This is a genomic window from Cobetia sp. 3AK (assembly GCF_029846335.1).
Classification (GTDB): domain Bacteria; phylum Pseudomonadota; class Gammaproteobacteria; order Pseudomonadales; family Halomonadaceae; genus Cobetia; species Cobetia marina.
On record NZ_JARWKR010000004.1, the window covers coordinates 172,558 to 390,230 of the forward strand.

The following is a 217,673-nucleotide window of genomic DNA, read 5'->3' on the forward strand; positions in this document are numbered from 1 at the left end:
ATCGCGGCTCACGACAAGGGACAGTCATGATCATGGAAATCGATGCGCCATCAGTGGATGAAGCGTCCGCTCTATGCGATGCGCTCTTCACTCAGATGTCCAACATGCTGGTGGCAGCGCGCGCAGGAGACTGGCCGGGTGTCATACAGGGTCAGACGCGCTATATCGAGCAGATGCAATCGCTGCGCATGCCGGATTCCGGCAGCGCGGAGGCTCGTGAGTATCTTGAGCGTCAGCTGAAGGGGCTGACGAGCATGGAGGCGGAGCTGACGACGCTGCTCAATGCGCGCAAGGCGCAGTTGCAGGAAGTGCTTGGCGATGTGGGGACTCGGCGCAAGCTGGCGCGCAGTTACGGACATCGCCAGCATCTCAGTTGAGTCGGTTCGGGCCGGATGAGGCCATTGGCAATGCCGAGCGTCATCCTATCGAGCGTTGAGCGCCGCGCATGACGCCACTACACCAGGGGAGGCGCTGTGATGACAGGCATCACTCCCTTGATCGATGGGTTGCTCCACCAGGTGCTGGGCCGCACGGCCCAGCCACCCCCGGCGGCGGATTCGGGGACTGTCTTTCCGGTAACGCGCACGCCGGGCCTTGCCGGTGGGGCTCAGCCCGACACCGACGCATCCCGTCGTTCGTCGGGTCTTGAGTCGCCGGCGGCCGCCGTGCAGCTGACGGATCGTGCCCATCTGATCTCTGATCTACTCGAGGCGTTGAGTCGCCTGCCTGCCGATACGTCTTCCGCTGCCAGCGGTATCAAGATGCCGGCAGGGATCTCCCTGCAGGAGTGGCTCGCGAGTGGTCGCCCATTGCCGGGCCTTGCCTACGAGATCGCCTCGGCCACCCCGCACGTTCCTCTGGCTGCGGCATTGCGCCAGCAGATCAGTCAGAGCGGTCTCTTCTATGAGGCTGACCTGCTGGACTGGTATCAAGGACGGACCCCGCTTGCCGACCTCAGTGCTCATCCCCAGACCTCGACGGCCCGTCTGGATGCCTTGCTTGCCTGGCGTCAGGCGCTGCTGCTGACCCAGGCACGCTATCTGCCGGTCTCGGAGTCTCGGGTGTCGCTGCCGTGGGTGTCGACACGTCCCGATTCGGGGGTGGCGATACCCACGGCGCTGATGGCATACCCGGCACTTGCCTCGCGCAGGGAGCCTGCGACTCGCGAGTCACAGGCGGTGAACGCCTACCGTGAGGGGATGCAGCACGCCAGCTCTGCGATCGCCACAGATGTCGATGAGTGGGAGGGCGCTGACCCAGGCGTGCTTCAGCAGCAATTGCGTCTGGTGCTGGGGCAACCTCTCAACTGGCAGGGGCTGCTGTTGCCGGGGTTGCATGCCTTCTTCAGCCTCTACTTTCCGCCGACTCCGCGACCGCGAGGCATGGGGTCACGCAAGCAGGGGCCCCGAGAGGTCTTGCCTGTTGCCAGTGTGACGGCGTTGGCGGGGCAGGCGGACAGTGAAGAGGAGGCCGTGGCCCAGTGGCGGGTCGTCATGACCTTCACGGCCGAGCAGGGAGCCGTGCTGGAGGCCACGCTTCTGTGGTATCAACTCGCATCGCCAGTGGCGCTTGTCGTGATATTGGAGTCACGGCATGCCGTTGCGCGGGATGCGCTGCTCGAGAGCCTGCCTCAGGCATTGCACGCCCTTGCCCCTCGCGTTCACGTACGCCGCCCTGGTGAGGCAATGGGACCGCCGCGATACGCTGATGGCCCGGCAATGTTCGAGACCGCCAGTGGCAGCGAAGACGGGGCTGCCGACGTCGATATCCGCTCTCAGCCCCAAGAGCCCGCAGAGCGAGCATTCCCCTGCGGTCTGGCAAAATCCCTGGGCACGCGTCTTCAGCAGCACGCCACTGAAGTGGGGCTTCCCGTCCATGCCTCGCCAGAGCTGGTGGCGCTGCTTGCGCAGGGATTGCCTGCGCGTCGCACCATCCCCCAGGCGCTGTTTCAGTGCATCGTCGAGATTGCCCACCTCTGGTCACACCAGGGGACGAGTGGTAAAGGGCCCAGGGCGGATGGGCGAGAAGCCCCCTGAGATCGTACGCAGGCCTTGGCGTGCATGGCATGCCGGTGGCTGCGCAGGACACCGGGATTCCTGAAATAACCGTGGGTAAGAACGCCTTTATAATTAGAATATTATAATTGTTTAAGTTTGATGCAGGGTAGGGCGTTATCGACGGTAACCCATTGTTGATCTGGATCAATAAATGCACTGGGAATCGTCCCGACAGACTCGTCATCGTCCCAGTGCCTGTTCAGCCGCCTGATCCGAGATATGCGGATTGTCGGGCAGCCGCATCCTGCCCTGATCAAGCGTCATGTCAGGCCAGGAAGAGGGTGTGGGGTGATTGGCGCTATCCGACAATCCCGGTAATGCGATGGCAGGTCTATATGGCGCGTCATTTCATCAATATGCAATACAAGGTTTGTTCAACCTTGCTCTCATGTTGTGACAGTGCAAGAGGGTAGTCTGCTCTTTTTGGGATTAAGTTTCTCATCCATATGTTGCAGAATATTTTTATGGCGTATTTTTCGCATTATTTTGCAGGAGTTGCCTGCTTTTCGTGGTTTTTTGAGCTGTTTCTTCCTATCGATCACAGCGTTTGAAAAGGGTTGTTCAGGATAACGCTGGTTTGATCGCGATACTGGTATTAGAATCGCCAGTACATGAGGTGTTACTCAGGTAATGATTTTCATGTCCCGCAGAAACGACATACCAGAAATGTAGGGTCACTACATCTAAATCATAAGGTCTGGCGATGGATCAGCCGTTTTCTTGTGTTGATCTCGATAAGATCAGGCTATTCAGGGAACCTTTATGTCTTCACTTCTCAACGATATCCAGAGTGTCAATCTCTCCTATCTTCTTCTCGTGCAGCGTTTGCTGGCCGAAGATGTCGATATGGCAAGGGTACGTCTTGGCCTCAGTCAGGAAATGGCAGATATATTGTCCGGGATGAGTGTCAGTCAGCTGGTATCGCTGTCTTCCTGCAATCAGTTGTTGTGTGAGTTGGCCCTGGATGATGCGGCTCAGCTCAAGGGAGTGCTTCAGGGGGGGCGCGACCAGGATTTCGGTGCCATGCACACGGCCATGTTGTTGAATGCACGTCAGGCGGGCTCGGTCACCCGCCTGGGCGGTGCTGGACAATGAGTCAGAAGAGTCTGGTGGATGAATTGCAGCAGCTGCAGCTGGCGGTCGAATTGATCGAGCTGGGGGCTCGTCTGCAGGTGCTCGAGACAGAGACGGAAATCAGTCGTGCGCGTCTGGTGAAGCTGTACAAGGAGGTGCGCGGCGTCTCCCCGCCCAAGGGCATGCTGCCGTTTTCCACGGATTGGTTCATGACCTGGCAGCCCAACCTGCACGCGTCCCTCTTCCATGGCTTCTATCGTCGCCTGCGCTCCCAGGGTGTGCCGCGCATGGATGCCTTCGTCAAGGCGTATCGCTTCTACCTCGAGCACGTGGGGGAGGAGGAGCCGGTACTGGCGCTGACCCGCGCCTGGACACTGGTGCGCTTCTTCGAGAGTGAACTGCTGGACCTGGCGACCTGCCAGACCTGTACCGGCCACTTCGTGATTCATGCCCATACCCCCTCGCATGATTACGTGTGCGGTATCTGCCAGCCGCCTTCCCGTGCCGGGAAGACAGCGGCGCGTCGCAAGGCTCGGGAGCAGGACATGCAGCGCGAGGCACTCGCGGTCAAGCTCGGCTGATGCGCCTCTTGGTCCCTTTGGTGTCACGATAGAAAGGCTCGCCTCCCGGTGAGCCTTTTTTGTTGCCCTGAGTGCGGCAGCGACACGTCTCTGGTTGTGGGCGCTCTCACGTCTTGTGCCTGCAACGGCCGGCAAGGCAATGCGTGAACGTTTTCCCACATGACCCTCAAGACCTCCCACGTGCGGCCGATAACCGTTGAGACGTGAGGTCGATCGCATGCCAAGGGGGTGGTTGTGTTGCTTTTCATAGGTTATCTGGTGGTGATCGGGTCGACCCTGGGTGGGTATCTGATGGTGGGGGGGCATCTGGCGGTGCTGATGCAGCCCGCTGAGCTGTTGATCATCTTCGGCTCGGCGGTAGGTGCCTTCCTGGCGGGCAACAATGGCAAGGCCATCAAGGCGACCGGCAAGGCGTTCTCCAGACTCAAGCGAACGCGCGGTTACAACAAGTCGTTGTACATGGAAGTCATCAGCCTGCTGTATCTGCTGCTTTCCAAGTCGCGCCAGCAGGGCATGCTGGCCATCGAGCAGGATATCGACAATCCCCAGGAGAGCGCGCTGTTCGCGGAGTATCCGCGCGTGCTGTCGGACCCGATTCTGATGAACTTCATCACGGATTATCTGCGCTTGATGGTCAGCGGCAACATGGACCCCTTCGAGCTGGAATCCCTGATGGAGCATGAGATCGAGACCTTCAAGCACGAGACCGAGATCCCGGTCCATTCGCTGTCTGCGGTGGCGGACGGACTGCCTGCCTTCGGGATCGTGGCTGCCGTCATGGGGGTCGTGCATGCGCTGGCCTCCGCGGATCAGGGCGCTGCTCAGCTTGGCGTCCTGATCGCCAATGCCATGGTCGGCACCTTCCTGGGGATTCTGCTGGCCTATGGGTTCGTGACGCCGGTGGCCAACAAGATCCAGCACGAAGTGCATGAGGCCGTGAAGATGATGCAGTGCATCCGCGTCATCCTGATGGCCTCGCTCAATGGCTATGCGCCGCAGATTTCCGTCGAGTTTGGCCGCAAGGCGCTGTTCACCGCCGAACGCCCCAGCTTCAATGAGCTGGAAGAACATGTTCGCGACATCAAGAACAAGGGAGCCGGCTGACATGAGCGCAAGCATCCTGACGACGGGGACGCCGAGACACGGGGAGACGGCGCATGAGTGAGACGCGCAGACCGATCGTCATCAAGCGACCCAAGATCGTGAAGGGCCATCACGGCGGCGGCTGGAAGATTGCCTACGCCGACTTCATGACGGCGATGATGGCCTTCTTCTTGGTGATGTGGGTAATTTCCAATGCCTCTGATGAAGACCTCAGGGAAATCTCCGACTACTTCGGTGCGCCGCTGGAAATCTCGCTGCTGGGCGGTGATCGCAACTCCGCCTCCAGCAGTGCCATTCCCGGTGGGGGATTCATGGCCGAGGAAGTCCAGGGGGAGAAGGGCGCGGATGTCTCGCGCATGCAGCGTCAGGCACTGGCGGAAGAGGCGCGTTTCGCGGATATCCGTGACGAGATCGACAGCATCATGTCGCAGCAGATGCGTGAAGACCCATCGCTTGCTGAGCTGCGCGAGCAGCTGCAGATCGAGCTGACCGCGGAAGGCCTGCGTATCCAGATCACGGACAGTGATCAGCATCCGATGTTTGCCCTCGGCAGCAAGCAGCCCTCGGCACAGCTTTCCCAGCTACTGTCCCTGCTGGCGCCGATTCTGGCGCGTCTGCCCAATCACCTGAGCATCACCGGACACACCGACAATCGTCCCTTTGTCGGTGAGGGAGGCTATGGCAACTGGGAGCTGTCCACTGATCGTGCCAATGTCGCGCGCCGAGTGCTGGTCGCGCATGGGCTGGCGGTCGATCGCATCGTGCGTGTCGTCGGAATGGGGTCACGCATCAGTCTGGACAGCCAGGACCCGCAGGCCGCCGTGAACCGACGCATCAGCCTGATGGTGCTCAGTCACACCGCCTATCGCGAAATCACTGACAGTAACGGGGTCAATCCGCGCCCGGCAGAGAACATCGACAGCCTCAGGGCGCGCCTCGAACAGCTGGCAAGTCCCGGCGAGATTCGTGATGCCCGGACTGGGGTTGAGAGCTAGAGGATATCGACACGAGTCCGAGTCGATTTTCGGCGTTATTCCGCGCTTTGATCCTGACGTCGGGAGGCACAATGGCGGGCATGATTCCCGGGCATTGGTCGCCTGACGGCAGTGGAGCGGCAGGTGTCCGACGAGCAGAGCAGTGACGACAAGACGGAAGAGGCGACGCCTCACCGTCTGCAGAAGGCCCGCGAGGAAGGGCAGGTGCCACGCTCGCGCGAGCTGGCGACCTTCCTGTTGCTGGGCGGTGGCGCCGGCGCGTTGTGGCTGTATGCCGGTGTGCTGGGCGATACCCTGGAGCGCATCCTGGGCCAGGCTTTCGGTTTCGATCGCACGCTGGCACTGGATAGTCGCGTCATGCTCGCCAATGCCTTGATGCTGGGGCAGGAGGCGTTGATCGCCCTGTTGCCGCTGTTTGCGTTGCTGGTCGTGCTGGCGCTTGTCGGGCCTATTCTGCTGGGCGGGTGGATGTTCTCCACCAAGTCGCTGGCTCCCTCGCTTGGCAAACTCAATCCGATCAAGGGCATCGGGCGGATGTTCTCGAGTCAGGCCCTGGCCGAACTGGCCAAGACGATTGCCAAGTCGCTGCTGGTCGGCGGGGTGGTGGTGCTGTATCTGCATGCGCAGCGCCAGGAGTTGATGGCCTTGATGCTGATGCCGCTGGACAACGCGCTGGCGGATGCCTTGACGCTCGTGGCGCGATGCACGGCGCTGGCGGTCGTGATGCTGATCGTGCCGACCCTGATGGACGTCCCCTATCAGCTATGGAGCCATGCCAAGAAGCTGCGCATGAGTCTCGAAGAGATCAAGCGTGAGCACAAGGAGACGGATGGCGACCCTCAGGTCAAGGCGCGCATTCGTCAGCAGCAGCAGGCAATGGCGCGGGCACGCATGATGACGGAGGTGCCGCGAGCGGACGTCATCGTCACCAATCCGACCCATTTCGCGGTGGCGTTGGTCTATCGCGAGTCGGACATGCGCGCGCCACGCGTGGTGGCCAAGGGACGTGATCAGGTAGCGCTGCGCATTCGCGAGCTCGGGGAGGCGCATGCCGTGCCGGTCCTGAATGCTCCGCCATTGGCGCGTGCCCTGCATGCCCACGTCGAGCTCGAGCAGGAAATCCCCCTTGCCCTCTATCAGGTGATCGCCGAGGTGCTCGCCTGGGCCATGCGCTTGAAGCGCGCCCGAGACCACGGGGGGCTTCGGCCGCGTGATCCCGAGGGTCTCGAGGTGCCGCAGGACCTGCAGGTCCCGCCGGAGGCACAAGCTCACACGGGGAGCGCTGACGAATCCCCGAACGCTGACGCCGGTGGCACCGACGCCGGTGATACGGATGCCGGCGAAGGCGATTCCGTCAGCACGCCGCCAGCGACACCATCCTCTTCCAGGCCGCGCGATCCGCGTGCGTCTTCACCGCCAGACGAGCCGTTTGCATGAATGCTCTCTTGTCATTGCTGGATCGCATGGGTCTCGGCACGCCAGGTCAGATGAAGGTGCTGGCGGGGCCCATGCTGATCATGATGATCCTCTCGATGATGGTGCTGCCGCTGGCGCCCTTCATTCTGGATCTGCTGTTCACCTTCAACATCGCGCTGTCGATCATGATCCTGATGGTCAGCATGTTCGCTCAGAAGCCGCTGGATTTCTCGGCATTTCCCGCCGTGCTGCTGTTCTCGACCCTGTTGCGGCTCTCGCTCAACGTGGCCTCGACACGCGTCGTGCTGCTTGAGGGACACAACGGCGGAGACGCTGCCGGCAAGGTCATCGAAGCCTTCGGACAGTTCCTGGTCGGCGGCAACTTTGCCGTGGGGCTGGTGGTGTTCTCGATTCTGGTGATCATCAACTTCATGGTCATCACCAAGGGCGCGGGGCGTATCGCCGAGGTCGGCGCGCGCTTCACGCTGGATGCGATGCCCGGCAAGCAGATGGCGATCGATGCCGATCTCAATGCCGGCCTCATCGGTGAGGACCAGGCGCGTGAGCGGCGTCGCGAAGTGGCCGAGGAATCCGACTTCTTCGGTTCGATGGACGGCGCGAGCAAGTTCGTGCGCGGTGATGCCGTGGCGGGGCTCGTGATCATGGTGGTCAACATCATCGGTGGGTTGATCATCGGTGTCGGCCAGCATGGGCTGAGCATGGATGAGGCAGCCCGCACCTACACGCTGCTGACCATCGGTGATGGTCTGGTGGCCCAGATTCCCTCGCTGGTGATCTCCACCGCGGCCGGGGTCATGGTCTCGCGGGTCAACACCAATGAGGATGTTGGCCAGCAGATGATCGGCCAGCTGTTCATGAGTTCTCAGGTACTGTGGCTGGCAGCCGGTGTGATGGGGCTGTTGGGGCTGGTACCCGGCATGCCCAATCTGGTGTTCATCTTCTTCACCGTGATGCTGGGAGCGCTGGCCTGGTGGGCCGGGCGACGTGAACGCCAGGAAGGCGAGGCATCAGCGCAGGAGCAGGCGCCTGCGCCAGCCGCGGCGGTTCAGGAGGTCAGTGAGGCCAGCTGGGATGATGTGCGGCTGGTGGAGCCGCTGGCGATGGAAGTCGGCCATCGGCTGATCGCCATGGTGGATGTGCGCCAGGGCGGTGAGCTGCTGTCGCGCATCAAGGGAGTGCGTCGCAAGTACGCCCAGGATATCGGTTTCCTGCCGCCGGTGGTGCATATCCGCGACAACCTCGAACTTGGGCCGAATCACTATGTCATCAGCCTCAAGGGCGCCGAGGTCGGCCGGGGCGAGGCGTATCCGGGGCGTTGGCTGGCGATCAATCCCGGCAAGGTCTCGGGCAAGTTGCCGGGCGTGGCCACCACCGAGCCGGCCTTCGGGTTGGCTGCGGTCTGGATCGAGCCGGACACCCGAGAGCAGGCCCAGGTCTACGGCTATACCGTGGTGGATACCGCCACGGTGATCACCACGCACCTCAATCATCTGATGTCACGCCATGCCTCGCAGCTGCTGGGCCGCAGTGAAGTCAGCAAGTTGCTGGAAAAGCTCGGGCCGCAGGACGGGGGGCTGGTGGAGGAAGTCGTGCCGGCGCTGGTCAGCCAGGGCACCTTGCAGCGCATTCTGCACACCCTGCTCGATGAGGAGGTGTCCATTCGCGATCTGCGCAGCATTCTGGAGGCACTGGCCGAGCACGCACCCCGCACCCAGGACCCGGCAGAGCTGACGGCCATGGTGCGGGTGGCGCTGGGACGTGCGATTACCCAGTACTGGTTCGGCGCGGAACGTGTGCTGCGGGTGATCGGTCTCGAGGCTCAGCTGGAACAGGTGTTGATGCAGGCGCTGGGCAACGGCAACGCCCTGGAGCCCGGACTTGCCGATACGCTGATGCAACATGCCGAGAGTGCCGTGACGGCTCAGGATGCGCAGGGAGATCCTTGCGTGCTGGTGGTGGGGCATTCCCTGCGCCCGCTGCTCTCGCGGTTCCTGCGTCGACGTTTCAAGCATCTGGCAGTGCTGTCTCAGGCGGAAATCCCCGACGACAGAGAGTTGCGCGTCACGCGGATGATCGGCGGGCGTGCCGCCTGAAGGGAGTCAGGTGGGCGGCGCTCGTCCGCAAGGCCCCATCAATGAATGAGTCATCGTCAAGGAGTCAGACGTGTTTCACCCTTTTTCTTTCCTGCTTCGCCCAGACACGGAATCGGCGACGTGGCGGCCGGGCCGGCGGGTGCCGATGGTGATGGCCGCAGCGGTGCTGCTGGGGGCGTTCGGTGCTGTGCCATCGGTACAGGCGGGTAGTGCCGCCGTCATGATGAGCGTGGAGTCAGTGACCATTCGTGAACGGGGCGAATGGTATACCCGCAAGTTGGCAATCGGCCCTGCGGTACGTGATTCGGGGCTGATGGCGCCTGAAAGGACGCGTATCGGGGCGATCCACTGGCGCTACCATCTGCCCTCGGCGCCCGGGGAATGGCAGGTCATGCTGTGTCAGGCATCGCATTGCGCGCTGCTGGACGCGCGACGTGGAAAACTGACATTGCCGGAGACCATTCTCGCCACGGCGCCGTTCTCTCTGCGGGTCTACCGCAACGGTCGTGGAGTGCTGGCGCCCGCGGCGCAGCTGGAAGACATCCAGCTGGTGCTGGAGGTGGAGAGTCTGGGCTGAGCATTCACGCCCTGCGCCCGTGCGTGGTAGCTACCCACGGCAGGCATCCACCAGTCATTCAGGCGGTCAGAATTTCGGCCCGGTCATTGACCGGGCCTTGTCGTTTTCATGGGCGGTGAAAGCCGCAAGGACAGTGAGAACGGCAAGGAGGCAAGTGAGGGGCGTCGAGGGACTGCATGACAAGGGAGAGCGCGACGCGGGAGCTCACGCCGAGACGTTCAGCCGTGCAGGCGCAGCGCCGGGGCGGCCATCGGCACCATAGTGACCGGGCGCCCGCTCATGCAGGCTGTCGAGAATCCGACTGTGCAGCGCCATGCGCTGGCGGATCAGATCTCCGCTCAGGCGATTGCGCGCCTGGGCGCGGCGAGTGAGGGTGACCAGTTGCCACCACGTTTGTGCCAGCTGCGGCTGTCCGGCCAGTGCCGTCTGCAGTTCCAGCGGGTCATTGGAGAGACCTGACTGCGCAAGCCAGTCACGTCGGCGAGTTTCCAGCGCCTCAAGTCGGCCGGCGTTGGCCAGCTTGGCCTGGCGTATCTCATCCAGTGCGCTGGTCTGGGGCTGGCGTTGTCCCAACAGTCGCTGTTCCTGCTCCAGCAGGGCGATGAAGTGCTTCAGCTCATGCTCGAGGCCATGAAAGATCGCCTTGAGCTCAAGGGGGGAAGCGGTCGTGAGGGTCATGCGTCACCCTCGAAGGCGTCGATCAGACCCTGAGCGATGCGATCGACATCGATCTTGATGCTGCCATCGGCGATGGCCTGCTTGAGGCTGTCCACGCGTGCCTGGTCGATATCCTGTCCGGCATCGATGCTGCTGCTCGACAACTCGACCTGGGTGGAGTCGCCGGGGGGTGACGTGGTGGTCGCCGTCTCCTGGCTTGCCTGCGGGCGCAGCTCACGTGTGCCGTGAGTCTCACTGCGCTGCAGGGGGCCGCCGTGTTCGATCTTCATGGCCTGTCCTCTGTGATGATGGGCGTCCGCTTCAGCTGATGAGAGGCGGACGTGTCGCGGTGCCTTTGCGAGCGCAGGCATCCATCCTGCGCTCCAATCGAGTATCGGCGGCTGGCGAGCCAGCTTTAGCCTCGATGAGCCATCTGGGACGTCGGGTACCAGAGCCATCGTGTTCGTGAGCGAGGCGGACACATCGGCTCAGGGGGCGACCAGACGCTGACCGATCACTCGAGCGCGCACCCAGTGGCCGGGTGAAAGCTCGATGCGGATGCGGTCATCCAGTGCACCGGACTCCAGAGCCCGCGCACTGCGCTGCATGCTGAAGCCCTTGCCATCCACCTGATAGGTCAGCGTATCCCCGAAGTTCACCAGCGGGATGGCTTGCACACTACTGTCGCGGATGACGTCCCCCGCTCGCAAGCGGCGGCGTGTGGAAAATCCTGCCAGTTGCCCGGCTTGCGCGAAACCCTCGCCGCGCAGCTTGCCGAGTGCCGTCAGCCGCGGGCGCAGCATCTGTGCGGTCAGGGGGGTTCCGCTTGCCAGTGCTCGGGCGGCGCTCATGCGCCAGTCAAAGCGTTCCAGGCGCAGACTCAGCAGGTGTTGTTGGCCATCGGGACATGCCAGTTGCAGGCGCTTTAGGCCCGGTGACAGGCGGTCATGGCCATCTGGATAGGCGCTGAGCGTCGCCGGCATGCAGTCAGCCAGGCGTGCCGGAAGACGTCGAACTTCCAGTTGCACGCCCGGCTTGTCGGGCGGGCCGAGCGGGGCATCCTTGGGCAGGCGTATCGTGACGGTGTCGCCTTCGGGGGCGGCGAAGAACGCCTGCAGCTGGTGACGCAATGCCTGCTCAGGTGTCGGTGCCGTCGACGAGGAGGGCGCGGCATGGGCGGTCGGCACGCACAGTCCCCACCCGACGAGCAGGGCGAGTCCTGCGCTGCGCCAGTGGGAGGCTGTGGTTGCTGAAGTCGGCGTCATGCTCTCTCTCATGTCGTGATCGGATTGCCCCGCAGAGCTGTTCTTGGCTGGAGGGCCTGCCGTCGACGGTGTCTGCTGTCGGGGATCGGCATCGGCATCGGCCATTGGGCATTGGGCATTGGTCATCGGCCATCGGCATGCAAACCGAGCGTGACACGATTGTATGACGCCCACCGATCGGGCATTACCAGAAATAGCCCCGATAAAGGGGCTTGTTCCTACCTTCATCCTCGCGCCGGCTGACTATTCTCATTCCTGCTTGAGTCAAGCTCCCCGATGGTGAGCTGATCAATGGACATCACCCATGGCCGACACGCCAGGGTGCAAGGCCGGGATACCCCATGTTTGATCGACTTGATGCCCTCATGAGTTTTCATCAGCAGGCGCTGGGCCTGCGCGCCGAGCGTCAGCAGGTGCTGGCGAGCAATATCGCCAATGCCGATACCCCGGGCTATCAGGCGCGGGATTTTGACTTTTCCTCGGCGCTCGCCAAGGCGACGTCCGCCAGCGCGGGCGCGCCTGCGGCCCTTTCCCTGGCTACGCCGCGGGCCGGGCATCAGGCGGCGCAGGGAGCCGCAACGCTGGCCGGCGTCGAGCTAATGTACCGGGTGCCCACCCAGCCGAGTCTGGATGGCAATACCGTGGACATGGACGTCGAGCGCGTCAGTTTCGCCGACAACAGCCTGCATTACGAAGCCAGTCTTGAGCTGCTGACCGGCAAGATCCAGGGCCTGCGTCTGGCCATGCAATCGGAGAACAGCTGATGCCTGATTTCAGTCTCTTCCATGTCGCTGGTTCCGCGATGGCGGCGCAATCCCAGCGACTCAATGCCATCGCCAGCAACATGGCGAATGCCGACAGCGTCGCCGGGCCCGACGGCAAGCCCTATCAGGCCCGCCAGGTGGTCTTTGAATATGCACCGCTTGCCCGTCAGGCCGATCAGGCCGCCACTGCCCTGACGGGCATGAACTCGTCCTTCACCGGTCAGACTCTCGGCCAGCCTCTCGATCAGCGCGCCGGCATGGGCGGTGTTCAGGTCAGCTCGGTGGCGTTGAGTGATGCGCCGGCACGCAAGGAATATCGTCCCGATCACCCGCTGGCGGACGAGCAGGGCTACGTCAGTTTCTCCAACGTGGACCCGATCGCCGAGATGGTCGACATGATCGCCGCCTCCAAATCCTATGAAGCCAACGTCGAGGTCTTCAATACCTCCAAGTCGTTGCTGCGCAAGACACTGACGCTGGGTGAGTGAGCCCGGGCGTGGGATGCCTTGCCCCTCGCTTCTGCCTTCTGACCGCTTTTTCCGCTACCGGGTAATCGCATGGCGACGCTAGATACCAGTCTGCTCAGCAGCCTGAACCAGACCTCCACCACCCCCTCGAGCGCGGCTGCCAGCGCCGTGTCTGCCAGCGGCACCGAGGAGCTCAATGATCAGTTCATGACGTTGCTGGTGGCACAGATGCAGAACCAGGACCCGATGGACCCGGTCTCGAATTCCGATCTCACGGCGCAGTTGGCTCAGATCAGCACGGTCAGCGGGATCGAGGAGCTCAACACGACCCTGGAGAGCATCACCACCCAGATTTCCAGCAGTGAAGCCCTGCAGGCCGCCAGCCTGATCGACAAGGGCGTGCTGGTCGCTGGCGATGCCGTGCTGGTGGGCAATGCCACCTCCACGCCCTTCGGGATCGAGCTTGAAGGAGCGGTGGATGATGCCAGGGTCGAGGTGCTCGCCGCGGATGGCAGCGTGGTCAAGACCTTCGAACTCGGGGCGCTGGACGCCGGCATCCATGGCTTCGTCTGGGATGGTCTGCTGGAGGATGGCAGTCAGGCCGGGGATGGCGCCTACCAGCTGGCGGTGAGTGCCGAGCGTGGCGGTGAGCCCTACAGCGACCTGCAGACACTGAGTTATGGCGTGGTCAGTGGCGTCAATCAATCCGAGAGCGGGGCTCAGCTGGACCTTGGTCCGCAGCTTGGGGTGGTGGAACTTGCGGCCGTGCGTCAGGTGCTCTGAGCTCATGCGCCGGCGCGGGAGGCGAGTCGTTGAGCCCTCGACACGCGCCGCTGGAAAGAGGCTGCGGCCACCCCGAGTATCACGATGCTGCTCGGGATCTCATTCACATAGCGAGACAAGGGACAGATCATGGCGTTTTCACAGGCATTGAGCGGCTTGAGTGCTGCCGCGACCAATCTGGATGTGATCGGCAACAACATCGCCAACTCGGAAACGGTGGGCTTCAAGTCATCCGAGACCCAGTTCGCGGACCTCTACGCCAGCTCTCAGGCGGCGGGTATCGGGGTGCAGGTCGCCACCATTTCCCAGGATTTCTCGACAGGGTCCCTGGAAACCACCGGGCGTGATCTGGACCTGGCGATCTCCGGAGAAGGCTTTTTACGCTTTGCCGACAGTACCGGTCAGGTCGTCTATTCGCGCAATGGCCAGCTCAACATCGATGCCGACGGCTTCATCGTCAATGCACAGGGCGCCCAGCTGACGGGCTATGCGGGCGAGCGAGTCACCGGGGAGCCGGTCGTGCTGCAGGTGCCGACGGCGCCGTTGGCCGCCAGCGCCACCCAGGACAATCTGGCCAACAGCATCTTCGGCGCGCAGGTTTCCATCAATCTGGATGCCGAGGCCGAGGCCACCTCCACTACCTTCGATCCCATGGACCCCGCCAGTTATGACTACGCCTCGGCGATGACGGTGTATGACAGCCTGGGCGGCGAGCATGTGGTGACCTCCTTCTATACCAAGACCGGCAACAACACCTGGGATGTCCAGCATGTGATGGATTTCGCGGGCAAGTCGGCCGACTACCAGTCACAGGTGAATGCCGGCAGCACGGCGCCGACGGTCGAGTTCGATGCTCAGGTCGAGCAGATCAGTTTCGCCGCCAATGGCCAGTTGGCGGATTACACCCCCACAGCCATGACCTATGCCCTCTCCAATGGGGCGCAGGACCTGAACTTCAGCATCGATCTCTCCGGCAGCACCCAGTACGCGAATGACTATGAAGTCACCTCGCTGTCCCAGAATGGCTATACCTCGGGCAGCCTGGTGGGGGTGTCCTTCGAGGATGATGGCCGGGTCATCGGCAGCTATTCCAACGAGCTCAAGCAGACGCTGGGTACCATCGCGCTGGCCAATTTCGCCAATGATCAGGGGCTGAGGCCCAATGGCGACAATGGTTGGCTGGCGACGGCGGAATCCGGTGAGCCGCTGGTGGGCGTGCCGGGGGAGGGTGTCTTCGGCGATGTCGTGTCCGGCGCGGTGGAAGCCTCCAATGTCGATCTGACCACGGAGCTGGTGGATCTTATCGTCGCTCAGCGCAATTACCAGTCCAATGCCCAGACCATCCAGGTCCAGGATGAAGTCCAGCAGACCGTGATCAACCTGCGTTGATCCACGCTGAAGGGTGATGTGTCGCGACACGGTGTGGTGGCGGCACCTGGCCACTGACCGCCGTGCCTGACCTCTGTGACTGGCGGCCACTGACCGCAACGATTGATGAAAGGAGGAGTCGGTGATGGACAGGATGCTCTACACCGCCATGAGCGGTGCCCAGCGAAGTCTGGCGGCGCAGGATGTCGCCGGGCATAACCTGGCCAATGTCTCCACCACGGGCTTTCGCGAGATGCTGACCCTGTCACGCGCCGTGGATGTCCAGGGCGAGGGCCTGCCGACGCGGGTGTCCAGCCAGCTGACCACCTCTGGGGCCTCCATGGCACAGGGCACGATCCAGTCCACCGGACGTGCGCTGGATGTCGCCCTCGACGGCCCGGGGATGCTGGTCGTGCAGGGCGCGGATGGCGAGGAACGCTACACCCGCAACGGCGCCCTGCAGATCGACGCCGACGGCATGCTGACATCGGGTGGCTTGCCGGTGATGGGCGATGGCGGGCCGATCGCGCTGCCGCTCAATGCCATCGTTCACATCGCCGCGGATGGTGGCGTGAGCGCTCGTTCGGCGGCGGATGCACCGGACACCATGGTGCTGCAGGAACAGCTCAAGCTGGTCAACCCCGAGAGCGTGCCCGGTGGGCTGCCGCTGGAGCGTGGGGCGGACGGCTATTTTCGCCAGCCGCTGACCGCCGAGGGGGTGCCGGCCGCGCCATTGGTGGCGGACCCCGAGGTGCGTGTCGTCTCGGGAGCGCTGGAAGGCAGCAATGTCTCGGCGACCGATGCCATGGTCGCCATGATCAACAATGCCCGCGGTTTCGAGATGCAGATGAAAGGCATCGAGACCGCGGAGCGCATGGCCGAGCGGGGCAATAGCCTGCTTGGTCTCGACTGACACCGAAGCCTGATTGCGGAGCCCATCAGATGATTCGTGCCCTATGGACGGCCAAGAGCGGCCTTGAAGCTCAGCAGATGCAGATGGACGTGACCGCCAACAATCTGGCCAACGTCTCGACCAATGGTTTCAAGCGTTCGCGCGCGGTATTTGAAGACCTGCTCTATCAGAATCTGCGCCAACCGGGCGCGGCTTCATCCGCCACCACGGAGCTGCCCTCGGGCCTGCAGGTGGGGACCGGGGTGCGAACCGTGGCCACCGAGCGCCTGCATATCCAGGGCAATCTGGAGCAGACGGAAAATTCCAAGGACGTCGCCATCAACGGGCAGGGCTTCTTTGCGGTGATGCTGCCGGATGGTACCAGCGCCTATACCCGCGATGGGTCCTTCCAGCTCGACAGTACTGGCCAGCTGGTGACGTCCAGTGGCTATCCGCTGGACCCGGCGATCGTCATCCCGGCCAATGCGCTGAGCGTGGATATCGCCTCGGATGGCGTGGTCAGTGTCACCCAGCCGGGCGCGACCAACAGTACCGAAGTCGGGCAGCTGCAGCTTTCCACCTTCATCAATCCCGCTGGCCTCTTCAGTCGTGGGGAGAACCTCTATTCCGAGACGGACGCCTCTGGGCCACGCAGCGACAGCGTGCCCGGCTTCAATGGGGCTGGCACGCTCTATCAAGGCTTCGTCGAGACCTCCAACGTCAACGTGGTGGAAGAGATGGTGGGCATGATCCAGAACCAGCGTGCCTACGAGATCAACTCCAAGGCCGTGACCACCACCGATCAGATGCTCGAGCGTCTGGTCCAGATGTAAGGGGCCTGGCATGTCGCTTTCGTGTGATCTGGTGAGCAGGGTAGAGGCGTCACGGCAGGCCGTGCGGCGGGCGTCTGTGCGTGGAGCAGGAATTGCGGGCCTGCTGGGCGCGATGCTGCTGGGGGCTGGCTGCGCCTATGTCCCAAGCGAGCCGCTGGTGGACACCACGCCACTGGAATCCACGCTGCAGCCGCGTCCCCAGCCGATGGCCAATGGCGCCATCTTCCAGCCGCTTTATGGCAATCAGCCGCTGTTCGAGGACCGACGCCCGCGTGCCATCGGCGACATCATCACCATTCTGCTGGATGAGAACGTCAGTGCCAGCAAGAGCTCGGCCAGCAACGCGAGTCGCGATGGCAGCGTCGGCTTCTCGCTGAGCGCCATTCCCGACTTCATGACCGGCTTGCTGGATGGTACCGATGCCGATATCGAGGGCGACAACGACTTCACCGGCAGCGGTGGCTCGAATGCCAACAACAGTTTCACCGGCACCATCACCGTGACGGTCAGTCAGGTGCAGCCCAACGGCAATCTCGAGGTGCGTGGCGAGAAGCGCATCGCGATCAATCAGGGCACCGAGTCGATCCGCTTTTCAGGGGTCGTGAACCCGCGCACGATTTCCTCGGCCAACACCGTGCAGTCCACCCAGGTGGCCAGCGCACGCATTGAATACGTGGGCGACGGCTATATCAATGAGGCCCAGAACATGGGCTGGATGCAGCGCTTCTTCCTGAATCTGGCACCGTTCTGATGGTGCCGCCCAGCGTGAGCCTGACAGGGTGTCCTCCCACCATGACCTTTCTTGACGAGCCGCTTTCCGATGCTTGAGCTGATACTCCCCGTGCGACTGCGCGCAGCACTCTCTGCCTGTCTGCTGCTGACCGGCCTGCTGTTCTCCCTGGAGTCGGTGCAGGCCGACCGCATCAAGGACCTCGCGCAGGTACGTGGCGTTCGCGACAACCCGTTGGTCGGCTATGGCCTGGTCGTGGGACTCGATGGCAGTGGTGACCAGACCACCCAGGCCCCCTTCACCGGGCAGAGTCTGACCAACATGCTCTCCCAGCTGGGGGTGACGGTTCCGTCGGGCACCAACATGCAGCTCAAGAACGTGGCTGCGGTGATGGTGACCGCCAGCCTGCCGGCCTTCGCCAGTTCCGGTCAGCCCATCGATGTCGTGGTGTCCTCGCTTGGCAACGCCAAGAGTCTGCGTGGTGGCACCTTGCTGCTGACGCCGCTCAAGGGGGTGGACGGCCAGGTCTACGCGCTGGCGCAGGGCAATCTGATCATCGGGGGCGCCGGCGCCCAGGCGGGTGGCTCAAGCGTGCAGGTCAATCAGCTCACGGCAGGGCGCATTCCTGGCGGGGCGACGGTGGAGCGTGGTGTACCCACCCGACTCGGCGATGAGAATGGCGTGATTCATCTGGATCTGTTCGAGGGCGATTTCAATCATGCCCAGAACGTCGCCACTGCGATCAATCGACACTTCGGTGGCTCGCTGGCCTCGCCGTTGAGCAATCGGGACATCGTGATTCAGGCGCCACGCGATATCAGCCAGCGCGTCGGTTTCATCGCCGGGCTGGAAAATATCGAGGTGTCACTGGGCGTGCCGCGCGCACGTGTGGTGGTCAATGCCCGTACCGGCTCGGTGGTGATGAATTCCGAGGTGCGCCTGGCGCGTGCCGCCGTCACCCACGGCAACCTCTCGGTGGTGATCGATGCCAATCCCGTCATCAGCCAGCCCAATCCGTTGGCGGGTGGGCAGACGGCCGTGGTCAACGACCCCGATATCAGCGTTAACCAGCAGGGCGGTGCGCTGCGCATGGTCGAGGGGACGGCCAGCCTTGCCGAGGTGGTCGACGGTCTCAATGCCCTGGGGGCCACCCCGCAGGATCTGGTCTCGATTCTCGAGGCGCTCAAGGCAGCCGGCGCGCTGCGTGCTGATCTCGAGGTGATCTGATGGGGCTGTCCACGAGCAATGCCGGTGTGGATGCCGGGCGTCTGGCCTTCGATACCCAGGGACTTGCGAGTCTCAAGGGGGCGGCCACGAGTGGCGGAGAGCGGCAACAGCAGGCTCTTGAGGAGAGCGCCCGTCAATTTGAAGCCTTGATGCTCAACATGATGCTCAAGCAGATGCGCTCGGCGACCGAAAGCTCAGCGCTGACCGGCTCCCAGCAGCAGGAGATGATGACCGCGATGCTGGATCAGCAGCTCTCACAGCAGCTGGCCAGTGTCGGGGAGGGGGTGGGGCTTTCGCGGATCCTGATTCAGCAACTGTCCTCCCGGGCAGGCACGGCTGGCGGTGATTCCCCGCCTGAGACATCGTCCAGTGAGTCTGCCCACGCTCTTGCCTCTGATCTCGTCGCCAAGGAGGTTGGCGCTGCGCAGGGGGGGGCGGACGCGAACTGGCTGTCAGCGGTGGAAGCTGAAGGCGCAGACTCGCCTGGCGGCTTCATGGCGATGCTGGAGGTGGTATCGGCGGGTCGGGAGGTTCAGGGACTCTATGCCGAGATACCTCAGGGAGCTCTCGGGGCGGGTGCTGAGCGACTTTCACAAGGCCATCAGACGGCACGCTCGGCCGCTGATGTGTCGATACTCAACGCGCACCAGCGTCAGCAACCCGACAACGTCCAGCGGTTCGTGGCGGAGTTTGCGCCAGCGGCGCGCGCAGCCAGTCGTGAAAGCGGCTTGCCGGCTGAGTTGATCCTGGCGCAGGCCGCACTCGAGACCGGCTGGGGCGAGCGACGCATCCACACCGAGGACGGCCAGGACAGCCACAACCTGTTCGGGATCAAGGCCGGCAGTGGCTGGCAGGGGGACAGCACCACGGTACTGACCACGGAATATCGTGAGGGACGTCGGCTGCAGCTGGAAGACAGCTTCCGGGTCTATCCGGATCAGGCCAGTGCGCTGCGTGACCACGCCGCGTTGCTGAGCGGGGCCGAGCGCTATGCCCATGTCGCCCGGTCACCGGATGCGCAAAGCGCCGCGCGTGCCCTGCAGTCGGCAGGCTATGCCACCGACCCTCACTATGCCGACAAGCTGATCTCGATCATGCAACGTGTCGGCCCGCTGGATGCCAGCGGTGATCGCGAGCGTTCATCGCCTCGCCTGGCGTCACGTGACGTGCTGCCGTCTTCGGAGGTGGAACGCTCCCTCCCGGGCACCTCAACCGCCAGCGCCTCGCAGGACACTCAAGAGCCGGGATGGCTGGCTGCCTCCGCACCGCTGTGGCAGCGCGACGCCGGTGAGGCCAGGCCCCTCTTCGCCGATGACACGGCAATGCCGGTGACAGCCCCGGCGGCAACGCCTTCGCAGAGCGGAGCGATTCCGCTTGCGATGACGACCTCTCGAGGGCTACTGGAGTAGGTCGTGACTCAAGTTCGCTCAGCACTGGCCGATAGTCAGGCATGCCCGGCACGTCGCGGCAGAGTGCCCATCTTCCTACTGTCTTCTTCATTCGCTTCAGGTAAACGTCATGGCCAGCAGCATGTTGAGTATCGGTGTCAGTGGTCTGCAGGCCGCCCAGACCGCGCTTGCCACCAACAGCAACAACATTGCCAACGTCTATACGCCGGGTTATAGCCGCGAGACGGTGGAACTGAGTAGCGGGCCGGGGGCCAGCCCGGTCTCTGGCGTCAGCGTGTCTTCCATCAGTCGCCATACGGATGCGTATCTCTCGGCGCAGCTGGATTCGGCGCTGAGCGCCAGCGCGGCGCTGGAAACCCGTGAGGCCAATCTCAGCCAGATCGACAATCTGCTGGCGGATGAAGAGGCTGGCTTGGCGCCTCTGATGCAGCAGTTCTTCGCTGCCATCGAGGGTGTCGCCAGCCAGCCGGGCGACCCTGCCGCCCGCGAGAGCATGTTGGGCACGGCGGAGAGCCTGGCCGGGCAACTCAATGCCTTCGCGGGGTATCTCGATGAGATGGATGCCGGTGTCAATGCGCGAATCGGCGATGTGGTCGGCGACATCAACAACGCCACCACCCAGATCGCCTCGCTGAACGAGCAGATTTCCATGACGCGTGCGCGCACCGGAGAAGAGCCGCTGGGGCTGCTGGATCAGCGTGATCAGGCGGTCACCGAGTTGCAATCGCTGGTGGGTGTCGACGTGCAGGAGCAGGGCGGGCGCTTGAGCATCAGCCTTGGCAACGGTCAGCTGCTGGTCAATGGCAGCGACAGCCATGATCTTGTCGCGGTGGTGGACCCTCAGGATGCCAGTCGGGTGGTGGTCAATTACAGCGCGGCCCCGGGAATGCCGATGAGTCTCGAAGAGGGCCAGCTTGAGGGCGGCACGCTGGGCGGGTTGCTGGGCTTTCGTGAGGAGAGTCTGGCACCTGCCCAGAATCAGTTGGGGCAACTGGCGGCGGGTCTGGCATTGACCTTCAATGCCCAGCATGGCGACGGGATCGATGCCAATGGTGACGCCGGCGGCGACTTCTTCACGCTCGGCACGCCGGAGGTCCTGCCCGCCAGCGGCAACACCCTCGATGCGGCGCTTGAGGTCGAGTTCGCTCCTGCGACCCTGAAGGAGGGTGAGGACTTCTACAGTGTCGCGCTGACCGGTGATGACTATCGCCTGAGCCTGGAGGGCGGGGAATACCGGCTCGAGAATCTGGGCAATGGCACAGTGGAGAGTCTGAGTCCGGACAGCGAAGGCCTGATGCAACATGAGGGTCTGATCCTCTCGGCCACCAACATGGCGGACGGTGACAGCTTCACCATCCAGCCGACACGCCAGATTGCGGCGACGTTTGGGGTCGCGATCGATGACGGCGCTGACATCGCGGCGGGCGAGAGCAGCGGCAGCCTCGACAACCGCAATATCCTGGCATTGCAGCAGCTGCAGAGCAGCGACGCGCTGGGCAGTGCCGGCAGCTTCAATGATCAATACGCCTCGCTGGTCAGCCAGGTCGGCAATCAGACTCGGCTGGTGCAGGTCAATCTGGAGGCGCAACAAAGCCTGACCGAGCAGCTGACGGCCGCCGAGCAGTCGGTGTCAGGGGTCAACCTCGATGAGGAAGCCGCGGACCTGATTCGCTATCAGCAGTTCTACCAGGCCAACGCTCAGGTCATCCAGACCGCGGCGACGGTGCTGGATACCCTCCTGAACATCCGCTAACGAGGTCGTGATGCGCATCAGTACCCAAACCCTCTATGCCCAGGGCGTCAATTCGATGCTGGAGCAGCAGGCCGCGTTCTCGAAGGTGTCCGAGCAGCTCGCCAGCGGCAAGCGCGTGGTCAATCCCTCGGATGACCCCAGTGCCGCCAGTCAGGCAGTGACGATCTCGCAGGCACAGGCCGTCAATGAGCAGTTCGCGGACAGTCGGACCACGGCGCGCAACACCTTGTCCCTCGAGGAAAGTACGCTCAATCAGGTCACCGATACCATCACGCGTGTCCAGAGCCTGATCGTCCAGGCAGGCAACGGCACCCTCAGTGACAGCGATCGCGACGCGCTGGCCACCGAGATCGAAGGCAGCCGAGACGTGCTGCTGGGGCTGGCCAACAGCACCGATGGCAATGGCAACTATCTGTTCGGTGGCCAGCAGGGGGATACGGCGCCCTTCGCTGAGGACGGCACCTATCGCGGAGATGACCAGCAGCGCCAGCAGCGCGTCGACAGCTCGCGCCTGATGGAGGTCAATCACACCGGCAGCCAGATCTTCGCTGGCGTGGCATCCGGCAGCCAGTCGTTGGCGATCCAGACCAGCAGCCGCGAGTCGTCATTGCCGATCACCTTCAAGGGGCCGGAGCTGATCGATTCGAGCGCGCGTGTCGATGGCGCTTCCTACACCATCGACATCGATGCGACTGGCGTCACGATCACCGATGCCGACGGCGCGAATGTCACGATGCTGGATGGTGATGGCGACCCGCTGGCATCACCGGTGGCGTTCCGCGATGGCATGACCCTTGCGTTCAATGGCCTGTCGATGACGCTGTCCGGTGATGAGCAACAGGTGCTTGAGGCTCAGGCGTCCGGCAAGGCAACGCAGCTGGTGGTCGAGGAGGGAGAGGCCAGCGCCGAGGTCTTCGCCAATCTGGACAGCCTCATCACGGCACTGGCGACGCCCATCGAGACCGACGAGGATCAAGCCGCGTTCGACAATGCCATCGCGAGCGCCAGTCGCCAGTTCCGCAACAGTCTCGACAACGTGCTGACCGTACGCGCCGATGTCGGCACCAAGCTCAATGAACTGGACGCTCTCGATCTCATCGGTGATGACCGCGAAATCAATTATGCCGCCACACGCTCTGACCTGATCGACCTGGATTACAATGCCGCGATCTCTGATTATTCACTGGCTCAGGTCGGGCTGCAGGCCTCCCAGCAGGCCTTTTCCGAGATCTCCTCGATGTCGCTGTTCGATTATCTGCGCTGATTCACAGACCGCTTCCCAGCCCTGCATGCACGGCCTGCAGGGCGCTCAACGCCTGACGGAACAGCAGCGACAGCCAATCCGTCATGCCGGGCATCATCAGCCACAGCATGGCGATGCCCAGCAGCAGGGTGAGCGGAAAGCCGATGGAGAAGACGGATAGCTGCGGCGCCGAGCGGTTCAGTACGCCCATGGCCAGATTGATGGCCAGCAGCGATGCCACCAGTGGCAATGCCAGCAGCAGGCCTGCGCTGAACAGGCTGGCGCTCCAGAGCAGCAGGTTTTCCAGTCCCGGTGACCCCAGCCTAGCGAGATCCAGCGGGATGTCATGGAAATGTCCCACCAGAATTTCCAGCACCAGCAGATGGCCGTTGAAGGCCAGAAACAGCAGCATCGCGAGCATGCCCAGCAGACGCGACAGCACCTGGGTGTTGGTGCCGGTGTCCTCCGAGAAGAAGCTGGCGAAGGCCAGCCCCATCTGCAGACCGATGAATTCCCCCGCCGCCTCGACGATGGCGAAGGTGATGCGCATCACCAGACCCAGTGCCATGCCGACCGCCATCTGCAGTGCCAGTTGCCACACGGCCACCAGCCCCAGCATGTCCGGTGCCGGTGGGCTGTCGATCAATGGCGCGATGATCACGGCCAGGCCGAACGCCATCAGCAGTCGCACCGGGGTCGGCAGACTCCGGTGCCCGAAGATCGGCGCGATCAGCATGAAGCCTGACAGGCGCGCGAACGGCCACATGACACTGACGATCATCGCCTGGAGCTGATTCGGGTCCAACCCGTTCATGCGCGCTCCCAGCCTAGCCGATCAACTGCGGAAAGCCCGTGAAGACGCTGCGCGTGAAGTCGAGCAGCGTCTCCAGTAGCCAGGGGCCCGCCGCGACCAGCACCGCGAAGACGCCGAGAATCTTGGGGATGAAGGACAGTGTCATCTCGTTGATCTGCGTGGCGGCCTGGAACAGGCTGACCACGAGCCCGATCACCAGCGCGCTGGCCAGCAGCGGGCTTGCCACCAGTAGCGTGATGTACATGGCATGTGAGGCCAGACTGGTGATGACGTCAGGTGTCATGCGCGACTCCATGGGCGATGAGGCGGAGAAAAGACGGAGATGAGACGAAGATGAAAATGTAAAGAAGATCAGACACAGAGGGCCGGTGCTGCTGGCCAGCGGGAGGGCCGGGCCAGCCAGCTCACTCGCGACATCAGAGGAACCCTCCGTCGAGAGCTCAGTAGAAACTGTCGGCCAGTGACCCCAGCAACAGCTGCCAGCCATCGACCAGCACGAACAGCATCAGCTTGAAGGGCAGCGAGATGGTGGCAGGCGGTACCATCATCATCCCCAGCGCCATCAGGACGCTGGCCACCACCAGGTCGATGATCAGGAAGGGCACGAACAGCGTGAAGCCGATCTGGAAGGCCGTCTTCAGTTCGCTGGTCACGAAGGCCGGCAACAGGACACGCCAAGGCACCTCCTGTGGCCCCTGTATCTCATCGAGTTCTGCCAGGCGCGCGAACAGCGCGATGTCAGGCTCACGCACCTGGCCGAGCATGAACTCCCGCAGTGGCACCCCGCCGCGTTCGATGGCCTCCTGAAGGCCGATCTGCTGGCTGTCGTAAGGCTGCCAGGCCTCGTCATGGATGCGCTCGATGACGGGCGACATGATGAAGAAGGTCAGAAACAGCGCGATGCCGACCAGAATCTGATTGGGGGGAGCCGACTGGGTACCGATGGCCGTGCGCAGCAGCCCCAGCACGATGATGATGCGAGTGAAGGCGCTCATCATCAGCAGTGCCGCCGGCAACATCGCCAGCCCGCTCAACAGGATCAAAGTCTGGACATTGAGCGACCACTGCTCGCCACCGTTGGGCAATGGCTGGCTGGTCAGCCCCGTCAGGACATCGGCGTTGACCGGCAGACTGGTCATGGCCAGCAGGATCGCAAGCCCCGCCTTGATGAGCGTCGCCGTCCCGCGGCCGGCTGGTCGGGGGATGTGGCATGTCGCGGTCATCGCTCGACCGCCTTGTTCGTCAGACGTGACTGCAACAGCGCCGCGAAGCCCTGCTTGCGTGCGGCATCAGACCCAGACTCGCCGCCGGACTGGCAGTCGAGGTTCTCGGGGAGTGCCTGCTCGTCGAGATCCCCCAGATGGCTGACGCCCTGCGGCCCCACCCCCAGCATCAGGCGCTGATGCCCCACCTCGACCACTACCAGACTCTGCTTGTGGCCCAGTGGCAGGCGTGCCAGGGCGCGGAGCGGTACGCGTGTGCCGTGAACACCGGCCCCGGCTCCCAGACGCTTGACCAGCCAGGCCAGCAGCAGGATCAGCGCGATCACCCCTGACAGCGCAAGTCCCGTGGTGGCAAGACTCGCCGCCCCGAGCGGCGATTCCTGTGGGTCATGTCGGAAGCCGGGCTCGGTAGAGGCCAGCGTCTGCGTGGTGTGTGCAGCGGTGGTGCCACCCGCGAGGATGTCACCCGCAGGGGGGGCGTCGGTGGCGGCGGCAGTGGTCGTCTCGGCGAGATCAGACTCCGAGAGCGCGGCGGATATGGGAGCAGTGGCAGACATGCAGAGACAGCCTCAGCGGTTGAGCTTCTGTACCCGCTCATTGGGAGTGATGATTTCCGTGATGCGGATACCGTACTTGTCCTCGACCACGACGACCTCGCCCTGGGCGATCAGATAACCATTGATCAGGATGTCCATCGGCTCACCGGCCAGGCCATCCAGCTCGATCACCGAGCCCTGGGAAAGCTCCAGCAGCTGCTTGATGGTCAAGCGGGTGCGTCCGAGCTCCACGGTCATCTTGACCGGGATATCCATGATCATGTCCAGCTCACGCGGCCTCGTCTCACCTCCAGAGCCATCCAGCGGCTGGAAGATGTCGCTTGAGCCTGGCGCGGCGCTGGCGTTCGGCGCCTGCTCTTCCATGGCCTGGGCCCATTCCTCTCCCATCTGTTCAGTCATCGCTTCCGCCCAGGGATCATCGGGGGATTGGCCCGAGGCTGACGATCCGGCATCTCCCGGGGATTCGGGTGACGTGTGCTCTTCGGGCGAATTGGGCTCACTCATCGCCGGTGTCCTCGTATGCGGAATTGATCGGGTGATTGATGATGCGGCTCACGCGCAGGGCACGATGCCCGTTGGCGCTGCCAAAACCGGCTTCCAGGACTGGCACGCCATTGACGTAGGCATTGACGGTGCCCGGGCGTTCGATGGGCAGGACGTCACCAACCGCCAGTTCCGCCAGTGCCCCGAGCGTCGTTTCCAGCGAGCAGAAATCGGCATGCAGCTCGACATCGGTGGCGCGGACTTCCTGCCGCAGTCGCTCGCTCCACTGGCTGTCGCCCTCGGCGGTCGTTTCCTGCAGCGGGCTGGATAGCAGCTCACGATGGGGTTCGATCATCGAGTAGGGCAGGCAGATCTGGAAGTCACTGCTGTGATTGCCCACCTCGAGATGGAAGCCGGTGCAGACCACGATCTCGTTGGGGGAGCTGGTGATATTGGCGAACTTGACCTGCATCTCGCTGCGCAGGTACTCAAGCTCTGCCGGAAACACTCCCGACCAGGCGTCCTGATAGGCAGTGAGGGCCAATCTCATCAGGCGCTGGATGACACGTTGTTCCGTGCGGGTGAATTCACGGCCTTCGGACTTGGTCACGAAGCGGCCATCACCACCGAACAGGCTGTCGACCACCATGAAGACGAGACTGGGTGGGAAGACCAGCATCGAGGTGCCGCGCAGGGGCTTCATGGTGAACAGATTGATGTTGGTGGGCACCGGCACGTTGCGCGAGAACTCGTTGTAGCTGAGAAACTGCACCGGCCCTGGCGTGATGTCGGCTCCGCGCCGAATCAGATTGAACAGTCCCATGCGGAACTGGCGGCTGAAGCGTGAATTGATGATGTCCAGCGCATGCAGACGGTCCCGGATCACGCGGTGCTGGCGTGCGGGGTCAAAAGGGCGGATACGCTCCTTCTCGGGGGCCTTGGCAGCCTCCGAGCCGTGCTCTCCATTGACACCGGAGAGCAGCGCGTCGATTTCATCCTGGGATAGCAGGTCGTCTTGAGCCATGGAGGATTACTGCACGATGAAGTCGTTGTAGAGCACGCCGGTGATGGCCAGCGGCTGGCCCCCTTCACTGTAGGGACGAGACAGCTCGTCACGCAGCGTGGTCTGGAGCGCCAGCTTGCCGGACTGGCTGCTCAGCTCTTGCGGGTTCTGGCCTGACAGCAACAGCAACATCCGGCTCTTGAGCTCAGGCAGGCGTGACTGCACCAGGCGTGAGGCGTCCTCGTCGGCCAGCTTGAAGGTCACCCCGATATAGAGCAGTCGATTGCCTCGCGGGCTCTCCAGGTTGACGGTGAACGGTGCCAGCGGCAGGAAGACGGGGGGCGCTTCGACCACGACGTCCGGCGTGTCGTCCGCCTCGCTCGCCTGGCGGTCACTGAAGACCGGCAAGGCGAAATAGACCACTGCCAGGGCAGCAATCACGGCCGTCACCATGCTGATCAGACCGATCATCAGCCAGGTACGGGATGGATTCTGTGAAGCAGTGGTCGATGACATCGTGATGCAAGGTCTCCGGGGTCGGTGGCTGGCGCCAGTATGCCCGACGGGCACCATGCCGAAGGGTGGAATAAGGCCACGCTTGGGGGCTTACTTGGGTGATGGTCGTATCATCTGCGCCTCAGGTCAGGCGCGGGGGCCTCTGCTCGCACGATGTCGTCACGCAAGTTCATCCCGCAGATCATGCCTGCCACTCGCGACCAGAGGAGAGCGCGGCAAGCGTCAGGTCGGAGGATTGGCGGCTCGCAAGCGCCGGGTCTCCAAGGGAGGAGGCCTGGCGGTCGTGAGTGTCTGATGAGGGGGCTCCTCCGGTGCGTGATGCCCAAAGGGGAGCGTGCTCGCCGGACTGTCGCTCGCCATGGCCGTCATCACGCCCACCTTGCTGGCCATCGCCCCAGTGGAACTGAGCAGCGGAATCGTCCTCGCCACTGATGGTGACCTCTGACAGGGCATGACCCTGCGCATCCAGCGCCTGACGCAGGTCCGCCAGGGACGCTTCCACCGCGGCACGCACCTGCTGATGCGCGGCGACGAAGTGCGCGCTGGTCGTCTGCTCGCCAAGGCTCAGGTGAATGCTGAGCCTGCCGAGATCCGCCGGGTTGAGCGTCAGCTCCGCCTGGGGCGTTCGGCTCAGTTGCATGCGCACCACCTGGTCGCTCAGGGACTGCTGCCAGGCCTGGCTGCCGACAGTGGGGGACACGCCGTGAAGAGTGCCTTGCAGCATGCCTTGCGGTGCCATGCCGGGGGCCGCGAGAGGCATGCCAGCCAGTGAGTGGCCACCGGAGGCGCTGCTGGCATCGCCCAGCATGCCGGAAAATAGCGCGACCTGATGGCTCGGCGACCCCGTCACGACACCTCCCTCGCCGGGGAGCGCGGTGAACGGTCCCGTCTCGCCCTGAGTCGGGCTTGCGGGAGTCAGCGCAGTGAGTGCACGGCTCACGGCGTCGGTTGATGTGCGGGACGACAGGGGCGGCGTGTCTGTCGGGGGAGACGTGGTGGGTGTGCCCGAGGCCTTGCCTGCCTCGCTCTTGACGTCACCGACCTTGCCGCTGCGCAGTGAGGTGAACCAGTCACTGCGCGGAAGAGACGCCTGGATCTGCTGCCCGTTGGCGCCCGCGAGCGCATCCGGCGTGGCGGAGCCGGAGGATGATCGGGCCTGATTCGTCATCTCCTGCAGGGCCTGCATGTGCTGTATCGCGCCATTGAGGTCCGAGGTGTCATCGGAGGGATGGCGGGGCTCGGCCTCGTGACTGGCGGTGGCGCCTGCAAGATCTCGAGAGCTCTCGTCAGTCGTGGCGTCAGCGCTTGAATCAGTACTTGAGCCAGCCTTGGCGGCGCGATCATCCTCGAGTGCTCGAGCTGACTCGTCGTTCGTCGGCTGCGCTCGCTGATGGCGGGATTGCAGGCGAGCTTCCTGAGCCTGCTCCGCACTGCGCTTCTCCTCACTGCGAGCCTGCGCCAGATGCTGCTCGAAGTCCTGACCGGGGGGACTGACCCGGGCATCGCGCGGCTGGCCGTTTGAAAAGGCCATCGACGACGAGGAAGGCCCTGTCGTGGCCAGGATGCTGGGGCTATCGGTCATGCAAGCTCTCCCTGATGCGCCGGAATACGCGCAGTGATCGTGCCGTCACTCACATGGCTCAGAGGCTGGCGTGGCGCCGCCAGGCCTGCATGGCCATCTCGTCACTGCGACGTTGCTCGCTTGCCCGAACTTCGCGACTGGTCTCCAGGGCGGCGCGTTCCGCCAAGCCCTGCCAGGCCGCATGGGTGCGCTGCTCGCTGACAAGACGTTGATGCCGGGCGGTCGTCTGCGACGTCTCCATCGCGACGCGCTGGCGGCACTGCGCAATGGCATTGTCCAGCGAGGCGATGAAGGTCTGGAAATTCTGCCAGCTGGCCGGGTCCAGACCCTGGGCCAGGCGCTGCTGCATCTGCTGGCGATAATCGAGTCGATATTGCTCCAGCGTCGCCAGCTGGCTGGCGGCGGAGTCCTGGCGCTGACGCTGCTGATTCAGCTGGCGTGCGGCACCATCACGGCGGCGTTCGCTCAACCGGGTCAAGGTGTCAAAGCGTGAAGTGGATAGGGTCATGCGTGACGTTCCCTCGTGATGGCGAAAGGCCCAGCAGTGACGCGACACAGCCGCGTCACTGCTGGGCCAGCAGCTGTTCCAGCATGTCAGTACTATCGGCAAGGCTGGCGCGTTGTGAAGTGGCCTGTTGCAGGAAATGCCCCATGGGCTCATGCAGGCGCACCGCGTTGTCCAGGGTCTTGTCGCTGCCCGGCTGGTAGGCCCCGATGGCGATGAGGTCCTGATTGCGCTGATAACTCGAGTACAGCTGCTTGAAGCGGCGGGCTCTGGTCAGCTGGCGCTCCGGCGCCACCGCGGACATCGCGCGGCTGATGGAGGCCTCGATATCGATGGCCGGGTAGTGCCCGCTCTCCGCGATGCGCCGCGACAGCACGATATGACCATCGAGAATCGCGCGGGCACTGTCCGCGATCGGGTCCTGCTGATCATCGCCTTCGGTGAGCACGGTATAGAAGGCGGTGATGGACCCGCCGCCACGCCGGCCGTTGCCCGTGCGCTCCACCAGTGCCGGCAGCTTGGCGAACACGGAAGGGGGATAGCCCTTGGTGGCCGGTGGCTCACCGATGGCCAGGGCAATCTCGCGCTGCGCCATGGCGTAACGGGTCAGCGAATCCATGATCAGCAGCACATCCCGGCCTTGATCGCGCAGGGATTCGGCGATGCGTGTCGCGTAGCTGGCCCCCTTGAGTCGATGCAGGGGGGTCATGTCAGCAGGGGTCGCGACCACCACCGCACGCTTGAGGCCTTCTTCGCCGAGCGTGTGCTCGATGAATTCCTGCACCTCGCGACCGCGCTCACCGATCAGGCCGACCACGATGACATCGGCATTGGTGAAGCGGGCCATCATCCCCAGCAGTACGCTCTTGCCGACCCCGGAGCCGGCAAACAGCCCCATGCGCTGCCCGCGGCCAACGCTGAGCAGGGCATTGATGGCGCGAATCCCCACGTCCAGCGGCGTGTCGATGGGGGCGCGTTCGAGGGGATTGAGCGGCTGACCCTCCAGGGGCGCATGACTGACGTCCTCCAGCGGCCCCAAACCATCCAGCGGTCGGCCGACGCCATCCACGACACGCCCCAGCAGGGCGTCGCCGACCGGATAGCGACGTTCGCCGACATTGCCATGCCCCAGGGGGATGACCTTGGCACCCGGCGCCACGCCACTGAGCGGGTCGATGGGCATCAGGTAGAGGGTCTGGTCGGCGAAGCCCACCACCTCGGCCTCTGCCGGTGCCATGCCCGGCCCCAGTTCGATCAGGCAGCTGGCACCCACTGGCAGCCGCAGGCCGACGGCTTCGAGTACCAGGCCGGTGGCACGCACCAGTCGCCCGGTGGTGAGCTGGGGTTCCAGCGTCTCGACGCGCTGACGGATGGCCTGCATGGCGCTGCGCCATTGCTGAGAGGCAGAATCGCTCATGAGGGCAGACGCCCGAGGGTGTCAGACGACAGCGATGACGCCGCCGGCGCTGCCGGTGATAGCGCGAAGGCGTTCTCGGGGGGCTCCTGCAGCGACGGCTCCAGGTGCAGGATACGTGCGCCTGCCGTGGTGTCATCCGTGGGGGCCGCGCGCTGGCGCAGCTGGCGTGACAGCAGTGCCAGTCGGCTTTCCAGACTGGCATCGTGACAGCCGCTGTCCGCCTCGGCACGACAGCCACCGACGCTGAGGCTGGTATCCGGCAGACATTGCCAGCCCAGGCGGGCAAGTTCGGCGCCCATCGCCTGCTCGACCCGCGGCAGATCCGCCGGATTCAGATAGAGGCGAGGGCGCCCGAGCAGCGGTGGATCCGCGGCCAGCAGGCTGCGGACGCTCTCGACGACATGCTCGGGGTGCGCGCGGAACGCCTCTCTGGCCAGATGCCGACCGACACTGACGGCGAGGGCCACCAGCTCATCGCCGATCTGCTCCTCGAGGCTGGTCAATGACTGTTGCAGGTGATGGACAAGCGGCGTGACCTGAGCCATCTGCTCGGCCAGCGCCTGTCGAGCGGCCTTGTCCTGCTGCTCGGCCTGCGCCTGTGCTTGCTGGCGTGCGCGTTCCAGCCCGGCTTGATAGCCGGCCGCTTCGCCAGCGGCGTAGCCTGCTTCATGGGCGGCCTGTTCGAGTTGGCGGCGCTGCGCTTCCAGCGTGGCACGTGCCCGTTGCGTCATGCGTCTGAGCAGCTCCGCATCCGGAGAAGTGCCTGACCCCGTCTGTCTCGTGCTTGCCTGTCGCGAGCCGGTGGCGTCTGGCCGCGCTTCCAGCGCCGTGTCCAGCGACTCGAGTTCCAGCGGCTGCCAGCCGTCATCTGCGCTGCTGGTGAGGTGATCAGACATAGGCGTCGCCACTCGAATTGATCACGATCTCGCCGCTGTCTGCCAGGCGACGGACGGTCTGCAGGATGCTCTTCTGCTCGCCCTCGACCTGGGTGACACGCACCGGGCCGCGCGCTTCCATGTCGTCCTTGAGCATCTCCGCGGCACGCTGCGACATGTTCTGCAGGAATTTCTGCAGTACCGCGTCGCCAGAGCCCTTGAGAGCGATCACCAGGGTGTCGTTGTCCACTTCCTTGAGCAGCAGCTGAATGGAGCGGTCCTCGAGATCGACCAGATTCTCGAACACGAACATCTCATCGACGATCTTCTGCGCCAGGGCTTCATCGTGGTGGCGTACCGCTTCCAGAGCCTGCTCTTCATGCTGGCCGGGCATCAGGTTGAGAATCTCCGCCGCCGTACGGATACCGCCCATCTTGCTGCGCTTGAGGTTCTGGCCATCGAGCATGTTGGCCAGGACTTCGGTCAATTCCTGCAGGGCTGCCGGCTGGACGCCATTGAAGGTGGCAATCCTGAGCAGCACGTCGTTGCGCAGGGCTTCCGCGAACTGCTCGAGAATCTGTGAGGCCTGATGACGTTCCAGATGCACCATGATGGTGGCGATGATCTGCGGATGCTCATCGCGGATCATCTCGGCGGCCAATGCCGGCTCCAGCAGATTGAGCGACTCGATGCCGTTGCTCTTGCCGGAACTTTCCAGAATGTCCTCGAGCAGGGAGCTGGCGCGATCCTGACCGAGTGCCTTGACCAGCACCGCGCGGATATGGTCGCTGGAGAGCATGTTGACCGCGCTGAACTGCTCACTGTCAGCATGGAAATCCTCGAGGGTCTTGGCCATCTGCTGATGGGACACCTGAGGCATGTGGGTCATGGTGGTGCTCAGTTTCTGGATCTCCTCGGTGGAGAGAAACTTGAAGACCTCGGCCGCGCTGTCTTCATCGAGGCTCATCAGCAGCGCGGCGCTGCGTTCCAGGTTGGACAGGGACTTACTCATGGTGACTCATCCAGTTCTTGAGAATCATGGCGACCAGGCGAGGGTCCTCACGGGCCATGTCACGGGCATCCTTGAGATTCTGCTGGTAAGTGCTGGGGCCACGAGAGGGCGGCTCCTGTCCCGAGGGAGCCCTCTGGCTGGCACCCGGCACAGCGACACTGGCCTCCATGCCTGCGGCAGATAGGCCCTCTCCCATGGGCCCCGCCGGTTGCCCGATGGTCTGGTAGTCACTCTGCGGGCGTAGCAGAGGTGTCAGCAGCGGCCGCAGCAGCTTGCGATACAGAATCCAGGCGACGATCAGGATGATCAGGTAGCGGCCAAGTTCGATGGCCAGTGCCTGGAGTTCAGGGTTCTGCCACCATTCGGCAATGTCATCCGGCCTCACGTCGGCGCTGCCTGCTATCACGAAGGGCGCATTGATCACGCTGAGGCTGTCGCCGCGCTGCTCGCTGTAGCCCATGGCCTGACGTACCAATGCCTTGATCTGCTCAAGCGCTTCGCTATCCAGCGGGCGGGAGGTGACATTGCCGTTGGCATCTGTCACGCCTCGGTGATTGACGACCACCGCCACCGACAGCTTGTCCAGTCGCCCCAGCCGCTCACGGGTATGACGCACGACCTTGTCCAGCTCGTAGTTGGTGATCGAGCTGTGCTGATAGTTGCCACCCCTTTCCTCATCGGTTGCGTGGCTGGCGGCAGTGTCACCCTCATCCCCGGTGTCATCCGCGGCATTGATGGGCGAGGCGGCGGTACCCGGTGGCGTATTGGACAGTGCCCCGGGAATGCCGCCGATCATCGCTATGTCACCCGCGCCGGCATTGTTGAGCTGTGCACTGCGCACGGCGGCAGTGCCGGGGGTCTGATTGGGGCTGTAGTGTTCTTCCGTCTGTTCGGAATGCGAGAAATCCAGCTGGGCGCTGACTTCGGCACGGAAGTTGTCGCGTCCCAGAATCGGGGTCAGCAATACGTTGATGCGCGACTGGTAGCGTTGCTCCAGCGCCTGGGCATATTCCAGGGCGCTGCCATCGAGATTGAGCGTATCGCCGGCCGGGCGCGACAGCGGCTCGCCATTCTGGTCCACGACGGTGATGTCCTCGCTCACCAGGCCCTGCACGCTGCCTGCCACCATATGCTGGATGGCCTGGATCTGGCGATCCTTGAGCTGTTGACCCCGATGCAACTCGACCACCACGGAGGCTGTCGCCGGGCGTCGCTCACGCACGAAGACGGATTCCTCGGGCAGGGCGAGATGCACGCGCGCGCTGGCGACGGGTTCGAGACTTGCGATGGTGCGTGACAGCTCCCCCGACAGGGCGCGCTGATAATTGACGTGCTCGGTGAACTGGCTGATGCCGAAGGCCTGGGTGTCCATCAGCTCGAATCCGGTACCGCCCTGACTCGGAAGGCCTTGCTGTGCCATGGACAGGCGCAGGCGATAGACCTGGTCTGCCGGCACTTCCAGGGTCGCGCCCTGATCACTGAGACGATAGGGCACGCCGGCCTGCTCGAGCTGTGTGACGATCTCGCCACCTTCATCGGCAGGCAGATCGCGGTACAGCACGCTCCACTGTGGTTGGGTACCCCATAGCAGCAGCGCGACGATGACGGCCACGCAGAACGCCGCCGCCATGATCAAGGGCAGGCGTGGCAGTGACGCCAGACGGGACTTGAGGTCATTGACGGTGTAGCTGCCGTTGCCCGCCGAGGGCTTGCTGGCTCCCTGGGGCGCTGACTGGCTGGGTGTACTCATGCAGATGTCCGGTTAGCGCAAGATGACGGCGCCGTGGTCTGGGGTCGCAGCGGTGGTGCCTGCAGGCAGGAGAGTTGTGTCACCCTCTTGTCGCAGGGTGCCCATTATCGAAGCTGTCGGGGTAACCAATCAGACGAATAGCGTGTCAAAAAGCGGGTATTAGCGACTTTCAGCTCTGCGTTTGGCTGATAGGCTGAGCTCCACTGAAAGCGGTAGACGAATGGCGCGCGTTGAGACAGGAGAGGCGGGATGGCAATCGAATCAGTTGGTGCGAGCGTGACGTCCGCGCTGTCACCCGCCATGAAGGACGGGGTGCAGCAACTTGAGCGCATGGCGGCTCAGGCCGCGGGGGGCAGCGGGCAGCCAGGCGAGATGACTGAGGCGTCGTCGGACTTTGCCGGCATGCTCAAGGACTCGCTGTCGCGCGTCAGCCAGTCTCAGCAGGTCGCGGCGGGGCAGGCCAAGGCCTTCGAGCTGGGCAGCCCGGATGTCAGCCTCGATCAGGTCATGGTGGCGGGCCAGAAGGCCTCACTGGAATTCGAGATGACCGTGCAGGTGCGCAACAAGTTGCTCAGCGCCTACAAGGAAATCATGAATATGGCGGTGTGATTCATGTCCGCTTCCAACAAAAAAGGGCAGACGCGATGCGTCTGCCCTTTTTTGTTGCTGCTTGATATCGCTGGCGGAGGTTGAAATAACAAGAGCACTATCAAAAAGGTCACTATCATCCGCCAGCGACCGGCCTGCCACTCTTGCTGAGTGACAGGCCTATGCAGCACGTGAGCCAGAGATCAGCCCAGTAGTGACAGCACGTTCTGCGGCACCTGGTTGGCCTGAGTCAGCATGGAAGTCCCCGCCTGCTGCAGAATCTGTGCAGTGGTCATGCTGGAGACTTCATCTGCGTAATCAGCATCCTGAATTCGTGACTGAGCAGATGCCAGGTTGGTTTCAGTCGTCGCCAGGTTGGTGATGGCAGAGTCGAAACGGTTCTGCACGGCACCGAGGTCGGAACGCATACTATCTACATTTTTGATTGCATCATCTAACTTACTTAGCATATCGCCAGCACCAGTAGCATCAGTCCCATCAGTGCCGTAGTACTCAGCCTTCACATCAAATTGACTGCCGCCTACGCCATCTCCGATATTTAAAGTAGACGAGTCGACTGCAGCGATGTCAATTGTGATGGTCTCACCATCATTTGCTCCCACTTGAATGGCAATTGATAAATCTCCACCGCCCGCTGTTGCCGCTCCGTCATCGCCTGCCAGTACTGCTCTTCCATTGAACTCTGTTTGACCAGAAATTCTATCTATCTCTTCAATTCGCGCGTCAATCTCAGCTTGGATAGAGTCAAGGTCAGCATCACTATTAGTGCCATTTGCTGCTTGAACGGTCAGCTCTCGAACACGTAGTAGGTTATCGTTGATCTGATTAAGTGCTCCCTCAGCGGTCTGTGCAAGTGAAATACCATCATTGGCATTCCGCTGTGCCTGGGACAGGCCGGTGATCTGGGCGTCCATGCGGTTGGCGATGGCCTGGCCGGCGGCATCGTCCTTGGCGCTGTTGATACGCAGCCCGGAGGACAGGCGTTCCATGGAGGTATTCAGGTCGTTCTGGGACTTACTCAGGTTCTGTTGAGTCACCATGGAAAGCGTGTTGGTATTGATCACTGAAGCCATGTGTCACTTCCTGTCGTAATGGGGAGATAGATGGCGTGTCGCCAGTAACGACTCCTGTGCCGTTGCTTCAGTTATCGTCGCGGCGCGACAGAACTTTAGAAATTTTTTGCGGCCTCTCGACGTTGCTCGTTCCAGCTGTCCCTCTGGCTTTCTTTATAGGCTCTCTTCACGGGCTCTTCTTACCGGCTATCCTGGCCACATTCAGTCGATCTGCTGGCGGGCTTGTGCGTGCCTCGCGGTCACTCACTGTCTCTTCATTTCTGCCTTCTCCAAGCCCCAGCAGTAACGCAAGGCAGGAAAGCCGTGCTTGAGGGCGGTTATTCAAGGGAATGGATTCTGGCGCGCGCGCGACAATACGCTGGGAACAGGAGTCCCGAGGTTGGGGGCATGACCCTGAGTCAAACGACCCCGAGGGATGCAAGCGAGGACCAGGACGCCGATGTATACCGCCAGTGGGCGTATGGCCCAGCAGGATATCTACTCTGAATACCAACCGCTGGTGCGCCGGATCGCGCTGCAGTTGCAGGTGCGCTTGCCAGCGAGTGTCGATCTCGAGGATCTGATTCAGGCCGGCATGTTGGGGCTGTGCGAATGCGTGGGCCGCTATGAGCAGGGCCACGGTGCCAGCTTTGCCACCTATGCCAGTCAGCGCATCCGGGGTGCGATGCTCGATGAGCTGCGCTCGCGCGACTGGTTGCCGCGCAGTGTGCGGCGGGCCGGGCGCGAGCTTGAGAGCGTGATCCAGCAGCTGGAGCAGAGCCTGGGTTATCCGCCCGAGGAGACCCAGATCGCCTCTGCCATGGGGCTTGAGCTGGAGGACTATCGACGCCTGCTGCTGGATACCAACAACGGCATGGTGATGTCGCTGGACGAGATGCTGGATGAGGATGGCGCTGCGCCGGGCGGAATCTCCACTCCCTACGTGGAACCCTTCGCATTGCCCCACGAGGCGCTGGAGGAGGCCGATACTCGCCGAGCACTCACCGAGGCCATCGGACGGCTTCCGGAGCGCGAGAAGCTGTTGATGGCGCTCTATTATCAGGAGAATCTCAATCTCAAGGAGATTGGCGCGGTGCTCGATGTCACCGAGTCGCGGGTTTCCCAGTTGCACTCTCAGGCCGTGCGCCGTCTGCAGGGTGTATTGGCGCCGCATCTGGTGGCGCGGGCGGGCAAGCGTCGCCGCTGAGCCTTTATCGTTATGAGCCTTCTTCGTTTCCCTGGTCTTTATCCCCCCGCTGAACCGTTTGCTGTTACGGCTGCCCTTGTTTTTCCTGTCCCGGTTCGCCAGCCGCTATTTCGCCCGCTCCAAACAAGAACACCGCCTCTCAGGGCGGTGTTCTTGGTTATCTCTTTTTTATTGTCAATCTCGGCATGCCGTCAGGCGTGATCAGTAGCTCTCGCGCTCCGGCTCCGACCTGACGCGGCGCTCCTCTTCACTGAGGTGCTGGGCCTGCTCGTCGATGTGGCCATCCAGATGCCAGTCGTCTTCCATGCCGGTGACGCGGTCGTTCATCACGCCTTCCTCGTTGTCGACCTGCTGCACGACGCCTCCTTCTGTTTCAGAGGCCGCTTCCTGTTGCTGGGCGGCAAGTTCTTCTTCGCTAGGCTCCGGCTCAGGTTCGGCATCGAAGTCGAATTCCAGCTGACCGGTTTCCGGCTCGGTGATGGCTTCCTCGACCCAGGCGGCACTCAGCGGACTGGTGGTGGAGGGCGCCACCACATAGTGACCGGGGTGATCGCCATCCTCGGCATCCAGCACCTGACGTGGCTTGCTGGTGACACTGGCGGCGAGAATCACGATCAGCACGTGGATGGCGGTCAGGGTATAGAGGAAGCCGACGGCCCCGAAGCGCTCCATCAGCAGACCCGCGGTGAGCGGGCCCAGAATCGCGCCCGCGCCATGCATCAGTACCAGCGTGCCGCTGGCGGAGATGATCTGTGGTGTGGTCAGCAGGTTGTTGGCCGCCGCCAGGAACAGCGAGTACTGGGTCAGGATCAACCCGCCGAGGCCCGCCCCCAGCAGCGCCATGGTCAGCATGCTGCCGCCACTGAACGGCACGCCGCCGATAGACAGCGCGATCGCCCCGACACTGCAGCCCAGAATCACCTTCTTGGCCGAGAGCTTGTCGGAGAGCTTGCCCAGCGGCCATTGCAGCAGGGCGGCCCCCAGGATGAAGGCGCCCATGAACCAGGAGACTTCCTGCACCGGCAGACCGGCGCGGTCGGCATACACCGCGCCCATGCCGAAGACGGTGCCGTTGGCGATGCCGGTGGCGAAGCCGCCCAGGGTGCCCAGCGGTGCCAGACGCAGCAGACGAACGATCCCCATGGCCTCCGGCTGCGCGCCTTCCGGTTGCGGTGAGGCGGACAGCAGCATCGGCACCAGCGCCAAGGACATGATCACCGACACCAGGATGAACAGCAGATAGGTATTCGGGTTGGCGACGTTGAGCAGCAACTGGCCACCGCCCATGCCCAGATAGGTGATCACCATGTAGATGGCCAGCAGCCGGCCACGCATCTGGTTGGTCGCCTGGCTGTTGAGCCAGCTCTCCGCCACCACGTAGAGGCCGGCGAAGGCGAAGCCGGTGATGAAGCGCATCGCGATCCACACCTCGGGCACCACATACAGCGCGTGGATCAGGATGCACACCGATGTGATGGAGGCCAGCGCCGCGAAGGTGCGCACATGGCCGACCCGACGCAGCTTGCGCGGTGCAAGCGTCGAGCCCAGCAGGAAGCCGGCGAAGTAGGCCGACATGATGATGCCCGTCATGGTGTTGCTGAAGCCTTCCGAGGAGGCACGAATCCCCAACAGACTGCCCTGCAGCCCGTTGGCCAGCATCAGCATCCCCATTCCCAGCAGCAGCGACCACAGAACGACCGCTGCGCCGAGACTGCTGGTCGGCTGCAGTCGTTTGGGCGACGTGTCGAGCGGCTCGGTCTCGAAGGTGGGAGTGGGTACGGCTTCCTGCTGGGGGTGCGGCATGGAAGGGGCCTCATCGGTCAGGGTCGGAACCGTTCAAGCGGTGCCGACGAGATGTCAGGTACGACACTTGCGTGCGTGATGGTGGTCAGTCGTGGTTGGTCCTTGCGGGAACGGCGCTCAGTCTACCGACCGAATCCGCAGTCTGCGACCCGTGGCGCGCCATTGCGTGGATGAAAGGCGACAGATCTGGAAATTTGTCGCAATGATGTAATGGGCTGGATGGATATACAGTCATCCGTGAAATCCTGACCTCGGAGGGGCTGGGGGCACGCTGGCGTTGTAAAAGGCACGGCATCAAGCAAAGTGAAATATCCTGAAACTCCCTGTTGGCGGGGCCTGAACCAAGGTTGGCCCTCTTGAATCGCTGGATACACTCCTTGGCAACACACGTTGATGACACCACATGGTCGAGAGTTTCGTACGCAAGAAGTCTCGGAAAACCCGAGGGGTGGATGCATATACAGTGATGGGAATGGAGTGAGATAGCATGTGAGCGTCGAAAAAGCGCCGATCTGTCGCATGGTCGAATGGTCAGAGACCAAAGTAGATGCGAATCTGCCCGAGGACACACTCAACAACATCATAATCAAGAGGTTATTCATGACCCTGATCGCCGCACTCGCCAACGCTGATTCCGCCTCCGGAGCTGACACCGTCTCTCGTCAATGGCATCGCCACGCTTCGATGTCTGCTATTCCTTCCACTACTTCTTCTACTTCTTCGCGTGTTGCCGCCCCGAGTCGCGCTGCCCTGATGGCTGGCGTGCTTGGCCTGGCTCTGCTGTCACCGCTGATGGCGAGTGATGCCGAGGCGCGCGAGCTGTCCGTCTCCACCGTGCTGTCGGATGCCTTCCCGTGGGGGCAGGCGGCCGAGAAGTGGGCGGAACTGGTAGAGGAGCGCTCCGGTGGCGATCTCACCTTGCGTGTCTATCCGAATGCCCAGCTGGTGGCGGGAGACCAGACCAAGGAATTCTCGGCCATGCGTCAGGGGCTGATCGATCTCGCGGTGGGCTCGACCATCAACTGGTCGCCCCAGGTGCCGGAGCTCAACCTGTTCTCGCTGCCGTTCCTGATGCCGGACCACGCCGCCATCGATGCGCTGACTCAGGGTGAGTCGGGCAAGCAGGTCTTCGCCGCCATCGAGTCCAAGGGCATCATGCCGCTGGCGTGGGGCGAGAATGGCTTCCGTGAGGTGTCCAATTCCTCGAAATCAATCACCACGCCGGACGACTTGAAGGGCCTGAAGATTCGTGTCGTGGGGTCGCCGCTGTTCCAGGACACCTTCACGGCGCTGGGCGCCAACCCGACCCAGATGAGCTGGGCGGATGCCAAGCCGGCGCTGACCACCGGTGCGGTGGATGGTCAGGAGAACCCGCTGTCGGTGTTTGATGTGGCGCGGATCGATCAGGTCGGCCAGACCCATCTGACCCTCTGGCACTACATGGCGGACCCGCTGATCTTCGCCGCCAACCAGCGTGTCTGGAAGTCGCTCAGTGAGGAGGAGCGCACTCTGCTGACCGTGACCGCCAGGGAAGCGGGTGCCTGGGAGATCGCCATGAGTCGTGAAGGCAATGCCCAGCGGCTGGCGGATATCGAGGCGCGCGGCGTGAATGTCGTCAAGCTCGATGACGATGCGATGCAGGCCTTCCGCGATGCTACCCAGTCGGTCTACGAAAGCTGGACACCGAAGATCGGTGAGGCGCTGGTCGAGACGGCACGTGCCGAGGTCGAGGCCTCGCGCTGAGTCTGGCCATGATCGCTGCTGATCACGGAGCAGATGACATCGGGAATAATGCGGTCTGTGCGCGTTATTGAGTGAAGAACCACGCCGGGGCCTGACAGCCTCGGCGTTCGTGTGGATCGCGTGTCATGTCGCAAAAGTCGCAACAACCGTCTCAACAAGCCTCACATCAAACTGGCACCAGCGCAGCGCCTGCCCCCGTGGACAGGCCACCGCCACGCGTGCGGCCGGAATCCTGGCTGGCGGCGTTGGCGCTGGGGCTGATCGGTATCATCAGTCTGGCCAATGTGGTGGTGCGCTACGCCACCGATGCCTCCTTTGCCTTTACCGAGGAATTCTCGGTCTTCCTGCTGGTGTTGTTGACACTGGCGGGCGCCTCGGTGGCGATTCGCCGTCAGGCACATATTCGTATCGCGCTGCTGGAAGACGTGCTGCCGTTGCCGCTGTGGCGACTGGTGGTGGTGGTGCAGACCCTGGCGGTACTTGTCGTGCTCGGATTGGTCGTCTGGTTTGGCGGCACCTTCGCACTGGAGGAGTATCAGTGGGAGTCGTTGTCACCGGGGCTGGGCCTGCCCAACTGGTGGTATGTGATCTGGCTGCCGCTACTGGGAGTGGCGATGGCCTGGCGCCAGCTGCAGCAGTGTGTTGATCGCTTGAAGCAAGGACCTGATTCACGGCAAGTGGATCGCGACCAGCGCAAGGAGTCAGATCATGAGTCCTGATCTCTGGTTGCTCGCAAGCTTCGCCGCGCTGTTGATACTCGGCGTGCCGGTGGCCTTCGCGCTGGGGCTGTCGGGTGCGGTGGGTATCGTCGCGGGTCTGCCGGTCAGCATGCTGGCCACCTTGGGGACCAATACCTACAACAGCATCGCCAAGTATCCGCTGATCGCCATTCCATTGTTCATCCTGACGGGGCTGGTGTTCGAGCGTGCCGGAGTGGCGGCGCGGCTGGTGCGCTTTGCCCAGGCGTTGATCGGGCCGCGTCACGGAGGCCTCGCGCTGGTGGCAGTGCTGGTGTGTCTGATCATGGGCGGCATGAGTGGTTCCGGCCCGGCGGATGCGGCCGCGGTGGCGATGGTGATGATTCCCAGCATGACACGGGCGGGATACCCCAAGGCGTTCTCGGCGACGCTGATTGCGGCCTCGGCCTCCACGGCGATCCTGATCCCGCCCTCCATCGCGTTGATCCTCTATTCCATCGTGGTGCCGGGGGTGGATCTGCGCGCGCTGTTTGCCGCAGGGCTGATTCCGGGCTTGCTGGTGGGTGTGGCCTTGCTGGTACCGGCCTGGGTGCTGTCGCGGCGCTATCGCTGGGAAGATCCGACTCAGGTGGAACGTATCGCGCTGGGTCCGGCGTTCCGCTCAGCGATTCCGGCGTTGCTGGCACCGGTGATCATCCTCGGCGGGCTGCGCTCAGGCCTCTTCACGCCCACGGAAGCGGCGGTGGTGGCGGCCGCCTACGGGCTGTGTGTCGGGCTCTTCATCACCCGTGAGCTCAAGCTCTCTCAGGTGTGGGAACTGCTCAGGGAAGCAGCGGTGATCTCGGGGGTGGTGATGCTGATCATCGCGCTGGCGGGCATATTCGCCTGGGCCGGCACCATGCTGGGTACCTTCCGCCATCTCGCCGAGTGGTTGATCACGCTGTCCGATAGCGGCACGACGCTGCTGATTCTGGTGATGGTGGCGGTACTGATCGCCGGGATGCTGCTGGATGCGGTCTCCATCTACCTGATCCTGATGCCGGTGCTGATTCCGGTGATGCAGCACTTCGGGTGGCATCCGGTATGGTTCGGCATCCTGCTGGCGATGAACATCGCGATCGGCCAGTTCACGCCGCCGGTGGCCGTCAATCTGATGGTGACCAGCAGTGTGGCCGGTGTTCGACTCGAGAAGACCGTCGGATGGGCGATGGTCTTTGTCGTGGCGATGCTCGCGGCCCTGGCAGTGGTGATGCTGTTCCCGGAACTGGCGCTATGGCTGCCGCGCATCCTCGGTTATGCCGTATAACGCAACCGAGTGAGCGCGTTGTTGAGTGCGAAAGCGGAGCGGAGCCTTCAAAAGCGGCTTGTCGAGAGGCAAGCCGCTTGTCATGACTGCCACACCCACCAGATGTTCTGCCCGGACGCTGACTTCACCCGCGCGCCTACTGGAAAATCCAGCAGGGGGAAGCACTTGCGCACTGTCGCGTCTCATCACGGGCACGTGGCAACTCGCCTGATAAATGTTAGCCTGCATATATTCTTGTGGGGTGGCGGGCGCTTGAGACCTTGAATGCAGGCGAACCTGCCTCCATTGGTTGACGTTGACTGAGCGTCAATGCTGGCGACCAATCTCGCCTATCGCCCCCCGCATGCGTGATCTCACCTCCAGAGGATCTCCAAAGGACATGTGTCGATGAACGAAACACCCCCTGACATGCCATTGGCAGGTTTCAATGCACTGCACGAGATGGTGGTGGGAGAATTCCTGATCAGCCCCATGCTGGTCTATGCGCTGGCGGCGCTGGTGATCGCCGGGTTGATTCGCTCGTTGCTGCACCGGGTGCTTGCCAATCATGAGCTATGGTTCGAGGCCTGGTTCGACATCTCGCTCTTCATCATCTGTCTGACAGGAATCGTCGCACTGGTGACCTGACGCCTTCACCGAATCGCGTCTGGTCCGTCACTCATCGTCATCGCGACAGCGCTCGCGTCGCAGGCGTCAGATGTCCCTCGTCATTCACCTGTCGCGTCACTGTGGCAACGTCACCCCATCTTCGAAGGCGGTCGAGCTCAGGCGTCACTGGCAAGCATCACTCTGCGCAACCTCGTGTGAGCCGAGGCTCCCGTCAGGATCAACTCTTCAAGGAAACTGCATGAGCAAGTCTCGACAGAAAGTCGTGAAATGGGTCATTACCCTGTGTCTGGTGGCCGTGGCGGTCTGGTGTGCCATCTGGCTATGGAAGACCTACATGTACAGTCCCTGGACGCGGGATGCTCGCGTGCGTGCCGAGGTGATCACGCTGAGCCCTGACGTGTCCGGCTGGGTGAGTGAACTCAACGTGGCGGACACCACTCGCGTCAAGCAGGGCGACGTGATTCTGCAGATCGACCAGGCCCGCTATGCGGCGGCGCTGGCTCAGGCCAAGGCGAGTCTGGCCAGTGCCAAGGCCACCTTGCGGCTCAAGGAGCATGAAGCCAATCGACGCAGTCGCCTGACCAACCGGGCGATCAGTGAAGAGGAGCGTGACAGTGCTCGTCTCGAGGCCGAGGTAGCTCGCGCCGATGTGCAGCAGGCCGAGGCGGCGCTTCAATCCGCGCAACTGGATCTTGACCGTACCCAGCTGACCGCCCCGGCGGATGGCAGCATCCTCAACATGCACCTGACGCAGGGCAACTATGTGACGGCGGGTACTTCGGTCATGGCATTGATCAAGGATGACTCCTTCTATCTCAGCGCCTATTTCCAGGAAACCAAGCTGCAGCATGTGCGCAAGGGAGATCCGGTCCAGATCACGCTGATGAGCGGCAACAAGGACTTCAAGGGCCGTGTCGTGGGAATCGGTGAGGGGATCGCCGATGACAATACCGCGACCAATGCCCAGCAGCTGCCGCAGGTGAGTGCGACTTTCAGCTGGGTACGCCTGGCACAGCGCATCCCGGTGAGAGTGGAGTTCGATGATATCGAGGCGGTACGGGCGTCCGGGGTCAATCTGGCGGCAGGCATGACGGCGAGTGTCCGGCTGCTCAGTGACATCACCGATGCCGAGGACATCGGCCACGGAGCACCTTGATCGATGTCTCCGGCACTCGCGGCGTTTCTCAGACCCTCTTCCTTTGCCCTGAAGTTCGCCTTCAAGGGTGTCCTTGCCATGTCACTGGCACTCTATGCGGCCTTCTATTTTGATCTGGATCGCCCGTACTGGGCGCTGATCTCGGCGGCCTTTCTGCAGATACGCCCGATGTCGGGGATGGTGGTCGAGAAGGGCATCTGCCAGATCGCCGGCACCGTGGCGGGTGTCGGTGTCGCCGTCGTGATCATGGGGCTGTTTGCCCAGGCGCCGGAACTGGCACTGGGCAGTGTCACCCTGTGGATCGGCCTGTGCATCTACGGGGCTTCGCTCACCCACAATAACCTCTCCTATGGCTGCGTGATGGGGGCAGTGGCCTGCATGATCATCGTGGTGCTGACGTCCTCGGCGCCCGGCAACTTCTTCTCGGTGGCGCTGGCTCGCCTCAGTGAGTTGAGTCTCGGTGCACTGTGCGCCGTGCTGGTCAGTGCGCTGGTCTGGCCGATACGTGTGCGAGACCATCTGGGGCAGCTGGCGGATACCGCCGTCAACGCCACCTTCCGTTACATGGCGCTGGCCTTCTCGGACCCCTCCCAGGATGACCTGAGCGCCGAGCAACGGCATGCCGAGGAGAATCGCGAACGTCAGGCGATGCTCGAACAGATGATGACCGGCCTTGGGGCGCTCAACAATCTCGAGATCGATGCCCACTCCGCGCGATATGAGGGGCCTCAGGGCAAGGGGCGTATCCGCGGTGTCCATCTGCTGACTCGGCGGAGCATGCGCCTCTATGCCACCCTCAAGGCACTGCATCAGCTGCGTCACCCGGAATTCTTCCTGCGCCATCACGCCACTGGCGCTGACGGTGAGTCCGAGCACCACAACGCCATCGACGACGACGGGCAAGACGATCAGCTCGCGCGTCCGGCCGTTCAGCAACCGGAGCGCTTCAGTCAACCGACACAGGACCTGATGCAGCGACTCGGCAGCGCCTTCCAGAGCATGGCCGACAACCAGGGGATCGGGCAGGCACGCGCCACCTTGAAGGAGCTGCGCGGAGAATGCCTGAGAATCTCGCGCGGTCAGCGCAATCTGTCAGCCCTCGAGGCACGGCTGCTCTATAGTCTGCGGGAAGTGCTGGGCCATGCGCTGGTGATGCTTCAGGCACGTGAGGTCATCAATCATCCCGGTCGCCATCAATTGCGCCAGCCCAGTCTGAGCTGGCATCGCGATCACGGACGAGCGGCGACCAATGCGCTGCGTGCCATGCTGATCTTCGGGACTACCTCCATCTTCTGGCTGGCGACGGCCTGGGACAATGGGGCGGTGGCCATGCTGCTGGGCACGTTGTTCTCCGGTATCTTCGCCAGTCGCGATGACCCCGCCCCCATCATCCCCATGGTGCTCAAAGGCCTGCTGTTCGCCGTGCCCAGTGTGCTGTTGTTCGGCAATGTCCTGTTGAGTCAGGCCCAGCATTTCGTGCCGTTCATTCTGATCTTCAGTGTTCCGTTGTTCATCGGCCTGATGGGGTCCGTGGTGCCGGTGCTGGCGGGGATCTGTCTGCCGTTCGTGGTGTTCAATATCCTGCTGGTGATGCCCGACAACGGCATGACCTTCGATGTGGCCTATACCCTCAACCGGAGTCTGGCGGCCGGGATCGGCCTGATCGTGACCATTCTCGGGTTTCGCCTGATCCCGGTACCCGGGGCCAGCTGGGACAAGCGCCAGCTGATCCAGACAACGGCGAGTGATATCCGGGAGCTGGCCGAACGCCCCGCTCAGCAGGTGGACAGCTGGTTCGGGGGACGCATGGGGGATCGCCTGCTGCGTCTTGCCCGCCATGAGCAAAGCCGTCAACAGGAACAGCAGTCACGTCAGGGCGGGGCCGATTCATCTGCGGTCGCGGACGAGCCACAGGGAATGCCTCTGATGTCTCTGGGCCTGACAGGCATGGATATCGGGCGCGGAATAGGCTTCGTGCGACGCGAGCTTGGCGAGAACATGTCCAGGCCCGTGCAGCGTGCCTTGCAGAGCTTGATTCTGGCGCTGGCGGAGGATTTCGAGCGATGCAGTCAGGGCAAGCGCCCCAGGCGTCTTCAGAAGGCCGGGCGCCGATTCTCGCAGACCATCGCCGAACAGGACGCCATGAGTCGCCACAAGCAAGCCTTGCTGGCGGGCTGGCTGGAGCGGGTGCAACTCACGCTCGAGAGTGATGCGTTGCGTCAGAACGCGTGAATCTGACGCCTGATCAATGTTCAGCGCTCAGGCGTCGGATGGTCCGTTAAAAAACGCTAATAAAAGCAACCGTGGCAAGAGCATCTGGTCTATCATTGAAGATATCTGCTCATATCTGAGCGAAATGCATGAGATATCTACTACGGGGAAGCATCATGGCTTTCATGAATGACATCAGCAACAGTGGTCGTGATGCCCCTGATCGCTTCAAGCGCGTCACCTTCACGACGCAATACCTGCACGAATTGAGCCTGTATGTGCTGCCCGGCAGTGAAGTGCTGCTGCGAGTGAGCCAGGCCAGTGAGGACCTGATGCTGTTGCAGTTCGATGATGACTTCTACGCCGAGTTCATTGCCTCGCGTATCGTCGACTGGGTGGCGGAGAATCCCCGGGCCGACAAGGAAGATCTGACGCTCTGGATCAAGACGCGTGCCCGCGCCGAAGTCCCCATGATCCAACAGCATCACGTCTATTGAGACTGTCCGTGCCATCAAGGCGTCCTGAGACAGCTGTCCCAGGTATCGAAACGACACAGGCCACCCCTTGAGGTGGCCTGTGTCGTTTCTGTCGCCCTTGGCTTTCAGAGGCATGTCGTGGTCAGAAGCTGCCAAACAGGCTGCCCAGCGTCACGACACTGATCAGTGCCAGCATCGGGAACGCCACGGTCATCATGAACATCTGTCCGTAGGACTGGCGGTGAGTCAGCTTGCAGATGGCCAGCAGCGTGATGACTGCACCTGAGTGCGGTAGCGTATCCATGCTGCCAGCCGCCAGTGCCGCCACACGGTGCATCAATTCAGGGTCTATCCCGGCATTGACGGCCATCTCCATGTAGGTAGAGCCCAGTGTCGAGAGCGCGATGCTCATGCCGCCCGAGGAGGAACCGGTAATCCCTGCCAGCACGTTGACCGCCACGGCCTCCGAGATCAGCGGATTGTCGGGGTAGAGCCCCAGTACTGCCTCCTTGACCAGTGCAAAGCCGGCCAGGCTTGCGATCACGGCGCCATAACCGACCTCCGAGGCGGTGTTGAAGACGGGCAGCATGGCACCGAAACAGCCATTGTTGACCGTCGCCTTCAAGTCAGCCCACTGCTTCCAGCGAGTCACCACCAGCCAGAGTGACGCACAGCTCAGCGCGATCAATATCGACCACATGCCGGTGGCGCCGGCCGGGTCCAGCTCCGGGAAGGCGTCATTGAGATAGGAGAAGTCGATGCGTGGGAAGACCAGGTAGGTGAGCAGGGCATTCAGTCCGATCACCAGTATCAGCGGGATCACGGCTGTCAGCATGCTCATGTGTGCCACCGGCGCATCATCATTCAATGCCTCATTGTCATGCTTGCCATAGCCTTCGCCCTGCGCCTGAGCTTTCGTGGCTCTGCCCTTCAGCCACCAGGTGCCCAGCCCCAGCATGATCAGACCGGCGATGATGCCGAGTCCGGGAGCCGCGAAGCTGTTGGTCTGGAAATAGGGAATCGGAATCGCGTTCTGGATCGCCGGGGTACCGGGCAGGGCGGTCATCGTGAAGGTGAAGGAGCCCAGCGCCAGTGCCGCGGGCAGCAGTCGCTTGGGTGTCGAGGTGCGCCGGAAGAGCTGGGCCCCGATGGGATAGACGGCGAAAGCGACCACGAACAGCGAGACGCCACCGTAGGTCAGCAGGGCGCAGGCCAGCACGACGGTGAGAATCACATGGCGGGTTCCGAGGCGCTTTACCAGCCCCTCGGAAATCGCGTGGGCTGCCCCGGAATCCGCCATCAACTGGCCAAACAGGGCACCGAGAATGAACAGCGGAAAGAACTTGGCCAGGTAGCCGCCCAGCTGGCTCATGAAGGTGACGGTATAGCTGGGCAGCAGGGCGCCTGCATCACCTGAAAGCACGACGGCAAGAGCCGCCATCACAGGTGCCAGCAACAGAACGGTGATACCGCGGTAGGCCAGGAACATCAACAGTCCCAGCGATATCAGAATGGCAAGAATGCTCATGAAGGGGACATCTCGTGGTTGGCGTTGTAGTCATGGTGTGCCGTCTGCCAATGACGACGTATGTCCTGTGAACAGATGCGTTTCCTGTAATTATTTCTTTATATGGACTGTTCTACAGTGACATCTGGCTCACGGTAGAGTTTGTCTGACAAGAGGACAATGCGGCTTAAGTGGCAGCGTGGGACTCCCGTATCGGGGGTTGGCAAGGCGTGTGGTACAACAGATAGAATTTATACCGTTATCTTTCGTTTGAATAAAAAATCCTGCCAGTTCCGCGAGTCTCCAGGGCTGAAGGGACCATCGTGTCAGCAGAAGACCTGCCACGGGAAGGGGCTGTGTTCTCAACACCGCCAGCGGCAAGCTCTTGACGAAAACTCTTGTTGGCAACTGTCGCCTTAAGAAAAAGGCGGTACCCGGAGGCACCGCCAGAAACGATCGAACCATCCGCCGGTCGCGAGGCCGACAGGGGTCATGGAGTCATACGTACGTGACGCTTGTCTGGATGATGGCAAAGCCACTGAAGCGCTCCGTTGCTGTCATCGCCTTGGACATCTCCTCATGCCATGCGCCAGATACTGACGCCAGCGGGAGCGAGCTGTTGGCCTCCGCAGATCCAGCCATCTTCCGGCACCAGGCCTTCGGGTAGCCAGCGTGGTTCAGGCGAATAATTGAAGGCAAACACCAGATTGCCTCTGCAGCGCAGGCGCACACCCTCCGGCAGGGCGGTGGTAAGGATGGCTGCCTTGCGACATTCCTCGACCAGCACGGCCATGAGGGTGTCTTCTTCAAGCCAGGCGGTCAGATAGCTGACCCCTGCGCGCTCCGTGAGAGCCGCTTCTCCATCATCGAAACGAGTCACGACCCTTGCCGTGGTACGCGTGCTGTCGAGCAGGTCTCGCCAGCGCAACGCGTGGCCATGATGACCATTGGCCGTGGTGACCCCGGGGCAGGCACCGGGGCGCAGACCATCGACTCGATCGACCGTGACGCCGGCCAGCTCGCCGAGGGCGCCCGGTGCCAGTTGATCGGGTATCTGGAAGTCTGGCGTGCGTGAGCCGGAGCGTGCGCCGATCACGATACGGCTGCCGCTGTCACGTGCAGCGCTCAGGCGTGCCGCAAGCGCATCGTCGGCAATCACCTGACAGGGCAGCACGACGAGAGGATAGCCACTGACATCATCACGAGGGGAGACGATGTCGATGTCCAGACCCAGCCTGCGAAGGGCGCTGTACCAGCTCAGATGCAGTTCCAGCGCATCGAAGTCCTCGGCATGCGGTTGAATCTGGCAGGCCCAGATCGAGGCATAGTCGAACATCAAGGCCACGGGGGACTGTTCGGTCTCGATCTCGCGCCCACTGAGGCCTTCTGCGCTCAAGCTAGCCAGTTCATCGCGGACCTGCAGCAGCTCCGGCCAGGCCGAGGCCGGTGAACCATCCGGACGCAACAGACCCGCATGCATCTGTTCCTGCGCGAAGGGGGCCTGACGCCAACGGAAATAGGAGACGACTTCCGCACCGTGGGCAAAGGCCTCATGGCTCCAGAGGCGAACCATGCCGGGCAGTGGGGCGGCATTGCTGATGGCCCAGTTGACCGGCCCCGGCTGTTGCTCCATGACCCACCAGCGCCCTTTGCACATGGCGCGATAGAGGTCGTGGTGGAAACCGGCGAAATCAGGGTGGCCCTGTTGGCGATAGAACGCCTTGGTGGCCTCGGGATGGGCACCACGCTCCAGAAAGCCCAACGGGTAGCTATCCCAGCTGGCGATGTCCAGGTCCCGGGCGACGTCAAAGTGGTCAAACTCCGTGAACAGGCCCATGAAGTTGTGCACGATATCGACGTTCACGCCGCTGTCTCGCAGCGTCTGGACCTGAAGCCGGTTGTACTCGACCACCATGTCGGAGCAGAAGCGACGATAATCCAGCACGATCGCCGGATGTGGCTCGGTGACGGTGCCGACCGGCGCCTCGACCTGCGAGAAGGCGGTCACTTCCAGGCTCCAGAACACCGCGCCCCATGCCTCATTGAGCGCTTCGACACTGCCGTAGCGTTGTTCCAGCCACTCAGGAAAGCCTGCACGCGCCGCCCGAGAGTAGCTGAGGATGGTGTCGTGACAGCCGTATTCGTTGTCAGTCTGCCACGCCATGATCGCCGGATGAGTGGCGTAGCGCTCCCCCATCAGACGCACGATACGCTCGCTCTGCGTGCGATAGACGGGCGAGGAGAAGCAGTAATGACGACGTGAGCCATACCCCCGCACCTGGCCATGCTCATCGACGGCCAGTATCTCGGGGTGGGCATCCACCAGCCATTTCGGGGGCGTGGCCGTCGGGGTTCCCATCACGATCTTGAGACCGGCGCGGGCAAGCACCTCAACGGCCTCGTCGAGCCACTCGAAACGCAGCTCTCCGGAGCGCGGCTCCAGCCGACTCCAGGCGAACTCGCCTATGCGCACCACGCGAATGCCGGCCTCGAACATGTCACGGGCATCCTGCGCCCAGCGCTCACGCGGCCAGTGTTCCGGGTAATAACAGACGCCGATTTGCATACAGGTCATCCTTGAATCGGTGAAGTGATAGCTGGAGCACAGGCTCAGTCAACGTCGTGTGCCGCCGTCAGGTGGATCAGGATCGCCTGTTCCGGGTCAAGCACCGGCAGGGCAAGCCCAGCACGCATCAGCATCTCGCCACTGGCGACGACGGGCTCCCCCGAGAGCTGGGCCTGCACCCAGGCCGGCAGCTGCTTCATGCGGCGTTCGGGATGTTCCGGCAGTTTCAGCAGCTCGAGTCGATAATGCTGCCCGGCGATGAGCCCTGCCAGCGGCTGTGGCGCAGGTATGGCGTGTCGTGGCATGGCCAGCTGGCTGATGCAGTAAAGCGCCTCTTCACCGTCCTGGCTGACCACGCCATGTGCATGCTGGCCGTCATCCAGGCAGTCCAGACGCCAGCTCACGCCGCCATGCAACAGCCCGCGCAATGCCTTGTAGCGCTCGATCCAGACGCGCAGCTCCCCACGCTCGCATGGCGCGAGCTGGCTGACGTCCAGTTCAAGGCCCAGGTGACCGAACAGGGCCGTGGAGGCACGGAAGGCAAGGGAGGTACGCCGCGACGTGGTGTGTGCATGCTCCGGCCCGATATGGGCCCCGAGCAGCTCCGGCGGCAGGAAGCGACTGGCACCGCGCTGGATGTGCGTTCGCTCATGCGGGTCGTTGCAGTCCGAGGTCCAGACGCGATGGGTGTGGCGCAGAATGCCGTGGTCGGTACGGGCGCCCCCCGAGGCGCAGCTCTCGATTTCCACCTCAGGGTGCGCCTGGCGCAGACGTGCGAGCAGCGCATAGAGCGCTTGTACCTGAGCATGCGCTGCAGGCATGCCGCGTCGCTCGCCGGACTGGGTCGCGGCGTGGGTGAGGTCGCGATTCATGTCCCACTTGAGATAGCGGATCGGGTAGTCGCTGAGCAGGGCATCCAGTCGCGCAAACAGATAGTCAGTGACGTCAGGGCGTGTGAGATCCAGCACGCATTGATACCGCCCCAGTGGCTGCTCACGGCCTTCCAGCGCCAGTATCCAGTCGGGATGCGTGCGAAAGAGCGCGCTGTCAGGATTGACCATCTCGGGTTCCACCCACAGACCGAATTCCATGCCCTGGGCATGGACGGACGCGATCAATGGCCCCAGTCCCTCGGGGTATTTGCCCTGATCCAGGTACCAATCGCCCAGCGCTGCTCGCTCACCATCGCGGCCCACGAACCAGCCATCGTCGAGCACGAAGCGTTCCGCGCCGACGTCGCCGGCAGCGGTGACCAGCTCCTCCAGCCGCTCGGCGTCGTGATCGAAATAGAGGGCCTCCCAGGTGTTGACGTGGACCGGGCGAGGCTTGTTCGGCGTCGGCCAGTCAAGCCGTGCACGCAAGGTACGATGCATGCGCTGACTGGCGCCATTGATGCCCGTGTCAGACCACGCCATGACGACTTCCGGCGTGGTGACGCTGTCCCCGGCGGCCAGTACCTGCTCACCGGGCAACAGCAGTGCGCCCAGCTGCAGTTGCGTGCTGCCATCGAACTGGCGCTCCACCAGCAGTCGATGGTTGCCGCTCCAGGCCAGGTGCGCGCTGATGACCTCCCCGGACTGCTCACTGAAGCCCTCGGTACCCACGATGAGGGAGGGCACACGCTGGTGAGAGCTGCGCCCGCGCCGATTCTCGAGCGTGAAGGTGCCTTCACTCAGGGCGTGGCGTGTCTCGGTGAACTCCTGGACCCAACGGCCACCGAAGCTCAGGCACTGTTCGAATCGGTTCGGCAGTGGCAGGCAGCAGGCCGCCAGCCACTCGAGACGATAGTCTGCCGTACCAGGATTGCGCAGGGTGGTGGACTGACGCAGCACCCCCTCGTTGGTGAGCGTGAGTGACAGCAGAACTTCCAGCTCGCTCGTGGCATCCGCCAGTGTCAGCTGGGCATGCGCGCCCAGTGAATCGGTCGAGCACGCCACCTCATTCAGTCGCATGTCGGTGAGCCAGTCACGCCCATCACGGTCACCGATCAAGGCCGGATAGCCCGCAAAACCAAGCCCGGCATCATTGAACAAGGTATTGGGCGGCAGCTGATCGAGACTTGCCTGGGGCGTGGCAGCAGCGCTCATCAGGCGGTGCTGGGCTGGCGTGACCGGGGCGATGCGCCCCAGGTGGGCCAGCCTGAGCAGGCCATCGGCGAGATCCAGCTGCAGCTGGATGCCGTCGGCGCTCAGGCTCAGCCATTGCTGTTGGGGGGACCAGGTTGCGTCGGGCGCTGCCGAAGGTCGGGTGGATGAGGCGTCTGCGGTCATCATGAGAGGTCCAGAAATAAAGAAGAATCAGAGACGGAATGGCAGTGTCAGCTCAGCACCAGCGGCGGTTCTGCCAGTCCCTTGAAGCCGTGTGCTGACAGGTCCAGCGCGAAGAGATCACCATCACCCGCCGCATGATCCGGCGTGGCCATGCCCTCATGCGCCGTGGTGATATACAGCGTGCTCAGCCCCTCACCACCGAACAGCGGGCACGAGGGCTGGCTGACCGGCAGCGTCACATGGGCGATTTCCTTGCCGTCATGATCCAGCCTTGCCACGCGGCCGGCCCCCCAGAGCGCAATCCACATATGGCCGTCGGCGTCGATCACGGCGCCATCCGGGCCACCGCCACAATCGCGCAGGTCGGCCCAGACCTCAGGAGCGTCGTATTCACCTGCCGCCCCTTCACTTGCTGACCCTTCACCTGCTGATTTGAGTGGCCAGCCATCGGCGTCCAGTGGCCAGCGCATCACCTGACCGGTAACGGTGTTGGTGAAATAGGCGAAGCAGCCATCCGGCGAGAAGCACAGCGCATTGGGAATGGTCAGCCCATCCATGAGCTTGCAAAGCTTGCCGCGGTGCAGGCGGTAGAGACTGCCAGCCCCGGTTTCGGCGTTGCAGCCCATGCTCGAGAGCCACAGACTGCCGTGGGTATCCACTCGAGCATCATTGCTGCGTGTCGCGGGCATGGTGTCCGCCTCGAAGGGCATGACATCTTCCACGGCGCCTGTCTCGGGGTTCCAGCGTGACAGCATGCCTTCACCGACCAGCAGGTAGTCGCCTTCAAGGGTGACCGCCGTATAGGAGGTGCGGCGCGCAAGCTGAGTGATGACGTGATCACTGCCATCCGCGGCCGCGTGATGCAGCTCACTTGCCAGGATGTTCACCCAGCGCACCCTGGCAGGGCGGGTTGACGTGGCGGGTGTCCAGCCGGGGCCTTCTCCCAGCTCGCAGTGGCTGGCCACGAGGCGCTCAGCCGTGCCCAGGCAGGTCGATCGTGTCATCCGTTACTCCTCGTGAATCCTGTGGGAGAGCCGCCGGGCTCAGTCGGCGGCGGTCCAGGCGGAGACCAGCTTGCGTGCTCGTTCACCGACGTCAAAAGCCGTCAGACCCGGCGTGTAGATGGCCGTTCCCAGACCTGCACCATGGATACCTGCCGCACGCCATTGCGCGAAGTTGTCACTGCCGATGCCCCCGACGGCATACAGCTCGGTGCCTGTGGGCAGCACGGCCAGCATCGCTTTCATGTTGACGATACCGACCTGGGTCGCCGGGAAGAGCTTGAGACCTGAGGCGCCGGCGGCGAGGGCCGCGAAGGCCTCCGTCGGCGTGACGATGCCTGGCATGGACACCATCTCGAGTCGGCGACTTTCGCGAATGACCTCGACATCGGCATTGGGCGACACGATCAGCCGACCACCGACGCCATGCACGTCCCGCACCTGCTCCGGCGTCAGGACGGTGCCGGCACCGATGAGGATCTGGCCGTCATGGGCCGTCGCACAGTGCTTGACCAGCGCCGCGATGCTGACCAGCGGCTGGGGCGAATTGAGCGGGACCTCGATACGGGTGATGCCCGCCGCGATGATCTCGTCGGCAATCGCGATGATTTCCTGCGGCGTGACGCCGCGCAGAATGGCAACCAGGGGAAGGCTCATGGAAGTCTCCAGGGGGAAGATGGGGGTGTCAGTCAGTGGCGAGGCGTGCCTGACAGGCGTGATGAATGCGCCCGAGCCCGGCCAGAATCATGTCGGCATTGGCGGCCAGGCTGACGCGATAGTCCAGATGCTCGAGTGCGATCCGATAGCGCTGGCATAAGGTGTCATCACCGATCAAGGTGATCAGCGACCCTTGCGGCTGCAGGCATGTGGCACCGGCCAGCTCAAGGCCCAGCACCAGACCGGAAAGCCGCGCACCCAGCAAGGCCGCGCGCGAGGCCTCATCATCGAGGCGTTCATCGAGCAAATCCCGCGCACGGATGCCGAACAGCGCCGCCGTCATGCGCGCCGGTTCCGCCATGGCCGCATCGATGCCTGCCAGAAATGCCTGACGCTGTGGCTCATCGGCAAGATCCCCTCCCGCCACGGAGTGCTTGAGGACCGAATCCTGACTGAGCAGCTTGTAGAGTTCACCGCTCATGAAGGTGGTGAAGCCCGTGATCGAACCGTTCTCGAGCTGTGCCCACTTCGCGTGGGTGCCGGGCAGACAGACGGCCCCGCTATAGCCCGGCTGAGCGGCGACCAGACCCGCCAGCTGTGTCTCCTCGCCGCGCATGACATCAAAGGCCGGCTGGTGCTGACACAGCCCCGGCACGATGGTGACGGCGATACGTCTGTCGCGCGTTGCCACATGGGTCAGCTGCTCTGCCAGGCCAGACAGGACATCGATGGCAGGGGCTTGCTCACCCGGGACCGGAAGGTAGGCCGCTTCCACCCAGCCCTGGCGTGCGCCCGCCATGCCGCAGATCAACACCGGCATGCTTGAGGTGGAGTCCTCGGGCAGCCAGTCATTGATCACCACCCGCAGGACATCCTCGAATTCATCGCTCGCCAGACCCAGCATGCCGCGGGCACTGCTTGCCTGGGCGATGATCCGATCCTGATCATCCAGCGCCCAGGCACGCAGATTGCTGGAGCCCCAATCCACGGCGATCCAGGCGGGGAGGGCATGGACGGCGCTCACACTCGACCTCCATCCACGACCATCGGTTGGCCGGTCATCATGCGTGAGGCGGTGGAGGCCAGGAACAGACAAGGATTGATCATGTCCTCGACCGGAATCGCTTCCTTGAGGCACTGCTGGTCGATGCACTCGTTCAAGTCCTTGTCATTGACCCACAGCTCGCGCTGACGCTCCGTCATTACCCAGCCCGGAATCAGACAGTTGACGCGAATGGCGTCTGGCCCAAGCTCACGCGCCAGCGCCTTGGTAAGCCCCATGATGCCGGCCTTGGCGGTAACGTAGGTGGGATAGCCCCCCAGCCCCAGCATGTAGCTGTTGGAAGACAGGTTGATGATGGCGCCGCCTCCCAGTGCCCGCATGTCAGCCGCGACCGCCTGAGCGGTGAAGAACTGGGGACGCAGGTTGGTGGCGATGGATTCATCCCACTGCTCCACCGTCCATTCCTCCAGCGTATGGCGAGTATCGCGGGCCGCATTGTTGACCAGAACGCCTATCGGGCCGTGGGCCTCGCGCGCCTGTGCAACAGCCGCCTGCAATGCCTCGATGTCCTGGATGTTGCAGCGAATGAACAGCGGACGATTGGCGTAGCGAGCTTCCATGGCGTCACAGAATTCGCTGGCATCGGACAGGCCGACAAAGGCGACCTTGGCACCCTGCGCCAGAAAGCCTTCGGTCAATGCGGCACCGATACCCGAGCCTCCGCCGGTGATGAAGACACTGGCACCTGCGAGGTCCGGGTAGCGAAAGTCCGCGAAGGCGGGGAGTTCAGTATGGGGTGATGCGGTACGGGTCATGATGAGTCCCTTCTGCAGCGTGACAGACCTTCGGCTGAGAGCCTGTCCTGGCATGGCGTCTGTGTTGTCAATGTGTACGTTGCGGCTTGCTCGGCATTACCACTCAGCGACGGAGCCGTCTTCGTGGGTCCAGACCGGATTGCGCCAGCGATGCCCGACCTTGGCACGTTCCTCGACGAAGGCTTCGTCGATCTCGACCCCGAGCCCCGGGCCCTGGGGAATGGCGCAGAATCCGTCCTTGATCGCCAGCGCGTCCTTGTCGACGAGGTAATCCAGGACGTCGTTGTCCTTGTTGTAGTGGATGCCCATGCTCTGTTCCTGGATGAAGGCGTTGTGACACACCGCATCCAGCTGCAGGGAAGCCGCCAGCGTCAGCGGGCCCAGCGGACAGTGCGGTGCCAGGGCCACGTCATAGGCCGAGGCCAGCGTCGCGATCTTGAAGCCTTCACTGATGCCGCCGCAGTGGGAGAGATCCGGCTGGATGATGTCGACCATGCCGTCCGCCAGCAGGTCACGGAACTGGAAGCGGGTGTGCAGGCGCTCGCCGGTGGCGATGGGCGTCGCGATGCCCTCGGCGATATGCTTGAGCGCGGGCAGGTGCTCAGGTGCCACCGGCTCCTCGATGAACATCGGGTGGAACTGCTCCAGTTCCCGCAGCAGCGCCTTGGCCATCGGGCGGTGCACGCGGCCATGGAAGTCGATGCCGATCCCCACGTCGGGGCCGACCGCATCACGCGCTTCGGCGACACGCGCCACGGCGTCATCGATCTTCTTGTGGGAATCGACGATCTGCATCTCCGGCGTGCCGTTCATCTTGAAGGCCGTGAAGCCCTGGTCGACCAGCGCCTTGGCACCTGCGCCGACCTCTGACGGGCGGTCGCCGCCCGTCCAGGCGTACATCCGCATCTTGTCGCGCACCGGGCCGCCGAGCAGCTGATGCACGGGCACTCCCAGATCACGGCCCTTCAGGTCCCACAGGGCCTGGTCGATGCCGGCGATCGCGGACATCAGGATAGGGCCGCCGCGATAGAACCCTGCGCGGTACATGACGTTCCACAGGTGCTCGATGTTGCGTGGGTCCTGGCCGACCAGATAATCCGACAGCTCGTGGACCGCGGCTTCCACCGTGGCGGCACGCCCTTCGATGACCGGTTCCCCCCAGCCATAGCAGCCCTCATCGGTCTCGATCTTGAGGAACAACCAGCGTGGCGGAACTTGCCAGGTCTTGAGTCGAGTGATTTTCATGTCGAGATTCCTTGGGATGACGCTCGTGTCGAGCTTGGAAAGCATTGAAGAAGGAAAAGTCGTGGGTCAGAAGCGCGGCGTCTCGAGGCGCGGGTGATCAAGGCCGAATCCGAGATCGCGCGCAGCCGTTTCCAGCACGCGCTCGGCACAGGTACGCGCCATGTCCGGTTGACGCAGGCGGATGGCTTCCATCACGGCGCGATGTCGCTCGAGACTGGCACGGTGATGGGCCTGGTCGTGCTGTTGTGCCGCCTGCTGAGAGGACTCGATCAACTGGCTGATGGAAGGGCGCAGCAAGCTACCCAGCTGGGCCCACACCAGGTTGTGGGTGGCGCGGTAGATGGCCTCGTGGAACGCCACGTCAAATTCGCTGTGAGCTGCCTGCTGCTCGTCATTGGCGGTCGCGACCATTCCCTCGAAGGCGCGCTCCAGCCTTGCGAGGTCCTGGGCGTTGGCCTTGGTCGCCGCCAGGGCGCTGACATAGGGCTCGACGGACAGGCGGAAGGCGTAGATCTCACGCATCAGGGCAGGGTTGATGCCTTCCAGTCCGCTGATCCAGTCGCTCATCAGTGGATCCAGCAGTTGCCATTCGCTCATCGGCCGCACCAGGGTGCCACGGCCGGCAGTGCGCTCCAGCAACCCGGCCCCCACCAGTTGGGCCAGTGCATTGCGCAGCCGGTTACGGCTGGCATCGAAGCGCTTGCAGAGGTCCATTTCACGCGGGAAGTTGTCGTCTGGCTCGAACTTGCCGGCCAGAATTTCACGTGCCAGGCAGGCAGCGATAGCTTCCATGCTGGCTACGGGCTGTCTGGAGCCCGTCATGGCCGGCGACAGTGAATCTTTCTGGCGAGAGGAATCCTGATCCGGCGCTGTATCGCTGGAAGTCTCAGAGAGTGGGTCTGGGCGAGAGATGGTCACGCGAGGCCTCGTGGCTGACGTAGTGCGCAGGGCAAGCTACGGTAAATGTCTGAATGAACCTTAATAAATGTCAGACATTTGAACAAGCCTCAACGAATGCAACTTTGGTCGTTGCCGGCAAGCCAGGTCGCCGTGGGAGGTGGGGAGGGGGTATGGCGAGACTTCGGGCAGGCCGCTGGGATCGGTCGACTCCCCTCAGACCTTGCCATCAATCATCAGTCATCAGCGATCAGCTGATCGATGTGATGTCGCCAGTCCTTGAGTGACTCATCACCGGACAGAAGTCTCTGTCGGGTGACGAGTTCCGCGTCTGTCTCGAAGGTCCTGAGTACATTCCTCAATTGCTGCTGAGTGGCTGGAGTCAGCACGGGAACGTTCGAGGCTTCCTCGGTCTCGTCTTCCAGGACCACGAAGTGGCCAGGGGCCAGATGGAAGACCTTGAACGGGTACAAACAGGCATTCAGATGGGGACCGAATTGCCGGTCCGTAGTGAGAGGGGACTGCGTCCCGACGAGCTGGAGATGGTGAAGCGTTATCCCCTGCACAGTGACATGCCCTTCATGCAGCAAGCCTGCCAGCAAGGTCTCCAGCAAGGCACGGTTGAAGCAACCGGTCGTCTGGTCACGCCATTGGTCCGCATGGCGCTCGATCTGACGCGGGCCAGGAATCGCGCTGCGTGGCTCGGCCCTGGGGAGCGGCTTGCGGGTCAACACCCTGCGTGCCGCCTGAAGGATGTCCGGCGCAAAGGGTTGGTAGGCGCAATGCTCGATTTCACTGATGGCCTCCGCCTGAGTCAGGCCCGAGTATCTCACCAGCTCCAGGACCTGGACGACCAGCGCCAGGATCGCGGGACTGGCAGACCGCGGAAGCAAGGCCGCCCCCGAGTCCGTCTGGCGGTAAGGCATGTAGTGCTGGCTTTCACTCAGCAGGCTGGCCTCCAGAGGCGCATTGAGCGCTTCTCTCAACACTCGGCTGCCGATATCCGCCTGTTGACGCAACAACTGTTGTTGATCGAACTGAAGCTGCGCCATCGGCTTGAGCAGCGTGTCGGGAAGTGTCAGTCGGCCCATGTCATGGAGCATGGCCGTGCGCTCCAGTGCGCTGATCTGCGCCTCTTCAAGCCCCAGCTCTCTGGCGATGGCCGTCACGTATTCGGCGACGATGAGGTCATTGCCTTCACGCTGGGGGCAGCGTTCATTGCGAATCATCTGCAGGGTATTGATCAGCCTGTCCTCACCGCGCTGCTCAAGCTCGTTTTCCAGACGCCCCATGCGTTGGCGCATCTGACGCTGACGGGTGCGGGATTGCCGGAAGAGGGCATGACCGATGGCCAGGAACAGCAGCAGGCAGGCACCGAGGGTCAGCAGGAGATGCCAGCGCTCCAGACGACTTTTCTCCTGCATGATGTCCGCGTGGGCTGTCAGGGCCGCATTGTTGATGTCGCCCATGTAGACCCCACTGGCCACGATCCATTGGAAGGGTGGATACAGCGCGGCATAGGTCGTCTTGTCTTCTTCAGGCCCCCCACGGGAGCGGGGGAAGCGGTAATCGAAGAAGATGCCACTTCCCTGCAGGACACCCTCGAGTTCGGTCTTGTAAGGCTGGCGTCCACTGCTGTCCCGATGCTCGGTGGAGAGCAGCGTGCCTTCGGTGCCAGGCAAGAGCGGGTGAATCAGGCGACGGGCGTAGCCGGGGCCGCCCGTCGGATCCAGAATTTCATTGATCCAGACATAGCGACTCTCTCCCTTGTCCAGGCTGGCATGCAGGGATTGACGAAGCTCGTTGGCGACCAGGAATGCCACCATCTGCGGGTCGATATGAATCAGGGTCCAGATGGTCGAGGCGGTGTTGCGAGGGCGTCGAACCTCACCATCCTTGCCCAGGCCCTGCTGGCTCGGGATGGCGAAGATCAGGCCTGCGTCCGTGCCACGCAGGAAGTGAGGAATGTCATTGCTCGTGTGCAGGCGCAGATTGAGTTCGGTGGACCACCATTCCGGATAGAGATTGCTCGGCAATTGAACGATATCGATCCAATCCGGGTTGATGCGAAGATCAGGGAACTGACGCAGGAGCTCGGTACTGATATAGGACCGATCTCGACCGGTAAGGTGGGTGATTCCCAGGAAGGGGGCTCGCATCGTCGTCATCATCAGTCGCTGCAGACGATGTTCGTAATCTCGATGCCGTGAGGCAATCACGCCGAGCGTCTGCTCGACCAGCAGGCTTGCCTGCAGACGCCTCTCGCTCGTGATGAGGTCACGCGTGGAGGCCGCATGCAGCGCTTCCATCTCGCGGCTGTCTCTTTCGAGAATGATCAACACCAGGCCTAGCACCACGCCTGAGAGCGCTACCAGACCCAACCAGTGCCGAATCGAAAGGCCGGCGAATTCTCGCGTGGCGTCAAGGAAAGACCGCCCTGGTGGTGTGTTGTCTGAGGAAAGATCATTATCCTTGATCATCAGATACATCATCCGTGTATTTTTCGTACACTGAGGATACACCACAACGACAAAGCGTTCGTTGCTTGTCGATCACGCACCGCGCGTCTGGTCAACGCCATGCCCAACATGGGGAGATTGCCTGGGTATTGCCGTCTCAAGGCGGCGGGTCTGCGGCCCTTGCGTGCTTGCTAGCATGGTGGGAAATGGGCATGATGACAGGCGCTTTCTTCATGGCTTTCAAGAAGATATCACTTCCCTGACGGCTTTCTTCCCAAGGGGTTGCCTACTGGTTCCGTTACTCCCCCATGTTGCCGATATGACATTGCAGAAGCCTTGGGCATAGTGTGATATTTTGCTGTCTTGAATGTTTCAGCCTCTCTTCTTGTTGTCGACAAGATCAATAGTGGAAACCATGCATGAACCGACATGATGAAAAGGTCATCGCAAGCGCCCGCAAGCAGCGTGCCTTGTTTGATGAACTTGAAAAGGCATTGGCTGAAGAGTTGAATGCGCTGGATCGTCCCTCGACTCCCCCCGCCACGTCAGAAAGCAGCCCCCAGGCAACGGACCCGGCTGAAGCGCGTGAGGCTGAATTCAATGCGCGTCTGGAGAGCCTGATCGCGGAATTCGGGCTGGATCGTGAAACGGCACATGCCTGGCTGTGCGATCTCAGTGAGTTCCAGACACGGACGGATTGATGTCATCCATGGTCCTTGCCTGAATCGTCACATTCCATCCTCACGGCGCCAGTCTCCTTGCCATCGCCAGAGGCTCCCTTTCGCTGTGCATTTCTGGCGTGATCTCTCCCCCGGCACATTGCGTGGAGACCGGGGGAGACTCCTGTCATGCGAGTCAGATCTCTTCCCAGATGGCATCCTGCAATTCTTCATTCAATGTCTGCAGTCGCTTCATGCGAGTCAGCGCATGCTCGGTGACATCCCCGGCGAGTTTGCCAAGCAATTCAGGCGAGGTCCGAGCCTCCTGCCAGTCACCTGCCAATAGCGCCTGAGTCATCTCAAGCCCCTTGAGTTGACAGAGCTGAATGAAGGCCAGTTCCTGCTGATAGGCCTGCAACCCCAGCGACCAGATGACCTGCTGGCATCGCATCCAGGGGGCGAGAGGGTGCACGAGATCATCAGGACGGTTCATCCAGGACAGCGGATGGGCCGTCAAGGGTTTGAAAGGCAGAGATGGCACGACGGAAAGTTCCATGAGGATAGCTCCTTCAGCGGCTGGATAATGCACTGGAAGCTGCTGTCTTGTGTCCCGTCCGTGTCATGATTCACTGGTATTCGAGTAGATTCTGGCCAATAGTGAATTCAGGTCCGCATGTGACGCGAAAGGCAGCATCACCTCATCGTAGTTCTCCGCAGGGGTTGCCGCCACGCCTTGCAGCGTTGTTCCACCACCATATTGATATGCGTCATTCTGGGAGGTGCTCATGATCAACGAAGTCAAATCCGTGCTTGCTGCATTCATCGGCGTTCAGAAGGAAGCCAACCGCAAACGTGACTTCGAGCATGGTCATGCGCTGGACTTTCTGGTGGTAGGACTGGTGATGGCTGCCCTGTTGGTCGGGGGCATGGCATTGCTGGCCACGGTGATGGCGGCGTGACCTGTCGATAGGCATCGATACCATGATAGAGGCCGATACCACGACAAGGTCTGCAACGAAAGAGGTGACCAGAAACGAAAAGGCCCCGTGAACTGGTGACATCCAGCTCACGGGGCCTTTCATTGGCTAGTCGTCAGGGTTACCAGCGACGAGAGAATAGCGGACTCGTCTGATCGATACCTGTCTGGTAACTCACGCTGAAGATGGACAGCGCGTACAAGGCATCTTCCACATACTGGTCCGAGCGCAGCTGGAAGGCGTCGATGCCACAGCGGCTCATGTAATGCAGCTGATCGACCAGCACATCGCCAATGGCACGAATTTCGCCTTGGAAACCATACCGCTCTCGCATCAGGCGGGCGAGGGTATAGCCACGCCCATCATTGAAGTTGGGGAAATCGACTGCCAGCAGCGGTGCAGTGGCAAGTGCTTCTCCCAGCTCCGGTGTCAGCTCGGTATCGCTGGCAAGCCAGGGGCCAAGCTGGTCAGACCCTTCACCTGCGTCCACCAGCGCCTGCCAGTGTGCCAGAGGCAGCAGGGCAGGTTGCTGGTAGCTCGGCAGGTTACCGTCTTCATCAAGGCGCACGACCTGCCAGGCGTCCTCGGGGACCAGCTGGTTCTGACGGATGACTCCGCCTTGACGCTGATCAGTCAATTCACGTGCTGACGTCATTTCCGCTGTCACCTCAGGCATAGACCCGCTCCTTGAACGGCTTCATGCCGATGCGGTGGTAAGTATCGACGAAGACCTCATCTTCCAGTCGCTGCTCGACATATACCTGCAACACCTTGTCGATGACGTTCGGCATGTCCTCGGCATTGAACGACGGGCCGAGAATCTTGCCGATGGTCGCGTTGTCATCACTGCGGCCGCCAAGCGAGACCTGATAGAACTCCTGGCCTTTCTTGTCGACACCGAGAATGCCGATGTTGCCGACGTGGTGGTGGCCGCAGGCGTTCATGCAACCGGAGATGTTCAGATCCAGCGGGCCGAGATCATACAGGAAATCGAGGTCTTCAAAGCGATCCTGCAGTGCTTGGGCGATCGGGATCGACTTGGCATTGGCCAGTGAGCAGAAGTCACCGCCAGGGCAGCAGATCATGTCGGCCAGGGTGCCAACGGTCGGGTTGGCCATGCCCAGCGCGTCCAGCGCCTTCCAGAGATTCTCGAGCTGATCGACCGGCACATCTGACAGCACCAGGTTCTGCTCGTGCGTCACACGCAGTTCACCGAAACCGTACTCTTCCGCGAGGTCGGCCACGGCGTCCATCTGATCAGCGGTGACATCGCCCGGCGCGAGTTCACGGCGCTTGAGCGACAAGGTGACGGCCTTGTAACCCGGGACCTTGTGGCCGACGACATTGTTGGTCACGAAACGGGCAAAGGCCCGGTTCTCGCTGCGCAGTGTCTCGTAGGCCGCAATCGCGTCCTCGCCGACGGCACGACGCGCCGGTTCCGGGAAGTACTCGGTCGCCTTGGCAACCGCCGAGTCTGTCAGTGTCTCGGGGCCATCCTTCAGGTGTGCCCATTCTTCCTCGACACGACGGCGGAACTCCTCGATGCCCAATGCCTTGACCAGGATCTTGATGCGCGCCTTGTACTTGTTGTCACGACGGCCCCACTGGTTGTAGACGCGGACGATGGCGTCAAGATAGGTCAGCAGGTGCTGCCAATCGAGATCTTCCCGCACGACATCGCCGACCATCGGGGTACGACCGAGGCCGCCACCTGCCAGCACGGTCGCCTTGACGCGACCATCCTCGCCACGTGTCAGGCGCAGGCCGATATCGTGGACCTGGATCGCGGCACGGTCCGCGCTGGCGCCGGTGACGGCAATCTTGAACTTGCGCGGCAGATAGGCGAACTCCGGATGCAGGGTGGACCACTGACGAATCAGCTCACACCAGGGACGCGGATCCACCGTCTCGTCTTGCGCGATACCGGCGAACTGATCCGTGGTGGTATTGCGGATGCAGTTGCCGCTGGTCTGGATCGCATGCATCTCGACCTGGGCCAGCTCGGCGAGGATCGCCGGGACATCTTCAAGCTTCGGCCAGTTGAGCTGCAGATTCTGACGCGTGGTGAAGTGACCATAGGCACGGTCATAGCGACGGCTGATGGCAGCCAGTGAGCGCAGCTGTGCAGCGCTCAGCATGCCGTAGGGAATGGCGATACGCAGCATCGGTGCGTGACGCTGAATGTAGAGGCCGTTCTGCAGGCGCAGGGGACGAAATTCTTCCTCACCCAGGCGGCCGGCCAGATAGCGGTCCATCTGGTCCTTGAACTGAGCTACCCGCTCGTCGACCAGGGTCTGGTCGTAAGTGTCATACCGATACATGTCAGGGGTGTCCTGCGGTCGGGCATCAGGTGGGCGACCACTGATGCGAGTCTTGTTGATGCTGCGGTCACCTTACTCCCTATCTTTTATTCTTTAAAAGAATAAATAATCATACTTTTCGATGATAGGGTTATGAAGAAGATGCCATGAGTGTGCCTACGGCAAGAACGAAAGAAAAGGCCAGAGGCTGCAATATGCGCGTCTGGCCCTGGGTGACATCATGTTGCTGCCGTCAATCCTCGTCACGGCCCGTGCCTATCTGGCGGTCGCGGTTCTGATCGTCGGGTGTCGCCGCCCGAAGAAGACACATGCGGGTTTCACTTGACGATGAATACCGGGCATTGAAGGCCTGCAGGGGCATCGGACGCGCGAAGTGATACCCCTGGAAGGCGCGCACTCCCATGGCCCTGAAGATCTCTGCCTGACCCCGTGCCTCGATTCCCTCCACGACGACCTGCATGCCAAGCGAATGCCCCATGTCGACGATGATGCGTGCAAGCTCCCTGTCTCGCCGGCTTGTCTGTACGTTCATCACGAATGAGCGGTCGATCTTCAAGGTGCCGAAGGGCAGGTTGTGAAGATAGGAAAGGCATGAAAAGCCAGTACCGAAATCATCCAATGACAGATTCACGCCCAGCTTGCGAATCGCCTCCAGCTGAAAGCGCAGGCTGTCCTCATTGTCGAGCATCAGATTTTCGGTCACTTCGATGATCAGCTGCCGAGGATGTATCGGATGGCGTTCGATCAATGATTCGAGCTTGTGCAGCAGGCCCTGATCCCTGAACTGCATGACAGAGGCATTGACGGACAGGTAGCGAGTCTCGATACCTTGCTTTTGCCATTCACTCAAGATGACGGCCGCTTCTTCCAGTACCCAGTTTCCGATATCGATGATCTGTCCCGTCTTCTCCGCTGCCGCAATGAATTCATCGGGCGCAATCGAGCCAAGGTCTGGGTGATGGATACGCACCAGTGCCTCCGCCCCCAGCAATGTTGGAGCATCGAGATCAGGACTTTGCGCCTGGAAGATGGGCTGCAGGTAAAGGCAGAGCCAACCTCTGGTCAGGGCCTCGCGAATCAGACGCTCCTTGAGGAACAATGGCTCACCGTCCTCCAGAGCGCTGTCGCGTACACAGAGTCGGTACTGGTTGCCTCCCTTGTGCTTGATATCCATGACAGTGCGCTCGAGCAGGCGCATCAGACGACTGGGCGTCTCATCATCCTGGCGAACTTCAAGCCCTGCCTTGCTCAGGCTGAGATTGATGGGCTCCCCCGCCTTGAGAAGCGGCGTCGAGAAGGCCAGTTCAATCCGACGCGCCAGGGCGCGCAATTCGCTTGTGTCACAGGTCATGACGAATTCATCTCCGCCGGAGCGACCCATCCAGGCTGGAGTGCAACTCTTCAGACGTTCTCCTGCTTCCTTGAGCAGGATGTCGCCGTCGACAGGGCCGAGGTGGTGATTGATGCTGTGAAAACGATCGATGTTGACCAGCAGCAGTCCGAAGGGAGCCCCGCCATTGATGAGTGTCTGAAGGTGTGAGTTCAGGGCCAGACGATTCGGCAGCTGTGTCAGCGGGTCGATCAGCTCATGCTCCAGCAATCGCTTCTGGGTCCGCTTCAATTCGGTAACGTCCGACAACAGCATCATGGTGCCGCGTTCGCTGTCATTGGTGGCCGACGGGATGACCACCTGTACCTGCCGGTCCTCTTCGTAGAGGCATTTGAGGGTCATCACCTGGTTCTCGCACGCGTCCCCCTTGCGAAGCGCCGAGCTGATGCGATCGATACAATGAGCATTCTGGCCGATGATCAAGGTATCGAAGGGCGATCCCACCAGTTGCTCTCGCTTCCACCCCGTTACCTCGAGCATCCTCTGGCTGACATCCAGCACCGTACCGTGAGCATCAATCACCAGGAGCAGTGCAGGGGTGTCGCGATAGAAATGCTGATAGCGCTCTTCGTTGTCACGCAGCGCCTCCATCATGATGAAGATGCGCTCGCCCAGGCTATTCAGCTGTGCAATGACCTTGTTGATCTCTCTTGAGCGCGTGAGCGGGATCCTGCGAAATGCCGTCTGCGGATTCTCCAGCTGACGCATGCTGGCGATCGCCCGGTTGAGAGGGACCATCACGTAGCGTTTCAATTGCCAGGAAACGATCAGCAGAACGCAGATGATGATCGAGAGTGCGATGACGAACAGCAGCGCTCCTCCCTGGTATTGCTTGGCAAGCAAGGGAGCATTGGTGCTTTCCATCTCCAGTCGCCCCACGACCTGCGTCACGAGAGAATTGCGATAGACCAGCTCCTGGGAATGTATCATCGGGTCCAGGGCGTCGCCCGCCTTGGTGATCTCCTCGACGAGAGTGCCCTCATGGTTGTAGTAGCGCACTGCATGCACGCTGGGGTGACTGCTCAGCGTTTCCAGATAGGCGTGAATGACATCGTCATCGAAGTTCCAGATCGCACTTGGCAGGGACAGAACCGTGATGTTCATCATCTCTTGATGATCTTCGTGCATGTGCTCGATGGTTTCACTTGAATACAGTGAATAACCCACGACGCCGCTGACTGCACAGATCAACAGGATGAGCGGCGCCAGCACGCGCAATATCCGCCACCGCAGGGGCGAGGCATCGTGGCCCTCATGACCCTCATGCGCCTCTGTCGTGTCGTGAGGCCTGTCCTGTGTCTCGTCATTGCGCATGGCGGCGTGCTCCCTGATGGACGGCCGTCAGTGCATTCGGTGCTGCAACGCTGGACGATGAAGCGGCATGAGCGGGCATCGGAAGGAAGGGAGAGGCATCAGGAGGAAGTGTCGCGACCTCATTGATCAGATGATCCATCGGTTGCAGGGCAAGGACTTCCAGAGGAATCCTGTCCAGAAAGGCCTCCGGGTCCCCAGCCAGCGCGATCCCCATGGTGTAATAGCGAGTGCCGATATCACGTGCCTGAAGGCTTCCTTGTTGTACCGCGGCGAGCAGGACCAGTGACCAGGCGGTCGCCAGGGCGCCTCCGCCAGCACTGACCTCCATCTCTCCTGAGCGCAGGTGATCGATTCCGGCACGGGTCCATCCCATGCCAGCCACGACGACATCCTTGCCCGGGCGAAGCCCATTGTGCTTGAGGGCATCAATGGCCGCGATGCCCATCAGGTCATTGGCCGCCCATATCATGCGAAGGGGGCGGGCGTCTGTTTGATGTCTCAAGTAGCTTTCGACCTTTCGGTAGGCATCCTCATAACTCCAGTTGGCCTGAAATATCCGATCCAGGGACAGATGGGGGGCTCTGAGAAGCGCGTCCTGTACACCGCGCACCCGGAGTCGTGTCGCTTCATCATGCAGCCCTCCGACAAGAGCGATGCCTCGACCATCCGACTTGCCATGCAAGACGTCATGGCGATTGATGAGCGCCACCATGCTGTCATGCCCCCCTTGTTGATGATCAGGCGAAACGCTGCCCAGCCAGTAGGGATATCGGCCAAGTGGCTTGCCCAACGCTCTGGCCTGGCGGGGGGTCAGGCTATTGACGATGATGATCATGGGCACGCGCACGGCATGGCTGATCTCGATCAATGGAACCGCCAGTCCATGATTGTTGGTGGTGATCAATAGATCCGGAGGGCTCTCTCGGTTCAATACCTGCTTTCCCAGTCGTATGAATTCGTCGGTGTTGCGTCTGGCACTGAAGACTTCCAGGTGCATCCCCAGGGATTCAGCGGTCGTCGAGGCAGCGATGATCGCCTGGGCCCAGAACGTTTCCGTGGAATATCCGGGGTTCAGAAACACGACCTGCTTGATGGGACGCAAGCTCTCGGCCTGAGTCACCGTTGAGATGGACATCAATGCCAACAGGGCAAGGGCATGGCACATTCTCGAACATCGTGAAGCCAGTGAAGATCGCGTCAATCTCATGATGACTCCATTATCGCGTGTGACAGGCTGTCAGGAAGCAAGTCGATCCCCGCGGCTGGCGAGCTGAAGGGAGAGTACTGCCTGGCGATGGGTGATCTGACGTGTTCCTCACCCGGGGCCGCACCATGATCTGCTCGATCAGTCCTGTCGTTCGAGTGGCGCAGGCGAGTCTTTCATTTGTCCCAACACTGCCATCGGATCAAACGCGTAGTCGTCTTCCTTTGTCTGCAATCTGAAGCGCGTGAAGTCCACCGTTTCCCAGTCCGGCTGGATCAGCAACGGGCCGTAGATATCGACATTTCCCTGATGGATGGGGCTCATCGGGAAGTGCACGGTTCTGGGGGCCCAGTGGGTGTCATCAGCGTGGTCTCTCAACATCACCATCGCCCAGGCTCCCGCCATGAAATGCCCGCCATCTGACATCACCATGCGCTTGTCCATCACCATGGCGATGCCCTCGGGCGACCAGTTGAGACCCGCGATCAGCACATCCTTGCCCGGCTGCATGCCACTGGCTTCAACCGCTCGGACGGCACCTTCCGCCATGGCGTCGTTTGCCGCCCAGATGAGGGTATTGTGCAATCCCGAGCGTTCGGCCCATTGGAGATAGTGATGCGTGAGCCGCTCAGCATCCGGAAGGTTCCAGCGTGCCTCGAGAATGCGCGTCATCTTGACGGCATCATGCTCAGCAAAGCCATTCAGCATCCCGGCATTGCGAGCGATGGAGGCTGGCGTTCTGGTATCGCCGATCAAGGCGAGCCCGTGGCGCGTTTCACCGGGCGGATAGATACGCGCCGCGTCAATCAATTCGCTGGCCATCCTTCTCCCGGCACCATGGTTGTCGGGAATGACGCTGGCGATCCAGGAGGGGTGGACACTGCCCGGGACGCCGTGAGTTGTCTGCTCCTCCGGGGTCAAGCCGTTCAACAGCATCACGACATGTGATGAGCCGCCATCTGCCAGAGGCAGGAGGTCGGAAGCGGCCTGCTCCTCATTGACCAGCACGAGATAGTCCGGGGGTGTTGCACGCGCCAGGGCCGCGCTTGCCAATCGTTTCATGAGGATGGGATTTCGCTCGGCATATACGACTTCCAGCGAGACATTCAGGTCTCGAGCTGCTGCCTGCATCGTCGCCGTGACCATGTTCCAGAATCGCTCCCCAGGCAGCCCCGGATTGACGAAGACGGCGGTCAGATTTCGCCCGGGCGCGAGGGACGCCGCCGTGGGGGGCATCTCGTCGGCCACCCTGGTCATGCTCGAGTGACTGCTGGCCGAGGCAACATCAAGGACTGGTGGGAGGGGGGCTGAGGAAGCGGCAATCGGGGGGCTGAACGCCATGACGCAAGCGACGGGAATCCATCGCCGCGCACTCTTGATCCAACCTCCTGATGTAGACGTGATCGACATGTCGGCACCCGATGACAAGGATTTGCAGTATGACCAACATACTCCAGACCTCAGCATGTCATACGCCTCAACAACCGTGTGCTATCACCCGATTTCAACGCTTCGGTCCTCCAGACCGATTCAGAGGCGATGCCAGATGAAAGGGAACCCACGTGGCGGTGATTCCCCCGTGGCGATCTCGAGGTCGACAGGACAAGGCCGCCACGGCCCTTTGATGAAGAAAGAGGGCGAGGCTCAGAGCCGCAGCAACTGCCACTCTCTGCGTTGCCAGATGGCACTGAAGACAAGAGAGTTGAAGATTCGATACCCGAGCTGAGTGCACCAGATGGCCAGCAATCCACCCTCCAGATGCACCCCGAACCACCAGGCAAGCGGGAGGAAGAGCAGCCATTGGATGGCCAGGGTGGCGGTCATGACCGTGCGATTGGCACCAGCCCCGAGCAACGCCTGAGCCAGCACGATGGCCGCGCAGTCCATGATGATCATCACGGCGGTCAGCTGTAACGGGAGCTTGCCCAGCGCGATCAACTCCGGGCGATGCAGGAAGAGGCCCAGCACGCTTTCCGGTGCCGCCCAGAGCGGCAATCCCAGCAGCATGAGGCAAGGCAGGGCGATGCGCACCGTATCCCATCCCCAACGATGGGCATCTTCATGGTGATCGCGCCCCAACGCCTGGCCCACCAGACTCATGGCCGCCAGCCCCAGACCGACTCCGGGCAGAATGAGCAGCAGGGAGAGATTGACCAGCACATGACCCACCGCCACGCTGGCCGCGTCGATCCTGCCCAGAATCCAGAACAACACGGCATAGCCCGCCGCAAACCACAGCTGCTGGAAGGAATGGGGCACCGCCAGCTTGAGCAGCGTCAGGTAGTGTCCCAGTGGCGGCCAGGCATGCAGTACGCCATGTTGTCTGCGCTCTCCCAAGGTCGCCTGCACCCACAGGCCCAATGCCACGAAGAGGGACAGTGTCGTACCGGCACCTGCACCATCGGCGCCCATCCTGGGGGCGCCATAGAGTCCATGGATCAAGATGATGCTCAACACCACATTGATCAGCTGGGTGATCAACATGATGCGCAGATAGATACCGGTGCGCTGAAGTCCATTCCAGAATCCGCGGAAGCAGAATGCCATGGCGACGGGCACGATGCCGGCGACGCGCCATTGGAAGTAGGAGGTGGCCGTTGCGTGGACTTCAGGCTGGTCATTGATCAGACGAAGCAAGGTGTCTGCCCAGTGATGGCAGGCCAACATCACGGGAATGCCCACCGACAATGCCAATATCAGTCCGGCATTCAGCCCTTCGCCGCAACGTTCGGGGGCAGATTCTCCCAGCCGTCGAGAGGTCTGGGCCTGCACGGCGGATGACAGCCCGAAGATCAAGGCCGTGACCATGAACATGGCATAGCCCCCGACTCCGACTCCCGCCAGCGCCGTCTCACCAAGCTGTCCTACCAGGGCGGCATCGATCAGATTGAGAAGGCTCTGCGACAGCATGCCACCGATGATGGGCAGTGCCAGCTTCAGAATTCTCAGGCTGCGTTGGCGTTCAGGCAACATCACGCACGCCCCATCGCCGGTGAATACCGCCGCCGGCAATCACCAGAGTCACCTTCAGACGATGCCGCCGCGCAGGGCAGGACAGACGGGATGGATGCGCAGAACAGGGACACAGACGGCTCGCAGGTCAGAGGGCAGGGAAGGACAAAGGAGGCCATTATAGCGTGAGGTGTCACAGGCAGCATCCGATGCATGACGCTGACCGAGACTCTGCTGAGTCAACCAGCCCCACGCAAAAGGGCACCTGCGCTGGCAGGTGCCCTTTGCATGATCATGCGAGATACGCTTGCCGGCTGTCGGCAAATCTTCGTACGACCTGATCTAGCTGGCGTTGTCCGGATCGTAGCTCAGTACCGGTGACAACCAGCGCTCCATTTCGGCGAGTGGCATGCGCTTGCGCTCCGCCAATGACAGCACCTGGTCCCGGGTGATCTTGCCGGTGGAGAAGTACTTCGACTCAGGATGGGCGAAGTACCAGCCGGAAACGGCGGCGGCCGGCCACATGGCGAAGCTCTCGGTCAGCACCATGCCGGCATGCGTCTTAGGTTCGAGCATGCGGAACAGCGTGGCCTTCTCGGTGTGGTCCGGACAGGCCGGGTAGCCGGGCGCCGGGCGTATGCCCCGATACCGCTCGGCGATCAGTGCCTCGTTGTCGAGCACTTCTTCGGCGTCATATCCCCAGAACTCCTTGCGGACACGTTCGTGCAGGCGCTCGGCAAAGGCTTCGGCGAGACGATCCGCCAACGCCTTGACCATGATGGCGTTGTAGTCATCGCCAGCCTCCTCGTACTGTCTGGCCAATTCATCCGCCCCATGCCCGGTGGTGACGGCGAAGCCACCGATCCAGTCCGGCTTGCCACTGTCTCGGGGAGCGATGAAATCGGCGAGGCTGTGACAGACGCCGTCGCGGTTCTTGGTCATCTGCTGACGGATGTGGTGGAGGTGCTCGATGACGTGAGTACGCGACTCATCGGCATAGACCTCCAGGGTATCGTCGTCGACACAGTTGGCTGGCCAGAAACCGATGACCCCACGTGCGGTCAGCACCTTCTCATCGATCAACTTGCGCAGCATTTCTCTGGCATCGGCGAACAGGGCACGCGCGGCGTCTCCGACTACCTCATCCTGCAGGATCTTCGGATACTTGCCTGACAGCTGCCAGCTCATGAAGAAGGGCGTCCAGTCGATACGCTCGACCAGTTCGTTGAGATCATACCCATCGAAGACCTTGAGGCCCGTGAAACTTGGCGCCGGCGGCGTGTAATTCTCCCAGTCAGGCTGGAAGCGGCGCTTGCGCGCCTGGGCATAGTCAAGGTCCGCAGCCTTCGGGCGTCGTTTGGCATTGCGCTCACGCACCACGGCATACTCGCTGCGCACCTGATCGACGAAGTCGGGCTTGAGCTCGGGTGACAGCAGACGAGACGCCACGCCCACGGCGCGCGACGCATCGGTGACATAGATGACCGGATGCTCGTACTGTGGCTCGATCTTGACCGCCGTGTGCGCCTTGGAGGTGGTGGCGCCCCCGATCAGCAACGGCAACTGCATGCCCCGGCGCTGCATTTCCCTGGCGACGCTGACCATCTCGTCCAGTGATGGCGTGATCAGGCCCGAAAGCCCGATGATATCGGCCTTCTCGTCGATGGCGGTCTGCAGGATCTTTTCGGCGGGTACCATCACGCCCAGATCGATCACCTCATAGTTGTTGCACTGAAGCACCACGCCGACGATGTTCTTGCCGATATCGTGGACATCGCCCTTGACGGTGGCCATGACGATCTTGCCCTTGGCCTGGGTCTCGCCGCTCTTCTCGGCCTCGATGAAGGGGATCAGGTGGGCGACCGCCTGCTTCATGACGCGCGCCGACTTCACCACCTGGGGCAGGAACATCTTGCCCGCACCGAACAGATCACCGACCACATTCATGCCGTCCATCAAGGGGCCTTCAATGACCTCGATGGGGCGCGCCGCCTGGATCCGCGCCTCTTCGGTATCTTCCTCGATATGCGTGGTGATGCCCTTGACCAGCGCGTGCTCGATACGCTTGTTGATTGGCCAGCTGCGCCACTCGAGATCTTCCTTCTTCTCGCCAGTACTGCCATCACCCTTGTACTTGTCGGCAATGTCGAGCAGACGCTCGGTACTGTCATCACGACGATTGAGCACCACATCCTCGACGGCCTCACGCAACTCATCGGGTAGATCATCGTAGAGCGCCAACTGGCCGGCGTTGACGATGCCCATGCTCAAACCCGCCTGGATGGCGTGATAGAGGAACACGGAATGGATCGCTTCACGCACCGGGTTGTTGCCGCGAAACGAGAAGGACACGTTGGAGACACCACCGGAGATCATCGCATGCGGCAGGTTGGCATGAATCCAGCGTGTCGCCTCGATGAAATCGACACCGTAGTTGTTGTGCTCCTCGATGCCGGTGGCGACGGCAAAGATGTTGGGGTCAAAGATGATGTCCTCGGCCGGGAAGCCGATATCATCGACCAGCAATCGATAGGCGCGCTCGCAGATCTCGATCTTGCGCTCATAGGTGTCGGCCTGTCCGACATCATCGAATGCCATGACCACCACGGCCGCGCCATGGCGTCGACAAATCTGCGCCTGGTGACGAAAGCTTTCCTCGCCTTCCTTGAGCGAGATGGAATTGACCACCGCCTTGCCCTGGATGCACTTGAGCCCCGCCTCGATGATGTCCCACTTGGAGGAGTCGACCATGATCGGCACCCGCGAGATATCCGGCTCCGAGGCGATCAGATTCAGGAAGCGCACCATGGCCTCCTGTGACTCCAGCATGCCTTCATCCATGTTGACGTCGATGACCTGCGCGCCGTTCTCGACCTGCTCGAGAGCGACTTCCAACGCGGTGGTGTAATCCTCTTCCTTGATCAGGCGACGGAAGCGCGCGGAGCCGGTGACGTTGGTACGCTCACCGACATTGACGAACAACGAGTCCGGCTGGATGTTGAAGGGCTCAAGCCCCGACAGGCGGCAAGCTCTGGCGATCTCGGGCACCTTGCGGGGCGCGCATTGATCCACCACACCCTTGATCGCGCGGATATGTTCCGGCGTGGAGCCACAGCAGCCACCGATGATGTTGAGCAGACCCTCCGAGGCGAAGGTTCGGATGATCTCGGCCATCTCGTCCGGGGTCTGGTCGTACTCGCCGAATTCATTGGGCAGGCCGGCGTTGGGGTGCGCGGAGACAAAGGTATCGGCCTTCTCGGACAGCTCACGCAGATAGGGGCGCAGCTCCTCGGCGCCAAGAGCACAGTTGAGGCCGATGCTCAGCGGGCGAGCGTGGCGTACCGAGTTCCAGAAGGCTTCGGTGGTCTGGCCGGACAGCGTGCGTCCCGAGGCATCGGTGATGGTGCCGGAGATCATCACCGGCAGGCGCGGGTGACCCTCGTCGAACAGCTCCTCCAGGGCGTAGATCGCCGCCTTGGCATTGAGCGTGTCGAAGATGGTCTCGATCAGGATCAGGTCCGCGCCGCCCTTGAAGAGCGCCAGCGCAGCTTCGCGATAATTGTCGCGCAGGATATCGAAGGTGACGTTGCGCTTGGCGGGGTCATTCACGTCGGGGGAGATGGAGCAGGTGCGGCTGGTCGGGCCGAGCACCCCGGCGACGAAGCGCGGGATGCCGGTCTCGGCGGCCACATCATCGGCCGCCTTGCGCGCCAGTCGCGCCGATTCGAGATTGATCTCGTACACCAACGCCTGCATGCCGTAATCGGACTGCGACAACTGGGTCGCATTGAAGGTGTTGGTCTCGACGATATCGGCGCCGGCCTCGAAATAGGCGCGGTGGATCGCTTCGACGATATCCGGGCGTGTCAGGGCCAGCAGGTCGTTGTTGCCCTTGATGTCACTGGGCCAGTCGGCGAAGCGTTCACCGCGGAAGTCTTCCTCTTCCAGCCCATAGCTCTGCAACATGGTGCCCATGCCACCATCGAGGATCAGGATACGCTCCTGCAGCGCCTGTCTCAGCGCGTCAGACAGGGGCAGGGAATAGGGAACAGGGGGGTGGGCTTGCGCCATGACGGACTCCAGCGTACGTGACTTGTCGCGTTGTTTCCCGGACGTGTGACTCTGTTTGCCAAGCAAGGACTTTGCCAGGCAAGCCACACGCCACAGGCGCGAACTCATTGCTATTGGGAAGCTCTGGTGAAGGATCCGCTCGCGGCATCCTCGCCTTGCCAGATGTGGCTATCGTATCAGACCTCAGAATCGTCACGATGAGCATGATTCATGCGCAACATGAGTGCTTTAGGAAAGCCCACCCGGGAGTGGCCGCGCCCATGGCGCCAAACCCGAGTGATTTGCTCAGGATTGCGAGTGCAGCAGGATTTCCTTAACATGGAGCCATTAGTCACCTGACATCAAGAGAGTCTCTGCGCCATGAGTGAGAGCATCCAGATTACCGATAGCGCCCAGGAGTATCTTGCCGAGCTGCTCGAGAAGCAGAACGTGGAAGGCATCGGCGTGCGCATCTTCATCACCCAGCCGGGCACTCCGTATGCCGAGACGTGTCTTGCCTACTGCCGCCCGGGAGAAGAAGAGCCGACGGACGAGATTCTGGATCTTCCGAAGCTGAAGGTCTATCTCGACACCCACAGCGTTCCGTTCCTGGAAGAGGCGACGGTCGACTTCAATGCGGATCGCATGGGCGGCCAGCTCACCATCAAGGCACCGAATGCCAAGATGCCCAAGGTCAATGCAGACAGCCCGCTGGAAGATCGCATCAATTACATCCTCTACAGCGAGATCAATCCGGGCCTGGCGGCACACGGTGGTGAGATCAAGCTGATGCAGCTGACCGACGACCAGGTTGCCGTGCTTCAGTTCGGCGGCGGGTGCCAAGGGTGCTCGGCCGTTGACCTGACGCTCAAGGATGGCGTGGAGAAGACGCTTCTGGAGCGCATCCCCGAGCTCGCCGGCATTCGTGACGTGACCGATCACACCGATACGACCAATGCCTATTACAACTGATTCATTGACGTGATGCCTCAAGGCGCCTGTCGATGGCCTGCGATGTCCCGTCCAGCTTGATCAGATGAAGATCCTCCATCGCGTTGCGGTGGGGGATCTTTTCATTGGGAAGCTGGTACCGGGAGCAACCCCGCGTAATACATCCGAGTATTAGGATTTCTGGTATTGTGAAGATGCATGCTGCTGATGGCGCCTACGCTGACGCCTCATGACGGCTTGCCCGATGACAGTATCCACCAGTGAAGAGACCGCCATACATGACCCTGGCCAACATGCGCTTTCGTACCATCAACATCATCATCTGCGGACTCTCCGCACTGGCAGGGCTGGTGTTGCTGGTCGTGTTGGCTTTCATCACCCGCAACGTGTCAGAACTGGAAACGGACTGGCACGAATATCAGCAGGCACGTTCCGACAAGCCACGCCTGGAGAGCCAGCTTACCAAGTCGATGGGCTTCGGCGGGATGATCCACGACTTCAAGAATCTGGTGTTGCGACATGATGAGGCGTTGATTCCCGAGATCCAGAATGAAATCGGCGCAGCCCGCAGCGCCTTGTTCCGCTACCAGAGTCTGGGGATCAGTCAACAGGAAGAAGTGGCCCTCCATGGGCTGAACGAGACGCTGGACCGTTACGACGCCATGGTACTGAAGGTTCGTCAGCTGATGGCCACTGATGAGTCGGTTCGCGAGATCGACCGACAAGTCGTCGTGGATGACTATCTGGCCGTGTCCGGGCTGGACACCCTGCGCAGCGTCGCCATACGTGAATCCCGTGACAATGCCAATCCGCTGGAAGATGGCATGGGCAAGGCGCGCCTGGTCGCCAACCTGCGTCGGGACATGGGGTACGGCGAGATGATCCACCACTTCAAGAACTATGTTCTGCGCGGGGACGCCATCTATGGACAGCAAGCCGCCCAGGACATCCAGTCGCTGCGTGAGACGCTTGCGGCCTACCGCGAGATGGGCATGAACGTGGCAGAGCAGCGTGCGATCCGCGATATCGCCAGTGTCATTCAGGCCTACAGCGAGCGCCTGCTGACGATCAGTCATCTACATGATGAGCAGCCCGGCATGTCAGCCAGTGAGCTTGACGCCCGCGTCAAGGTCGACGACGCCCCAGCGATCGAGGGCCTTGCGGTCCTGGATCATCAAAGCGATCAACGCGTCGCCGCCACTTCGGCGGCGGTCGGCAAGACGCTCAAGCTGCTGGCGACGCTGGCCCCTATCGTCAATGGCCTGGCGCTGATCATGATCGCCGTGCTGATCGGGCTTTCCATGTGGCTGTTCGCTCGCTATGTGCTCAAGCCGATTCGCCGCCTCACGCAGACGATGAACACTCTGGCCAATGATGATGTCAGCGTGGTGATCGACAGTACTCAGCACACCAATGAAGTCGGCCAGATGGCGCGTGCGTTGCAGAAGTTCAAGTACAACATCATCGAAAGCAACAACTACAAGAAACGCATCACTCAGCTGGCAATGCATGATTCCCTGACAGGCCTGCCCAATCGTCAGCATTTCTATGAGAGAAGTGAGCAGTGGCTGGCTGATGTCAATGAAGAGGGCGGTCAGATGGCCTGTCTGATGCTGGACATCGACAAGTTCAAACCCATCAATGACACCTATGGTCACGCGGCTGGTGACGTCGCCCTCAAGGTGATCGCGGAGAGGCTCAACCAGGTGGTGCGCAAGGACGACTTCGTCGCACGTCTGGGCGGCGATGAATTCGTGGTACTGGTCCACAATGCCGACATCCAGGCAAATCTGGGGCGCCATGGTGAACTTGCCCAGCTGGCACAGCGCATCATCGATTCATTGGGCAAGCCTTTCCTCTATGAAGACCACAAGCTGGAAGTGGGGTGCAGCATCGGTATCGCGATCGCGCCGCAACACGGCAATCAACGTGAAGCGCTGACTCACAATGCCGATATGGCGCTATATGCTGCCAAGAATGAAGGCCGCAACTGCGCCATCCAGTTCAGTCGCCACGATGAACTCGGGCAGATCGTGGCGTCCTCCTCCAGGCGAGCCGCTTCCTCGACGGCCGTGAAACGCTGACCTGCCGCTCGGGCACACGTGCGAAGGGGATCTGCTGACATCGTCAGAGACCGCATGTGACGTCTTCACGATGCCTGCCGCGACGGCATCTCTTCATACCCTTTCTTCTCCATATGGCGCCTGCGGGCGCCATATGTCGTTCTGCTGTCAGTGACGCTTTGCACTCAGGCACGGCTGGCGATAGAGGATGGAGGATGGAGGATGGAGGATGGAGGATGGAGGATAGGGACATGGCATGACTGGCGTCTGCGCGGTGGGCGGAGGCGTGGCGATTGCCCCGTGGAGCGGCTCATGCGATGGGGTGATAAACGATAATTTCCCGTTATGTATGAGCGCTTCGCAAATAAACTATGGTTTGCAAGACTCATAACGGTTTGTTATGGTTTATAGCGAATTCGCCAACTGCGAAATAATCTATGAAAACCATGACAATGACTTCCACGATTCAGGGCCTTGCCCACCACACCCATGATGCCGTGATCAACCGCGCCACGACGCCGCTGTTCATCCGTCAGCCGACCACTGATGACGGCTGGGGCATCTATGAGCTGGTCAAGGCATGCCCGCCGCTGGACCTCAATTCAGGGTATTCGTACGTTCTGCTGGCAACCCAGTTCCGTGACAGCTGCGCCGTGGCGACGGATGAAGAGGGTGAGGTGGTCGGCTTCGTCTCGGGCTACACCCGCAATGATGCCCCGCAGACCTTCTTCCTGTGGCAGATCGCCGTCGGTGAGAAAGCCCGCGGGACCGGCCTGGCACGTCGTCTGATCGAAGCCGTGATGAAGCGCCCGGAGATGGCGCATGTGCGCCACCTCGAGACCACCATCACACCTGACAATGAAGCGTCCTGGGCGCTCTTCACGCGTCTGTCCGAGCGCTGGCAGGTCCCCCTGCATTCGCGTGAGTATTTCTCCTCGGATCAGTTGGGCGGCGTGCACCTCGCGGAGAACCTGGTACGTATCGGTCCGTTCCTGCCGAGCGATATCTGAGCCAGCCAGGGTGTCTCAAGACGCCATGGAGAAGTCTCGGGTGAGGCGGCGTCACGATTCTCGTGTCGGACCTCGAGGAGAATCACGTCTCACCCGCTGGATGTTCATGACAGGAAAGTCGTGACATCACTTGTCGACCCCCAAGTCATCGTGTGCAAGCGGGTCAGTGTCATTCGTTGAATCGTCTTTACATTCTGGCATGGCCGCCAGCGCTTTCACCGCGCCGAGCATGGCCATCCATCACCAGGGAGGTGACAGCATGAATACGCAGATACTCGAACAGATGGAATCCGAGGTACGCACCTATTCTCGTTCTTTCCCGACCGTCTTCACCAAGGCGCAGAATGCCCACCTGTTCACCGAAGATGGCAAGCGCTACATCGATTTCCTGGCCGGCGCGGGCGTGCTCAACTACGGGCACAACCACCCGGTACTCAAGAAGGCATTGATCGATTACATCAGCAGCGATGGCATCATCCATGGTCTCGACATGTGGACTTCCGCCAAGCGCGACTTCCTGGAAGCTCTGGAAGAAGTGATCCTCAAGCCGCGTGGTCTGGACTACAAGGTCCACTTCCCGGGGCCGACCGGTACCAATGCCGTCGAAGCCGCCATCCGTCTGGCGCGCAAGGTCTCGGGCCGTCACAACATCGTGTCGTTCACCAACGGCTTCCATGGCGTCACCATGGGCGCCCTGGCCACGACAGGCAACGCCAAGTTCCGTGATGCAGCGGGTCTGCCTGCCCAGGGCGCACAGTTCGTGCCCTATGATGGTTACATGGGCGAGGGTGTCGACACTGTCGCGTATCTCGACAAGCTGCTGAAGGACTCCTCCAGTGGTCTTGACCGCCCGGCAGCCGTACTGGTCGAGACCGTACAAGGCGAGGGTGGCATCAACCCGGCCTCCATCGAATGGCTGCAGCGTCTGGATGCCCTGTGCAAGGAGCACAAGATCCTGCTGATCATCGACGATATCCAGGCGGGTTGTGGTCGCACCGGCAAGTTCTTCAGTTTCGAGCATGCCGACATCGTTCCGGACATCGTCTGCAACTCCAAGTCACTGTCGGCCTCTGGCGTGCCGTTCGCGATGGTGATGATGCGTCCGGAGCTGGATGAGTGGAAGCCGAGTCAGTACAACGGCACCTTCCGTGGCCATGCACTGGCCTTCGTGACCGGCGCCGCTGCACTGCGTCACTTCTGGAGCGACAACAAGTTCGAGCGCGACATCCAGCGCAAGGGCCGTATCGTCGAGGAGCGCTTCCAGAAGATTGCCGCCAAGGCGCGTGAAAACGGCTTCGCGGCGCACGAGAAAGGTCGTGGCTTGATGCGCGGTATCGATGTGGCGTCAGGTGAACTGGCAGATGCCATCACCTCACGTTGTTTCGAGCAGGGCCTGATCATCGAGACCAGCGGTCACTCCGGGCAGGTCGTCAAATGCCTGTGTCCGCTGACCATCCGTGATGAAGACCTGCTGGAAGCCCTCGACATCATCGAGGAAAATGCGGCAGCCGTCCTGCGCTGAGTCTCTGCGGTATCGGGCGCTGGTCACGTGATCGGCGCCCGTTCTTCCCTGGCCCGCCATGGCGCGGGTCATCTCATGCGATTCCTGGCCCTTGTCACCTGTCACCGAAGAAGGCGCTCATCGTTCTGCGTCGTGGCTGTTTCGTGTTCAAGCGCCATTGCCTTCATGTCACTGCGGGAATCGCCATCTGTCAGCTGTCGAGTCATGACAGCGCCCAAATGAGGAGAAGTTGATGATCGTTCGCAATCTCGAGGAAGCCCGCAAGACGGATCGTCTGGTCAAGGCCGAGAACGGCAACTGGGACAGCACTCGTCTGCTGCTCGACGAAGATGGTGGCAAGTGCTCCTTCCATATCACCCGTATCTTCGAAGGTACCGAGACCCATATCCACTACAAGCACCACTATGAAGTCGTGTATTGCATGGAAGGTGAGGGCGAGGTGGAGACACTGGCGGATGGCAAGGTCTGGCCGATCAAGCCGGGTGACGTCTATATCCTCAATGAACATGACGACCACCTGCTGCGTGCTACCAAGACCATGCATCTGGCATGTGTCTTCACGCCGGGCCTGACCGGCAAGGAAGTCCACCGTGAAGATGGCTCCTACGCACCTGCCGAAGCCTGAATCCGCGTCACGAACCGCGAGATCCATGGCCTGACCACACTAAGCCCCCGCAGCCAAGCTGCGGGGGCTTAGTGGTATGTGGGAGCAGGGCGCGCGGCTCCATATTGCATCACGAATATTCGAAAGTTTACCGTTTAATTGACCAGAGGCGCTAAGTCTCCCTTCGCGATGCAGGCAACGATAAGCTGAATGGTGTCCGTGTCACTCAGATGAGATCCTCGCCAATGGCCATCCCCCCACACAACGCGTCTGTCAGCCCACCCGCCATTGCGGCAGGTGGGCGTCCCGGGTTCATGCCAGCAGCCCCTCATCCTCGCGAACAGGAGCGAATCGATAGCCTGCACGCGCTTCACGTACTGGATAGTGAGCATGAAAAGCGTTATGACGACCTGACGCGCCTGGTCGCGGATATCTTCGATGTCCCCATCTGTCTCGTGTCACTGGTGGACGAGAATCGCCAATGGTTCAAGGCCCACTGCGGTATCGATGCACGTGAAACGGGGCGTGACCTGGCCTTCTGCGCCCACGCTCTCCATGAAGAGCGCTACCTCGTCGTCAACGACGCGAGCAAGGATGAACGCTTCCATGACAATCCCCTGGTCACCGGCCCGCCATATCTCCGATTCTATGCCGGCGCCTTGCTGCGAGACAGTTCAGGATTGCCATTGGGCACCTTGTGCCTCATCGATCACACACCACGTGAGCTGAGTGCGCCTCAACTCGAAAGGCTGGGACGCTGTGCCATGCTGGTCGAAAACGAGCTGATCCAGCGCGACAGCCTCCTGACGGAACGAACGCGTGCCACGCTTCAGGCCAGCATTGACCCCATTACCGGCTACAGCACACGACGACGTTATCTTCAGACATTTGCCCATTGGATGGAAAACCGAGGGAGTGAAAGCTACCAGGCCATCATGCTCAAGGTATCGGAGGCAGAACACTGGCGTCACCATCAGGGCGAGGTCTTCCTCCAGGAGGTGATGCAGTCACTGTCCAGCCAGATCAATGAAAGCTTCGATGATGAAGACGTCATCAAGGGTCGTCTGTGCAGCGATACCTTGATCATCCTGCTGCCTCAGCGGCAGTCTGTCAGCGGGATGCGTTGGCAGCGTTTCATCACTCAGCCCTGGCTGATGCATCTTTCCAGTGCTCTGAGGCCCAAACTCCTGGTCGCAACGGCCACCTTCACCCCCGAGGGAGCCACGGCCCATGAGCTTGTCGAACTTCTCGAGGAGGAACTTGCCAGTGCGGCGCATTGGGCACCATGTCAGCAGAATCTTCAGGTCGCCGATCTCAGCAGCAATGTCACCCTTGCCATCGCATTGGGTGATCGCTTCGCCCGGGCCTTGCGAGACAATGAGCTCAGCCTGCATGCGCAGCCGATCCTGGATGTCCGGACGAGAAAGGTGTGCGGCATGGAGATGCTGCTGCGTTGGCAGGTTCAAGGGCGCTGGGTCACCGCGAACCAGATGTTGCGCATGGCTGAGCGCGCAGGCCTTGGCGAAGAACTGGATACCTGGGTGTTGCGCCAGACGTGCGCCATGGTCAGTCGTTGGCAGTCGCAGCGCTCCACGGAGTCTCTCGGAGTGCCGGTATCACTGAATCTCTCGGCGAAGCGCCTGATTGACAGTGAATACGCCGAGACATTGAGACGCATCCTGCGACTTTACCGCCTCAAGGGGGAGCATCTGCGCCTGGATCTCACGGGCTGCGAACGCTTCGCGGAGACACCAGAGGCACTGATTGCGGCAATGACCTCGTTGACCCGTGACGGAGTATCCTTCTGCATTGATCGGTTTGGCCGGGAAAATGCCAATCTGCGTCTGTTGAGCCGGATGCCGGCGGTAGCCGTCAAGCTGCACCCACGCTTCATGGCACCTCAGCAGCATGAGCCGGATCAGACTCGTTTGATCAAGGCATGGACCTGTGCGATGAAAACGCTGGGACTGGTGCCCATCGCGGTAGGTAGCAAGCGAGTTCAGCAGCTATCGGAGCTTGAGTCTCTCGGCTTCGATCAGGTTCAGAGCGATGCCTTCGGGCAGCCTGCGCTCCCGGAAGATAGCTATGCCCAGTGGCTTGCCGAGACACATTCGCCCTTGCACAAGCGCCTCTAGCGGCCGTTCTCACAGGGACAGCGCTGAAAGGCGAGGGTGATGGTGGCAAGCTCGATGCCCAGTTTGCGCATCGAGGTGCGATTCAACACGCGTCCGTCTGGTTGCAGATACATCCAGTCATCCATGTTGAACTCCCAGACACTGCCATCGATGGGAACCTGCAGGACATATTGCATGCGAAAGGCATGGCCATTGCTGGCTGCCGTGGCTTCTCCGGTCACGTCAGCTGCCGTGCCGCGCCACTGACGGTCACCCGTCGGGATGAAGGTCCATTGTCGATGCTGCGTCTCGCCATCGCTGTAGCGAAAGTTCTCGTCGAGGGTCAATCGTCCATCCTGCCTGGTGCCCTGTAGGTCCACCACGAAGCGTCGAGTCACTTCACCGGAACGATCCTGAACCATTCCCCAGCCTCGTGTGTGCCCGAGGAAGTACTCGTCGATTCTGAACTCGGGACCGGAACCGGCATAGGTATCGATTGAGGGGCTGCTGCAAGCCATCAACAGACTTGCCGAGGAGGCCAGCAGGGTGATCAGACCGAGGGGGCGCAAGCGGGAGCGAATCATCGACATTCTCGACAAGCAAACTTGTACTGATACTATGCAGTGATTCTACAAATAGCAATTTGGATGTGTCTCGACGCTTGCAGTGGATCGTCAACGCAGGCGTGATGTCGAATTCGCACAGGTTCGTATAATATATATTATGTTAAATCGAGTATTCGAGAAGCCCAGACTCACGTCTCACAGGACCCGCCCTGACGATCATGCTGCCTGTCATGTGTTCGCTGTGCATGACCGATACCCGCCATGCTGAACCACAACTCGAGTGCCTGATGTCCTGAAAAGTTCAGCAGCATGTCTGCCTGTCGTCAGCTGACGTCAGTGATTGGTCTTCTTCTGCCCTTGTGTCACGACCAGCCCGTTGAGAACAGACTTCGCCACTGAGGTCTCCAGTGCTCCCGCCGATCATCCGATGACTTGTGACACCCACCACAAGGTGCACTCACGATGCGAGAAATGTGCAAGTCCATGAAATAAGTGCCAAAGTATGGTAGCCGGAGACGTCAACTCGGCTGGGACAGGCACGTCCCCAACGAGCGACATTCTTGCCTGTCGAGCGATGAAATCGACGGCAAGAGGCGTCATGAGCGCTTCGCATCACGCTGGATTGAATGATTGTCCGTGAATGGCAACGCATTGACGGAAGCCGTTCCCGGGCGCACCAGCCGTGGGTGGCGAATCATGGACAGCGACTATCCGGCCTACGTATCATCGCCCTTTGCCACACCTTCAGCGATCGCTGCGAAGACGACGACTGAAGGTGGCCGGGCTCCCTCCCATCATCCACTCGTGCAAGTACGGTGCGAGATGGATGAACAAGAATCATGCAAGGCGAACTCGTGAAGACGAGATCGTCAGCAAGGCTGAACAGGAACCCTCTTTATCATGCTGATCCGCAAGCTGCTGCTGCCCGTGTCATTGTCCAGCGTCATCGTCATGGCAGGTTGTGTTCCGGCGCAACCTCAGCCCCCCAAGCCGGTCTTGACCCCGGAGGCCTTCTCGCAACGAATCGATGCCCTGGAGAGCCAGATCGCCGGGCAATGCGACGTCCAGCAACAACAGCTTGTCGAGCAGCGCGAACTGAACCGCTCATTGCGCCGCGACATGCGGGAAGTCGGCAGCCAACTGCGCCGCATGCATGCCGAAATGGAACAGCCGGCAGCTCCGCAGGTGGTTCAGGCCTGCAAGACCGCCTCTGAAAACCCGATCATGGACAAGACGCTGCTCGGACGTGTCGAGTGGGTCGGCTTTCCGGACATCGGCAGCTATTTCAAGGCGCGCATCGATACCGGCGCGAACACGTCCTCACTGTCGGCGCGTGACATCACCGAGTTCGAACGTGATGGCGACAAGTGGGTCAAGTTCAAGCTGGCGCTTCGTGAGGATGCCAAATACTTCGTCCCCGAGGTGCGCGACAAGTGGGTAGAAGCCAAGGTCAGCCGTACCGTGACCATCGTGCAGGCGTCAGGGCGGGAAGACCGTCCTGTGGTCAGCATGTTGATGACGCTTGGCGACATCAAGCAGCGTGTCGAATTCACCCTGAATGACCGTCGTGATCTGACGTACCCGGTGCTGTTGGGCCGTCGTTTCATGATGGATATCGCAGCCGTCGATGTCAGCCGCACCTTCATCAATCCGCGTCCGGAATTCCCGGGCAGCGCTCCCAGCACCGCCGCTGCCAAGGATCAGGACCCGAATGAAGGAAATCGCGACTGACCCTCGCCCTCACCTGACGTTCACGGATCTCGAACATCTCCACTGACAGGGTCTGGCCGGGTGCCAGACCTTGTGACTGCATAATACTCAAGGACTCCCATGTCGCGTTTCTCCTTTTACCTGCTGGTCGGCCTGCTGATGCTGATTGGCGTGGGCCTGACCGCCTACCGCCATATTTCCTTCGATGTGCCCTGGGTGCCGGGTGCACAACAGAAAGTCTGGGATATCGAGGCCCAGGTCGCCTTCACGGCAACGGGCGGTCCGGTCAAGGCGTCGCTGGCGCTTCCGGAAAATCAGAAAGGCTATAGCGTCCTGACCGAGAACACGGCCTCCTCCGGCTTCGGGTTGTCGTATCTGGATGATCTGCCGGGCCGTCGTGCTGAATGGTCGATCCGTGAGGCCGCTGGCTCCCAGCTGCTGTATTACACCGTGACCATGCTGGAGTCCGACAACGCGACGCCTGCTGCCATCAAGCGCCTGCCAGCGCCTCAGGAAGTGTCCTGGGAACGTCCCTATGATACGGCTGCCGCTCAGGTAATCGAGCAGGCGCGCACCCGCAGCGCCGACTCCTTCACTTTCGCCCGTGAACTGATCAAGCAGTTCGACAATCAGCGTCAGGGTGAGAACGCGCGTCTGCTGCTGACCCAGTTCCAGCGTCCGGTGCTGATGCTGCGTCTGCTCAATGAAGCGGGCGTGAGCGCACGCCTGGTCAGTGGCTTGAGCCTGGAAGACGGACGCCGTCGCCAGAACGTGAGCTCCTGGCTGCAGGTCTTCGCCGAGACACCTGACAGCAATCAGGCTGTCGAGATCGACTCCCCTGAGGGTGAGAAGCTCAACACTGATTGGGTGCTGATCAACCCCGAGACCGGCAAGCAAGGTGAGCCTGACAACCTGCTGCTGTGGGAAGGCCGCGGTGCCCCGATGCTGGAAGTGGAAGGTGGCGTCAATTCCCGTGTCAGCTTCTCGATGATTCGCCACAACGAACCGGCCGCCGTCGCGGTTCGCAACAAGCTGGCCAATGACGAGCTGCTCAACTTCTCGATCCACTCACTGCCGCTGGAAGAGCAGGCCCTGTTCAAGACCATTCTGCTGATCCCGATCGGCGCACTGGTCGTCGTGCTGCTGCGAGTGCTCGTGGGCCTGAAGACTTCCGGTACCTTCATGCCGGTGTTGATCGCCCTCGCCTTCATCCAGACCAGCCTGATCACGGGCTTGATCGGTTTCCTGCTCATCGTCGCCACCGGGCTCGTGATTCGCAGCTACCTGTCGCGGCTCAACCTGTTGCTTGTCGCCAGGGTCTCGGTGGTGATCATCACGGTGATCGCGATCATCTCGATCTTCTCGGTACTCGCCTATCGCTTCGGCCTCAATGCCGGCCTGACCATCACCTTCTTCCCGATGATCATCCTGTCCTGGACCGTCGAGCGCATGTCGATCCTCTGGGAAGAGGAAGGCCCCAAGGAAGTCCTCAAGCAAGGTGGCGGTAGCCTTCTGACCGCCGTGCTGGCCTATCTGGCGATGAACAATCCGTGGGTGCGCCACCTGACCTTCAACTTCCTGGGTCTGCAGCTGGTGCTGATGGCCTTCATCCTGCTGCTGGGCAATTACACCGGCTATCGTCTGCTGGAATTGCGTCGCTTCAAGCCGCTGACGGAGGATTGAGATGCTCGCGTCATGGATGAATCGCTGGTCGCGCAACTGGACCACACCGGGCGCCCTGCGTGCCCGGGGGGTTGTCGGCATGAATCGCCGTAACATCGGCTATATCTCGAAGTACAACGACCGCCGCCTCTACCCGCTGGTGGATGACAAGCTGCAGACCAAGCTGCTGTGTCAGAAGTACGGTCTGGCCTCGCCGGAGATGATCGGCAAGGTCGCCAGCCAGTTCGAGGTCGAGCGGGTCGTCGACATGGTGCGCGATCACGCAGGTTTCGTGATCAAGCCGGCCAAGGGCTCTGGCGGCAAGGGGATCCTCGTCATCGAGCACCATGATGGCGAAGAGTATGTGAAGCCCAGCGGCGCGCGCATCACGCGTGCCGACATGGAGCGCCACGTCTCCAACATCCTGTCAGGACTTTATTCGCTGGGCGGCTCACCGGATGTGGCGCTGGTCGAAGGCTTGATTTCCTTCGATCAGGCCTTCGCCGAGTTCACCTATGAAGGCGTTCCCGACATTCGGGTCATCGTCTTCAAGGGCTATCCCGTGATGGCGATGATGCGCCTGTCGACGGCGGCCTCGGATGGCAAGGCCAACCTCCACCAGGGGGCGGTCGGTGTCGGGCTGGATATCGGGTCAGGCTGGGCCGTGCGCGGCGTGCAGTATGATCGCCCGCAGTTCGCCCACCCCGATACGGGACATGACATCTTCTCGCTCAAGGTACCCCAGTGGGACACCCTGCTCGAACTGGCCTCAGGGTGTTACGAGATGACGGGACTGGGCTATCTGGGCACGGACATGGTGCTTGACCGGCGTCATGGCCCGATGCTGCTCGAGCTCAATGCCCGACCGGGCCTCGCCATCCAGATGGCCAATGGCGAAGGATTGCGCAAGCGTCTCGAGCTGATCGAACGTCAACCCGATGGCGTGCCTGTCGCGGAACGGGTAGCCTTCGCCCGCAAGCACTTCGCACGCAGCAAGGAAGACGTGGCCAACGTCGGAATGGCCCCCATTCCTGAATGATGGCGTGACCGCAGAGAACAACGCCCCGTGACACGCGAGTGTCACGGGGCGTTTGCGTTCGCGGGACGAGATCCTCAACCGGGGTCCATGCTCAGCATCAGACGGCTACCGGTCGGCACGACTGGCGAGCGATGGATCAGGCCATGCCCCTCATTGCCGGGCCAGCATTCTCCCTTGAGCAAGGCCAGGCTCCCCGGGCGCAGCTCCCGGATCTGTTCCGGGTCCCGACAGATGTCCCGGTGCCCGACAACGCCATGCCCCAGAGCCAGGCGATCGGCGGCCTGCTCCGGCAACCATTGCGTTCCGGGGCCCTCATAGGTCGTCACCAACCGGACCGGAATGCGATCCACATGAAAGCGTGGGCACATGGCGCTCTGGGTCATTTCCAGCCGCATGCCGATATCCTGCACGTCGAACAGCTCGCCGATGGCCTCTCCCAGCACATAGATATCCTCTATCAGCGCAGCCCCGGCATCCGGTGCGGGTAGGTAGCGCTCCAGCGCCTCACGCAGGTCATTGATAGGCCCGCGCCAGCGCATGCGCAGCGGGTAGGCACCCGAGGACTGAGCCTTGACCGCCATTTTCAATGCCGCATCGATGCGGCGCTGCATCACGGCCAGCGTCACCTCCGGGCGAAAGATCTCCCCGAGATCCAGCGCCTGCTCGCCGATGTGCCAGTGTGGTGTTGCCGAATCTTTCGAACCGCTCGCCGTGACAGCTGACTGGGCCAACCTGGCGCCCTTCGCAGGCCGGGAAGCCGATGGTGTGTCATGAGAAGTGATCGGAGTGATCGGAGTGATCGAGTGCATGGTAAGCGCCTCGGTGGGTAGGCAAGAGGGAAATCACGCTCGTTATTGTTATGTTATAACATGTCTTTGCTGTGCAGTGACAACACTCTACCTTGCCGCTATCTGACAAGCCTGAGTCTGCATATGGCCCGAGACCGCCCAAATGCCCTAGAATAAGAGTCTGTTCATTGAGGTAACACGCTGATCTGATTCACTCTCAACGTGTCACTGGCCTCTCGTCATCCCGGATTCTCGATCCTCAGAATTCCCGACACCCAGGATTCTTCATGCCCGAGCAACTTTCGCTGATCGACCAGGCTGAACGCCAATGCCTGAAGCGTGGCGTGCGTTTCACCCCGATCCGGCGACGTGTGCTGGAATTGATCGCCAACAGTCATGGCGCACTCAAGGCATACGACCTTTTGGATCAGCTTGCCAAGGAACACGGTGCCGCCCGCCCGCCCACGATCTATCGCGCGCTGGATTTCCTGATCGAACAAGGCCTCGTCCATCGCATCGAATCGCTCAATGCCTTCCTTGCCTGCCACTGTCCCGAGCATCAGCACGGTTTCCAGCTGTTGATCTGCCGTGGTTGCGGGAGAGTCGAGGAGATGCACGACGATGATCTTGGCACTCGCCTTCTCGCCAGTGCAGATCGCCATGGTTTCACGATCGAACGCCAGACTGTCGAACTTGAGGGGCGTTGCCAGAAATGCGCCTCTCAGGTCGCTGACATGGTAGAAACCGCTCAGTGAATGGCGCTTGCGAGCGCTTTTGATACGATATAACATTTGCTTCCCACGGAGGACGTCACATGCTGGACATCCGCATTTCGCAGGCACAGGTCGTCAATGAAGGCACCATTTCCACTCTGGATGTGGGCATCAAGGACGGGCGTATCCATGCCATCGGCAGTGATCTCTCACATCTGGACGCGCGTGAAGTGATCGATGCTGCCGGCCGCCATCTGCTGCCGGGCATGATTGATGATCAGGTGCATTTCCGTGAGCCCGGCCTGACCGCCAAGGGCAATATCGCCACCGAGTCGGCCGCCGCCGTCGCCGGGGGCATCACGACCTTCTTCGACATGCCCAACGTCAAGCCGGCAACCCTGGACAGCGATGCGCTGGAGGCCAAGTTTGCCGTGGCGGCGGGTCGTGCGCATGCCAACCACGCCTTCTATCTGGGTGCCAGCAACGACAACCTGGAAGCGATCAAGACGCTGGATCCGAATCAGACCTGCGGCATCAAGATCTTCATGGGTGCCTCGACCGGCAACATGCTGGTCGATGATCCGGAGATTCTCGAAGGTATCTTCAAGCATGCTCCGACGCCCATCGTCACGCATTGCGAAGACACTCCGATGATTCTGGAGAACGAGGCGCGCTGGCGTGAGCGTTTCGGGGAAGACGTGCCCTTCTCCGAGCACGGTCTGATCCGTTCTCGCGAGGCCTGCATCAAGAGCTCACGCCTGGCGATCGACCTGGCCACTCGCAACGGCACCCAGCTGCACGTCCTGCACCTGACCACCGCTGAAGAGATGGCGCTGTTCAAGCCGGGCCCGATGAAAGGCAAGCAGATCACCGCTGAGGTCTGCGCGCATCACCTGTGGTTCAGCGATGCCGATTACGACACGCGTGGCAGCCTGATCAAGTGCAATCCGGCCGTGAAGACCGCCGAAGACCGTGCCGCCCTGCGTGCCGCCGTGATGGATGGTCGCATCGACATCATTGCCACTGACCACGCGCCGCATACCTGGGAAGAGAAGCAGAACCCCTACTTCAAGGCGCCTTCCGGTCTGCCGCTGGTGCAGCATGCCTTGCTGTCACTGCTGGATCAGGTTCAGGACGGCATCTATGACCTGGAAACCCTGGTGCAGAAGACCAGCCACAACGTCGCGGATCGCTTCTCCATCGTCGATCGCGGCTATATCCGTGAAGGGGCGTTCGCGGATCTCGTGCTGGTCAACCTGAATGGCGAGACCAGCGTCACCCGTGACAACGTGCTCTACAAGTGTGGCTGGAGCCCCTTCGATGGCGTGACCTTCAAGGCACGCATCGATGCGACCTTCGTCAATGGCGTGAAAGCCTATGACGGCAAGACCGTCAACCCGGTGGCCAACGGCCAGCGTCTCTCGTTCAACCGCGGCTGATGGCGGTCCTGGCGTGTCGATCTTCGGCACGCCTTGCCCGCATCATGCCGTGATCACTATCAGAAGGAAGTGGTGTCATGAGTATGCATGCGGGCTCTCCCCTGGCCTCTCGCCAAGTGTTCTGCGAAAAGCTGCTGTCCCGGATCCAGCGCACGCTGGGTTCGCGGGCTGCGCGTAGCCTGCCGTTGAGCGTGCTGGGTGCGCTTGCCGTTCTGGCGGCCCCCAACGCGCAAGCCGAAGACAGTGCGCCACTGCATGTCGCCGTCAGCGTGCCGCCTATCGAGTGGATGGTCGATCAGCTGGCCGGGGATCATGTCGAGATCACGACGCTGGTCAAACCGGGCAACAGCCCGCACACCTATGATCCGACCCCTCGCCAGGTGGCCGAGTTGTCGACGGTTCCCCTCTATCTCGCCATCGGCGTACCCTTCGAGCAGGTCTGGTTGCCGCGTCTCGAGAAGAACAATGCCGAGATGCAGGTCGTGCATCTGGAAGAGGGTCTCAACACGCGCCATTTCGGCAGTGAAGACGCTCATCATCATGATCACGGCTCCGACCATGACGAGCACGCGGGCCATGATGAGCATGAAGACCACGCAGACCATGCAGAGCATGACGAGCACGGCCATGAAGACCACGCAGATCATGACGAGCATGGCCATCAAGACCACGCGGATCATGACGAGCACGCGGGCCATGATGAGCATGAAGACCTCGGCGAAGCCGACCCTCATCTCTGGCTGGATCCGCAGCGAATGCAGACCGTCGTCGAGCGCACTGCCAAGGTATTGGAAGCCCAGCTGCCTGAACATGCCGGTGAAATCGATGCCAATGAGCAGCGGCTGCTCAAGACCCTGAATGCGCTGGACACGCAGATCGCGCAGGCGCTGGCACCTTACAAGGGTCGCAACTTCCTGATCTTCCACCCCAGCTTCGGCTACTTCGCGGATCGCTACTCACTCGCGCAGCATGCCATTGAAGTCAGTGGTCGTGAGCCTACACCACGCGAGATGGCCACTCTGGTCACGCGTGCCAAGGATGAGAACATCGGCACCATCTTCGTCTCGGGACAATTCTCCCAGACGGCCGCCAAGCGCATCGCCAGCTCGCTGGATGCCGAAGTCGCCGTGCTGGACCCGTTGGCCGAGGACTATCTCGAGAATCTAAAGCGTGCCACCGAAGCACTGAAAGCAGGCTTCGAGCGGACCGACAGTCAGTAATTTCTGGCCAGGTATTGCGCATGCGGCATGATCTTGCACAATGCTCTGCCCCATAAAAAAGTCAGACGGGCGCTCACGCGCCCGTCTGCGTTGCAAAGAGGTACCTCTCGTCATGGCCAGCCCCATCTCCGTCGCGCGCCGGCGCCCGGACAGCCATCCGGATGCACCAGCCACCGGGCGCAGTGTCGGTCCGGTATTTCGCCCGGTACCGGCGGATGCGCCGGATGCCATCGATATTCGCGGCGTGACCTTTCGTTATGGTGAGCAGGTCATTCTCGACGATGTCGACTTCCAGGTCGGCGCCCGCGAGATCGTGGGGCTGATCGGCCCCAATGGAGGCGGCAAGAGCACCTTGCTCAAGCTGGTGCTTGGCCTTCACAAGCCGGCAGCTGGGTGTGTCCGCGTGCTGGGGCGCACTCCCCAATCTGCCGCACGCCATATCGGCTATGTGCCACAGTTCGCCAATTTCGTGAAGCGCTTTCCGATCCGCGTGGAAGACGTCGTGCTGATGGGGCGCCAGGGACGCAAGCGTCAATGGGGCCCCTGGCCACGCGCGGATCGTGAGGCGATCGGTGCGGTACTGGAGGAAGTCGGTATCAGCCATCTGCGCCGCCGGCATATCGATGCCCTCTCCGGCGGTCAGCTGCAGCGTGTCCTGATAGCCCGGGCACTGGCGGCCGAGCCGCAATTGCTGCTGCTGGATGAGCCCACCGCGAGTGTCGACAGCGATGGTGAGCGTTCATTGTTCGAGCTGTTCAATCGGCTGGCCAATCGCATGAGCGTCGTGGTGATCAGTCATGATCTCGGCTTCATCAGTGATTATGTCGATCGGGTGGCCTGCCTCAACCGCAAGATGATCGTCCATGACACCGAGACCCTGACCGCCGAATCGATCGAGCGGCTCTACGGTGAACACGTCCAGATGATTCATCACCATCATTGATACGGCGGCCCGTGACAGGCTGCCTGGCGGGTTTCATTTCTTTCACGGCGCCTGCCCCGCGCTCTAGGCTTACAACACATGAATTTCATCACCGCCCTGGGCAGCCAGGACTTTCTTCAGAACGCCCTCTTCGCCGGCCTGTTGGCAAGCCTCGCGGCGGGCCTGGTCGGCCCCTATGTCGTGGTACGCCGCATCGGCTATCTGGCAGGCGGCATCGCCCACACGGTGCTTGCCGGCATGGGGATCGCCTACTTCATGGGGGCCAGCCCGCTCGTCGGTGCGTTCATCAGTGCCATCCTCGCGGCATTGCTGATCGGCTATATCAGCCTCAAGGGGTTTGATCAGGAAGACACCGTCATCGGTGCGCTGTGGGCCATCGGCATGGCCACCGGCATCCTCTTCATCAGTCAGACACCGGGTTACAAGGTCGATCTGATGAGCTATCTGTTCGGCAATCTGCTGCTGGTGCCCGCGGACGCCATCGGCACCCTGGCCTGGATGGTGGGTGGGCTGGCACTGGTGCTGCTGGTCGTGCACCGTCCACTGACGGCCGTGATCTTCGATGAAGAGTTCGCTCGCCTGCGAGGAGTGCCGGTCAAGACGCTCTATCTGCTGTTGCTGGTACTGGTCGCCATCACCGTGGTGTTGTTGCTGCAGGCCGTCGGGCTGATCATGGTGCTGGCATTGCTGTCACTGCCAGCCGCGCTGGCCGGCCATCATGCGCGCTCACTGGGCATGATGATCGTGATCGCGAGTCTGGCGGCCATGGCCTTCACCACCGGTGGTCTGGCGCTTTCCTGGCAGTTCGATCTGCCTGCCGGTGCCACCATCGTACTGGTGGCGGGGATCGCCTATCTGGTCTCGCTGATCTGGCGTAGCGCCCGTGGCGGTCTGCGCCGCTGAATCGCGGCTTGTTACACTGAGACTTCTTGAGATCTGGCCTCCGGACAGAAACGCTGCAACCTGCGCAGTGAACGTTGCGACGGGGCCAGCCTTCGATACAGCTTCTGCAAGGATATGGATTCAATGGCACAGGATGGACTGCTCAAGTCGCTGGAAAATGCACAGGTCGGCGAGAAGGTCGCGCTGGACACCCTGATGGCTGCCCTACCGTGGAATGGCGACGGGTTGATTCCTGCCATCGCCCAGCAGCATGACAGCGGCGAGATACTGATGATGGCGTGGATGAATGCCGAGGCATTGCGCGAGACGCTGACCACTGGGCGCGTGTGCTACTTCTCGCGCTCGCGCAGCAAGCTGTGGCGCAAGGGCGAAAGCTCCGGTCAGCAGCAGCATCTGGTCAGCACCCACCTTGACTGCGACGGTGACACCCTGCTGGTCAAGGTCGATCAGACCGGCCCTGCCTGCCATACCGGACGCAAGAGCTGCTTCTACTGGCGCCTTGACGCCGAAGGCGCAGAGATCACCGATGCACCGATCATTGATCCCGACACGCTGTATGGCAACGCCTGAGTCAGGTCAACGAGACCCCGATTCCCGCCCTGCTCGCGGCTCGCTGTCGCGCGCGGTGACGGCTGGCATGACGCGCCTGCTCACCGGCCTGCTGCGCGGCTATCAGCTGGTGCTCAGCCCGCTGCTGGGGCCGCGTTGTCGCTTCTATCCCAGCTGCTCCAGTTATGGCCTCGAGGCCATCAAGGTGCATGGGCCGCTCAAGGGGTGCTGGCTGACAGTCAGACGCCTGTCACGCTGTCATCCCCTCGGTGGCCCCGGAGGAGTGGACCCCGTGCCGCCACGCAAGGAGCCATCGTCAGACTGCTGCGCGGGCAATGACCGCGACTCAGGCCCCACGCCCTGATGGTGTCGCACGCTCCTGCGAGCTGATTTGCGCATGTGAAGTTAAGTCATGATATACTTCACATGTGAAAGGCGTCATGTGCGATGCCATCGTCAGTCAGCAGGAGAGCGCCATGTCCACCGCAACCGCCATCGATCGTGTGTCCCCGACCAGCCCCAGCGCGGGTCGCGTTGCCCTCAAGTCCTTCTTCAACATCATGGAGAAATGGCAATGCAGCGCTGCCGATCAACGCGTGCTGCTCGGCGGCATCGGCACCACCACCTATCACAAGTACCGCAAGCTGCCGGAAGTCCGCCTGCCCAATGACACCCTGGAGCGTATCTCCTACGTGATGGGGATTCACAAGGCGTTGCGCATCCTGTTCAGCAACACGCCTGAAATGACCCATGAATGGGTGCGCCGCCCCAATCGCGCCGCTCCCTTCAATGGGCAGAGCGCGCTCGACTACATGCTGGCCGGGCAGGTGGTATCACTGGCCGACACCCGTCGTTATCTCGACGGAGTGCGTGGATGAGCATGAGCGCCCTGCCCCAACCTGCCCTGACACTGCCTGACTGGCAGAACGCTTGGCGCGTCATCTCCAGCGCCTTCCCGCCCATCTCGGTGTTCGAGGATATTCTCGAGCCTGATGAGCTGGAGATGGCCTTCGCCATCGAGGCGCTGACCAATGATCGTCTGCGCGAGGAGGCCGGCGATCTGAACCGTGTCGCACCCGAGGATCGCATCAGCGGGCCGGGCTCCACACCGGTGATGGCGGCCTTCACTCACATCGGGCGCGCATCACGTTTCACCGATGGCAGCTTCGGCGTCTACTACTGCGCCAGTAGCCTGGACACCGCCATCAGCGAAACCCGCTTTCATATGGCACGCTTTCTGGCCGATACCGCGCAACCCAGCCAGGAAATGACGATGCGCAGTTACGTCAATCGCGTGACGCAACCCTTGCACGACATTCGCCAGGGATACGCAGAGCTATGCCAGCCGGACACGGCCAGCTACCCGGCCGGCCAGGCTTTCGCGGCGAAGATGAGAGATACCGGCAGTCATGGTCTGCTCTACCCCAGCGTCCGCCATGCCAAGGTTGAGCCCGATGCCGAATGCGCGGCCATCCTGCGTCCACCGGCGGTCAGCATCCCCATTCAGGGCCCCCACCTGCGCTACGTCTGGGATGGTCAGCAACAGGCCATGACGCATGTACTAGAGGTCAAGGAGCACCGCTGAGCCTGTGACGACACTGCGAACCTCCCGCTGGGTCCAGTCAGCGCGTCATCGCAATGACAAAGACGCCCGCCAGGCCTCTCGAGACATCTCGATCGGCATGGCGGGCGTCTTGGTTATCGTCAGGCCTCTTTTCTCGCCAGGCGTCAGGCGTTGGCGTGCAGCTCGGCAACACCGTAGATGCGCTTGAGCATTGCATGCAGGCCATTGGAGCGTGTCGGCGAAAGGTGCTTGTCGAGGCCGAGCTCAGCGAGGAAGGTCGGCTGAGTGGCGACGATTTCCTGCGGCGTCCGGTCGTTGTAGATGCGCAGCACCACGGCGATCAGGCCTGCCACGATGGCCGCATCCGAGGTGGCCTGGAAGTGCAGACGCTGCTCGCTGCCTTCACCACGTACGTCAGGATGAATCCAGACGTTGGACTGGCAGCCGTCGATCTTGGTCTCAGGCCCCTTCAACTCTTCCGGGTACTCCGGCAGCGCCTTGCCCATGTCGATGATGTACTGATAGCGGTCCATCCAATTGTCGAAGAAGCTGAATTCCTCGACCAGTTCCGCCTGCGCTTGTTGCGCGTCGCTCATGCTGACTCCCGATGATGTCACTGAAGAGTGTCTGAAAATATGCTGTCGGCCATGATAACGCCTGACTCCGACGGACGCACGGGAGGCGTGAAGCCTGGCGCCATGCCAGCAGTCACGCCTCCTCCTCAGGGGTAGCCGTCGTCGTCGCCAGCGAGTGCCTTGCCATCTGCTGCTGCCACTCGCCGTCTTCGGCATGCAGGTAGCGAGAGGTGGTATCCAGCCGTGAGTGTCTGGCGGAGCGAGACAGGAAACGCAGCTCTACCCCGGCCTGTGCCTGGTGGGTAATGGCGGTGTGACGCAGCCAGTGCGGGCTTGCCTGGTCGAGCGTGCGTGCCATCAGCTCGCTGGCGTCGCCGGGGCGCTCCGTTCGCTGGCGCATGTCGTGGGCGGCCTGGGTAAACGTCTGCTTGATCAACCGGTAGAGCTGATTGTCGCCCAGAGGGGTCGTGCCATCCAACCGCGCGAGCAGAGGCAGTGAATCATCAGCGGGCAGTGCCTGTGGCAAGTCACTCAGTCCACGCAGGCGTCGCCAGCGCACCAGGGCCTCGAGCATCGGGGGCGGCAGCGGAATCTCGGCCAGCTTGGCACCCTTGCCTATCACTCGCCACCACCACTGGCCTTCCCGCTTGATGATATCCCCCATTCTGGCGGCGGCCATCTCGGCGATACGCGGCGCCATCAGGTAGGCAAACGCGAACAGAAACCGCTGGCGCTCCGCGATGAATCGCTCCCGCGACACCTCGCGCTCGAGGGAGGCACTGCCGGCTGTCGGTACGTGACAACGCACCTCATCACAGCGCGCCTCGATACGCCCCCACAACCAATCCCATAGCGGACGCTCGAGATAGCGCTCGATGCGCAGCGTGCGATTGTCCATGCGCCGCTTGTCACGCATCAGCCGGAAAGGATTGCGCGCTAGATAACCGGCCTCGATCAACCAGGCATAAAGCCCCTGCAGGATCACCAGACTCTGGCGGCGGCTGGCCGGAGCCAGCGGCCCGCGAAAGGGCCGCCACTCGGGGTGCCTGCGGGCACGCACACTGCCAACCCAGACCTCCGCTGGCTGAGGATTGGCCAGAAAGGCCTCGAAGTGCTCGAGCCGCTCACGATCCAGACTTGCCAGGGCGGCGTCTCTCCCCTGCTCACCTTCCGCCCTGAGCCACAGAAGCAGACGCTCTGCTTCCTTGCGATAGGCGCGCAGGGTCTGCGGGCTGTGGCGATATTCATTGAGCCACGCCGCCACGGCTTCAATGTCCGTCTGCGCCTTGATGAGTGCAGCGTCGCCACTCTGCGTGACGGCTGCAGTGCTGGTGGTATTGGCCAGCTCGCCCTCAAGGCGCCCGATCAACGCGGTCATGCCACCGTGTGCGCCCTTCTCCACTGTCTCGACTCCTGTCGCGTTGCCTGGGGGCTGATTGTGACGTTACGGCCATGATAATTCAAGATAAGGCGCGTAATCATGAATTATGACCCCCAAGGGTAACGTAAATTACGTATTACGTAATATGTAATTATCTTTATTCCAAGCAGACGAGTCGCTACAATGACGCTAAGCGGCCAGAAGTCTGCCTAAAGGGGAGCCCGCGAGAGCACAGGGAAGATTTCTTGTGCATATCACGCAGAATCCTGACCAATGGAGTGGTAGTGAACGTCACTTCGTGGCGTAATGGCCGCTGAGCATCAACTTCAGAATACGGACGGAGATTCCCATGGCGCGCATTGGCGTCCAGTACGAGGATGTACAACGAGCGATAGAATCCTTGATGGCACGTGGTGAAGCGCCCAGCGTGCAGAAGATTCGGGAAGTGCTGGGGACCGGCAGCTTCACCACCATCAGCGATCATCTGCGCGAATGGCGCCAACGTCGCGCCGAGAAACGTGATGAGCCTCTGACCCAGGCGATGCCGGATAGTCTGACGGAGACACTGGCCACGGTATGGAGTGAAGCCCAGTCTCTGGCCAACGAGAGCCTGGCGCACTATCGGCAGGAAGCTGACCGCCAGGCCGAGGCAGCCCGTGAGGCCGAGGCACAGTCACAGCGACGCGCAGAGGATGCGGAGCAGCGGCTCAGTGCACTCACGGAGCAACTGGCGGGAGTACAGGCGCGTCTCGAGGAGCGCGTGCAGACACTGGCGACCTTGACCAGTGAGCGCGAACAATGGCAGCAATTGCAGGAGAAGCTCGAGAAGCGCCTGACGCTTGCCCAGGAAGATGTCACCGCACTCGAGCGGACACGCGAGCATGACCATGAGCGCCATCAGCAGCTGGTGCAGCAACAGGAAAGCGAATTCAAGGAGCGCCTGGCGCAGGAAGAGTCTCGTCACGAGGCCAGTGAGACGCGTCTGATGAAGCTGCTCGATGATGCGCGCCTGGAGAAGCAGGAGCTGGACAAGCAGCATCGCCGCCGCCACGAGCAGCTCGAGAAGCGCGTGGAACGTCTGGATGCCCAGACGGCGGAGCAGCGGAAGTTGCTTCAGGAAGAGGAACGTCGTCGCTTCGAGGAAACCACGCTACGACAGCAGCGCGATGTGGAGCTCAAGGATCTGCGCTCTCAGCTGGAGCAGTCCATGGCGGAACAATCTCGTCTGGAGGCACAGCTGAGCCAGATCACGCATGAAAACAAGTTGCTCAAGGAGCGCCTGGCCTTCGCGCCGCTTCCTCCCTTTGTGTGTTGATGTTCCTGCAACGTCTGCTGAGGTTGCTGCAACACTCACACCAATGAAAGACGCCACCCTCAAGGGTGGCGTTTCGTTTGGAGAATCGCGCGTTCCCGCACCTCAGGACTTACGTCATACCATGCTCACCGCTGTCGAGAAATCTACAGCAGTTCTTCCGCCACCAGTGCCAGACGCGAACGCTCGACACACTTGAGCGTGACGTGACCGGCATGCGGCCAATTGGCGAAGCGTTGCACTGCCACCGCGAGACCACAGGTATTGGCCGTCAGATAGGGCGTATCGATCTGCCCGACATTGCCCAGCAGCACGACCTTGGTGTTGGCACCAGCCCGGGTCAACAGCCCTTTCAATTGTTTCGGTGTCAGGTTCTGGGCCTCATCGATGATCAGGAAGGTGTCGCTGAGGGTTCGCCCCCGCATGAAGGACGGCGAGCGAATCTGGACACGGTTGCCAATCCAGGCACGGGTGGCCTCCTCGTTCCACGCGCTGGTGCCCTCGCCTTCCTTGCGCAGCAGATTGTCCATGTTGTCGTGGAAGGCGCCCATCCACGGCGACATCTTCTCTTCCTCGGTCCCGGGGAGAAAGCCGATCTCTTCCCCCATGGCGATCGGCGCGCGCGTGAAGATGATACGTTCGAAGCGTTTCTTCTCCAGAGTCTGCTCAAATGCCGCCGCCAGGGTCATGTAGGTCTTGCCTGTCCCGGCACTCCCGGCAATCGAGACCATGTCGACGCTCTCATCCATCAACAGATTGAGCGCGAAATTCTGGCGACTGTCATGGGCATTGACGCCCCAGGCGCTACGCTCGTTGCGGAAATCCTGCAATACCTCAAGGCAGGCGTGATCATTGTCCAGCTCGCGCACGATGGCCTCGAAGCTGGCACCACGATCACAATCCGCGATCAACATTCCCGGATACCAGTCCTTGGGCATCTGGCCGGCGAGGGTGTAGAAGGTGCGATGATTCTCGCGACTGACGGTGACATCCACCTGCAGGTCATCCCATACGCCCTGACCGTCAGGCCCAGCCTCGTGATAGAGCTTCACGCCCTCGATCATGGCATCGCTGTCACTGAAGGCGCGATCCGTCAGATAGTCCTCGACGGCCATGCCCAGTGCCGCTGCCTTGATGCGCAGATTGATGTCCTTGGTCACCAGGATGACGGATGCATCCTGACTGCGCGCCGCGAGACTGCGTGTCTCGGCAAGAATGCGGTTGTCGGCGCTTGCCTCGCTCTGATCGATGCTACCGGAGAGAAAATGAAGATTGCCGGCGCCATTCAACGAGCCCGGCAGTGGAATACCGCGCAGAATCTCCTGTGGTGTGATGTCGGCGGTGAGATCAGACAGGGTGCGACTGATCTGGCGAGCAGTGTGGGCAATTTCCTTGTGGCCATTCTTGTGCTTGTCCAGCTCCTCCAGCACCGTCATCGGAATGACGACATCGTGCTCGTCAAACTGGAAGATGGCGGAGGGGTCGTGTATCAGCACGTTGGTATCGAGGACGTACAGACGACGGGACTGCTTCTCGACTCTTACCATTGGCGACATGCCTTCCGTTGGGGTGTGCCCTTTGAAGCTATCACGCTGAATATGTCGAGGATGTTTCAATTTGGCGCTCGATTTCACGCACAGGGTGCTGACAGGTCACGCAACGCAGGCGCATAATCTGTCCCCGGCTCTGCTGGCCGCACTCTCATCTGCTGTTCGTCACGGCCATGTTGCCGGCCTTCCTGCCGAGCATCTCGTGCAGTCATGAGCACGCAGCCACTGGACTCTCTCCACTTTTCATTTGCCAGATTTCATTTGCCAGACATCCCCTGCCGCCAGATCGTCAGACAACCGCGTCGCCAGGAGCGCTGCGGAAGGACAGATGAAAAAAACCGCCCCTGACGATGTCAGGGGCGGTTTTTCATTGGCGGGTGCACAATGTCACGGGTCTCGATCGTCCAGACCCCGAAACATCAGGCAGTGACACTTTCGCGACGGCGACGGCGCACCTGCAACCAGCCGATCAACCACAACAGCACGATGGCTGGCAGCATCGCGATTTCCTTCGGCGGACGTTCAGCGGTCTGCTGGATGCCATCGATGGTGAAATCGAAATCGATACCGGCCTGCTGTGCCACGCTACCGTATTCCACCATGCTGACCAGCACCTGCTTGTCGCTGATATCCAGCGTCAGACCGACATCGCTCAGGCGCGCTTCGCCACTGTCGGCATCCGACACCGGCAGCAGCACGGTCTTGGAGACCTCATCGCCATCCAGATTGATGCCTGACACATGAATCGGCAGCTTGCTGTCGACCGGCGCCTCCTCCATCAGGGTCTCGATCTGCTGCGGAGCCGCCATGGTGACTGGCGGATAGACCATGTCCCACCAATAGCCCGGACGGAACAACGTGAAGGTGATCAGCAGAAGACCGATGGTCTCGTACCAGCGGGTACGCGTCAGCCAATAACCTTGCGTGGCCGCCGCGAAGACCAGCATCGCCGCGACCGCTGAGGCGATGGTGATCGCCAGATGCCAGTAGCTATCGATGTTCATCAGCAACAGGTTGGTGTTGAAGATGAACATGAAGGGCAGGATCGCGGTGCGGATGTCATAGGTGAAGCCTTGGATACCGGTCTTGATCGGGTCTGACTTGGCGATGGCCGCCGCCGCGAAGGCGGCCAGACCCACCGGTGGCGTGTCATCTGCCAGTATCCCGAAGTAGAACACGAACAGGTGCACGGCGATCAGCGGCACGATCAGGCCGTTCTCGGCACCCAGATTGACGATGACCGGCGCCATCAGCGTGGAGACCACGATGTAGTTGGCCGTGGTGGGAAGCCCCATGCCCAGAATCAGACTGATCACGGCAGTGAAGATCAGGATCAGCATCAGGTTGCCTGCCGAGATGAACTCGACGAATGCCGTCATCTTGAGCCCGAGCCCGGTCAGGGTCACGGTACCGACCACGATACCGGCCGCCGCCGTGGCGACACCGATCCCGATCATGTTCTTGGCACCGATGACCAGACCATGGAACAGGTCCTCACCGCCACGCTGGGTTGCCCCCCCCAGATTGCCTTCCTTGCGGAAGATCGCGACCAATGGGCGCTGGGTCACGGTGATGAAAATCATGAACAGCACCGCCCAGAAGGCGGAAAGCCCCGGCGACATGCGCTCGACGGTCAGACACCACACCAGCACCACGACCGGCAGCAGGAAATAGAGACCGACCTTGACCGTCGGACCCACCGGCGGCAATTCATCGATGTCCCCTTCCTCCAGCGGAGGGAAGCAGGCGGAATAGGCGATCAGGCCGACATAGGACGCCAGCAGCAGCGGCAGCACGATATAGACCGCACCATCACCCGCCAGACCCTTGATCCAGCCGATACCGTAATAGACCACCAGCGTGAGCACGCCCATGCCTATGAAGACGGTCAGGAAGGTCAGCATCGAAGCCATCAGGCTGGTCTTGTGCGTCCGCTTGAGGCCTTCCATGCCGGCCTTGCACGCTTCCAGGTGCACGATGTAGATCAGCGCGATATAGGAGATCAGTGCAGGCAACAAGGCATGCTTGATGACATCCAGATAGGGGATGCCGACATATTCCACCATCAGGAAGGCGGCAGCGCCCATGATCGGGGGTGTCAGCTGGCCGTTGGTGGAGGCTGCCACCTCGACGGCGCCTGCCTTGGTGCCAGGGAAGCCGACCTTCTTCATCAACGGGATGGTGAAGGTCCCGGTGGTCACGACGTTGGCGATGGAAGAGCCGGAAATGATCCCCGACAGGCCAGACGCCACCACGGCAGCCTTGGCCGGTCCGCCACGCATGTGACCGAGCATCGAGAAGGCCATGCGGATGAAGTAGTTGCCGGCACCGGCGCGTTCAAGCAAGGCGCCGAACAGCACGAACAGGAAGACGAAGTCGGTGGAGACACCCAGCGCGACACCGAAGACCCCTTCCGTGGTCAGCCACTGATGCCCCAGAAGCTTGTTGAGACTGGCCCCGGCATGCGCGATGACATCGGGCATGTAGGCGCCAAACAGACTGTAGAGCAGGAAGACGGTGGCGACGACCGCAAGCGGCGGCCCGAGCGCGCGACGGGTCGCTTCCAGCAGCAACAGGAGGCCGATGCCCGAGAACACGAGGTCCGTCGTGGTATAGGCACCCGCTCGTCGCGCCAGTTCGTCACTGAAGATGAGCACGTAGGCCACGCCTGCCACGGCGAATATCGCCAACGCCCAGTCATACAGAGGAATACGATTGGCGGGCGCGCCCTTGTAAGCGGGATAGGCCACGAACGCCAGCGAGATGGCGAAGCAGAGATGGACGGCTCGCGCGGTGTCGGAGTTCAGCAGCGACAAGGGCGAGGCGTGATAGAGCTGGAAAAGAGACCAGGCAAGCGGGATCAGCCACATGAAATGGCGCCCCACGAAGCCTTCCGGATGACGCCCGCCGACCTCCGATTCGAGCATCTTCTGCACTTCTGCATCATGATCCGTCTCGGCGCCAGGCGCAGAGGACGGCGGTGAAGATTGAGTTTTGGTCATTTTTTATGATCCGATCAACGCGAGTCAGGCGATGACTGGCAGGCATCATCAGGAAACGGCATCTACGTCTACCCGCCATGTTCCCGACCCAGGATGACGCTGCACAGCCACATGCTTATCAAGCAGGTTACATCTTCAGTATGTCCGGCCTGACGGATGTTTCCATTAATTGGCTGAATCAGGACGATATTTCCTGACTCAGCGCCGAGCGACGCTCGGGGTACCACCTTCCCCACCTGCTCACCGCTCAGACCGACGGGATGAGTCATGCGCCTTGCTGCATCACCAGACCCGCCGGCGGCAGCCATCCATTGGCCATGCAGGAGCTGAGACTCATGAGGACGACGAGTCACGAAGGTGAGGTCTCTACAACGGTTCCTGCACAACGGTTCCTGCACAAGCACGGAGACCGCAACATGTGCGGTCTCCGTGGTGAAGCCTGATCAGCCTGCGACAGGCAAGCGAGTCAACCGCATCACTCGCTCAGCAGGCCCGCTTCCTTGTAGTACTGCTTGGCGCCATCGTGCAGCGGAGCTGTCAGCGATGCACTGACCATCTCTTCCTTGTTCAGCACCTGGAAGGCCGGGTGCAGACGCTGGAACTGATCGAAGTTGTCGAACACGGCCTTGACCACCTCGTAGGCGACACGATCTTCCACTTCGGTGCTGGACACGATGGTGGCGCGCACCCCGAAGGTGGTGACGTCGTCATCGTTGCCGCGATACATGCCGCCCGGGATGGTGGCGACCGAGAAGTACGGCTTCTCGTCGACCAGCTTGGTGACCGCGTCGCCGGTGACGTTGACCAGAGTCGCGTCACAGGTGGTGGTGGCTTCCTTGATGGAACCGGACGGGTGACCCACGACATAGACGTAGCCGTCGATCTTGTTGTCGCACAGCGCGGAGGACATCTCAGAAGCCTTGAGCTCGGATGCCACCGAGTAGACGCTGGTGTCCTTGTCCTGGGAAGACAGCAGGGTGTCAATGGTGGAGCGCTGACCGGAACCCGGGTTGCCGATGTTCATGCGCTTGCCTTCCAGCTGATCGAACTCGGTCACGCCACTGTCCTTGCGGGCAACGACGGTGAACGGTTCCGGGTGCAGGGAGAACAGGGAGCGCAGTTCCTTGTTGGGGCCGAAGTCCGCGAAGTCACCTTCGCCTTCATAGGCGTTGTAGTGGGCATCTGACTGAGCGACGCCCATGTCCAGCTCACCGGTACGAATGCTGTTCAGGTTGTAGCCTGAACCACCCGTGGACTCGACGCTGCAACGAATGCCGTGTTCCGCCTTGCCACGATTCACGAGGCGGCAGATGGCACCACCGGCCGGATAGTAGACGCCGGTGACACCGCCGGTGCCGATGGTCACGAAGGTCTGCTCCGCGGCGCTGGCGCCACCGGAGATCCCCATCAGGCCAAGACCTGCGGTCGCGACCGCCGCTGTCAACGACTTCTTGATCATGGTCATCTTGAAACTCCCTTTGCTGGCTTGTTATTGGTGTTGCCGTCTTGCATCCCGGCTGAACACTGCGAAGGAGACAACCTGATCACCGCATTGCATGACAAGGTTGATATTTCAGCAACTTGTAGATGCTCGACGCTGAGATGAGATTAGCATAGCTGATGTCTCTGGTACGTAACGGAAAAGCTTTATGCTACGAAAGGTGTATACGCTGGCAAGATCATGTGGTGACCTGAACTGGCAGACAAGAAATTCACTGGTCAAGCGCCCTTCGCGCACAAAAAACGCCCCGCGGTGATGCCGCGAGGCGTTTTTTCAAGCTGGCGATCGCTGACGAGTGTCAACGAATGGTAACGCTGCCCATGGAATAGCCCAGAGCTTCCTCACCGTCGCCTGCATGGGGCGTCAAGTGCGGGTCACGCTGCGCATGGTCACGAATTCTTCGGCAGCGGTCGGGTGGATACCGACCGTCAAGTCGAAGTCGGTCTTGGTCAAGCCAGCACGTACGGCAATGCCGATGCCCTGCATGATCTCGCCTGCCTCATCCCCCACCATGTGGACGCCGACGACCTTGTCGGTTGCATCATCGACGATCAGCTTCATCAGACTGCGCTCGTCACTGCCGGACAGCGTGTGCTTCATCGGGCGGAAATCGGCGGTGTAGACACGGATGCTGTCGAACTTCTCGCGCGCCGCTTCCTCGCTGAGGCCGACGGTGCCGATGTTGGGGTGACAGAACACGGCCGTCGCGATGGTGTCGTAATCCAGGCCACCGACCACGCCATCACCGAAGTGTGCGCGAACCAGATGCATGGCCTCTTCCAGCGCGACCGGCGTGAGTTCCGGCCCGCCGGTGATGTCACCGAGTGCCAGGATGGAAGGCGTGGTGGTCTCGAAGCGCTCATTGACGCGCACGGTACCGTCGGCATTCAGCTCGACATCGACATTCTCGAGCCCGAGACCATCGATGTTCGGCTTGCGACCGGTCGCGGCGAGAATGCAGTCGACTTCCAGCACCTGGCCATCGCTGAGGCTGACCTGATAGACATCGCCCTGCTTGTCGATGGACTGCACGGTGGTGTTGAAGTGCAGGTTGACGCCCTTCTTGGCCATCTCGTCGCGCGTGAAGGCGCGCACTTCATCGTCAAAGCCCCGCAGGAACAGCTCGCCGCGATAGCTCAGATGCGCCTCGGCCCCCAGGCCATTGAAGATGCTGGCGAACTCGACGGCGATGTAGCCGCCGCCAATGACGAAGAAGCGCTTGGGGAACTGCTCGAGATCGAAGATGCGGTTGGAATCCAGCGCATGCTCACGGCCCGGGAAGTCCGGCAGGAAAGGCCAGCCACCGGTAGCCACCAGAATCTTCGCGGCGGTATAGCGCTTGCCGTTGACTTCGACGGTGTTGGCATCGGCGATCGTGGCACGGCCGTCGATCAGCGTGGTGCCGGAGTTGTTGAGCATGTTGCGGTAGATGCCGTTCAGGCGCGTGATCTCGGCGGTCTTGCGATCTCGCAGAGTGGCCCAGTCAAACCGGGGAGCCTCGCCGATGTTCCAACCGAAACCTGCGCTGTCCTTGAAGGAATCATGGTAGTGAGCCGCATAGGAGTAGAGCTTCTTCGGCACGCAACCCACGTTGACGCAGGTGCCGCCGAGATAGCGATCTTCCGCGACGGCAACGCGTGCACCGGTGGCTGCGGCAGTACGCGCTGCACGCACACCGCCGGAACCGGCGCCAATGACGAACAGGTCGAAGTCAAACTGGCCTGTCACAGGCTGTTGGGTCTGATCGGACACGGGAATCTCCTTGATGAATTGGCCACATGGTATCAGGAGTCATGCCCCTCGGCAGCCCCATGACGTGGGCTGCGGTCATCCGCCATCGTGACTGCTGGTTGACCCTGCAGGTCATCGCGCGGTAAAAATACCAATGATGTTAGACAAAAGTTACAACATGCGCCGCTCACGATGGCCTGCGATGTTGACGTATTGCATTGCAGAGGGCCTGGCGGCGGCAAGCATGTCTGTACAACATCTTCCCCTGCCCCGTCATCCTGATAAGTGGTCCCCTCGCCATGAGCAATATTGAAAAGCTGTTGGAGCAGAACAAGGTCTGGGCCGAGTCCATGACCGAGCGTGATCCTGACTTCTTCAAGCGACTCTCCGACCAGCAGAATCCGGACTATCTGTGGATCGGCTGTTCCGACTCACGCGTCCCCGCCAACCAGATCATCGACCTCCCGCCGGGTGAAGTCTTCGTTCACCGCAACGTCGCCAACCTGATTCACTACAACGACATGAATGCGTTGTCAGTGATCCAGTACGCCGTGGATGTCCTCAAGGTCGAGCACATCATGATCGTCGGCCATTACGGTTGTGGTGGTGTACGCGCTGCCATCACCGGCGGGGACAACGGCATGGTGGACTACTGGCTGCACAGTCTGCGCGAGCTCTACAACCTGCATCACGCCGAGCTCAAGGACTTGCCGCTGGACGAACAGGTCGACCGCATGTGTGAGCTGAATGCGCGTTCTCAGGTACAGAACCTGGCGCGTACCAAGATTCTCCAGCGTGCCTGGGAGCGCGGTCAGAATCTGCAGATCCATGGTTGGGTCTATGGCCTCTCGGATGGTCGCGTCAACAACCTGGAGTGCACCATCAGCGGTCTCTCCCAGGTGCCGAACCTCTATCGGGTTGACCGCCTGACGCCTGTCGCCGGCAGCAATGAGTAAGTGAAATGAGTAAGTGAGCAGGCGCACCCGGCTCTGCCTCCACGCCTGAGGCTTCTCGGCTCGCCAGCGGTGCGCCACCACACGCCTTCCTTTCGGGAGGCGTGTCACGTTGCAGCGTTGATTTCGGGTGTATGACGCCCGCGAAATTGCGCACAACGACTAGACCTTAGTCGCGAATCAAGCCTCGCACCAGAACGGTGCATCTCATCGTTTCCTTCCAGGCAATCTCGGATTCCTCGTCCGGGAACACCGCCTCGTCAAGAATTTCCCCGCTGCCATCTCCGCAAGACAGGCTCCATCGTTTGCCCGACTCGCGGGAGGGCACGATGGCGTGGCTCTCTTGCCGCCTTTCGATGAGCCAGGATGCATATCGCCATCAAGCCATTGAATTGAATAAGAATATCTCTTCAATTCCCTTTGTCGGAATGCCATCACCACTCACGCTCTCCCCACGTGACGCAGGCAAGAGACTAAACCAACCGTCCTGAACGACACTTGCCATCGTCAACCGACGCCATGCAAGACGCCCTTGCCTCGTGATGCACCAGCAACGTGTGTGTTGCGCTTTTGTCGACACCGCTATTCACGGCCTGAATCTGGCTAGTCAACATTTCGATTGTCTCTGTGCGGCGTGTCTCACTACTGTGAAAGCGCATCCTTGCGTGTCGCCCTGAGGGAGACAATGCGAAGAGAGCCACAAGAACAACCAAACATCACAAGCAAAGGGAAGCTCATGACCCGTCAGAATGCCTTCCAGTCCCTCTTCCAAAAGAAGACCCTGTGCGCGCTGATCGGCAGCGCGACATTGGCCATGGCGACACCAGCCCTGGCCGAAGATGTCACCTTGCGCATGGCCTACGACGCAGACCCGGTCACGCTCGATATCCACGAGCAACTCTCCGGCGGCACTCTGCAGCTGTCGCACATGGTCTATGACCCGCTGATTCGCTGGAACAAGGATCTGGGCTTCGATGGCCGTCTGGCCAAGAGCTGGGAGCGTGTCGATGACAACACCATGCGCTTCCATCTGCGCGAAGGCGTCAAGTTCCATTCCGGCAATGATTTCTCCGCCAAGGATGTGGTCTGGACCATCGAGCGCCTCAAGAAGAGTGCTGACTTCAAGGCCATCTTCGCACCGTTCACTGACGTCAAGGCAGTGGATGACTACACCGTGGATCTGGTGACCGACAAGCCTTTCCCGCTGGTGCTGAATGCCGCCACCTACATCTTCCCGATGGACAGCAAGTTCTATTCCGGCGAGACCGAAGACGGCAAGGCCAAGGATGAGATCGCCAAGGCCGCCAACACCTTCGCCTCACGCAACGAGTCCGGTACCGGCCCCTACAAGGTCACTGACCGTCAGCAGGGCGTGAAGATCAGCTTCGAGCGCTTCGAGGATTACTGGGATACCGAATCCCCGGGCAATGTCGACGACATCGTGCTGACGCCGATCAAGGAAAACGCCACCCGTGTCGCGGCGCTGCTCTCCGGCGACATGGACTTCATCGCGCCGGTACCGCCGACCGACCTGGAACGCATCCGCAAGCAGGATGGCGTGCACCTGGTCGAGATGGGCGGCACCCGCATCATCACCTTCCAGATGAACCAGGAACGTGTCGAAGCCTTCAAGGACAAGCGTGTCCGCCAGGCGGTCAACTACGCCATCAATCAGGAAGGTATCGCCCAGAAGCTGATGAAGGGCTTCGCGACCCCCGCTGCCCAGATGTCGCCGGATGGTTATCAGGGCCACAATCCTGAGCTGACACCGCGCTATGACGTGGCCAAGGCCAAGGAGCTGATGAAGGAAGCCGGTTACGAAGATGGCTTCAAGATCAGCATGATGGCGCCCAACAACCGCTATGTGAACGACGCCAAGATCGCTCAGGCCGTCGCCTCGATGCTGGCCAAGATCAACATCACGGTAGATCTCAAGACCCTGCCCAAGGCCCAATACTGGCCGGAATATGATGCACGTGCGGCCGACATGATGATGATCGGCTGGCACTCGGATACCGAAGACAGCGCCAACTTCTTCGAATTCCTGACCTTCTGCCCGGATGCCGACAGCGGTGTCGGTCAGTACAATTCCGGCAACTACTGCAACCCGGACGTCGACAAGATGGTCACCGAGGCCAACCTGGAGACCGACACCGAGAAGCGCGCCAAGATGTTGCAGGCTGCCGAGAAAGCCGTCTACGACGATGCCGGCTTCGTGCCGCTGCACTGGCAGAACCTTGCCTGGGGCGCGCGTGATGGCGTCAACATCGAGCCGGTCCTCAACGTGATGAACTTCCCGTACCTGGGTGATCTGGTCATCGACCAGGACTGATCCCACGCCGTGAGTGAGCGACAGGCACTGGACCGTCTTGCATCGTCCAGTGCCATGTTCCTGGCCACGCACCCCTCGCGACAGGCAAGTCAGGCAACCGGAGACAGGCAACGTGAGCTCTCTGGTTGCCCTGCTTGGCTGAAGGCGACGACTTACCCCCGCTTGTTCCTTCCCCTTGGTCATCGCCTCTCGGTGATGGGTTGGGGAGCCTGTGCCCGATGACAGGCCAGCGACAGGCGGGACTCCTGACACCCAGCGCGATTGGCCAGCCAGACCAGGCCGCCGCGCGCGAGACCGTGATGTTCACGAGGAAGGTGGCGATCCATGATTGCCTTTCTGATCAAACGCCTGATGCACGCCGTACTGGTCATGTTCGTGATCAGCATCATCAGCTTCGCCATTCAGGACAACCTGGGCGACCCGCTGCGCGAGATGACCGGCCAGGCCGTGTCAGAAGCCCAGCGTGAAGTCATGCGCGATGAAATGGGGCTCAACGACCCCTTCATCACCCAATATCTGCGTTTTGCCGGCAATGCCCTGCAAGGGGATCTCGGCACCTCGTATTTCTACAAGCAGCCAGCGACCGAGGTGATACTCAAGCACCTGCCCGCCACGCTGGAACTGGTGATGGCCTCGAGCCTGATCATCATCCTGCTCTCTGCCCCCATCGGCGTGTTCGCGGCGATCCGCCCACGCAACTGGCTGTCACGCCTGTTCATGGGCACCTCGATCATCGGGATCTCGGTGCCGGTGTTCCTGACCGCCATCGTGTTGATCCAGCTGTTCGCGATCGGCGTCACGGTGGACTGGTTCCCCGGTGATACCCCCTGGGGCAGTGTGCTGAACGGCATGCTCTCCACCGATGGCGGCATGCCTTCCTACGGGCGGGGTGAGCTGGTCCATGTGGCAGGCCCCTGGTCCAGCGGCTTCTTCACCGCCGATGGCCTCTGGCATCTGGTACTGCCGGCCATCTCGCTGGCCTCGATCATGCTGCCGCTGTTCATCCGCCTGATTCGCGCCGAGATGATGGAGGTCCTGCAGTCGGACTACATCAAGTTCGCGCGTGCCAAGGGGATCGGCCTCAAGCGCATCTACTTCCTGCACGCACTGAAGAACACCATGCTGCCGGTGATCACCGTCGGCGGTGTACAGATCGGCACCATGGTGGCCTACACCATCCTGACCGAGACCGTCTTCCAGTGGCCGGGCATGGGCCTGATGTTCCTCGAGGCCATCACCCGCTCCGACATTCCGCTGATCGTGGCCTACCTGATGATGGTCGGCGTGATCTTCGTGATCACCAATACGCTCGTCGACCTGATCTACGGTCTGGTCAACCCCACCGTCAAGCTTGCGGGGAAATCGGCATGAGCCATTCCACTTCCGAGACCCATACGCCCGTCACTCCGAAGACCAGCTCCATCGCGGTCCCCGGACGCTGGCAGCGCTTCCGTGAGTCCTATCTGGTCTACAGCTTCAAGCGTGACTGGATGGCCCAGGCCTGCCTGCTGGTCTTCATCGCCATGGTGCTCGGGGCCTTTCTCGCCCCATGGATCGCCCCGGCGGACCCCTATGACCTGGCCACCATCGACATCATGAACTCGGAGCTTCCGCCGGCGTGGATGGCGGGAGGTGATCCGGCCTTCCTGCTGGGCACCGATGCCCAGGGGCGGGATCTGCTCTCCACCATTCTGTACGGCACGCGCGTGTCGCTGCTGATCGGCTTCGGTGCCGTGATTCTGCAGGCGTTGCTCGGCGTGACCTTCGGGCTGCTGGCGGGCTATCTGGGGGGACGTGTCGATGCCTTCCTGATGCGCATGGCGGATATCCAGCTGTCGTTCTCGACCCTGATGGTGGCCATCGTGGTGGGTGCCATCATCAAGGCGACCTTCGGTGGCGCCGCCTTCTCGGACTATGCGCTGATCCTGCTGATCCTGATCATCGGGCTGGCGGAATGGCCCCAGTATGCGCGCACCGTCAGGGCGTCCGTGCTGGCGGAGAAGAGCAAGGAATATGTCGATGCCGCACGGGTGATGGGCTTCCGCTCCCGCCGCATCATGTTCCGCCACATTCTGCCCAATACCCTGTCGCCGATCTTCGTCATCTCCACCGTGCAGATCGCCAACGCGATCATCTCGGAGGCGGCGCTGTCCTTCCTCGGCCTCGGCATGCCGGAAACCCAGCCGTCACTGGGCTCACTGATCAAATCCGGCTTCGACTATCTGCAGTCAGGCAGCTGGTGGATCACGCTGATTCCCGGTGGCGTGCTGATTCTGCTGGTACTGGTGATCAATCTGCTGGGCGACTGGCTGCGTGACGTGATGAACCCCCGCCTCTACAAGGGCTGAAGCCGCGAGGAATCAAGACAATGGCATTACTTGAAGTCAACCACCTCGATGTCCGCTTCGCCATGCGAGGCGGCGAGGTCCGCGCCCTGCGCGACGTCAGTTTCACGCTGGAACGTGGCGAACGCCTGGGCATCGTGGGTGAGTCGGGGGCCGGCAAGTCGGTCGCCGCCTTCACCATCCTGAATCTGATCGCCAAGCCCGGCTACATCGCCGGCGGCGAGATCAAATTCGATGGCGAAGTGCTCAACACCATGAAGCCCAAGGCGATGCAATCGATTCGCGGCAATCGCATCTCGATGATCTTCCAGGACCCGATGATGACGCTGAATCCGGTGCTGACCATCGGCGAACAGATGATCGAGTGCTTGAAGGCGCACCGCCGCATCTCCAGCAAGGATGCGCGCGCCATCGCCCTGCACAAGCTCAATCAGGTCTTCATTCCCTCACCGGAAAAGCGTCTTGATCAGTACCCGCACGAGCTGTCCGGTGGCATGCGTCAGCGCATCATCATCGCCATCGCGTTGCTGCTGGACCCGGACATCATCGTCGCCGATGAGCCGACCACCGCACTGGATGTGACCATCCAGGCCGAGATCATGGAGCTGCTGTTGCTGCTGTGCGAGAAGCACAATGTCGGGCTGATCCTGATCACCCACGACCTGGGTGTCGTCAGCCAGGTGACCCAGCGCACCCTGGTGATGTATGCCGGCCGCGTGATCGAGCAGGGCCCGACCCGCGAGATCATCAATGATGCTCAGCACCCCTATACCCAGGGGCTGATCAACGCCCTGCCCCAGATGGCCACGCCCGGTAGTCGCCTGAATCAGATTCGCGGCTCGATGCCCACGCTGACCAAGATTCCGGCTGGCTGCGCCTTCAATCCGCGCTGTGATTTCGCGGCGGATGTCTGTCATGAGCAGGTGCCCGCCTTCGTGGCATCCGGCAATTGCAAGGTGGCCTGTCACATGGTGCAGGCGATGGTAAAAGGAGAGTCGTGGACCCCGATCGTCACCGATGCCTCCCAGGCTCCCCGAACGGAGGTGAACGCATGAGTCAGGCCATTCTCACACCAGAGGAGCGTCTCGCCAGCGGGACAAGTGCCGCGCTCGGCGACACCCTGGTCGAGATCCGCGATCTCGAGAAACGCTTCTCGCTGTCCGGTGACTTCCTCGAACAGCTGACCTTCGAGAAGGGACGCCTGCGGCGCAAGCAGGAGTACGTGCATGCCATCAATGGCGTCACTCTCGACGTCAAGCGTGGCGAAGCGTTGTGTGTCGTCGGCGAGTCCGGCTGTGGCAAGTCGACGGTCGCACGTACCGTGATGGGGCTGCTCAAGCCCAGTGGCGGGGAGATACGGTTCGACGGGACACGTATCGATGACATGGCACCCAGGGACCTGCTGCCCTATCGCCGTCGCATGCAGATGATCTTCCAGAACCCCTATGCGTCGCTCAATCCCCGCATGACCATCCAGCAGACGCTGGAGGAGCCGCTGCGCTTCCACCAGCCGACACTGAAGGATGGTGAGATCCGAGACAAGATCGAGGAAGTGATGCGCTCGGTGGGGATCGACCCGGATTGGGGCAAGCGCTATGCCCACGAGTTCTCCGGTGGCCAGCGCCAGCGCATCTCGATTGCCCGCGCACTGGCGGTGGACCCCGAGTTCATCGTCGCCGATGAGCCGATCTCGGCACTGGATGTCTCGATTCAGGCTCAGGTGCTCAATCTGATGATGGATGCGCAGGAACAGCGGGATCTGACCTACCTGTTCATCACCCACGATCTTGCCGTGGTAGAGCACTTCGGGACACGTGTCGCCGTGATGTACCTGGGGACCCTGTGTGAGCTGGCGGACACTCGCTCGCTGTTCGCTCGTCCCAGACACCCCTACACCCAGGCACTGATGTCGGCGATACCGCGCCTGCATGATGACAAGCCCAATCACATCCGCCTGGAGGGTGAGGTGCCGACCCCGGTGAATCTGCCATCGGGCTGCGTCTTCCATGGCCGCTGCCCGCATGCCAATGAACGCTGCCGTCGGGAGATCCCGCGCTTGATCGCCATCGAGGGTGGTCAGGTGGCCTGCCATGCCGTCGAGGAAGGCAGAATCGACTGAGCAGGACACCTGCCCAGATGCCACTCCGTGGTGAGTCGCCCCGTGCCTCAGGGCCCGGCCCTCGGGGCACGGATGGCGATGTCCAAGGCAGCCGGCGCAAGCCGACTGCCTTGCCGTCTGATGACATGCCTGGCGTGGACTTTCGGGTCGACATCGACGGATCGACGATTGCATCCCACTCTCGGTCTAGGGCAACATCTCGCAGATCCGATATTGACCAAGGGGTCAATCCGCCCGGTAGCGAATCGTCACGATGAACGCTGCCGGGCATGGCGCCATTGACCTCCCCGCAAGATACCCTGGTGTGACACGTCCGCAGAGATGTGCGCCCGACCTCCTGACATGGCCTGTTGACAGGCCGACGAGGCACACCGAATCCATGGAAATACGCTGGCTCGAAGACTTCATCGTTCTGGCTCAGACCCGTCACTTTTCACGGGCAGCCGATGCACAGAATGTCTCTCAGCCCACCTTTTCTCGCCGTATCAAACTGCTGGAAGAGGAGATGGGCACCACATTGATCAATCGTCAGACCTTGCCACTGTCACTCACCCCTGCCGGGGATGAGTTTCTCCAGCTGTGCGAGCAGATTACCGAGCGGGTACGCATCACGCGTGAACGTCTGCAGGACATGGCCCAGCAGCAGGCCAGCAAGATCTCGCTCGGTGCGCCGCAATCGCTGGTATCACATTTCCTGCCCGAATGGCTGGATCAGCGCCAGCTGCGGGAGCAGGTGTTTCCCTATCTGCGTGCGACGGGCTGGCTGGCGGCGGATTACTTTCATGGTCTGGATCGCGGCGAGTGTGATCTGGCCATGTGTTACTGGCCTCAGGCACGTGTGGATCTCGGCTTTGAACTGGACAGCTACCAATACCTGGTGGTCGGTGAGGAGTGCTTCATCCCGCTATGTGCGCCCCAGGCGGATGGCAGCCCGCTTCACCCCCTGCCGGGCACGCGTCGCAATCCCTTGCCGTTCATCAGCCCTCACCCTCGCGCCGTCATCGCGACCTCATTGACGGCTCACCTGGCTCAGGTGCCCGTCCAGGCACACCTGGTGACCATGAACGAGAACATCCAGGCAGCCAACATCAAGGCACTGGTGCTGCAGGGCTACGGCATCGGCTGGTTGCCACAGCGTCTGGCGGCCGCGGAGATGGCCAGCGGGCAGCTGGTGCGCGCCGGAGATGAACGCTGGGATCTGCCACTGCATATTCGACTCTATCGCCCGCGAGAGCCACGTCACGCCAGCGTCAGTGAGCTATGGTCGCGGCTTGGCAAGCCACCGGAGTCCGGCGGACTGACCTGAAGGACTCACCGGCGACAGCGCAGCTCTGAACCACATTGACATAAGGAAGACAGATGTTCGAACCTCGCCTGAATGACCCCGCACTGACCCATGCCGAGGCACATCGCGCGCATCTGGCGGCGCTGCAGGCGCGCTATGAGCTTGCCATGCAACAGCATGATCTGGACGCCATCGTGCTGCATAGCGGCAAGCCGAAACGGCATTTCGCCGATGACCAGGATGCCAGCTTCAAGTCCCATGCTCACTTCCTTCACTGGGTGCCGATGGCAGGCCTGAGCGATAGCTGGCTGCTGGTTCGTCCGGGTGAGCGTCCAACGCTCTATCTGTATGCCCCTGATGATTTCTGGCACCTGTCGCCCACGTTGCCGACACCTGACATCGCCCCCTGGGCTGCGTGCTTCGAGATCGTGCATCTAGGCAAGCCGACACTGCCGAAGCGTCCCGAGGGCCGCGTGGCTCTGGTGGGTGAGATCGCCGAGCTTCAGCCGGAGGTGGTCAGCGAGCTTGAGGCGCTGCCCAATCCGCTCGGGCTTGTCCGTCAGCTGGACGAGGGGCGCGTCTGCAAGAGCGAATTCGAGATCGCCTGTCTGAGAGAGGCCAGCCTGCGCGCTGCCCGTGGCCACCTGGCTGCCCGGCGGACCTTCATGGAGGGCGGTGCGGAACTTGATATCCAGCTGGCATATCTCGGCGCGTCCCGCCAACGCGAATCCGATGTGCCCTACGGCAATATCGTCGGCCTCAACGAACATGCCGCGGTACTGCATTACCAGCACTATGGCCTACAGACGCCTGATTCCCGCCGCAGCCTGCTGGTGGATGCCGGTGCCAGCGTGCACGGCTATGCCTCCGATATCACCCGCAGCTGGGCGGGTGATGACGCGCTGCCCCTTTACCGCTCACTGATCGAGGGCGTGGAGGCACTCCAGAAGCGCCTGATCGCCAGACTGGCGCCCGGGGTCGATTACGTCGAGCTTCACCTGGAAATGCATCGCGAGCTGGGGGAGCTGCTGCGTGAACTGGGCGTGGTTTCCCTGCCTGCCGAGGAGCAGGTCGCACAAGGCATCACCGCCGCCTTCTGTCCGCATGGTCTCGGGCACCTGCTGGGGCTACAGGTGCATGATGTCGCGGGTCGAATTCCGGATCACACCAGCGGTGAGGTGCGTCACCCTCCGGAAGGTCACCCGATGCTGCGCCTGACCCGCGTACTCGAGACCGGCATGGCCATCACCATCGAGCCGGGTTGCTACATCATTCCCATGCTTCTCGAGCCACTGCGCAGCGATGCACGGGGCAAGGCGATCAACTGGTCACTGGTAGACGCCCTGGCACCTCATGGCGGTGTCAGAATCGAGGACAATCTGGTCATCACCGCCGATGGCGCCGAGAACCTGACGCGCAGCCCCGACACCGGATTGTGAGCAGCGCAGTGACCTGACCGACGACGGCGCATCATGCTGCAGTGCAACTAGCAGTGACCGATGGATAATGAAATGATGCAGCCAGCCCTGGTATCAGACGTAAAGAATCACTGAATGGAAGTCAGGAAATCCTGGCATGTGGCGCGCGATGCCCCTGCTCGGGATTTCCTGTCTCTGGAGTCAGCGTCATGCCTCATTCGATCTTCACCTCCGAGTTCCGGCCCGCTCTGGGGTTGCGCAATCGCCATGTCCAGACCTTGCTGCCCCGCCTGCTGCCCCGCGCCCCGCTGTCTCGCCGCACCGAGATACTCAACCTGCCGGACGGTGATTTCGTCGAACTCTCCTGGGTGACCAGTGATGGCAACAGCCGTCGCGAACGGGAAGTTGAACTGTCCGATGACGCCCCGCTGTTCGTGCTGTTCCATGGCCTGGAAGGCAATCTGGAGTCACCCTACGCTCGGGATCTGCTCAATGCGGCAGCGCGTCTGGGGTGGCGGCCCGTGCTGATGCATTTCCGGGGGTGCGGGCAATCGCCCAACCGACTGCCGCGGGCCTACCACAGTGGTGACACGGCGGATGCCTACTGGGTTCTGGGGGAGATGGGCAGGCGTTACCCTCATGCCCTCAAGGTGGCCTGTGGCGTATCTCTCGGAGCCAACATGCTGCTCAAGCTGGTGGCGGAACAAGGCGGAGATGGGCTGGACCTCGCCGGGGCGATCGCGATCAGCGCACCACTGGATCTCGCGGCAAGCTCCGACGTGTTGAATCAGGGCAGCTCGCGACTCTATCAGCGACATCTGCTCAAGAGCATGAAAGCCAAGGTGGCCGCCAAGCTGGCCAACGGGCCGCTGCCCATCTCCATCGGTGCGCACCAGCTGACGCAGTTGAACAGCTTCTGGGCCTATGACAACGAAGTCACGGCGCCCTTGCATGGGTTTTCCTCGGCCAGTGACTACTACTCCCGCGCCTCGGCCGGCCGGCTGTTGCGAGACATCGAGCTACCGACCCTGATATTGCAGTCGCTGGACGATCCCTTCATGCCTCGTGATCTGTTCTCGCGGTTTCCGCAGCCCTCTGAAGCGGTGCGGATCGAGTTGAGCGAACGCGGCGGGCATGTCGGCTTCATCGAGTGGCGGCGCGGTCGCCTGTCGTCCTGGCTGGCACGCAGAATCACGCGCCAGCTCACGGATTGGTCAGCATTGTCACACTCCCGTCAGCGTCACAGTGTTCAGCAGGAAACGCTGTAACTGACGTTGCCTGCCGCCTCGTTCGAGCACCTGCCGCGTGACTGCTGCCCTGTATCGTGGGGCGAGCACGCGGAGACCTTCGCAGGTCAGATTCACAGACGTCTTCCGGCCCGAAGACGCCGTCATTTCTGTAAAAGGAAACACAGACAAGATAACGGTATATAGAGAGAAGAAGGATTGCACTGTCGCGATGCCATGAGGATGGTAGACTGCGCGCCTGATACCTAGGCTATTGGTCTGATAATGAACCTCATTTTTCGTCTGGTACTCGGCATCGTCGCCGGTGTACTGCTGGGTCAATGGGCCCCGGACATCCTCGTGCGCAGCCTGCTCACCTTCAAGGTGCTGTTCGGCGAGCTGCTGGAGTATGCCATCCCGTTGATCATCCTGTTCTTCATCATGAGCGGCATCGCACGTCTCGAGCGCTCCTCCGGGCGGCTGCTGGCACTGACCATGGTGCTGGCATATGCCTCTACCACGCTGGCCGGATTGATGTCGGCGGTGGTGGGTCTCGAACTGGTGCCACATATCGTGAGCCACACCCAGATGCCCGCCAGTCACCCGATGGTGCTCCAACCTTATTTCGCGCTGGACATCCCCCCCTTGACCGATATCAGCACCGCCCTGGTCACGGCTTTCCTGTTCGGGATCGGTATCTCCGCCACCGGCCATGATGGCCTGCGCAATCTTGCCGACGGGGGTCGTGACATCGTCGAGCGGTTCATCGCCAAGGCACTGATACCGGCACTGCCCTTCTATATCGCCGGCCTGTTCTGCGAGATGACCATCGCCGGCACGGTGGCCAACACGCTGAAAAGCTTCGGCATGATCCTGATTCTCGCGCTGACCCTGCACTGGCTGTGGCTGAGTCTTCTCTACCTCGCCAGTGGCATGAGTACCGGCCGTGCACCGCTGGTGGCGCTACGCAACATGTTGCCGGCCTACTTCACTGCCGCCGGCACCATGTCATCCGCCGCGACGATCCCCGTGACCGTGCGCCAGACGCGTCTGAATCATATCTCGCCCTCGGTCTCGAGCTTTGCCATTCCGCTGCTTGCCACGATCCACATGTGTGGCAGCGCCATCACGCTGACCATCTGCGCCATCGGTGTCATCCTGGTGACGCCGGCATTGCCGCAGCCCGACCTGATGTCGTTGTTGCCGTTCATTGCCGCACTCGGGGTTACCATCATCGCCGCGCCGGGCTCGCCTGGCGGCGCCGCGATGACATCGGTCGGAGTGCTCCAGAGTCTGCTGGGGTTCGATGCTGCCGCCGTCGGCCTGATGATGGCGCTCTATCTGGCGCAGGACAGCTTCGGCACGGCCTGCAATGTGGCGGGTGACGGCGCGCTGGTACAGTGGATCGACCGCTTCGCCGAAGCTGAACAGGATCGCCAGCGGTATCGCTGAAGCCGAGACGACAGGCGGCATCGCCTCAAGCAGAAGGTCAGGCCGCCTGCCCGGTGACATCGGTGCTGACTGACGCCATGACCGACTGGAATCCAGAGTTGCGCCATCCAGCCCTTATGGTCGCGTCCCCTTGACCGCATGTCAGAGCTGTTATTTCGACGCGGCCATGGGGATTCACCTTCCCCGTGACAGTGATGGATTTCATTCATGACACGGGGCAATCACGCATGACTCCCTCCGACACCTCTTCCTCGCCCCCCAGCGACGGCATCAGCAGCGCCCTGGTGATGCTGTTTGCCTTCTGCTGCGGCGCGATCGTCGCCAATGTCTATTACTCGCAGCCGATCATCAACATGATCGCGGGCGACATCGGACTGTCAGAAAGCAGCGCCAGTCTCATCGTGGCGCTGACCCAGGGAGGATATGCGCTTGGCCTGCTGTTTCTGGTACCGCTGGGCGATCTGCTGGAAAACCGGCGGCTGTTGATCACCACGATCCTGATCTCGGCGGCGAGCCTGGTACTGGCGGGGCTGGCGGATGCTCCCTCCTCGTTTCTGCTCTGGTCATTGCTGATCGGTGTCAGCTCGGTCTCGGTGCAGATCCTGATCCCGCTGGCGGCTCACCTGTCTGCGGAACACAGCCGTGGCCGCGTGGTCGGCAACATCATGAGCGGATTGCTGCTGGGCATCCTGCTGGCACGGCCCGCCTCCAGCCTGCTGGCGGATCACTTCGGCTGGCGCTGCATCTTCTTCGTCGGTGCCGCCTTGATGCTGCTGGTCGGGGGCGTGGTATGGCGGGTGGTCCCCAGCCGCCAGCCACGCCATACCTCAAGCTATCCCGCGCTGCTCAAGACCCTCGGCAAGTTGCTGCGTGATGAACCGGTACTGCGTCGTCGCTCCCTCTACCAGGGGCTGATGTTCGCGGCATTCAGTCTCTACTGGAGTGCCGTACCGCTCGAGCTGGTCAACGAACACGGCTTTTCGCAGACGCAGGTCGCGCTGTTCGCCCTGGTGGGGGTGTTGGGAGCTGTCGCCGCCCCGATCAGCGGACGCCTGGCAGATGCAGGCCACACCTCGATTGCCACCGTAGGCGCCCTGGTACTCGCCAGTGCCAGCTTCGCGACGGGGCTGATGCCGATGACTCTACAGGTCGTTGCACTGGCCGTGACGGGATTGCTGCTCGATTTCGCAGTACAGACCAACATGGTCCTCGGCCAGCGCGCCATCTATTCCCTCGACCCCGAGAGCCGTGGCCGCCTGAATGCCATCTACATGACCAGCATCTTCGTCGGCGGTGCGATCGGCTCGGCGCTGACCAGTCTGATCTACGCCCATCTCGGCTGGAATGGCATCATGGCGATCGGTGGCGCCTTGCCGCTCGTGGCACTGGCATGGCTGTTGGTGAGTCGCTCACGCAGCCAGGATGAGGCCTCCCCCACGACGGACTGAGACCGGGCGATCGGCCATCAACCAGCAGGCGGGCCCAGCAACCAGAAAGCCTCATGGCTGGCGTCGTGCTGACGGTCACCATGAGGCTTTCGCGTTTCTTCAGGGCAGCGCAATCAGGGCAGACCGTACATGCGCTCGCCGCCCGCCAGCTAGCCGATCGGGCAGCTGATCCCCGTGCCCTTCAGGCCACAATAGCCGCCCGGATTCTTGGCAAGATACTGCTGATGGAAATCTTCCGCGTAATAGAATGTCTCGAGCGGAGCGACCTCGGTGGTGATCCGTCCCAGACCGGACTGATTGAGCGCCTGCTGATAATCCGCCAGGCTCTTCTCGACGATCTCACGCTGCGCGTCATCGACGTAGTAGATCGCACTGCGATACTGGCTACCGATGTCATTGCCCTGACGCATGCCTTGCGTCGGATCGTGCGCTTCGAAGCTGGCACGCAGGATTTCCGGCAGACCGATGACCGTCGGATCGAACACCACACGTACCACTTCGGTGTGTCCGGTCTTGCCGGTACAGGTCTCCTCGTAGGTGGGGTTCGGCGTATGGCCGCCAGCATACCCGACGGCCGTCACCACGACGCCCGGCAGCTGCCAGAACAGACGCTCCGCGCCCCAGAAACATCCCAGTCCCAGCACGATCTCCTCACATCCCTGGGGATAGGGAGGTACAATCGAGCGCCCATTGACGTGATGGGTACCCGTTATCTGCAGCGGCTGTTCGCGCCCCGGCAAGGCATCTTCTGCCGAGGGAATGGCCTGCTTGTCTTGCGTCTTCCACATGGCGGACTCTCTCCTGTGTCGCGTCGTGCAATCGTGTATAGGTTCAATGATGTCATCTCTGCCCCTCAAGATCTGCCCCTGCCAGCCCAACACCGCTGAGGCACGACGCTACGTCGATTGCTGTCAGCCGATTCATGCGGACATCACCCGCGCCGAACGCCCTGAGCAATTGATGCGCGCCCGCTACAGTGCCTTCTGCCTCTCGCTGAGCGACTTCCTCATCGACAGCTGGGACGCGGCACATTGCCCAGCACGCGCCGACCTGGAAGGTGCTGGCCCGCAATGGCTGGCGTTGGAGATTCTGGACAGCGGACAAGATGCCGATACCGGCATGGTACGCTTTCACGCCTCCTTCTTCGAGCAGGGAAAGTTCCAACGATTGCAGGAACTTAGCCGATTTCATCATGATGGTCATCACTGGCGTTATGTCGACGGTGATGCCGAGTGGCAGACATTGACGCCAGGGCGCAACAACCTGTGCCCCTGTGGCAGCGGCAAGAAGATCAAGCGTTGCTGCACTGCATGACGCTGACCATCAGCGCCTGGTGCTGACGCGCACGATCTCTGGCATAAGCCCTGCAAGCCCTATAAGACGCGCCCTGCGAAACGCCCTGCAAAACGAAACAACCCCCACCGACGCTATCGATGGGGGCTGAATCTGTGGCAATCAATTGGCCTGGCGTGTCATCTGTCCTTGCCGACTCTGGGCGCCAGTTCACTGCGACCCAATGAGAAGCTGTAGAGCAGATCCACGGCCTGCGCCGTACCGGACACCGCTTCGGCATACAGATTGCGGAACAGCTTGTAGCGCAGCGTCAGCTCCGCGATCGGCGAGAACAGCCCGACGCCGTAACTGAGCTTCAGATCCGGGGCGATATAGCCGCTGACCACCACCTGGCTGTCATCCCCGCTGCCGGAACTGTCCAGACTCAGATCCCTCACGCCGAAGGTTTCCCCGATCTGTCCGACCACCTGGCCACTTTGCGCCAGCGACATGCCGATCAAGGCGGACGTGACCGCACTGTCACTGCTGGTATCACTGTCCAGGCCTTCGCCGCGCAGCAGATAGCTCAGTGCCGATGACTCATCCATCGTCGGGTCCGAGAAGATCTCGATGCTGGGTGAGGAGGCAAGCCCCGTCACACGCACCCCTGCGGTCACGTCGTCCTCGGTGTTGTCAGGATCACGGATCGCCTCGATATTCAGACGCGGACTCGAGGGCGGACCGGCCAGCAATACCTGCCCCTTGCTGATCTGCAGGTCCTGCCCGAAGCTCTTGTAGGTCCCGTCGACGAGATTGACCTCACCGAAGACCTGCACGCCGCCCTTGGACTGACGCACATCGAGATCGCCTCTGAGCCTGGTCTTGAGCCCCATCGCCTCCAGACGAGCATCTGGCCCGATATGGATACCGATCCTCACATCCAGCGCCATGCCGGCCTCATTGAGCGCCTTGGCGGTATCGCTGCCATCCGCCAGCTCAGCCGGGTTGGAGGTGTCCTCATCACTGGGGCGCTCGATGATGATGGTGTCACTGGAGGGTGACACGGCAGACGGCGGCACCTGATCCACTTCGATGCGTGTCCACGGCACATTGACGTCACCTCGCAGTTTGAGCAGCGTGGGGCTGGCATTGATCTCGAGATCCGGTGCGACACGCATGCGCCCGATCCCGGCGATATTGAGCTCGAGCGGATTCTTCGCACCGTCGAGATTCACTGCCGCCGTCCAGTCATCCAGGGTCGGCCAGGCCGCCTCGCCATCGATACCCCAGCGCGCATCATTGCCCACCAGATACCCTTCGATATCGGCACTGTTGCCATCGAAGTCGACGGTGAACTGGGCATCCGACAGCGACACCGGCAGCCCCTCACCCTGTACCTTGACGCCGGTCAGCGCGATCGGGCCGGTCAGCGACGGCAGGCTCAGATTGCCGCCGACCTTGACGTCACCCGCCAGCTTGCCCTCCAGCTGAGTCATGCCCGCCACCAGCGGACGATACGGTGAGAGATCGATGTCGCGGATGGCCAGCGAGCCATCCAGCTGACCTGCGCCCGCCGGGTCGAGGACCGACACGGTGAGCCCGATGCCGCCAGCACTGTCGAGGCGAATCTGGGTATCGAGATCAGCCTTCTCGGGCGTGGCCTCCAACGCCAGTTGCAAGGTGGTTTCCGGCAGCGACCAGGCATTGCCATCGGCGTCTTCCCCGGCCAGTGTCAACTTGCCTGCCAGCTCCGCATCCGCATTCCAGCGTTGGCCACCCTGCTTCCAGCTTGCCGTGATCTTGCCGCCCGTGGCACCACCGATGGTCCAGCTCTCCGGCATGGCGCTCTGGGCCATGTCCAGGGGAATCCCCTCGAGCGTCACCACGGCCTGGCCGTCATTGCCCGCACTCAAGGGCTCGGCGACACAGATCTGCCCCCCCTGTTCCCGACTCAGACAGAATGGCTGCACCAGCACGCTGCCCTTGGCGAGATTGGCATCGAAGCGTGCCGGCGTGTCGAAGTTGAAGTCCCCGAAGTCGGTATTCGCCGTCAGCGGAGACAACGCCCCACGATAATGCTCACGCGCCTTGTCGAGCCCGCCCTTGAGGGTCAGTCCCAGACGGGACAATGGCATCTCGCCGGCCATCTCGGTATCGAACTGCAAGGTGTGATCGCTCAGGAAGCCCCCCAGCGTCAGCGCGACCGTCGCGATCTGCTGGCCGCCAGCCCGAACGCCGTCGGCATTGAGGGCGATATCCAGTGCCGGGTCATCCACACCACGCTTGCGGGCATCGACCCCGGCAGACAGCGCCATGTCGGAGATACGATTCTCCCCGATCTGCAGGCGTCGTCCCGTGAAGTTGCTCGCCAGTCGCGGCTTGTCGAGGGTGCCCGTGGCATCGATCTTGCCCTTGAGCTCACCCGCGACATCCGGCATCAGGGTCGAGAGCGCCGGGAAATCGATATTGGCGGCAAGCGTGATGGTCTTGGCAATCTTGCCGTTGGCGCTCAGGCGGTTCTGCCCCTGGCGCAGCTCCAGCGCGTCGACGTTCCACTGCATGTCGGCATTGCCTGAAAGCTTGCCGGTCAGCGTGAGCGGCCGCTCGAGCAAGGTGCCATGGATATCCAGCTTGCTGACATCGACGGCCCACGGGCCTTGCAGTGGCTGATGGAAGCTGGCCGCGAGATTGCCGCTCAGCTCACCGCGCACGGCTTTCTGCCCGCCACCGGTCGGGGCCGGCAGCAGATCCTCGGGATGCAGCTTGTCGAGCGCCAGCTGGGCCACGACCCGGAGTCCTTCCTTCCACTGGATCTCACCGCGGGTCGTCGCGGAGCCCCGCTTGAGCGCGATCTTGAGCGGCTGCCAACGGTAATGCTCGAGATCGCCGTCGCCTGCCAATGACACGGTGGCACGCGGAATGTCACGGCCCTCGATGATGGCATCCAGCGTGGTCGTATAGCCTGACAGTGAGCCCTTGGCGACCAGTGCCAGATTCTCGACGAGATAGTCAGGCGTGAAGGAGGCAGACTGGCTCTTGGCGATGTGCTTGGCTGCGTTGTTCTGATGCGCAGTCTGGGCCTCTTTCTGAGGCGCAAGAGCAGTATCACCCGCTGCGTCACTGGCGGCGGCAAGGGGCCAGGTGATCCGCTCGGCGCTCAGACGCGCCTCGAAGGGCAGATCACTGTCCAGCACATCCGCGCTAGCCACAAGCTCGGCGGCCAGTGGTCCGTCGGCCTTGAGAGAGGCCTCAAGATCCGCCAGCGAGCCCTCAAGCGACAGGCGCAGCCTTTCATGACGCACGGGGTCGATCAGGGTCTCGGCATTGAGCGTGGCGCTCAGGGGATACTCGTCCTTGAGCGTGACCTGCGCCACGAGATCGGCATTCATGTCACGCGAGTCGACCTCGAGACGCGAGAGCGTGATGTCATGCCCTTCCGCCTTGAGCGCCAGCGACAGACGGCTGACCTCATACGGGCTCGGCCCTTTGAGCGCAAAGTCTTCAATGGCCAGATCAGGGACCTCGATGGTCAGCGGAATATAGACCTCCGGCAAGGCGATGCGCCCGGCCTGCGCTGTCTCATCTGAGGTCTTGTCTGCAGTCTTGCCAGCCGGCTCTGCGGCATCATCCGTGATGGCCTTGTTCGAGATGGCCCTGGCGGCGGTCTCGGCTTGAGGCGCCACCCTCTGAGCGTTGACCACTGCGCTCGCCGCTTGCTGCGCCTCAGGCGTGAGGCTCACCCCCTCGAGACCCACAGTGTCAGACGTCGCTTGAGCCGCGACGGCATCAGCCGGAATGAAACGACTGGTGATCAGGCGTGTCTCGCCCAGCGTCAGCGTACTCACCGATAGCGCGGCCGAGGTATGGAAGTGATCGAAGGTGACGCGACTGCCATCCGCCAGCGACAGGGCGAAGTCATCAATGGCGACCTTGCGCACCTCGATGGGAATCGGCACCACGATGGGCAGGTTGAGACTCTCACCGCTCTCTGGCTCAGGCTCCTCGCTGGCACCGCTATCACTCAGGGTGATAGCGAGCCCGCTGGACTCAAGCGACTCGAGACACAGCTTGCCCTGGAGCAGACAGTCTTCCCCCCAGGCCAGCGACAGGGAGTCGGCGTTGACGGCCAGCCCCGGCAGGTCCAGCGAGACGTCCTTGAGCGACAGCGCTTCCAGCGGTGAACCTGAGGCCTGCGAATAATCGATGAAGCCACGTGAGCGTGCCTGATCGAGCACGAGCCCTGTGCCCCACGGGGACAACACGCCCCCGACCAGCAGCATCGTCAGCCCGATCAGGAACACGAGCAGCCATATCAGCAACCGGATGATCAGGCCGCCCCGACGTACATAGGGATTAGACAATTCCAACATCTCCATATCTTTTATCAGCTCACCCACCCAGCTGATTGAGCTGAACAGGCGCTTGCTGCGCTTGAGAGCCGATCACGCGTCCATACAGCGATCACACTTCCCGGCTTCAGGAGGCACTCCGTCTCGCCCCCTGATCAGACCTGCGGATCAGACCTGCGGATCAGAACTCCGGCCCGATCGAGAAGTGAATGCGATAATCGTTGTCATCGTCATCGAAGGGATGAGCGATATCGAGGCGAATCGGGCCCACTGGGGAGATCCAGCGAATCCCCATGCCCGCCGCCGTCTTGAGCTCCAGGGCATCCCAGCCATCGAAGGCGTTGCCAGCGTCATAGAAGGCCGCGCCCCACCAGTCACCGGTCAGGCGGTAGTCATATTCCAGACTGCTGGTCAGCAGGGAACTCCCGCCTTCATCATCCCCGTCATCATCTTCCGGCGAGAGGCTCTCGTAGGAGTAACCGCGAACACTGCTGTCGCCGCCAGCATAGAAGCGCTTGGAGTTGGGCATGCCGTGGAAGTTATCGGTGTCGAGATTACCGATACCGGCACGCGCCACGAAACGGTGATTGTTGCCGATGGAGCGGATCCAGTTGGTATCGAACTGGGTCCACACGAAGTTTTCATCAGATCCCCAGATCTGATTGCCGTACTCTACCGTCAGCTTCTGACGATCCCCCCACATGGGGAAGGCCTTGGGACGAGTTCGTGTCCGCGTCCAGCTGACCCCCGGATACAGCAGAAACACCTGACCAGTATCTGAGGCGATGGTGAAGTCGTCATAGCTCGCGCCCAGGTAAATCTTCTGCTGCCAGCCATTGTCGAATTTCCACTCACGCCCGAAACGCACTGTCGTTTCATTGCTGGTCTCATCATCGTCGTCGACGATGGCCACCCCGTACTCCAGCACATAGCTGTCCTTGAGCGGGTCAGCCAATGGCATGCGGTATTCACCCTCGAAGGTCTGCTCCGGTGAGGAGAGGAACAGGCTGTTGGTCATGCTATGGCCATAGCGATTGACCCACGGCATCTCCCAGCTGAACTGCAGGCGTGGCCCGACATCCGTGGCGTAACCGATGCCCGTCTCGAACTTGTGGCGGTCGGCGGGAATCAGGCTGATATCCACGGGAATGATGGGACCGTTGGCCGTCTTGACCGCCGCCTCCAGCGCATCGCCAGTCAGTACCGGCGTGTCGCTGCCGGAGGCTTGATCAGTACCCGCTTCACTCGCAGCACCGCCGGCGGCCAAGGTCGCCTGCCCGGGAGGCACCGACGAGGCTGATCGTGAGGACGCGCCAGCACGACGATTCGTCTCTGTGTCACGGTCTTTCTCACTGCCTTTTTGACTGTCTTGCTCGACGTCAGTCCGCTCGACATCGGCAAGCCATGACCCCTCATACCCCTGTGCCTCGGCATAGGCTGTCTTGACATTGCGCGTCTTGATCTTGCTGTCAGGGCTGGTGGTCTTGAGTTCGGCGCCCGGATTGAGCTGTGGCTTGATGGCGGCCGAGCGGAACCAGCCTGCCTCACTCAGCCGCTGGTTGAACTGGGTCAGCTTGCCGGCTTCGTAATAATCCCCCGTCTGGAACGGCTGCATGGCCTTGACGCGATCCAGCTCTATCTGGCTGTTGAGATAGGTGATATCGCCGAAGCGGTAACGCTGACCGCTCTGCATGACCAGATAGATGCGTGCCGAGTGCAACCAGGGGCGCACCTCGATGCGCTGCTGGGAGAAGGAGGTATCGAAATAGCCGCGCTCGAGACTGAGCGACGCCAGAGTCGACTTGAGGCTGTCGTAGCGTGAGTGACGCAGCACATCGCCTTCCTCGAGGTTGGCATCGGCCAGCGCCTGCTTCATGACCTTGTCGCGCGCGGCGTCGCCCTCGAGTCGCAGCTCCAGTGTCTCGATGGTGACCGGCTCACCGGCATCCACCGTCACCACCACATCATCGCCCCCCAGCAACCCCTTCTCGGGATAGCGGAGAGTGATCTGGGCATCGTAGTAACCGAAGGCCTGCAGCGCTTCCTGGATGCGCCGGATGATCTCGTCCTCGTAGCGCTCGGCCGGGACATCCTCCTCCAACGTCAGCCCCGCCAGATAATTGACCACGTTGGTGGCAGCGGCGCCTTTCAGCCCTTTCACCGCGGCATCCAGCGCCAATGCCTGTGGTGCCAGCAGCAGGCCGGTGCACAGGACCAGCGGCTTGCTCCAGCGCAGATAGCGGCGTGCAGCGTCGTTGCTCAACACCTTGCCTCGAGGCTCGAGCGAACCCGCTCTCCCATTCTTGTCGCCACTCATTGCACGTCCCTTGTTAGGTACTCATGCGAGTACTGTCCATCACTGTTACTGACCATATGTCATCTGCCGCAGGCCGGTTCGGGGAGGTTCGTGTCCTTCACGGGTACGTGACCCTCCAGGATTCCATCACTGCTCAGCGCTCCAGGCGCGCGACTCGCTGCTCCAACCGGGACAGCTGACTCAACATGGACGCCACGCGGCCACTCAACTGCCGACGGCTGGCATCCAGGGAGCGCAGCTGCTCATCCTGCGTGGACGCCTCACCCAGGGCTTCCAGCCCGGCGCTGAGCGCCGTCTGCTGGCGTCGCAGCTCCCCCAGCTGGGAAGACAGCGACGTCTGGGTCTTGCTCAACGGCGCGAGCCGGGCGTCCACCAGCCCCGTCAGGGACGCCTGCTGCTGCTCGAGCTTGCGACGCAACGCGTCCAACGCCTCCTGCTGGGACTGCTTGAAGGCCGTCAGCGCCTGCGAGCTTGCCTGGCGATCCTCTGTCGTCGCCTCATCCTGCGCTTGCCTGAGGGCGTCCCACTGCGAGGCGAGACGCTCAAGCTGCGCGGCCTGCTGATCCAGGCGGCTGGACTGATCGCTCAGGCGTTGCTCGAGTCGGGGCAGCGACTGCTGCTGCGCTTGCTCGACTGCCTTGAGCTCGGTCTCGAGATGGGCCAGGGTGTCAGCCTGTGCGTCGAGGCGTGCCTTGAGCGTCGCACGCCCATCCCGGCTCAAGGACTCAAGGGCACTGACGGAGCCCTGCAAGGCACTCAGCAAGGTGGTGCGGTTGTCACCCGCCTGGCGTAGTCCCTCGAGCTGGGCCTCGGTGGACTCGGCAAGCGCTGCGAGACGACTCGCCTGCGCGTCCTGCGATGCCGTCAGCGTGTCCGAGAGCGCGGCAAGACGCTCCCGCCAGGCGGCCTGCTGTTCAGCGAGGCTGTCGGCAAGGGATTCATCGGTCTGCGTGAGGCCGTCGATGCGCGCACTCAGCGACTCGTCCACCCGCGTGGTGAGCTGGGCAAGCCGCTCATCCACATCCCCCAGCAGCCGGGCGTCGTTCTCGACATCGCCCTTGAGTCCCGAGACCTGACGACTCAGCTGATCACTCTGCTGGCCTCGCATGTCCTGAAGCTGCTGCAATTGCCATTGCTGCCAGGCGACCACTCCTCCCAGTGCCAGCACGCACACCCACAGCGGCCAACGACGCGGGGGCGGGGCTGCATCAGGATGACGGGCCAGCGCTTCATCACGCCGTGCTATCAGTGATTCATCCCGGGAATTGTCCATCGAAGGTTCCGTAGTGTCCTGCCGCATACTGGCTCCATGACTGGCACATCGACTCAAGGTTCCAGCGACAGGCGTCGGCATCATCCGCGGCAAGGCCCGAGCCTCATGCGACACCTGGAGGGAAAACGCCCGTATCCCGCTGATTGACTGGCCGGTTTTTAAGTTGCCGGCTCTGCCGAGTCTAACAGCAGACCCCGGCCATCTCATCAGGTTCCCCGGCAGCACGGCCCGCGGTCCCTCTCATGTAACCGCACTGTACCTTACCGCCAGACGGCGACGTCGCCCGCGATGCCTGACATCGCTCACCGACATCCTTCGGTGCTTTCCCGCCAGCAGGTCCCGGCGGCGTTGGCCTGCAGGAACACGAGTGCTATAGTGCAAAGCACTGCGACTCTCGCAGCCTCTGGCTTCGTAGCTATCTGGATTCACAAGGTTTTTCACGCTAATTGCACATTTTCCATCATGTGCTGGCTGAATGGATCCCTGGCGATTGTCTCCTCGTCGCCTGACGTCGAAGAGAACACTGAAGGAGGCTTGAAAGCCTTCATGCCTGCCCCAACGAAGTCAGAGCAAGATTCTATTGGTGAGGAAAAGGAGCTTATCCCCCATGGCATTTGAACTCCCGGCACTGCCGTACGAAAAGAACGCACTCGAGCCGACCATCTCCGCCGAGACCCTTGAGTACCATTACGGCAAGCATCACCAGGCCTACGTCACCAAGCTCAACAGCATGGTCGAAGGCACTGCGGACGCAGAGAAGTCTCTGGAAGACATCATCCAGAGCGCTCAGGGCGGCCTGTTCAACCAGGCAGCTCAGGTGTGGAACCACACCTTCTACTGGCACTGCCTGTCTCCGAACGGTGGTGGCGAGCCGACAGGCCCGCTGGCAGATGCCATCGTGGCCAAGTGGGGCTCCGTCGCTGACTTCAAGGAAGCCTTCAACACTTCCGCTGCCGGCAACTTCGGTTCCGGTTGGACCTGGCTGGTCAAGAACGCTCAGGGCGAGCTGGAAATCGTCAACACTGACGACGCAGACACCCCGATCGCCAAGGCAGGCCAGACCCCGCTGCTGACCGTCGACGTCTGGGAACACGCCTACTACGTCGACTACCGCAACGCGCGTCCGAAGTATCTGGAAAGCATCTGGAACATCATCAACTGGGACTTCGCTGCACAGAACTTCGCAGCCTGAGACACCCGGCATGAGTGATGGCACCTTCACTTCACTCTCACATCAGACGTCATGGATGATATGACCTGACAGTGACGTTCGAGTGAGAGGATGGTGCAAGGAAAGACCCCGCCAATCGGCGGGGTCTTTTGGTTTCTGGCTCCCCTATCGCCTGATGATCCTTTACGAAGCGCGCTTGCAGATGACATGCCGCCTCGCCATTTGCTAGCCTGCAAGGTAGAACATTCACTCTACTCTTCCGTCATCCTCAGAGGGAACGTCATGCCATCCGATATCACCTCCTCGTTACCCGACACCATGCTCGCCATCGTGACCACCGGCCACGGCGGCTATGAACGCCTCGAGGCGCAAGAGCGGCCTGTCCCTGTGCCAGACAAGGGGGAAGTGCTGATCAAGGTACTGGCGGCTGGCATGAACAATACCGAGATCAATACGCGCCTTGGCTGGTATTCCTCCAGCATCACCACGGCCACGAACCAGGCCAGCAGCCAGCACGACACCTCGCCTGGCGAGACGACAATCGACAAGCCGGTCCCGCCTGAAGGTGGCTGGAAAGGCGAGACGCCCTTCCCCCTGATCCAGGGAACCGACTGCTGCGGTGAAGTGGTCGCGCTCGGCGAAGGTGCCGACACAGCGCTGCTCGGCAAGCGCGTACTGGTGCGGGCCTGCATGCGCAGTGCAGGCTGGGAGTCACTGGAAAACGAATGGATGGGCTCTGACTTCGATGGCGCCTTCGCGCAATTCGTCAGTATCCGGGCCAGTGACGTCTTCCCGGTCGAATGTGACTGGAGCGACGTGGAACTGGGCTCACTGCCCTGCGCCTATGGCACAGCGGAGAACATGCTGGAACAGGCCGAGCTCACGTCCGGCGAACGCGTACTGGTCACCGGCGCGTCGGGCGGCGTGGGCTCCGCCACCCTGCAACTGGCCAAGCGACGTGGCGCCATCGTCTATGCAGTGGCAGGCGCTTCCAAGCATGAGGCCCTGCGCACGCTGGGGGTCGACAGACTGTTTGATCGCCATGCGGACCTGGTCGCCGAACTCGGGCAGGAATCCGTCGATCTGGTGGTCGACAATGTCGCCGGCGATGACTTCCCGGTGATGCTCAAGCTGTTGTCACGTGGAGGCCGGCTGGTGACCACCGGCGCCATCGCCGGGCCCATGGTCACCCTGGACCTGCGTGATCTGTACCTCAAGAATCTCCGCCTGCTGGGCACCACCGCCTGGTGCAAGGCGACCTTCCCCAATCTCGTGCGCTACGTGGAGCGCGGGGAGATTCGCCCCTTGATCGCGGCGAGCTTCCCGCTGAAGGATATCGCCAAGGCCCAGAAGGCCTTCCTCGAGAAGACCCATGTCGGCAAGTTCGTGCTTGAGCCCTGGGCCTGATGAGCCACAGGAGTGACCAAGGAAAAGGCCCCATCCGTTGCCGGATGGGGCCTTTTTCATGCCAGGCGAATGTCATGCACATTCGTCAGGTGCCGAGACGGTGTCACGGCGTCGCGCGACGCCCGATGCCTCGGTAGGTCAGCCCCTGGCTGGCCACGTAGCTGGGGTCATAGATATTGCGACCGTCCAGCACCAGCTTCGCGCCCAGCTCACGCTTGAGACGCTGCCAGTCCGGATTCCAGTAACACTTCCATTCCGTGACCAGCATCAGGGCGTCCGCCCCTTCAAGGGCGTCGTACATGTTGCCATCGACCAGCTCCAGCAAGGGGTGTGCGCCACAGGCCTCGCCCAACGCGGACAGCGCCGCCGGATCATGCACACGAACGCGCACGCCCTGAGCCCACAACGCCTCGAGCAGCGTCAACACCGGCGCATGGTCGATACGCGCCGTGCCCGGTTTGAACGCCGCCCCCCAGATGGCGATGGTGCGACCGCGCAGCTCGCCATCGAAGTGCTGCCACAGCTTACGGAACAGCGTCTCCTTCTTGGCCTCGTTGATGTCGAGAACATGCTCGAGCAGCAGCGATTCACGTCCGGTCTCATGCTGGACATCGGCCAGACGCATCAGGTCGCGCGAGAAGTTGGGACCACCGAAGCCACAGCCCGGATACAGATAGCCGAAGCCGATGCGCGGATCGGCGCCCATGCCCTGGCGCACGTACTCGACGTCCACCTCGAGGGAATCCGCAAGCCCGGCGACTTCGTTCATGTAACTGATCCGGGTCGCCAACATGCCATTGATGGCCAGCTTGGTCAGCTCGGCGGCGCGGCGCGGCATGATCTGGAAGACATCTTCCCGACGATTGAAGGCGCGCAGAAGCTCCTGGACGCGACGTGTCGCGACCTCGGACTCGCTGCCCAGCAACCAGCGCGCGGGGCGCTCGAAGGTCGCCAGTGAGCGCCCCTCTTCCAGCATGTCCGGCAAGGCCACCGCATATTGATCATCCCGCGACAGCAGCGCCTCGAAACGCTCGGTGGTCCCGACAGGGAAGGTCGAATTGTTGACCAGCACCGTCGGCTCCGCGAGTGTCGCGACGACCTGCTCGATACGCGCCAGAGCCCCCTCACGTTGATCCGGCGAGACGGCCACCCAGTGCACATCGATGCGACGCAGTGAACCAAGCCCCTTCACCAGCGTCAGATCGCCACGTTCGACGTGGCGGTCCAGCCGCTCTCGCAGGCCCGGCTCACTGTTCAGCCAGTCGACCCGGTCCAGTGACTCCCAGTCCATGTCTTCATGCGGCCACCACCAGACATTGTGGCCGACACTCGCCAAGGCGGCACTGGCCGTGGCAGCCGCCAGTTCGCTTCCGTGCACCAGCACCTGCATGGCTCATTTCTCCTGATAGCGGGTCATCAGCTCGCGGAAGCCTTCCCCGAATTTCGGGTGACGCTTGGCGAAGGAAATGGTGGCTTCCAGATAGCCCAGCTGATGGCCGCAGTCATAAGTATCACCGGCCATGCGATAGGCGGCGACCGCCTTGTCATCGCGCAGGGTATCGATGGCATCGGTCAGCTGGATCTCGCCACCGGCACCCGGCGGGGTATTCTCGAGCAACTCGAAGATGCGACCCGGCAGCAGGTAACGACCGATCACCGCCAGAGTGGAGGGTTCGGTGCCCGGTGCCGGCTTCTCGACCATCCCGCTGATCATCGCGGACTTGCCCGCTTCCGGCGTCTCGCCATCGATGGCGACGATACCGTACTTGTAGGCCATCTCCTGGGGCACGTTCTCGACCATGATCTGGGCGGCATTGGTGGCTTCATAGGCCTCCATCATCCGCGCCAGGTCATTCTTCTCGAGACCTTCGCCGTCGACCAGCACGTCCGGCAACATCACCAGGAAAGGCTCGTCTCCGACGATTGGCTTGGCACACAGCACCGCATGGCCCAGACCCAGCGGTTCCGGCTGACGCACGCTGATGATCTTGACGTCATCCGGAATGATGTGACGAAGTTCCTCGAGCAGCTCGAACTTGCCCTTGGCTTCCAGAGTCGTCTCGAGCTCGAAGTGCTTGTCGAAGTGGTTCTCGATGGCATTCTTGCTGGAATGGGTGACCAGGACGATTTCCTTGATACCCGCCGCAACCGCTTCTTCCACCACATACTGGATCACCGGCTTGTCGACGATGGTGATCATTTCCTTGGGGATGGCCTTGGAGGCCGGCAGGCAACGAGTTCCGAGACCTGCAACAGGCAATACAGCCTTGCGTATCATGAAGCGTCTTCCTTGTGTCTATGTCATGGCAGATCGTGACGACTCTACCGAGTTACTGCCGCCCGGACGAGATGGCGACCGTCCTGAAATCTAGGCAGGGATTATGCCAGTTTGGCAAAAAAGTGCGAATTGACCGCAGATTTTCCACACTGGCCCGTCAGATCGGCTGTCTGAGACGTCCATGACGGGCCAGTCCACGCGAAGCCTTCGCTCCGCGGACAGGGTGCCTTCTCAGCGACGCTGGGCGCGCCCCAACAGGGCGCCCACACTGTCGCTATCGGGCGACTCTACCACACCATGCTCGGTGACGATGGCATCAATATACTCATGCGGTGTGACATCGAAGACCGGATTGAAGACCTCGATCTCATCGGGAGCGATCCTGCGATTTCCTGCCTGACGCAGTTCATCGGCATCGCGAGTCTCGATGGGGATGGCGGCCCCACTGTCCAGACTGGCATCGAAGGTGGCAAGGGGCGCCACCACCATCACCTTGACGCCATGGGCACGCGCCTGGACCGCCAGGGAGAAGGTGCCGATCTTGTTGGCCGTGTCGCCGTTGGCCGCGATGCGGTCCGCACCGACGATCAACCAGCGCACATCGTCATCGCCGTCCCTGGATTGCATGATCAGCGAGGCGGCCCCCTCCACGGCCAGTCGGGCGGGAATCTTTTCCTGCACCAGTTCCCAGGCGGTCAGTCGAGCCCCCTGCCACCAGGGGCGCGTCTCGTTGACATGGACGCGGCTGATCAGCCCCTGAGCATACGCCGTGCGAATCACGCCCAGGGCGGTACCGTGCCCCCCAGTCGCCAGCGCACCGGTATTGCAGTGGGTCATCACCTCACAGTGGGGGGTGTCGGCCGGCAGGGACGCGGCAATCACCTGCGCACCGAATTCCGCCATGCGCAGATTGTCCTCGAGATCCTGCTCATGAATGCGCACGGCTTCCCGCAACAGTGCCTCGTGGGGGGCAAGCTCACGCGTGGCGTGCGCAGCGATCACCGTACGCATGCGATCCAGCGCCCAGAACAGATTGACCGCCGTCGGCCGAGAAGCCGCCAGAACCTCGCAGGCCGCTTCCAGACGCGCCCCCCATGCCCCGCCCTCATGTGCGGCGCGAACCGCCTCCAGTGCCACACCATAGGCGGCCGCGATGCCGATGGCCGGTGCACCACGCACTACCATGTCGGCAATGGCGCGAGCCACGCCGTCTGCATCCCGCAGTTCGATCTCTCGGGTCTCGCCCGGCAGCAGACGTTGATCCAGCAGTGCCAGTCGCGGCAAGGCATCTTCGTCGCTACCGGTGGCATTGTCTGACTGGGTCAGCCAGCGAATTGGAATCAGGCTCATGACACTTCCCTGTAGGCTCACGGACAAAGGGGTTCGCACTGGAGAACACCGCGGCGCGATAATGGCTGAGGCCATCTGCAAGTTCCCGTCATGACGAGTTTTTTGCAGTTACCGCTGACCCGCGACGACAGGCGGATTAGAATGGAGGAATCGTGCCCGAGGGTGACGCGTCTGTACAGGGGCGTGCATGCTTGCGATGCACTTCCGTAACGGTAAGGATCCGATCATGAGCCATAGCGACGCCAAGCAAGATTCCACTGCCCCGGATCATCTGGGCAACGTCGATGCCAGCGAAATCGCCAAATTCTCCGCGCTCGCCAGCCGCTGGTGGGACCGCGACAGCGAGTTCAAGCCACTCCACGACATCAACCCGCTGCGCGTCGATTACATCGACACCCATGCCGGACTCGCGGGCAAGCGAGTCATCGATGTCGGTTGTGGCGGCGGCATCCTGTCCGAGGCCATGGCACACCGTGGCGCCACCGTGACCGGGATCGACATGGGCGAAGCTCCGCTGTCAGTGGCACGCCTGCATCAGCTGGAATCCGGTGTGGAAGTCGATTATCGCCAGACCACCGCAGAAGCTGCCGCCGAGGAAATGGCGGGACAGTTCGATGTCGTGACCTGTCTCGAGATGCTCGAGCATGTTCCTGACCCTTCCTCGGTGATCAACGCCTGCGCGCGACTGGTCAAGCCGGGAGGCAAGGTGTTCTTCTCGACCATCAATCGCAATCCCAAGGCGTACGCCTTCGCGATCATCGGTGCCGAGTACTTGCTGCAGATGCTGCCACGCGGCACGCATGAGTACCGCAAGTTCATCCGCCCGGCTGAGCTTGGCCGCTGGACGCGTGAAGCGGGCCTCAAGATGGAGGGTTCCACCGGCATGACCTACAACCCGCTGACCCGGAAATATCGCCTCAACACCGCCGACCTCAGCGTCAACTATCTGATGCATACGCGCCGCCCGACGGAAGACGAACTCGCATGAGTCTGCCGGCCGCACTGCCCCGTCCCGCTGCGCTGATCTTCGATCTCGATGGCACCCTGGTGGACACTGCGCCGGACCTGGCGCGTGCGACCAACGAGCTGCGTAGCCATCATGCCTTGCCGGAACTGAGCTATGAGGTGATTCGCGCCGAGGTCTCGCATGGCGGAAGCGCCCTGGTGAGACTGGCGCTGGGTCACGACATCGATCATCCCTCGCATGCCGAGGAGCGTACACGCCTGCTGGACTTCTATGCCCGTGATGTCGCGGCCCACAGCGAGCTGTTCCCGGGCTATGACGCCCTGATCGAGATCTGTCAGCGCAACGGCCTGCCCTGGGGGATCGTGACCAACAAGCCGCGTCAGTTCGCCGAGCCGCTGATCGAGTCCCTGGCGCTCACTCCGGGCTGTCTGCTGTGCGCCAATGACCTGCCCGTCAAGAAGCCCCATCCTGAGCCATTGTGGGAGGCGGCCCGCCTCCTCGGCGTCGAACCGTCACGATGCTGGTATCTCGGGGATCATGATCGCGACATGCAGGCGGCGCGCGCGGCGGGCATGCTGGCGGTCGCCGTGCGCTATGGCTACGTCCGCGACGGGGATGATGTGGACGCCTGGCCTGCCGATGTGTGGTTCGACACCTCGGAAGAAGTCATCAATGCCGCTCTGCGCGCAGCGGAACTGCGCTGACGCGGCGCGCGATACCCTGACGCCCTGCCAATGAAAACGCCGACGGCCATGGCCGTCGGCGTTTTCATTGCAGGCAATCCTGTCAGTGACAACTTCTCACCATCAAGTGCTCGTCACTGTCACCCGCTCGGACATCTCACGTCCTGGGCGGCTGGGCATCGAACATCTCGCCGGTGCGGCCACGACTCTCCGGACCGATCAGCCACAGGTAGCTTGGCATGATGTCGGCTGGCGTACGCAGGGTATCCGGGTCTTCCGCCGGGAAGGCCGACTTGCGCATCGACGTTCGAGTCCCACCGGGATTGAGGGTATTCACGCGGACCTGACTGGTATTCTCGAGTTCCTGTGCCAAGAGCTGTGAAAAGCCTTCGGTGGCGAACTTCGAGACACTGTAGGCCCCCCAGAAAGCACGCCCCTTGCGGCCGACACTGGAACTCGTCAGCACCACGGACGCATCCCGAGACGCTTTCAGCAGTGGCAGCAGCGCCTGCAACATCCAGATAGGCCCATTGATGTTGACCTGCATGACCTGCTCCCACAACGCCGGATCATACTGCTCGAACGGAGTGATCTTGCCCAGCAGACTGGCATTGTGCAGCACCCCATCGAGTCGCCCGAATTCCTTGTCGAGCGTTTCCGCCATCTGCTGGTAATCCTTGAGCGTGGCCCCTTCGAAGTTCAGCGGGTAGATCGCTGGCTGAGGAGCCCCCAATGCTTCGATCTCGTCATAGACTTCCTCGAGCTTGGCAATGGTGCGCCCCAGCAAGATGACGGTCGCGCCATGCCTGGCATAGTCAATGGCTGCTTCACGACCGATGCCCGAGCCTGCACCAGTCACGAGAATGATTCGCCCTTTCAGCAGATCCGCTGGTGCCTGATAATCGATCTTGCATTCCGCCATGAGGATATCCCGTCCTGAACGCTGGCCTTGCCGAGAGGCTGACCCGAAGGGCAAGGCCTGAGGTGTATCGATGACATGCGGGCGCATGTCAGAACGCACAAAGCCCGCCTTGTCAGTCAACAAGTGCGGGCTTTGTCATCATCATCTGGCGTCATGCGCCAGAGGCGAGGAAATCCTTGGCCATTCCGCCGGCCTTGCTGTCGGGGTACTGGCGAACCAGTTCCTCGAGCAACTTGCGACTTTCCTGCGCCTTGCCCTGCCGCGCCTTGACGAGTCCCAGCTTGTACATCGCATCCGGCACCTTGCTGGATTGCGAGAACTCACTGATGACAGTATCAAAGGCCTGGGCAGAAGCATCCAGTTGATTCTTCGCGGAATACAATTCCCCCAACCAATAATGGGCATTGGCCGCGAGATTGGAATCCCCGTGATCCACCACAAAGGATTCAAAGGCATCGATCGCTCCGTCGAAATCACGCGACTGCACCTTGGCAAAGGCGTTCTCGTAATCCTTCTGGGCATCCCCTCCACTGGAGGCATTGGCGCTGCTGGCATTGCTGCCCGCACCACCACTGACCGCGGCTGCGGTCTGCGCATCGACCTCCTGACCGTTCTCACCGGCTGGACTTGTTCCCGAAACACGTTGCTCCAGATCCAGGTAACGTTGCTGCGACATCTCGGTGAGTCGCTTGAACTGATATTCCAGTTCATCGACACGCCCGCGCAGCCGCGCAATTTCCTGGGCCTGCTCATCAAGCTGGTTGAGAAGGGTCAGGGTGCCGCCACCACTCAAGCGAGTGTTGGCCTGCTGATAAAGCGAGTTGGACTGTACGGTAAGGTCTTCCACTGCGGGTGCGGCTGCAACTGACAACGGAAGCGCCAGGGCTCCCACACCGCACAACCATTTCAGGCTGTCTTTCATGCTGTCGGCTCCGCCGAATCATCATGTTGCCGTGCGAGAAGGCCCGAGCCTCAAGGTTGCCCTTGCGACTCAGGCCTGCTCAACACAAGTTTCAAGCGTCTCTGTTATCCCGCAGGGACCTCAGAGAGATTGCCGAACTCAGTAGTCGAAGACCACACGACGGTTCTTGGCATAGGAAGATTCGCCGTGACCTTGAACGGCCGGACGCTCTTCACCGTAGGAGACGATCTCGATCTGGGACGGAGACACACCCTGAACGGTCAGGAAGCGTGCGACAGACTTGGCACGACGCTCGCCCAGACCCAGGTTGTATTCACGAGTACCGCGCTCATCAGCGTGGCCTTCCAGAACGACATTGGCGCTGGTGTTGGCTTTCAGGTACTGGGCGTGGCCCATCAGGACGCTTTCGAATTCAGGACGGATGGTGTCCTTGTCGAATGCGAAGTAGATGGTACGCACGTCAGGCATGGAAGCGTTGCTCATCTGGTTGCCGTTGGTGTTGGCACCAGAGTTCATGCCGGCAGTGTTGGCACCGCTGTTGGCTGAATCCATGTCGCCGTCCTGGGCGCCACCGCTGCTGGAACAACCGGCCATGACGCTCAGGGACAGGGCAACCAACAGACCTTTTGCATACGGGGTGAACTGCATTGTAAAACTCCTTGCTCTAATGAAAACGAATGCCAAGCCTTTCTTTGTGACTCGGATGCATTCTAGTGGTTTAGTTCAGGAACGGCGACCACGCAGGTTCACGCACTTCGCCTTGTGGTGACGGCAGGGAAAATTGTGCTCTTCCATCTGCCGAGACCTCGCCCAGGACCCCACGGGTTCCTTGCTGAGTGGCATATATCACCATAGTGCCATTCGGTGCAACACTTGGAGATTCATCCCACTGAGTATCCGTGAGGGATGTCACTCGACCACTCTTCAGATCCTGCTTGGCAACCTGATAACCGTTGCCGGAGCGATTGATCATGAACAGGGTTTCCCCATCGGGCGACACACGCCCACGGGAATTGTAGTTTCCGGTAAACGTCACGCGTTCAGTACCACCGGAAAGATCAAGACGATAGATCTGCGGCGAGCCGGCACGATCAGACGTGAAGACCATGCCACTGCCATCCGGCAGCCAGTCCGGCTCGGTATCGATCGCAGGATTGTTGGTCAGACGTTGGAATTTGCGTGACGCGATATCCATCACATAAATCTCGGGCTGACCATCCTTTGACAATGCCATCGCCAACTTGCGGCCATCCGGAGACCAGGCCGGAGCACCATTGATGCCACGGAAACCGGTCAGTTTGGCACGACGACCACTTCCCAGCTCCTGAACATAAATCGCAGGCCGTTCTGATTCGAAACTCACGTACGCCAGTTTCTTTCCATCCGGCGACCATGCAGGAGACATGATCGGTTCATCGGATGCAAGAATCTCCTGACTACCATGGCCATCCGAGTCGGCAACATACAGTGCGAAACGAATGTTGTCACCCACGCCATTGGCGGTAATGTAGGCGATTTTTGTCGAGAAAGCACCGCGAATTCCAGTGATTTCCTCAAATATTTCATCACTCATGTAATGGGCGCGCGAACGCAACTGGCCATCACTGCCTGTGATGACTTCTCCCAGCATGCGCTTGTTCCCGAGCACATCCATCAGCTCGTATTGAATGCTGTAGCCACCGCTGCTCGCATTCTTGACCTGCCCGACCACCAGATAGCTGGCGCCGAGACGCTTCCAGTCATTGACGAAGACATCCTGGGTAGTCCCCGGCAGCGCGATCAGGTTGTCACGCTTGATCGGCTCGAATTGGCCGCTGCGCGCCAGATCATCCGAGATGATACGGGCCAGATCCTGAGGGAGACTTCCCCCCGTCAGGTTCTCGAACGGCACCACGGCGATCGGCGTCGCGCTGTCATTGCCCTTGGTGATCTCGATGGTCAGGTCCGCTCGCGCCATGCTGGTCACGACCAGCATGGCGGCTGCCATCATCCATGTAGTCACTCGTCTCATCGGCCCAGGTCCTCTGGATTGAAGTACAGATTGAAGTTGCGGAACTGGCTCTTGGCTGAAGCCGGCAGGTCCTGCATCTCGGTAAACGGTGCTGCTTTCTGTATCGCCTGAATCGCCGAGCGATCGAAGGCGGCATTGCCACTGCTCTTGCTGACCGCAGCCGAAACAAGTTCCCCTGTCGGCAGCAATGAGACGCGCAGCGTCACCGTCATGCCGGGTACGGTACCTGAAGGCCGATTCCAGTTCTGCCCGACATACTTCTTGAGCAGACTCTCAAAGCCATTGGCCGCCTGTGCGGCCTGCTTGGCCCCACTGATGGCGTCACTTTCGCTGTCGATCAGACTATCCAGTGACCCGGCAGATGCCTGTGCTGCCTTCTCGGCAAGCGCTTTCTGGCGCGCGGCCTCCGCGGCTGCCTTCTTGCGAGCCTCTTCCGCTGCCTTTTCCTTGGCCGCCTTTTCCTTCGCTGCTTTCTCGGCGGCTGCCTTGGCTGCCTTTTCCTTTTCAGCCTGCGCCTTGGCCTTGGCCGCCTTTTCAGCCTCTGCCTTGGCCTTCGCGGCTTTTTCCGCCTCGGCTTTCTTGCGCGCTTCCTCGGCTGCCTTTTCCTTGGCAGCCTTCTCCGCTTCCGCCTTGGCCTTGGCCGCCTTTTCGGCTTCCGCCTTCTTCAAGGCGTCTGCCTTGGCCTGTTTTTCAGCTTCAGCCTTCTTGCGCTCAAGCGCAATCGCCTTGGCTTCTTCCGCCCGACGCGCTGCATCTGCCTTGGCCTTGTCTGCCGCCTCGGCAGCCGCTTTCTGTTCCGCCTTCAACTGCTCAGCCGCCTTGGCCTGTGCCGCCTTCTCCTGCTCGGCAGCCTTGGCCTGCTCTGCCTTGGCCTGCTCTGCCTTGAGCTGCGCGGCTTTCTCGCGCGCAGCACTCTTCTGCTGTTCTGCAGCGCGCTCCGCTTCCCGGGAGGCCTCCTCCTTGGCGCTCTGACGCTCATCGGCCTCTTCGGCGGCGTCCCGCGCCTTGCTGGCCTTGGCCTGTTGGGGCTGATTGGTCGTCGTTTCGGTGCTGACCAGCGTCGCGTTGACGATGGTCGTGCTGCTCTGATCCGGCTCGGACTCAGGCCAGCTCACCAGGGTCAGTACCAGGATGACCACATGCAGACCCACGGCCAGCACGACGGGTAATCCATAGCCTGCCCGCTTTTCGATTTCCGGCTGACTCATCCATCAGCCCTCGTTCGGCGGTTCTGAAATCAGCCCGACATTGGGAACGCCCGCCCCCTGCAGAGTGCTCATCAGCCCCATCACATCACCATATGGCGCTGTCTTGGCGCCTTTGACCAGCACGGGTGTCTTGGGCTTTTCCGACACGATGGCGGCCACCTTGCTGCCCAGGTCATCCAGGGCGACGGGAGTCCGCTTGTCCTGATCAGAGCCCAGATCGATGTAGTAGTTGCCGCTGTCATCCAGCGAGACGATCAGCGGTGTCACGTCATCAGGATTGTCGATGGGCTTGGAGGTGACCTTGGGCAGTTCGACCTGTACCCCCTGGGTCATCATCGGCGCGGTGATCATGAAGATGACCAGCAGCACCAGCATGACATCGATGAAGGGCACCACATTGATTTCAGAGGACAGCTTGCGCTTGTGCCCCCGGCTGTAAGGTCCTTTCATGCTCGACTCTCCTTTCAGGCGTCGTTGCTGCCACGGCCGTGCAGATTGCGATGCAGAATGGAGTGAAGCTCTTCGGCGAAGTCTTCATAACGGCCCAGCAGCTGATCGGCACGGCTGGCCAGACGGTTATAGAAGATGACTGCCGGAATCGCGGCAAAAAGCCCCATGGCGGTGGCGACCAGCGCTTCTGCAATCCAGGGAGCGACAGTGGTCAGAGTGGCCTGCTGTGCAGTCCCCAGTGCCTGGAAAGAGCCCATGATGCCCCACACCGTCCCGAACAGACCCACATAGGGGCTTACGGAGCTGACGGTGGCAAGGAACGGAAGATGGATATTGAGACGTTCTTCCTCGCGTGACAGCGTGACACGCATGCTGCGCTGAACGCCGTCCATCACCGCATCGGCATTGCTGGACTTGGGCTTGAGACGACTGTACTCACGAAAGCCTGCACGGAAGACGCCTGCAGCACCCGGCGTCGCCTCTTCTTCATTGGGCAATTCACGGTAGAGGTGATTAAGATCCACTCCGGACCAGAAACGCTTTTCAAAGGCGGTATACGCCTGTTTCGCTCGTGACAATGCCATCCCCCGCTGGAAGATCACTACCCAGGAGGCGATGGAAGCCGCCAACAGCAGCAACATGACGGATTGCACCACCAGGCTGGCATTCGCGAACAGCGAAATGATCGACATCGAATCTTCCACGGAAATCCCTCTTTTACTTGGTTCAGTCAGTGCCGCCGGTGAGGCGACACCCTTAACATTCGTCCGACTCCGTCGCCTGACATCCGACCAGAAGGATGGCTGCAACGGCGTCTCACTCGTTCACGCCTTGACCACGGCGACTCTCGGTCAATCTGGTATCGGTGACTCAGACCTCAAGAGCGTTCAGCAATTCCACTGGCCATCGACGCGGACGCAATGTGCTGGCATCGACACAGGCAATCACCACCTCGGCATCACTCAACATCACCCCGTCCTTCATCACCTGTTGATGAAAGACAAGGCGCGCGCCACGCAATTCACCTGCCGTTGCCGTGACTTGAAGCAGATCATCCAGTCTCGCAGGACGATGATAGCGACTGGCCACACTGTGCACGACAAGCTGGATACCGCGCTCCAGAAGTGTCTGCTGGGAATAGCCACGTGCGCGCAGCCATTCACTGCGTGCGCGCTCCATGAAGCGCAGGTAATTGACGTAATAGACGATGCCACCCGCATCGGTATCCTCGATATAGACCCGCACCGCATGATGAAAATCGCCCGTCTGCTCAGTCAACGTTTCCTCGCCGGGTCTGGATGTCTGCAGAGACGACATCATGCGTCCTCCTGCCCACCCGGCGTCAGACGCGCCTGGGTCTCACGCGGTGTGATGCCGAAATGCTGATAGGCGGAACTGGTCACCACGCGCCCACGCGCCGTTCGCATCATGAAGCCCTGCTGAATCAGATAGGGCTCCAGCACATCTTCGATGGTATCGCGCTCCTCGCCGATGGCGGCCGCCAGCGAATCCACACCGACGGGCCCGCCATCGAACTTCTCGATCATCGACAGCAGCAACCGGCGATCCATATGATCCAGCCCGTGGCTATCCACATTGAGCATGTTGAGCGCCTTGTCCGCGACATCCAGCGTCAGACGGCCATCGCCGCGCACCTCGGTAAAGTCACGCACCCGCCGCAGCAGCCGATTGGCGATACGCGGCGTCCCTCGCGAGCGTCGTGCGATCTCGCGCGCGCCATCCATCTCCACTTCCATGCCTGACAGCTTCGCACTGCGCGAGACGATACCGGTCAGCGACTCGATATCGTAGAACTCGAGGCGCTGAACGATTCCGAAGCGATCTCGCAGGGGCGCGGTCAACAGACCAGCCCGGGTCGTCGCCCCCACCAGAGTGAATCGTGGCAGTTCCAGCTTGATCGAGCGGGCAGCCGGGCCCTCACCGATCATGATATCCAGCTGATAATCCTCCATCGCCGGATACAGCACTTCCTCGACCGCCGGTGACAGGCGATGGATCTCGTCGATGAACAGTACATCGCCTTCCTGAAGATTCGTCAGCATGGCGGCCAGGTCACCTGCCCGCTCCAGAACCGGTCCGGACGTCGACTTGATGTCCACGCTCATCTCACTGGCAATGATGTGTGCCAGAGTGGTCTTGCCAAGTCCCGGGGGCCCGAATACCAGGGTGTGATCCAGGCTATCGCCACGACCGCGAGCGGCACTGATGAAGATTTCCATCTGCTCGCGCACGATCGGCTGACCGATATACTCATTCAACGTTCGCGGCCGATTGGCGCGATCGATCCGTTCTTCCGGATCATGCGTGGCCGCGGAGATCAGTCGATCCGACTCCATCATGATGCTTGCTCAGCTCCTGATGACTCATGCTGCAGACATGAATCATGTGGCGAGAGGCGGTGAGACCGAGGCAGTGAAATGATCTTGCGCCAATGCAATCAAGCGCGCACTTTCTACCCCAGTCGCCGGCCATTCCCTAGTCAATAAATCCAATCAGATCGTGCCTATTCTGTCATTCACGCTATCAGGCACGAGACACGTGCGCTAGCTGGCCATCTTGCGGGCCAACGCCGCCTTGATGAGGGCTTCCGTGGAGGCACCTGTCTCGAGTCCCGAGAGCATCTTGGCCGCCTCGACCGGCTTGTAGCCCAGCGCGACCAGAGCGGCTTCGGCGTCGGCCAGGGGATGGGTAACCGGCGGCTGTGGCTGCGAAGCGCGCGCCATTTCCGACAGACCATCGTCCTGCGGAATCGTCCAATGCTTGAGCCGGTCGCGCATCTCGATGATCAGGCGGTCCGCCGTCTTCTTGCCGACGCCGGGCAAGCGAGTCAGTGCCCGACTGTCTTCGTCGTGCACGCAGCGAATGAAATCGGCCTGCTCCATTCCCGAGAGAATCGCCAGCGCCAAGCGCGGCCCGACCCCGGAAATCTTGATCAATTCCCGGAACAGACGACGCTCCGGCTCCTTGCCGAAGCCATAGAGCAACTGGGCGTCTTCACGCACGACCAGATGGGTGAACAGCTGACAGTCCTCCCCGACAGCCGGCAGACCCAGCAAGGTATTCATGGAGGCTTCAAGTTCATAGCCCACACCTTGTACATCGAGTACCAGATGAGGCGGCTGCTTTTCGAGCAAACGCCCGGTCAGACGTCCAATCATGTTTCGGGCTGTCCTTGAGTCTTCAGTGCCGCCTGCTCATCACATCAGGTGTCAGGCGGCACGGGTTGTTGCGATGCGGGCAAGCCTACCAAAGATAACGTGCAGGCGGCATGTCCGAGTGTCACGACGATTTTGTCGCATGAATCTGACAGTCACTTGTTGCCATGAGGCCAGATGCAGGCAGCATGCGGATGCCAGCAGAACGCAAGATGCTGCCTGACATCGTGAAAACAAGCCTACAAGTGACTGAAAAATTGGAATTTATTGATAACGATAGCGTATCTGGCGCAAGCGGGCTTGTCACTTCTCGCCTGTAGAGGCCGTCTTCGGCACACGCCGGAGTCTACTCCCCACTCTCTTCAGCCCCTGACCAGACACTCTTCAGACCCTACGTGACCGGCAGACACCTCATTTGCCCGGTTCAAAGTCACGCCAGCTACTGCTGCGTCGTGCGCGGGTACTCTTGCGCCCTGCACCCGCCCCCAGGCCCAACGCCTCCAGCTGCGCGCTGCTCGGGGTCAGTCGCATGCGTGCAAAGCAATGTGTCAGCGCGATGGCCAGAGCATCCGCGGCATCCGCCTGAGGCGTTGCAGAGAGCTTGAGCGTATGGGTCACCATATGCTGGACCTGCGCCTTGTCTGCTGCACCCGATCCCGTGACAGCCTGCTTGATCTGTCGCGGCCCATACTCTGATACCGGCAGGCCGTGGTTCGCCGCACACACGATGGCTGCCCCACGTGCCTGACCGAGCTTGAGCGCGGAGTCGGCATTCTTGGACATGAAGACCTGCTCGATGGCGAACTCCGCCGGGCGATGCATGGCAATCACTTCACTGATACCGGCGTAGATCTGCGCCAACCGCTGGTCGAGGCTGACCTGGGACATGCGGATGCAGCCACTGTCCACATAGCGGGGCTGAGCCGCCGAGACGTCCAGTACGCCGTAACCGGTCAGGCGTGACCCCGGATCAATGCCAAGAATGATCATGCCACCGCCTCACGTCTCACACTCATTGCCTCTCCATCCCTGTCGTCTTTCCTGCTTACTGTGTATATAACCAGCCACAATGCCACAAAAAAGGCGGTGCGACACTGTCATTGCCTGCATCATCTGCAGGTAACAGTCTCACACCGCCTTGCCGGGGGTCACTTGCCCGCTTGCGCGGGACTCCCCCTCTCCCGGGCGCTGATGGCGCCTGTCAGGAGAGGTTGATCACCCCGGGGTCATTCGCCTGGATCAGGCCTGACCGCCTTCCTCTTCAACCTTGACCTTCTGACGCAGACGGATGTTCAGCTCCTTGAGCTGCTCACCGCTGACTTCCCCCGGGGCGTCGGTCATCATGCAGCCAGCGCTCTGGGTCTTCGGGAAGGCGATGACTTCACGAATGGTCTTGGCGCCGGTCATCAGCATGACCAGACGGTCGAGACCGAAGGCCAGACCACCATGGGGCGGCGCGCCGAACTTGAGCGCGTCGAGCAGGAAGCCGAACTTCTCTTCCGCTTCCTCCTCGCCGATGCCCAGCACTTCAAACACGGTACGCTGCATGGCCTGGTCGTGGATACGAATGGAACCGCCACCCAGCTCAGTGCCGTTGATGACCATGTCATAGGCGCGAGACAGTGCCGCTTCCGGATCGGCCTTGAGTTCTTCCGGGGTGCAGGACGGCGCGGTGAACGGGTGGTGCAGCGCGCTCAGGCGGCCATTGGCATCGGCTTCGAACATCGGGAAGTCGACGACCCACAGCGGTGCCCATTCGCGGGTGTAGAGGTTGAGGTCTTCGCCCAGCTTGACGCGCAGCGCACCGATGGCCTCGGCCACGATGTTGGCCTTGTCGGCACCGAAGAACACGATGTCGCCATCGACGGCGCCACAGCGGTCCAGCACGTCATCCACGACGTCTTCCATGAACTTGACGATCGGCGACTGCAGACCCTCGATGCCCTTGGCACGCTCGTTGACCTTGATCCACGCCAAACCCTTGGCACCGTAGATGCCGACGAACTTGGTGTAGGCGTCGATTTCCTTGCGTGACAGACTGGCACCGCCCGGCACACGCAGCGCGGCGACACGGCCCTTGTCATCCTTGGCCGGGCCGGAGAAGACCTTGAAGTCCACACCGCTCATCAGGTCATCGACATCGACCAGCTCCAGCGGGATGCGCAGGTCCGGCTTGTCGGAACCGAAGCGCTGCATGGCTTCGGAATACGGCATGGTCGGGAAGTCGCCCAGCTCGACATCCAGCACTTCCTTGTAGAGACCACGGATCATGGTCTCGGTCATGCCCATGATGTCCTTCTCGTCGACGAAGCTGGCCTCGAGGTCGATCTGGGTGAATTCCGGCTGACGATCGGCGCGCAGATCCTCGTCACGGAAGCACTTGGCGATCTGGTAGTAACGATCGACACCGGCGACCATCAACAGCTGCTTGAACAGCTGCGGAGACTGCGGCAGCGCGAAGAAGCTGCCGGCATAGGTGCGGCTCGGCACCAGATAGTCACGTGCCCCTTCCGGCGTGGCACGCGTGAGAATCGGGGTTTCGATGTCGAGGAAGCCCAGGGCTTCCAGCTGGGCACGTACGCTGTGGGTGATGCGTGAACGCAGGCGCAGCTTGTCGATCATGTCCGGACGACGCAGGTCGACATAACGATACTTGAGGCGAACTTCCTCACCGACCTTGTTGTGGTCGTCCAGCTGGAACGGCGGCGTCTGTGCGGTGTTGAGCACTTCGACATCCTTGGCCAGCACTTCGATCATGCCTGTCGGCATGTTCGGGTTCTGGGTGCCTTCCGGGCGCATGCGAATACGGCCCTTGATGCGCAGGACATACTCGCTGCGCGCCTTGTCTGCAGTGGCGAAGGCATCGACGGTGTCCGGATCGACGACGATCTGGGCGATACCGTCACGGTCGCGCATGTCGAGGAAGATGACGCCACCGTGGTCGCGACGGCGGTGCACCCACCCGCACAGAGTGACATCCTGATCGATCAGGGTCTCGTTCAGTTTGCCGCAATAGTGGCTGCGCATGTTGATTCCTTGTTGCTCAAATTCGTGATCGACGCACTGGTGCGCGTCTGTCTCAGAGGGCCTGACGCTGGAGATGCCTGCCACTCATGCATGACCTTGCACATGGATGGCAGGCATGACAGCTGGCCTGATGACGGGAGACATCAGGACGAGCTATCGCCACCTCCGGCCAGATTCTTCTTGCTGCCGGACTTGAAATCCGTTTCGTACCAGCCACTGCCCGCCAGACGGAAACCGGCTTTTCCAGCTGGTCCGTCTTGCATTCCGGACATTCCGTCAGCGGCGCGGCGCTGATCTTCTGCAACTTGTCCATCCGATGGCCACAGGCCTTGCAGTGGTATTCATAGATCGGCATGGTTTTTTCCTGACGATACTGGTCCCGAGCGCAAGAATGCGAGTCGCGGACCATGACAATGTTATGCCTTGCGGCGCCCTTGCATCAGACGTGCCGGAGACATCAATATGAGTGACATCTCAAGCACGGCTTCGGAACGCGTACAATAAGGCCAGTTGAACGTCTTTCAAGTCAAAGCGAAAGGGCCACATTATAGCGTGCTCGGCCCCTTGCGGGGCAACACCTCGATAGATTCCCGGCAATGCGCCGTCATGCCCGGCCAGGGTCAGGCCTCATTCACTGCCACCCGGCCGTCTCACGTCATGAGGACACCGATGTCTGATCCCCAACTCGCATCTGCAACTCCCCCTACTGCTTCCGCTGGTGCTGATGCTGGCCCGCAGGCCGTGATGCTCGACATGGCATCACTTGGCGACGGCCTTGACTTCAGCCGCCTGAAGGACCGGGTCAATGGGCTGGTCTGCCATGATGCCACGTTGCCCGAGCAGGTCGTGGAGCGTCTGGAGGGTGCCGAGATCGTGCTGGTCAACAAGGTACGCCTGGAGGCGCAGCATCTGGAGGCCCTGCCGGCATTGAAGCTGATCGCCGTCATGGCCACCGGCACCAACAACATCGACATGGAAGCGGCAAGGGCGCAAGGCATACGCGTCATGAACGTCGCAGCCTATGGCACCGCCTCTGTCGCACAGCACACCTGGATGTTGATGCTGGCACTGGCCGGACAACTGCCTGGCTACCAGGGAGATGTCGCGAGAGGTGAATGGCAGCGCAGCAATACCTTCTGCCTGATGGGCCGCCCCACCCTGCAGCTGGCCGGCAAGCATCTGGTGATCGTCGGCAAGGGAGAGCTGGGGACTGCCGTGGGCAGGTTGGCAGAGGCATTCGACATGCGCGTCACCTTCGCCGCGCGCCCGGGCAGTGAGTCGACGTCTCAACGACCGAGCCTGAAACACCTCCTGCCTGAAGCGGACGTCATCAGCCTGCACTGCCCACTGACGCCTGAGACACACCATCTGATCGACGAGCAGGCCCTGGCGTTGCTGAAGCCCGGTGCCCTGCTCATCAACTGTGCACGCGGTGGCATCATCGATGAAGAGGCTGCACTTGCCGCCTTGAAGCGTGGGCACCTCGGTGGACTGGCCGTCGACAGCCTGCCGGAGGAACCGCCCCGGGAAGGCCATGCCCTGCTGACAGCGCTGGCTGACGGCCGCACGGCGTCTGAGGCCGGATGGAACCTCATCGTCACGCCCCACAATGCCTGGATCAGTCGTGAAGCGCGTCAGAACATACTGGATCTGAGTCTTGCCAATATCGAGGCCTATCTCGGCGAAAACGTCTGAGACATGGACGAGGGGGCTGCACTCCGATGCCCGCCCGCTGGCAGAGGCATGGATAGACACCAGAAGGGGCCAGATGCGCAAGGCATCTGGCCCCTTCTGGTGCCGGGATTGCCGCGTCATTCAAGAGGAGTGACGCGACATCGATGGCAGCTAGCCTGAGATCACTCTTGAGTTCGCTCAGCGCAGGTGGCTGGCAAATGAAGATCTGTCGATACGGATATGCATGCCAGCGGCCTTGACGGGGTGGCCTTCGGCATCCCACGTCACTACCCGCCCGCGCGAGATGAGCAATACCCAATCAATGGCATCCGCCGCCTGATCCTCGTCATGCCGACTCGCCGACGATGCCGCATGGCCCTCGCCGCCTTGCGGCTCGATGCCCGGTTCAACCGTTAGATCAGAATGCGCATTGCAGCCCATGCTTTCGATGTGCCGCAGATCCTCCTCTCCCGGGGCGCGCATGCGGTACTGACATTCGAAGGTATCGCCGAAGGTGGTGAACACGCGGTGACGCAGGACATGTACGGCTTCCAGGTCATCAGGATGGATCAGCCGATCAAAGTCCAGCTCGCGCATCACCAGCGGCTCACGCCCTGTCGCTCCCAGCATCCGCCACAGATTGGGGTGAATGTGGATGATGCGCCCGGGAATATCCATCTCCCACAGACTGTCGCCACTGGCTTCCAGGGAGTCGAGCAAGCGCCGCTCACTGGCCTGGAGTTCCTGCTGGGTCTGGCGCAGACGTCGGTACATCTCTTCCGCCGTATTATGGGCATCATCCAGCTCGACGATACCGCATTGCCCAGGAGACTCGATCTCCGCCCCCATGCCGATACGATGCAGGCGATCCCTGAGCTCTGCCAGCGGCACGGACAGATGGCGACTGATGTGGTGGGTGCGCCAGCTCATCAGCAGGAAGAAGCTCAGATAGAAGAGAATCAGGCCGCCCACCAGCGCCATGCCGACCAGTTGAAAATTGCGCCCGATCTCGGCGGTACGCGAGAAGACGGCCGACTCCTCCACCATGCTCAACATGATCCAGTCATTGCTGCTCAGACGCTCCCAGGCCACCTTGAAGGGCTCACCATTCACCAAGACGCTTGCAGAGCCACGACGCTGCCCGAGGATCTGCTCGGACAGGGTGGCGAAGACGGGATGCCTGGACAGCTCCATCTGCGCCGGCCGCAGCACGTCCTCCTCCTGGATAATGCTGACGTCCGGCTGCTCGACCGGTGCCAGAGAGAGCAAAGATTCGCCCCTCGACGGCACCGCCAGTGAGCGCCCCTTGGCATCGTAGAGCATCGCGAAGCCGCTCCAGGGCAGTTCCATGGCCAGAATCTGGTTGACGATGACATCCAGGGTCATGTCGATGCCTACCACACCGAGAAATTCGTCACCGTCGTAAAAAGGCGTGACGGCAGACGTCATCCAGCCATTGGCGGCGGGGTCCTGATAGAGATCCGTCCAGACGGTGTGGCGCTCGGGATTCATGGCCGGTGCGGCCAGGTAGAAGAAGGAGAAGTCTCGGCAATCGTGATCGGGGGGCAACAACTCGACGAGATCCACATAGGGATAGATTCGCACATAGCAGTTCGCCAGCGTCACGAAGGTCTGGATGACCGCGGGATGGGTCGAGACGATATTGCGCATCAGGGGGTCCACGGCCGTCATTCGCAATGCCAGTGGCACATCGATCTCGATATCAGGCAGCACGGCATGGAAGCCACTGGCCTGATCCCCTTCATCCCTCTGGCTGGCCCAGGCGCCACTGCGCTCGAATCCATGCCGAGCCGCTTGCTCCGCCCTGACGGGAGAAGCACTGTCGAGTCGAATCATGCGGGCCTGTGCCGCCATGCCGGTGGAGAGATCCTGTATATGTTCCAGCTGACGATTGAGGCTCTTGGCCTCGCGCAGCATGGCCAGATTCAACTCACTGCTCGACTGCGCCTGAAGGTAATTCAGGTTGGCATCACGTATCTCGTCGTTGGACAGGAAGTACACCGCTACCAGCGCCGTCTCTACCAGCAGCAACGGGATCATGGTACTGGTAAACAGCGCGCGCCAGACCCATTTCTTGATGGTGATGGGGGTACGTTGAATTCCCGGCATTGGCGGATTTCCTGATTCCTCCATAAGTGAATCGAGTATGCGCCTTCTCTTGCCTATAGGTGGACTTCGCGCTTCAACGCTCAAACATGTCCAAAAGGTCAGACCTTGGTGTCAGGACTGCGGACAGGCGGCCAAGGCTTTGCTAGGATGCTCGCCCCCAAGGAGGCTGCATGCTTTACAACTACGGTTCCATCAATATCGATCACGTCTACCGGGTCCCTCATCTGGTTCGCCCCGGTGAAACTCTGGCGAGTCACTCCTTCCGTCAGGTATTGGGCGGCAAGGGGGCCAACCAGTCCCTCGCTCTGGCACGCGCAGGCGGAGATGTCACCCACTGGGGACGTCTCGGCAATGCCGACCGCTGGGCACTTGAGCCATTGGAGAGCGCCGGTGTCATCACGTCTCAGGTCGAACTGAGCGCCAGCGCCAGCGGTCACGCCATCATTCAGGTGGATGATCACGCCGAGAACAGCATCATCCTTTACCCTGGTGCCAATCATGGCTTCACCGACGAACACCTCTCCGAGCTGTTCTCCGGAGTCACCCAGGGCGATTGGCTGCTGCTTCAGAACGAGTGCAATGCGCTTGGCAAGGTCATCGAGATGGCGCATGCCAAGGGCATGAAGATCGCCTTCAACCCGGCGCCGATGGGTGCTGAAGTGCTGGATCTCCCGCTGGAGCATTGCCAGGTGCTGTTCTTGAACCGTGGCGAAGCGGCGCAACTGGTCGAGCTGGAAGAAAGCGCACCGGTCGACACGCTGCTCAATGCCCTGCATGAGCGCCTGCCCGCCACCGAGGTGGTGCTGACTCTGGGCAGCGAAGGCGTCTGCTATCAGCTGGGCGAGCAGCGCATCCAGCTGCCTGCCCATCGCGTGAAGGCGGTGGATACCACCGCTGCCGGCGATACCTTCATCGGCTATTACCTGGCCAGCCAGATCGATGGCATGAACATCGAAGACAGTCTGCGTCGCGCCAGCACGGCCTCCGCACTCTGTGTCAGTCGTGAAGGCGCCGCTCCCAGCATTCCGGGCAGCAGCGATGTCGCTGACGCCCTGGCGGAGTGGCCCCCCCTGGACGCATTGAGCAACTGAACGATCACCCCCCTTGAACCGGACAGGTCTGAGCCTTTCCTGAGGGTGAGGCTCAGGCCACGGCACGCTGATTGAGGTGCCGATGGCACCGGTTCATGGCTTTATCGGCAAGAGGACATCATGAAGACTCCCATCATCTTTGATACCGACCCGGGCGTTGATGACGCCCAGGCCATCGCCATCTGCCTGGCACATCCGGACATCGAATTCCTCGGCATGACGACCACCTTCGGCAACGTCACCATCGAGACCGCCACGTCCAATGCGTTGTTGCTGGGGGAGCTGGCGGGCCAGAATATCCCGGTCGCACAGGGTGCTGCCCAACCGCTGGTCAAGGACAAGTTCCCCGCACCGGCGCACATCCACGGCGCCAACGGCCTTGGCAACATGGATATCCCGGAGCCCAAGGGCAAGGCGCTGCCCATCAGTGCACCGCAGTTCATCGTCGAGCAGGTCAATGCGCGTCCGGGCGAGATAACCCTCGTCGCGGTAGGCCCGCTGGGCAACCTGGCAACCGCCCTGCAACTGGACCCGAGCATCATCACCAAGGTCAAGCAGGTGGTCGTGATGGGTGGCTCCATCCGTGAAGGCGGCAACGTCTCTCCGGTCGCGGAAGCCAATATCTTCAACGACCCGCATGCCGCCTCCAAGGTGCTCACGGCAGGCTGGCCGCTGACCATGGTCGGCCTGGATGCCACTCACCGCTGCGTGCTGTCCCCGGCACATGTCGAGCGCATCCGTGTCGCGCAAGGTGCCCTGGGCGAGGTGCTGTCCGGCAGCTATCAGTTCTACAAGGCCTTCTACCAGGAAGCTCGTGGCATCGATGGCTGCTGTCCGCACGACAGCTGTGCCCTGGCCTGGCTGATGAAGCCGGAGATGTTCACCGTCGAGCGTGGCCACCTGAGCGTCGAAGTCGAAGGGCTGGCGGAAGGCCAGACCCTGTTCGCGCCGCAAGGACGCGAGTTCCTCGGCAATCAATGGTCCCAGACACCGCTGGTCGACGTCTGCGTCAATGCCAACGGTGAGCAGGTCGTCGAGTGGATCACCGACGTGCTGACCGCCAAGGCTTCCTGAGCCTGTACTCCCGATATCTCGTGACGCACCGCGGGTCATGGCGATACCGGCTGCCCCCTGCAAGGCATGCCTTGCGGGGGGTAGCCAGTCTGCGTGATGCCTCGCCTTCTCTCCGCTTTCTATTGCCTCTCTCGTTTCTCTCGTCTTTCGCCTCTCCCACCTCGTCGATGACAGTGTTGTGGGTAGGATTGATATCTGTGCGGAGATACAGGGTAACGGTATAATAAAAGATGCTTGCAGACGCAGACAGATCGCACACTGCCAGGCCATGCTCAGCGTATGCGCGTTATCTGATAGGCTATCGGGGACGCACGACCTGCCACCCAGATGCAGTCTTCAGAATTCCATGGAGCGTTTCATGCCCTCATCGTCTCTCATGCCCGCCATGCGTGCACCGTCTCAGCTCTGCTCCGAGGGCTCGGCAGACAACGCCTGTCAGTATGACTGTCTCGTCTTCATCGGCCGCTTCCAACCCGTTCACCATGGTCATGTCGCGATCATGGAGGAGGCCCTGCGTCGTGCACGCCAGGTCATCGTCCTGGTGGGGTCTGCCTGGCAGGCGCGTTCCTTGCGCAACCCTTTCACCTTCGATGAACGCACCCGCATGATTCGCAGCTGTTTCGGGGAAGATGCCAATGCCCGACTGGAAATCGTGCCGCTGCTGGATGCTCTCTACAACGACGATGTCTGGGTGCGGGATGTGCAGCGCAAGGTGCGTGACATCGCACGCCCGCAGGCCAATCGCATGCCACGCATCGCCTTGATCGGGGCCACCCACGGCAATGACAATGCACGCTCCAGCTATTATCTGAGTCTGTTCCCGCAGTGGGAATCCGTGGCAGGGCCTTACCACGAGGGCATGGTGGCGAGCCATATCCGCGATGTGATCTTCAGCGAGCGGGCCAGAGTCGAGGACTGGCTGGACAACGAGGGACTGGAGTTGCTGCCCGGCAGCGTCGCGCAACATCTGCGCGGCTTTCTGGAGGAAACGGCATGGCAGGGTCTGGTCGAGGAGCGGCGACTGCTCGAGCAGTATCGCGCGGCATGGAGTGACGCGCCCTATCCTCCCCTGTTCATCACGGTCAATGCGGTTGTCGTGCAATCAGGGCATATCCTGCTGACCACCCGACGCGCGGCGCCTGGCAAGGGGCTTTACGCCCTGCCCGGGGGCTTCGTCCAGTCGCAGGAGCGCCTGCTGGACGCCTGCCTGCGCGAATTGAGAGAACGCGTGCGGCTCAAGGTGCCAGAGCCCGTCCTGCGCGGCTCGCTGCGTGGGCAGCGTCTGTTCGATGAGCCTCATCGCAGCTGGCGCGGTCGCACGCTGGCAGAGGCCTTCTATTTCGCACTGCGCCCGGAGCAGCAGTTACCGAAACTGCGCAGCAGTGGCAAGGACAGCGAAGAGCAGGCTCGCTGGGTGGCACTTGCGGATCTGGAGCCTGACACCTTGTTCGAAGACCACTTCTTCATCATCCAGAACTTTCTGGGCTTGCATGCGGGGCAAAGCAGTTTCTGACTCGCCGATAGAGACAGCTTTGCCAGACACGACAACGGCAGGCCAATGGCCTGCCGTTGTCGTGTCTGGGTGTGGCCTGTCAGGCCTGAAGGAAATCTCGCGGCAGATTCATCAGCTGCTTCCACAGCTTGTCGATCCCCGGCTTGTGAACCAGTGAGCAACGATAGAGACGAATCTCCAGCGGAATATCCCAGGCGTCATTGCCGGCTCTCACCAGCTTGCCACTTTCCAGCTCATCCCGGATGCAGAAGTCCGGAATCCACGCCATGCCCACTCCCTGCAACGCCATGCCCTTGAGACCCTCCGCCATCGCCATTTCATAGACGGTGCGCAGACGAAGCCGCAATGGATCATTCTTGAGCAACATCTTCACGCTGCGCCCCAGGAACGCTCCCTGTGTATAGGAGAGCAAGGGAATCGCGTCCTGACTGGTTTCGCTCTGGCCGGTCAGCGGGAAGCGTGGTTCGCCGTTCTCCAGCGGCACGCAGACCGGCAGCATGTTGACCTTGGCCACCGAGAAGGAGGGGAATGCCTCTGCATCCAGCTGCATGCTGGCGTAAGGGTCGTAATACGCCAGCATCAGATCGCAGTTGCCCTCACGCAGGGCATGGATGGCATCGCCGACATTCATGGCGGAGAGCCGCGTCGGCAACTCCCCCAGCCCTTGCTGAAGGCGCGAGATCCACTTGGGGAAGAACGCCAGCGCCAGCGAGTGTGCCGCCGCGATGTCCAGCGTCTCGTTGGCCATCCCAAGCCCCCGTAGATGGGCCAGACATTCGGACAACTGCTCGGTCAGGTTGCGCGCGGTCACCAGGAACAACTGCCCTTCCGGCGTCAGGCTGACAGGCGTGGTCGAACGATCCACCAGCGTGGTGCCCACGGCCTGCTCCAACGCGCGAATTCGACGGCTGAAGGCTGGTTGGGTCACATGTCTGAGGCGAGCCGAGGTGGAGAAGCTGCGCGTGTTGGACAACGCGACGAAATCTTCCAGCCATTTTGTTTCCAGGTTCACCCGAACTCCCATCGATATCGATCATGCCGGCAATATGCGTGAAAACCGGTCATGTAGCGCCTTGTCTCTGGCAGTGAGCTTCACGGGGGAGAATCACTACCTTCGTCGTATGCATTTGACGTATACGGCAGCGGCGATAGGCATTGGTCGTCGGGGCATCCTGCTGGTTACCCTTGTCCACCTCACCGCGCTTCAAGCGCAACAGTGTACTTCAGCCAGGAGTTCCGCCCAAGTGAACAGTGCCTCGGAAACCGCTCAGAACGCCATGCCATCCTCACAGCCCGACCTCAGCCATGCAGAGCAGGAGGCATTGGCAAACGGTTTCCGCCTCGAGAAGGATCTACTGGGACGCGAGCCGGTCCCGACAGAGGCCTATTACGGTGTCCAGACCCAGCGTGCACTCAACAACTTCCATCTGTCCGGCGTGCCGCTGTCCCACTTCCCGCGACTGGTGGAAGGCCTGGCATTGGTCAAGGCCGCTGCCGCGGAAGCCAATCACGCGCTGGGCTATCTCGAGACACGTGAGCACGATGCCATCCAGCATGCCTGTGCACGCTTGATGAATGGCGATCATCACGATCAGTTCGTGGTCGACATGATCCAGGGGGGTGCCGGCACCTCGACCAACATGAATGCCAACGAGGTGATCGCCAACCTCGGGCTGGAATATCTTGGCTATCCGAAAGGGGATTACCAGCACCTGCACCCCAACAATCACGTCAACATGGCGCAGTCCACGAATGACGCCTATCCGACGGCCATTCGTGTCGGCCTGCTGCGCAGCCACTCGATGCTGGTGGATGCGCTGAGCGAACTGGCCAATGCCTTTGCCAGCAAGGCACTGGAATTCGATGATGTCGTCAAGATGGGGCGCACCCAGCTTCAGGATGCGGTGCCGATGACGCTGGGCCAGGAATTCCGCGCCTTCGCCAACACCCTGCGCGAAGATGTCGAGCGCATCGCCAACCTCAACGAGCTGCTCAAGGAAGTCAATCTGGGGGGCACGGCGATCGGCACCGGCATCAACGCCGATCCGCGCTACAGCGCCCTGGCCATCGAGGCATTGGCACGTCGTTCCGGCATCGACTTCCGTCCGGCGTCGGACCTGGTCGAAGCGACCAGCGACATGGGGGCCTTCGTGCTGTTCCACGGCATGCTCAAGCGCCTTGCGGTCAAGCTGTCCAAGATCTGCAATGACCTGCGTCTGCTGTCTTCCGGCCCGCGCACCGGCTTCAACGAGATCAACCTGCCGCCTCAGCAGCCGGGCAGCTCGATCATGCCGGGCAAGGTCAATCCGGTGATTCCGGAAGCCGTCAATCAGGTCGCCTTTGACGTGATCGGCAACGACACCGCGCTGACCATGGCGGCGGAAGCCGGCCAGTTGCAGCTCAACGTGATGGAGCCGCTGATCGCCTACAAGCTGCTGGATTCCATCCGCCAGCTGAGCCGAGCCATGACCATGCTCAAGAATCGCTGCGTGATCGGCATCACGGCCAATCGGGATCGTTGTGCGGAGCTGGTCAACAACTCCATCGGCCTGATCACCGCCCTCAACCCCTACATCGGCTATGACAACGCGACCCGCATCGCCAAGGAAGCCCTGGTCAGCGGTCGCAGCGTATTGGAGCTGGTGCGCGAGGAAGGCCTGCTGGATGAGGCGCGCCTTGAAGCACTGCTGTCGCCGCAGGCGATGACACGGCCGCGCCAGATGAAGGATTGAAGCTGCAGCAGCGTTCCGATGACTCATCACAGATTATCCTTGCGCCAAACCGTAACGTGGTCTGACGCGCAGACTGAAATGACAAACGCCCCGCCCAGGCTTGAAACCTGAGTGGGGCATTTTTCTGCTGGATAGCGGCAAGACAAGTCGCTTCTCTTTCCTCGCTTCTCTTTCCTCGCTTCTCGCTTCTCGCTTCTCTCCAGTGTCACGCTGCTATCTGGCCTGCCCTGCTGGATCCTGCCGAGTCGTCATGTCGACCCGAGGGTCACGCGGGTAGAAGCGCTCGGGCTGCGCTTCGACGTGGTCAAAGTGCTTGGTGTTCTTGTAGGGCATCTTCATGAAGCCCGACACCCCCAGTCCGGAAATCAGTGGTACGGCGGCCAGGATGACATCCAGAAGATGCGCGAAATCGGCTTCACGCCCGGGGTCGAGCAGACGGTAATAACTGTGGATCTTGAGATGATGCGGCAATGCCTCGAAGATCAGCATTCCGGTGTGATGGATCTGATTGAGTTCCGACAGCGCGTTCATGATCTGTTCCGGCAGGGCCAGAAACTCCTCGGGATCCGGGCCATCCTCGAAATAGGAGTGCACTCGTGATTCGTCCTCCAGCTCCGGAACGGCGCTGACTTCATAGGGAAAGCGGAGTGCCTCACGCCGAGGGGAGGCTCGCGGCAGTGTGAAGGCGTCCTCGGGGTCGTCGCGCTCCAGGTGCAAGGTATCACGCGCATTGAACAGACAGGCCTTGAACACACCCTGTCGATAGATGGCACGCGCCAGCGCCACCATGTTGTTGACCGCTACCACGAAGGCGGCCTTGAGCGAGGGGTCATGCAGGTGCAGCGCCGTGTCCACGAAGATGCCCTGCGGCTCCCAGCGGATCGCCAGTCCCCCGACGATCGGATACTTCCCCAGCCGGCTCACCGCGGCCAGAAAGGCTTTCTCCGTATCTCCCATGCCCTGCATGAAGTTCTTGTAATAGCGATCCAGCTGGACGTCATTGACGGCATCCAGCGCATTGGGGTGGTCGCCGTCTTCGAGGTTGGCCTGCGCGCTGTCCATGCCATCGATCTCGAAGGCTTCCCGCAGAAAGGATTTGCGCGAGGTATAGACGACGGTGTCGATGTCGCGGGCGGCAGGCCGCACCCAGACGGGAAGCAGAGAGGGTATCGGCGATGACGGCAGTTCCGGCATGACCAGACGAGCCATTCTCGGCATCTCGCGCAGGAAGTAGTCACCCGCCTGCATGCGCAGCATCGGGTCTTCCGCCAGCATGCCATCCAGCATGCGCGCGAACTCCCGTGGCAGTCCCAGCGAGGTTGCCGGGATGGCCCGCACGCCGAAGCGACACGACTGCCCTGACGCCAGTGCATAGAGTGTCGCGGCCACGCCTTGCTCATCGAAGCGAGGCGAGGACAGCGCGCCATTGAGCTGTTCCTCGCCGATGAAGTAGACATCGCCCAGTCGCGCGTTGGTCTGCTGCAGATCATCCGACATCAGCTGCATCACATTGGTCGTGAGGTATTGCATGTGCTCGTCGAGTTGCGCGAAGACGGCACTGCCCCAGTCGATCAATGCTACCTGCTCACGCTCGGCATCGAAGACCAGGTTGGACGGCTTGATATCCCCGTGCACCACCGCGGGCGTGTCGGGGCTTGCGGATGACCCACGCAGCGACTTGAGAATCCCGGCAAGCTGACTGGCGACCCTGATCACCAGACGCGGTGACATGCGACCGTGCTTGAGCGAGTACTCCTCGAGATTGATGCCCGGCGCGCGCTCCATGACCAGTATCGACTGGCGGCGAACGCGCTGGTAACTGATCAGGCGCGGAATCAACGGATGCGCGACCTGGTCGAGCATGAAGGCCTCTTCCTCCAGACGGTCCTGCAACGCCTGAGGCAAGGTGACCCGCGTGAACTTGAAGACGTGCTCCTCTCGAATGACCGTGCCTTCGCCAGGGCGCCACCCGGCAAACACGAAGCCATAAGCCCCCTTGCCCACCAGATGGATTTCGCGATAGCCCAGCCCCTCGAGCTGGGCAATGCACAGTGCCACCCAGTCCTTGAGCTTCTTGGCATCATGATGCGAGAGCAGGTAGATGGACTGCTCTTCCGGGATATAGAACTGTTGCAGGCGCTCATGAGCGCGCGTGTCACTCATGGACAAGCGCCTCCCTCAGCGAACCCCGTCATGCCAGCGACAGCAGCATCTCATCGGGATGCTCCAGATAGTGCTTCCACAGATTGCTGAAGCGAGCGATGGTACCGCCATCGATGATGCGGTGATCCCCGGCCCAGGTGATCGTCATGATGTCGCGCGCGCAGACATTGCCGTCGACATCGAAGCGCGGCAGCCGCTGGGTACGACCGAGGGCCACGATGGCGACCTCGGGCTGATTGATGATCGGGGCCGCATAGGTACCTCCCAGAGCACCAATGTTGGAGATCGACAGCGTGCCACCCTTGAGATCCGCCTGCGGGACACGACCATTGCGTGCCGCCTCGGTCAGTCTGGCTACCTCGCGCGCGATCTCGAGGATGCTCAGGCGTTCAACGCCCTTGACGTTGGGCACCATCAGGCCGGCGGCACCATCGACAGCCATGCCGATATTGCAGCTTGCGTGATAGAGCACCTGGCTTTCATCGTCACTGAGACTTGCATTGAGAATCGGCTCTTCAAGCACCGCCAATGCCATCGCCTTCATGATGAAGGGCATCAGCGTCAGGCGAGTCCCCTCCTTGTCGGCGCGGGACTTGAGACGCGCGCGCAGCGCGAGCAGCTCGGTCACATCGAGCTCATCTCCGTAATGGAAATGGGGGATCTGGGTGCTGGATTGCACCATGCGTCGGGCCATGACGGCCGCCACGCCCTTGAGGGGGACCTGCCTGGCTTCCAGCCGCGCTGCACGCGGCTCGTGCGACTCGCACGCCACCGGCTCGGCCACCGCCACATCGGGGGAGCCCGCAGCCGCGGGGTCCACGTCCTGATGGCGTTGATCTGCAGAGGGTGCTGTCGGGCTATCTGTCGCGGAATCACGCGCGAGATAGGCGAGCACATCCTCTTTCAATACCCGACCGTTGCGACCAGAGCCCGCAATGGCGCTGATGTCCAGCGCATGCTCGCGCAGCAGACGACGAACCGCCGGCGTGGCAGGAATGCGCGCCTGGGCCGGGGACATGCCTGAGGAACAGGCAGACGGAGCGTTCTGTGCTGCAGCCGGCGCCATCCCTGCCTCCGTGACTGCCTCGTGCGCCACGCGGGATGCCTCGTCGGCCGTGTCATCGCTGTCTGGCACATAAGCGTACAAGGGGGTATGGACACGGGCGTTCTCCCCCTGAGCGTAATGGAAGCGCACGATTCGCCCGGGCTCGGAGGCCGTGATCTCGACCAGCGCCTTGTCTGTCATCACATCGACGATCGTCTGATCTTCCTCGACCTTGTCGCCCTCGGCCACATGCCAGGTGACCACCTCACATTCGACGATGCCTTCCCCGATGTCCGGGAGGATGAAATCACGCGAACGTCGTTCACTGACAGCCTCTCCAGCGGTCTGATCCGCGCTGTCGGCGCCCGGCGCCTTCGCTCCGGACGGGGCGTGATCGCCAGCCGGCGCTGCTTGTCCATCTGCCCCACCTGCTTCACCTGCCCCACCCTTCCCATCCGACTCACCCGCCTCATCCACCGCAAACAGCGGTGCATGCACCCGGGCAATCTCGCCCTCCCGACAATACAGACGAACCACGGTACCTGCGTGGGGCGCGGGAATTTCCACCAATGCCTTGTCCGTCATTACCTCGGCGACCGCCTGATCTTCCTCGATCACATCGCCTTCCTTGATCAACCACTTGACCAGCTCGCACTCGACGATCCCCTCGCCGATATCGGGCAGGATGAAATCATTCATGGCACACGTCACTCCCTGCAACTCATCACGTAAACACAAACCGACACCTGGACATGAGCGGTCTCGACATCATCGAGCCTCCGTCAGCAATTCCAGGTCCGTGCTCAGTCATTCAGGCTCAGTCATTCGAGCTCAATCACTCGGGCTCAGTAATTCAGGCTCTGCTTGATGGCTTCGTATATCTTGAGCTCGTCCGGCAGATGCTCCTTCTCGAGCACCAGCGGGAACGGTGTGTCCAGACCGGTGACGCGACGTATGGGCGCTTCCAGATACAGGAAGCAACGCTCTTGCACGGTTGCCGCTATCTCGCTGGCGAAACCTCCCGTCAGCGGTGCTTCATGACTGACCACCAGGCGACCCGTCTTGAGCACGGATTGGCATACGGTCTCGAAATCCCAGGGCAGAATGCTGCGCAGGTCGATCACCTCGCAGTCGATACCGTCCTGTTCGGCCAATGCGGCCGCCTTCTCGATGACCTCCATCTGGGCTCCCCAGCCCAGAAGCGTGATGTCACGGCCTTCACGGATAACCTCGGCGACGCCCAGCGGCAGCTCATAATCCGCTTCCGGCACCTCGCCCACGGAAGCGCGATAGAGACGCTTGGGTTCCATGAACAGCACGGGATTGGGGTCACGGATCGCCGCCAGCAGCAGACCTTTCGCCTGATGGGGGTTGCGCGGGATCACGATCTTGAGCCCGGGGGTATGCGCAAAATAGGCTTCAGGTGACTGGGAGTGGTAGAGCCCGCCGGCAATGCCCCCGCCATAGGGAGTTCGAATGGTCAGTCCGCCGACATTGAAGAGATCCCCGGAGCGGTAACGGAACTTGGCCGCCTCGTTCACGATCTGGTCGAACGCCGGGAAGATGTAGTCGGCGAACTGGATCTCGGCGACCGGGGTCGAGCCCTGCGCCGCCAGTCCATTGGCGAAGCCGATGATCCCCTGTTCCGTCAAGGGCGTATTGAAGCAACGCTCACGGCCGTACTTGTCCTGCAGATGACTGGTGGCACGGAAGACACCGCCGAATACGCCGACGTCCTCACCGAACAGCACCACCTGTGGATTGGCCGCCATCGCGATGTCCAGCGCGTTGTTGATGGCCTGCAGCATGTTCATCTGCTTCTTGCCTGAGCTCGCGCCGGCTGTCTCACCCGATGCGGGAGTGACGTCGTGACGGGCAGTGGTCGGAGTCGAATCGCTCATGCCGGCTGGCCTCCCTGCTGACGCTGCTGATGGGCCTTGCGGCTCTGCTCGATCTCATCGGCACTGAACCCCATGCTGCTGGCCCCCTTGGGATAGGCATGCGGGTATTTGCGGATATGCTGCTTGAGGTCTTCCATCTGCGCTTCCAGCAAGGGGGGCGGCGTGTCATAGACATCAGTGATCAGACTCTCCAGCGGAGGCGGAGCCAGTTTCTCGGCGCGCTTCATCGACTCGAGCACCTCTCGGCGCAGTTGATCGCCGGTAGCCTTCTCCTCCTCCTCGCTCCACCAGCCCTGGGCCTCAAGCCAGTGTCGCATGCGCAGGATGGGGTCCTTGTCGCGCCAGATGGCCTCTTCCTTCTTGCTGCGATAGCCCGAGGGGTCATCAGAGGAGGAATGCGCGGCCAGGCGATAGGTCATCGCCTCGATCAATACCGGCTGATTCGTCTCGACGGCGATCTTGCGCGCCGCCTGGGTGGCTTCGTAGACGGCAATCACATCGTTGCCATCCACGCGGATGCACTGCATGTGATAACCGAAGGCGCGCGGCGCGATGCCATCTGCGGCGAATTGCTCGCAGGACGGTGTGGAAATCGCGTAGCCATTGTTGCGGCACAGGAAGATGCACGGCACACGATGTACCGATGCCATGTTGAGGGCCGCGTGGAAATCCCCTTCCGACGCGGCACCCTCTCCGAAGATGGTAATGGTGCATTGCCCCTTGCCCGCCAGCTTCTGACCATAGGCGTAGCCGGTCGCCTGGGGAATCTGGGTCGCCAGCGGTGATGAGATGGTCATGTAGTTCAGATCACGCGAGCCGTAGTGGATCGGCATCTGGCGTCCCTTGCCGTAGTCGCGTTCATTGCCGAACATCTGGTTCATGAATTCGTCACAGCTGAACCCACGCCACGCCAATGCGCCCTGCTCGCGATACTGGGCCATGATCATGTCGTCATCCTGCAGCGCGGCCGCACTGCCGATCACCGTGGCTTCCTCACCCGTGCATTGCATATAGAAGCTCAGACGCCCCTGACGCTGGGCAGCCAGCATGCGCTCATCCAATACCCGGATGAACAGCATGGTGTGATAGATCCTGAGCGCTTTCTCGCGCGTGAGACTGACCTCTTCGCCTCCCTCATGCAGCGAGCCATCCTGGCGCAGACGCTGGAAGAGAGGGATGCAGAGCTCATCACCGGTCATGAAGGCGATGCGATGCAGGACATTCGCGGTTTCAGGCGCCAGCTGCCGGGAAGTGGGAAGTGATGTCAACTCGGGATGTGCGGTCGGCTCAGAGCCCGAGGCCATCGTGTCAGTCTTCACTGCGTCCGAGGCTGAGGCCCTGGCTGCACTCGCAGACGATGTGGAGGCGGCCGCGGGGGCCTGTTCACGAGTGGCGGGCTCACTGGTGGAGCCATCGCCCTTGCAGGAGCCGGTGGTTCTTGTATGGGACATGCGCATCATCCTCTTTACCGATCAGGTGCCTGAGGCCCCCGCCCGCTCCTTTTGAGAGCGAGCAGGCAGATGGTCTGGCTGAGCCACCCCGGGAATGCAGAGAGAAGTGCTGCGATGAGGACTCGCGATGCAATACGCTCTCCGGCAATCGCCGATGCGACGTGGTTTCCGTCATGCCTCGTTGCTGTCAGCGTAGTCGAGGTTGTCCAGCCAGCGCTAGAAAGTTGACGTTAACGTAAAAGATAGGTGATTGCAGTGAATAGTACTGCCTGAGCGCTACATCTTTGGTGGAACGATTCGCGGCATGAGCTTATGCAGGATTGGTATGGAAACGCAGAATCCTGCAATGGGACCGCAAAATTACGACTAAAGATGCAAGGGGAGCACTCAGGTGGACTGGTAATCTTCCCGCACTAAAACGGTGCCTCAACTTGCGACACCCCCTATCAAGCAGCGCTCGGGTTCTCCTGTGTGCAATGAGCGATCGAGATCGCGACCTCGAATAAGGACAACCACATGAGTGACACTTCACGTCCCAATCTCTGGCGCCGCCTGCCGCTATGGCAGAAGATCCTCGGTGGCCTGGCGCTGGGTATCCTTGCCGGCGCCCTCATGGGTGAGAACGCCAGTGTCTTCAAGCCGCTGGGCGATATCTTCATCAATGCCATCAAGATGCTGATCGTACCTCTGGTATTCAGCACCCTCGTCGTCGGTATCACCTCGATGCGTGACCCCCAGAAGATGGGGCGCATCGGTGGCAAGACCATCGCGCTTTACCTGCTGACCACGGCCTTCGCGATTGCCATCGGCATGCTGGCGTCTGCCATCTTCCAGCCGGGTGCCGGTTTCGAATTCAGCTTCGACAAGGCCATGGAAACCAAGGAAGCACCGTCTCTGGTGCAGATCCTGGTGAATCTGGTGCCCAGCAACCCCATTGATGCGCTTGCCAATGGCAACATCATGCAGATCATCGTCTTCGCCATCGGGATCGGCGTCTCGCTGATCATGATCGGCGACAAGGGCGAACCGGTCGTGCGTGTCTTCGACAGCTTCGCGGAAGTGATGTACAAGCTGACCGAGTTCGTGATGGCCTTCGCCCCGTTCGGGGTCTTCGGCCTGATGGCGCATGTTTCCGGCAACTACGGCATGGATGTGCTGCTGCCGCTGGCCAAGGTCATCGCCGTGGCGTATCTGGCGAGCATCGTGCATGTGCTGGTGGTCTACTCCGGCCTGTTGGCGACACTGGGCAAGCTGAACCCGATGCGCTACCTGCGTGGCATCGTCGATGCGCTGGTCGTGGCGTTCTCCTCGGCCTCAAGCTCCGGCACCCTGCCGATCTCGATTCGCTGTGCCCAGAAGAATCTGGGCGTCTCGGAAGGCGTATCTGGCTTCGTACTGCCGGTAGGCGCCACCATCAACATGGACGGTACCGCCATCTATCAGGGTGTCGTGGCGCTGTTCATCGCGCAGATGACCGGGATCGAGCTGTCGGTGATGGATTACGGCATGATCGTGCTGACCGGTACCCTGGCCTCCATCGGCACGGCGGGCGTTCCCGGTGCCGGGCTGATCATGCTCTCCATCGTGCTCAGCCAGGTGGGTCTGCCGCTGGAAGCGATCGCCGTGATCGCCGGCATCGACCGCATCCTCGACATGGCACGCACCACCGTCAACGTCGCGGGCGACCTGATGGTCACCACCCTCGTCGGCAAGTCCGAGAAGGAACTGGATCTGGAGATCTACAACGCGCCGCACAAGCAGTGACGCCACCAGGAGTGCTTGCGACGTCTTTCGTCCGATGGCTCAGGTGACATGTCACATAGGACATGCCACTCATGAGTCACCCCAGCCGTACGATCAGTGACTGACACGAAGAAGCCCCGCTCATCGAGCGGGGCTTCTTGTTTCGTCAGGAGTCTCTCGCCATTTCCTCTCAGGCTGTCGCCTCCGGCGGGGAATCGCGCAGCTCGCGCCTCAGCACCTTGCCGACATTGGTCTTGGGCAGGTCATCGATGAACACCACATGGCGTGGCACCTTGTAACTGGCCAGCTCCTTGCGCGACCACTCTCTCAGCGCATCCGCCTCAAGCTCCGCACCGTCCTTGAGTACCACATACAGCTTGATGGCTTCCCCGCTACGTTCATCAAGAACCGATACCGCAGCGGCCTCCAGGACATCCGGATGCCGCACGATCACGTCCTCGACCTCGTTGGGATAGACGTTGAAGCCGGAGACGATGATCATGTCCTTCTTGCGATCGACGATGCGCATATAGCCATCGTCCTGGAAGACCGCGATGTCACCGGTGCGCAGGAAGCCATCGGCAGTGAAGCTATCCTTGGTCGCCTGCTCACGCTGCCAATATCCCTTCATCACCTGCGGCCCCTTCACGCACAGCTCACCGGGCTCCCCCATCGCGACAAGCTCGCCCTCTTCATCGTAGAGACGCACCTCCGTCGAGGGCATCGGACACCCGATGGTGCCCAGCTGGATGGCGTCCAACGGATTGAACGACACGATCGGCGAGGTCTCGGTCATGCCGTAGCCTTCGGAGATATCACTACCGGTGACCCGCTTCCACTCTTCAGCCGCCTTGCGCGTCAGCGCCACGCCTCCCGAGGTGGTGATCTTGAGCTTAGAGAAATCCAGTGCCTGGAAGCCGGGATTGTTGCACAACGCCACGAACAAGGTGTTGAGCCCCACGAACATGGTGAAGTCATGCTTTTGCAGCGTCTTCACGAAGCCCGGAATGTCCCGCGGATTGGGAATCAGCAGTGAATGGTTGCCCTCGCTGAGCATGCAGGCCAGATGAATGGTGAAGGCATAGATGTGATAGAGCGGCAGAGGTGCCACCAGCGTCTCATTCCCGGCCGAGAGCCCCTGGGTCAGCGCCATCTTGCCCTGCAGCATGTTGGCCAGCAGGTTGCGATGGGTAAGCATCGCCCCCTTGGCGACGCCTGTGGTGCCTCCGGTGTATTGCAGGACGGCGACATCATCGAGTGCCAGTGTCGGCCGCTCCCAACGCTCGGCCTTGCCCTGCGAGATGGCCTGTCGCAGCGGGATGGCATCCGGCAAGCGATAACTCGGCACCAGCTTCTTGACGTGCTTGACCACGGCATTGATCAACAGGCGCTTGAGCGGTGGATGCATGTCGCCCAGTTCGCAGACCAGCACGTACTCAAGGCCGGTACGCTCGCGTACCCGCTCCACCTTGTCGGCCATGTTGGCCAGCACCACCAGCGCCCGTGCGCCGGAGTCATTGAACTGATGCTCCATCTCGCGCTCGGTATACAGCGGATTGGTATTGACCAGCACCAGCCCCGCACGAATGACGGCGAAGGCCACCACCGGGAACATCAAGGTATTGGGCAACTGGATGGCGACCCGATCGCCCGGCTTGAGATCGGTCTCGTGCTGGAACCAGTCCGCCAGCTGGCGACTGGAAGTTTCAAGCTCTTCAAAGCTCATGGTGCGGTCCATGCAAGTGAAGGCCGGCCGCTGGGCGTGGGTGCGACAGGCGTTCTCGAACATGTCCATCAGGGAATCAAGGCCGGTGAAGTCCACTTCCCGCGAGGAGCGCAGGCACGACATGCCGCTCATGTCGCCTGTCGTTGGCTGTGCTCTCGAAGCGTCGGGCGAGGCATCTGCCACGTGGGAAGGATCTGTAATCACGTCGTTGGTGGAGTCGGTAGTGGACTTGCCTGACTCATCGGGTCGAGCCGCTAGGGGATCATGCATGGCGTTGCTCCTTGAACAGTACGTGGGGCGCTCGGCGTCACTGCCCCCGCTACCTTGTTGTTGTAAGACGTTGTTGTAAGACGTTGTTGTAAAACGTCGTCGCGCGACTACATCGTAAGACATCGTGGTGAGGCGCTGCTGGGGCTCCGTCGGGTGGGTGTCAGCCTGTGGGCCCTTCACTGTCGACAGCATAGCCGCAAACCCATGCTGCGCGCCGTTGGCGGAATCGATGGACCTGCCAGCATTGGAACATACGTACGTTTGATATTGCCTTGCGACCTTGGTGACATGCGCAGGCTGGCTCTGGAGCAGGGAAACAGCCCTGAGCCCAAGGAGGAAACAGCCCTGAGCCCAAGCAGGAAACAGCCCTGACCTAAAGCCGGAAAATCGCTGACATGGATGAGCGAGACCTCGCCTTCTCATCTAAACGCAAGAAACAACGAGGCCCCTGCCCAGAGGGCAGAGGCCTCATGTCTTGCACACCGGATGCACACGTCAGGCGCATACGTCTGGCGCGCACGTCAGGAACAGGCAACTCAAGAGAGGTCGCGGACCTCGTTCTCGATCATCTTGCGGATATGCTCTTCGTTCTCGATCATCGATTCGCCGTCCTCGCGCAGCGATTTCAACAACCCGATCATCATGGCGATCAACACGAAGGTGAACGGCAAGGCGCCGGCGATCGAGGCAGCCTGCAGGGACTTGAGCGCCTGATCTCCCCCCAGCAACAGCAGGATCAAGGTCACTGCGCCCAGCATCATGCCCCAGATGATGCGTTGCTGAACCGGAGGACGACGACCGAAGGCCAACAGGCGTCCCAGCACCAGGGTGCCGGAATCCGCAGACGTGACGAAGAAGATGATCACCACGACCAGCGCCGCCACCTTGGCTACGGTCGCGGCGATGCCGGGCGTGAGCACCTCGAACGAGTGGTAGAGGGTTCCGGCGTAGTCCCAGTTGGTGACCGCAGCCGTATAGATGCCCATGTCGGCCCCGTACAGGGACTGATAGATGCCCGCCGAGCCGATGACGCCAAACCAGACCAGCGCCACGATGGAGGGGATCACCATCACCCCGAGAATGAATTCACGGATAGTTCGGCCGCGCGAGATGCGCGCAATGAACATGCCGACGAATCCGGCCCAGGCGATCCACCAGCCCCAGTAGAAGATGGTCCAGCCGCCCTGCCATATAGATGCCCATGTCGGCCCCGTACAGGGACTGATAGATGCCCGCCGAGCCGATGACGCCAAACCAGACCAGCGCCACGATGGAGGGGATCACCATCACCCCGAGAATGAATTCACGGATAGTTCGGCCGCGCGAGATGCGCGCAATGAACATGCCGACGAATCCGGCCCAGGCGATCCACCAGCCCCAGTAGAAGATGGTCCAGCCGCCCTGCCAGATGCGCTCGTCCGGCGTGCGCGCCGTCCACAGTGTCATCGAAACGCCATCGGTGAGGTAATCCCCGAGCGCGGTGATGGAGCTCGCGATCAGATAGTTGGCATCGCTCACCAGCAGGAAGTAGGCAAGGATGCCGAGGCATACCCAGGTATTGAAGGTGGAAAGCAGCTTGATGCCACGTGCCACGCCGCTGGTCGCTGACAGAGTGGCGATGGCGCTGATCAGCAGGATGGAGACCACGGTCACCATCCGCGACTTCTCTTCGATGAGGCCCAGTGACATCAGGCCGGAGCCGATCTGCTCGACGCCCAGGCCGAGCGTGGTGGCGATGCCGAAAATGGTGCCGAACACGGTCAGGATGTCGACGGTATGTCCGATGGGCCCGTAGATACGGTTGCCGATCAGCGGATAGAGGGCCGAGCGCATCGAGAGCGGCAGGCCCTTGCGAAAGGCGAAATAGGCCAGTGACAGTCCGACGATGGCATACATGGCCCAGGCGATCGTCCCCCAGTGGAAGACGGTGAGCTTGATGCCACCGGCCGCCGCTTCCGCGACGCGGCTGTCAGGCACCGGGAAGCCTTCGTCCCCCGGCATGAGACCACTCGCCAGGGCGGCCTGCTTGGCCTCGAAGAAGACGGCGACGGCCGCCTTGATGTCAGCACTCAGAAACGGATTGCCCCCGCTCCAGTCACTCGCGAAATGGATCATGGGCTCGGACATCGAGAAGAACAGCATGCCCGCGCCGGTACCGCAGCCGAACAGCATCGAGAACCATGCAAAATTGCTGAACTCCGGGCGTTCATCGTCACGCCCCAGCCGGATCTTGCCGACACGCGAACACATCACGTAAAGACAGACCACGAAGGTCGAGAACATGACCAGCACGTAGTACCAGCCCAGGGTGCTCTCTATCCAGGACTTGATACCCAGAAACTGATCGCTGGCCGTCTTGCCCAACAGAATCGCATAGAGAATGAAGAACACGGTCATGGTGATCGCGGTGATACCGAGCGTCGAGTTGAGTCCCTTCAAGACACCTCGCTGCTCGATCAGTGCATCCAGTTCCTTTCCTTTCAGCATGTTTCTACCTCGTGACGGGTTTTTATTATCGTTGTTCATGACACCGGTATCGTGGTTCATGACAGCGGATACTGGGGCTCAGGGAACCTCAGGCGTCATGGCGACATTGCGGGCAGATCGCGTTCACCTTCGGTCAGTCATGGGCGAGAACCCTGGCAGGAGACACCACCACGGCATGTCATCTGGCCCCCGCCGGTATACGACTTTGTGGGAAGAATCCATGCTAGAGGGCCCCTGCTCGCGAGACAAATAAGATCTCGACGTCGCCTGGATAAGCAGAGCTAATGCCTGAGCTGAGAAGACGAGGCCTCAGGTCACGGTCTCTCGACAGATGCACTATCCAGTCCGGCTCATCCAGACAGACAAAAGCCCCCGCGAGTCAACTCACGGGGGCTTGGGGTCTGACGGTCTCGCGCAGAGACTCGCTGTCAGCCGGCAGACTGGGTCAGGCGCAGCTGGTGCAGGTAGTGCATATGGCGCTCGTACTGTTCGAGCAGATCATTGATCACCTGGTCCTTGCTGTAGCCCATCAGATCATAGGACTGGCCGCCTTCCTTGAGGAAGACCTCGGCACGACAGTAATCCTCTTCATCGCCCTCGTCTTCCTGATCCAGATTGAGGTCCGGACGCAGGTGGGAGCGAATGCGCACGCCGTAGATGAAGTCATCTTCCTCGCCATGGCGCGCATTGAAGTAGACGCGATCACGACTGATGGTGACTTCCACCTCCAGTCCCTGACCACGCAGCTCTTCCGCCAGCTCCTGCATGCCTTGCGCGACGGTACCGCGCAGGAACCCCCGCACCATGGCGCGCGTCGGGAAGCTCATCAGGTGCTGGGCACGCTTGCGCCAGTTGCCCTTCTCGCCCATCGGGGTCGCCGCTGCCGTGTTGACGGACAGTGAACGCCGCTTGACGGACTCGAGATTGAGCTGGCGCAGCAGCCCGAAGATCGACGCCAGCAGGATCATCCCGAACGGCAAGGCAGTGGCGATGGTGGCCGTCTGCAGTGCGCCCAGCCCACCGGCCAGCATCAGGACGATCGCCAGAATGCCCACCGCGAAGGCCCAGTAGATACGCTGCCAGGTCGGGGTATCTTCCCGCCCGCCGGAGGCCAGCATGTCGACCACCATCGAGCCGGAATCCGCGGATGTCACGAAGAACACGATGACCATCACCAGCGCGATCACCGAGGTGATGGACGCCAGCGGCAGCTGCTCGAGGAAGGTGAACAGGGCCAGCGAATAGTTGTCGTTGACGGTATCGACCAGCGCCGTGACGTTCTGCTCCATGATCATCGAGATGGCCGTGTTGCCGAAGATGGTCATCCACAGCAGGGTGAAGCCGGCCGGCACGAACAGCACGCCGATCACGAATTCCCGGATGGTGCGACCGCGTGAGACACGCGCGATGAACATGCCGACGAACGGAGACCAGGACATCCACCAACCCCAGTACAGCAGCGTCCAGCCACCGATCCAGTCGTTGGGCTCATAGGCATAGAGTTCGAAGGTCTTGCCGACGATATCGGCCATGTAGAAACCGGAATTCTGCACGAAGGCCTTGAGCAGGAAGGCGGTCGGCCCGAGCAGCAACACGAACAGCAACAGCACGACGGCAAGCCCGAGATTGACCTCGGACAGGATGCGGATGCCCTTGTCGAGCCCGGTCACCACCGAGATGGTCGCAAGGCCGGTGATCACGACGATGATCGCCACCTGGGTCCAGTCATTGTTGGGCATGCCGGTCAGGTGCGAGAGCCCGGCGTTGACCTGTGCCACGCCGTAGCCCAGCGTGGTGGCAACCCCGCAGACGGTGCCGACGATGGCGAAGATGTCCACCGCATGGCCGATCGGCCCATGGATACGCTCACCAATCAGCGGATACAGCGCGCTGCGCAACGTCAGCGGCAGTTCATGGCGATAACTGAAGTAGGCCAGAATCAGCGCGACGATGGCATAGATGGACCAGGCGTGAAGTCCCCAGTGGAAGAAGGTCAGCTTCATCGCTTCGCGCGCGGTCTCCACCTCTTCAGGGGTTCCGGTCGGCGGATTCAGGAAATGCATCACCGGTTCGGCGACACCGAAGAACATCAGTCCGATGCCCATGCCAGCCGAGAACAACATCGCGAACCAGGTGACGTTGCTGTAGTCCGGCAGCGAGTGATCCGGACCAAGACGAATCTCGCCGTGGCGCGAGAAACCGACATAGATCACGGAAATGAGAACGATCGCGACACACAGGATATAGAACCAGCTGACGGTATTGGTGATCCAATGCTGGACCGAGTCAAATACCGACATGGCCGTGTCCGAGAACACTGCCGTGAAGATCACCAATAGCAGGATGATGGCGTTGGCGCAGAAGAAGACTGGCGGATTGACCTTGGCAAACAGGCCTGAACGAGACTCCTTGCCGGGCTCTCCGCCACCCGCAGCAGGGGTTGAACGCATGGGCATTTCCTAGTGGGTGTATTGGCGAGACAGCGTGGGCACTTGATGTCCCCTGGCTGCCTCAACGCGCATATCCATAATGAAAAGTCGTCATCAATGGCGGCGCGGATAATACCACTTGATGGCAACACGCCCAACGCCATGGACACGCCATTGCGGGGTATCACGACATCATCAGATATCATTTCTTTGCGGGTTGCTTGCACACTGAACGAGCGCGGCAGGCGCATAATCGGCGTGACGGATTGATGCAGAGGAGTTGAATGCATGAGCAGAAAAGGATCCACGCGCGGCCTCGCGCTGTCACTTGCCCTGTTGACTGCCCTGCCGGCCGCATCGGCAATGGCCGGTCCGGGGCACCCACGTCTGGATGGCCCGGATATCTTCATCGGGCATGGTGGCCCTGGGCCGCTGGTACGCTGGGCCCCGGGCGGCCCCGGCCACGGGCATGGACTGCCGGCAGGCGCTCGCGGCATCTGGGTTGGCGCCACTCTCTACTACCTGGCGGCGGGCACCTATTACCTCTGGGAGGCCAGCCAGCAACAGTACCTGCCGGTCCAGGCCCCTGCTCCGGCGACGCTCTCCGCCCCCGCGGTGGATGTCATCGCCTATCCCTCCAAGGGGCAGAGCCAGGACCAGCAGGCCAGGGATCGCTACGAGTGCCATCGCTGGGCCAATCAGGAAAGTGGCGCGGATGCCAATTCCGCCGCCCCGCCGGTGACCGCTGGCAATGCCGACACCTATCGTCGCGCATTGAGTGCCTGCTTCAGCGGACGCGGCTACAGCGTGCAATAAGTCAGCCGGCGCGAGTCATCCCTCCGCATGCATGCAAAAAGGCCCGCCACCTCATCGTGGCGGGCCTTTGCTTGCCTGCTCGCGGAAGACCTGAAGGCCTGGTGCCGTGAGTCCTGTGTCGTGAGCCTTGAAGCGCGAAGCGTCAGCCGCGACGCTTCTGGTGGCGCTCGCGGTTGTTGTCACGCGCCGCACGGGATTTGCGCAACATCACCAGCGTTGCCCCCAGGCCACCATGACGCTGCGGAGCACTGCTCCAGGCTTGCACCTCCGGCATCTGTTGCAGCCAATGCACCAGGTAGGAGCGAATCAAGGCAGCATGCGATTCGCCATCACGCCCCTTGCCATGGATCACCAGCAGCGAGCGCAATTCACTGCCCCAGGCATCCTGAATGAAGCGATGGACCTCTCGACGACACTCGATCAAGGGCCGACGCATCAGATTGAGCTGTGCCTCCGGGGGGTAGCCGCCCTGACGCAGACGGTCCAGCACGCCCACCTGAATGCCATCACGCCGATACTCGACCGGATCATGCGGCGACAGATGCTCCACGTAACTGTCTGACAACCCATCCAGCTCATTGCCCAGCGCCTTCTGGGCCTCTTCCCGACGGGCCAGCTGTGCTTCGCTCGGTGCCCTGGGCCCCGTGGCCACATCCGCGCGATCCTTGCCACGCGTCAGAGGAGCAACACCTTGCATCTCACGACTGAACAGCGCATCCGCTTCATCAGGGGTGATCTCGCGCGAATGCGCTGCCGACATCATTGCAGGGGAAAAACGTGACATGGCACCCTCCAGTCTTCACCAGGACGTGGCAATCAGGGAGCAGGTCGTCATCAAGACCTGCCAGCGCCCGGGGCGATGGTTGGCCACCCGGGGGCGCAGAAGACGCAAACGACGACGCCCCGAGACAGAGAATGCCTCGGGGCGTCAGCCAAGCTCAAGCGTCCATGCCAAATTCGTGCGTTCACACGACTGGCGTCACGACGGGATCAGTGACCCGTCTTGAGCTGTTCCCAGTACTTCTGATAGATCGACAGCGCATCGCCGACATCGGTCTGGAACTCGCCACGTGCGAGATCCTGCTGCGTCGGGAAGACCACCGGGTTGTCACGCACCTCGGGGTCCATCATCTCCTTGGCGGCAAGGCTCGGCGTGGTGTAACCCACGTATTCGCTGATCTCCTTGCTGACTTGCGGGCTGATCAGATAATCGATGAACTGATAGGCCGCATCGACGTGACGCGCATTGGACGGGATGGCCATGGTGTCCATCCACAGAATGATGCCTTCCTCGGGATAGACGTAATTCACCGGTACGCCTTCCTCATTGGCCTGGTAGACCTCACCGTTCCAGATCAGACCGGCATCGACCTCGCCCTGCATGAACGGCACACGCGCCGCATCGGAGTTGAAGGCGCGAACATTGGGCATCAACTCGGTCAGCTTCTCGTAGGCTGCCTTGATCTCGTCCGGGTCCGTGGTATTGCCGCTGTAGCCCAGGCTTGCCAGCGCGACATGGAAGACCTCGCGCATGTCATTGGAGAGCAGCAGCTTGTCACGATACTTGTCATCCCACAGATCGTTCCAGCTGGTCAGCGCGCCCTCTTCGACATAGTCCGGGTTGTAACCGATCCCGGCGCTGCCCCACATGTAAGGCACGCTATATTGATTGCCCTTGTCGAAGTCGCGGTCGACCAGGTTGGGATCGAGATCCTTGAAATGGCTGAGCTTGCTGACATCCAGCTTCTGCAGCAGATTCTCGCGCGCCATCTTGTCGATGTAATACGTCGACGGGAAGACGAGATCGTAGCTGTTGTCGCTGTCCAGCAGCTTCAGCTTGGCGTACATCGCTTCGTTGGAATCGAAGGTGGAGTAGATGACATCGATACCGGTCTGTTCTTCAAAGCGCTCGATGACCTCATCGGGCATGTACTCCGTCCAGTTGTAGACGTAGAGCACCTTGTCGCTGTCATCCGCAGCCAGAACGGGGGCGGATGTCGCCACGGATGCCAGGCTGACGGCAGCCATCAGGCCAGCGGCGCGCAGCGGGAAACGGGAACCTTGCATGTTATTTTTTCTCCTTGATCAACCACTGGGAAATCACCAGCAGACAGAGTGACAATCCAAGCAGCAGAGTTGCCAGTGCATTCACTTCAGGCTTGAGCCCCAGGCGCACCATGGAATAGATACGCAGCGGCAGTACTTCAAAGGTCGGACCGGTGACGAAGGTCGAGATCACGACATCGTCCAATGACAGGGTAAAACTGAGCAGCCAACCCGAGGCTATCGCCGGCATCAACGCTGGCACCAGCACATGCCAGACGGCTCGTGCTTCGCTGGCCCCCAGATCACGTGCGGCCTCCAGCAATTGCGGATTGATCCCCGACAGGCGCGAATACACCGTGATCACCACGAAGGGCAGACAGAAGGTGGCATGAGAGACCAGCAACGAGAGATAGCCCAGCTGGATGCCCAGGGCGATGAACAGCGCCAGGAACGCGATCGCCATCACGATGTCCGGCATCATCATCACGGTAAACAGCATGCCGTTGAGCAGCGGCTTTCCCCGGAAGCGATAACGGTACAGCGCCGTGGCGGTCAGGGTGCCGATCAGCGTGGCGAGAGTCGCCGCCGTCACGCCCAGCCACAGGGTATTGAGCGCAGCATCCATCAGATTGGCGTTGCCCAGCAGCTTGTCGTACCAGCGCAGACTGAAGCCACCCCAGAGGAACGGATTGCGCGAATCATTGAAGGAAATCCCGATCAACACCAGGATCGGCACATACAGCAGCGTGAAGATCAGCGTCATGTAGCAACGACTGAACACGCGCAGGGGGCGGCTCAGGCTCATAGTGTCACCTCCCGCTTGAAGAGCTTGACGCTGCGGTAATACGCAAGCAGCAGGAAGGCCATCACCAGTGTCAGCATCACGCTGATGGCCGCCCCGAAGGACCAGTTGTTGGCTTCCAGGAACTGTCCCTTGATGATGTTGCCGATCAAGGGATGACGCGAGCCACCCAGCAGATCCGACACATAGAACATGCCCATCGCCGGCAGGAACACCAGCAGCACGCCGGCGATGATGCCGGGCATGGTCAGCGGCAACACCACATGACGGAAGGTGGCCAGACCATTGGCGCCGAGATCGCGTGCCGCCTCCAGGGTCGGACGGCTGAGCTGCTCGAACACCGCGTAAAGCGGAAGAATCATGAAGGGCAACAGCATGTAGACCAGCCCGATGATCACCGCCTCCTCGGTATACAGAAGCCGCAGGGGAGTATCGATCAGCCCCAGAGTCATCAGCACATCATTGAGCAGCCCACGAGTCGCGATCAGCGTGCGCAGGGCATAGATGCGAATCAGCGAGTTGGTCCAGAACGGGATGATCACCAGCAGCAGCAGCAGCGGCTGCATCCGGGGGCTGGCACGCGAGATCATCCAGGCGAACGGATACCCGAGCACCAGGCAGATCAGGGTCGTGACCAGGCCGATCCACAGCGAATGGCCAAACACTCCCAGATAGACCGGACTGATCATCTGGCCGTAATTGGTCAGCAAGCCCTGCCAGAGCGTGGCAGGCGAGATGTCGCCACTCAGTAGCTGTCCACTGCCCTCGGGCATCAGGCTGACCATTACCACCAGCAAGGTGGGCGCCAGTACCAGCACGATCAGCCAGCCCCAGATGATGGTCAGCGTGGCCGTCTTGAAGGGATTGCGCACCACACTCATGCCCCCGCCTCCACGGGGGCATCATCCGGCAGGATGATTTCCCAGTCCGGCACCCAGCTGACCTTGACGCGCTCACCGAGGCGATAATCGAAGTCCGGATCATCCTCATCGAAGAACTCGCTGGCCAGCAGCTGCTGGCCACTGTCGAGCTCCAGCACCGTATCCAGCGTCATGCCCTTGTAGTTGCGCTCGATGACACGGGCCGCGAAGCCTTCGCTGTCCTCGGCGGACTTGAGTCGCATGTCCTCCGGGCGCAGCAGTACCTGCACCGCCTCGCCACCCAGGTATTCGCGGCCGTGGCTGCTCAGTTCCAGCGACTTTCCCAGCACCTCGACGTGGATGCGCCCCGGCGTTGTCGAAGGCCGCTCGACGCGTGCCGCCAGCTGATTGATCTCGCCGACGAAACGCGCCACGAACAGCGTGCTCGGCGACTCATAGACTTCACGCGGCGTGCCGATCTGCTCGATCCCCCCTTCCCGCATCACGACCACACGATCGGACATGGAGAGCGCTTCCTCCTGATCGTGGGTGACGAAGACGAAGGTGATGCCCAGACGGCGCTGAAGACGCTTCAGTTCATTCTGCATCTGCTTGCGCAGCTTGTAGTCCAATGCCGAGAGCGGCTCATCCAGCAGCAGGACACGCGGGCGCTTGATGACGGCGCGGGCAATGGCGACACGTTGCTGCTGGCCACCGGAGAGCTGGTCCGGACGACGGTCGGACAGATGCGCCAATTGCACCATTTCCAGCGCTTCACGCACACGCTCGTGGATCTCGGCCTTGGGCACCTTCTCCATGCGCAACCCGAAGGCCACGTTGTCGTAAAGATTCATGTGCGGAAACAGCGCATAACTCTGGAAGACGGTATTGACCGGACGCAGGTGCGCAGGCGTGTGCTGCAATGCCGCGTTCTCGAGCGTGATGGTACCCGCATCAGGATCCTCGAAGCCTGCGATCAAGCGCAGTACGGTCGTCTTGCCACACCCTGAGGGGCCTAGCAGGGTCACGAACTCACCATCCTTCAAATCCAGATCCAGGCTGTCGAGCACCTTGCGCTCGCCAAACGTCTTGGTGATGGAGCGCAACTTGACCAGTGGGGTCGTCTCAGGAGCAGAGCTATTCATCGGCAGGGGGTCACCTCCAGCGGGAAACGCGCGCGTCTCCCTGATACATGAAATGGCGCGCCGGAAATGACGCGCCACACTGTCGAGTCTTCTTCGGTTCCTGCGCGACCTGCACGCAGAAGGTCCAGCTCAGGATCTTCGCCGCTGCGCCACGGCGGTCATGCAAGCCGTTGTCCATGCCGTCATGGCGATGCGCGCGGCAACAAATCCTGAGCGACGAAACATGAAAAGGCCCGTACCGGAGTCGGGCCTTTTGCATTGCCTGGCAGCTTGCATCCTCCAGCCTCAGGCAGGTCGTGAGGTGCGCATTCTGCCCACTCGAGGGCCTGCTGTCATCTCGCATTCATCCAGGGACAACTCACGTCGCCATGGAGGAGGTGGATGACGGATTCGTCGGAAGGGGGTCGCCGGTGTGGGCAGAGCCAGATTCGACCTCACCGACACTGGGCAGAACCTCCACCAGCCCACAGTCCATGCGTTCCTTCTCGGCCTGACGCGCCTGAGCCAACGCTTCTCGCAACGGCTCCAGACGAGGGTGCGGCGCTTCGCCGGCCTCGCCTGCCGGCAGATCCCAGGGCAGCGCTCGCGCCAGCTCCCAGAGCGTATAGTGATTGAGATCACGTCCCAGCACCCACTGACCATCCTGGGTCTGGCTGGCGATGTTCTCCTCAATCAAGGGCTTGAGTACACGACGATAGCGGCTGCCCAATACCTCGGTCAGGCTGTCATCCGAGAGCGGCTCGCCCCGTTCATGCGCATCCTTGAGCAGCATGACGGCCCCCAGGGTCTGCCAGAACGGTGGCCAGCGATGCCAGTCAGCGTTGGAGCGTTCCCCCATCCAGGCCGCCACTTCCGCCCCCAGCAACACGATGCACCAGGACAGGAAGACCCACAGCAGGAACAGTGGCACTGCCGCGAAGGCACCATAGATGGCCTGATAGGACGGGAACTGCGTGACGTAGAACGAGAACCCGGCCTTGGCCAGTTCCAGTGCCAGAGCTGTCGTCACCGCTCCCACGGCCGCATCGCGCAGGCGCACCTTGCAATTGGGTACCGCGGCGTAGATGAAGGTGAAGGCCACCGCGCTCAACAATGGTGGCAACAGGCGCAGCAATACCGCCTTGCCGCCCAGCATCGAGGCCGCTGAATCGAAGAACGACAGCGAAGTCAGATAGGAAGACAGCAGGAAACCGGACCCCAGCATCAGCGGCCCGAGTGTCAGTACCGCCCAGTACATCAGAAAGCTCGACAGCCCCTTGCGCCCTTCCGGTACCTGCCAGATGGCATTGAACGCCCCTTCGATGGTGATCATCATCAACACCGAGGTGACGAACAGAAAGATGAGGCCCACGGAGGTCAGATTGCGAGCCTGGCCCGAGAACTCATTGAGGTACTCAAGCACCGTCTCGCCGGTGGAGGGCAGGAACTGGGCAAAGACGGTGGTCTGCAGTTGCTGCCCGACACCGTCAAAGCTCGGGATGACGGCGAACATCGAATAGATCACCGTCATCAGAGGCACCACCGCGAACAGGGTGGTATAGGTCAAGGCGGAGGCAGTCTTCTTGCCATCGTGATAGTTGAAACGTGAGACCAGCTTGAGGACGACCCCGATGGCAGGCGTCATCCGCTTGAGTTGTGGCAGTTGTGGCATTCTCATGCGCCCCTCTACAATGCATCCCTGATGTGAAGCTGCCGTCAGGAATCACTGACGGCACAGTCCATTCGCCTTACCGCCTGTCCGGAAACGGAGACAGTCATGCCAATGCTGAAACTCTATCACAACCCGCGCTGCTCCAAGTCACGCGAAACCCTCGCGTTGCTGGAGTCACGCCTGAAAAGCGACGAATTCGAGACCATTCGTTACCTGGACACCCCGTTGAGCCGTGAGCAGCTGAGTGCGCTGGCCGCTCGACTCGAAGGCGGGGCGAAAGCCCTGACGCGAGAGAACGAGAGTGACTGGAAGGCGCTCGCCCTTGAGGAACCCGATGATGCACGACGTCTGGACGCCATCGCTGCCACGCCCCGGTTGATGCAACGCCCGATTCTCGATGACGGAAAGCGCGCCATCATCGGCAGACCACCGCAGGATGTACTCGCCCTGCTCGACGACGCCTGATCCCTTCGTGACCTGAGGACGCCCATGTCAGCTGACACCCATTCCAGTACGTCCCCCGATACGACACCCTATGTGCTCGTGCTTTATTACTCGCGTCACGGTACGACCCAGACCCTGGCGGAACAGATCGTCGCTGGCATCGAGTCCATTCCGGGAATCGAGGCCCGCCTGCGCCGTGTCCCCGAAGTCTCGACGACCTGCGAGCAGACCACGCCGGAAATCCCCGACAGCGGTGCCATGTATGCCACCCTCGATGACCTGCGTCAGTGTGCAGGCCTGGCACTTGGCAGCCCGACCCGTTTCGGCAACATGGCCGCTCCGCTGAAGTACTTCCTCGACTCCACCAGCGAGCTGTGGATGAACGGGGCACTGATCGACAAGCCCGCCACCGCCTTCAGTGCCTCAAGCTCACTGCATGGCGGTCAGGAAACCACCTTGATGACCATGCTGGTGCCTCTTCTTCACCACGGCATGGTCTATGCGGGTGTGCCCTACAGTGCCACTGAATTGCTGGAAACCACCCAGGGCGGCACGCCCTATGGCACCACCCATGTCAGCGGCAAGCGCGGTGACAATGACGTGAACGACCATGAGAGACGCCTGGCCGTCGCACAAGGCAAGCGCATTGCGCGTCTGGCCCTCGCCATGCAACCCCTCAGGGAGAACCGATAGATGCGCGCCTGGCTTGAACGAATGGAACGTGAACAGGGCCTCGACACCCTCGAGGCCAAGAGCCGCCGCGGCGTGATCGTGAGCTTCGCGGCCCTGGCCATCATCCTGCTGGTAGGTGGCATCCAGTTGATGGCCCAGAGTGACAACACCGGCCTGGTGCCGTTGTTGATTCGCCTGTTGCCCATTGCCCTTTTCCTGCCCGCCGTGCTGACTCGTCGCGCCCGCGGCCACGTCTGGCTGGCCTTCGTCAGCCTGCTCTATCTCATGCAGGGCGTGATGCTGGCCAGCGTACCCGGCCATGGGGTGATCGGCGTACTGGAGGCGCTGGCGGCACTTGGCCTGTTCCTCGCCAGCATGGCGTATGCTCGATTTCGCTCGCGCAATCTGAAGCGTCAGCCTCAGTCGTGATGCGGGCCAGCACCCCCATGGGGTAAAAGGCCGCCGACGAGGACCTGACAGATAGCGCCCCTGGGCGCTATCTGTCATCAGGCCTGGCGCTTTGTCTGCACGACCGGCGATTCTTTCGAATTTTCTGCCCCTTCCCTCATTTCTGTCCCTGCCGCTATCTCTTTCCGCTATCTCTTTCCGCTTCTCTTTTTCTCTTCCCCTTTTCCTCGGCCTCGGCGCTTATCCCTTGAAGATGCGCGGAGGATTCCAATGACAGATCAGCGCTCGACGGTGGCTTGCTGGGCAATTGGCGCTAGAATCCAGAGGATTGCACTGCAGAGTGCCACCTTGGCCGCATCGCCACACCCTCATCGTCACGCTATGCTGATGCGTCTGACCCCCTTCGGGATCGGGTCGTCACGCAGCCTTGCGTGATGCCAATGCCCATTGAGCCGACAGGAACCCCGTACGCCTCATGCCTACGACACCCACCACCGATGGCGTGACACGCACCCTCGACGACGGTGCGCACTCCCTGGAGATGGCCGAGCCTGAATCGATCACCACGGCCAGCGCATGGCGTGAGGCGCTGCGTCAGACGCTACCGGTGATGTTCGGCTATATCCCGCTGGGAGCCGCCTTCGGGGTGCTGTTCACCCAGTTACCCCTGAGCCCCTGGCTGGGACTCTTGATGTCGGTGATCATCCTGGCGGGTGCCGGGCAGTTCCTGGCGGTCGCTCTGCTGGGCGCTGGAGCGGGTGTCACGGAGGTAGCCGTCGCCACCCTGCTGCTCAACTCACGCCACCTGTTCTATGGCCTGTCATTGCTGGAACGTTTCCGCGAGGCCGGAATCGCCAAGCTCTATCTCATCTTCGGTCTCACCGACGAGACCTACTCGCTGCTATCCAGCCTGCCGCGCAGCGGTGAGCGGGATGACAAGGCCGCCAGGCGCAATGATCAGCGTCTGATGCTGCGCATTACGGCGCTCAACCAGCTGTGGTGGGTATTGGGGACCGCACTGGGACTGGCGGCCGGCCAGCTTACCTTCGACAGCAGCGGCATCGAATTTGCCCTCACTGCCCTGTTCGTCGTGCTCGGCATCGAGCAATGGTACGCATTGCGGGAACGCTGGCCCTTCCTGCTGGGCCTGGTGATCACCCTGGCGGGGCTATGGGTGCTGCCCCAAGACCAACTGCTGCTCGGCAGCATCGCCGCGGCAAGTGTCCTTCTGCTCGGCCATTACCTCCATCAACAGCGCTCTCTGAGCGACGGGAGCCGGACACGATGACAACGACCCAGGCACTGCTGCTGATCGGCGTGGCCGCGCTGGCGACCTTCGCGACACGCGTGACCCCCTTCCTGTTTCTCTCACGTCATTCCGCACATCCCTTGATCCTGCACATGGGTCGCTATCTGCCGGCCATCGTGATGGTCGTGCTGATCATCGTGTCCCTGTCTGCCATGTCGTTGCCCGGCGACTTCCCCCGTGATCTGCCCTCCACGCTCGCTCGCAGCGAGCTCTGGCGCGACTGGCTGATGCAGGCCGAAGGGGCCGGCATGCTGATATCCGCCGCCTGCGTGGCCGGCCTTCACCTCTGGCGACGCAATGCGCTGCTCTCCATCGCCGTCGGTACCGGTCTTTACATGGCGTGGGTACAGCTCGGCCCCATGGCACAGGCCTGAGGCCCTTGCGATCTGGCGCTCGACGGTACACAGTCCTTACATTACATGAGCAATTCATCAAGGGAGCCCACCATGAATCGCGATATCGCTGACGTGCGCAGAACCTACTCCGGTGATGGCCTGAATCTTGACAACACCCCGGCCGAACCCTTCGAGCAGTTTCAGGAATGGCTGACCAGCGCACTCTCCGCCGATGACAACGATGCCAATGTGATGACGTTGTCCACCGTGGACAGCCAGGGCAAGCCGCACGCGCGCATCGTGCTGCTCAAGGGATACGACGCACAAGGGTTCATCTTCTATACCAACTATCAGAGCCACAAGGGCAGCGAACTGGCCAATGTGCCGCATGCGGCCTTGACGTTCTGGTGGCCTGCCATGGAGCGCCAGGTCCGTATCGAGGGTCGCGTGGAGAAGGTCTCGGACGCCACCTCGGACCACTACTTCGCCTCCCGTCCCAAGGAAAGCCAGCTGGGCGCCTGGGTCTCGCAGCAGAGCGTCGAGATTCCGGATCGCGATTGGCTCAGCGAGAGACAAGGCCGCTTCGAGAAGGTCTATGCCGACAGTGATGTCCCGCGCCCTGAGCACTGGGGTGGCTATCGCGTGGTGCCCGAGATGATCGAGTTCTGGCAGGGCCAGCCATCACGCCTGCACGACCGGGTCCGTTATCAGCGTCTGGATACCGAAGACAATGAGTGGCACAAGGTGATGCTCGCACCGTGAGTGGCACCTGATCGCCACACGCTCTCGAAGGCTCCGCCATGGCGGGGCCTTTTGCGTGAAGGCGCCTGCGTGCTGATCGAAGCACGCATGCCCCTCACGCCATGCCCCTCGCACCATGCCCCTCTCGCCATGCCCCTCACATCACGCCATGCGGCACCCGCGATGCGCCCCATCGACGCGGCATGCGAGATCAAGCATGACTTGCCCTGCGCCGTGCCAGAACAGACAATGGCCGGCTTTTCGGTGCAGGGCATGCTCAGGTCGGCGACAGCTGCACGGCTCATGTTCTGCATACACCGTCACATGTTTACAGGAAGGGAGGCCACATGGCCTGGGACGACAGTGCAACACCCAAGGTGGCTCGTCAGACGCTGGTAGATCGCCTGCTGGCAAGCTACACACCTTCCGATCACCATGGCATCTCGCTGGTGGATCACGCCGTGGTCGGCAATGTGCTCTACACCGTGCTGGAGCATCCCCATGGTCATACCTTCATTCGCCAGCATCTGATGCAGGCTCCCCGACAGGGTGACCCCAGCCGCTGGGAATACCATATCCGGGATGAAGGCACGCCAGATATTCCGCTGCAATGCCCACCGGAACTCCTGGCGCAGTCCACTGCCCCCGGTGAGATTGCCGCCCAGTGGCGAGAGGCGACCCGCGCCGCGCGTGAGGATGTCGCGGCGCGCAAGCGCAAGATCAAGAAGCTCAGGAAAGGCGAGCGCCTTGCGGCACTGGATGGCAGCGAGGTGATCTTCGTGCGGGCTTTCACCGCCAGCCTGTTCATCGGGCGAGCTCCCGACGACACCGAGGAGGAGGAATACGAGTATCACTGGGAAGACATCGATCTGCTGGCCTCCCCGCTGCCTGACGAGTGACGGCGAGCTCGTCACCCGCCTTGCCGACCATCACCGTCGAACCGCCCATCGTCATCTGTGAGACCCCATGCAGCCACAAGCCGACCCGTTCATCGTTCCGCCATGTCATGAGACCTACAAGGTGCTTTACGCGGATGAGGACATCCTGCTGATCCACAAGCCCAGTGGTCTGCTGAGCCTGTCGGGCAAGCATCCGCTCAATCTGGACTCGCTGCACCATCGGCTGGTCAAGGAATACCCGACCGCCAAGCTGCTGCACCGTCTGGATCTCGGCACCTCAGGCATCATGCTGGTGGCACTCAACAAGCCGGCCAACGGCAACCTGACGCGCCAGTTCCAGGCCCGGACCATCGACAAGTCCTACCGCGCGATGCTGCTGGGACACGTCGAGCAGGACAGTGGACGGATCTCGCTGCCGATTGCCAAGGACGTGGATCAGTTCCCGTTGCAGAAGATCTGCCATGAGACAGGCAAGACCGCCATCAGTGACTATCGCGTGCTTGAGCGGCTCGAGGCCCCCAGGCGTACCCGGGTCGAATTCACGCCCGTCTCCGGGCGCACCCACCAGCTGCGCATCCACAGTCAGCAGTTGGGCCACCCCATCCTGGGCTGCGATCTGTATGCCAGTGATGAAGCCTTCTTCATGGCCGAGCGCCTGATGCTGCATGCCGAGATGATCGCCTTCGATCACCCGGTCAGCGGCGAGCGCATGCAAGTCCGCAGCCCCTGCCCCTTTTGAGCGTCGCTGACGTCCCGCATCGGCGAGTCGGATGGTGAGACGGATGGTGAGACAGATAGACGACCCTGATAGACGAGACGCCCCCGCAGGCAAGCCTGCGGGGGCGTCTCGTCTTGGTCTTACTCACATTGATGGCAGGCCGAGGTGGACTAGACCGCTGCCATCACGATGAGGTTACTGAGCCGTTGCCGGCAGCCACTCATTGACGATATCCGGATGGCTTTCCACCCACGCCTTGGCCGTCTCGTAGGGGTCTGCATCATCTTCCTGGTTGTTGAGCATCACCTCGCCCATGTCCGCCGGGGTCCAGGCGAAGTTGTCCAGGATCGCGTAGACCTCCGGCATGTCCTCCTTGAGCCCCTTGCGTGCCAGGGTATGGATCTCCTCGGCACCGCCATAGACACCCTTGGGATCCTCCAGGTACTTGAGGTCCCAGCGCGCGAACATCCAATGGGGGGTCCAGCCGGTCACCACGATATCCCGCTCGCCCTTGATGGCATTGCTCAGCGCTGCGGTCATGGTCGCGCCGCTACCGGTCGTGAGGTCGATATCCTCGAGATCGTAATCCTCTAGCACCTGCTCGGTGAGTCGGGTCAGGCCGGCGCCTGGCTCGATACCGACGATACGCTCATCAATCTCGTCGGCATGCGAGGTGATGTCCTCGATGGACTCGAGCTTGCTGTACGCCGGGACCACCAGGCCAAGCTTGGTGCCCTCGAGGTTGACTCCCAGGTCCTCGACCTTGGGCCCGACCTTGGCCATGTAGTCTTCATGGGTCGTGGGGAGCCACGCACCGACCATGCCATCAGCATCACCAAAGGCGACCGCCTGGAACATCGCGGCGGCGGACAGCGCCTTGAGCTCGACGTTGTAGCCCTGAGCTTCCAGCACCGCTTTCACGACATTGGTGGAGGCGACCTCGGAGGACCACTCGACATACGCCAGGGTGACATCTCCCTTGTCACCTGCCGCATGCGCCGCGCTGACACCGACCACCGAGGATGACATGGCGGCCCCCAGCAACAGTGCCTTGGCGGTGATGGTCAGATGGCTACGTGAAGTACCTTGCTTATTCATCAACTTCCCCTTTATTTGAATCTACTTATTTCTTAGGGCGAGAATTGCCTGATCGCCGATCAGGTCAGCCTTTCATCAATACAGGACCAGCAGAAAGACTGGCTGCCGCGAATGCCGTATCCCCATGCAACGTGTAAAGAACAGGAGAATGTGTCGCGGTGCAGAAATGTGGGCAAGAAACGCCCTGAAGAGATGGGACAAGCCGGCACGACAGGCGGTGCCGGCTTGTGGGTCGAGGTGAGTCACCTCAGGAGCGTGACTTCTTTTCCTTGCTCAAGGTCTGGGTCAGGCGGTCAAGCAGCATGGCCAGGATCACCACCGCGATACCCGCTTCGAACCCATCTCCGGGACGCAGACGCTGGATCGCCTTCCAGACTTCGTTGCCCAGACCATCGGCGCCGATCATGGCCGCGATGACGACCATCGACAGGGCCAGCATGATGGTCTGGTTGATGCCGGCCATCACCGTCGGCAGCGACAGGGGCAGCTGCAGCTTGAAGAGCTTCTGGCGACGGGTGGACCCGAAGGCATCTGCGGCCTCGATCAGCTCCTTGGGCACCTGACGAATCCCCAGGGTAGTGAAACGGATCGCCGGCGGCATCGAGAAGATGACCGTAGCGAAGATCGCCGAGACCGACCCGATACCGAAGAAGGGAATGGCCGGGATCAGATAGACGAAGGCCGGCATCGTCTGCATGAAATCCAGAACCGGCATGATGACCCGATAGAAGCGATCCGACAGCGCCGCCAGAATGCCCAAGGGGATGGCGATGACCACGGCCACCAGCGTCGCGATGACCACCAGGGTGAGCGATTCGATCATCGGATCCCACAGATCCAGATTCCAGATGAGGCCGAGGCCCAGGATGGAACCGATCGCCAGGCGCGTTCCCGCCAGCCGCCAGCACAACAGCGCGACCATTGCGATCAAGGCCCACTGGGGCATCCACATCAGGGCGTCGTTGAGCGCACCGATGCCGGTCTCGGTGAACTTGGAAATGGCGCGGGTCACGCTGGAATAATTGTTGGTCAGGTAATCCAGCCCTGCCTCGATCCAGTCACCCAGCTCTATCTTCGGAATGGTGAAACCTGTCGATTCACTCATGCATGCGCCTCCCCTGCTTCGGCCAGCTCAGCCAGTACGGATCCCTTGACCACGACTCCCATCAAGCGCGATTGCTCATCCACGACTGCCAGCGGGTGGTGATGGCCGGCAAACATCGCGAACAGGTTGTGCAAGGGCTCATCAGGCGAGACCCGACAGCAATCGGAGTGGATCAGACTGGAGAGATCCGTGAGATTCTCACGCACGGCACGCTCGGCATCTTCTGCCGTCACGATTCCCAGAACGGTACGGTCGCGGCGCACCACGAAGAGACTGTCCAGGCCGTTTTCTCCCATCTTGCGCAATGCCGTACGGGGGCCATCATCGTCTCGCGCGGTGGCACGGACATCCGTCATGGCGGACTGGGCGGTCAGAATCCGCGACATGTCCACGCCTTCGACGAAGCGCGCGACATAATCGTCAGCGGGCTCGGTGAGAATGGTCTCGGGAGTGCCGATCTGGACGATTTCACCATCCTTGAGCAGGATGATGCGATCACCGATGGACAGGGCTTCATCCAGATCGTGGGTGATGAAGATGGTGGTCTTCTTCATCTTGTGCTGCAGCGCCAGCAGCTCCTGCTGCATGTCCTTGCGGATCAACGGATCCAGTGCCGAGAAGGCTTCATCCATCAACAGGACGGTAGAATCATTGGCCAATGCACGTGCGAGCCCGACACGTTGCTGCATACCGCCGGACAGCTGATCGGGATAGGCATCCTCCCACCCGTCCAGTCCTACCTGCTTGAGTGCGTCACGCCCGCGCTGGAAACAGACTTCCTTCGCCTCGCCGCGCACTTCAAGGCCGTACTCGGCATTCTGTTGAACCGTACGATGAGGGAAGAGCGCAAAGTTCTGGAAGACCATCGAGAAGTGCTTGCGACGACAGCGCAGCAGCGATTTCTCATCCAGCTTGGCCACGTCCTGACCGTCGATCAGGATCTCGCCTTCTGTCGGGTCGATCAGACGATTGAGACAACGGATCAAGGTGGACTTCCCGGAGCCGGACAGCCCCATGATGACCAGCAGCTCACCTTCCATCACATCGAAATCGACATTGGACAGGCCCAGTGTCTGGCCGGTCTTTTCCAGAATTTCAGGACGTTTGAGTCCCTGGTCACGCAGAGTGAGCGCCTTGTCAGGCTGGTTACCGAACACCTTGCTCAGGTTGCGCACCCGGATCTTCACATCGCGAGTGTCAGTCATTGGCTTTCCTGTTGTGAGTGCACAGGGAAGCGTGAACAGGCTTGATCAGTCACACGGCAGGCAACGCGCTTTCACGAGGTTGCGCCGCTGAGGGTGGCATAGCGCCAATCAGGCCGTCATGCGGGAGATACCCGTCATGACACTGCCTGATACTGAGCAGAATGCCACGTCATTCCCTGCGCCAATTTCCATAAAGGATTCTTATATTTAAAATAATGATACAGAGTTATTGATATTCACTCAAACAACAACACAGCTTTATACGACGAAGGTGGCATACCACCGATCATGCCCTGACACGCGCGCATCAGGCCTTGGATTCAAGTCTCAGGCGTTGCCAATCACTGGTGGGCTCATTGAGTCGGATGCTCGCATCGATGACCTGTTCCTCCATGTTGTAACGACAGGTGAACCCCAGATGCTTCATCAGTGCACGCATCGGGTGATTGTCCATCATGATCTTGCCTACCATCTCGAGAGTGCCCAGCGAACGGCAATAGCGCAGCATCTTTTCCATCAACAGTCGTCCGATCCCCTCACCTTGCAGGTCATCACGAATGATCACCGAGAACTCCGTGCGAATGTTGTCAGGGTCATTCCAGACCCGCACCACTCCCAGCATTTCACGACGTGAGCCGCCCTCCTCCTGCTCACTGACTTCACGCTCGGCGATGAATGCCATCTGGCGGTCATAATTGATCTGGGCCAGCAGCGCCAGATCGCGTTGCGTCAGGGAAGCCTTGTGATGGAAATAACGGAAACGAATGCTTTCCTCGGACAATCTGGCATGGAAAGCGGTGATCAATGGCGCATCCTCTGCACGAATCGGCCGCACTTCCACCTCGGTGCCATCCTCAAGCCGCACCCACTCCCGCAGCTCTTCCGGGTACGGCATGATGGCGAAGCGCGCGGGCTTGCCCAGATCCAGCGTGAAATCCACCGCGACGGCCTCATCACGATTGAGCAGCAACGGATTGATCTCCAGCCCTCGAATGTCAGGCAAATCCGATGCCAACTGCGACAATTTGATCAACAAGGTACACAGGCGCGCGATATCCCGCTCGGGGTCCGGCGAGTGCTCCTCGATCAGACGCGAGGCATGACTGCGCGAGATGAGCTCGCGTGCCAGCGTCATGTTGAGAGGCGGCAAGGCAACCTGGCGGTCTACCAGCACGTTGACCTTGTAGCCCCCCAGCCCGAAGACCACCACCGGCCCGAACTCCTCGTCACGCGTGATGCCCGCACTCAATTGCAGCGAGTGCTTGCCGCGGCGCATCGGCTGCAGGCAGAACTCATGGATGCGGGTGCGTTCGCTGCCGCTGCGTCCCCGCTCGTCATCGCGCTCGCTCACCTTGCTGGTGATGCGACGCATGGCCAGGGCGATGTCTTCCGGGCCATTGAGATCCTGGACCACGCCAGAAGACAGACGCTGCGGGAAGCGGCGATAGCGGAAGGGCTGGCTGTTGTGCTCGTGGACCACCCGCAAGGCGAAGGGCCCCGCTGCCATCTCGGCGTCTTCCTTGCCAGCCGCCTGCCTGAGAGCTGCAATGGCCTGCGCGGCTTCGGCGGCATCAGACACATAATGACTGGCAGCTGTCGCGATGCCATAGGTCTCCAGTACCTGAGCCGTTTCAGAATGGGTCAGCCATTCACGACCGGCACGCCGAGCGCTGTGCACCAGATCATGTGCTCGGGCGCGAATCTCGGCGCTGGTGGTGAAGGACAGGCTCGGCGGGGTCTGCTGCAACAGGGACTGCACCCGCTGGTAATCCACCATCTGCAGGAAGGCCTTGACGCCCTTTTCGGGTGAGAGATAGGTCGGGATACCCGCAGCGTGGCAGGCATGACGTGCCGCCAGCGCCTGCTCGAGCCCCATCCAGCTGGTCAGCAGATTGCGCCGGAACTGCTTGCGATGCGTGATCAGGGCCTCGGCCGTGTCCTTGGATGGTGCAAGTCTTGTCGGCGCGTGCACGACGAGCACCGCATCGACTCCCTGATCATTGGCCACGATGTTGACTGCGGCAACGAAGTCTTCGGGCGTGGCATTGCCCCCCAGATCCACCGGATTGCGACCGGGCAGGCTGACATCCAGCTGATCCTTGAGCAGCGCATCCCGACTCTCCTTGCTCAGCTCGGCAAGCTTGCCGCCTCCCGCCATCAGCTTGTCGATCGCCAACAGGGCCGGCCCGAGACCATTGGAGACGATCGCCAGCCGATCGCCCCGCAGCGGTTTCATGCGGTTGAGCGTCTCGAGGGCATCGAACATGTCCTCGCTGTCATTGACGCGTACCACCCCAGCACGCGCCAGTGCGACGTCCACGATCTGGTCGCGATTGGGGATGCCGGGGGTGACGTGAGTCCCGAACAGGTCGGCCTCGGGCGTGCGACCGCTCTTGATCGCCAATACCAGTCGGTTGCGAGAGGCCTCGCGCAGCGCAGTCATGAAGTGCATCGAGTCATGGATGCGCTCGAGATGCAGCAGGAGCGCCTGGGCATGCCCATATTGATTCAGGTAATCAATCAGGTCAGGCAGCATCACGTCGACGCTGTCTCCCAGCGTCACCAGATGGGAGAAGCCGATACCGCGCCCCGCCGCCCAGTCGATCATGGCATTGCCCAGCATCCCCGACTGCCCCAGATAGGCGACCTTGCCCTTGGCGACAGGCTGACCACTGAAGGAGGCATTCAGATTCCGATTGGGCACGCAGACCCCCATGCACTCCGGGCCCAGCAGACGTATTCCACTGCCACGTGCCGCCTTGAGCAGACGGCTGTTGAGACTCTCCTGATCCGGATGGATGCGCAGTCGCGCGTGGTCGGGGGCCACAGGCTCACGCCGGGCAAGCATTCCGAGCCCTTTTTCCGTCACGCGGGCCAGGGAGCTTGCCGGCGACGGTGCCACTCCTCCGGAGATCAACAACGCAGCCTTCACGCCGCGACGCCCCAGCTTCTCGACGATGCGCGGCAAGGTCTCGGCAGGCGAGCACAGGATGGCGAGGTCCGGCATCGTGTCCAGCTCACTGATCCGGCGCACACAGGGCACTCCATGCACCGTGTCATAGCCCTTGGGATTCACCACGACAAGCGTGCCCTTGAACCCGCCTTCCAGCAGGTTTCTCAGCACCTGGCCGCCCAGTGAGTGTGTCTTTTCCGAGGCCCCGATCACCGCGATACTGGTGGGCTCGAAGAAATTGCGCAGAAATCGCATCCCCATGGAGGTGTCCTGTCAGCCGGTGCGCATCCAATGCGCGATGCCACCAGCATGCCGCGAAAGTGAGTGCCTGAACAGCAGCCGGCAGGTGCTGGAGAAGGTAGACCATCCGCCACTATCCGTGCCTACCAGTGAATCTTACTGTGAGGTTTCGAACTATCCTCAGTCTAGCGCCCAGCCAAACAGGCACATGCCGATGATCACCTCTTATATCTCTCATAGCGACTGTGGCAATCATTTCATGGGTCCGACACATCCCGAGAGCCCATTGCGCCTGCAGGCCATCCAGCGTCAGCTGGCATTGAGCGGCGTGATTCAGCATGTCCAGCAATACGATGCACGCCCTGCCACGCTGGAACAGCTGGCAAGAGTCCATCCGATGCGCCACCTGCAGGCTCTCGACAAGTGCCCGCCCCAGGCAGGTCAGCTGCTGGCGCTCAGCGAGGACACCGTGATGTGTGCAGATAGCCTGGTGGCGGCACGTCTCGCGGCAGGGGCCGTCGTGCGTGGGGTCGACCAGGTGATGCGCAATCAGGCAGACAACGTCTTCTGTGCCGTGCGCCCACCGGGCCATCATGCCGAACGCGCGGATGCCATGGGCTTCTGCTTCTACAACAACGTGGCAGTAGGCGCGCTGCATGCCCGCCAGCAGTACGGTGTCAGACGCATCGCCATCCTCGATTTCGATGTTCATCAGGGCAACGGCACGGTAGATATCTTCAAGCATGACCCCGACACGCTGGTCTGCTCATCGTTCCAGAACGCCATGTACCCCTGGCGCTATCTCGAGAGCCGCTGGGAGCACATTCACAATACCCCGCTGGCAGAAGGCTGTGGTTCGCTGGACTTTCGCCATGCCATCGAAGCGCAATGGCTGAAGAAGCTTGATGATTTCAAGCCGGAGCTGATCCTGATCTCGGCAGGCTTCGACGCGCATCGTGAGGATCCGATGGCAGAACTGTGTCTCGAGGACGACGACTATTACTGGATCACGCGCCTGGCGATGGACGTGGCCAGGCGCCATTGTCAGGGACGTATCGTCTCGGTACTGGAAGGCGGCTACTGCCTGGAAGCGTTGGCACGCAGCACTGAAGCCCATGTCAAGGCACTGGCGGGTCTGCCGATGGAGGACGGGGTATCCCTGCGTCATTCGCCGCCAGCCGCGCACGCGTCACCCAAAGTTCATGCAAGGCCAGATGAGCGTGATCATCCGCTGTTCTGAGTGACCCAGGCATGCGAGCTCAAGAGACGCATCCCCTGTCGCCAGGAGCATCGTCGATGCCTTGCTCAGCTACACCGTGATTTCCTTGCTGTGATAAGCTGGCGAAAAAGTTTCCAATAGTAAACTTGTGAACTCCCGCCGCCATCGACCACAGCGAAGCTTCCCATGAGTACACCGACTGACAAGGATGCCGCGGTCCGGATCGCTTCCGGCCGCAAGGCCTTCGTTGAGCCCCTCAAGCTTGGAGAGAGGGTCAAGCAGATCCGTCTCGCCAATCATTGGACCCTCGAGGACGTCAGCCAGCGTACCGGGCTTGCACGCTCTACGCTGTCCAAGATCGAGAACGAACAGATATCCCCCACCTTCACCGCCGTCCAGAAGTTGATCAATGGTCTCAATATCGACCTTCCTCAACTGCTGAGTCCTCCCAAGCGACAGAGCGGCACGCTGGGCAGACGTGATCTGACGCGCCTCGGTGAAGGCAAGAGCCACCCGACCCCGACCTATGAACATGAGCTGCTTTCCTGGCAGCTGGCTCAGAAACGCATGATTCCCTTCAAGACCCGGGTGCGCGCTCGCAGCTTCGAGGAGTTTCCCGACTGGGTGCGCCACGACGGCGAGGAATTCCTGATGGTGCTGGAGGGCAGCATTCTGCTGTATTCCGAGTTCTATGAACCCTTGCCTCTCGGGGATGGAGACAGCATCTATTTCGACTCCGACATGGGCCATGCTCTGGTTTCCACCAGCGAAGACGATGCCGTAGTGCTGTCGGTCTGCACGCGCAACGACGCCGATTGATGATACGCCCACTGGCGCAACGCTAAACTGTTCTCCAGAAGCATGTGACGTGAAAGATCTTTACCTCGCCAGAACAATGACCTGGCGAGGTAAAGACAGCGCCTACATCATCACCGTTTAGCCTGGTGCTAGCGGGCGATCTTGACTCAGTCATGTTGGGCGGCGTCGCCTCGCCAGATGAGCTGACCACATTCACGCAGGTCATACCCTCCCAACGATTGTGCCAGCTGGATGCCATTGGGCGTGGACAGGTAGTCCAGCAGGCCCTGGAAAAGGTCACGGAAGTAGACATTGCGTGGCACGACCAGATCAAAGGCCTCTTCACAGACCGGCACGAAACCGAGACCGAATTCATTCGCGGCCGATAACGTCCCCGGCCCGACATCCACCTCCCCGCGCGCGACGAGTGATGCGACCTCTCGCTCCGAGTAGGCGATGGCGAGGGTGTTGAGCTGCTCCGGGCGCATCTGATGGCCGGACAGCCACTCCTGCAGGAAGCGCTGCGAACCGGCCCCCTCCTGACGCACTACCCAGCGCCGTTGAGACCCGAACAGGCCACCGGGATTGATCGGCAGGTGGCGATCTTCCTGGCGAATGATCAGCCCCTGGGTGCGCCGAGCCAGCCGGACCAATACCCACTGACGATAACCATCGTGCCCGCGGACCAAGGCCGGATGGCGAAGCGATGCTTCCTCGGCACGCCCCCAGTGGATGGCACAGACATCGGCACGCCCCTGACTCAACAGATCCAGCCCCAGGCGCGTCCCGGTGACACTCATGCCATAGAAGGCACTGCCATCGTGCTGCTGGTTGAGTCGCATCGTCAGCGCTGCCAGCAAGGGGTCATCGCTACCGGTGATCATCAAGCGATCCGCCAGCACCCCATGATGGCTGGACTCCAGAATCCATTGCTCGACCAGGCGCCGCGGGAAAAGCCATTTGCCGGTGACCTTGGTGGCCGGCATGGTGCCCTCACTGGCCAGCTGATAGATCTTCTTTTCATTGAGGTGCAACAGTCGTGCGACCTCATGGACCGTCAGAAAGGGGTTGTCATGCATCGTCGCATCCCCGCAAACAGGCTGATTCATTGCTCGCCTCCAGAGCGAGACTTGCCGGCTTCACGAAGTTGATCACCGGCACGCAGCGGAGGGATGGCGTCCAGTATCATCCGACCGGCAGGGTCCACCACCTGGAAGTGGCTGCCCTTGGCACGTGCGATCAACAGCACCCCGAAGCGGCTGGCCAGCTCAACGCCCTTCTGGGTCACCCCGGAGCGTGAGACCAGCACCGAAATGCCCGCCTGCGCCACCTTGAGCACCATCTCCGAGGTCAGACGCCCCGTGGTATAGAAGATATTGGCACCCCGGTAATCCGTCTCGTCCTCGCGCACAGGTGAAAGCCAGTTCAGGCCTGCCAGGGTATCGACGGCATTGTGGCGACCGACATCCTCGATGAATGCCAGCACCTCATCATCCCGACACAGCGCACAGCCATGTACCGCCCCCGCCTTGCGATAGGTGGCATTGTGGGCCGCGAGAGATGCCAGCAGCTGATACAGCACACTCTGCTGAAAGGGGCGATCATCAAGCGCCTCCAGCGTCTGACGCTCCAGCAGATTGCCAAAGACGGTTCCCTGGCCGCAGCCGGTGGTGACGGTACGCTTGCTCAGTCGCTGCTCGATATCCTCCGGCAGATGGCGCGTCACCACCGAGGCGCTTTCCACCTCCCAGTCCACTTGCAGCGCCTCCAGGTCTTCGATATCTCCCAACAGGCCCTGATTGCGCAGATAGCCCGCGACCAGCGCCTCAGGCTCGGCCCCCAGCGTCATCAGAGTGACGATCTCACGCTTGTTGAGGTAGATCGTCAGCGCGCGCTCGGCAGCGATCGACTGGGTCTGGCGCTGGCCTCGCTCATCCATCACGACGATATCCAGCGTGGTGGGCAATCGAGCATTGCTGATGACCGGAGGCATGGAGGTTTTCATGGCGTCGGGGTCTCCCTCTTCGAGCCGAATTGATGCCGGAGGGTGCCGCCACACGGCGAACCTGCCATGCAGGTTGCGGCATGCGTCGTCACCCAGCGCTCAAAGAATACCAGTCAGGCCGAGAGGCTGTCCTGATCCGGCAGCCATTGCGATCTCGCGTCATGCAATTCTCGACGCATGCGGCACGCTTCTTGCTAAAACCGGTAGAGCGTCGCATGTTCGTGAACGTGCAAGCCACGGCGCTGATGACAGACTCGCCTTGGACCCGATACGCCGCCGACCACGACTCGGGTCACCCCCTGAACCACTTCCAGAACGCCCTCAAGAGATACGCCATGACCCAGCCACCCGACCCGTTGATGGACACGGCACTCGACGCCTCACGCGAGTCATCACGACCTGACGACACTCGCTGGCTGACCGTGACCCTGGCCCCCTCGCAGCAGACTCTCGGCCGCTTCACTCTCGACACCTGGGTGATTTCCCGGATCGCGCCCGCGGATCACGGCGAGGCCACGCCCCGGACGCCTGAACAGGCGGCGCAACCGGAGCCTCAACGCACTCTGCCCCTGCAGCTGCATCTCACCGAGCGCACCGACTATCGTTACAACCTGCGTTGCGAACAGCCGCGCCTGTTCGTCTTGTGTGAAGAGCGTGAAGCGGATGGCATGCAGCCAAGGGTCGTCACCGCCTGCCAGGAAGTGGCCTCGCATTGGCTGGATGGCGACCAACTGGTACTGGATACCCCGATGCCTCCTGCCCTGATGGTCTGGCTGGAGGGCTATCTCGCCCGGCATGGTGAGCGCATCGACGAAGGCAAGAAGAAGAAGCGCAAGGGGGCGGGGCGCGCCAGTCAGACCGACACCGTGCACCCGGACACTGATGCTGCCAGCAAGGAAGGGCCATGAGTCACTCCGACGACCGCGACAATACCTCGCAAGGCCTGTTGTCCCGCTGGTCACGCCGCAAGCAGCGCGCTGAAGCCTCACGGACGACCACGGACTCCCCCGATGCCGCCGTTGGGCTGGCGACGGTCGCACAGCCCTCCACGGCCAATGACACCGCACCCACTGATACCGCACCCACTGAGACCGCACCCACGGAAACAGAGGCCTGCGAGGCATCGGACGAGCCGGGCCATGCTCTGCACAGTGAGCGGCATGACAGCAAGCGGCATGGCGAAACGTCCGCTGAAGGCGGCAGTGAGACGACCGACGCCGAGGCCCTTGCACAGGAGGCAGATGAGCCCCCTCCCGTCGTGGAGCTGCCAGACCCCGACACCCTGCTGCCGGATGCGGATATCAGTGCCTACATGCAGGCAGGAGTGGACCCGGCGCTGCGACAACGCGCCCTGCGTCGCATCTTCATGGGAGGCGAGCACTCCCTACGCGATGGCCTGGACGATTACGATCAGGATTTCTCCCAGATGCGTCCGCTCGCCGCAGGTGTGGCCGAGACGCTGAGACGCTGGACTCGCGATGTCGAAGAGGGACTCGAGAAGCTGGAAGATGACGAGGCTGATTGCGTAGCCGCCAGCAACGGCTCGGAAGATCAGCCGCAGGATGAGGCGCTGGAGGCTGCACCCTCAACGGATGAGCAAGGTCTCGACTCACTGGATGAGACATCACCGGATCACGGCCCACAGACCCATCGCGAGCACGCGCAGGACAAGCACACGGATACTGATGCTGCCCTTGCGCATGACACGCAAGCACGGCAAGGCGCATGGGACCAGACCGATGGCGTCACGGCTGACGGACATGGGCCCACCCACAGATCGCCCCAACCACCAGAATGACACGCCTACCCGCAGGCACTGAGACATTATGACCCAGCGCGAGCTCCGTATTCGGCATGCGGGGTCATTCCCTTGCCTCTCACATGACTTCCACTCCGATGCGAGAGGCGCACTGCCTGCAAGAATCCGCTCAACAGAGGCAGGTATCGTCTGCCAAGAGAACGGCACTGCCTTCCGATACCTGACCGTCTACGCCCGATGCTCATCGCTGGCCCTTCAGTCCCTGACTATGCTGAAGCCAGTCGCAATGATGCCGCCATGCGGATCATCCGGATGACATCAGGCGCAAGACGTCGCTGGAAGCCCATGCACTTCCTTGAATGACCTTCGACCGCTGACCGGGCGCAAGCCTCGAGAATCAGCGGCGATCAGGAACCGTCCACCGCGCCACCTGACAGGCGCGCAGGGGCGGAGCCGCCACGACCGAAATAAGGATGAGGATGCTCAGTTCAAGTCTCGAGAACGCCCAGCGCGCGCTCAACCAGCAAGCACGCCAACGCGCCCTGGCGGCAGTGCTCGGAGCCTCCCCCGCTTCCAGCCTGCCACTGCTGGCCAGTGATGCCGGCAGCGCCCCGATCCGCTATCGCAGCCAGGGCCGCACACTGCTGATCGGCAGCGAAGCGCGCCTGCGTGCCCTGTCCAGCCTGATGCTGGCACTGCCCGCCACTCACTCCCTGTCACTGTCTCTGCTGATCAGCGAGCAGGACAACAGCGCTCTGGTATCCCTCGACGAGCGGCATATCACGACGAGCGAAGCACTGCCCTCCCATGCCAGCACCCGCGAGGCGCTCTCGCTGAGCGGCCATCTTGGCCATTTCACGCTGCTGTCTGGCGGGGTCAATCTGGCGCGCGCACTGTTGTCCACAGGTACCCGACAGGTCGAGACCTTCGACCTGATCGCCGATCTGGGTCACCAGCCCCTCAATCAGGCGGAACTTCCGCCGCCGGGCTATCTGCGTGCAGAGGATACGGTGCTGGGCGAGCTGGATCGTCTCGCAAGCGACGCCAGCCTTGTCGAGAGCGGCGATCAGATCACGAACCTGACCCATTGGGCGACAGAATTCGCCGGTCTGGTCGGCAGCTTCGACAAGCCCAATTACGTCAACGTCAATCTCGACATCTGTGCCCATTCAAGTGCGGGCAGCATCGGGTGTACACGTTGTCTTTCCTCCTGCAGCGCCGATGCCATCTTCTCCGTGGCGGGACGCCGCAACGCGCATATCGAGATCGACCCGTACCTCTGCCATGGTGCCGCCAGTTGCGTGAGTGCCTGCCCGACCGGCGCGCTGAGCTTTACCCAGCCGCCACTCGAACAGCGTCTCGAACAGATCCAGCGTCTGCTTGAGCGCTATCAGGATGCAGGGGGCACGCAGCCGATACTGCGCTACCGCCTCGAGTCTGCCAGTGACCGTCACTCGCCGTTGGCACCTGAGGATCAGGAACGCTGCCTGGACATCGCACTGGATGAAATCAGCGCCACCGGGCACGACGAGTGGCTGGCCGCGCTGGCGCTGGGCGCCACCCAGGTCATCGTCGAACTGCCTCGGACACTGCCTACCGGTCAGCACCAGCAACTCGAGCAGGAACAGCGTCTGTGCAATGCGTTGCTGGAAAGCATGCAACTGGCCACGGACACCCAGGGCTCCCCCCGTCTCGTGCTGATCACCGAGTCCGCCGTGCCGGCCTCGCCCATGACGCTCGTCAGTCCGCTCTGCATCGCGCTGGCGCCCGGTGCCGATCGCGAAGAAGACGGCCAGCCGGGCCTGCCGATCGCGCGTGACTGGCTGTTGGGTCAACCGGATGCCCGACCCGGCAAGCGTGAGCGCCTGAATCGTGTACTGGATCACCTGGCCACGCTGGCCGCCGCTGACCTGGCGCAGACCGCCGTCGAGGTGCCTGCCGGTGCGCCCTTCGGCGCGATTCAGGTCGAAAGCGACGGCTGCACCCTTTGTCAGGCCTGCGTCGCGGTCTGCCCGACCAGCGCACTGTCCGCCAACCGCACCTCTCCGGCACTGTCCTTCACCGAGGGAGATTGCGTGCAATGTGGCCTGTGCGAGCAGTCATGCCCCGAGAGCGTCATCACTCTGACGCCGGGCTTTTCCGCACAACCAGAGGTGCGCCGTGAACCGCGCCTGCTCAAGCAGGACACGCCGTTCCCCTGCATCAGCTGCGGCACCCCGTTCGGCTCCACCGCCACCATCACGGCGATGCAGACCAAGCTGGCCTCCCACGCCTATTTCCAGGGTGACGGTGCGCTGCGCCTCAAGATGTGCAGCGATTGCCGCGTGAAGGATATCTGGCACGAAATGGCCCGCAATCCCGATGCTCAACTCAAGGTCTGAGTCCATGCCTTCAAGTGATGACACTGATATGACACCTGATGATGGATCGCTGATCAGCCACAGTGCCGAGCAACAGGCACTGCGGGCCGATCTCTACCGCCTGCTGGCTCGTCTGCTGCGGGCAGCGCCCGATCAGCCACTCATCGACTTCCTGGCGGCGCTGGAGCCTGAGGCCATCACCATGCCCGGCGCGGATCAGCAGCAACTGCCCAGGGCGCTGGCCTCGCTGTCTCTCTCGGCGCGCGTCAGTGACCCTCGACGACTGGAGGACGAGTATTTCCAGGCACTGGTCGGGGTCGTGCAGGGCGAAGTGGTGCCGTATGCCAGTTGGTACCTGACCGGCTCATTGATGGAAATGCCGCTGGTGGCACTGCGCCATGACCTCAAGCGCCTCGGTTTCGAGCGCGAAGCCGACGTTCGCGAGCCGGAGGACCACCTGGGGGCTCTGTGCGAGGTCATGGCCATGCTGATCGAGGAGCTGCCCGGCGAACAGGTCAACTTCTTCCGTCAGCATCTGGCGAACTGGGGTGAGCGTTGCTGTGCCGACCTTGCACGCCGCAAGAGTCCTTTCTATGCCGCGGTTGGCTATCTTGGCCAGGCATTTCTGGCAGCCGAACGACGCAATCTCGGAGAGGCTCCCCAACCGACAGCCTCATTGGCGGACGTCGCAAGCCAAGACACCACTGGCTGGCAAGGCATACAACTTCCCCAATCGTGAGACCGACAGACACGCGCCGGACAGCACCCACAGCCCCGGCACACGCCATGGCCAGTGCTGGGGCTGATGCAAGACCCTGATGCAAGACCTGAAGCAAGACCGTGAGACACCCTTCAAGCGACAACGGATTCAGCGACGTTCGCCTTGAACATGACATGTCAGACAGGAGATCAGCATGAAGACTGATGACAACACGCAAGGCCAGGAACTGGCCCGTCAGGGCCGCCGCAAGTTCCTGAGGGTACTGGGAGCCAGCACCGTCGGGGCGGCAGCCGCTGGAACGCTGGCCGGGGCCGTCATCCCGGATCAGGCCGCGCCACAGGACGGCAAGACAGCAGACAGAGTGACCGACAACTATCGCGAGACGGATCACGTGAAGGCGTTCTACGCCACTCTGCGAGATTGACCTTCTGTCGGTCACGTCTCCACAGGGGAATCTGCCAGTGGCAACGCCGCCACCGCCAGTTCATCCGGGAGAGTACAGACTCGCCTGACGGCGTGACCGATCAGAGACACAAAGGGCAGCGTGGAGTTCACTCCAGCCGCCATTGACAGCGACAAGACGGCACAGGGGCTCGCTGGCGAATGCCAGAAGAGCCACCTGAAGAACCGCCACTCCCGACACGGCCACCTGACCCGCCCAAGCGGTGCATGTCGTGTATCGGGTGATGAGGAGAAAGATGTCATGCGACTGACCCCCACCCCCTCCAGCACGGAGAGTACGGGACTCGGCATCAACCGCCGCCAGTTCCTGAAGCGCAGCGGTGTTGCGACCGGCGGCCTTGCCGCGGCCAGCTTCATGGCCACCCCGATGATGAAGCGTGCCGAGGCCAAGACGGAAGTCTCACAGGCACCTGTCGAGACCAAGCGCACGATCTGTTCCCACTGCTCCGTGGGCTGTGGCGTCTATGCCGAAGTCCAGGAAGGCGTCTGGACCAAGCAGGAACCCGCCTTCGATCACCCCTTCAACCGCGGCGCGCATTGTGCCAAGGGCGCCTCGCTGCGTGAGCATGGTCACTCTGATCGTCGTCTGAAGTATCCGATGAAGCTCGAAGGCGGCAAGTGGAAGAAGCTGTCCTGGGAGCAGGCCATCGAGGAAGTCGGCAACAAGGTACTGGAGCTGACCGAGCAGCATGGCCCGGACAGCATCTACTGGCTGGGCTCGGCCAAGTTCAGCAATGAACAGGCCTACCTGATGCGCAAGTTCGCAGCGCTGTTCGGCACCAACAATGTCGATCACCAGGCGCGTATCTGCCACTCCACCACCGTCGCCGGCGTCGCGAACACCTGGGGCTATGGCGCGATGACCAACTCGTTCAACGACATGCACAATTGTCGTTCGATCCTGTTCATCGGCTCCAACCCCTCCGAAGCCCATCCGGTGGCGATGCAACACATCCTGCTTGCCAAGGAGCGCTCCAACGCCGAGATCATCGTCGTCGATCCGCGCTTCACCCGCACGGCAGCGAAAGCCAACAAGTACGTTCGTCTGCGTCCGGGCACCGATGTTGCCTACATCTGGGGCCTGCTGTGGCACATTTTCGAGAACGGCTGGGAAGATGAGGCCTACATCCAGCAGCGCGTCTACGGCATGGACGAGGTACGCGCGGAAGTCGCCAACTTCCCGCCCGACGTGGTCGAGCGCATCACCGGTGTCGGTGAAGCCGACATGCTCGACGTCGCACGTCGACTGTCCCAGAACCGTCCGGGAAGTGTCGTGTGGTGCATGGGTGGCACGCAGCACACCACCGGCAACAACAATACCCGCGCCTACTGCATTCTGGAGCTGGCACTGGGCAACATCGGCAAGTCCGGTGGCGGCGCCAACATCTTCCGGGGTCACGACAACGTTCAGGGCGCCACGGATCTGGGCCTGATGTCCCACTCCCTGCCAGGTTACTACGGCCTCTCCGAAGGGGCGTGGAGGCATTGGGCCAAGGTATGGAACGTCGACTTCGACTGGATCCAGAACCGCTACGACCAGACCGAATACCACGACGGCAAGCCGATGCACACCAACGGCATCACCGTCTCGCGCTGGGTCGATGGCGTGCTCGAGGACCCGGATCGCATCTCCCAGCGCACCGCGCTCAAGGCGATGTTCTACTGGGGGCATGCCGTCAACTCCCAGACCCGTGGACCCGAGATGAAGAAGGCCATGGCCAAGCTGGACATGATGGTGGTGGTCGACCCCTACCCGACCATCGCCGCCGTCATGCACGACCGCACCGATGGCGTCTACCTGTTGCCGGCCGCGACCCAGTTCGAGACCACCGGCAGCGTGACCAACTCCAGTCGCTCCCTGCAGTGGCGTGATCAGGTCATCGAACCGATGTTCGATTCCAAGCCGGATCACGAGATCATGTACCTGCTGTCCCGCAAGCTGGGCTTTGCCGACGAGCTGTTTCGCAACATCAAGGTCGAGGGCAGCGTGCCGGTGGTCGAGGACATCACCCGCGAATTCAATGCCGGGATGTGGACCGTTGGCTATACCGCCCAGAGTCCCGAGCGCCTGAAGGCACATCAGAAGAACTGGCATACCTTCGACTTCGAGACACTCAAGGCACGGGGTGGTCCCGCAAATGGCGACTTCTACGGTCTGCCATGGCCGTGCTGGGGGACGCCGGAGATGGGACATCCGGGCTCGCCCATCCTGTATGACACCTCCAAGACGGTGGCCGAAGGCGGTGGCAACTTCCGCGCCCGTTACGGCGTGGAACACAACGGCACCAATATCCTGGCCGAGGGCTCCTGGTCAAAGGGCGCCGAGATAGAGGATGGCTATCCGGAGTTCACCGACAAGCTGCTCAAGCAGCTGGGCTGGTGGGACGACCTGACGGCCGAGGAAAAGCAGGCGGCGGAAGGCAAGAACTGGAAGACCGATCTTTCCGGTGGCATCCAGCGCGTGTGCATCAAGCATGGCTGCATGCCGTACGGCAACGCCAAGGCACGTGCCCTGGTGTGGACCTTCCCGGACCCGATCCCCAAGCACCGCGAGCCGCTGTATACCGCGCGCCGTGACCTGGTGAAGGACTATCCGACCTGGCCGGATTCCGAGTCCATCTATCGCTTGCCGACGCTCTACGCCTCCATTCAGGAGAAGGACGTCAGCGCCAAATACCCGATCACCCTGACCTCGGGCCGCCTGGTGGAATACGAAGGGGGTGGCGAAGAGACACGCTCCATCCCGTGGCTGGCCGAGCTGCAGCAGGAGATGTTCGTCGAGATCAATCCGGCGCTGGCCAATGACCAGGGCATCAAGGATGGCGACATGGTATGGGTCGAGGGTGCCGAAGGCGGCCGCGTGAAGGTCAAGGCGCTGGTCACCGAACGAGTCGGGCCGGACGTGGTCTTCATGCCCTTCCACTTCGGGGGCCACTACGAGGGCGAGTCCCTGGAGTCACGCTACCCGGAAGGCACGGTGCCCTACGTGCTGGGTGAGTCCGCCAACACCGCGACGACCTATGGCTATGACCCCGTGACCCTGATGCAGGAAACCAAGGTCACGCTGTGCCGAGTCAGCCTCGCCTGAAGCGCGTCCCGACCCTGACTGTCGATCGCGTAAACGCCGAATCATCGAGCCAATCAAATGTCGATGATCAGAAATATCCGGCCTGTCGTCTGAGCCACTCGACGACGGGCCGTGAAGGAGAAGCAAGATGGCCCAGATGAAATTCCTGTGTGATGCAGAGCGCTGCATCGAGTGCAATGGCTGCGTGACGGCCTGCAAGAACGCCAACGAGACGGAATGGGGCATTCAGCGTCGCCGTGTCGTGACCCTGGATGACGGCAAGCCGAGCGAAGTCTCCATCTCGGTGGCCTGCATGCACTGTGACGACGCGCCCTGCATGGCGGTCTGCCCCACCGACTGCTTCTACAAGACCGATGACGGCATCGTCCTGCACGACAAGGATATCTGCATCGGTTGCGGGTACTGCCTGTATGCCTGCCCGTTCGGCGCACCACAGTTCCCGCAGCAAGGTGCCTTCGGCGAGCGCGGCAAGATGGACAAGTGCACCTTCTGTGCCGGCGGCCCGGCCGAGAGCCCGGAAGAAGAGTTCGAGAAGTACGGTGCCAACCGCATCAGCGAAGGCAAGCTGCCGCTGTGTGCCGAGATGTGCTCCACCAAGGCCCTGCTGGCCGGTGACGCCGAGACCGTCTCCGACATCTTCCGTCAGCGCGTGGTCTATCGTGGCCATGAAGACGGCGCCTGGTCGCCGGTCGACAAGGCCAGCCACCCGGAAACCTCGGCCAACCTGACCACCAGCAGCGTTCAGCAGGCGGATCACCTGGCCTACGACGCAGCCCGCAAGGGGTAAGGAGGCGACATGCGCGCGCACTTCACAGCTTCACGGTTGACCGTCGTCGCCATGTTCCTGTGTCTGATGCTGGCCAGCCTCTGGCTGGCCCCTCAGGCGCTGGCCGCGAATCCTGACGGCGAGATCGGTCAGGCGGTCGGCACGGTGAATGCCGACACCTGGCGTCAGGTGAAAGATGGGGAAAATTCCATCGACAGTCGCCATGACTCCAACTACAGCCTAATCAACCAGAGCGGCGAGACCTGGCGCCAGATCCGCAACCGCTGGATCTCACCGGGTGGCCTGATCGCTCTGGGCGGTATGCTGGCCGTGCTGGCGATCTTCTATCTGCTGGTGGGGCGCAACGATCTGGACCACCCCCGCTCAGGCAAGTTGATGCTGCGCTGGACGGCGTTGGAACGTGCCATGCACTGGACACTGGCCACACTGTTCCTCACGTTGGCCATCACCGGCATCAATCTGTTGTGGGGCAAGTTCGTGTTCCGCAATGTCTTCGGGGATGTGTTCTGGGCCAACATGATCATGGCGACCAAGGTGATCCACAACTATGTGGGGCCGTTGTTCTCGATCATGCTGATTCTGGTGCTGGCCAAGTGGCTGAAGCTCAACCTTCCCAAGAAGCATGACCTTGAATGGTTCCGCCAGGGCGGCGGCATGATGAAGGGCAAGCACCCGGATGCCGGCTTCGCCAATGGCGGGGAAAAGGCCTGGTACTGGATTCTGGCAACGGTCGGCCTGGTGGTGATTGCCAGCGGGCTGGTGCTCGACTTCCCGATCTTCGGTCAGACCCGTGACAACATGCAGTGGGCCAATGTCTTCCACGGCGTTGCCTCATTGATGCTGATCGCGGTGTCCTTCGGCCACATCTACATCGGTACCGCCGGCACGGAAGGTGCCTTCGAGGGCATGAAGACCGGTTACGTCGATGAAACCTGGGCCAAGCAACACCACAATCTGTGGTATGACGAGGTCAAGCAGGCCGAGGCGGCGGACCCGGCATCAGACCCCGCCACGGCACCTGACGACAGCCTGGCGCGTCAGCAACGCCCGAATTAGTCCGAGGCCAGACATCCGCTGGATGAGTGATGATTCGCCCGGTCAGGTTCGCCTGCCGGGCGTTTTGCATTGATATCGCCTCTCCCTGCCCGTCGCCCGGCCTCTCGCACCGGTTCACAGCCCTGCATTAGTTGCGTAAAGTTTCAGGTATCTGGCCTGGTCTCACCAGGCCCCCTCTACCATGAAGGCCTGCGCCATGCCGCGCCTTCTCAGGAGATTTCCATGAGCGACCCGACTCCCCAGACCGTCCAGGACCTGAACCAGCTGGACGAGCAGACCCGCACCGAGCTGGAAGCGGCCGCTTTCCGTCGTCTGCTCAAGCACCTGGATGACAACAAGGATGTCCAGAACATCGATCTGATGATCCTCGCCGACTTCTGCCGCAACTGCCTGTCCAAGTGGCTGATGGCCGCCGGCGAGGAACGCGGCGTGAGCTTCGATTACGACGCGGCGCGCGAGCACGTCTACGGCATGCCCTATTCCGAGTGGAAGACACATCACCAGGCCAAGGCGACCCCTGAGCAACTCGCAGCGCTCGAGGCACGTCAACAAGGCAAGAAGGACTGATCATGAGCGGCAATGACGAACAGATCGGCCTCACCATCGCGGTATTGACCGTCTCCGACACGCGCACCGAGGACACTGATCGCTCCGGTGACGCCCTGGTCGAGAGCCTGACGGCAGCCGGCCATACGCTGCATGAAAAACGTATCGTCCCCGATGACATCTATCAGTTGCGCGCCGTGGTCAGCGAGTGGATCGCGGACCCGGCCGTGCAGGTCATCCTGACCACCGGCGGCACAGGCTTCACCGGACGTGATTCCACACCGGAAGCCATCCGCGTGCTGCTCGACAAGGAAATCCAGGGCTTCGGCGAGCTGTTCCGTCAGCTTTCCCATCAGGAAGTCGGCAGCTCCACGATCCAGAGCCGCTGTCTGGGCGGCCTGGCCAATCGTACCGTGGTGTTCTGCCTGCCCGGCTCTACCGGGGCCTGCAGGACAGCCTGGAACGGCATCCTCAAGGAGCAGCTGGACAGCCGTCATCGTCCCTGCAACTTCGCCAATCTGGTGATCCCGGAGCGCGGAACCCATGCCCACTGACTCCTCTTCTGCACAAGAGGCATCCCGGACGGGTCAGACCAAGACCGCCTGCGGCTGCGATAGCGTGCCGGTTGGCGCCAAGGGCCTGGCCCCTCTTTCCAGTGCCTTGTCCGCATTGCGCGAATGCTGTCCGGTAATGCCGGTAGAGCAAGTCCCTGTCAGCAAGGCCGCGGGGCGTGTCCTCGCTGAGGATATCTACGCCGAACTGGACGTTCCTCCTGCCGACAACTCACAGATGGATGGCTACTGTGCAAGAGTAGCGGATATCGGTGATGGCGCCTGGCTGCCAATCAGCCAGCGCATCGCGGCAGGCCAGCCCACCTCGGCACTCGCCTCGGCAAGTTGTGCACGGCTGTTCACCGGGGCGGAAATCCCCGAAGGCGCCGACGTTGTGGTCATGCAGGAAGAAGTGACACTGCGTGAGAACGAAAATGGCACCACGGAAGCGTGGCTGCCCGGCCCACGGATTCCCGGCGACAATATCCGCCGACAGGGACGCGACGTCACTCGTGGCACTCGGCTGATCGCCGCCGGCACTCGCCTGGATGCCGCGATGCTTGGCCTGCTCTGTGGTCAAGGGCTCAGCTACGTATCGGTACGACACAAGGTACGCGTTGCCCTGTTCGCGACCGGCGATGAACTGATCGAACCGGGACAGCCCCTCGAACCGGGGCAGATCTACAACTCCAATCGCGTGATGCTCAGCCAGATGCTCAGCGACTTCGGGGCTGACGTGGTGCTTGCGCCACTCAATGTGGCCGATACCTTCGAGGCCACTCGCGATGCTCTTGCGACAGCGGCAGAACAGGCCGACTTGATCGTCACCTGTGGCGGGGTCAGCGTCGGGGAGGAAGATCACGTCCGCCCTGCCATCGAGGCGCTTGGCAGCCTGGATCTCTGGCGCCTGGCCATCAAACCGGGCAAGCCACTGGCGCTGGGGCGCATCCTCAACACGCAAGGCGACTCGGTGCGTGTGGTGGGGCTACCTGGCAACCCGGTGTCGAGCTGGGTCGGTGGCTGGCTGTTTCTTCGCCCCATACTGGGCGAGATGCTCGACTGTGACGCACTGCGGACCCTGAGAAGCCTCCGGGTACGTTCCGCCTTCTCGGCCAACACTGCCATCCGTCAGGACCATCTGCGTGTCACGCTGACGCCAGCCGATGATGGCCAGCTTGAGGCTCACGCCTTCCCGGACCAGAACTCAGCCGTGCTCTCCTCATGCGTCGGCGCTGAGGCATTGGCCGTGATCCCTCCCCACGCACAGATAAGCCCCGGCGACAGTGTGGAGTGTCTATGGCTGGAGAGTTGAGTGATTTCCGCTCCTGACCGGCATCCCCACCTCCTCTGACGCTGGAATGCGACAACCGAGTGACCCTCCAGCGTCATCTTGACCTTCCCTCTGAGTCCGGCACACTGACTGCTTTTATTCGTCAGCGTTCTGGCCTGCCAACCGCAGGCCAGAACGCTGGAATGTTCCGGACTCTTGAGCAAGGACATCTCAATGCCAGCCAATTCCTCGTCGCCTCGTGCGTTGTTGCGCCCACTCACCATGGCTGTGCTGCTTGCCACCGCTTCGTCATCCCTCCCGGCCTTGGCCAATGACAATGAAACGGCACCAGCCCCGGGAACATCCGTCACCGAATGGAGCTACTCGAGTGAGTCGGGCGACAGCGCCAATGGACCGGAACACTGGGGAGACCTCACCCCCGGCTACGCGGAATGCGCCAGTGGTGCCCGGCAATCACCGATCGACATCGACAGTCAGTCACGCCCTCTGGAGGAAACAGGGCCGAAGCTCGACTACCACTCGCCGCTGCTCGTCACTCGGGACACGGGGCACACCTTGCAGATCGAAGGGGCCAGCGGAAACACGATGACACTGGATGGCACCCCCTACACTCTGTCACAGGTGCATCTGCATGTGCCCTCGGAACACGCGATCGATGGCAAGCGCGCTGCCATGGAAATCCATCTGGTGCACACCACTCCAGAAGGCAAGTTGGCAGTGCTGGCCGTGTTGGTCGAGGAAGGACATGACAATCTGGCGCTCAGCCGTCTGTTGAGCCGTCTTCCACAGCGAGGACTCTCCGAGACTCTGACAAGCGGACTGTCTGCCAACCTGCTGCTGCCACGCGAGCATGCTGGCTGGCAATACTCCGGCTCGCTGACCACTCCGCCATGTTCTGAACCCGTCACCTGGTTTGTGATGAAATCACCGATCGAAGCCTCTCGGTCACAGATCGATGCCTACCTGGAGTGGCAAGGAGGGGAGAATTCTCGCCCTCTCCAACGCTGACGACACGATTTCCTCTCAAACCATGAAAACGCCACCCGACAGGGTGGCGTTTTTTTTCGTGTGCTCAGAAACATATTTCAAACGTTTAAGCAACGGACATTACTGACCAGCGAGCGCCTACTTATAAGGATATCTTAAAGTAATGCGATTTTTCGCCACGACATTAATCAGTTAGCGGCATTCCATGAACGCATCGATACGAAACCAGAATAATCATACCCAGGGAATGATCCAGATACGTCCTTGCAGCGTTCTTGAAAACACACCCCATACCGCCATGCTACTCAGGTATCAGTGGCGTAGACAGCATCGACGAATTGAACAAGAAATCGAGAAACACAAGAAAATCAAATCAAACGATATATAAACGCATATCATTCATGCGACAGTGCTAGAAAAATGAACCCACACATAATACTGTGTTAATCATTGATAATTAATAGAAAGTCGTAAAAGCACACAAGAAGTGCCATTGAGGACAACAATATGCCAGTCAATGCCAAGGTCGCTCCGCACGGTCAACTCGAAAGTCAGGAAGCTATCCTGCGTGAAGTCGATAACATCACCCTCAATGAAGCCTCGGATGTCAGCCTGGACCTCCATCCACGTGACGTAGAAATGATGACCCGCCAAGGGGACAACCTGCTTGTCACTCTTGAGAACGGGGATCTGGTCACGATCGAGAGTTTCTACGCCGACCCCAGCGAACTTAGTCATCTGTATCTTCAGGGTGATGAATTCGCTGGAGAAATATTCCAGGTCGGCCTTGGCGAGGCCGGTGCCAGTGGCGCAGTCCCCTTCACGAGCACTGCGACATTGACCACGGCAGAGTCTGCCCTCGCCACAGCGGCTGCGGGAGCAAGCTCTGTCGGCGCCGGGGCGGAAGCAGCCACCGGCGCAGGGGCTGGCGCCGGCATCAGTACTGCCGGACTGGTGGCAGGCGGTGTTGCAGTAGCCGCCGGCGTTGGGGTTGCCGCAGCCACTTCTAGCGATAGCGCTTCCTCTGATGCGGACACGACAGCGCCCGATGCTCCTCTTCTGAGCGACACCAATGGCATGGTCCTCAGCGGCATCAGCGAGCCCGGTGCCACTATCGAAGTCATCAATGCATCCGGTGAGATCGTGGGCACCGCGACGGCTGATGCCGATGGCAACTTTGTCGTTGAGCTGGATCCGCTGCAGGAGCCAGGCACCGAACTGAGCGCCACTGCTACCGATGCCGCTGGCAACGAAAGTGCTGTCTCCGACACCCTGCTGGTGCCGGAAGATGCCGACGTCACCGCACCGAACACGCCGACCATCGCCTCTGCCACCGACGACGTGGAAGCCGTCACAGGCGCCCTCGCCTCGGGCGACAGCACCAATGACGCGACCCCGACGCTGACCGGCAGCGCCGAAGCCGGCAGCACCGTCACGATCACCCACAACGATGAAGTGATCGCTACTGTCACGGCAGATACCAATGGCAGCTGGACCTACACCCCGACGACCGCGCTGACCGAGGGCGATCAGACCTTCAGCGTCACCGCCACCGATGCCGCGGGCAACGAAAGTGCGGCGTCTAGCGAGTTCACGCTGACCGTCGATACCACCGCACCGGGTGCACCGACGCTGATCGAGTCCGATGGCACCACTGTCTCCGGCACGGCCGAGGCTGGCAGCGATGTCGTCATCACCAACAGCGATGGTCAGGACGTCGGTAGCGGCATTGCCGAGGATGACGGCTCCTTCAGCATTGTCCTGGATCCGGCACAGGAAGATGGCGAGACGCTGACGGCGACCGCCACTGATGCCGCGGGCAATATCAGCAGTGATTCAGCACCGACCGTCGTGGATACCGGTATCGATGCCACCGCACCGAACACGCCGACCATCGCCTCTGCCACCGACGACGTGGAAGCCGTCACAGGCACCCTCGCCGATGGAGACAGCACCAATGATGCGACGCCAACCCTGACCGGCAGCGCCGAAGCCGGCAGCACCGTCACTCTCACCCATAACGGTGAAGAGATCGGCACCACCACCGCCGATAGCAATGGCACCTGGAGCTTCACACCAGGCACCGAATTCGCCGATGGCGAGCACGTCTTCAGCGTCACCGCCACCGATGCCGCGGGCAACGAAAGTGCACCGTCTGCCGACTTCACGCTCACCGTCGACACCGTCGCGC

General features: G+C 61.5%; 182 protein-coding genes and 1 pseudogene (1 of these 183 running past the window's edge). 97 read left to right on the forward strand and 86 right to left on the reverse strand.

The features are described 5' to 3' along the window. The 10 genes from fliS to QD228_RS07390 form a co-directional block, all read left to right on the forward strand. On the forward strand, positions 1 to 30 hold the end of the coding sequence (gene fliS / locus QD228_RS07345) for a flagellar export chaperone FliS (protein ID WP_077376165.1). It extends 372 nt beyond the left edge of the window; the window shows 30 of its 402 coding nt (coding positions 373–402); its start codon lies off the left edge, out of view; the stop codon is at positions 28 to 30. Beyond that, positions 27 to 377, forward strand: coding sequence for a flagellar protein FliT (locus QD228_RS07350; protein WP_077376168.1), 351 nt, complete (start codon positions 27 to 29; stop codon positions 375 to 377). Before fliS ends, QD228_RS07350 begins: the two co-directional genes overlap by 4 nt. Before the next feature lie 99 nt (positions 378 to 476). Then, positions 477 to 2,036 (forward strand): hypothetical protein, encoded by a 1,560-nt coding sequence (locus tag QD228_RS07355; RefSeq protein ID WP_279874958.1) that lies wholly within the window; start codon positions 477 to 479, stop codon positions 2,034 to 2,036. Between the two features lie 783 nt (positions 2,037 to 2,819). Further along, on the forward strand, positions 2,820 to 3,152 hold the full coding sequence (flhD, locus tag QD228_RS07360) for a flagellar transcriptional regulator FlhD (protein WP_077376174.1): 333 nt from the start codon (positions 2,820 to 2,822) through the stop codon (positions 3,150 to 3,152). Beyond that, on the forward strand, positions 3,149 to 3,712 hold the full coding sequence (gene flhC / locus QD228_RS07365) for a flagellar transcriptional regulator FlhC (protein ID WP_136937757.1): 564 nt from the start codon (positions 3,149 to 3,151) through the stop codon (positions 3,710 to 3,712). Before flhD ends, flhC begins: the two co-directional genes overlap by 4 nt. Positions 3,713 to 3,946: 234 nt before the next feature. Then, entirely contained in the window at positions 3,947 to 4,816 is an 870-nt protein-coding gene (gene motA / locus QD228_RS07370; protein WP_077376180.1) for a flagellar motor stator protein MotA, read from the forward strand. Between the two features lie 53 nt (positions 4,817 to 4,869). Continuing rightward, a complete protein-coding gene (motB, locus tag QD228_RS07375) occupies positions 4,870 to 5,811 on the forward strand; it encodes a flagellar motor protein MotB (protein WP_077376183.1) in 942 nt (313 codons plus the stop codon). 123 nt (positions 5,812 to 5,934) lie between these two features. Further along, positions 5,935 to 7,248: a flagellar biosynthesis protein FlhB gene (flhB, locus tag QD228_RS07380; protein ID WP_279874959.1), complete on the forward strand. Its 1,314-nt coding sequence runs from the start codon at positions 5,935 to 5,937 to the stop codon at positions 7,246 to 7,248. Next, complete coding sequence (gene flhA / locus QD228_RS07385) at positions 7,245 to 9,341, forward strand: flagellar biosynthesis protein FlhA (RefSeq protein ID WP_077376204.1); 2,097 nt, start codon at positions 7,245 to 7,247, stop codon at positions 9,339 to 9,341. The genes flhB and flhA overlap by 4 nt, the downstream gene beginning before the upstream one ends. Before the next feature lie 145 nt (positions 9,342 to 9,486). Further along, positions 9,487 to 9,918, forward strand: a complete 432-nt coding sequence (locus tag QD228_RS07390; protein ID WP_279874960.1) for a flagellar protein FlhE — start codon at positions 9,487 to 9,489, stop codon at positions 9,916 to 9,918. Between the two features lie 204 nt (positions 9,919 to 10,122). Here the strand turns inward: QD228_RS07390 and QD228_RS07395 are convergent, their stop codons facing one another. The 3 genes from QD228_RS07395 to flgA form a co-directional block, all read right to left on the reverse strand. Beyond that, positions 10,123 to 10,596, reverse strand: coding sequence for a flagellar protein FlgN (locus QD228_RS07395; RefSeq protein ID WP_279874961.1), 474 nt, complete (start codon positions 10,594 to 10,596; stop codon positions 10,123 to 10,125). Next, positions 10,593 to 10,865, reverse strand: coding sequence for a flagellar biosynthesis anti-sigma factor FlgM (gene flgM / locus QD228_RS07400; RefSeq protein ID WP_167593006.1), 273 nt, complete (start codon positions 10,863 to 10,865; stop codon positions 10,593 to 10,595). Before flgM ends, QD228_RS07395 begins: the two co-directional genes overlap by 4 nt. A 198-nt stretch (positions 10,866 to 11,063) precedes the next feature. Further along, positions 11,064 to 11,840, reverse strand: coding sequence for a flagellar basal body P-ring formation chaperone FlgA (flgA, locus tag QD228_RS07405; RefSeq protein WP_167593007.1), 777 nt, complete (start codon positions 11,838 to 11,840; stop codon positions 11,064 to 11,066). A 341-nt stretch (positions 11,841 to 12,181) separates the two neighbouring features. On the opposite strand from flgA, the gene flgB reads away from it, so the two are divergent. From flgB to flgL, 11 genes are all read left to right on the forward strand, one after another. Continuing rightward, positions 12,182 to 12,604, forward strand: coding sequence for a flagellar basal body rod protein FlgB (gene flgB / locus QD228_RS07410; protein ID WP_077376218.1), 423 nt, complete (start codon positions 12,182 to 12,184; stop codon positions 12,602 to 12,604). Next, positions 12,604 to 13,092 carry a flagellar basal body rod protein FlgC gene (flgC, locus tag QD228_RS07415; protein WP_279874963.1) on the forward strand — a complete coding sequence of 163 codons (489 nt, stop codon included), beginning with the start codon at positions 12,604 to 12,606 and terminating at the stop codon, positions 13,090 to 13,092. Before flgB ends, flgC begins: the two co-directional genes overlap by 1 nt. Positions 13,093 to 13,161: 69 nt before the next feature. Beyond that, complete coding sequence (locus QD228_RS07420; protein WP_077376223.1) at positions 13,162 to 13,854, forward strand: flagellar hook assembly protein FlgD; 693 nt, start codon at positions 13,162 to 13,164, stop codon at positions 13,852 to 13,854. Positions 13,855 to 13,983: 129 nt separating this feature from the next. After that, complete coding sequence (gene flgE, locus QD228_RS07425) at positions 13,984 to 15,243, forward strand: flagellar hook protein FlgE (protein WP_279874965.1); 1,260 nt, start codon at positions 13,984 to 13,986, stop codon at positions 15,241 to 15,243. A 124-nt stretch (positions 15,244 to 15,367) separates the two neighbouring features. Then, a complete protein-coding gene (locus QD228_RS07430) occupies positions 15,368 to 16,135 on the forward strand; it encodes a flagellar basal body rod protein FlgF (RefSeq protein ID WP_279875081.1) in 768 nt (255 codons plus the stop codon). A 29-nt stretch (positions 16,136 to 16,164) separates the two neighbouring features. Then, positions 16,165 to 16,947, forward strand: coding sequence for a flagellar basal-body rod protein FlgG (flgG, locus tag QD228_RS07435; RefSeq protein ID WP_136937770.1), 783 nt, complete (start codon positions 16,165 to 16,167; stop codon positions 16,945 to 16,947). A gap of 112 nt (positions 16,948 to 17,059) precedes the next feature. After that, positions 17,060 to 17,698 (forward strand): flagellar basal body L-ring protein FlgH, encoded by a 639-nt coding sequence (locus QD228_RS07440; protein ID WP_127736814.1) that lies wholly within the window; start codon positions 17,060 to 17,062, stop codon positions 17,696 to 17,698. A gap of 69 nt (positions 17,699 to 17,767) precedes the next feature. Next, positions 17,768 to 18,904, forward strand: coding sequence for a flagellar basal body P-ring protein FlgI (locus QD228_RS07445; protein WP_279874967.1), 1,137 nt, complete (start codon positions 17,768 to 17,770; stop codon positions 18,902 to 18,904). Continuing rightward, positions 18,904 to 20,313 (forward strand): flagellar assembly peptidoglycan hydrolase FlgJ, encoded by a 1,410-nt coding sequence (flgJ, locus tag QD228_RS07450; RefSeq protein ID WP_279874969.1) that lies wholly within the window; start codon positions 18,904 to 18,906, stop codon positions 20,311 to 20,313. Before QD228_RS07445 ends, flgJ begins: the two co-directional genes overlap by 1 nt. Before the next feature lie 109 nt (positions 20,314 to 20,422). Next, the gene (gene flgK, locus QD228_RS07455) at positions 20,423 to 22,066 is read left to right on the forward strand and encodes a flagellar hook-associated protein FlgK (protein WP_279874971.1); all 1,644 of its coding nucleotides are present in this window, start codon (positions 20,423 to 20,425) and stop codon (positions 22,064 to 22,066) included. Between the two features lie 10 nt (positions 22,067 to 22,076). Then, the gene (gene flgL / locus QD228_RS07460; RefSeq protein WP_279874973.1) at positions 22,077 to 23,330 is read left to right on the forward strand and encodes a flagellar hook-associated protein FlgL; all 1,254 of its coding nucleotides are present in this window, start codon (positions 22,077 to 22,079) and stop codon (positions 23,328 to 23,330) included. A gap of 1 nt (position 23,331) precedes the next feature. Here the strand turns inward: flgL and fliR are convergent, their stop codons facing one another. From fliR to fliF, 13 genes are all read right to left on the reverse strand, one after another. Beyond that, a complete protein-coding gene (gene fliR, locus QD228_RS07465; RefSeq protein WP_084208640.1) occupies positions 23,332 to 24,123 on the reverse strand; it encodes a flagellar biosynthetic protein FliR in 792 nt (263 codons plus the stop codon). A 13-nt stretch (positions 24,124 to 24,136) separates the two neighbouring features. After that, positions 24,137 to 24,406 (reverse strand): flagellar biosynthesis protein FliQ, encoded by a 270-nt coding sequence (gene fliQ / locus QD228_RS07470; protein WP_077376253.1) that lies wholly within the window; start codon positions 24,404 to 24,406, stop codon positions 24,137 to 24,139. A 157-nt stretch (positions 24,407 to 24,563) separates the two neighbouring features. Beyond that, complete coding sequence (gene fliP, locus QD228_RS07475) at positions 24,564 to 25,262, reverse strand: flagellar type III secretion system pore protein FliP (protein ID WP_279875085.1); 699 nt, start codon at positions 25,260 to 25,262, stop codon at positions 24,564 to 24,566. A gap of 80 nt (positions 25,263 to 25,342) precedes the next feature. Next, complete coding sequence (gene fliO, locus QD228_RS07480) at positions 25,343 to 25,903, reverse strand: flagellar biosynthetic protein FliO (protein WP_279874974.1); 561 nt, start codon at positions 25,901 to 25,903, stop codon at positions 25,343 to 25,345. A gap of 12 nt (positions 25,904 to 25,915) precedes the next feature. Continuing rightward, on the reverse strand, positions 25,916 to 26,407 hold the full coding sequence (fliN, locus tag QD228_RS07485) for a flagellar motor switch protein FliN (protein ID WP_136937777.1): 492 nt from the start codon (positions 26,405 to 26,407) through the stop codon (positions 25,916 to 25,918). Then, positions 26,400 to 27,410 (reverse strand): flagellar motor switch protein FliM, encoded by a 1,011-nt coding sequence (fliM, locus tag QD228_RS07490; protein WP_136937778.1) that lies wholly within the window; start codon positions 27,408 to 27,410, stop codon positions 26,400 to 26,402. Before fliM ends, fliN begins: the two co-directional genes overlap by 8 nt. Before the next feature lie 6 nt (positions 27,411 to 27,416). Then, entirely contained in the window at positions 27,417 to 27,905 is a 489-nt protein-coding gene (locus QD228_RS07495) for a flagellar basal body-associated FliL family protein (RefSeq protein ID WP_279874976.1), read from the reverse strand. A 181-nt stretch (positions 27,906 to 28,086) separates the two neighbouring features. After that, positions 28,087 to 29,487: a flagellar hook-length control protein FliK gene (locus QD228_RS07500; protein WP_279874977.1), complete on the reverse strand. Its 1,401-nt coding sequence runs from the start codon at positions 29,485 to 29,487 to the stop codon at positions 28,087 to 28,089. A 58-nt stretch (positions 29,488 to 29,545) separates the two neighbouring features. Beyond that, positions 29,546 to 29,995: a flagellar export protein FliJ gene (gene fliJ, locus QD228_RS07505; RefSeq protein WP_127735356.1), complete on the reverse strand. Its 450-nt coding sequence runs from the start codon at positions 29,993 to 29,995 to the stop codon at positions 29,546 to 29,548. Positions 29,996 to 30,050: 55 nt separating this feature from the next. Further along, on the reverse strand, positions 30,051 to 31,409 hold the full coding sequence (fliI, locus tag QD228_RS07510; RefSeq protein ID WP_084208648.1) for a flagellar protein export ATPase FliI: 1,359 nt from the start codon (positions 31,407 to 31,409) through the stop codon (positions 30,051 to 30,053). Continuing rightward, the gene (locus QD228_RS07515; protein ID WP_279874981.1) at positions 31,406 to 32,305 is read right to left on the reverse strand and encodes a FliH/SctL family protein; all 900 of its coding nucleotides are present in this window, start codon (positions 32,303 to 32,305) and stop codon (positions 31,406 to 31,408) included. Before QD228_RS07515 ends, fliI begins: the two co-directional genes overlap by 4 nt. Further along, positions 32,298 to 33,296, reverse strand: a complete 999-nt coding sequence (gene fliG, locus QD228_RS07520; protein WP_084208650.1) for a flagellar motor switch protein FliG — start codon at positions 33,294 to 33,296, stop codon at positions 32,298 to 32,300. The genes QD228_RS07515 and fliG overlap by 8 nt, the downstream gene beginning before the upstream one ends. Then, positions 33,289 to 35,046, reverse strand: coding sequence for a flagellar basal-body MS-ring/collar protein FliF (fliF, locus tag QD228_RS07525; protein WP_279874984.1), 1,758 nt, complete (start codon positions 35,044 to 35,046; stop codon positions 33,289 to 33,291). The genes fliG and fliF overlap by 8 nt, the downstream gene beginning before the upstream one ends. A 249-nt stretch (positions 35,047 to 35,295) precedes the next feature. On the opposite strand from fliF, the gene fliE reads away from it, so the two are divergent. Further along, positions 35,296 to 35,655, forward strand: a complete 360-nt coding sequence (gene fliE / locus QD228_RS07530) for a flagellar hook-basal body complex protein FliE (protein ID WP_077376288.1) — start codon at positions 35,296 to 35,298, stop codon at positions 35,653 to 35,655. Positions 35,656 to 35,837: 182 nt separating this feature from the next. Here the strand turns inward: fliE and QD228_RS07535 are convergent, their stop codons facing one another. Beyond that, positions 35,838 to 36,728 (reverse strand): flagellin, encoded by an 891-nt coding sequence (locus tag QD228_RS07535; protein WP_279874986.1) that lies wholly within the window; start codon positions 36,726 to 36,728, stop codon positions 35,838 to 35,840. A 439-nt stretch (positions 36,729 to 37,167) separates the two neighbouring features. Between QD228_RS07535 and QD228_RS07540 the strand changes: the two genes are divergently transcribed. Then, positions 37,168 to 37,914, forward strand: a complete 747-nt coding sequence (locus QD228_RS07540; RefSeq protein ID WP_279874988.1) for an RNA polymerase sigma factor FliA — start codon at positions 37,168 to 37,170, stop codon at positions 37,912 to 37,914. A 201-nt stretch (positions 37,915 to 38,115) separates the two neighbouring features. Here the strand turns inward: QD228_RS07540 and QD228_RS07545 are convergent, their stop codons facing one another. Then, the gene (locus QD228_RS07545) at positions 38,116 to 39,717 is read right to left on the reverse strand and encodes an MFS transporter (protein ID WP_279874990.1); all 1,602 of its coding nucleotides are present in this window, start codon (positions 39,715 to 39,717) and stop codon (positions 38,116 to 38,118) included. 753 nt (positions 39,718 to 40,470) lie between these two features. Here QD228_RS07545 and QD228_RS07550 point away from each other — a divergent pair. The 7 genes from QD228_RS07550 to QD228_RS07580 all read left to right on the forward strand — a co-directional run bounded on the left by QD228_RS07550 (position 40,471) and on the right by QD228_RS07580 (position 47,937). Beyond that, entirely contained in the window at positions 40,471 to 41,460 is a 990-nt protein-coding gene (locus QD228_RS07550) for a DctP family TRAP transporter solute-binding subunit (RefSeq protein ID WP_279875086.1), read from the forward strand. A 218-nt stretch (positions 41,461 to 41,678) separates the two neighbouring features. Next, positions 41,679 to 42,179, forward strand: coding sequence for a TRAP transporter small permease (locus QD228_RS07555; RefSeq protein WP_279874992.1), 501 nt, complete (start codon positions 41,679 to 41,681; stop codon positions 42,177 to 42,179). After that, positions 42,169 to 43,464, forward strand: coding sequence for a TRAP transporter large permease (locus QD228_RS07560; protein WP_077376303.1), 1,296 nt, complete (start codon positions 42,169 to 42,171; stop codon positions 43,462 to 43,464). Before QD228_RS07555 ends, QD228_RS07560 begins: the two co-directional genes overlap by 11 nt. A gap of 387 nt (positions 43,465 to 43,851) precedes the next feature. After that, entirely contained in the window at positions 43,852 to 44,091 is a 240-nt protein-coding gene (locus QD228_RS07565; RefSeq protein ID WP_240499517.1) for a DUF1656 domain-containing protein, read from the forward strand. Between the two features lie 220 nt (positions 44,092 to 44,311). After that, positions 44,312 to 45,229, forward strand: coding sequence for an HlyD family secretion protein (locus tag QD228_RS07570; protein WP_279874994.1), 918 nt, complete (start codon positions 44,312 to 44,314; stop codon positions 45,227 to 45,229). 3 nt (positions 45,230 to 45,232) lie between these two features. Next, the gene (locus QD228_RS07575) at positions 45,233 to 47,461 is read left to right on the forward strand and encodes an FUSC family protein (RefSeq protein ID WP_279874996.1); all 2,229 of its coding nucleotides are present in this window, start codon (positions 45,233 to 45,235) and stop codon (positions 47,459 to 47,461) included. A 155-nt stretch (positions 47,462 to 47,616) separates the two neighbouring features. Continuing rightward, positions 47,617 to 47,937 (forward strand): hypothetical protein, encoded by a 321-nt coding sequence (locus QD228_RS07580; RefSeq protein WP_139345462.1) that lies wholly within the window; start codon positions 47,617 to 47,619, stop codon positions 47,935 to 47,937. Between the two features lie 121 nt (positions 47,938 to 48,058). Here QD228_RS07580 and QD228_RS07585 read toward each other — a convergent pair whose 3' ends face one another. The 10 genes from QD228_RS07585 to QD228_RS07630 all read right to left on the reverse strand — a co-directional run bounded on the left by QD228_RS07585 (position 48,059) and on the right by QD228_RS07630 (position 62,357). Continuing rightward, positions 48,059 to 49,444: a GntP family permease gene (locus QD228_RS07585; RefSeq protein ID WP_279874999.1), complete on the reverse strand. Its 1,386-nt coding sequence runs from the start codon at positions 49,442 to 49,444 to the stop codon at positions 48,059 to 48,061. Between the two features lie 556 nt (positions 49,445 to 50,000). Continuing rightward, a complete protein-coding gene (locus QD228_RS07590; protein WP_279875001.1) occupies positions 50,001 to 51,989 on the reverse strand; it encodes a beta-galactosidase in 1,989 nt (662 codons plus the stop codon). Between the two features lie 44 nt (positions 51,990 to 52,033). Next, complete coding sequence (locus QD228_RS07595) at positions 52,034 to 54,262, reverse strand: alpha-galactosidase (protein ID WP_279875003.1); 2,229 nt, start codon at positions 54,260 to 54,262, stop codon at positions 52,034 to 52,036. A gap of 44 nt (positions 54,263 to 54,306) precedes the next feature. After that, positions 54,307 to 55,263 (reverse strand): SMP-30/gluconolactonase/LRE family protein, encoded by a 957-nt coding sequence (locus QD228_RS07600; RefSeq protein WP_279875005.1) that lies wholly within the window; start codon positions 55,261 to 55,263, stop codon positions 54,307 to 54,309. 39 nt (positions 55,264 to 55,302) lie between these two features. Next, on the reverse strand, positions 55,303 to 55,917 hold the full coding sequence (locus QD228_RS07605) for a 2-dehydro-3-deoxy-6-phosphogalactonate aldolase (protein WP_136937793.1): 615 nt from the start codon (positions 55,915 to 55,917) through the stop codon (positions 55,303 to 55,305). 28 nt (positions 55,918 to 55,945) lie between these two features. Beyond that, a complete protein-coding gene (locus QD228_RS07610; protein WP_271302552.1) occupies positions 55,946 to 56,941 on the reverse strand; it encodes a 2-dehydro-3-deoxygalactonokinase in 996 nt (331 codons plus the stop codon). Continuing rightward, positions 56,938 to 57,735, reverse strand: a complete 798-nt coding sequence (locus tag QD228_RS07615; RefSeq protein ID WP_279875008.1) for an SDR family NAD(P)-dependent oxidoreductase — start codon at positions 57,733 to 57,735, stop codon at positions 56,938 to 56,940. Before QD228_RS07615 ends, QD228_RS07610 begins: the two co-directional genes overlap by 4 nt. Before the next feature lie 96 nt (positions 57,736 to 57,831). Next, positions 57,832 to 58,980 carry a galactonate dehydratase gene (dgoD, locus tag QD228_RS07620; RefSeq protein WP_077376333.1) on the reverse strand — a complete coding sequence of 383 codons (1,149 nt, stop codon included), beginning with the start codon at positions 58,978 to 58,980 and terminating at the stop codon, positions 57,832 to 57,834. A gap of 66 nt (positions 58,981 to 59,046) precedes the next feature. Next, entirely contained in the window at positions 59,047 to 59,772 is a 726-nt protein-coding gene (locus tag QD228_RS07625; protein WP_167593009.1) for an FCD domain-containing protein, read from the reverse strand. Between the two features lie 341 nt (positions 59,773 to 60,113). Beyond that, positions 60,114 to 62,357, reverse strand: a complete 2,244-nt coding sequence (locus QD228_RS07630; RefSeq protein ID WP_279875010.1) for a cache domain-containing protein — start codon at positions 62,355 to 62,357, stop codon at positions 60,114 to 60,116. A 398-nt stretch (positions 62,358 to 62,755) separates the two neighbouring features. Here QD228_RS07630 and QD228_RS07635 point away from each other — a divergent pair, with 398 nt between their 5' ends. Then, entirely contained in the window at positions 62,756 to 63,037 is a 282-nt protein-coding gene (locus QD228_RS07635) for a hypothetical protein (RefSeq protein ID WP_084208667.1), read from the forward strand. A gap of 154 nt (positions 63,038 to 63,191) precedes the next feature. Here the strand turns inward: QD228_RS07635 and QD228_RS07640 are convergent, their stop codons facing one another. Beyond that, positions 63,192 to 63,551 (reverse strand): hypothetical protein, encoded by a 360-nt coding sequence (locus tag QD228_RS07640; protein ID WP_084208668.1) that lies wholly within the window; start codon positions 63,549 to 63,551, stop codon positions 63,192 to 63,194. A gap of 229 nt (positions 63,552 to 63,780) precedes the next feature. On the opposite strand from QD228_RS07640, the gene QD228_RS07645 reads away from it, so the two are divergent. Next, positions 63,781 to 63,954 carry a DUF2970 domain-containing protein gene (locus QD228_RS07645; protein ID WP_077376348.1) on the forward strand — a complete coding sequence of 58 codons (174 nt, stop codon included), beginning with the start codon at positions 63,781 to 63,783 and terminating at the stop codon, positions 63,952 to 63,954. 139 nt (positions 63,955 to 64,093) lie between these two features. On the opposite strand, the gene QD228_RS07650 is transcribed toward QD228_RS07645, so the two are convergent. The 7 genes from QD228_RS07650 to metH form a co-directional block, all read right to left on the reverse strand. Beyond that, positions 64,094 to 64,648, reverse strand: a complete 555-nt coding sequence (locus QD228_RS07650) for a DUF934 domain-containing protein (RefSeq protein ID WP_084208669.1) — start codon at positions 64,646 to 64,648, stop codon at positions 64,094 to 64,096. After that, positions 64,641 to 66,293: a nitrite/sulfite reductase gene (locus tag QD228_RS07655; protein ID WP_077376353.1), complete on the reverse strand. Its 1,653-nt coding sequence runs from the start codon at positions 66,291 to 66,293 to the stop codon at positions 64,641 to 64,643. The genes QD228_RS07650 and QD228_RS07655 overlap by 8 nt, the downstream gene beginning before the upstream one ends. Before the next feature lie 232 nt (positions 66,294 to 66,525). Continuing rightward, positions 66,526 to 68,895, reverse strand: coding sequence for a GGDEF domain-containing phosphodiesterase (locus QD228_RS07660; protein WP_279875012.1), 2,370 nt, complete (start codon positions 68,893 to 68,895; stop codon positions 66,526 to 66,528). A gap of 91 nt (positions 68,896 to 68,986) precedes the next feature. After that, entirely contained in the window at positions 68,987 to 70,132 is a 1,146-nt protein-coding gene (locus QD228_RS07665) for an ABC transporter substrate-binding protein (protein WP_279875014.1), read from the reverse strand. Between the two features lie 210 nt (positions 70,133 to 70,342). Next, complete coding sequence (locus QD228_RS07670) at positions 70,343 to 71,458, reverse strand: ABC transporter substrate-binding protein (RefSeq protein ID WP_279875016.1); 1,116 nt, start codon at positions 71,456 to 71,458, stop codon at positions 70,343 to 70,345. 387 nt (positions 71,459 to 71,845) lie between these two features. Continuing rightward, positions 71,846 to 73,174 (reverse strand): MATE family efflux transporter, encoded by a 1,329-nt coding sequence (locus QD228_RS07675; RefSeq protein ID WP_271302559.1) that lies wholly within the window; start codon positions 73,172 to 73,174, stop codon positions 71,846 to 71,848. A gap of 321 nt (positions 73,175 to 73,495) precedes the next feature. After that, positions 73,496 to 77,224, reverse strand: coding sequence for a methionine synthase (gene metH / locus QD228_RS07680; protein WP_279875017.1), 3,729 nt, complete (start codon positions 77,222 to 77,224; stop codon positions 73,496 to 73,498). 360 nt (positions 77,225 to 77,584) lie between these two features. On the opposite strand from metH, the gene nfuA reads away from it, so the two are divergent. The 6 genes from nfuA (at position 77,585) to QD228_RS07710 (ending at position 85,488) form a co-directional block, all read left to right on the forward strand. Then, a complete protein-coding gene (nfuA, locus tag QD228_RS07685; RefSeq protein WP_077376371.1) occupies positions 77,585 to 78,175 on the forward strand; it encodes a Fe-S biogenesis protein NfuA in 591 nt (196 codons plus the stop codon). Between the two features lie 257 nt (positions 78,176 to 78,432). Continuing rightward, positions 78,433 to 80,238, forward strand: a complete 1,806-nt coding sequence (locus tag QD228_RS07690) for a diguanylate cyclase (protein ID WP_084208674.1) — start codon at positions 78,433 to 78,435, stop codon at positions 80,236 to 80,238. Between the two features lie 431 nt (positions 80,239 to 80,669). Beyond that, positions 80,670 to 81,227, forward strand: coding sequence for a diaminobutyrate acetyltransferase (gene ectA, locus QD228_RS07695; RefSeq protein WP_077376377.1), 558 nt, complete (start codon positions 80,670 to 80,672; stop codon positions 81,225 to 81,227). Positions 81,228 to 81,486: 259 nt separating this feature from the next. Further along, complete coding sequence (gene ectB, locus QD228_RS07700) at positions 81,487 to 82,749, forward strand: diaminobutyrate--2-oxoglutarate transaminase (protein WP_065392487.1); 1,263 nt, start codon at positions 81,487 to 81,489, stop codon at positions 82,747 to 82,749. A 232-nt stretch (positions 82,750 to 82,981) separates the two neighbouring features. After that, positions 82,982 to 83,374, forward strand: coding sequence for an ectoine synthase (locus tag QD228_RS07705; protein ID WP_065392486.1), 393 nt, complete (start codon positions 82,982 to 82,984; stop codon positions 83,372 to 83,374). A gap of 293 nt (positions 83,375 to 83,667) precedes the next feature. Further along, entirely contained in the window at positions 83,668 to 85,488 is a 1,821-nt protein-coding gene (locus tag QD228_RS07710) for an EAL domain-containing protein (protein WP_279875018.1), read from the forward strand. On the opposite strand, the gene QD228_RS07715 is transcribed toward QD228_RS07710, so the two are convergent. Continuing rightward, positions 85,485 to 86,051 carry a DUF3833 domain-containing protein gene (locus tag QD228_RS07715; RefSeq protein ID WP_279875019.1) on the reverse strand — a complete coding sequence of 189 codons (567 nt, stop codon included), beginning with the start codon at positions 86,049 to 86,051 and terminating at the stop codon, positions 85,485 to 85,487. The two genes, QD228_RS07710 and QD228_RS07715, sit on opposite strands and share 4 nt — an antisense overlap. Positions 86,052 to 86,933: 882 nt before the next feature. On the opposite strand from QD228_RS07715, the gene QD228_RS07720 reads away from it, so the two are divergent. From QD228_RS07720 to QD228_RS07730, 3 genes are all read left to right on the forward strand, one after another. After that, positions 86,934 to 87,764, forward strand: coding sequence for an ATP-dependent zinc protease (locus QD228_RS07720; RefSeq protein WP_077376386.1), 831 nt, complete (start codon positions 86,934 to 86,936; stop codon positions 87,762 to 87,764). 99 nt (positions 87,765 to 87,863) lie between these two features. After that, entirely contained in the window at positions 87,864 to 89,426 is a 1,563-nt protein-coding gene (locus QD228_RS07725; protein ID WP_077376389.1) for an inactive transglutaminase family protein, read from the forward strand. Between the two features lies 1 nt (position 89,427). After that, positions 89,428 to 90,444 (forward strand): alpha-L-glutamate ligase-like protein, encoded by a 1,017-nt coding sequence (locus QD228_RS07730; protein WP_240499519.1) that lies wholly within the window; start codon positions 89,428 to 89,430, stop codon positions 90,442 to 90,444. Between the two features lie 74 nt (positions 90,445 to 90,518). Here the strand turns inward: QD228_RS07730 and QD228_RS07735 are convergent, their stop codons facing one another. Continuing rightward, on the reverse strand, positions 90,519 to 91,175 hold the full coding sequence (locus tag QD228_RS07735) for a DUF1826 domain-containing protein (RefSeq protein ID WP_176493914.1): 657 nt from the start codon (positions 91,173 to 91,175) through the stop codon (positions 90,519 to 90,521). Between the two features lie 344 nt (positions 91,176 to 91,519). Here QD228_RS07735 and QD228_RS07740 point away from each other — a divergent pair, with 344 nt between their 5' ends. The 9 genes from QD228_RS07740 (at position 91,520) to QD228_RS07780 (ending at position 98,584) form a co-directional block, all read left to right on the forward strand. Beyond that, positions 91,520 to 91,987, forward strand: a complete 468-nt coding sequence (locus QD228_RS07740; RefSeq protein ID WP_084208678.1) for a Fur family transcriptional regulator — start codon at positions 91,520 to 91,522, stop codon at positions 91,985 to 91,987. A gap of 59 nt (positions 91,988 to 92,046) precedes the next feature. Beyond that, entirely contained in the window at positions 92,047 to 93,384 is a 1,338-nt protein-coding gene (locus QD228_RS07745; RefSeq protein WP_279875020.1) for a dihydroorotase, read from the forward strand. A gap of 77 nt (positions 93,385 to 93,461) precedes the next feature. Next, the gene (locus QD228_RS07750; protein ID WP_084208679.1) at positions 93,462 to 94,604 is read left to right on the forward strand and encodes a zinc ABC transporter substrate-binding protein; all 1,143 of its coding nucleotides are present in this window, start codon (positions 93,462 to 93,464) and stop codon (positions 94,602 to 94,604) included. Positions 94,605 to 94,716: 112 nt separating this feature from the next. Then, positions 94,717 to 95,547: a metal ABC transporter ATP-binding protein gene (locus QD228_RS07755; RefSeq protein WP_136937812.1), complete on the forward strand. Its 831-nt coding sequence runs from the start codon at positions 94,717 to 94,719 to the stop codon at positions 95,545 to 95,547. 78 nt (positions 95,548 to 95,625) lie between these two features. Next, the gene (locus QD228_RS07760) at positions 95,626 to 96,450 is read left to right on the forward strand and encodes a metal ABC transporter permease (RefSeq protein WP_077376406.1); all 825 of its coding nucleotides are present in this window, start codon (positions 95,626 to 95,628) and stop codon (positions 96,448 to 96,450) included. A 114-nt stretch (positions 96,451 to 96,564) separates the two neighbouring features. Next, positions 96,565 to 97,020, forward strand: a complete 456-nt coding sequence (hisI, locus tag QD228_RS07765) for a phosphoribosyl-AMP cyclohydrolase (RefSeq protein ID WP_084208680.1) — start codon at positions 96,565 to 96,567, stop codon at positions 97,018 to 97,020. Positions 97,021 to 97,087: 67 nt separating this feature from the next. Then, a complete protein-coding gene (gene yidD, locus QD228_RS07770; protein WP_217622036.1) occupies positions 97,088 to 97,363 on the forward strand; it encodes a membrane protein insertion efficiency factor YidD in 276 nt (91 codons plus the stop codon). Between the two features lie 112 nt (positions 97,364 to 97,475). Further along, complete coding sequence (locus QD228_RS07775; RefSeq protein WP_279875023.1) at positions 97,476 to 97,877, forward strand: MbcA/ParS/Xre antitoxin family protein; 402 nt, start codon at positions 97,476 to 97,478, stop codon at positions 97,875 to 97,877. Continuing rightward, on the forward strand, positions 97,874 to 98,584 hold the full coding sequence (locus QD228_RS07780; RefSeq protein WP_258038265.1) for an RES family NAD+ phosphorylase: 711 nt from the start codon (positions 97,874 to 97,876) through the stop codon (positions 98,582 to 98,584). Before QD228_RS07775 ends, QD228_RS07780 begins: the two co-directional genes overlap by 4 nt. A 143-nt stretch (positions 98,585 to 98,727) precedes the next feature. Here QD228_RS07780 and QD228_RS07785 read toward each other — a convergent pair whose 3' ends face one another. After that, positions 98,728 to 99,159: a SufE family protein gene (locus QD228_RS07785; protein ID WP_084208681.1), complete on the reverse strand. Its 432-nt coding sequence runs from the start codon at positions 99,157 to 99,159 to the stop codon at positions 98,728 to 98,730. 112 nt (positions 99,160 to 99,271) lie between these two features. Continuing rightward, complete coding sequence (locus QD228_RS07790; protein ID WP_279875025.1) at positions 99,272 to 100,540, reverse strand: site-specific integrase; 1,269 nt, start codon at positions 100,538 to 100,540, stop codon at positions 99,272 to 99,274. A 328-nt stretch (positions 100,541 to 100,868) separates the two neighbouring features. Here QD228_RS07790 and QD228_RS07795 point away from each other — a divergent pair, with 328 nt between their 5' ends. Further along, positions 100,869 to 101,834, forward strand: coding sequence for a DNA-binding protein (locus QD228_RS07795; RefSeq protein ID WP_084208682.1), 966 nt, complete (start codon positions 100,869 to 100,871; stop codon positions 101,832 to 101,834). 143 nt (positions 101,835 to 101,977) lie between these two features. Here the strand turns inward: QD228_RS07795 and QD228_RS07800 are convergent, their stop codons facing one another. The 4 genes from QD228_RS07800 to gorA form a co-directional block, all read right to left on the reverse strand. After that, positions 101,978 to 103,378 (reverse strand): PhoH family protein, encoded by a 1,401-nt coding sequence (locus QD228_RS07800; protein WP_077376418.1) that lies wholly within the window; start codon positions 103,376 to 103,378, stop codon positions 101,978 to 101,980. Positions 103,379 to 103,800: 422 nt separating this feature from the next. Beyond that, positions 103,801 to 106,383, reverse strand: a complete 2,583-nt coding sequence (locus tag QD228_RS07805; protein WP_279875029.1) for a TRAP transporter permease — start codon at positions 106,381 to 106,383, stop codon at positions 103,801 to 103,803. Between the two features lie 475 nt (positions 106,384 to 106,858). Further along, positions 106,859 to 107,848, reverse strand: a complete 990-nt coding sequence (locus QD228_RS07810; protein ID WP_103751429.1) for a TAXI family TRAP transporter solute-binding subunit — start codon at positions 107,846 to 107,848, stop codon at positions 106,859 to 106,861. A gap of 399 nt (positions 107,849 to 108,247) precedes the next feature. Continuing rightward, complete coding sequence (gene gorA, locus QD228_RS07815; RefSeq protein WP_254696484.1) at positions 108,248 to 109,636, reverse strand: glutathione-disulfide reductase; 1,389 nt, start codon at positions 109,634 to 109,636, stop codon at positions 108,248 to 108,250. Between the two features lie 278 nt (positions 109,637 to 109,914). Here gorA and can point away from each other — a divergent pair, with 278 nt between their 5' ends. From can to QD228_RS07870, 11 genes are all read left to right on the forward strand, one after another. Beyond that, positions 109,915 to 110,571 carry a carbonate dehydratase gene (gene can, locus QD228_RS07820; RefSeq protein ID WP_084208684.1) on the forward strand — a complete coding sequence of 219 codons (657 nt, stop codon included), beginning with the start codon at positions 109,915 to 109,917 and terminating at the stop codon, positions 110,569 to 110,571. 733 nt (positions 110,572 to 111,304) lie between these two features. Next, a complete protein-coding gene (locus QD228_RS07825) occupies positions 111,305 to 112,900 on the forward strand; it encodes an ABC transporter substrate-binding protein (RefSeq protein WP_136937815.1) in 1,596 nt (531 codons plus the stop codon). 324 nt (positions 112,901 to 113,224) lie between these two features. Further along, a complete protein-coding gene (locus QD228_RS07830; RefSeq protein ID WP_077376432.1) occupies positions 113,225 to 114,271 on the forward strand; it encodes an ABC transporter permease in 1,047 nt (348 codons plus the stop codon). Next, positions 114,268 to 115,248 carry an ABC transporter permease gene (locus QD228_RS07835; RefSeq protein ID WP_077376435.1) on the forward strand — a complete coding sequence of 327 codons (981 nt, stop codon included), beginning with the start codon at positions 114,268 to 114,270 and terminating at the stop codon, positions 115,246 to 115,248. Before QD228_RS07830 ends, QD228_RS07835 begins: the two co-directional genes overlap by 4 nt. 20 nt (positions 115,249 to 115,268) lie before the next feature. After that, positions 115,269 to 116,300, forward strand: coding sequence for an ABC transporter ATP-binding protein (locus QD228_RS07840; RefSeq protein WP_136937816.1), 1,032 nt, complete (start codon positions 115,269 to 115,271; stop codon positions 116,298 to 116,300). After that, positions 116,297 to 117,364 (forward strand): oligopeptide/dipeptide ABC transporter ATP-binding protein, encoded by a 1,068-nt coding sequence (locus QD228_RS07845; protein WP_077376441.1) that lies wholly within the window; start codon positions 116,297 to 116,299, stop codon positions 117,362 to 117,364. The genes QD228_RS07840 and QD228_RS07845 overlap by 4 nt, the downstream gene beginning before the upstream one ends. A 379-nt stretch (positions 117,365 to 117,743) precedes the next feature. Next, complete coding sequence (locus QD228_RS07850; protein ID WP_279875032.1) at positions 117,744 to 118,670, forward strand: LysR family transcriptional regulator; 927 nt, start codon at positions 117,744 to 117,746, stop codon at positions 118,668 to 118,670. A 53-nt stretch (positions 118,671 to 118,723) separates the two neighbouring features. Then, complete coding sequence (pepQ, locus tag QD228_RS07855; RefSeq protein ID WP_279875033.1) at positions 118,724 to 120,088, forward strand: Xaa-Pro dipeptidase; 1,365 nt, start codon at positions 118,724 to 118,726, stop codon at positions 120,086 to 120,088. Between the two features lie 188 nt (positions 120,089 to 120,276). Further along, positions 120,277 to 121,335: a hydrolase gene (locus tag QD228_RS07860; protein ID WP_077376448.1), complete on the forward strand. Its 1,059-nt coding sequence runs from the start codon at positions 120,277 to 120,279 to the stop codon at positions 121,333 to 121,335. Positions 121,336 to 121,578: 243 nt separating this feature from the next. Beyond that, entirely contained in the window at positions 121,579 to 122,745 is a 1,167-nt protein-coding gene (locus tag QD228_RS07865) for a dicarboxylate/amino acid:cation symporter (RefSeq protein WP_084208688.1), read from the forward strand. Between the two features lie 227 nt (positions 122,746 to 122,972). Then, positions 122,973 to 124,193, forward strand: a complete 1,221-nt coding sequence (locus QD228_RS07870; protein WP_279875034.1) for an MFS transporter — start codon at positions 122,973 to 122,975, stop codon at positions 124,191 to 124,193. Positions 124,194 to 124,342: 149 nt separating this feature from the next. Here QD228_RS07870 and msrA read toward each other — a convergent pair whose 3' ends face one another. Further along, the gene (gene msrA / locus QD228_RS07875) at positions 124,343 to 124,981 is read right to left on the reverse strand and encodes a peptide-methionine (S)-S-oxide reductase MsrA (RefSeq protein ID WP_077376454.1); all 639 of its coding nucleotides are present in this window, start codon (positions 124,979 to 124,981) and stop codon (positions 124,343 to 124,345) included. A 49-nt stretch (positions 124,982 to 125,030) separates the two neighbouring features. Between msrA and QD228_RS07880 the strand changes: the two genes are divergently transcribed. Further along, complete coding sequence (locus tag QD228_RS07880) at positions 125,031 to 125,507, forward strand: YchJ family metal-binding protein (protein WP_279875035.1); 477 nt, start codon at positions 125,031 to 125,033, stop codon at positions 125,505 to 125,507. 158 nt (positions 125,508 to 125,665) lie between these two features. Here QD228_RS07880 and QD228_RS07885 read toward each other — a convergent pair whose 3' ends face one another. From QD228_RS07885 to QD228_RS07895, 3 genes are all read right to left on the reverse strand, one after another. Then, positions 125,666 to 129,835, reverse strand: coding sequence for a translocation/assembly module TamB (locus QD228_RS07885; protein ID WP_279875036.1), 4,170 nt, complete (start codon positions 129,833 to 129,835; stop codon positions 125,666 to 125,668). Between the two features lie 160 nt (positions 129,836 to 129,995). Next, positions 129,996 to 132,077, reverse strand: a complete 2,082-nt coding sequence (locus tag QD228_RS07890) for an autotransporter assembly complex protein TamA (RefSeq protein WP_279875037.1) — start codon at positions 132,075 to 132,077, stop codon at positions 129,996 to 129,998. A gap of 187 nt (positions 132,078 to 132,264) precedes the next feature. Continuing rightward, positions 132,265 to 133,404 (reverse strand): hypothetical protein, encoded by a 1,140-nt coding sequence (locus tag QD228_RS07895; RefSeq protein ID WP_279875039.1) that lies wholly within the window; start codon positions 133,402 to 133,404, stop codon positions 132,265 to 132,267. Positions 133,405 to 134,011: 607 nt separating this feature from the next. Here QD228_RS07895 and QD228_RS07900 point away from each other — a divergent pair. Together QD228_RS07900 and QD228_RS07905 are read left to right on the forward strand one after the other, a co-directional pair. Next, positions 134,012 to 134,596, forward strand: coding sequence for a Fe-Mn family superoxide dismutase (locus QD228_RS07900; protein WP_065392414.1), 585 nt, complete (start codon positions 134,012 to 134,014; stop codon positions 134,594 to 134,596). Between the two features lie 261 nt (positions 134,597 to 134,857). Beyond that, positions 134,858 to 135,982: an alcohol dehydrogenase family protein gene (locus QD228_RS07905; protein ID WP_279875040.1), complete on the forward strand. Its 1,125-nt coding sequence runs from the start codon at positions 134,858 to 134,860 to the stop codon at positions 135,980 to 135,982. Between the two features lie 103 nt (positions 135,983 to 136,085). On the opposite strand, the gene QD228_RS07910 is transcribed toward QD228_RS07905, so the two are convergent. The 3 genes from QD228_RS07910 to mtnA form a co-directional block, all read right to left on the reverse strand. Beyond that, a complete protein-coding gene (locus QD228_RS07910; protein ID WP_141391654.1) occupies positions 136,086 to 137,372 on the reverse strand; it encodes a nucleotide sugar dehydrogenase in 1,287 nt (428 codons plus the stop codon). A gap of 3 nt (positions 137,373 to 137,375) precedes the next feature. Continuing rightward, positions 137,376 to 138,260 carry a UTP--glucose-1-phosphate uridylyltransferase GalU gene (gene galU, locus QD228_RS07915; RefSeq protein ID WP_077376470.1) on the reverse strand — a complete coding sequence of 295 codons (885 nt, stop codon included), beginning with the start codon at positions 138,258 to 138,260 and terminating at the stop codon, positions 137,376 to 137,378. Between the two features lie 231 nt (positions 138,261 to 138,491). Further along, positions 138,492 to 139,610 carry an S-methyl-5-thioribose-1-phosphate isomerase gene (gene mtnA / locus QD228_RS07920; RefSeq protein ID WP_279875041.1) on the reverse strand — a complete coding sequence of 373 codons (1,119 nt, stop codon included), beginning with the start codon at positions 139,608 to 139,610 and terminating at the stop codon, positions 138,492 to 138,494. A 271-nt stretch (positions 139,611 to 139,881) separates the two neighbouring features. On the opposite strand from mtnA, the gene ubiG reads away from it, so the two are divergent. Both ubiG and QD228_RS07930 read left to right on the forward strand, forming a co-directional pair. Further along, complete coding sequence (gene ubiG, locus QD228_RS07925) at positions 139,882 to 140,598, forward strand: bifunctional 2-polyprenyl-6-hydroxyphenol methylase/3-demethylubiquinol 3-O-methyltransferase UbiG (RefSeq protein WP_103751442.1); 717 nt, start codon at positions 139,882 to 139,884, stop codon at positions 140,596 to 140,598. Continuing rightward, positions 140,595 to 141,281 (forward strand): HAD-IA family hydrolase, encoded by a 687-nt coding sequence (locus QD228_RS07930; RefSeq protein WP_279875042.1) that lies wholly within the window; start codon positions 140,595 to 140,597, stop codon positions 141,279 to 141,281. The genes ubiG and QD228_RS07930 overlap by 4 nt, the downstream gene beginning before the upstream one ends. A 136-nt stretch (positions 141,282 to 141,417) precedes the next feature. Here QD228_RS07930 and QD228_RS07935 read toward each other — a convergent pair whose 3' ends face one another. The 13 genes and pseudogenes from QD228_RS07935 to QD228_RS07995 all read right to left on the reverse strand — a co-directional run bounded on the left by QD228_RS07935 (position 141,418) and on the right by QD228_RS07995 (position 153,331). After that, positions 141,418 to 142,182, reverse strand: coding sequence for a YciK family oxidoreductase (locus QD228_RS07935; protein ID WP_077376482.1), 765 nt, complete (start codon positions 142,180 to 142,182; stop codon positions 141,418 to 141,420). Positions 142,183 to 142,333: 151 nt separating this feature from the next. Continuing rightward, positions 142,334 to 143,104: a tol-pal system protein YbgF gene (gene ybgF, locus QD228_RS07940; protein WP_077376485.1), complete on the reverse strand. Its 771-nt coding sequence runs from the start codon at positions 143,102 to 143,104 to the stop codon at positions 142,334 to 142,336. 138 nt (positions 143,105 to 143,242) lie between these two features. Continuing rightward, on the reverse strand, positions 143,243 to 143,752 hold the full coding sequence (gene pal / locus QD228_RS07945) for a peptidoglycan-associated lipoprotein Pal (RefSeq protein WP_065392600.1): 510 nt from the start codon (positions 143,750 to 143,752) through the stop codon (positions 143,243 to 143,245). Between the two features lie 70 nt (positions 143,753 to 143,822). Further along, positions 143,823 to 145,115 carry a Tol-Pal system beta propeller repeat protein TolB gene (tolB, locus tag QD228_RS07950; protein ID WP_077376488.1) on the reverse strand — a complete coding sequence of 431 codons (1,293 nt, stop codon included), beginning with the start codon at positions 145,113 to 145,115 and terminating at the stop codon, positions 143,823 to 143,825. Beyond that, positions 145,112 to 146,323: a cell envelope integrity protein TolA gene (gene tolA / locus QD228_RS07955; RefSeq protein WP_279875043.1), complete on the reverse strand. Its 1,212-nt coding sequence runs from the start codon at positions 146,321 to 146,323 to the stop codon at positions 145,112 to 145,114. The genes tolB and tolA overlap by 4 nt, the downstream gene beginning before the upstream one ends. A gap of 3 nt (positions 146,324 to 146,326) precedes the next feature. Next, positions 146,327 to 146,773, reverse strand: coding sequence for a protein TolR (tolR, locus tag QD228_RS07960; RefSeq protein ID WP_077376494.1), 447 nt, complete (start codon positions 146,771 to 146,773; stop codon positions 146,327 to 146,329). 14 nt (positions 146,774 to 146,787) lie between these two features. Further along, positions 146,788 to 147,465, reverse strand: coding sequence for a protein TolQ (tolQ, locus tag QD228_RS07965; RefSeq protein ID WP_191236995.1), 678 nt, complete (start codon positions 147,463 to 147,465; stop codon positions 146,788 to 146,790). A gap of 178 nt (positions 147,466 to 147,643) precedes the next feature. After that, positions 147,644 to 148,093 carry a tol-pal system-associated acyl-CoA thioesterase gene (ybgC, locus tag QD228_RS07970; protein ID WP_254696483.1) on the reverse strand — a complete coding sequence of 150 codons (450 nt, stop codon included), beginning with the start codon at positions 148,091 to 148,093 and terminating at the stop codon, positions 147,644 to 147,646. After that, entirely contained in the window at positions 148,090 to 149,133 is a 1,044-nt protein-coding gene (gene ruvB / locus QD228_RS07975; RefSeq protein ID WP_077376500.1) for a Holliday junction branch migration DNA helicase RuvB, read from the reverse strand. The genes ybgC and ruvB overlap by 4 nt, the downstream gene beginning before the upstream one ends. A 204-nt stretch (positions 149,134 to 149,337) precedes the next feature. Continuing rightward, positions 149,338 to 149,952, reverse strand: a complete 615-nt coding sequence (gene ruvA, locus QD228_RS07980; protein ID WP_077376504.1) for a Holliday junction branch migration protein RuvA — start codon at positions 149,950 to 149,952, stop codon at positions 149,338 to 149,340. Between the two features lie 408 nt (positions 149,953 to 150,360). Beyond that, positions 150,361 to 150,939 (reverse strand): crossover junction endodeoxyribonuclease RuvC, encoded by a 579-nt coding sequence (ruvC, locus tag QD228_RS07985; RefSeq protein WP_077376507.1) that lies wholly within the window; start codon positions 150,937 to 150,939, stop codon positions 150,361 to 150,363. Positions 150,940 to 151,188: 249 nt separating this feature from the next. Next, the gene (gene aspS, locus QD228_RS07990) at positions 151,189 to 152,976 is read right to left on the reverse strand and encodes an aspartate--tRNA ligase (RefSeq protein WP_191236994.1); all 1,788 of its coding nucleotides are present in this window, start codon (positions 152,974 to 152,976) and stop codon (positions 151,189 to 151,191) included. Positions 152,977 to 153,119: 143 nt separating this feature from the next. Then, positions 153,120 to 153,331, reverse strand: a pseudogene (locus QD228_RS07995) (FmdB family zinc ribbon protein). 389 nt (positions 153,332 to 153,720) lie between these two features. Here QD228_RS07995 and QD228_RS08000 point away from each other — a divergent pair. Beyond that, entirely contained in the window at positions 153,721 to 154,671 is a 951-nt protein-coding gene (locus QD228_RS08000; protein WP_254696605.1) for a D-2-hydroxyacid dehydrogenase, read from the forward strand. Between the two features lie 177 nt (positions 154,672 to 154,848). Here QD228_RS08000 and QD228_RS08005 read toward each other — a convergent pair whose 3' ends face one another. Then, the gene (locus QD228_RS08005) at positions 154,849 to 156,780 is read right to left on the reverse strand and encodes a hypothetical protein (RefSeq protein WP_176503289.1); all 1,932 of its coding nucleotides are present in this window, start codon (positions 156,778 to 156,780) and stop codon (positions 154,849 to 154,851) included. Between the two features lie 170 nt (positions 156,781 to 156,950). Here QD228_RS08005 and QD228_RS08010 point away from each other — a divergent pair, with 170 nt between their 5' ends. From QD228_RS08010 to QD228_RS08020, 3 genes are all read left to right on the forward strand, one after another. After that, a complete protein-coding gene (locus QD228_RS08010; protein ID WP_084208701.1) occupies positions 156,951 to 157,871 on the forward strand; it encodes a ribokinase in 921 nt (306 codons plus the stop codon). Between the two features lie 120 nt (positions 157,872 to 157,991). After that, positions 157,992 to 158,945 carry a nucleoside hydrolase gene (locus QD228_RS08015; RefSeq protein ID WP_077376524.1) on the forward strand — a complete coding sequence of 318 codons (954 nt, stop codon included), beginning with the start codon at positions 157,992 to 157,994 and terminating at the stop codon, positions 158,943 to 158,945. A gap of 385 nt (positions 158,946 to 159,330) precedes the next feature. Next, entirely contained in the window at positions 159,331 to 160,458 is a 1,128-nt protein-coding gene (locus tag QD228_RS08020; RefSeq protein ID WP_258038301.1) for a bifunctional nicotinamide-nucleotide adenylyltransferase/Nudix hydroxylase, read from the forward strand. A 79-nt stretch (positions 160,459 to 160,537) separates the two neighbouring features. On the opposite strand, the gene QD228_RS08025 is transcribed toward QD228_RS08020, so the two are convergent. Then, positions 160,538 to 161,470 (reverse strand): LysR substrate-binding domain-containing protein, encoded by a 933-nt coding sequence (locus tag QD228_RS08025; RefSeq protein WP_077377372.1) that lies wholly within the window; start codon positions 161,468 to 161,470, stop codon positions 160,538 to 160,540. A gap of 265 nt (positions 161,471 to 161,735) precedes the next feature. On the opposite strand from QD228_RS08025, the gene QD228_RS08030 reads away from it, so the two are divergent. Then, positions 161,736 to 163,190, forward strand: a complete 1,455-nt coding sequence (locus QD228_RS08030) for an aspartate ammonia-lyase (RefSeq protein WP_077377375.1) — start codon at positions 161,736 to 161,738, stop codon at positions 163,188 to 163,190. 213 nt (positions 163,191 to 163,403) lie between these two features. On the opposite strand, the gene QD228_RS08035 is transcribed toward QD228_RS08030, so the two are convergent. The 4 genes from QD228_RS08035 to QD228_RS08050 all read right to left on the reverse strand — a co-directional run bounded on the left by QD228_RS08035 (position 163,404) and on the right by QD228_RS08050 (position 169,498). Continuing rightward, the gene (locus tag QD228_RS08035) at positions 163,404 to 165,353 is read right to left on the reverse strand and encodes a phosphotransferase (protein WP_279875044.1); all 1,950 of its coding nucleotides are present in this window, start codon (positions 165,351 to 165,353) and stop codon (positions 163,404 to 163,406) included. Between the two features lie 28 nt (positions 165,354 to 165,381). Then, positions 165,382 to 167,097 (reverse strand): dihydrolipoyllysine-residue acetyltransferase, encoded by a 1,716-nt coding sequence (locus QD228_RS08040; RefSeq protein ID WP_279875046.1) that lies wholly within the window; start codon positions 167,095 to 167,097, stop codon positions 165,382 to 165,384. 146 nt (positions 167,098 to 167,243) lie between these two features. Continuing rightward, a complete protein-coding gene (locus QD228_RS08045; protein WP_084209720.1) occupies positions 167,244 to 168,212 on the reverse strand; it encodes an alpha-ketoacid dehydrogenase subunit beta in 969 nt (322 codons plus the stop codon). Positions 168,213 to 168,295: 83 nt separating this feature from the next. Further along, positions 168,296 to 169,498, reverse strand: coding sequence for a thiamine pyrophosphate-dependent dehydrogenase E1 component subunit alpha (locus tag QD228_RS08050; protein ID WP_176494037.1), 1,203 nt, complete (start codon positions 169,496 to 169,498; stop codon positions 168,296 to 168,298). Positions 169,499 to 170,266: 768 nt separating this feature from the next. Between QD228_RS08050 and QD228_RS08055 the strand changes: the two genes are divergently transcribed. Then, on the forward strand, positions 170,267 to 171,514 hold the full coding sequence (locus QD228_RS08055) for a dicarboxylate/amino acid:cation symporter (protein WP_279875047.1): 1,248 nt from the start codon (positions 170,267 to 170,269) through the stop codon (positions 171,512 to 171,514). Positions 171,515 to 171,683: 169 nt separating this feature from the next. Here the strand turns inward: QD228_RS08055 and QD228_RS08060 are convergent, their stop codons facing one another. The 4 genes from QD228_RS08060 to betT form a co-directional block, all read right to left on the reverse strand. Then, the gene (locus QD228_RS08060; RefSeq protein WP_141391659.1) at positions 171,684 to 173,351 is read right to left on the reverse strand and encodes an AMP-binding protein; all 1,668 of its coding nucleotides are present in this window, start codon (positions 173,349 to 173,351) and stop codon (positions 171,684 to 171,686) included. Between the two features lie 674 nt (positions 173,352 to 174,025). Then, complete coding sequence (locus tag QD228_RS08065) at positions 174,026 to 174,682, reverse strand: BCCT family transporter (protein WP_279875087.1); 657 nt, start codon at positions 174,680 to 174,682, stop codon at positions 174,026 to 174,028. After that, positions 174,576 to 175,976 carry a BCCT family transporter gene (locus tag QD228_RS08070; protein ID WP_279875048.1) on the reverse strand — a complete coding sequence of 467 codons (1,401 nt, stop codon included), beginning with the start codon at positions 175,974 to 175,976 and terminating at the stop codon, positions 174,576 to 174,578. The genes QD228_RS08065 and QD228_RS08070 overlap by 107 nt, the downstream gene beginning before the upstream one ends. A 428-nt stretch (positions 175,977 to 176,404) precedes the next feature. Continuing rightward, the gene (gene betT / locus QD228_RS08075; RefSeq protein ID WP_077376546.1) at positions 176,405 to 178,426 is read right to left on the reverse strand and encodes a choline BCCT transporter BetT; all 2,022 of its coding nucleotides are present in this window, start codon (positions 178,424 to 178,426) and stop codon (positions 176,405 to 176,407) included. 267 nt (positions 178,427 to 178,693) lie between these two features. Between betT and QD228_RS08080 the strand changes: the two genes are divergently transcribed. Then, a complete protein-coding gene (locus QD228_RS08080; protein ID WP_084208710.1) occupies positions 178,694 to 179,221 on the forward strand; it encodes a hypothetical protein in 528 nt (175 codons plus the stop codon). A 142-nt stretch (positions 179,222 to 179,363) separates the two neighbouring features. Here the strand turns inward: QD228_RS08080 and smrA are convergent, their stop codons facing one another. The 6 genes from smrA to QD228_RS08110 form a co-directional block, all read right to left on the reverse strand. Next, positions 179,364 to 180,005, reverse strand: coding sequence for a DNA endonuclease SmrA (gene smrA / locus QD228_RS08085; RefSeq protein WP_308483181.1), 642 nt, complete (start codon positions 180,003 to 180,005; stop codon positions 179,364 to 179,366). Between the two features lie 206 nt (positions 180,006 to 180,211). Continuing rightward, positions 180,212 to 181,288: an extracellular solute-binding protein gene (locus QD228_RS08090; RefSeq protein WP_205632690.1), complete on the reverse strand. Its 1,077-nt coding sequence runs from the start codon at positions 181,286 to 181,288 to the stop codon at positions 180,212 to 180,214. Position 181,289: 1 nt separating this feature from the next. After that, positions 181,290 to 182,072 carry a spermidine/putrescine ABC transporter permease PotC gene (gene potC, locus QD228_RS08095; protein ID WP_077376552.1) on the reverse strand — a complete coding sequence of 261 codons (783 nt, stop codon included), beginning with the start codon at positions 182,070 to 182,072 and terminating at the stop codon, positions 181,290 to 181,292. Further along, positions 182,069 to 182,950 carry a spermidine/putrescine ABC transporter permease PotB gene (gene potB, locus QD228_RS08100; RefSeq protein WP_279875049.1) on the reverse strand — a complete coding sequence of 294 codons (882 nt, stop codon included), beginning with the start codon at positions 182,948 to 182,950 and terminating at the stop codon, positions 182,069 to 182,071. The genes potC and potB overlap by 4 nt, the downstream gene beginning before the upstream one ends. Then, entirely contained in the window at positions 182,947 to 184,074 is a 1,128-nt protein-coding gene (gene potA, locus QD228_RS08105; RefSeq protein WP_077376558.1) for a spermidine/putrescine ABC transporter ATP-binding protein PotA, read from the reverse strand. Before potA ends, potB begins: the two co-directional genes overlap by 4 nt. 358 nt (positions 184,075 to 184,432) lie before the next feature. Then, a complete protein-coding gene (locus tag QD228_RS08110; protein WP_077376561.1) occupies positions 184,433 to 185,731 on the reverse strand; it encodes a YihY family inner membrane protein in 1,299 nt (432 codons plus the stop codon). Between the two features lie 99 nt (positions 185,732 to 185,830). Between QD228_RS08110 and QD228_RS08115 the strand changes: the two genes are divergently transcribed. The 8 genes from QD228_RS08115 to QD228_RS08150 all read left to right on the forward strand — a co-directional run bounded on the left by QD228_RS08115 (position 185,831) and on the right by QD228_RS08150 (position 191,272). Then, positions 185,831 to 186,190 (forward strand): ArsC/Spx/MgsR family protein, encoded by a 360-nt coding sequence (locus QD228_RS08115; RefSeq protein WP_084208713.1) that lies wholly within the window; start codon positions 185,831 to 185,833, stop codon positions 186,188 to 186,190. Between the two features lie 24 nt (positions 186,191 to 186,214). Further along, on the forward strand, positions 186,215 to 186,862 hold the full coding sequence (wrbA, locus tag QD228_RS08120) for an NAD(P)H:quinone oxidoreductase (protein ID WP_279875050.1): 648 nt from the start codon (positions 186,215 to 186,217) through the stop codon (positions 186,860 to 186,862). After that, a complete protein-coding gene (locus QD228_RS08125; protein ID WP_279854516.1) occupies positions 186,863 to 187,270 on the forward strand; it encodes a DUF2069 domain-containing protein in 408 nt (135 codons plus the stop codon). 454 nt (positions 187,271 to 187,724) lie between these two features. Continuing rightward, entirely contained in the window at positions 187,725 to 188,537 is an 813-nt protein-coding gene (locus QD228_RS08130; protein WP_279875051.1) for an AzlC family ABC transporter permease, read from the forward strand. Further along, positions 188,534 to 188,932, forward strand: a complete 399-nt coding sequence (locus QD228_RS08135) for an AzlD domain-containing protein (RefSeq protein WP_136937841.1) — start codon at positions 188,534 to 188,536, stop codon at positions 188,930 to 188,932. Before QD228_RS08130 ends, QD228_RS08135 begins: the two co-directional genes overlap by 4 nt. Positions 188,933 to 189,004: 72 nt before the next feature. Further along, positions 189,005 to 189,655: a pyridoxamine 5'-phosphate oxidase gene (pdxH, locus tag QD228_RS08140; RefSeq protein ID WP_077376576.1), complete on the forward strand. Its 651-nt coding sequence runs from the start codon at positions 189,005 to 189,007 to the stop codon at positions 189,653 to 189,655. Between the two features lie 326 nt (positions 189,656 to 189,981). Beyond that, positions 189,982 to 190,533: a hypothetical protein gene (locus tag QD228_RS08145; protein ID WP_279875052.1), complete on the forward strand. Its 552-nt coding sequence runs from the start codon at positions 189,982 to 189,984 to the stop codon at positions 190,531 to 190,533. A gap of 67 nt (positions 190,534 to 190,600) precedes the next feature. Next, on the forward strand, positions 190,601 to 191,272 hold the full coding sequence (locus QD228_RS08150; RefSeq protein ID WP_077376585.1) for a pseudouridine synthase: 672 nt from the start codon (positions 190,601 to 190,603) through the stop codon (positions 191,270 to 191,272). Positions 191,273 to 191,446: 174 nt separating this feature from the next. On the opposite strand, the gene QD228_RS08155 is transcribed toward QD228_RS08150, so the two are convergent. The 4 genes from QD228_RS08155 to QD228_RS08170 form a co-directional block, all read right to left on the reverse strand. Continuing rightward, positions 191,447 to 192,349: a glycine betaine ABC transporter substrate-binding protein gene (locus QD228_RS08155; protein WP_077376588.1), complete on the reverse strand. Its 903-nt coding sequence runs from the start codon at positions 192,347 to 192,349 to the stop codon at positions 191,447 to 191,449. Between the two features lie 247 nt (positions 192,350 to 192,596). Continuing rightward, a complete protein-coding gene (locus QD228_RS08160; protein ID WP_077376591.1) occupies positions 192,597 to 193,454 on the reverse strand; it encodes a proline/glycine betaine ABC transporter permease in 858 nt (285 codons plus the stop codon). Beyond that, entirely contained in the window at positions 193,451 to 194,659 is a 1,209-nt protein-coding gene (locus QD228_RS08165) for a glycine betaine/L-proline ABC transporter ATP-binding protein (RefSeq protein ID WP_084208718.1), read from the reverse strand. Before QD228_RS08165 ends, QD228_RS08160 begins: the two co-directional genes overlap by 4 nt. A 307-nt stretch (positions 194,660 to 194,966) precedes the next feature. Then, on the reverse strand, positions 194,967 to 197,873 hold the full coding sequence (locus QD228_RS08170; RefSeq protein WP_084208719.1) for a bifunctional acetate--CoA ligase family protein/GNAT family N-acetyltransferase: 2,907 nt from the start codon (positions 197,871 to 197,873) through the stop codon (positions 194,967 to 194,969). Positions 197,874 to 198,066: 193 nt separating this feature from the next. Here QD228_RS08170 and QD228_RS08175 point away from each other — a divergent pair, with 193 nt between their 5' ends. Both QD228_RS08175 and QD228_RS08180 read left to right on the forward strand, forming a co-directional pair. After that, positions 198,067 to 199,092 carry a histone deacetylase family protein gene (locus tag QD228_RS08175; RefSeq protein WP_176493879.1) on the forward strand — a complete coding sequence of 342 codons (1,026 nt, stop codon included), beginning with the start codon at positions 198,067 to 198,069 and terminating at the stop codon, positions 199,090 to 199,092. Between the two features lie 165 nt (positions 199,093 to 199,257). Beyond that, positions 199,258 to 199,890: an XRE family transcriptional regulator gene (locus QD228_RS08180; protein WP_077376603.1), complete on the forward strand. Its 633-nt coding sequence runs from the start codon at positions 199,258 to 199,260 to the stop codon at positions 199,888 to 199,890. A 146-nt stretch (positions 199,891 to 200,036) separates the two neighbouring features. Here the strand turns inward: QD228_RS08180 and QD228_RS08185 are convergent, their stop codons facing one another. Further along, positions 200,037 to 200,948, reverse strand: a complete 912-nt coding sequence (locus QD228_RS08185; RefSeq protein WP_279875054.1) for a helix-turn-helix transcriptional regulator — start codon at positions 200,946 to 200,948, stop codon at positions 200,037 to 200,039. A 26-nt stretch (positions 200,949 to 200,974) separates the two neighbouring features. Continuing rightward, on the reverse strand, positions 200,975 to 201,862 hold the full coding sequence (locus QD228_RS08190) for a formate dehydrogenase accessory sulfurtransferase FdhD (protein WP_271302605.1): 888 nt from the start codon (positions 201,860 to 201,862) through the stop codon (positions 200,975 to 200,977). 347 nt (positions 201,863 to 202,209) lie between these two features. On the opposite strand from QD228_RS08190, the gene QD228_RS08195 reads away from it, so the two are divergent. The 13 genes from QD228_RS08195 to QD228_RS08255 all read left to right on the forward strand — a co-directional run. Beyond that, positions 202,210 to 202,782, forward strand: a complete 573-nt coding sequence (locus QD228_RS08195; protein ID WP_279875055.1) for a DUF3305 domain-containing protein — start codon at positions 202,210 to 202,212, stop codon at positions 202,780 to 202,782. Continuing rightward, positions 202,779 to 203,672, forward strand: a complete 894-nt coding sequence (locus QD228_RS08200; RefSeq protein WP_279875058.1) for a DUF3306 domain-containing protein — start codon at positions 202,779 to 202,781, stop codon at positions 203,670 to 203,672. Before QD228_RS08195 ends, QD228_RS08200 begins: the two co-directional genes overlap by 4 nt. Before the next feature lie 440 nt (positions 203,673 to 204,112). Continuing rightward, positions 204,113 to 206,014 carry a 4Fe-4S dicluster domain-containing protein gene (locus tag QD228_RS08205; RefSeq protein WP_279875059.1) on the forward strand — a complete coding sequence of 634 codons (1,902 nt, stop codon included), beginning with the start codon at positions 204,113 to 204,115 and terminating at the stop codon, positions 206,012 to 206,014. 28 nt (positions 206,015 to 206,042) lie between these two features. Beyond that, positions 206,043 to 206,732, forward strand: a complete 690-nt coding sequence (locus QD228_RS08210) for a molecular chaperone TorD family protein (protein ID WP_176493876.1) — start codon at positions 206,043 to 206,045, stop codon at positions 206,730 to 206,732. Positions 206,733 to 206,907: 175 nt separating this feature from the next. Continuing rightward, positions 206,908 to 207,138: a hypothetical protein gene (locus QD228_RS08215; RefSeq protein WP_077376618.1), complete on the forward strand. Its 231-nt coding sequence runs from the start codon at positions 206,908 to 206,910 to the stop codon at positions 207,136 to 207,138. A 279-nt stretch (positions 207,139 to 207,417) separates the two neighbouring features. Then, a complete protein-coding gene (locus tag QD228_RS08220; protein ID WP_279875061.1) occupies positions 207,418 to 210,264 on the forward strand; it encodes a molybdopterin-dependent oxidoreductase in 2,847 nt (948 codons plus the stop codon). A gap of 127 nt (positions 210,265 to 210,391) precedes the next feature. Then, positions 210,392 to 211,051 (forward strand): formate dehydrogenase FDH3 subunit beta, encoded by a 660-nt coding sequence (gene fdh3B / locus QD228_RS08225; RefSeq protein WP_084208727.1) that lies wholly within the window; start codon positions 210,392 to 210,394, stop codon positions 211,049 to 211,051. A 51-nt stretch (positions 211,052 to 211,102) separates the two neighbouring features. Further along, positions 211,103 to 212,107, forward strand: a complete 1,005-nt coding sequence (locus QD228_RS08230; protein ID WP_240499745.1) for a formate dehydrogenase subunit gamma — start codon at positions 211,103 to 211,105, stop codon at positions 212,105 to 212,107. Positions 212,108 to 212,329: 222 nt separating this feature from the next. Next, positions 212,330 to 212,674 (forward strand): DUF1244 domain-containing protein, encoded by a 345-nt coding sequence (locus QD228_RS08235; protein WP_077376629.1) that lies wholly within the window; start codon positions 212,330 to 212,332, stop codon positions 212,672 to 212,674. A 2-nt stretch (positions 212,675 to 212,676) separates the two neighbouring features. Continuing rightward, entirely contained in the window at positions 212,677 to 213,207 is a 531-nt protein-coding gene (gene moaB / locus QD228_RS08240; RefSeq protein ID WP_136937849.1) for a molybdenum cofactor biosynthesis protein B, read from the forward strand. Beyond that, entirely contained in the window at positions 213,197 to 214,516 is a 1,320-nt protein-coding gene (gene glp, locus QD228_RS08245) for a gephyrin-like molybdotransferase Glp (RefSeq protein WP_279875063.1), read from the forward strand. The genes moaB and glp overlap by 11 nt, the downstream gene beginning before the upstream one ends. A gap of 192 nt (positions 214,517 to 214,708) precedes the next feature. Beyond that, the gene (locus QD228_RS08250; RefSeq protein ID WP_084208731.1) at positions 214,709 to 215,503 is read left to right on the forward strand and encodes a carbonic anhydrase family protein; all 795 of its coding nucleotides are present in this window, start codon (positions 214,709 to 214,711) and stop codon (positions 215,501 to 215,503) included. Positions 215,504 to 215,989: 486 nt separating this feature from the next. After that, the coding region (locus QD228_RS08255; protein ID WP_279875065.1) for an Ig-like domain-containing protein at positions 215,990 to 217,673 on the forward strand (1,684 nt) is incomplete at its 3' end.

What these genes read in the sequence shown, in the direction of transcription:
- QD228_RS07350 (WP_077376168.1), top strand. Translation starts at nt 27, where the DNA reads ATGATCATGGAAATCGATGCGCCATCAGTGGATGAAGCGTCCGCTCTA.
- QD228_RS07355 (WP_279874958.1), top strand. Translation starts at nt 477, where the DNA reads ATGACAGGCATCACTCCCTTGATCGATGGGTTGCTCCACCAGGTGCTG.
- flhD (WP_077376174.1), top strand. Translation starts at nt 2,820, where the DNA reads ATGTCTTCACTTCTCAACGATATCCAGAGTGTCAATCTCTCCTATCTT.
- flhC (WP_136937757.1), top strand. Translation starts at nt 3,149, where the DNA reads ATGAGTCAGAAGAGTCTGGTGGATGAATTGCAGCAGCTGCAGCTGGCG.
- motB (WP_077376183.1), top strand. Translation starts at nt 4,870, where the DNA reads ATGAGTGAGACGCGCAGACCGATCGTCATCAAGCGACCCAAGATCGTG.
- flhA (WP_077376204.1), top strand. Translation starts at nt 7,245, where the DNA reads ATGAATGCTCTCTTGTCATTGCTGGATCGCATGGGTCTCGGCACGCCA.
- QD228_RS07390 (WP_279874960.1), top strand. Translation starts at nt 9,487, where the DNA reads ATGGTGATGGCCGCAGCGGTGCTGCTGGGGGCGTTCGGTGCTGTGCCA.
- QD228_RS07395 (WP_279874961.1), bottom strand. Translation starts at nt 10,596, where the DNA reads ATGACCCTCACGACCGCTTCCCCCCTTGAGCTCAAGGCGATCTTTCAT.
- flgM (WP_167593006.1), bottom strand. Translation starts at nt 10,865, where the DNA reads ATGAAGATCGAACACGGCGGCCCCCTGCAGCGCAGTGAGACTCACGGC.
- flgA (WP_167593007.1), bottom strand. Translation starts at nt 11,840, where the DNA reads ATGACGCCGACTTCAGCAACCACAGCCTCCCACTGGCGCAGCGCAGGA.
- flgB (WP_077376218.1), top strand. Translation starts at nt 12,182, where the DNA reads ATGTTTGATCGACTTGATGCCCTCATGAGTTTTCATCAGCAGGCGCTG.
- flgC (WP_279874963.1), top strand. Translation starts at nt 12,604, where the DNA reads ATGCCTGATTTCAGTCTCTTCCATGTCGCTGGTTCCGCGATGGCGGCG.
- QD228_RS07420 (WP_077376223.1), top strand. Translation starts at nt 13,162, where the DNA reads ATGGCGACGCTAGATACCAGTCTGCTCAGCAGCCTGAACCAGACCTCC.
- flgE (WP_279874965.1), top strand. Translation starts at nt 13,984, where the DNA reads ATGGCGTTTTCACAGGCATTGAGCGGCTTGAGTGCTGCCGCGACCAAT.
- QD228_RS07430 (WP_279875081.1), top strand. Translation starts at nt 15,368, where the DNA reads ATGGACAGGATGCTCTACACCGCCATGAGCGGTGCCCAGCGAAGTCTG.
- flgG (WP_136937770.1), top strand. Translation starts at nt 16,165, where the DNA reads ATGATTCGTGCCCTATGGACGGCCAAGAGCGGCCTTGAAGCTCAGCAG.
- QD228_RS07440 (WP_127736814.1), top strand. Translation starts at nt 17,060, where the DNA reads ATGCTGCTGGGGGCTGGCTGCGCCTATGTCCCAAGCGAGCCGCTGGTG.
- QD228_RS07445 (WP_279874967.1), top strand. Translation starts at nt 17,768, where the DNA reads ATGCTTGAGCTGATACTCCCCGTGCGACTGCGCGCAGCACTCTCTGCC.
- flgJ (WP_279874969.1), top strand. Translation starts at nt 18,904, where the DNA reads ATGGGGCTGTCCACGAGCAATGCCGGTGTGGATGCCGGGCGTCTGGCC.
- flgK (WP_279874971.1), top strand. Translation starts at nt 20,423, where the DNA reads ATGGCCAGCAGCATGTTGAGTATCGGTGTCAGTGGTCTGCAGGCCGCC.
- flgL (WP_279874973.1), top strand. Translation starts at nt 22,077, where the DNA reads ATGCGCATCAGTACCCAAACCCTCTATGCCCAGGGCGTCAATTCGATG.
- fliR (WP_084208640.1), bottom strand. Translation starts at nt 24,123, where the DNA reads ATGAACGGGTTGGACCCGAATCAGCTCCAGGCGATGATCGTCAGTGTC.
- fliQ (WP_077376253.1), bottom strand. Translation starts at nt 24,406, where the DNA reads ATGACACCTGACGTCATCACCAGTCTGGCCTCACATGCCATGTACATC.
- fliP (WP_279875085.1), bottom strand. Translation starts at nt 25,262, where the DNA reads ATGACCAGTCTGCCGGTCAACGCCGATGTCCTGACGGGGCTGACCAGC.
- fliO (WP_279874974.1), bottom strand. Translation starts at nt 25,903, where the DNA reads ATGTCTGCCACTGCTCCCATATCCGCCGCGCTCTCGGAGTCTGATCTC.
- fliN (WP_136937777.1), bottom strand. Translation starts at nt 26,407, where the DNA reads ATGAGTGAGCCCAATTCGCCCGAAGAGCACACGTCACCCGAATCCCCG.
- fliM (WP_136937778.1), bottom strand. Translation starts at nt 27,410, where the DNA reads ATGGCTCAAGACGACCTGCTATCCCAGGATGAAATCGACGCGCTGCTC.
- QD228_RS07495 (WP_279874976.1), bottom strand. Translation starts at nt 27,905, where the DNA reads ATGTCATCGACCACTGCTTCACAGAATCCATCCCGTACCTGGCTGATG.
- QD228_RS07500 (WP_279874977.1), bottom strand. Translation starts at nt 29,487, where the DNA reads ATGACCGATAGCCCCAGCATCCTGGCCACGACAGGGCCTTCCTCGTCG.
- fliJ (WP_127735356.1), bottom strand. Translation starts at nt 29,995, where the DNA reads ATGACCCTATCCACTTCACGCTTTGACACCTTGACCCGGTTGAGCGAA.
- fliI (WP_084208648.1), bottom strand. Translation starts at nt 31,409, where the DNA reads ATGAGCGATTCTGCCTCTCAGCAATGGCGCAGCGCCATGCAGGCCATC.
- QD228_RS07515 (WP_279874981.1), bottom strand. Translation starts at nt 32,305, where the DNA reads ATGTCTGATCACCTCACCAGCAGCGCAGATGACGGCTGGCAGCCGCTG.
- fliG (WP_084208650.1), bottom strand. Translation starts at nt 33,296, where the DNA reads ATGAGTAAGTCCCTGTCCAACCTGGAACGCAGCGCCGCGCTGCTGATG.
- fliF (WP_279874984.1), bottom strand. Translation starts at nt 35,046, where the DNA reads ATGAGTACACCCAGCCAGTCAGCGCCCCAGGGAGCCAGCAAGCCCTCG.
- fliE (WP_077376288.1), top strand. Translation starts at nt 35,296, where the DNA reads ATGGCAATCGAATCAGTTGGTGCGAGCGTGACGTCCGCGCTGTCACCC.
- QD228_RS07535 (WP_279874986.1), bottom strand. Translation starts at nt 36,728, where the DNA reads ATGGCTTCAGTGATCAATACCAACACGCTTTCCATGGTGACTCAACAG.
- QD228_RS07540 (WP_279874988.1), top strand. Translation starts at nt 37,168, where the DNA reads ATGTATACCGCCAGTGGGCGTATGGCCCAGCAGGATATCTACTCTGAA.
- QD228_RS07545 (WP_279874990.1), bottom strand. Translation starts at nt 39,717, where the DNA reads ATGCCGCACCCCCAGCAGGAAGCCGTACCCACTCCCACCTTCGAGACC.
- QD228_RS07550 (WP_279875086.1), top strand. Translation starts at nt 40,471, where the DNA reads ATGGCTGGCGTGCTTGGCCTGGCTCTGCTGTCACCGCTGATGGCGAGT.
- QD228_RS07560 (WP_077376303.1), top strand. Translation starts at nt 42,169, where the DNA reads ATGAGTCCTGATCTCTGGTTGCTCGCAAGCTTCGCCGCGCTGTTGATA.
- QD228_RS07565 (WP_240499517.1), top strand. Translation starts at nt 43,852, where the DNA reads ATGAACGAAACACCCCCTGACATGCCATTGGCAGGTTTCAATGCACTG.
- QD228_RS07570 (WP_279874994.1), top strand. Translation starts at nt 44,312, where the DNA reads ATGAGCAAGTCTCGACAGAAAGTCGTGAAATGGGTCATTACCCTGTGT.
- QD228_RS07575 (WP_279874996.1), top strand. Translation starts at nt 45,233, where the DNA reads ATGTCTCCGGCACTCGCGGCGTTTCTCAGACCCTCTTCCTTTGCCCTG.
- QD228_RS07580 (WP_139345462.1), top strand. Translation starts at nt 47,617, where the DNA reads ATGGCTTTCATGAATGACATCAGCAACAGTGGTCGTGATGCCCCTGAT.
- QD228_RS07585 (WP_279874999.1), bottom strand. Translation starts at nt 49,444, where the DNA reads ATGAGCATTCTTGCCATTCTGATATCGCTGGGACTGTTGATGTTCCTG.
- QD228_RS07590 (WP_279875001.1), bottom strand. Translation starts at nt 51,989, where the DNA reads ATGCAAATCGGCGTCTGTTATTACCCGGAACACTGGCCGCGTGAGCGC.
- QD228_RS07595 (WP_279875003.1), bottom strand. Translation starts at nt 54,262, where the DNA reads ATGATGACCGCAGACGCCTCATCCACCCGACCTTCGGCAGCGCCCGAC.
- QD228_RS07600 (WP_279875005.1), bottom strand. Translation starts at nt 55,263, where the DNA reads ATGACACGATCGACCTGCCTGGGCACGGCTGAGCGCCTCGTGGCCAGC.
- QD228_RS07605 (WP_136937793.1), bottom strand. Translation starts at nt 55,917, where the DNA reads ATGAGCCTTCCCCTGGTTGCCATTCTGCGCGGCGTCACGCCGCAGGAA.
- QD228_RS07615 (WP_279875008.1), bottom strand. Translation starts at nt 57,735, where the DNA reads ATGACCCGTACCGCATCACCCCATACTGAACTCCCCGCCTTCGCGGAC.
- dgoD (WP_077376333.1), bottom strand. Translation starts at nt 58,980, where the DNA reads ATGAAAATCACTCGACTCAAGACCTGGCAAGTTCCGCCACGCTGGTTG.
- QD228_RS07625 (WP_167593009.1), bottom strand. Translation starts at nt 59,772, where the DNA reads ATGGAAGCTATCGCTGCCTGCCTGGCACGTGAAATTCTGGCCGGCAAG.
- QD228_RS07630 (WP_279875010.1), bottom strand. Translation starts at nt 62,357, where the DNA reads ATGATCAAGGATAATGATCTTTCCTCAGACAACACACCACCAGGGCGG.
- QD228_RS07635 (WP_084208667.1), top strand. Translation starts at nt 62,756, where the DNA reads ATGAACCGACATGATGAAAAGGTCATCGCAAGCGCCCGCAAGCAGCGT.
- QD228_RS07640 (WP_084208668.1), bottom strand. Translation starts at nt 63,551, where the DNA reads ATGGAACTTTCCGTCGTGCCATCTCTGCCTTTCAAACCCTTGACGGCC.
- QD228_RS07645 (WP_077376348.1), top strand. Translation starts at nt 63,781, where the DNA reads ATGATCAACGAAGTCAAATCCGTGCTTGCTGCATTCATCGGCGTTCAG.
- QD228_RS07650 (WP_084208669.1), bottom strand. Translation starts at nt 64,648, where the DNA reads ATGCCTGAGGTGACAGCGGAAATGACGTCAGCACGTGAATTGACTGAT.
- QD228_RS07655 (WP_077376353.1), bottom strand. Translation starts at nt 66,293, where the DNA reads ATGTATCGGTATGACACTTACGACCAGACCCTGGTCGACGAGCGGGTA.
- QD228_RS07665 (WP_279875014.1), bottom strand. Translation starts at nt 70,132, where the DNA reads ATGTCCATCTCAACGGTGACTCAGGCCGAGAGCTTGCGTCCCATCAAG.
- QD228_RS07670 (WP_279875016.1), bottom strand. Translation starts at nt 71,458, where the DNA reads ATGACCAGGGTGGCCGACGAGATGCCCCCCACGGCGGCGTCCCTCGCG.
- QD228_RS07675 (WP_271302559.1), bottom strand. Translation starts at nt 73,174, where the DNA reads ATGTTGCCTGAACGCCAACGCAGCCTGAGAATTCTGAAGCTGGCACTG.
- metH (WP_279875017.1), bottom strand. Translation starts at nt 77,224, where the DNA reads ATGGCGCAAGCCCACCCCCCTGTTCCCTATTCCCTGCCCCTGTCTGAC.
- nfuA (WP_077376371.1), top strand. Translation starts at nt 77,585, where the DNA reads ATGAGTGAGAGCATCCAGATTACCGATAGCGCCCAGGAGTATCTTGCC.
- QD228_RS07690 (WP_084208674.1), top strand. Translation starts at nt 78,433, where the DNA reads ATGACCCTGGCCAACATGCGCTTTCGTACCATCAACATCATCATCTGC.
- ectA (WP_077376377.1), top strand. Translation starts at nt 80,670, where the DNA reads ATGACTTCCACGATTCAGGGCCTTGCCCACCACACCCATGATGCCGTG.
- ectB (WP_065392487.1), top strand. Translation starts at nt 81,487, where the DNA reads ATGAATACGCAGATACTCGAACAGATGGAATCCGAGGTACGCACCTAT.
- QD228_RS07705 (WP_065392486.1), top strand. Translation starts at nt 82,982, where the DNA reads ATGATCGTTCGCAATCTCGAGGAAGCCCGCAAGACGGATCGTCTGGTC.
- QD228_RS07710 (WP_279875018.1), top strand. Translation starts at nt 83,668, where the DNA reads ATGCCAGCAGCCCCTCATCCTCGCGAACAGGAGCGAATCGATAGCCTG.
- QD228_RS07715 (WP_279875019.1), bottom strand. Translation starts at nt 86,051, where the DNA reads ATGATTCGCTCCCGCTTGCGCCCCCTCGGTCTGATCACCCTGCTGGCC.
- QD228_RS07720 (WP_077376386.1), top strand. Translation starts at nt 86,934, where the DNA reads ATGCTGATCCGCAAGCTGCTGCTGCCCGTGTCATTGTCCAGCGTCATC.
- QD228_RS07725 (WP_077376389.1), top strand. Translation starts at nt 87,864, where the DNA reads ATGTCGCGTTTCTCCTTTTACCTGCTGGTCGGCCTGCTGATGCTGATT.
- QD228_RS07730 (WP_240499519.1), top strand. Translation starts at nt 89,428, where the DNA reads ATGCTCGCGTCATGGATGAATCGCTGGTCGCGCAACTGGACCACACCG.
- QD228_RS07740 (WP_084208678.1), top strand. Translation starts at nt 91,520, where the DNA reads ATGCCCGAGCAACTTTCGCTGATCGACCAGGCTGAACGCCAATGCCTG.
- QD228_RS07745 (WP_279875020.1), top strand. Translation starts at nt 92,047, where the DNA reads ATGCTGGACATCCGCATTTCGCAGGCACAGGTCGTCAATGAAGGCACC.
- QD228_RS07750 (WP_084208679.1), top strand. Translation starts at nt 93,462, where the DNA reads ATGAGTATGCATGCGGGCTCTCCCCTGGCCTCTCGCCAAGTGTTCTGC.
- QD228_RS07755 (WP_136937812.1), top strand. Translation starts at nt 94,717, where the DNA reads ATGGCCAGCCCCATCTCCGTCGCGCGCCGGCGCCCGGACAGCCATCCG.
- QD228_RS07760 (WP_077376406.1), top strand. Translation starts at nt 95,626, where the DNA reads ATGAATTTCATCACCGCCCTGGGCAGCCAGGACTTTCTTCAGAACGCC.
- hisI (WP_084208680.1), top strand. Translation starts at nt 96,565, where the DNA reads ATGGATTCAATGGCACAGGATGGACTGCTCAAGTCGCTGGAAAATGCA.
- yidD (WP_217622036.1), top strand. Translation starts at nt 97,088, where the DNA reads ATGACGCGCCTGCTCACCGGCCTGCTGCGCGGCTATCAGCTGGTGCTC.
- QD228_RS07775 (WP_279875023.1), top strand. Translation starts at nt 97,476, where the DNA reads ATGTCCACCGCAACCGCCATCGATCGTGTGTCCCCGACCAGCCCCAGC.
- QD228_RS07780 (WP_258038265.1), top strand. Translation starts at nt 97,874, where the DNA reads ATGAGCATGAGCGCCCTGCCCCAACCTGCCCTGACACTGCCTGACTGG.
- QD228_RS07785 (WP_084208681.1), bottom strand. Translation starts at nt 99,159, where the DNA reads ATGAGCGACGCGCAACAAGCGCAGGCGGAACTGGTCGAGGAATTCAGC.
- QD228_RS07795 (WP_084208682.1), top strand. Translation starts at nt 100,869, where the DNA reads ATGGCGCGCATTGGCGTCCAGTACGAGGATGTACAACGAGCGATAGAA.
- QD228_RS07800 (WP_077376418.1), bottom strand. Translation starts at nt 103,378, where the DNA reads ATGGTAAGAGTCGAGAAGCAGTCCCGTCGTCTGTACGTCCTCGATACC.
- QD228_RS07805 (WP_279875029.1), bottom strand. Translation starts at nt 106,383, where the DNA reads ATGACCAAAACTCAATCTTCACCGCCGTCCTCTGCGCCTGGCGCCGAG.
- QD228_RS07810 (WP_103751429.1), bottom strand. Translation starts at nt 107,848, where the DNA reads ATGACCATGATCAAGAAGTCGTTGACAGCGGCGGTCGCGACCGCAGGT.
- can (WP_084208684.1), top strand. Translation starts at nt 109,915, where the DNA reads ATGAGCAATATTGAAAAGCTGTTGGAGCAGAACAAGGTCTGGGCCGAG.
- QD228_RS07825 (WP_136937815.1), top strand. Translation starts at nt 111,305, where the DNA reads ATGACCCGTCAGAATGCCTTCCAGTCCCTCTTCCAAAAGAAGACCCTG.
- QD228_RS07830 (WP_077376432.1), top strand. Translation starts at nt 113,225, where the DNA reads ATGATTGCCTTTCTGATCAAACGCCTGATGCACGCCGTACTGGTCATG.
- QD228_RS07835 (WP_077376435.1), top strand. Translation starts at nt 114,268, where the DNA reads ATGAGCCATTCCACTTCCGAGACCCATACGCCCGTCACTCCGAAGACC.
- QD228_RS07840 (WP_136937816.1), top strand. Translation starts at nt 115,269, where the DNA reads ATGGCATTACTTGAAGTCAACCACCTCGATGTCCGCTTCGCCATGCGA.
- QD228_RS07845 (WP_077376441.1), top strand. Translation starts at nt 116,297, where the DNA reads ATGAGTCAGGCCATTCTCACACCAGAGGAGCGTCTCGCCAGCGGGACA.
- QD228_RS07850 (WP_279875032.1), top strand. Translation starts at nt 117,744, where the DNA reads ATGGAAATACGCTGGCTCGAAGACTTCATCGTTCTGGCTCAGACCCGT.
- pepQ (WP_279875033.1), top strand. Translation starts at nt 118,724, where the DNA reads ATGTTCGAACCTCGCCTGAATGACCCCGCACTGACCCATGCCGAGGCA.
- QD228_RS07860 (WP_077376448.1), top strand. Translation starts at nt 120,277, where the DNA reads ATGCCTCATTCGATCTTCACCTCCGAGTTCCGGCCCGCTCTGGGGTTG.
- QD228_RS07865 (WP_084208688.1), top strand. Translation starts at nt 121,579, where the DNA reads ATGAACCTCATTTTTCGTCTGGTACTCGGCATCGTCGCCGGTGTACTG.
- QD228_RS07870 (WP_279875034.1), top strand. Translation starts at nt 122,973, where the DNA reads ATGACTCCCTCCGACACCTCTTCCTCGCCCCCCAGCGACGGCATCAGC.
- msrA (WP_077376454.1), bottom strand. Translation starts at nt 124,981, where the DNA reads ATGTGGAAGACGCAAGACAAGCAGGCCATTCCCTCGGCAGAAGATGCC.
- QD228_RS07880 (WP_279875035.1), top strand. Translation starts at nt 125,031, where the DNA reads ATGTCATCTCTGCCCCTCAAGATCTGCCCCTGCCAGCCCAACACCGCT.
- QD228_RS07885 (WP_279875036.1), bottom strand. Translation starts at nt 129,835, where the DNA reads ATGTTGGAATTGTCTAATCCCTATGTACGTCGGGGCGGCCTGATCATC.
- QD228_RS07895 (WP_279875039.1), bottom strand. Translation starts at nt 133,404, where the DNA reads ATGGACAATTCCCGGGATGAATCACTGATAGCACGGCGTGATGAAGCG.
- QD228_RS07900 (WP_065392414.1), top strand. Translation starts at nt 134,012, where the DNA reads ATGGCATTTGAACTCCCGGCACTGCCGTACGAAAAGAACGCACTCGAG.
- QD228_RS07905 (WP_279875040.1), top strand. Translation starts at nt 134,858, where the DNA reads ATGCCATCCGATATCACCTCCTCGTTACCCGACACCATGCTCGCCATC.
- QD228_RS07910 (WP_141391654.1), bottom strand. Translation starts at nt 137,372, where the DNA reads ATGCAGGTGCTGGTGCACGGAAGCGAACTGGCGGCTGCCACGGCCAGT.
- galU (WP_077376470.1), bottom strand. Translation starts at nt 138,260, where the DNA reads ATGATACGCAAGGCTGTATTGCCTGTTGCAGGTCTCGGAACTCGTTGC.
- mtnA (WP_279875041.1), bottom strand. Translation starts at nt 139,610, where the DNA reads ATGAGCCTGATTCCAATTCGCTGGCTGACCCAGTCAGACAATGCCACC.
- QD228_RS07930 (WP_279875042.1), top strand. Translation starts at nt 140,595, where the DNA reads ATGAGTCTGCCGGCCGCACTGCCCCGTCCCGCTGCGCTGATCTTCGAT.
- QD228_RS07935 (WP_077376482.1), bottom strand. Translation starts at nt 142,182, where the DNA reads ATGGCGGAATGCAAGATCGATTATCAGGCACCAGCGGATCTGCTGAAA.
- ybgF (WP_077376485.1), bottom strand. Translation starts at nt 143,104, where the DNA reads ATGAAAGACAGCCTGAAATGGTTGTGCGGTGTGGGAGCCCTGGCGCTT.
- pal (WP_065392600.1), bottom strand. Translation starts at nt 143,752, where the DNA reads ATGCAGTTCACCCCGTATGCAAAAGGTCTGTTGGTTGCCCTGTCCCTG.
- tolB (WP_077376488.1), bottom strand. Translation starts at nt 145,115, where the DNA reads ATGAGACGAGTGACTACATGGATGATGGCAGCCGCCATGCTGGTCGTG.
- tolA (WP_279875043.1), bottom strand. Translation starts at nt 146,323, where the DNA reads ATGAGTCAGCCGGAAATCGAAAAGCGGGCAGGCTATGGATTACCCGTC.
- tolR (WP_077376494.1), bottom strand. Translation starts at nt 146,773, where the DNA reads ATGAAAGGACCTTACAGCCGGGGGCACAAGCGCAAGCTGTCCTCTGAA.
- tolQ (WP_191236995.1), bottom strand. Translation starts at nt 147,465, where the DNA reads ATGTCGATCATTTCGCTGTTCGCGAATGCCAGCCTGGTGGTGCAATCC.
- ybgC (WP_254696483.1), bottom strand. Translation starts at nt 148,093, where the DNA reads ATGATGTCGTCTCTGCAGACATCCAGACCCGGCGAGGAAACGTTGACT.
- ruvB (WP_077376500.1), bottom strand. Translation starts at nt 149,133, where the DNA reads ATGATGGAGTCGGATCGACTGATCTCCGCGGCCACGCATGATCCGGAA.
- ruvA (WP_077376504.1), bottom strand. Translation starts at nt 149,952, where the DNA reads ATGATTGGACGTCTGACCGGGCGTTTGCTCGAAAAGCAGCCGCCTCAT.
- ruvC (WP_077376507.1), bottom strand. Translation starts at nt 150,939, where the DNA reads ATGATCATTCTTGGCATTGATCCGGGGTCACGCCTGACCGGTTACGGC.
- aspS (WP_191236994.1), bottom strand. Translation starts at nt 152,976, where the DNA reads ATGCGCAGCCACTATTGCGGCAAACTGAACGAGACCCTGATCGATCAG.
- QD228_RS08000 (WP_254696605.1), top strand. Translation starts at nt 153,721, where the DNA reads ATGCTCGACATGGCATCACTTGGCGACGGCCTTGACTTCAGCCGCCTG.
- QD228_RS08005 (WP_176503289.1), bottom strand. Translation starts at nt 156,780, where the DNA reads ATGCCGGGAATTCAACGTACCCCCATCACCATCAAGAAATGGGTCTGG.
- QD228_RS08010 (WP_084208701.1), top strand. Translation starts at nt 156,951, where the DNA reads ATGCTTTACAACTACGGTTCCATCAATATCGATCACGTCTACCGGGTC.
- QD228_RS08015 (WP_077376524.1), top strand. Translation starts at nt 157,992, where the DNA reads ATGAAGACTCCCATCATCTTTGATACCGACCCGGGCGTTGATGACGCC.
- QD228_RS08020 (WP_258038301.1), top strand. Translation starts at nt 159,331, where the DNA reads ATGCGTGCACCGTCTCAGCTCTGCTCCGAGGGCTCGGCAGACAACGCC.
- QD228_RS08030 (WP_077377375.1), top strand. Translation starts at nt 161,736, where the DNA reads ATGCCATCCTCACAGCCCGACCTCAGCCATGCAGAGCAGGAGGCATTG.
- QD228_RS08035 (WP_279875044.1), bottom strand. Translation starts at nt 165,353, where the DNA reads ATGAGTGACACGCGCGCTCATGAGCGCCTGCAACAGTTCTATATCCCG.
- QD228_RS08040 (WP_279875046.1), bottom strand. Translation starts at nt 167,097, where the DNA reads ATGAATGATTTCATCCTGCCCGATATCGGCGAGGGGATCGTCGAGTGC.
- QD228_RS08045 (WP_084209720.1), bottom strand. Translation starts at nt 168,212, where the DNA reads ATGAACATGCTGCAGGCCATCAACAACGCGCTGGACATCGCGATGGCG.
- QD228_RS08050 (WP_176494037.1), bottom strand. Translation starts at nt 169,498, where the DNA reads ATGACCGGTGATGAGCTCTGCATCCCTCTCTTCCAGCGTCTGCGCCAG.
- QD228_RS08055 (WP_279875047.1), top strand. Translation starts at nt 170,267, where the DNA reads ATGAGTGACACTTCACGTCCCAATCTCTGGCGCCGCCTGCCGCTATGG.
- QD228_RS08060 (WP_141391659.1), bottom strand. Translation starts at nt 173,351, where the DNA reads ATGAGCGGCATGTCGTGCCTGCGCTCCTCGCGGGAAGTGGACTTCACC.
- QD228_RS08070 (WP_279875048.1), bottom strand. Translation starts at nt 175,976, where the DNA reads ATGCTGAAAGGAAAGGAACTGGATGCACTGATCGAGCAGCGAGGTGTC.
- betT (WP_077376546.1), bottom strand. Translation starts at nt 178,426, where the DNA reads ATGCGTTCAACCCCTGCTGCGGGTGGCGGAGAGCCCGGCAAGGAGTCT.
- QD228_RS08080 (WP_084208710.1), top strand. Translation starts at nt 178,694, where the DNA reads ATGAGCAGAAAAGGATCCACGCGCGGCCTCGCGCTGTCACTTGCCCTG.
- smrA (WP_308483181.1), bottom strand. Translation starts at nt 180,005, where the DNA reads ATGTCACGTTTTTCCCCTGCAATGATGTCGGCAGCGCATTCGCGCGAG.
- QD228_RS08090 (WP_205632690.1), bottom strand. Translation starts at nt 181,288, where the DNA reads ATGCAAGGTTCCCGTTTCCCGCTGCGCGCCGCTGGCCTGATGGCTGCC.
- potC (WP_077376552.1), bottom strand. Translation starts at nt 182,072, where the DNA reads ATGAGCCTGAGCCGCCCCCTGCGCGTGTTCAGTCGTTGCTACATGACG.
- potB (WP_279875049.1), bottom strand. Translation starts at nt 182,950, where the DNA reads ATGAGTGTGGTGCGCAATCCCTTCAAGACGGCCACGCTGACCATCATC.
- potA (WP_077376558.1), bottom strand. Translation starts at nt 184,074, where the DNA reads ATGAATAGCTCTGCTCCTGAGACGACCCCACTGGTCAAGTTGCGCTCC.
- QD228_RS08110 (WP_077376561.1), bottom strand. Translation starts at nt 185,731, where the DNA reads ATGAGAATGCCACAACTGCCACAACTCAAGCGGATGACGCCTGCCATC.
- QD228_RS08115 (WP_084208713.1), top strand. Translation starts at nt 185,831, where the DNA reads ATGCCAATGCTGAAACTCTATCACAACCCGCGCTGCTCCAAGTCACGC.
- wrbA (WP_279875050.1), top strand. Translation starts at nt 186,215, where the DNA reads ATGTCAGCTGACACCCATTCCAGTACGTCCCCCGATACGACACCCTAT.
- QD228_RS08125 (WP_279854516.1), top strand. Translation starts at nt 186,863, where the DNA reads ATGCGCGCCTGGCTTGAACGAATGGAACGTGAACAGGGCCTCGACACC.
- QD228_RS08130 (WP_279875051.1), top strand. Translation starts at nt 187,725, where the DNA reads ATGCCTACGACACCCACCACCGATGGCGTGACACGCACCCTCGACGAC.
- QD228_RS08135 (WP_136937841.1), top strand. Translation starts at nt 188,534, where the DNA reads ATGACAACGACCCAGGCACTGCTGCTGATCGGCGTGGCCGCGCTGGCG.
- pdxH (WP_077376576.1), top strand. Translation starts at nt 189,005, where the DNA reads ATGAATCGCGATATCGCTGACGTGCGCAGAACCTACTCCGGTGATGGC.
- QD228_RS08145 (WP_279875052.1), top strand. Translation starts at nt 189,982, where the DNA reads ATGGCCTGGGACGACAGTGCAACACCCAAGGTGGCTCGTCAGACGCTG.
- QD228_RS08150 (WP_077376585.1), top strand. Translation starts at nt 190,601, where the DNA reads ATGCAGCCACAAGCCGACCCGTTCATCGTTCCGCCATGTCATGAGACC.
- QD228_RS08155 (WP_077376588.1), bottom strand. Translation starts at nt 192,349, where the DNA reads ATGAATAAGCAAGGTACTTCACGTAGCCATCTGACCATCACCGCCAAG.
- QD228_RS08160 (WP_077376591.1), bottom strand. Translation starts at nt 193,454, where the DNA reads ATGAGTGAATCGACAGGTTTCACCATTCCGAAGATAGAGCTGGGTGAC.
- QD228_RS08165 (WP_084208718.1), bottom strand. Translation starts at nt 194,659, where the DNA reads ATGACTGACACTCGCGATGTGAAGATCCGGGTGCGCAACCTGAGCAAG.
- QD228_RS08170 (WP_084208719.1), bottom strand. Translation starts at nt 197,873, where the DNA reads ATGGGGATGCGATTTCTGCGCAATTTCTTCGAGCCCACCAGTATCGCG.
- QD228_RS08175 (WP_176493879.1), top strand. Translation starts at nt 198,067, where the DNA reads ATGATCACCTCTTATATCTCTCATAGCGACTGTGGCAATCATTTCATG.
- QD228_RS08180 (WP_077376603.1), top strand. Translation starts at nt 199,258, where the DNA reads ATGAGTACACCGACTGACAAGGATGCCGCGGTCCGGATCGCTTCCGGC.
- QD228_RS08185 (WP_279875054.1), bottom strand. Translation starts at nt 200,948, where the DNA reads ATGCATGACAACCCCTTTCTGACGGTCCATGAGGTCGCACGACTGTTG.
- QD228_RS08190 (WP_271302605.1), bottom strand. Translation starts at nt 201,862, where the DNA reads ATGCCTCCGGTCATCAGCAATGCTCGATTGCCCACCACGCTGGATATC.
- QD228_RS08195 (WP_279875055.1), top strand. Translation starts at nt 202,210, where the DNA reads ATGACCCAGCCACCCGACCCGTTGATGGACACGGCACTCGACGCCTCA.
- QD228_RS08200 (WP_279875058.1), top strand. Translation starts at nt 202,779, where the DNA reads ATGAGTCACTCCGACGACCGCGACAATACCTCGCAAGGCCTGTTGTCC.
- QD228_RS08205 (WP_279875059.1), top strand. Translation starts at nt 204,113, where the DNA reads ATGCTCAGTTCAAGTCTCGAGAACGCCCAGCGCGCGCTCAACCAGCAA.
- QD228_RS08210 (WP_176493876.1), top strand. Translation starts at nt 206,043, where the DNA reads ATGACACCTGATGATGGATCGCTGATCAGCCACAGTGCCGAGCAACAG.
- QD228_RS08215 (WP_077376618.1), top strand. Translation starts at nt 206,908, where the DNA reads ATGAAGACTGATGACAACACGCAAGGCCAGGAACTGGCCCGTCAGGGC.
- QD228_RS08220 (WP_279875061.1), top strand. Translation starts at nt 207,418, where the DNA reads ATGCGACTGACCCCCACCCCCTCCAGCACGGAGAGTACGGGACTCGGC.
- fdh3B (WP_084208727.1), top strand. Translation starts at nt 210,392, where the DNA reads ATGGCCCAGATGAAATTCCTGTGTGATGCAGAGCGCTGCATCGAGTGC.
- QD228_RS08230 (WP_240499745.1), top strand. Translation starts at nt 211,103, where the DNA reads ATGTTCCTGTGTCTGATGCTGGCCAGCCTCTGGCTGGCCCCTCAGGCG.
- QD228_RS08235 (WP_077376629.1), top strand. Translation starts at nt 212,330, where the DNA reads ATGAGCGACCCGACTCCCCAGACCGTCCAGGACCTGAACCAGCTGGAC.
- moaB (WP_136937849.1), top strand. Translation starts at nt 212,677, where the DNA reads ATGAGCGGCAATGACGAACAGATCGGCCTCACCATCGCGGTATTGACC.
- glp (WP_279875063.1), top strand. Translation starts at nt 213,197, where the DNA reads ATGCCCACTGACTCCTCTTCTGCACAAGAGGCATCCCGGACGGGTCAG.
- QD228_RS08250 (WP_084208731.1), top strand. Translation starts at nt 214,709, where the DNA reads ATGCCAGCCAATTCCTCGTCGCCTCGTGCGTTGTTGCGCCCACTCACC.